The sequence below is a fragment of the Acetobacter persici genome, assembly GCF_018256955.1.
GTDB lineage: Bacteria > Pseudomonadota > Alphaproteobacteria > Acetobacterales > Acetobacteraceae > Acetobacter > Acetobacter persici.
This window is the reverse complement of sequence record NZ_JAERKU010000005.1, coordinates 1-208,105: the sequence shown is the minus strand read 5'-3', so window position 1 is coordinate 208,105 and position 208,105 is coordinate 1. Positions and strand designations below refer to the sequence as shown.

The 208,105-nt window shown below is 58.3% G+C and carries 174 protein-coding genes, 3 tRNA genes, 3 pseudogenes and 3 riboswitches; of the genes and pseudogenes, 80 read left to right on the top strand and 100 right to left on the bottom strand.

The genetic code is table 11. The features are described 5' to 3' along the window. Positions 1 to 81: 81 nt before the first annotated feature. The 5 genes from JK199_RS08415 to JK199_RS08395 form a co-directional block, all read right to left on the bottom strand. Positions 82 to 2,526, bottom strand: coding sequence for a TonB-dependent receptor (locus JK199_RS08415; RefSeq protein WP_212375167.1), 2,445 nt, complete (start codon positions 2,524 to 2,526; stop codon positions 82 to 84). 386 nt (positions 2,527 to 2,912) lie between these two features. Beyond that, positions 2,913 to 4,250 carry a glycoside hydrolase family 1 protein gene (locus tag JK199_RS08410; protein WP_212375165.1) on the bottom strand — a complete coding sequence of 446 codons (1,338 nt, stop codon included), beginning with the start codon at positions 4,248 to 4,250 and terminating at the stop codon, positions 2,913 to 2,915. After that, on the bottom strand, positions 4,251 to 5,198 hold the full coding sequence (locus tag JK199_RS08405; protein ID WP_212375163.1) for a PDR/VanB family oxidoreductase: 948 nt from the start codon (positions 5,196 to 5,198) through the stop codon (positions 4,251 to 4,253). It abuts the gene before it with no gap. Next, positions 5,191 to 6,207: an aromatic ring-hydroxylating oxygenase subunit alpha gene (locus JK199_RS08400; RefSeq protein ID WP_212375161.1), complete on the bottom strand. Its 1,017-nt coding sequence runs from the start codon at positions 6,205 to 6,207 to the stop codon at positions 5,191 to 5,193. Before JK199_RS08400 ends, JK199_RS08405 begins: the two co-directional genes overlap by 8 nt. A gap of 27 nt (positions 6,208 to 6,234) precedes the next feature. Then, positions 6,235 to 6,462 (bottom strand): recombinase-like helix-turn-helix domain-containing protein, encoded by a 228-nt coding sequence (locus tag JK199_RS08395; RefSeq protein ID WP_212375159.1) that lies wholly within the window; start codon positions 6,460 to 6,462, stop codon positions 6,235 to 6,237. A 173-nt stretch (positions 6,463 to 6,635) separates the two neighbouring features. Here JK199_RS08395 and JK199_RS08390 point away from each other — a divergent pair, with 173 nt between their 5' ends. Next, positions 6,636 to 7,457, top strand: a complete 822-nt coding sequence (locus JK199_RS08390) for an IclR family transcriptional regulator (RefSeq protein ID WP_212375157.1) — start codon at positions 6,636 to 6,638, stop codon at positions 7,455 to 7,457. Between the two features lie 7 nt (positions 7,458 to 7,464). Here JK199_RS08390 and JK199_RS08385 read toward each other — a convergent pair whose 3' ends face one another. Next, positions 7,465 to 8,286: an alpha/beta fold hydrolase gene (locus JK199_RS08385; protein ID WP_212375154.1), complete on the bottom strand. Its 822-nt coding sequence runs from the start codon at positions 8,284 to 8,286 to the stop codon at positions 7,465 to 7,467. Further along, positions 8,283 to 9,236: a cupin domain-containing protein gene (locus JK199_RS08380; protein WP_212375152.1), complete on the bottom strand. Its 954-nt coding sequence runs from the start codon at positions 9,234 to 9,236 to the stop codon at positions 8,283 to 8,285. Before JK199_RS08380 ends, JK199_RS08385 begins: the two co-directional genes overlap by 4 nt. A gap of 77 nt (positions 9,237 to 9,313) precedes the next feature. On the opposite strand from JK199_RS08380, the gene JK199_RS08375 reads away from it, so the two are divergent. After that, a complete protein-coding gene (locus JK199_RS08375; RefSeq protein WP_212375150.1) occupies positions 9,314 to 10,396 on the top strand; it encodes a VOC family protein in 1,083 nt (360 codons plus the stop codon). 207 nt (positions 10,397 to 10,603) lie between these two features. Here JK199_RS08375 and JK199_RS08370 read toward each other — a convergent pair whose 3' ends face one another. Then, on the bottom strand, positions 10,604 to 11,860 hold the full coding sequence (locus JK199_RS08370) for an MFS transporter (RefSeq protein ID WP_212375148.1): 1,257 nt from the start codon (positions 11,858 to 11,860) through the stop codon (positions 10,604 to 10,606). 127 nt (positions 11,861 to 11,987) lie between these two features. On the opposite strand from JK199_RS08370, the gene JK199_RS08365 reads away from it, so the two are divergent. The 6 genes from JK199_RS08365 to JK199_RS08340 are packed head-to-tail and all read left to right on the top strand — an operon-like array spanning position 11,988 to position 18,519. Beyond that, positions 11,988 to 12,815, top strand: a complete 828-nt coding sequence (locus JK199_RS08365; RefSeq protein WP_244985005.1) for an SDR family oxidoreductase — start codon at positions 11,988 to 11,990, stop codon at positions 12,813 to 12,815. Between the two features lie 23 nt (positions 12,816 to 12,838). Beyond that, a complete protein-coding gene (locus tag JK199_RS08360) occupies positions 12,839 to 13,663 on the top strand; it encodes an IclR family transcriptional regulator (RefSeq protein ID WP_212375145.1) in 825 nt (274 codons plus the stop codon). Between the two features lie 9 nt (positions 13,664 to 13,672). Beyond that, on the top strand, positions 13,673 to 14,455 hold the full coding sequence (locus tag JK199_RS08355; protein ID WP_212375143.1) for an SDR family oxidoreductase: 783 nt from the start codon (positions 13,673 to 13,675) through the stop codon (positions 14,453 to 14,455). Between the two features lie 13 nt (positions 14,456 to 14,468). Beyond that, the gene (locus JK199_RS08350; protein WP_244985004.1) at positions 14,469 to 16,175 is read left to right on the top strand and encodes a thiamine pyrophosphate-binding protein; all 1,707 of its coding nucleotides are present in this window, start codon (positions 14,469 to 14,471) and stop codon (positions 16,173 to 16,175) included. Further along, positions 16,172 to 16,972, top strand: a complete 801-nt coding sequence (locus JK199_RS08345) for an aspartate dehydrogenase (protein ID WP_212375140.1) — start codon at positions 16,172 to 16,174, stop codon at positions 16,970 to 16,972. Before JK199_RS08350 ends, JK199_RS08345 begins: the two co-directional genes overlap by 4 nt. Positions 16,973 to 16,986: 14 nt before the next feature. Then, the gene (locus tag JK199_RS08340; RefSeq protein ID WP_244985003.1) at positions 16,987 to 18,519 is read left to right on the top strand and encodes an aldehyde dehydrogenase; all 1,533 of its coding nucleotides are present in this window, start codon (positions 16,987 to 16,989) and stop codon (positions 18,517 to 18,519) included. Positions 18,520 to 18,973: 454 nt separating this feature from the next. Here the strand turns inward: JK199_RS08340 and JK199_RS08335 are convergent. Next, positions 18,974 to 19,049 (bottom strand) — tRNA-Glu (locus tag JK199_RS08335). Positions 19,050 to 19,359: 310 nt separating this feature from the next. Here JK199_RS08335 and JK199_RS08330 point away from each other — a divergent pair. Continuing rightward, positions 19,360 to 19,785, top strand: a complete 426-nt coding sequence (locus tag JK199_RS08330; RefSeq protein ID WP_244985002.1) for a hypothetical protein — start codon at positions 19,360 to 19,362, stop codon at positions 19,783 to 19,785. Positions 19,786 to 19,838: 53 nt separating this feature from the next. Here JK199_RS08330 and JK199_RS08325 read toward each other — a convergent pair whose 3' ends face one another. After that, on the bottom strand, positions 19,839 to 21,974 hold the full coding sequence (locus JK199_RS08325; protein ID WP_212375138.1) for a M3 family metallopeptidase: 2,136 nt from the start codon (positions 21,972 to 21,974) through the stop codon (positions 19,839 to 19,841). Positions 21,975 to 22,340: 366 nt separating this feature from the next. On the opposite strand from JK199_RS08325, the gene JK199_RS08320 reads away from it, so the two are divergent. Then, entirely contained in the window at positions 22,341 to 25,352 is a 3,012-nt protein-coding gene (locus tag JK199_RS08320; protein WP_244985001.1) for a TonB-dependent receptor domain-containing protein, read from the top strand. A 60-nt stretch (positions 25,353 to 25,412) separates the two neighbouring features. Here the strand turns inward: JK199_RS08320 and JK199_RS08315 are convergent, their stop codons facing one another. Together JK199_RS08315 and JK199_RS08310 are read right to left on the bottom strand one after the other, a co-directional pair. Next, positions 25,413 to 25,841: a DUF1489 family protein gene (locus tag JK199_RS08315; protein ID WP_212375136.1), complete on the bottom strand. Its 429-nt coding sequence runs from the start codon at positions 25,839 to 25,841 to the stop codon at positions 25,413 to 25,415. 210 nt (positions 25,842 to 26,051) lie between these two features. Next, a complete protein-coding gene (locus JK199_RS08310) occupies positions 26,052 to 27,179 on the bottom strand; it encodes a nucleoside hydrolase (protein WP_212359458.1) in 1,128 nt (375 codons plus the stop codon). Between the two features lie 304 nt (positions 27,180 to 27,483). Between JK199_RS08310 and JK199_RS08305 the strand changes: the two genes are divergently transcribed. Further along, positions 27,484 to 27,669, top strand: a complete 186-nt coding sequence (locus JK199_RS08305; RefSeq protein WP_086654603.1) for a hypothetical protein — start codon at positions 27,484 to 27,486, stop codon at positions 27,667 to 27,669. On the opposite strand, the gene hemW is transcribed toward JK199_RS08305, so the two are convergent. The 10 genes from hemW to JK199_RS08255 form a co-directional block, all read right to left on the bottom strand. Next, positions 27,664 to 28,803, bottom strand: coding sequence for a radical SAM family heme chaperone HemW (hemW, locus tag JK199_RS08300; protein WP_212375196.1), 1,140 nt, complete (start codon positions 28,801 to 28,803; stop codon positions 27,664 to 27,666). The genes JK199_RS08305 and hemW overlap by 6 nt on opposite strands. 86 nt (positions 28,804 to 28,889) lie before the next feature. Then, complete coding sequence (locus JK199_RS08295) at positions 28,890 to 30,887, bottom strand: potassium transporter Kup (RefSeq protein WP_212359464.1); 1,998 nt, start codon at positions 30,885 to 30,887, stop codon at positions 28,890 to 28,892. Between the two features lie 96 nt (positions 30,888 to 30,983). Beyond that, positions 30,984 to 31,667, bottom strand: coding sequence for a YggS family pyridoxal phosphate-dependent enzyme (locus JK199_RS08290; protein WP_212375134.1), 684 nt, complete (start codon positions 31,665 to 31,667; stop codon positions 30,984 to 30,986). A gap of 138 nt (positions 31,668 to 31,805) precedes the next feature. Continuing rightward, a complete protein-coding gene (locus tag JK199_RS08285) occupies positions 31,806 to 32,840 on the bottom strand; it encodes an NAD(P)H-quinone oxidoreductase (RefSeq protein ID WP_244985000.1) in 1,035 nt (344 codons plus the stop codon). A gap of 145 nt (positions 32,841 to 32,985) precedes the next feature. Next, on the bottom strand, positions 32,986 to 33,411 hold the full coding sequence (gene arfB, locus JK199_RS08280) for an alternative ribosome rescue aminoacyl-tRNA hydrolase ArfB (protein ID WP_244984999.1): 426 nt from the start codon (positions 33,409 to 33,411) through the stop codon (positions 32,986 to 32,988). A gap of 20 nt (positions 33,412 to 33,431) precedes the next feature. Beyond that, positions 33,432 to 35,081 carry an ABC-F family ATP-binding cassette domain-containing protein gene (locus JK199_RS08275; protein ID WP_086654607.1) on the bottom strand — a complete coding sequence of 550 codons (1,650 nt, stop codon included), beginning with the start codon at positions 35,079 to 35,081 and terminating at the stop codon, positions 33,432 to 33,434. 49 nt (positions 35,082 to 35,130) lie between these two features. Next, positions 35,131 to 36,852 (bottom strand): D-lactate dehydrogenase, encoded by a 1,722-nt coding sequence (gene dld / locus JK199_RS08270; RefSeq protein WP_212375132.1) that lies wholly within the window; start codon positions 36,850 to 36,852, stop codon positions 35,131 to 35,133. A gap of 175 nt (positions 36,853 to 37,027) precedes the next feature. Further along, a complete protein-coding gene (locus JK199_RS08265; protein ID WP_212375130.1) occupies positions 37,028 to 37,606 on the bottom strand; it encodes a Dabb family protein in 579 nt (192 codons plus the stop codon). A gap of 98 nt (positions 37,607 to 37,704) precedes the next feature. Continuing rightward, positions 37,705 to 39,474, bottom strand: coding sequence for a chloride channel protein (locus JK199_RS08260; RefSeq protein WP_077930980.1), 1,770 nt, complete (start codon positions 39,472 to 39,474; stop codon positions 37,705 to 37,707). Positions 39,475 to 39,609: 135 nt separating this feature from the next. Continuing rightward, a complete protein-coding gene (locus tag JK199_RS08255; RefSeq protein WP_244984998.1) occupies positions 39,610 to 40,773 on the bottom strand; it encodes an ABC transporter substrate-binding protein in 1,164 nt (387 codons plus the stop codon). A gap of 118 nt (positions 40,774 to 40,891) precedes the next feature. Between JK199_RS08255 and JK199_RS08250 the strand changes: the two genes are divergently transcribed. Further along, positions 40,892 to 41,092: a hypothetical protein gene (locus JK199_RS08250; RefSeq protein ID WP_212375128.1), complete on the top strand. Its 201-nt coding sequence runs from the start codon at positions 40,892 to 40,894 to the stop codon at positions 41,090 to 41,092. Positions 41,093 to 41,095: 3 nt separating this feature from the next. On the opposite strand, the gene JK199_RS08245 is transcribed toward JK199_RS08250, so the two are convergent. The 8 genes and pseudogenes from JK199_RS08245 to tkt form a co-directional block, all read right to left on the bottom strand. Beyond that, positions 41,096 to 41,326 carry a hypothetical protein gene (locus JK199_RS08245; RefSeq protein WP_077930982.1) on the bottom strand — a complete coding sequence of 77 codons (231 nt, stop codon included), beginning with the start codon at positions 41,324 to 41,326 and terminating at the stop codon, positions 41,096 to 41,098. Between the two features lie 57 nt (positions 41,327 to 41,383). Continuing rightward, positions 41,384 to 41,866, bottom strand: coding sequence for a gluconokinase (locus JK199_RS08240; protein WP_212354918.1), 483 nt, complete (start codon positions 41,864 to 41,866; stop codon positions 41,384 to 41,386). A gap of 153 nt (positions 41,867 to 42,019) precedes the next feature. Next, a pseudogene (gene rpiA / locus JK199_RS08235) lies at positions 42,020 to 42,721 on the bottom strand (ribose-5-phosphate isomerase RpiA); the annotation flags it as partial. Between the two features lie 138 nt (positions 42,722 to 42,859). Continuing rightward, on the bottom strand, positions 42,860 to 43,651 hold the full coding sequence (gene pgl, locus JK199_RS08230; protein WP_212375126.1) for a 6-phosphogluconolactonase: 792 nt from the start codon (positions 43,649 to 43,651) through the stop codon (positions 42,860 to 42,862). 30 nt (positions 43,652 to 43,681) lie between these two features. After that, entirely contained in the window at positions 43,682 to 44,596 is a 915-nt protein-coding gene (locus tag JK199_RS08225; protein ID WP_212354860.1) for an HAD family hydrolase, read from the bottom strand. Between the two features lie 46 nt (positions 44,597 to 44,642). Continuing rightward, a complete protein-coding gene (gene gnd, locus JK199_RS08220; RefSeq protein WP_212375124.1) occupies positions 44,643 to 45,641 on the bottom strand; it encodes a phosphogluconate dehydrogenase (NAD(+)-dependent, decarboxylating) in 999 nt (332 codons plus the stop codon). 92 nt (positions 45,642 to 45,733) lie between these two features. Next, the gene (locus JK199_RS08215) at positions 45,734 to 48,586 is read right to left on the bottom strand and encodes a bifunctional transaldolase/phosoglucose isomerase (RefSeq protein WP_212375121.1); all 2,853 of its coding nucleotides are present in this window, start codon (positions 48,584 to 48,586) and stop codon (positions 45,734 to 45,736) included. A gap of 84 nt (positions 48,587 to 48,670) precedes the next feature. Next, positions 48,671 to 50,773: a transketolase gene (gene tkt, locus JK199_RS08210; protein WP_212375119.1), complete on the bottom strand. Its 2,103-nt coding sequence runs from the start codon at positions 50,771 to 50,773 to the stop codon at positions 48,671 to 48,673. Positions 50,774 to 51,371: 598 nt separating this feature from the next. On the opposite strand from tkt, the gene JK199_RS08205 reads away from it, so the two are divergent. The 5 genes from JK199_RS08205 to JK199_RS08185 all read left to right on the top strand — a co-directional run bounded on the left by JK199_RS08205 (position 51,372) and on the right by JK199_RS08185 (position 56,410). Beyond that, positions 51,372 to 51,983: an ankyrin repeat domain-containing protein gene (locus JK199_RS08205; protein ID WP_212375117.1), complete on the top strand. Its 612-nt coding sequence runs from the start codon at positions 51,372 to 51,374 to the stop codon at positions 51,981 to 51,983. A 93-nt stretch (positions 51,984 to 52,076) separates the two neighbouring features. Next, a complete protein-coding gene (gene hisC, locus JK199_RS08200) occupies positions 52,077 to 53,144 on the top strand; it encodes a histidinol-phosphate transaminase (RefSeq protein WP_212375098.1) in 1,068 nt (355 codons plus the stop codon). 178 nt (positions 53,145 to 53,322) lie between these two features. Beyond that, entirely contained in the window at positions 53,323 to 53,595 is a 273-nt protein-coding gene (locus JK199_RS08195) for a hypothetical protein (RefSeq protein ID WP_212375096.1), read from the top strand. 145 nt (positions 53,596 to 53,740) lie between these two features. Next, positions 53,741 to 54,799, top strand: coding sequence for a transporter (locus JK199_RS08190; RefSeq protein WP_025825690.1), 1,059 nt, complete (start codon positions 53,741 to 53,743; stop codon positions 54,797 to 54,799). A 255-nt stretch (positions 54,800 to 55,054) separates the two neighbouring features. After that, positions 55,055 to 56,410 carry an inorganic phosphate transporter gene (locus JK199_RS08185; RefSeq protein WP_086654670.1) on the top strand — a complete coding sequence of 452 codons (1,356 nt, stop codon included), beginning with the start codon at positions 55,055 to 55,057 and terminating at the stop codon, positions 56,408 to 56,410. A 127-nt stretch (positions 56,411 to 56,537) separates the two neighbouring features. Here JK199_RS08185 and JK199_RS08180 read toward each other — a convergent pair whose 3' ends face one another. The 3 genes from JK199_RS08180 to JK199_RS08170 all read right to left on the bottom strand — a co-directional run bounded on the left by JK199_RS08180 (position 56,538) and on the right by JK199_RS08170 (position 58,660). Then, positions 56,538 to 56,873 carry a YnfA family protein gene (locus tag JK199_RS08180; RefSeq protein WP_212375094.1) on the bottom strand — a complete coding sequence of 112 codons (336 nt, stop codon included), beginning with the start codon at positions 56,871 to 56,873 and terminating at the stop codon, positions 56,538 to 56,540. Positions 56,874 to 56,963: 90 nt separating this feature from the next. Then, a complete protein-coding gene (locus JK199_RS08175) occupies positions 56,964 to 57,812 on the bottom strand; it encodes an ABC transporter ATP-binding protein (RefSeq protein ID WP_212375092.1) in 849 nt (282 codons plus the stop codon). Continuing rightward, a complete protein-coding gene (locus JK199_RS08170) occupies positions 57,809 to 58,660 on the bottom strand; it encodes an ABC transporter permease (RefSeq protein ID WP_212375089.1) in 852 nt (283 codons plus the stop codon). The genes JK199_RS08175 and JK199_RS08170 overlap by 4 nt, the downstream gene beginning before the upstream one ends. A 228-nt stretch (positions 58,661 to 58,888) precedes the next feature. Here JK199_RS08170 and JK199_RS08165 point away from each other — a divergent pair, with 228 nt between their 5' ends. Together JK199_RS08165 and JK199_RS15765 are read left to right on the top strand one after the other, a co-directional pair. After that, on the top strand, positions 58,889 to 60,334 hold the full coding sequence (locus JK199_RS08165; RefSeq protein ID WP_212375087.1) for a lytic transglycosylase domain-containing protein: 1,446 nt from the start codon (positions 58,889 to 58,891) through the stop codon (positions 60,332 to 60,334). Between the two features lie 307 nt (positions 60,335 to 60,641). Further along, entirely contained in the window at positions 60,642 to 62,105 is a 1,464-nt protein-coding gene (locus JK199_RS15765; RefSeq protein ID WP_244984997.1) for a hypothetical protein, read from the top strand. Between the two features lie 65 nt (positions 62,106 to 62,170). Here JK199_RS15765 and JK199_RS08155 read toward each other — a convergent pair whose 3' ends face one another. From JK199_RS08155 to rfaD, 5 genes are all read right to left on the bottom strand, one after another. Next, positions 62,171 to 63,130, bottom strand: coding sequence for a hypothetical protein (locus tag JK199_RS08155; RefSeq protein WP_212375085.1), 960 nt, complete (start codon positions 63,128 to 63,130; stop codon positions 62,171 to 62,173). Then, positions 63,127 to 63,927, bottom strand: a complete 801-nt coding sequence (gene pgeF, locus JK199_RS08150) for a peptidoglycan editing factor PgeF (RefSeq protein WP_212375083.1) — start codon at positions 63,925 to 63,927, stop codon at positions 63,127 to 63,129. The genes JK199_RS08155 and pgeF overlap by 4 nt, the downstream gene beginning before the upstream one ends. Further along, positions 63,924 to 65,006: a class I SAM-dependent methyltransferase gene (locus tag JK199_RS08145; RefSeq protein ID WP_212375081.1), complete on the bottom strand. Its 1,083-nt coding sequence runs from the start codon at positions 65,004 to 65,006 to the stop codon at positions 63,924 to 63,926. Before JK199_RS08145 ends, pgeF begins: the two co-directional genes overlap by 4 nt. Before the next feature lie 13 nt (positions 65,007 to 65,019). Continuing rightward, a complete protein-coding gene (gene lgt / locus JK199_RS08140; protein ID WP_086654623.1) occupies positions 65,020 to 65,868 on the bottom strand; it encodes a prolipoprotein diacylglyceryl transferase in 849 nt (282 codons plus the stop codon). A gap of 88 nt (positions 65,869 to 65,956) precedes the next feature. Further along, complete coding sequence (rfaD, locus tag JK199_RS08135; protein ID WP_077930998.1) at positions 65,957 to 66,937, bottom strand: ADP-glyceromanno-heptose 6-epimerase; 981 nt, start codon at positions 66,935 to 66,937, stop codon at positions 65,957 to 65,959. Between the two features lie 195 nt (positions 66,938 to 67,132). Between rfaD and JK199_RS08130 the strand changes: the two genes are divergently transcribed. The 4 genes from JK199_RS08130 (at position 67,133) to JK199_RS08115 (ending at position 72,599) form a co-directional block, all read left to right on the top strand. Then, the gene (locus JK199_RS08130; protein WP_077930999.1) at positions 67,133 to 67,726 is read left to right on the top strand and encodes a LemA family protein; all 594 of its coding nucleotides are present in this window, start codon (positions 67,133 to 67,135) and stop codon (positions 67,724 to 67,726) included. Positions 67,727 to 67,752: 26 nt separating this feature from the next. After that, positions 67,753 to 68,700: a TPM domain-containing protein gene (locus JK199_RS08125; RefSeq protein WP_212375079.1), complete on the top strand. Its 948-nt coding sequence runs from the start codon at positions 67,753 to 67,755 to the stop codon at positions 68,698 to 68,700. A gap of 80 nt (positions 68,701 to 68,780) precedes the next feature. After that, positions 68,781 to 69,083, top strand: a complete 303-nt coding sequence (locus JK199_RS08120) for a putative quinol monooxygenase (RefSeq protein WP_212375077.1) — start codon at positions 68,781 to 68,783, stop codon at positions 69,081 to 69,083. Between the two features lie 369 nt (positions 69,084 to 69,452). Continuing rightward, positions 69,453 to 72,599 (top strand): TonB-dependent receptor domain-containing protein, encoded by a 3,147-nt coding sequence (locus JK199_RS08115; protein ID WP_212375076.1) that lies wholly within the window; start codon positions 69,453 to 69,455, stop codon positions 72,597 to 72,599. Positions 72,600 to 73,294: 695 nt separating this feature from the next. Here JK199_RS08115 and JK199_RS08110 read toward each other — a convergent pair. Continuing rightward, positions 73,295 to 74,893: an L-lactate permease gene (locus tag JK199_RS08110; RefSeq protein WP_077931003.1), complete on the bottom strand. Its 1,599-nt coding sequence runs from the start codon at positions 74,891 to 74,893 to the stop codon at positions 73,295 to 73,297. Between the two features lie 315 nt (positions 74,894 to 75,208). Here JK199_RS08110 and JK199_RS08105 point away from each other — a divergent pair, with 315 nt between their 5' ends. Then, on the top strand, positions 75,209 to 76,549 hold the full coding sequence (locus JK199_RS08105) for a lytic transglycosylase domain-containing protein (protein WP_212375074.1): 1,341 nt from the start codon (positions 75,209 to 75,211) through the stop codon (positions 76,547 to 76,549). A gap of 112 nt (positions 76,550 to 76,661) precedes the next feature. On the opposite strand, the gene JK199_RS08100 is transcribed toward JK199_RS08105, so the two are convergent. Further along, on the bottom strand, positions 76,662 to 77,075 hold the full coding sequence (locus JK199_RS08100) for an Ivy family c-type lysozyme inhibitor (RefSeq protein ID WP_212375072.1): 414 nt from the start codon (positions 77,073 to 77,075) through the stop codon (positions 76,662 to 76,664). 99 nt (positions 77,076 to 77,174) lie between these two features. On the opposite strand from JK199_RS08100, the gene JK199_RS08095 reads away from it, so the two are divergent. After that, on the top strand, positions 77,175 to 78,149 hold the full coding sequence (locus tag JK199_RS08095; protein WP_212375070.1) for a glycosyltransferase family 2 protein: 975 nt from the start codon (positions 77,175 to 77,177) through the stop codon (positions 78,147 to 78,149). Between the two features lie 234 nt (positions 78,150 to 78,383). On the opposite strand, the gene JK199_RS08090 is transcribed toward JK199_RS08095, so the two are convergent. Further along, positions 78,384 to 78,460 (bottom strand) — tRNA-Arg (locus JK199_RS08090). A gap of 71 nt (positions 78,461 to 78,531) precedes the next feature. After that, complete coding sequence (locus tag JK199_RS08085; RefSeq protein ID WP_244984996.1) at positions 78,532 to 79,023, bottom strand: hypothetical protein; 492 nt, start codon at positions 79,021 to 79,023, stop codon at positions 78,532 to 78,534. 249 nt (positions 79,024 to 79,272) lie between these two features. Here JK199_RS08085 and guaA point away from each other — a divergent pair, with 249 nt between their 5' ends. The 3 genes from guaA to JK199_RS08070 all read left to right on the top strand — a co-directional run bounded on the left by guaA (position 79,273) and on the right by JK199_RS08070 (position 83,213). Further along, the gene (gene guaA / locus JK199_RS08080) at positions 79,273 to 80,874 is read left to right on the top strand and encodes a glutamine-hydrolyzing GMP synthase (protein ID WP_077931007.1); all 1,602 of its coding nucleotides are present in this window, start codon (positions 79,273 to 79,275) and stop codon (positions 80,872 to 80,874) included. Positions 80,875 to 81,160: 286 nt separating this feature from the next. Beyond that, positions 81,161 to 81,940: a hypothetical protein gene (locus JK199_RS08075; protein ID WP_077931008.1), complete on the top strand. Its 780-nt coding sequence runs from the start codon at positions 81,161 to 81,163 to the stop codon at positions 81,938 to 81,940. Between the two features lie 289 nt (positions 81,941 to 82,229). Then, positions 82,230 to 83,213, top strand: a complete 984-nt coding sequence (locus tag JK199_RS08070; protein ID WP_208864078.1) for a hypothetical protein — start codon at positions 82,230 to 82,232, stop codon at positions 83,211 to 83,213. 473 nt (positions 83,214 to 83,686) lie between these two features. On the opposite strand, the gene JK199_RS08065 is transcribed toward JK199_RS08070, so the two are convergent. The 5 genes from JK199_RS08065 to mtnA all read right to left on the bottom strand — a co-directional run bounded on the left by JK199_RS08065 (position 83,687) and on the right by mtnA (position 88,367). Next, positions 83,687 to 84,277: a DUF3574 domain-containing protein gene (locus tag JK199_RS08065; protein ID WP_086654638.1), complete on the bottom strand. Its 591-nt coding sequence runs from the start codon at positions 84,275 to 84,277 to the stop codon at positions 83,687 to 83,689. A gap of 23 nt (positions 84,278 to 84,300) precedes the next feature. Next, entirely contained in the window at positions 84,301 to 85,341 is a 1,041-nt protein-coding gene (locus tag JK199_RS08060) for a cysteine synthase A (RefSeq protein ID WP_025825653.1), read from the bottom strand. Between the two features lie 100 nt (positions 85,342 to 85,441). Next, a complete protein-coding gene (locus JK199_RS08055; RefSeq protein WP_025825650.1) occupies positions 85,442 to 86,362 on the bottom strand; it encodes a DUF2272 domain-containing protein in 921 nt (306 codons plus the stop codon). 173 nt (positions 86,363 to 86,535) lie between these two features. Further along, the gene (ybaK, locus tag JK199_RS08050) at positions 86,536 to 87,042 is read right to left on the bottom strand and encodes a Cys-tRNA(Pro) deacylase (protein WP_212375068.1); all 507 of its coding nucleotides are present in this window, start codon (positions 87,040 to 87,042) and stop codon (positions 86,536 to 86,538) included. Positions 87,043 to 87,272: 230 nt separating this feature from the next. Beyond that, the gene (gene mtnA, locus JK199_RS08045; protein WP_212375066.1) at positions 87,273 to 88,367 is read right to left on the bottom strand and encodes an S-methyl-5-thioribose-1-phosphate isomerase; all 1,095 of its coding nucleotides are present in this window, start codon (positions 88,365 to 88,367) and stop codon (positions 87,273 to 87,275) included. 324 nt (positions 88,368 to 88,691) lie between these two features. Here mtnA and JK199_RS08040 point away from each other — a divergent pair, with 324 nt between their 5' ends. Next, positions 88,692 to 89,411 (top strand): histone, encoded by a 720-nt coding sequence (locus JK199_RS08040; protein ID WP_212375064.1) that lies wholly within the window; start codon positions 88,692 to 88,694, stop codon positions 89,409 to 89,411. A gap of 414 nt (positions 89,412 to 89,825) precedes the next feature. Here the strand turns inward: JK199_RS08040 and JK199_RS08035 are convergent, their stop codons facing one another. The 3 genes from JK199_RS08035 to JK199_RS08025 all read right to left on the bottom strand — a co-directional run bounded on the left by JK199_RS08035 (position 89,826) and on the right by JK199_RS08025 (position 92,001). After that, positions 89,826 to 90,860 (bottom strand): asparaginase, encoded by a 1,035-nt coding sequence (locus tag JK199_RS08035; RefSeq protein ID WP_212375062.1) that lies wholly within the window; start codon positions 90,858 to 90,860, stop codon positions 89,826 to 89,828. A 10-nt stretch (positions 90,861 to 90,870) separates the two neighbouring features. Further along, positions 90,871 to 91,284 (bottom strand): hypothetical protein, encoded by a 414-nt coding sequence (locus JK199_RS08030; RefSeq protein WP_212375060.1) that lies wholly within the window; start codon positions 91,282 to 91,284, stop codon positions 90,871 to 90,873. Between the two features lie 153 nt (positions 91,285 to 91,437). Next, positions 91,438 to 92,001, bottom strand: a complete 564-nt coding sequence (locus tag JK199_RS08025) for a Fur family transcriptional regulator (RefSeq protein WP_212375058.1) — start codon at positions 91,999 to 92,001, stop codon at positions 91,438 to 91,440. 239 nt (positions 92,002 to 92,240) lie between these two features. Here JK199_RS08025 and JK199_RS08020 point away from each other — a divergent pair, with 239 nt between their 5' ends. The 3 genes from JK199_RS08020 to JK199_RS08010 are packed head-to-tail and all read left to right on the top strand — an operon-like array spanning position 92,241 to position 94,823. Beyond that, entirely contained in the window at positions 92,241 to 93,119 is an 879-nt protein-coding gene (locus JK199_RS08020) for a metal ABC transporter solute-binding protein, Zn/Mn family (protein ID WP_212375055.1), read from the top strand. Between the two features lie 17 nt (positions 93,120 to 93,136). Beyond that, the gene (locus tag JK199_RS08015; RefSeq protein WP_212375053.1) at positions 93,137 to 94,039 is read left to right on the top strand and encodes a metal ABC transporter ATP-binding protein; all 903 of its coding nucleotides are present in this window, start codon (positions 93,137 to 93,139) and stop codon (positions 94,037 to 94,039) included. Beyond that, on the top strand, positions 94,032 to 94,823 hold the full coding sequence (locus JK199_RS08010; RefSeq protein ID WP_212359748.1) for a metal ABC transporter permease: 792 nt from the start codon (positions 94,032 to 94,034) through the stop codon (positions 94,821 to 94,823). The genes JK199_RS08015 and JK199_RS08010 overlap by 8 nt, the downstream gene beginning before the upstream one ends. An 11-nt stretch (positions 94,824 to 94,834) precedes the next feature. Here the strand turns inward: JK199_RS08010 and JK199_RS15970 are convergent, their stop codons facing one another. Both JK199_RS15970 and JK199_RS08005 read right to left on the bottom strand, forming a co-directional pair. Beyond that, on the bottom strand, positions 94,835 to 94,969 hold the full coding sequence (locus JK199_RS15970; RefSeq protein WP_272930612.1) for a hypothetical protein: 135 nt from the start codon (positions 94,967 to 94,969) through the stop codon (positions 94,835 to 94,837). Between the two features lie 19 nt (positions 94,970 to 94,988). After that, entirely contained in the window at positions 94,989 to 95,483 is a 495-nt protein-coding gene (locus JK199_RS08005; RefSeq protein WP_025825640.1) for a flavin reductase, read from the bottom strand. A gap of 60 nt (positions 95,484 to 95,543) precedes the next feature. Here JK199_RS08005 and JK199_RS08000 point away from each other — a divergent pair, with 60 nt between their 5' ends. After that, the gene (locus JK199_RS08000) at positions 95,544 to 96,566 is read left to right on the top strand and encodes an enoyl-CoA hydratase/isomerase family protein (protein WP_212375051.1); all 1,023 of its coding nucleotides are present in this window, start codon (positions 95,544 to 95,546) and stop codon (positions 96,564 to 96,566) included. 15 nt (positions 96,567 to 96,581) lie between these two features. Here the strand turns inward: JK199_RS08000 and JK199_RS07995 are convergent, their stop codons facing one another. Continuing rightward, a complete protein-coding gene (locus JK199_RS07995; RefSeq protein ID WP_212375049.1) occupies positions 96,582 to 97,745 on the bottom strand; it encodes an arabinose transporter in 1,164 nt (387 codons plus the stop codon). Between the two features lie 52 nt (positions 97,746 to 97,797). Further along, positions 97,798 to 98,247, bottom strand: a complete 450-nt coding sequence (locus JK199_RS07990; RefSeq protein WP_212359566.1) for a hypothetical protein — start codon at positions 98,245 to 98,247, stop codon at positions 97,798 to 97,800. A 187-nt stretch (positions 98,248 to 98,434) separates the two neighbouring features. Between JK199_RS07990 and JK199_RS07985 the strand changes: the two genes are divergently transcribed. Beyond that, complete coding sequence (locus tag JK199_RS07985; protein WP_212375047.1) at positions 98,435 to 99,511, top strand: glycosyltransferase family 61 protein; 1,077 nt, start codon at positions 98,435 to 98,437, stop codon at positions 99,509 to 99,511. Between the two features lie 27 nt (positions 99,512 to 99,538). Here JK199_RS07985 and JK199_RS07980 read toward each other — a convergent pair whose 3' ends face one another. Continuing rightward, positions 99,539 to 101,881, bottom strand: a complete 2,343-nt coding sequence (locus JK199_RS07980) for a TonB-dependent receptor (protein WP_212375045.1) — start codon at positions 101,879 to 101,881, stop codon at positions 99,539 to 99,541. 359 nt (positions 101,882 to 102,240) lie between these two features. On the opposite strand from JK199_RS07980, the gene JK199_RS07975 reads away from it, so the two are divergent. Continuing rightward, positions 102,241 to 103,416 carry a phosphatidylinositol-specific phospholipase C1-like protein gene (locus JK199_RS07975; RefSeq protein WP_212375043.1) on the top strand — a complete coding sequence of 392 codons (1,176 nt, stop codon included), beginning with the start codon at positions 102,241 to 102,243 and terminating at the stop codon, positions 103,414 to 103,416. A 15-nt stretch (positions 103,417 to 103,431) separates the two neighbouring features. On the opposite strand, the gene JK199_RS07970 is transcribed toward JK199_RS07975, so the two are convergent. The 3 genes from JK199_RS07970 to JK199_RS07960 all read right to left on the bottom strand — a co-directional run bounded on the left by JK199_RS07970 (position 103,432) and on the right by JK199_RS07960 (position 106,662). Then, on the bottom strand, positions 103,432 to 105,660 hold the full coding sequence (locus tag JK199_RS07970) for an FUSC family protein (RefSeq protein ID WP_212375041.1): 2,229 nt from the start codon (positions 105,658 to 105,660) through the stop codon (positions 103,432 to 103,434). Positions 105,661 to 105,683: 23 nt separating this feature from the next. Beyond that, the gene (locus tag JK199_RS07965) at positions 105,684 to 106,106 is read right to left on the bottom strand and encodes a MarR family winged helix-turn-helix transcriptional regulator (RefSeq protein WP_077931785.1); all 423 of its coding nucleotides are present in this window, start codon (positions 106,104 to 106,106) and stop codon (positions 105,684 to 105,686) included. A 157-nt stretch (positions 106,107 to 106,263) separates the two neighbouring features. Next, positions 106,264 to 106,662: a hypothetical protein gene (locus JK199_RS07960; RefSeq protein ID WP_077931025.1), complete on the bottom strand. Its 399-nt coding sequence runs from the start codon at positions 106,660 to 106,662 to the stop codon at positions 106,264 to 106,266. 321 nt (positions 106,663 to 106,983) lie between these two features. On the opposite strand from JK199_RS07960, the gene JK199_RS07955 reads away from it, so the two are divergent. The 11 genes and pseudogenes from JK199_RS07955 (at position 106,984) to JK199_RS07905 (ending at position 122,379) form a co-directional block, all read left to right on the top strand. Next, a complete protein-coding gene (locus JK199_RS07955; RefSeq protein ID WP_212375039.1) occupies positions 106,984 to 107,619 on the top strand; it encodes a sorbitol dehydrogenase family protein in 636 nt (211 codons plus the stop codon). Between the two features lie 19 nt (positions 107,620 to 107,638). Next, complete coding sequence (locus tag JK199_RS07950; protein ID WP_086654655.1) at positions 107,639 to 109,276, top strand: GMC family oxidoreductase; 1,638 nt, start codon at positions 107,639 to 107,641, stop codon at positions 109,274 to 109,276. After that, positions 109,269 to 110,795: a c-type cytochrome gene (locus tag JK199_RS07945; RefSeq protein ID WP_212375037.1), complete on the top strand. Its 1,527-nt coding sequence runs from the start codon at positions 109,269 to 109,271 to the stop codon at positions 110,793 to 110,795. The genes JK199_RS07950 and JK199_RS07945 overlap by 8 nt, the downstream gene beginning before the upstream one ends. 200 nt (positions 110,796 to 110,995) lie before the next feature. Continuing rightward, positions 110,996 to 112,207 (top strand): MFS transporter, encoded by a 1,212-nt coding sequence (locus tag JK199_RS07940; protein ID WP_342356304.1) that lies wholly within the window; start codon positions 110,996 to 110,998, stop codon positions 112,205 to 112,207. A 38-nt stretch (positions 112,208 to 112,245) separates the two neighbouring features. Next, positions 112,246 to 112,506: riboswitch (cobalamin riboswitch) on the top strand. A 161-nt stretch (positions 112,507 to 112,667) separates the two neighbouring features. Then, positions 112,668 to 113,120 carry a DUF1636 family protein gene (locus tag JK199_RS07935; protein ID WP_077931030.1) on the top strand — a complete coding sequence of 151 codons (453 nt, stop codon included), beginning with the start codon at positions 112,668 to 112,670 and terminating at the stop codon, positions 113,118 to 113,120. Further along, entirely contained in the window at positions 113,117 to 114,178 is a 1,062-nt protein-coding gene (cobW, locus tag JK199_RS07930) for a cobalamin biosynthesis protein CobW (RefSeq protein WP_212375035.1), read from the top strand. Before JK199_RS07935 ends, cobW begins: the two co-directional genes overlap by 4 nt. Before the next feature lie 17 nt (positions 114,179 to 114,195). Next, complete coding sequence (cobN, locus tag JK199_RS07925) at positions 114,196 to 117,885, top strand: cobaltochelatase subunit CobN (RefSeq protein ID WP_212375033.1); 3,690 nt, start codon at positions 114,196 to 114,198, stop codon at positions 117,883 to 117,885. After that, positions 117,882 to 119,285 carry a cobyrinate a,c-diamide synthase gene (locus JK199_RS07920; RefSeq protein WP_244984995.1) on the top strand — a complete coding sequence of 468 codons (1,404 nt, stop codon included), beginning with the start codon at positions 117,882 to 117,884 and terminating at the stop codon, positions 119,283 to 119,285. Before cobN ends, JK199_RS07920 begins: the two co-directional genes overlap by 4 nt. 111 nt (positions 119,286 to 119,396) lie before the next feature. Next, a pseudogene (locus JK199_RS07915) lies at positions 119,397 to 120,005 on the top strand (histidine phosphatase family protein); the annotation flags it as partial. Between the two features lie 107 nt (positions 120,006 to 120,112). After that, on the top strand, positions 120,113 to 120,742 hold the full coding sequence (cobO, locus tag JK199_RS07910) for a cob(I)yrinic acid a,c-diamide adenosyltransferase (protein ID WP_212375029.1): 630 nt from the start codon (positions 120,113 to 120,115) through the stop codon (positions 120,740 to 120,742). A gap of 14 nt (positions 120,743 to 120,756) precedes the next feature. Further along, positions 120,757 to 122,379, top strand: a complete 1,623-nt coding sequence (locus JK199_RS07905) for a cobyric acid synthase (protein ID WP_212375186.1) — start codon at positions 120,757 to 120,759, stop codon at positions 122,377 to 122,379. Between the two features lie 411 nt (positions 122,380 to 122,790). On the opposite strand, the gene JK199_RS07900 is transcribed toward JK199_RS07905, so the two are convergent. After that, a complete protein-coding gene (locus JK199_RS07900) occupies positions 122,791 to 123,615 on the bottom strand; it encodes a mechanosensitive ion channel family protein (protein ID WP_212375027.1) in 825 nt (274 codons plus the stop codon). A gap of 363 nt (positions 123,616 to 123,978) precedes the next feature. Here JK199_RS07900 and JK199_RS07895 point away from each other — a divergent pair, with 363 nt between their 5' ends. The 4 genes from JK199_RS07895 to JK199_RS07880 all read left to right on the top strand — a co-directional run bounded on the left by JK199_RS07895 (position 123,979) and on the right by JK199_RS07880 (position 128,047). Further along, a complete protein-coding gene (locus JK199_RS07895) occupies positions 123,979 to 124,503 on the top strand; it encodes a DUF523 domain-containing protein (RefSeq protein ID WP_212375025.1) in 525 nt (174 codons plus the stop codon). Positions 124,504 to 124,943: 440 nt separating this feature from the next. After that, entirely contained in the window at positions 124,944 to 125,927 is a 984-nt protein-coding gene (locus JK199_RS07890; RefSeq protein ID WP_212375023.1) for a DUF1852 domain-containing protein, read from the top strand. A gap of 43 nt (positions 125,928 to 125,970) precedes the next feature. Then, positions 125,971 to 126,999 carry a methionine synthase gene (locus tag JK199_RS07885; protein ID WP_212375021.1) on the top strand — a complete coding sequence of 343 codons (1,029 nt, stop codon included), beginning with the start codon at positions 125,971 to 125,973 and terminating at the stop codon, positions 126,997 to 126,999. 130 nt (positions 127,000 to 127,129) lie between these two features. Beyond that, positions 127,130 to 128,047: a LysR family transcriptional regulator gene (locus JK199_RS07880; protein WP_212375019.1), complete on the top strand. Its 918-nt coding sequence runs from the start codon at positions 127,130 to 127,132 to the stop codon at positions 128,045 to 128,047. Between the two features lie 12 nt (positions 128,048 to 128,059). Here the strand turns inward: JK199_RS07880 and JK199_RS07875 are convergent, their stop codons facing one another. Then, the gene (locus tag JK199_RS07875) at positions 128,060 to 129,031 is read right to left on the bottom strand and encodes a quinone oxidoreductase family protein (protein ID WP_212375017.1); all 972 of its coding nucleotides are present in this window, start codon (positions 129,029 to 129,031) and stop codon (positions 128,060 to 128,062) included. Positions 129,032 to 129,704: 673 nt separating this feature from the next. On the opposite strand from JK199_RS07875, the gene JK199_RS07870 reads away from it, so the two are divergent. After that, positions 129,705 to 130,580 (top strand): arginase family protein, encoded by an 876-nt coding sequence (locus tag JK199_RS07870; protein WP_342356303.1) that lies wholly within the window; start codon positions 129,705 to 129,707, stop codon positions 130,578 to 130,580. Positions 130,581 to 130,633: 53 nt separating this feature from the next. Here the strand turns inward: JK199_RS07870 and JK199_RS07865 are convergent, their stop codons facing one another. From JK199_RS07865 to cbiB, 6 genes are all read right to left on the bottom strand, one after another. Next, on the bottom strand, positions 130,634 to 131,524 hold the full coding sequence (locus JK199_RS07865) for a LysR family transcriptional regulator (protein ID WP_244984992.1): 891 nt from the start codon (positions 131,522 to 131,524) through the stop codon (positions 130,634 to 130,636). Between the two features lie 137 nt (positions 131,525 to 131,661). Continuing rightward, positions 131,662 to 132,948: an MFS transporter gene (locus tag JK199_RS07860; protein ID WP_237388844.1), complete on the bottom strand. Its 1,287-nt coding sequence runs from the start codon at positions 132,946 to 132,948 to the stop codon at positions 131,662 to 131,664. A 69-nt stretch (positions 132,949 to 133,017) separates the two neighbouring features. Beyond that, positions 133,018 to 134,709: an alpha-keto acid decarboxylase family protein gene (locus tag JK199_RS07855; RefSeq protein ID WP_212375015.1), complete on the bottom strand. Its 1,692-nt coding sequence runs from the start codon at positions 134,707 to 134,709 to the stop codon at positions 133,018 to 133,020. A gap of 40 nt (positions 134,710 to 134,749) precedes the next feature. Then, on the bottom strand, positions 134,750 to 136,663 hold the full coding sequence (locus JK199_RS07850) for a hypothetical protein (RefSeq protein ID WP_342356302.1): 1,914 nt from the start codon (positions 136,661 to 136,663) through the stop codon (positions 134,750 to 134,752). A 377-nt stretch (positions 136,664 to 137,040) separates the two neighbouring features. Next, on the bottom strand, positions 137,041 to 137,679 hold the full coding sequence (gene bluB / locus JK199_RS07845; RefSeq protein WP_212375013.1) for a 5,6-dimethylbenzimidazole synthase: 639 nt from the start codon (positions 137,677 to 137,679) through the stop codon (positions 137,041 to 137,043). After that, a complete protein-coding gene (cbiB, locus tag JK199_RS07840) occupies positions 137,676 to 138,662 on the bottom strand; it encodes an adenosylcobinamide-phosphate synthase CbiB (protein WP_212375180.1) in 987 nt (328 codons plus the stop codon). Before cbiB ends, bluB begins: the two co-directional genes overlap by 4 nt. Before the next feature lie 196 nt (positions 138,663 to 138,858). Here cbiB and JK199_RS07835 point away from each other — a divergent pair, with 196 nt between their 5' ends. After that, positions 138,859 to 139,851, top strand: coding sequence for an aminotransferase class I/II-fold pyridoxal phosphate-dependent enzyme (locus JK199_RS07835; protein ID WP_408742360.1), 993 nt, complete (start codon positions 138,859 to 138,861; stop codon positions 139,849 to 139,851). Beyond that, positions 139,848 to 140,663, top strand: coding sequence for a histidine phosphatase family protein (locus JK199_RS07830; protein WP_212375009.1), 816 nt, complete (start codon positions 139,848 to 139,850; stop codon positions 140,661 to 140,663). The genes JK199_RS07835 and JK199_RS07830 overlap by 4 nt, the downstream gene beginning before the upstream one ends. A gap of 32 nt (positions 140,664 to 140,695) precedes the next feature. Here the strand turns inward: JK199_RS07830 and JK199_RS07825 are convergent, their stop codons facing one another. Next, positions 140,696 to 140,911, bottom strand: a complete 216-nt coding sequence (locus JK199_RS07825) for a hypothetical protein (protein ID WP_212375208.1) — start codon at positions 140,909 to 140,911, stop codon at positions 140,696 to 140,698. A 13-nt stretch (positions 140,912 to 140,924) separates the two neighbouring features. On the opposite strand from JK199_RS07825, the gene JK199_RS07820 reads away from it, so the two are divergent. Beyond that, on the top strand, positions 140,925 to 141,161 hold the full coding sequence (locus tag JK199_RS07820; RefSeq protein WP_244984991.1) for a winged helix-turn-helix transcriptional regulator: 237 nt from the start codon (positions 140,925 to 140,927) through the stop codon (positions 141,159 to 141,161). A gap of 21 nt (positions 141,162 to 141,182) precedes the next feature. On the opposite strand, the gene JK199_RS07815 is transcribed toward JK199_RS07820, so the two are convergent. From JK199_RS07815 to JK199_RS07790, 6 genes are all read right to left on the bottom strand, one after another. Further along, entirely contained in the window at positions 141,183 to 141,386 is a 204-nt protein-coding gene (locus tag JK199_RS07815; protein WP_212375005.1) for a hypothetical protein, read from the bottom strand. Between the two features lie 108 nt (positions 141,387 to 141,494). After that, the gene (locus JK199_RS07810; RefSeq protein ID WP_212375003.1) at positions 141,495 to 142,982 is read right to left on the bottom strand and encodes a glucosyltransferase domain-containing protein; all 1,488 of its coding nucleotides are present in this window, start codon (positions 142,980 to 142,982) and stop codon (positions 141,495 to 141,497) included. A 122-nt stretch (positions 142,983 to 143,104) separates the two neighbouring features. Further along, positions 143,105 to 143,824 (bottom strand): CbtA family protein, encoded by a 720-nt coding sequence (locus JK199_RS07805; protein WP_212375177.1) that lies wholly within the window; start codon positions 143,822 to 143,824, stop codon positions 143,105 to 143,107. Between the two features lie 21 nt (positions 143,825 to 143,845). Next, positions 143,846 to 144,070 carry a CbtB domain-containing protein gene (locus tag JK199_RS07800; RefSeq protein ID WP_086656431.1) on the bottom strand — a complete coding sequence of 75 codons (225 nt, stop codon included), beginning with the start codon at positions 144,068 to 144,070 and terminating at the stop codon, positions 143,846 to 143,848. Positions 144,071 to 144,110: 40 nt separating this feature from the next. Further along, positions 144,111 to 144,242, bottom strand: a riboswitch (cobalamin riboswitch). A 166-nt stretch (positions 144,243 to 144,408) separates the two neighbouring features. After that, entirely contained in the window at positions 144,409 to 145,263 is an 855-nt protein-coding gene (locus JK199_RS07795; RefSeq protein WP_212375001.1) for an adenosylcobinamide-GDP ribazoletransferase, read from the bottom strand. Then, positions 145,260 to 146,462 (bottom strand): nicotinate-nucleotide--dimethylbenzimidazole phosphoribosyltransferase, encoded by a 1,203-nt coding sequence (locus JK199_RS07790; protein WP_212374999.1) that lies wholly within the window; start codon positions 146,460 to 146,462, stop codon positions 145,260 to 145,262. The genes JK199_RS07795 and JK199_RS07790 overlap by 4 nt, the downstream gene beginning before the upstream one ends. A gap of 140 nt (positions 146,463 to 146,602) precedes the next feature. Between JK199_RS07790 and cobU the strand changes: the two genes are divergently transcribed. Next, entirely contained in the window at positions 146,603 to 147,157 is a 555-nt protein-coding gene (gene cobU, locus JK199_RS07785) for a bifunctional adenosylcobinamide kinase/adenosylcobinamide-phosphate guanylyltransferase (protein ID WP_212375175.1), read from the top strand. A 17-nt stretch (positions 147,158 to 147,174) separates the two neighbouring features. Here the strand turns inward: cobU and JK199_RS07780 are convergent, their stop codons facing one another. After that, entirely contained in the window at positions 147,175 to 148,287 is a 1,113-nt protein-coding gene (locus JK199_RS07780) for a glycerophosphodiester phosphodiesterase (RefSeq protein ID WP_212374996.1), read from the bottom strand. A gap of 480 nt (positions 148,288 to 148,767) precedes the next feature. Between JK199_RS07780 and JK199_RS07775 the strand changes: the two genes are divergently transcribed. From JK199_RS07775 to JK199_RS07760, 4 genes are all read left to right on the top strand, one after another. After that, positions 148,768 to 149,943 (top strand): autotransporter strand-loop-strand O-heptosyltransferase, encoded by a 1,176-nt coding sequence (locus tag JK199_RS07775; RefSeq protein ID WP_237591539.1) that lies wholly within the window; start codon positions 148,768 to 148,770, stop codon positions 149,941 to 149,943. Between the two features lie 195 nt (positions 149,944 to 150,138). Next, complete coding sequence (locus JK199_RS07770) at positions 150,139 to 151,593, top strand: NAD-dependent succinate-semialdehyde dehydrogenase (protein WP_086654804.1); 1,455 nt, start codon at positions 150,139 to 150,141, stop codon at positions 151,591 to 151,593. 275 nt (positions 151,594 to 151,868) lie between these two features. Then, complete coding sequence (locus JK199_RS07765) at positions 151,869 to 152,453, top strand: acyl-homoserine-lactone synthase (RefSeq protein ID WP_212374994.1); 585 nt, start codon at positions 151,869 to 151,871, stop codon at positions 152,451 to 152,453. An 85-nt stretch (positions 152,454 to 152,538) separates the two neighbouring features. After that, on the top strand, positions 152,539 to 153,294 hold the full coding sequence (locus JK199_RS07760; RefSeq protein WP_077931054.1) for a helix-turn-helix transcriptional regulator: 756 nt from the start codon (positions 152,539 to 152,541) through the stop codon (positions 153,292 to 153,294). 53 nt (positions 153,295 to 153,347) lie between these two features. On the opposite strand, the gene JK199_RS07755 is transcribed toward JK199_RS07760, so the two are convergent. After that, positions 153,348 to 154,811 carry a cryptochrome/photolyase family protein gene (locus JK199_RS07755; protein WP_212374992.1) on the bottom strand — a complete coding sequence of 488 codons (1,464 nt, stop codon included), beginning with the start codon at positions 154,809 to 154,811 and terminating at the stop codon, positions 153,348 to 153,350. A gap of 228 nt (positions 154,812 to 155,039) precedes the next feature. Here JK199_RS07755 and msrB point away from each other — a divergent pair, with 228 nt between their 5' ends. The 4 genes from msrB (at position 155,040) to JK199_RS07735 (ending at position 157,411) form a co-directional block, all read left to right on the top strand. Continuing rightward, positions 155,040 to 155,423: a peptide-methionine (R)-S-oxide reductase MsrB gene (gene msrB, locus JK199_RS07750; protein ID WP_212374990.1), complete on the top strand. Its 384-nt coding sequence runs from the start codon at positions 155,040 to 155,042 to the stop codon at positions 155,421 to 155,423. 32 nt (positions 155,424 to 155,455) lie between these two features. Continuing rightward, on the top strand, positions 155,456 to 155,857 hold the full coding sequence (locus JK199_RS07745; RefSeq protein ID WP_212374988.1) for a DUF4112 domain-containing protein: 402 nt from the start codon (positions 155,456 to 155,458) through the stop codon (positions 155,855 to 155,857). A 102-nt stretch (positions 155,858 to 155,959) separates the two neighbouring features. Beyond that, a complete protein-coding gene (locus JK199_RS07740; RefSeq protein ID WP_077931057.1) occupies positions 155,960 to 156,463 on the top strand; it encodes an RNA polymerase sigma factor in 504 nt (167 codons plus the stop codon). Beyond that, positions 156,464 to 157,411 carry a FecR family protein gene (locus JK199_RS07735; protein WP_212374986.1) on the top strand — a complete coding sequence of 316 codons (948 nt, stop codon included), beginning with the start codon at positions 156,464 to 156,466 and terminating at the stop codon, positions 157,409 to 157,411. 28 nt (positions 157,412 to 157,439) lie between these two features. Here the strand turns inward: JK199_RS07735 and JK199_RS07730 are convergent, their stop codons facing one another. Next, the gene (locus tag JK199_RS07730; RefSeq protein ID WP_244984989.1) at positions 157,440 to 159,878 is read right to left on the bottom strand and encodes a TonB-dependent siderophore receptor; all 2,439 of its coding nucleotides are present in this window, start codon (positions 159,876 to 159,878) and stop codon (positions 157,440 to 157,442) included. Positions 159,879 to 160,062: 184 nt separating this feature from the next. Then, a complete protein-coding gene (locus JK199_RS07725; RefSeq protein WP_244984988.1) occupies positions 160,063 to 160,752 on the bottom strand; it encodes a TetR/AcrR family transcriptional regulator in 690 nt (229 codons plus the stop codon). A 189-nt stretch (positions 160,753 to 160,941) separates the two neighbouring features. On the opposite strand from JK199_RS07725, the gene JK199_RS07720 reads away from it, so the two are divergent. The 4 genes from JK199_RS07720 (at position 160,942) to JK199_RS07705 (ending at position 167,543) form a co-directional block, all read left to right on the top strand. Beyond that, the gene (locus tag JK199_RS07720; RefSeq protein WP_244984987.1) at positions 160,942 to 162,261 is read left to right on the top strand and encodes an AI-2E family transporter; all 1,320 of its coding nucleotides are present in this window, start codon (positions 160,942 to 160,944) and stop codon (positions 162,259 to 162,261) included. Positions 162,262 to 162,334: 73 nt separating this feature from the next. Next, positions 162,335 to 163,267 (top strand): DMT family transporter, encoded by a 933-nt coding sequence (locus JK199_RS07715; RefSeq protein WP_212374984.1) that lies wholly within the window; start codon positions 162,335 to 162,337, stop codon positions 163,265 to 163,267. Between the two features lie 151 nt (positions 163,268 to 163,418). Beyond that, a complete protein-coding gene (locus tag JK199_RS07710; RefSeq protein WP_212354735.1) occupies positions 163,419 to 165,044 on the top strand; it encodes a bifunctional aspartate transaminase/aspartate 4-decarboxylase in 1,626 nt (541 codons plus the stop codon). A 330-nt stretch (positions 165,045 to 165,374) separates the two neighbouring features. After that, complete coding sequence (locus tag JK199_RS07705; protein WP_244984986.1) at positions 165,375 to 167,543, top strand: TonB-dependent siderophore receptor; 2,169 nt, start codon at positions 165,375 to 165,377, stop codon at positions 167,541 to 167,543. Positions 167,544 to 167,602: 59 nt separating this feature from the next. Here the strand turns inward: JK199_RS07705 and JK199_RS07700 are convergent, their stop codons facing one another. From JK199_RS07700 to JK199_RS07650, 11 genes and pseudogenes are all read right to left on the bottom strand, one after another. Further along, the gene (locus JK199_RS07700; protein ID WP_244984985.1) at positions 167,603 to 170,725 is read right to left on the bottom strand and encodes a Hint domain-containing protein; all 3,123 of its coding nucleotides are present in this window, start codon (positions 170,723 to 170,725) and stop codon (positions 167,603 to 167,605) included. Between the two features lie 1,114 nt (positions 170,726 to 171,839). Beyond that, positions 171,840 to 172,379: a Dps family protein gene (locus JK199_RS07695; protein ID WP_077931062.1), complete on the bottom strand. Its 540-nt coding sequence runs from the start codon at positions 172,377 to 172,379 to the stop codon at positions 171,840 to 171,842. Positions 172,380 to 172,509: 130 nt separating this feature from the next. Then, positions 172,510 to 172,752, bottom strand: coding sequence for a (2Fe-2S)-binding protein (locus JK199_RS07690; protein ID WP_077931063.1), 243 nt, complete (start codon positions 172,750 to 172,752; stop codon positions 172,510 to 172,512). A 275-nt stretch (positions 172,753 to 173,027) separates the two neighbouring features. Further along, positions 173,028 to 173,742, bottom strand: a pseudogene (locus JK199_RS07685) (IS5 family transposase). 95 nt (positions 173,743 to 173,837) lie between these two features. Beyond that, positions 173,838 to 175,880 carry a hypothetical protein gene (locus tag JK199_RS07680; RefSeq protein ID WP_212374978.1) on the bottom strand — a complete coding sequence of 681 codons (2,043 nt, stop codon included), beginning with the start codon at positions 175,878 to 175,880 and terminating at the stop codon, positions 173,838 to 173,840. Further along, the gene (locus JK199_RS07675; RefSeq protein ID WP_212374976.1) at positions 175,873 to 176,244 is read right to left on the bottom strand and encodes a hypothetical protein; all 372 of its coding nucleotides are present in this window, start codon (positions 176,242 to 176,244) and stop codon (positions 175,873 to 175,875) included. The genes JK199_RS07680 and JK199_RS07675 overlap by 8 nt, the downstream gene beginning before the upstream one ends. 7 nt (positions 176,245 to 176,251) lie before the next feature. Continuing rightward, positions 176,252 to 176,710 (bottom strand): phage fiber-tail adaptor protein, encoded by a 459-nt coding sequence (locus tag JK199_RS07670; RefSeq protein WP_212374974.1) that lies wholly within the window; start codon positions 176,708 to 176,710, stop codon positions 176,252 to 176,254. Continuing rightward, positions 176,707 to 177,504: a hypothetical protein gene (locus JK199_RS07665; protein WP_212374972.1), complete on the bottom strand. Its 798-nt coding sequence runs from the start codon at positions 177,502 to 177,504 to the stop codon at positions 176,707 to 176,709. The genes JK199_RS07670 and JK199_RS07665 overlap by 4 nt, the downstream gene beginning before the upstream one ends. After that, complete coding sequence (locus JK199_RS07660) at positions 177,504 to 177,914, bottom strand: hypothetical protein (RefSeq protein ID WP_212374970.1); 411 nt, start codon at positions 177,912 to 177,914, stop codon at positions 177,504 to 177,506. Before JK199_RS07660 ends, JK199_RS07665 begins: the two co-directional genes overlap by 1 nt. A 389-nt stretch (positions 177,915 to 178,303) precedes the next feature. Continuing rightward, positions 178,304 to 178,380, bottom strand: a tRNA-Arg gene (locus tag JK199_RS07655). 135 nt (positions 178,381 to 178,515) lie between these two features. Beyond that, on the bottom strand, positions 178,516 to 179,943 hold the full coding sequence (locus JK199_RS07650; protein WP_212374967.1) for an ArnT family glycosyltransferase: 1,428 nt from the start codon (positions 179,941 to 179,943) through the stop codon (positions 178,516 to 178,518). A gap of 217 nt (positions 179,944 to 180,160) precedes the next feature. On the opposite strand from JK199_RS07650, the gene JK199_RS07645 reads away from it, so the two are divergent. From JK199_RS07645 to JK199_RS07630, 4 genes are all read left to right on the top strand, one after another. Then, the gene (locus tag JK199_RS07645) at positions 180,161 to 180,607 is read left to right on the top strand and encodes a hypothetical protein (protein WP_212374965.1); all 447 of its coding nucleotides are present in this window, start codon (positions 180,161 to 180,163) and stop codon (positions 180,605 to 180,607) included. Between the two features lie 9 nt (positions 180,608 to 180,616). Then, complete coding sequence (locus JK199_RS07640; protein WP_244984984.1) at positions 180,617 to 181,210, top strand: GAF domain-containing protein; 594 nt, start codon at positions 180,617 to 180,619, stop codon at positions 181,208 to 181,210. 87 nt (positions 181,211 to 181,297) lie between these two features. Continuing rightward, positions 181,298 to 181,696, top strand: a complete 399-nt coding sequence (locus JK199_RS07635) for a hypothetical protein (protein ID WP_212374963.1) — start codon at positions 181,298 to 181,300, stop codon at positions 181,694 to 181,696. Between the two features lie 105 nt (positions 181,697 to 181,801). Next, positions 181,802 to 182,149, top strand: a complete 348-nt coding sequence (locus tag JK199_RS07630; protein WP_025829046.1) for a DUF3147 family protein — start codon at positions 181,802 to 181,804, stop codon at positions 182,147 to 182,149. Positions 182,150 to 182,157: 8 nt separating this feature from the next. Here JK199_RS07630 and JK199_RS07625 read toward each other — a convergent pair whose 3' ends face one another. After that, entirely contained in the window at positions 182,158 to 183,108 is a 951-nt protein-coding gene (locus tag JK199_RS07625; protein WP_244284855.1) for a LysR family transcriptional regulator, read from the bottom strand. 916 nt (positions 183,109 to 184,024) lie between these two features. Between JK199_RS07625 and JK199_RS07620 the strand changes: the two genes are divergently transcribed. Further along, positions 184,025 to 186,754: a Hint domain-containing protein gene (locus JK199_RS07620; RefSeq protein ID WP_212374960.1), complete on the top strand. Its 2,730-nt coding sequence runs from the start codon at positions 184,025 to 184,027 to the stop codon at positions 186,752 to 186,754. Positions 186,755 to 186,902: 148 nt separating this feature from the next. Here JK199_RS07620 and JK199_RS07615 read toward each other — a convergent pair whose 3' ends face one another. After that, a complete protein-coding gene (locus JK199_RS07615; protein ID WP_244985007.1) occupies positions 186,903 to 187,346 on the bottom strand; it encodes a CHRD domain-containing protein in 444 nt (147 codons plus the stop codon). Positions 187,347 to 187,463: 117 nt separating this feature from the next. Continuing rightward, positions 187,464 to 187,664: a hypothetical protein gene (locus JK199_RS07610; protein ID WP_212374956.1), complete on the bottom strand. Its 201-nt coding sequence runs from the start codon at positions 187,662 to 187,664 to the stop codon at positions 187,464 to 187,466. Between the two features lie 114 nt (positions 187,665 to 187,778). Then, positions 187,779 to 187,988: riboswitch (cobalamin riboswitch) on the top strand. Between the two features lie 50 nt (positions 187,989 to 188,038). Here JK199_RS07610 and JK199_RS07605 point away from each other — a divergent pair. Next, positions 188,039 to 190,342 (top strand): TonB-dependent receptor, encoded by a 2,304-nt coding sequence (locus JK199_RS07605; RefSeq protein ID WP_342356301.1) that lies wholly within the window; start codon positions 188,039 to 188,041, stop codon positions 190,340 to 190,342. Positions 190,343 to 190,346: 4 nt separating this feature from the next. On the opposite strand, the gene JK199_RS07600 is transcribed toward JK199_RS07605, so the two are convergent. From JK199_RS07600 to JK199_RS07590, 3 genes are read right to left on the bottom strand one after another with little or no spacing between them, the layout of a single operon-like run. Next, positions 190,347 to 191,729: a S41 family peptidase gene (locus tag JK199_RS07600; protein WP_212374951.1), complete on the bottom strand. Its 1,383-nt coding sequence runs from the start codon at positions 191,727 to 191,729 to the stop codon at positions 190,347 to 190,349. Positions 191,730 to 191,771: 42 nt separating this feature from the next. Beyond that, a complete protein-coding gene (locus JK199_RS07595) occupies positions 191,772 to 192,434 on the bottom strand; it encodes an SdpI family protein (RefSeq protein ID WP_212374949.1) in 663 nt (220 codons plus the stop codon). Further along, positions 192,395 to 192,706, bottom strand: coding sequence for a metalloregulator ArsR/SmtB family transcription factor (locus JK199_RS07590; protein WP_077931078.1), 312 nt, complete (start codon positions 192,704 to 192,706; stop codon positions 192,395 to 192,397). The genes JK199_RS07595 and JK199_RS07590 overlap by 40 nt, the downstream gene beginning before the upstream one ends. 161 nt (positions 192,707 to 192,867) lie before the next feature. Here JK199_RS07590 and JK199_RS07585 point away from each other — a divergent pair, with 161 nt between their 5' ends. Beyond that, entirely contained in the window at positions 192,868 to 194,166 is a 1,299-nt protein-coding gene (locus JK199_RS07585) for a DEAD/DEAH box helicase (RefSeq protein WP_212357441.1), read from the top strand. 131 nt (positions 194,167 to 194,297) lie between these two features. Here JK199_RS07585 and JK199_RS07580 read toward each other — a convergent pair whose 3' ends face one another. After that, positions 194,298 to 195,170, bottom strand: a complete 873-nt coding sequence (locus tag JK199_RS07580) for an META domain-containing protein (RefSeq protein WP_212374947.1) — start codon at positions 195,168 to 195,170, stop codon at positions 194,298 to 194,300. A gap of 257 nt (positions 195,171 to 195,427) precedes the next feature. On the opposite strand from JK199_RS07580, the gene JK199_RS07575 reads away from it, so the two are divergent. Together JK199_RS07575 and JK199_RS07570 are read left to right on the top strand one after the other, a co-directional pair. Continuing rightward, a complete protein-coding gene (locus tag JK199_RS07575; RefSeq protein ID WP_077931081.1) occupies positions 195,428 to 195,688 on the top strand; it encodes a hypothetical protein in 261 nt (86 codons plus the stop codon). A gap of 42 nt (positions 195,689 to 195,730) precedes the next feature. Next, positions 195,731 to 196,117 (top strand): hypothetical protein, encoded by a 387-nt coding sequence (locus JK199_RS07570; protein ID WP_212359706.1) that lies wholly within the window; start codon positions 195,731 to 195,733, stop codon positions 196,115 to 196,117. Between the two features lie 128 nt (positions 196,118 to 196,245). Here the strand turns inward: JK199_RS07570 and JK199_RS07565 are convergent, their stop codons facing one another. The 3 genes from JK199_RS07565 to JK199_RS07555 form a co-directional block, all read right to left on the bottom strand. After that, positions 196,246 to 198,909 (bottom strand): TonB-dependent receptor plug domain-containing protein, encoded by a 2,664-nt coding sequence (locus JK199_RS07565; RefSeq protein WP_086655882.1) that lies wholly within the window; start codon positions 198,907 to 198,909, stop codon positions 196,246 to 196,248. Positions 198,910 to 199,096: 187 nt separating this feature from the next. Continuing rightward, positions 199,097 to 199,411: a hypothetical protein gene (locus tag JK199_RS07560; protein ID WP_212374945.1), complete on the bottom strand. Its 315-nt coding sequence runs from the start codon at positions 199,409 to 199,411 to the stop codon at positions 199,097 to 199,099. Positions 199,412 to 199,492: 81 nt separating this feature from the next. After that, positions 199,493 to 200,428, bottom strand: a complete 936-nt coding sequence (locus JK199_RS07555; protein WP_212374943.1) for a helix-turn-helix domain-containing protein — start codon at positions 200,426 to 200,428, stop codon at positions 199,493 to 199,495. A 352-nt stretch (positions 200,429 to 200,780) separates the two neighbouring features. Here JK199_RS07555 and JK199_RS07550 point away from each other — a divergent pair, with 352 nt between their 5' ends. Then, complete coding sequence (locus JK199_RS07550; RefSeq protein WP_212374941.1) at positions 200,781 to 202,487, top strand: Hint domain-containing protein; 1,707 nt, start codon at positions 200,781 to 200,783, stop codon at positions 202,485 to 202,487. Between the two features lie 102 nt (positions 202,488 to 202,589). On the opposite strand, the gene JK199_RS07545 is transcribed toward JK199_RS07550, so the two are convergent. Beyond that, on the bottom strand, positions 202,590 to 204,515 hold the full coding sequence (locus JK199_RS07545) for a Hint domain-containing protein (protein WP_212374939.1): 1,926 nt from the start codon (positions 204,513 to 204,515) through the stop codon (positions 202,590 to 202,592). Positions 204,516 to 204,804: 289 nt separating this feature from the next. Next, positions 204,805 to 205,515, bottom strand: a complete 711-nt coding sequence (locus tag JK199_RS07540; RefSeq protein ID WP_025829378.1) for a LexA family transcriptional regulator — start codon at positions 205,513 to 205,515, stop codon at positions 204,805 to 204,807. A 157-nt stretch (positions 205,516 to 205,672) separates the two neighbouring features. Between JK199_RS07540 and JK199_RS07535 the strand changes: the two genes are divergently transcribed. The 3 genes from JK199_RS07535 to JK199_RS07525 are packed head-to-tail and all read left to right on the top strand — an operon-like array spanning position 205,673 to position 207,946. Next, positions 205,673 to 206,362 carry a hypothetical protein gene (locus JK199_RS07535; protein WP_212374937.1) on the top strand — a complete coding sequence of 230 codons (690 nt, stop codon included), beginning with the start codon at positions 205,673 to 205,675 and terminating at the stop codon, positions 206,360 to 206,362. Continuing rightward, the gene (locus JK199_RS07530) at positions 206,359 to 207,315 is read left to right on the top strand and encodes a winged helix-turn-helix domain-containing protein (RefSeq protein WP_212374935.1); all 957 of its coding nucleotides are present in this window, start codon (positions 206,359 to 206,361) and stop codon (positions 207,313 to 207,315) included. The genes JK199_RS07535 and JK199_RS07530 overlap by 4 nt, the downstream gene beginning before the upstream one ends. A gap of 4 nt (positions 207,316 to 207,319) precedes the next feature. Continuing rightward, positions 207,320 to 207,946 carry a hypothetical protein gene (locus JK199_RS07525; RefSeq protein ID WP_212374933.1) on the top strand — a complete coding sequence of 209 codons (627 nt, stop codon included), beginning with the start codon at positions 207,320 to 207,322 and terminating at the stop codon, positions 207,944 to 207,946. The last annotated feature ends 159 nt before the right edge of the window (positions 207,947 to 208,105 follow it).

Here is a 208,105-nt window from a genome sequence, read left to right as displayed (position 1 = left end):
AAGAACCGTCAATCAAATCGCCAAAAGCCTGAAATCACGAGCCAGCCCCATCAACCAACAGTTCTTCGATCCCTCCAGGTGTCAGAAACCGACGCTAAATGTTCCAATAAATGCTCGCCCGGCACCAAGATAGTAGGTGGGTGCAGATCCGGCAATCATTGTACCGTGAATACCCCGTGTCGCGTGGGCTGTTCCGGTTACCGAGTTGCTGCCGCTCAGATAGGTGGAACCTGCCAGATTCTGGATATTGAGCCGCAGTTCAGGCTGTTTGAGGTGGAGCCCGGAGTGAAAGCGGTATCCAATAGCAAGATCGACGTTGGTATGGGCAGGAAGAGATTCATCGTCCATAAAAGTTGAGTACTGACTATCAATATATTTTATATTGACGTTTCCAAAAAGAGATCCATCATCATAGTTCAGGCCCATTGATGCGCTCCATTTCGGAGCCCGAACTGCTATTTTCCCTGCTGTTGGCAGATAGTCGTTTCCAAAACGCAGATTGTTGTCTGTCGTAACATGGAGATATTCGCCTGACACATAGGGACGGAAATGATGCCAAGGGCGCGTGCCAATTTCAACATCGACACCACGGCCTGTCTCGCCGCCGGCATTGATGAAGGTGTTGACCGAACCGCCATTGATGATAGCTGCCGTGGAAATCTGTCTATTTGTAAAATTATAGTTGAAAAAAGATGCTGTGGCCATAATCTGTTTACCGGTATATCGATAACCGATTTCTTCCGATATCGAGAACTCGTTCTTCTGCTGATTATTGCCGGCGATCAGCAGGTTGCCTGTTGCTCCATTATAACTGTTGAACATTGAGTTCGCGGTGGGCATACGAAAAGCGGTATTCCCACTGAGGAAGATCTGATGTTCAGGCGTAAACTGGTAGCGGAAACCGACCTGAGGCGTCACCTGAAAAGCATTCTGGCCGACATTGGACTGTGGGCCGGGAATATAATTGTATCCTGGTCTGTGAATCCAGACAAATTTTACGCCAGCTTCTGCCAGAAGCTTGTCATTAAAGGCATTAATTTCATCACCGAGATAAAGGCCGTGCGTGTAGGTCTCAGTCAGCCAGTTGGTTGATTTGTATTCCGTACCATCTTTCAGATGGGCATTCGTGCTATAACTACCCAGCAGGGAGAGCGGAGAACCACTGGCGCTCACGCCGCCATAAGTGGTCTCGTAGGTCTGTCGTGTATAGTCGAACCAGTAGCCCGCTTTTACCGTATTGATCCCATGTTTCCACGAGGCTACTGCGTTGATACCAGGATGTTCGATATCAAAAGTCGTAGGTACATTAACGATGGTTGAGGCTCCATGAGAGGGCAGCCCGGACATGTCGAGTGTCACAGGGGTGTTACCGTAGAATGCAGCGCCGGAATTGGGCAGTGTGGCGCCGTAGGCGAACCCACCCCAGGAATGATAGAGATAAGGGGTCACATTGATTTTAAGGGTATTGTTCAGAAGACTGAGGTCTGTCGGTGCGCTGACAATCAGTGTCCCGGCATCTTCGCCATGGAGTTTGTAGTAGGTTGGGTTTGTTCCGGTAAACTGGTTGCTGTAGTTGTAATTGTTTCCATAAGTCCTGTATTGTGACATGGTCGGTGTCGTCAGCATATCAAGTCGGTAGTCGGTGTAGGCAACCACAAGCTTTGTCGTGCCGACCTCTTCCCAGTCTTTTTGCAGTTTGAAGTCGATGTGATCCCGACGGTAAGGCGACGCTGGTCCACGCCAGTTTTTTCCGAGAAGGTGCGAGTATCCGACATAAAATTTCACACCGGAATTGCCCAGTAAGCCGCTGTCGATTCGAACTGATTGTCTGTATGTGTCGTAAGAGCCGAATGTAGCGTTGATCTGGCCACCGAATTTGTCTGCCGGATTGCGGAGTGTCATTCTCGTAAGCCCGCCAGCCGCTCCGATCATAGGTGCTGTCAGGTCAACAGTTGTCGGTTGGAGACTTTCAGAATCGACATTGTCACCATCTGGATACTGAGACGGAATGGTCACATAGGTTCCGACATTGTTGAGGGGCGCTCCTTCCATAAGAAAACCGATTTCGTCGCCGTTGAGGCCACGGACAATGAAGTTTCCGGACTGCATGTTGTACGGGTCGGACATCGCAACATTCGTACCGGGAACCATGCGCAGAAGTTCATAAGATGAGGACGCTGGCGACTGGGCAGCAATAAAGTCGCGTGTAACGGTACTGATCGCAACCGTAGCCGTCTGTTTTTTCATAAGACCACCACCGACATCCCGGCCAGTAACGCCACTTGGTGTGTGATGAATCTGTGTGTTCACGACGATATTTTCCCCTTCTGCCGCCTGCACGGATGTTTTACGCGGACGAGATGGATGCGTTACGGCACCCTGAGATCGGGGTTTTCCTGTCGCTCGGACATGGCGGTGTTTTTCCGAAGGCGCCGCATGGCCCGTTTTCGGGACGGCGACGGAGGTTCCCGTCAGGATGAGAGACATGCCCGTTGTCAGGGACAACAGCGAGCGGCGTAGCGGCATGCGGAATGTCATCATCGCCTCATCAGATCAATGTGAGATACGGAATGTCCATATATGGAACAGGTGTCCATAACAGGATAGATAAGCGCATAATATTCTGTCAACGAAATGTTGTTAACAGAAAACGAATTATGCTTTCTTTTGCGTGAATTTTCTTGCCCCAGATGATATCTCAGGGAGAAAGTGTCTCTCAAAAATAGAAAACGTAAGTTATTTTAATCTAATTACTGAATTTACTGATGTTGTTTCTCGGTCTCTGTATCTCGAAAGACACAGAGGGTAATTGAGAGTGAAATGGTTTCGGTATCAGGACTGAAGCAATATGAATAAAAATGTGCGATCAGAATGGAGTCGAAATATTATTTTCTAAACCATCCCAGATAATATCATAGTTGCCAGATCATTGATTTTTTTGGACACAAATTTCTGAGCAAAAAGGCGGATGGCTTTGGCGTCCGTTTTTTGGTTTTCGGATCCACTGAGATCAAGCCCATCAGGGGCCTGTAACCGGCAGCCCATTCGAAACTATCCAAAAAAGACCAGTGATAATAGCCGCGAATATCGATTCCATCTGCAACGGCTCTCTCAAGGGAGGTTATTGCACGGCGGATATAATCCTGTCGTTCGGAATCGTTATCTGTTGCGACACCATTTTCGGTCACAATGACTGGACGTTGGGAGACGGATGCGGCATAGCGGCAGGCTCCTTCGACACATTCCGGATAAAACTCCCATCCCATCGTTGTGGAATGAGAGCCCGCTGGTGGCGGCACTGTACCGTGTGGCCCTGTCAGGCTACGTGTATAGACCTGCACACCGATAAAATCGCCTTTTTCCCGACAGGCATATAACCACGCATCGTAAATTTCAGCGCGTTTGTGGTCGCGCGCCGCAGGGTCTCCAATGGCCTGATCGTCCGTCATTGCAAGTGTCAGACCAAGAGGATATTGCCCGGGACCGCTCCTGATTACATCATAGGCCCGCCTCCACGCAGAGATCATCGCCGCTTCCACCCGTTGCGGATCTCCTGAGAGATAGTAACTGAAGGTCGGGGAGTGGCAAGCTCTGGCAGCCTGCGCAAGCATTGTGGTCTTTGCACGGTCGCTCAAGGGGTTTGCATGAAGAATCAGTTTGTGCAGATTTGGCTCATTGAAAACGGACGCCACACTGATGAGATGTCCGAATGACCGCGAGGAAAGCTCGCAGTAGCGTAGAAAATGATCAGCAGCATCTGGAGATTCCCAGCCGCCACTTGCTGCGAACCAGCGGGGACAGGCGAAGTGGCTGTAGGTGACGCAGGGAGCGAGATTGTTCTCATGACAGGCGCGCAGCATATCCTGGTAGTGCGCGATAGCCTCATGGGAGATGGTGCCCTGCTCCGGTTCTATGCGTGACCATTCAATAGAAAATCGGAAAGAGTTCAGGCCGAGTGAGGCGGCAAGGGCGATGTCCTGACGGTAGCATGCGTAAAAGTCATCTGCGCTGCCGCTATGTTCCTTGAAAATAGTTCCATTTACCTGTTCCAGAAGCCAGATATCGGCATTCGTGCTGTTGCCTTCTGTCTGGTAGCCAGACGTAGCTGCTCCCCAGAGGAAAGGAAGTGTCAGGCTTGCGGAATGGTGTTCTGCGTGAGCAAGGGAGGCAGAAGCCAGTAGGTTGCATGTTGTGCCGGACAGAAAGCCCCTGCGCGATAACGCTTTTGTTCTCTGCCTGTGTCGGGTCATTTACAGATCTAGAACAAGCCTGCCAGATCGGCAGCGCGATACGCAGATCATCATGGTCCTGTTGCTTTCTTTCTCACTTTTGCTCAGAACGCTGTCCCGGTGTTCCGGAATGCCGGATAGGACGCGGATCTCGCAACTCCCGCAAATCCCTTCTCGACAGGAAAGGGCTACAGGAATTCCGGCTTTTTCTAATACGTCGCCGATGCTTTCATCAGGAGGAATTTTGAAACTCTTGTGAGATTTCGCACACTCGACCTCGAAGCCTGCTTTCTTATCCGATTTAGCAACAGGTGCCGCGGCAAAGCGTTCCAGATGCACGCGTTCTTCCGGAAGATTTGTCGTTGCCGATTCAAAAGCGGCGAGCATGGGTGCGGGCCCACAGCAGTAAAAATCTGCGTTCGGGTGTGCGGTTATAATCGATGCAATGTCGAGAGGTGTCCCGGATTCGCTGTCGATATGATAGACATGCTCGCTGCTCATGGCGTCGATCTCTTTGGAGAAAGCGAGACGGGCATGGTCGCGTACAGCGTAATAAAGTAAGGGCTTATGCCCGAGCGTACGTAGCCGGTGCATCATCGACATCATGGGAGTGATGCCGATGCCGCCGGCGATTAAAACATAATCCTGAGCATTTTCGTTCAGTGCAAAATTGTTGCGCGGTTTGCTGATCTCGAACTCGGTGCCAATGCGCAGTATTTCGTGAATATAACGCGATCCGCCACGGCTGGCGGCATCTCTGGCAACGCCAACCACATAGCGTTCGGTCTCTGCAGGATCATTGCTCAGTGAATAGCTGCGAACAATTCCATTGGCGAGATGGAGGTCGATATGGCTCCCCGCCGTAAAGCGGGGCAGGGGAGCGTTATCCGGTGCGCGGAGTTCCAGGGAGACGATGTCTTTTGCCTCCCATTTCAAAACACAGGCGCGAACACGAAGAAGGTCAGCCATGGGCAGTGGTCTCAAGCTGCTGTTCGGCCTTCTGCTTCAGATATCGCCGCAGACGGACGAGACCAGCATCATGCTGATAGAGAATTTCTCTCTGGTTTGCCCCGGGCTCGTAATCTTCAATTAGAACACGGTCTTGTTCGAGAACGTGCCAGTGCCGCTTTTCCAGCCGGTTGCGATAAAGGAAACGCCACGCATCGCGCTGCCACCCCGAGACCTTGCGTAGACGCCAGAAGAAAACGGCGCTCCAGCCGTCCTGCATGGGAGAGACGCTGCCCAGAATCATGAAGTTTCCTCCAGGACCACCAGTTTTCGGATAGGGGATTTCAAGCTTGAGCCACATGGAGCCGATATCCATAAACTCGGTCCAATCGAAATTGATGTCGCGCTGACCTTCTTTTTCGAAAACAAACCCGGTGTCGGTCTCGACAATCTGGAAATTGGCGACAGCTTCACCTTCAGACATGGAGTGGGAATGATGATGCAGGAACGTGCCATGCATCGGGTCCATAACATTGTCGATCACATAACGATAATCGCCGCCCCATTCTGTATAGCACAGAAAATGACTGTATTCCGGATCTTCCAGTTCCGCTGGAACACGCAATGAGGTTGGCTCTGTGTCTTTCGTTTCTCCAACGAATAGAAATACCGCCCCACCACGCTCTTCCAGAGGGAAAGATCGGGTGGCTTTCATACCTTCCAGACGGCAGCCCGGGCTACCTGGAACCTTCACGGCGACGCCATGGGCGTCGACCTGAACGCCATGGTATGGACAGGCGATCCTGTCGCCAAGGGGAGTGCCCTGTGAGAGAGGGGCGCCGCGATGTGGGCAGTGATCTTCCAGCGCATAGGCGCGGCCGGTATGGTCGCGCCAGAGCGCGATCCGGAAACCGCAGCGATAGATGGAAACCGGGGTCGCCTTGACCTGATTAGACGGCAGCACGGCATACCACTGGTTGCGCAGACCGGTGCGCAGGCGGGTTTCAAGAGCTTCAGCGGAGAGGGTCATGACGGATTCCTGTTCCTGAAAGATATGTCAGGCGCCGAGCCGGGCCAGTTCATCAGCAAGAGAATGTTCAGTCCAGTTTCTGCCATCGGGTGCCGGAATATCCCGCTCGATCATGACAGGAATAATCTCCGCGAGTGTTGTTGCACCCCTGGCGAAGGCGGCTTCCAGAGCGTCGCCAAGCATGTTTTCATACGGATCAGGCTCGTGCGTGCGCGTCTGCCAAGTTTCATTGTAGGGAACAAAAGGTTTTTTCATCGCGAAATTCTCCTGAACAAATTCGTTGTGTGGAGCAAAACGCCCTTTTGACCATATATGGTCTTCGTGGCCAATATAGGACATTATTACGATGTCGGAAGGTAAAAAGCAAGTGCAGTTTGCCTCTCCTGTGTCATTGTCAGTCTATTCCTCAAGCGGAATCCCTGTGTAAAATGGGCACCATGATTCATGACGACAATGGCGGGATGCCGACCGACACATCTGATGAGGACCGCTATATCGTTCCCGGCCTGATTCGGGGGCTGGCGATCCTTGAAGGATTTTCCGCGGACAATCCGGAACAGAGCCTTGCCGGAATTACCCGTGACACTGGTCTGCCGCGTGCAACTGTGTTCCGGCTCCTGCACACGCTGGAAGCTGCGGGATATCTGCAACGCAACGCTGCTCGTCGAACGTTCCGGCTTGGGAACCGTGTATTGCGTCTGGGCTATAATGCTCTGTCTGACCGCAATCTGGCTGAAATCGCTACACCAGTTCTTGAACGACTTCGTGATCAGACTGGGTGTACCACGCATCTTGTGGTGCGGGAGGGTATAGACGTTGTCTATGTTGTGCGTTGTCAGGGGGCCACGCCGGAAAACAGCCTGATTGGCGTTGGGACGAGGCTCCCGGCCCACGCTACTGTCATCGGGCGCACCCTGCTGGCCCACATGCCGATGGCAGATGTGGTGCGGCTTTATGATGGGTATCACTTTCCTACCTATACCGATGCGACGCCCACTGACCTTGGAACTCTTGTCGCCCAGCTGGAAGCCGATCGGCCACAACGCAGTCTGGCGAGTTGGGGCTATTTCGAACCCAATGTCGCAAGTATCGCCGCGCCCGTCCGCAACCGTGCCGGTATTGCAGAGGCTGCCGTCAACGCCATCTGCTCTCTGGATGCGTATGACAGGGCCGTGCTGGAGGATGTGGTGCGCGTGCAGGTGGAAGCCGCTGCGGCTGAAATTTCGGCTGCGCTGGGCTATCAGGCCTAAGGGAGATTCAGGTCGAGAGTGCATTGGTCAGTGCGGCCTGAAATTGTTCCGGTGCCTGTAAGTAGGACGCGTGGCCAGCACCTTCAATGACATGAAGTCTGGCCCGCGGAAAAATAGATGCCAGTTCGCGAACTTTCTTAAGCGGAATAATGACATCTTCTTCCGCGCCTATCAGGTGGAGTGGGCCGTTCCAGTGTGCCAGATCGGCGGTGAGGTTTCCGCAGGCCAGAAGATGCACTGCGTCACGATAACCGGCGACTGAAACGCGGCCCATTGCAGCCACGGCGTCGGCAAGTATTTCCGGGGGGGCGCCTGATGCTAGCGTGCGTGGCGCACGGCGCACGGCCATTCCGGCCGGGCCAAGATGGCTGATGTCGTCGATGCGGGCCTGCATGGCCGGAAGTAGTGACTCTCCTGCCTTCTGCCCATAACCGCGCGCCGGGCTGGAAAGTACAAGAGTGCTGACGCGTTCGGGGCGGGTAATGGCAAATCGAGTGGCGGTGAGTGCCCCCAGTGAATGTCCCACCAGTACACAGCGGCTGATGCCGAGCGCGTCTAGCCCTTCGGCCAGCCGTGTAGCCCAGACGTCAGGATCGCCTGGCAGGGCATTGTCCGCCAGAGGCGTGCTACCCGCATAGCCCGGTGCATTCCACGCCAGAACATGTCTGTGCGGCGCAAAGGCGTCGATCTGCTTCTGCCACAGCAAGGCATCTGATCCGATTCCATGCAGAAGAACAAGGGCAGGCGCATCCTGATCGCCTGCCTCGATCCAGCTCAGCACGTCTTCCGGGCCATCCGCTCGGCGGGTGGTACACGTTCTGCTGCTCATTTCGCGGCAGGCTGGTAGTCCGGATCGCCTGCGAGAGGCGAGCCAATGGCGACAAAAACCGTGGCCGCATTGACATCGTCATTCCGGAAATAACGTGCTTTTCCGGCGGGGGAAACAAACACGTCTTTCGGGCCGATCTGACGTTCGATTGTTTTTCCGTCTTCCTCCCAGCCGACAGTAATGTGCCCGTCGAGAACAAGCCACGCCTCCTCACAGTCTCGCGTATAGGGCCTCACTCCCACACCCGGCGGGATCAGGAACATTTCCTTTCGCGCTGTGGATGGGGGGGCTGCTCCGTCACCAACATAAATCTTTTTGCCGAATCCGGCAGCGGTCCACGTTGTGGGTTGCTCGTCATAACGGACGACATAATGTGCCATCATGCGCTGCAGGGGGTGTTGTCCTTCCGGATCAATCTTCAGGACTTGCCCATCCCGTGCGCCAAAAGAGGCGGCCAGATCCGCGTCCACATCCTTGGGGTGATAGAGATAACGGGGCGGCAGCGGTTTGCCGACGCCAACCATGACCGACATGGTGACCGGCGTGACCCCCGCATTACGAAAACCGTGAGGAATATCACGGGCGTTCAGAATCATGTCTTTCGATCCGAGTGGCGCTTCAACTACTACGCCATCTTCTTCCCATCCCACGGTGAGGACGCCGTCGATCACCAGAAAGGCTTCCTCAATCTCATGTGCGTGACATGCGGCGTATTTGCCGGGATGCTTGTAGAGCAGGCTCAGTGTAAAATGTTCGGGTTTGAGGGTTTCAGTGTCGTTGACTTTCGGTGAGCCCCCTGAGCCGATAAACCGCATCTGGGCTCGTTCAAGATCAGCGAAGCCGCGATTAGAGGGGAAGGCGTCCCAGTCAAAGGTTTTTTCGGCAAACCTGAGGACATGGCGACAGAAATCACGGTTGAGGGAAGGTAGATTTTTGGTGAGCCCTGACATGGGAAAGCTCCTGATGAATGACGTGCTGTATAGTCGTTTTGCCGCACATCTATCTTGCTTCGGAATGATTATTTCATATGACAAACATTCTAAGTGATTCAAGTGAAAATATCTCTGTAATCAAGATTATTTTCCTAGTAAGTAGAAAATGTGAACAAAATCAGGATAAAAATACTCTTTTTGTTTTATATATGAAACATGAAAGGATGATTATGGCTCTTTGTGGTATCGATGCGGTGATCTTCGGTGTGCAGGATATGGAGGCTGCTCTGCGTTTCGTGCGTGACTGGGGGCTCCATGAAAAATCCGTTATGTCAGATCAGATTATTTTCGAAACGCGTGATGGGTGTGAGGTCATCGTGAAACCGGTGGATGCACCAGATCTTCCTGCCGCGATCGAAAGGGGCAACACCGTGCGGGAAGTCGTGTGGGGCGCGCAGGATCAGGCTGCGCTGGATGACACACTTGCACGTCTGGGAGACGCCGTTTCGATTGGTGCTGATGGTCTGGCGCGTGCAACTGACCCGAATGGGCTGTCTCTAGTGTTCCGGGTAACGCAACGACAACTCGTGACAGGAAAACCGACAATGCCGAATGCTCCCGGTGCGTATCATCGCATTGACACACGGGGGCCGGTCATTACGCAGGCAAATCCGATCCAGATCGGTCACATCGTGTTATTCGGAGCTGATTTCGCAGCTATGCGGGCATTCTATACCGAACGGCTCGGCTTTGTGGTGAGTGATGAATATCCAGGTCATGGCTGCTTCATGCGCTGTCAGGTAAAAGGAGGGCATCATAATCTTTTTGTCCTGAACCGTCCCGGCAAGGCAGGGATCAACCATGTTGCATTTACCCTGAATGACATCCATGAAGTCGTTGGAGGTGGGCTCGCCATGAGCCGTAAAGGCTGGAAGACCGAGATCGGTCCGGGTCGGCATCCTATTTCATCAGCCTATTTCTGGTATTTTGAAAATCCTCTGGCAGCACCTCTGGAATATTATGCGGATGAGGATTACTGCACTGAAGCGTGGGAAGCGCGTGTCTGGGAGCGTCGGCCGGAAAATTTTGCCGAATGGGCTGTCGCCGGTGGTATAGATGGTGAGACACGCCGCCAGAAAATAGGCGGCCAGGATAGCAGTCGTGGCCACAAAAAATAAGTCATATTAAAGCTTTCTGACGTTGACTTTCCTGTGGTGTGGCTGTTCTGATTTCTTACTGAAATAGTGCAACAGGGTGACTGAGTTTTAGCCACGTTCTCGTCTGTTTTGCTATAGGGGAAAGGGCCTGATGGAGAGTATCAGGCTCTTATTTGACATAGTCACGACGACACGTCAGTCTTTCGTGTCGTCGTGCTTTTATACGTTTCAGGAGCCGCTCGGAACGGCTCGGCCGGTCCGATAGCGAACAAACAGCATGACCAGTCCCGCCAACAGGTAGGGTGTCAGAAACATTATCAGTGCCCCGCGTATATTTGCAGAGAAATTATCTCCCATCGCAACGACAAAAATGTATCCGGAAACTGATGCGCCAAGATAATAAACGGTGAGCAGCATCCCGATTGCAAGAGATGCCCGCGCTGCTGGGGCCTGTTCGCGCGAAAGTGCATAACAGTTTCCGTAAACGCCACCAACACCAGTGCCGTAGATCAGCGAAAGTACGATGGCGCTGACAGGATGCAGGGGCCAGAGAAACAGAACTGCGCCGGAAATACCTGTGAGAACGGATAGAATACCGATTCCCGTGCGACGGTCGCTACGGTCCAGAAGAAGGCCGATGGGAATGCCGCCGAGAACATTGCCGATTCCGAAGCAGCCAAATGCAAATGATGCTTGTTCCGGAGACAGGTGCTGCCCGACCCGCGCATAGGTTTGAAACAGAGACATATAAGCGTAGCAGCATAGACCGTTTACAACCGCCAGCGAGTAGGTAGCGAGGAGTCCTGGTGCGAAAAGCCACGACCAGTTTGGTGCCGGAGCGATGCCCGTATGCTCGGTCTGCAATTTCCGTGGAACAAGAAAGAGCAGGCAGAAACCAGCCATGACTCCGAATAGCCCCATAACCTTGAATGGAAAACGCCAGTCACCGCCGCCAAAATGCTGAAGGAAGAGAACAGCGCGTGGTCCGACGAACATGCTGAGGCCAAAAATTGTCGTGGCTCCTCCGATCGCTGTCCCGCGCCAGCGGGGGAAGAGAGCTACGATGAACATGAATAGAGCAATGCTGAAGATGGATTCTCCAGCACCTGTCGTAAGACGTCCAACAAGAAGAACGGGAATATTTCCTGCGATTCCTGAAATCAGAGTGCCAGTCGAAAATAGCAGGGTGCTGAATCCAAGGGCGCGGCGCAGACCGAGACGCGAAACCAGAAAACCGGCGGGTAGAGACAGAACGGCAATGCCGAGCGTAAAAATACTCGCCATCAGTCCCGCTGTTCGTTGGTCAAGGTCGAGTGCTTTTCGCAAATCGACCAGTTCGACTGGCATCACGAGACGATCCCAGCCATAAAAAACATAGGTTGCTGCTATCAATGCAATGACAGGGATCAGCGCGCCGGTTTTTGTAAAATTGGCGTCCGTTTTATGAAAAATCCCGTCTCCAGATTCAGAATCAGTGCTCGGCATGATGCCTTAATCCTTAATAATTACGGATACGGTCCGATATTGCGATCAATGCCCGATACGATGGCACTGTCAACGTACAGATCATTTGACACAACCGAAACGATTTAGTAAACCAAATAAGGATCATATGACCATATATGACCATTCTGCTTTTAAAGGCCAAGATCGCCTGGCGAAAGGAAACAGCTTCATGCTCGCCGCACCATTTAGTCTTGCCGGTCGTCGCATCGTGATTACCGGCGGTGCGCGTGGACTGGGAGAAGCTATTGCCGAAGCCTGTGCAGCAGCAGGCTCCGAACTCTGGCTCGCCGATATCCTTGAAGAAGCAGGTCGGCAGACCGCCGATCGGATTTCTGAAAAATATGGTGTGCCTGTCTATTTTTCTTGCGTTGATCTGGCCGGTCCTGACTCGATTGAGGCATTCGCCGGGGTGGTTAAGGAAAAATGGGAAAACGTCGACGGGCTGGTGAATAACGGCGCCATTGCAACGAATGTTGGGGGCAAAAATTTTGAGGATGTTGATATCGCGCTGTGGGACCGGGTTCAGGCAGTGAACGTACGGGGTACCTGGTTGATGACGCGTGCGCTTAGTCCGCTGTTCTCGGCGCATGGGCGGATTGTCAATATTGCTTCCGATACTGCGCTGTGGGGTGCACCACGCCTGCTGGCTTATACTGCCAGCAAGGGTGCAGTCATTGCCATGACACGCTCGTTGGCACGTGAGCTTGGTCCAAGAGGAATCGGTATTAGCGCTGTTGCCCCTGGTATCGTGCGGACAGAAGCCACAGAGTATGTTCCAAGGGAACGTCACAATCTTTATGAAAATGGCAGAGCTGTCCCTGGTCCGCAAAATCCGGAAGATATTGTCGGCGTTGTCGCCTTCCTGTTGAGTGAGCCTGCTTTGTCATTGACCGGTCAGGTTCTACCGGTCAATGCGGGTTTTGTTTTCACCTGATTATAGCGGAAGGTCAGATCAACATGTCCGGTTCAGAAAGCAACAGTGACGAAAGCAGTTACACCTCCCCCCCTGTCCAGCGTGCGGCTAAACTACTTAGATACATCGGAGAAGGGGGCTCTCTGGTAAATATCAGGGCGGCTGCCGCCACGTTGGGGATCAGTCGGACTACACTCTTGCGCCTTTTACATACGCTGGAGATCGAACGTTTTATTGAACGTGTGCGTGAGGGTGAATACCGCATCGGCATTGGTCTTGTCAGTCTGGTTGGAGAAAGTGCTTCCGGGCAGGATCTCGTGCGTATCGCTCTGCCAGTTGTTACCAAATTGGCTGAAAAAACGGGCCTTTCTGCTCATCTCGGCGTGCTTGATGGTCGGGAAGCTGTATATCTTGCGCGTCGTGTTCCTAATGTGCCACTCGCCAGTAATATCTCGGTTGGCTCACGTGTAGGCGCACATGCCACGACCCTCGGACGGGCTATTCTCGTATGGATGGACCCTGAAGAAGTCAGAAAGCTCTATGAAGATCGTCCTCTCGGGCAATACACGGATCGTACACCCTCTTCGTGGGCTGCATTGGAGGAAACGCTACGTAAGGAGCGAAAGCTCGGTTATTCAGAGAGCGACGGGTTGTATTCGGATGGCGTCAGCTCCTTTGCTGCTCCGATTTTTGACAAGACTGATCGTGTAATCGCGTCCGTCAATGTAACGGGGCCAACAGTATTTTTTGAAATGACTGATGGACGGCGTGCCAAAATTGTCAGTGCTGTTCTCGATGCTGCGAAAGAAATCTCGTTACGTCTCGGATGGCGTGAAAACGCCTCCGGAAAATTGCACGCCACTTCATAGGAGAATGACATGGATATTGGCCTGCGAGGGAAAGTTGCCGTTGTTACCGGTGGAAGTTCAGGAATAGGCCTTGCGACAGCTCGTGAACTTCTTGATGAAGGCATGGCGGTTGCAATCTGTGGCCGTGATCCTGCGCGTCTTGAAGATGCTCGGGTTTCCCTTGCAGAACATGGAGACGTGCTGGCCCGACAGTGTGATATTCTGGATAAGACGGCTGTCCTGGCGTTTCGGGATGCTGTTCTTGCATGGCGTGGTTCATGTGATCTCCTTGTGAATAACGCCGGACAGGGCCGCGTATCGACATTCTCGGATACAACGGATGATGCCTGGCGCGAGGAACTGAATCTAAAATTTTTTAGTCAAATAAATACAATACGTGCCTTTGAAGAGATGCTGAGAGCCTCAGATCAGGGTGCGATTGTTGCGGTGAATTCCCTGCTGGCTTACCAGCCAGAGCCGCATATGGTCTGCACATCAGCAGCGCGTGCTGGTGTGCAGAACCTCCTGAAGTCCCTGGCCGGGGAGTTTGCCCCTGTCATTCGGGTCAACTCGGTTGTCGTTGGTCTGATCGAATCAGGTCAGTGGGACCGTCGATTTGCTGCACGTGAAGACAAATTGACTGGTCGTGATGAGTGGTTTTCTGACTTAGCCCAGAAAAAGCATATTCCCATGGCGCGACTGGGTCTTCCGACGGAAGTTGCCCGTGCAATCGCTTTTCTCGGATCTCCGGCAGCGTCCTTCACAACGGGTGCCCAGATCGAAGTATCCGGCGGTCTTTCCCGCCATATTTGACGGAATTTGAAGCATGATTCATGACACGAAACAGGATGCACGCGAGCCTGGAACTCCGGTATCGAAAATAATGCCGGTCGGTGACCTTGTTGCCACATGGCTTGCCGAAATTGGTGTAAAGGTCGTTTTCGGCGTGATCTCCATTCATAACATGCCAATGCTTGATGCTATTGCGCGGCATGGGCGTATTCGCTTCGTGCCGGCCCGAGGTGAGGCTGGAGCCATGAATATGGCTGATGCCTATGCCCGTACTACGGGTGGTCTTGGTGTCGTGTTCACCAGTACCGGAACAGCGGCTGGGAATGCAGCAGGAAGTCAGGTCGAGGCATTGACGGCCTGCTCTCCCATACTTCACATCACGACCCAGATTGACCGTCCTTTTGTTGATCGTGATCGTGCGCCAATTCACGATGTGCCACGTCAGCCCGAAATGTTGCGCGGCGTTTCCAAGACCGTGCTGCGTGCCTGGTCGGCGGCTTCTGTCATAACCACGCTTGCCGCAGGCGCTTCGGCCGCTCTGAGTGCGCCATCGGGGCCTGTCTCGGTTGAAATTCCGATCGACGTGCAGAGAGAAGAGGCAAAAGTGCCTCTGGTCTGGCCCAAACCTCGTAAGGTTGGTGTCTCACCGGATAAGGCAGCGGTGGACTGCCTTGCAGAACTGCTTTGCAAAGCTCGGCGTCCTGTATTCTGGTTTGGTGGAGGTGCCCGGGCGTCTCAGGCTCAGGCTTCCGAGTTGTTGAAGCGTGGTATTGCTACGGTCACCAGTACGAACGGGCGTGCCACCGTTCCTGAAAATGCTTCAGGATCTCTTGGTGCTTTTAATATGATACCGGAAGCGCAGGAGTTTTACGAATCATCTGACCTTATGGTGGTTGTGGGGTCACGTCTCAGGGGTAATGAGACACGCAATAATGAAATGCGACTTGGACGCACTCTTGTCCAGATAGATGCCGATGCCAGTCAGGGTGCGCGCAATTATCCTGTCGATCTTTTTATCCACGGAGATGCGTCCGAAACACTCTCTCTTCTACTCGAAAAACTTCCAGAGCGTCTTGATGTAGATAAGGCACTTTCTACCGATGCAGGGAAGGTTCGGGAGAGAGGGGAGGAAAACCTTCGCGCCGCTCTAGGCCCCTATGCCGTGGTTGCTGACACACTCAGGAACTATGTATTCGACCGCAAGCTGGCTTTCGTCCGGGACGTGACCATTTCCAATTCGACATTCGGTAATCGCTATGTGAGCCTTGCTGCTCCGAATCTTGGTGTACATGCCCTTGGGGGTGGTATCGGTCAAGGTATTGCCATGGCTATCGGTGCAGCCCTTTCGGGGGCCGCTCCCCGAACTGTCTGTCTCGTGGGTGACGGCGGAGCCATGTTATATATTGGCGAGCTGGCAACTGCGGTTGAGGAAAAAGCCGGTATTGTCTTTGTTCTTATGAATGATCAGGGTTACGGTGTTATCAGGAATATTCAGGACGCGCAGTATGGCGGGCGGCACTGTTATACTCTGTCCACAATTCCTGATTTTGCTCAGATCGCAGGGGCAGTTGGTCTTCCGCATCGCCGTATTTCCGATATTGCCTTGTTTCATGATGAATTTGTTGCTGCACTCGACGTACAGGGGCCTGTTCTTCTTGAGGTGGATATGACGGCAATCGGTCCTTTTGCAAAGAGCTTTGCCGGGCCACCGGCGGGCGCGGCTGGAAAACCGGTAACATGATCGTAAAAGATTTACATCTTGGCCTGATCGGTTGCGGCGCGATGGCCGCTACTGTAGGTGCAGCGCTGACTGCTGCCGGTATTCGCATCAGCCGTCTTTCTGTTCTGGTGCGTCCCGGACGGGAGGCTGTTGCACATACAGCCTTGGCAGAATGGAATATTAGCGGCGCTCTCCGGACCGTTGTCACAACGCCCGAAGAACTGATTGCCTGTATGCCTGATATTGTTGGGGAGTGTGCTTCTCAGGATGCTGTTGCATCTTGCGTACCGCCTCTGCTTGCCGCTGGGATCGAGACAGTGATTGCCTCTGTCGGTGCACTGGCCAACCCAGACGTCTTTGCCGTAATCGCAAAGGCTGGCCCAGGGAAACTCCATGTTGCGTCTGGTGCGGTCGCTGGCATGGATGGGCTTGAGGCGGCCCGGCTTTCCGGTCTTTCCGAGGTTATCTACACCGGACGTAAGCCGCCATCGTCCTGGCCCGGTGGCGGAACTGATTATTCTATTATTTTCGAAGGGAGCGCACGGCAGGCAGCGCTAAAATTTCCAAAAAATGCCAATGTCGCTGCTGCTGTAGCCTTGGCCGGGCTCGGTTTTGATCGGACACAGGTTCGTCTGATTGCTGATCCGGCATGTGCTAACAATATTCATGAGATTTCGTTTGTCGCTGGTTGCGCTCGGGGCGCTTTCCGCATGGAAGGCCTGCCCTCTCCGAGTAATGCGAAAACCTCGCTGACCGCAGGATATAGTGTCGCGAACGCTGTTCTGAACGCCGTAAGTCCCGCGCTTCAGGCCGTATAAAAGGATAGAGTGTGATGTCTACGCAAGAGTCCGTAACGGGTTTTACGACAGCCGATCTGCCAGACGGTCATATCTTCGTGGCAGGTGCTTTCCGGGAAGGACGCGGGGCTGAAATCGAATCTCGTTTTCCTGCTGATAATAGCTTGAACAGAGTCATGCGCGAGGCGGGGCCGGAAGATCTTGCTGAGGCCATGGTTGCCGCACAGAAAGCTGCGGCCAATCCAGGGTGGCGTGATCTTTTGCCGCATCGTCGGGCTGATTATCTTTACAGAATTGGTCAGGGGATTGCAGAGAATGCAAACAGGATTTCTTATATTCAAAGCCGTGATACCGGAAAAACGCTTCGTGAGACTTATGCGCTGGCAATGAGCGCAGCGGGCACGTTTCGTTATTTTGCAGCGGCTTTGGAGACGATGGAAGAATCGATCACGCCATCGCGCGGACCGTGGATGACTTTTTCACGTTATGAGCCGATTGGTGTTGTCGCCGCGATTACGCCATGGAACTCACCCATTGCAAGTGACGCGCAGAAGGTTGCTCCGGCACTTGCAGCGGGTAATGCGGTAGTTCTGAAGCCAGCGACCTGGAGCCCGCTTGTTGGTCTGGAGTTTGCCCGTATTGTCTCGGAAGCTGGCTTGCCACCGGGGCTGCTCTCCGTTCTGCCTGGGGGCGGACAGACCATCGGAGACGGTCTGGTCAGTCATCCTGCGACAGGTCGGATTTCGTTTACAGGTGGCACGAAAGTTGGTCATGCCATTGCGGAGAAAGCTGCGCAGCGTCTTGTGCCTGTCTCGCTCGAACTTGGTGGAAAGTCTCCCACCATCGTCTTTCCCGATGCTGATATGGATCAGGCTCTCGCAGGTATTCTTTACGGGATGTTCTCTTCTTCTGGTCAGTCCTGTATTGCTGGCTCAAGATTGTTCATCCATCGTTCCATTTATAAGAGCTTTCTTGAGCGTTTGGTGGCGGCGACAAAAGAGCTGAGGGTGGGCCATCCTTTCGATCCTAATACGCAGGTTGGCCCTTTGATCCACCCGGCTCATGTCACAAGTGTTGCCCGGTGGGTAGATGTGGCTCGCTCGGAAGGTGGGCGCATTTTGACCGGTGGTGCGCGGCCGGTCGGTGATGCCTATAAAGAGGGATACTATTATCTGCCAACAGTTATAGACGGGGTGGATAATAAGGCGACCATTTGCCAGGAAGAGGTGTTTGGACCGGTTCTGGTTGCAATGTCATTCGATACTGAAGACGACGTTATTCGCATGTCTAACGACAACCAGTATGGCCTTGCGTGCGGTATCTGGTCACAGGATATCGGGCGTGCCATGGCAATCGGGAAAGCGATTACTGCCGGTACTGTCTGGATCAACACCTATAAACAGTTCTCTATTTCAACGCCCTTCGGCGCGGATAAGGAAAGCGGTATTGGGCGGGAGAAAGGACTGGAAGGTCTCCGGGCTTATATGCGCCAGAAATCGTATTATCTTGGTGATCCCGGCGTGTATCTGCCTTGGGCTCTGCCGGCAATGAAAGACAGAGAGGTGTAATGAAAGGGCGACGTTTGCGATCATTCTTCCGCGTCTGCATCTCTTCGCGCACATAACGTTCGACCAGTTCGCGGACAGTCTGACGTTCCAGCGGTCGCGTGTCCTCAAACTGTCCGAGTTCCAGTTTGGCGGACGTCGCGTCCAGCCAGCGCCGGGCCAGTTTGGCCGAGCCGAAGGTTTGATGGATCCGCTCTCCGCCTGCGATACGCTTGCGGGCCCGATACTGGTCCTTGCCGCGATATTCAACTCCGGCGGGGAGTGGACGGCCTGTCGCAGGATCAATTTTAGCAGAAGTGATTCGATCTTTCATGGTGAGCCTCACTTGGGCCCAGCATAGCCTTTTCATGGGCCCATTGGGACCATGTGCTTATCGTCTTTTTTTGGCGATGGGCCCGAGGTGGGCCCAAAAGCAGTCAATCATTCCGCGACCAAAACTCTAAGTCATTGGAAAGATTGGTGTCCCGTACGGGATTCGAACCCGTGTTGCCGCCGTGAAAGGGCAGTGTCCTAGGCCTCTAGACGAACGGGACAAGAGGCTGCGTTGGGCCTTGATCTAGAGGGGTTTTCAGGGAGCGTCAAGGAAGTTTTTTGGTTTTTTTGATTTTTTTTATGAGGGCGGATATCGCACCGCAAAAAAGCCAGAGAACGTGTCGCTTTTTGGCTCAGTGGGGTGTTGACTAACGTAGGATAAGCCGGGATCTGCGCTGGTCGCTGGTCGCTGGTCGCTGGTCGCTGGTCGCTGGTCGCTGGTCGCTGGGGATAGGGGTAGATCGGTGTGGTGTGCCGGTGCGGGACTCGCTTTGTAGCGGATATGAGCCTCTAACTGGGGAAGAGGGCTGCATGCAGCAGTGTGAACGCAGAGAACGTGCTGGGCGTGGGTGGTTGGCTATTATGCGCCTTCTGGTGTGCGTTCTCTCTGGCTGGGGCTGCGCTGGGGCCAGTAGCGTGCAGGCTGCGCCGGGAGAGGCTTCTGCGACGCACAGGGCGGTGCCTGATCACATTGCCCGGTGTGACCTTACGGCAGGGCGTCCGGCTTTTTGTGGAGAGCCCTATAGCGGGCAGGCGGTGCTGCCGGAGGATGGGGAGTATCATCTGTGCGATGTGACCCTCGGCTCGGCACGGTTTTGTGCCGGGCTTTACACAGGGCGCGCGGTTATCCGGCAGGGTGGGGGAGGTTATGCGCGGTGTGACCTGACACTGGGGCACGTCACGTTTTGCGAAGGGCCTTATACAGGAACGGCGATTATCCCGCAGAGCGCAGAATAACCGCCGTTTGTCACAGCCCGCCCGGTGCGTGAAGGCACCAGATGAACGGCATGTTAGTTCTTGGAGCCGTTCAGACCACGGAACGTCAGCATCGGGCCAATATCCGGGTCCTTGCCATAAAAAGCATGGAACATCGGGCCGTAATCCTGCGTATGACCGCGGGAGAGGATCATGTCACGGAAGCGTTCGCCATTCTTGCGTGTCAGGCCGCCGTTTTTCTCGAACCATGCGAACGTGTCATCATCCAGCATTTCCGTCCACAGATAGGCGTAGTAGCCCGCTGAATAGCCATTGGACCAGATGTGCAGGAAGTAGCTGGAGCGGTAGCGGGGCGGCACCAGATCGGTCTCCAGCCCCATTTTGCCCAGAGCGGATTTTTCAAAGACATCTACATCCTGCTTTGGCGCATCGGCTCCAAGGCTGTGCCAGTCCATGTCGAGTTCCGCCGCACTGACGACTTCACCTAGGCGATACCCCTGATTAAAGGTGGCGGCTTTTTTCAGCAGCGCCACCAGACTGGCGGGCATGGGCGCGCCGGTTTTGTAGTGGCGGGCATAGTGGGCCAGCACCGTGGCGTTCAGCGCCCAGTGTTCGTTAAACTGTGAGGGAAATTCCACAAAGTCCCGTGCCACGGAGGTGCCGGAGATAATCGGGTAGGTCTGCTTGGCAAACAGACCATGCAGGGCATGCCCGAATTCGTGGAACATGGTGGTCACATCATCAAAGCTGATCAGTGCCGGTTCGCCCTGTGCCGGTTTGGTGAAGTTGCCGACGTTATACACAACCGGCTTGGTGCCCAGCAGAGCAGACTGCCCCACAAAGTTGGACATCCATGCGCCGCCGTTCTTGTTGTCCCGCTGGAAGTAATCGAAATAGATCAGGCCGAGTTCGGACCCGTCCTTATCAAACACTTCAAACACCATGACATCCGGGTTGTAGGTCGGGATATCCGTCCGGCGCTTGAAGGTGATGCCATACAGGCGGTTGGCCGCAAAAAATACGCCATCCTGCAGAACCGTGTTCAGCTCGAAATACGGTTTGACCTGATTTTCATCAAAGTTCAGACGGGCCTTGCGCACCTGCCCGGCATAGTAGGACCAGTCCCACGGCTTGAGCTGGAAGGACGCGCCGCTTTTGGTGATAGTGGCCTGAATGTCAGCCGCTTCACGCTTCTGTTCCGCGGCAAGAGCCGGGACGATCTGCGCAATAAAGCTGTGGACGGCTTCCGGCGTTTTAGCCATCTGGTCCGCCAGCACATAAGCTGCATAGTTCTTGTAGCCAAACAGGGCGGCTTTCTGGGCGCGGAGCTGGGCGATGGTGGCAATGGTGTCACGCGTATCGCCATCACCGCCTTTTTCAACGCGGGTCCAGGACTGTTCAAACAGGGCCTGACGGGTTTCACGGTCCGTCAGGCTTTCCAGAGCGGGCTGCTGCGTGGTGTTCTGCAACGGCAGAAGCCATTTGCCGTCAAGCTTGCGCTCTTTGGCGGCGGTCAGGGCTGCCGTGATGGCGGCATCATCCAGTCCGGCCAGCTTTGCTTTATCTGAGACAATAAGGGCAGAGGCTTTGGTGCCAGCCAGCAGCTTCTGCTGGAATACGGTTTCCAGCTTTGACAGGCGGGTGTTGAGGTCCCGCAGTTTTGCCTTGTCACCATCAGACAGTTGCGCACCGGCCTGCACGAAGTTCTGATAATAGACATCCAGAGCCTGCTTCTGCTCTGCGTTCAGCCCCAGTGTGGCTTTGCGGGCGTGCAGGTACTGTACGCGTGCGAAGAGCTTCGGGTTGAGGAAAATGCTGTCCTGATGCGCGGACAGTTTCGGCCCCACCACTTCCTGCACCTTATCCAGAACCGGATTGGTGTTGGCGGAGTAGACACCGCTGAAGGTTTCCAGCGTGCGATCCAGCAGGCGGCCTGAACGCTCCATGGCGGCAATGGTGTTCTCGAATGTCGCCGGTTCTGAACTGTTGGCGATTCGGTCCATTTCCTCGGCCTGTTCGGCCATGCCCTGCTCCAGCGCGGGCTGGTAGTCTGTATCCTTGATCAGATCAAAGCGGGGGGCGTGATAGGGCAGAGTGCTTTCTGCGGCAAACGGGTTGGAGGCCGCCAGCGTTGCGGCGGTGGCAACAGCACTCCAGCCTGCCAGACAGGTGGCGGCTGTTGCGGCGTAAAGCCAGGGACGACGGGTCATTCAAACTCTCCTTAAAAGCCCCGCAACGCGCCAGAGGCCTGCCGCGCAAAAGGGTAGGGTCTTCACGGTTAGGAGGGGGGAGACGGGCGAGTCAAGAAAGCTCTGTGGCATCCGGGTCACAGAAAGAATGCTATCAGAATGATTTTTCTTTTCGGAAAGAAAACATTGATTCAGAAGATATTTTTGTTCGTTCATGAGTCAATTTAAGACACAAAGTGATATCGTTACGATAGTGGTGTGTTTAAATTGCCGCATGATTTTAGAAAAGGTTTTCATATCGAAATTTAAGCGTGACATGCGCCGGGGGGTTTCCTAATCCGGTGACACGATACGTCATTAAAATGTCACATCTTGCGGGAAGCCCCTATGTCTCATACTGATCGCAGAAAGAAGCGCCTGCCGCTTTCTTTCTCCCTCCTTTATGCATTGCCGGTTTTTGCTGCGGGTGCTCCGGTTCTGGCGCAGGCTGCTGTTACCAGCCCGTCGTCCGAAACACGGGCCGCAGCCCCTAAAAAGGTCAGCGTTCATAAAGTGCGCGCCGGTAAGGCCACGGCGCAGAAGACCAGCACCCAGACGCTTGCTCCGCAGACGGTCCGTAAGCAGAACGTCGTGCAGGCACCGTCTTCTGCCAGAACTATTCAGCAGGCACGTGGTGCAGGAGCCTCTGCCGCTGGTGGGACTGAGACTGTGGAAGTTACGGGCTCCTATCTGCGTCAGGGCCGTAACACCAGCCCGAACCCTGTGCAGATCATCACGTCCAGAGAAATTCAGCAGACCGGCATTACCAATGTGGGAGACTTCCTGCAGCGTATGCCGTCCATTGGTTCCAGTGGCACAGGCAATGCTGATACAAACGGTGGCGACGGCGTTGGCTGTGTGGACCTTCGTAACCTCGGTAGTAGCCGGGTTCTGGTGCTGATTGATGGTAAGCGCGTCACACAGACCGGGATGAGTGGTGGTTCCTGTGTGGATATGAATACCATCCCCGTGATGGCAATTCAGTCTATCGAAATTCTGAAAGATGGTGGCTCGGAACTGTACGGTGCTGATGCCGTGTCTGGTGTGATCAACATCAAGATGCGTCATGATATTAACACAGGCGCAATTAACGTGCGTGGAGATATCACTCAGCGTGGTGATAATAAAACTGGTTTGATTTCTGCCTACAAAGGTTGGAATTTTGATCATGACCGCGGTAACATCACGCTCATGGGGCAGTATGACACCGTGGGTGGCGTCATGATGAAGGATCGGGCCTGGTCTCGTAACCCACAGACATCTAACGGGATGAATCCGGGCTTCGGTTCGGTTATCTCTACCAGTGGGACAGTTTTTTCGCCCGACGGAACTCCGATCTATAATGGTAATAGCGCAGGTGGTTCGAGCCCTTACAGCAAATCCAGCCGGTATAACTACAATAAAGATACCTCTCTACTGAATAACACGCAAAATGCGAGCCTGATGGGCGATGCCCATTATGACTTCAGCAAGCATTTTACGTTGTATTCCAACGTGATGTACAGCCACAAGACATCCTGGACACAGATGGCTCCCATCCCTGCAATAGGTAGTGTCGCTCCGTCTGATTTGCCCAGCACCATATACCTGCCGACGGGTTACCCCGGTAATACAGCAGGTGATATTTATAATGATCCGGATAACCCGGCTTACCTGTATCGGCGTATGGCCGAATTTGGTACGCGTAAGTCTGAAAGCGCGGTTGACAGCCTGACCGCCAAGGTCGGCGCAAATGGTGAAATCATCGCAGGCTGGATGTATGATGCATCCTTCACCTTTGGTTCCACCATGTCCAGCTTCCAGACTTCTGGCGTGGGTGACTATAACAAGCTGATGCGGGAATGGGGCCTGGATGCCGTAACACCTGGCGATTCCAACACCCTCCTGGCGTATAACCCTAATTCCTGCGTTGGTTACGCAGGCTGCGTTCAGTCAAGCGCATTGGGGCCTCTGTCACCAGAAGCAGCACAATACGCCAACTATACTGAGCACGATCACTCACAATACACTATGCGTGACTTCAATGCGCGCATTCATAACGATCATGTCGTGCATATGCCTTATAAAGGTGGCGGTGACCTCGGTATCGCTCTGGGCATGGAACATCGTGGTGAGCAGATGAGCTACCACCCGGATCCGCTTATTGCGCAGGGTGGCTCACTGACGAACACAGTGTTGCCAACCGGCGGTGGCTTCAATGTGTCTGAAGCGTATCTTGAAGGTAATCTGACGCTGCTGCATAATGTCCCGTTTGCTAAAAACCTGTCTATCGACGGGCAGGGGCGTTTTTCCAGCTACAACACCTTTGGCACGACCTATAACTGGAAAGCCGGTATCAACTGGTCACCCACTCGTGACGTGGCTTTCCGTGGTACACTGGGCACGTCTTTCCGTCAGCCCAGCGTGTCTGAGCTGTATGGTGGCACGCTCATGAGCTATAATGGTGCCAACGACCCATGCGACATGACGCAGATCACTAACTACGGTGGGCGTCAGAGTACTGTCATGGCGAACTGCATGAAGCAGGGCATTAATCCTGCAAACTTCCAGCAGGGTGGGTCAGGTCAGGTAGCAACCCTTAACGGGGGTAACGCCAAACTGCAGCCGGAAATTGGCCGTACCTACACCTTCGGGGCAACCTTTACGCCTCACTGGATCCCTGGTCTGAGCACCAGTGCATCTTTCTGGCATTACAGCGTGTCACACAGCATTAGCGCACTGAGTACGCAGTATGTGCTTGATGGATGCTACACTGGCAGTGACCCGAGCATGTGCAGCAACATCACGCGTTCAGCCAGTGGCCAGATCAATACCGTCTCTGCGCTTAACGCTAACCTTGGCAGCCTGACTACCAGCGGTGTGGACTGGGATCTCAGCTACCGGTTCCGCGTGACGGATGCAGACTGGTTTATGGTGGAAAACAACTTCCAGCGTTTGGTCAGTTACAAGCAGCAGATGGTTCCTAATGGCCCGCACTACAACTATCTTGGCTCCATCACGTATCAGTCTCAGGGCACATCCAATCCGACCGTGCGTGACTATGCGACGCTGACCTGGCACCACAACAACTTCAGTGTAACCTACATGATGCAGTATATGAGTGGGATGCACTGGAACGATGGCACCAACACCATCTACAAATCTCAAGGTTATGGCCGCGTTAAAACCCCGGCTATGGTGCTGCAGGATCTGACGTTCAACTACAACCTGAAGCGCTGGAACTTCCAGTTTGAAATCCAGAACCTGGCTGATAAGCAGCCTCCGTTCCTGGTGAACACGTCCAGTAACAGTAACGATTCCACCTATGGTGGCTGGTATGCTGGTCGTTCCTTCCTGTTGCAGGCTGGTGTGAATTTCTAAGCTTTCCGGTTAGCGGAATGAGAAAAACCCCTTCAAAAGAAGGGGTTTTTTATGCCTTTTTTAAAGACCCAGCAGCATCAGTTCTTTTTGTAAGTGGGGCGGCAGGCTGGTGTGTCGCGTGTTCGTCAGGTCCGGTGGGGCGTCGGCCGGTTTCAGGTAGCGCCATCCCTGAAACGGACGCATGGCGCGCGGTTCAACCCGGATGATCTCCGGGGAGAGCAGGATGAGCGTGCCCTGCGTGCCGTCTGCCCGGGTTTCTGTTTGCAGGTCCAGCACCTGCTGGCGGCATTGGATCAGACCGCTGATCACCCGATAGAGAGAACCCCCCTGCAGGATTTCCTCACTCTGGCGGGGGAAGGTGCGGGTATGCACCACCGGCAGCCGCGCACTGTGTTGCGGATGTTTCCGGGTATTGTGCGGGTCTTTCTGCCGTTCTGCCAGTTCTTCAACCGAACTGACGCCGACAACCAGTTTGATGAGGTTGAGCATGCTGCCAGCCTACAGCAAGTTGCGTAGATTTTGAAAATCTGGCGGCCCAAAGGCGGTATGGGGGTAGCTGAATCAGCAGCTTTTACGTCAGGTAGGGGCCGACTTGCTGTAGTCTTCCAATGTGAGACCGATTGGGAGAAGTTATCAGCAGGGGGCGGCTGGCAGGGGGAAAGCTTACGCGCACACCCTGCCAGATGAAGAAGCGGAGCTTTACAGACTCTGCGCCTGCTTCACGAAGGTTTCCTGAAATTTTTCGGCGTCAATTTTTTGTACCAGCGTCACTTCCCGCACGCCCATGGCGACGGGGGCGAGGTCTTTTGGCCAGACATGGGCGTGGCCATAGCTGTAGCCTTTGGTGGTTTCCACATCCATATAGGCTTTGACTGACTGTTTCACGAGGGATGGATCGGCTGCGATAGCCGCCGCCATTTCATCCCACAGGGGGAGCGGGGAGAAGTTGCGGCTCATATAGCTGGTGACAGGCGTGTTCTTGCTGGCAATGCGGGCCATGTAGGGTTTTGTCATCATGATATCGTTAGAGACATTCCCGACAACCGTGATGGACGGCCATGCGGCGGTCAGCGTGATATGCGCGGCTTCCGGATCAAAAATCATATTGAAATCAGACGCGAAATTCGCACTGCCGGTAATGGACATCATATTGGTGTCAATCAGCCCACCCATGAACACAAGCTGCTTGGCGGTAGCGGCAAAGGTTGGGTCCAGACGGATGGCCAGTGCCAGATTGGTCATGGGGCCAGCTTCAAAAATGGTGACCTGATGCGGGTGCGCATGCACCATGCGGATCAGGAACATAGCGGCGGGTTCCGCAATGGCCGGCGTTTTTGGGGCGCCTTCCGTAAATTTGGGGAGCGGCGGCTGGCTGGAAGGTACTTTGGCCATGGAGCCGGGGCCACCCCACGCGCCTTTCCACGGAATGGCGCCATATTGCTGCTCCCGCAGGCGCATGAGTTCCACGGTGTTGATCAGCGGCGTGACCGCGCCATCAGCAACCGGGATGTCTTCATGGTGCGCAATTTCCAGAAAGCGGCGCAGATGCGCGGATTCAGCGTTTTCCCAGTCGTCCCCGGCGCAAACCGTAAAGCCCAGAACCTTGATGTGCGGGTTGGCCAGCAGCGGGATGGTGGACTGGATGTCTGATCCGCCCGGTCCGAGAAAATCATTGTCTTCAATCACCAGTTCCGGACCGTCCGCCTTTTCGTCCGCACGGGCATGGGGGGCGGCGCAGAGCACGGCAAGTGTAGCGGCAAGAGCGGAGGTCAGCCGCAGACAGGAGCCATGAGACGAAGGGCGGCGGGACAAGGGGCGCTGGCGCATGAAAAGCCTCGGTTGGTTAAGATAGGCACCCGGTCGGGTAACAGACCGCAACCGTATCGTTAAACCGGGTTGTAAGGAAATATGGCGGAGCAGAAATTTAATTGGCACGCGAAAGAAGAGCGGGTTACCGGCTGATGCTGATGCTGATGCTGATGCTGATGCTGATGCTGCACCTGCGCCGCATTTCGTCCCGCTCTGACCTGTCGTGAGGAGCGGAGAAAGAGACAGAGCGACTGCGGGCTTTGCAGGAACGGAAAGTCAGTGCAGTCTGACAATAAAGGCGAGTGCGTTACAGGAACGGGTAATGTCCAGATATCAACGGTCTTTGTGTCTTTCCAGTCTGTGTCTGGTCTGTCTGATGGTCAGCATTGTGTATCAGCGGTCCGCCTGTATCTTTGATCTGTTTTTCTGGACTGCTCTGGTGATTTTAGTATCGCAGAGTCTTGTGCTGCATGACGTGCGGATCAAAAAACAGCAGGGCAGCTTATAGCACCAGCGCGCCCAGCAGGGCTTCCAGCCGCAGGCGGCCCTCGGCGGTGGCGCGCAGCGTGTCGGGTGTTTGCTCCAGATAGCCTTCTTCAAGGGCAGCTTCCAGAATGACCGGGTCCAACGCGTCGCGCAGGTTCAGGCCGGTGCGCGCGGTAAAGCGAGGCGCGTTGACACCTTCCTTCACGCGCAGGCCCATTAGCAGCATTTCCCGCGCACGGTCGGTTGCGTCCAGCGCCTCTTGCGAGGTCTGGCCGGTGCCGGTGCGTTCTACCAGATCCGCCCAGGGTTCCGGCGCACGGTGGCGGCGAGTGGCAAACAGCGCGTCGCCCTGCGTGATGCGGCCATGCGCGCCGGGGCCAATCCCAAGATAATCACCATAGCGCCAGTAGGTCAGGTTATGGCGGCTTTCACTGCCGGGGCGGGCATAGTTGGACACTTCATAACCTGCCAGCCCGTGCCGGGCTGTGACCTCGGCTGTTTCCTGATACAGGCGGGCGGCGGCGTATTCATCCGGCAGAGTGAACGCACCGGTGCGGTACAGGGCTTCAAACTTTGTGCCGGGCTCAATGGTGAGCTGATAGAGTGAAACATGATCCGCCACCAGCGTCAGGGCGGTATCCAGCTCGGCCTGCCAGTCGGCTAAAGTCTGGCCGGGGCGGGCGTAAATCAGGTCAAACGTAATGCGCGGGAACAGGCCGCGTGCAATTTCCAGTGCGGCGAGCGCCTGCTTTGCTGAATGTTCACGGCCCAGAAAACGTAACGCGGCATCATCCAGCGCCTGAATACCCAGAGAAACCCGGTTCACACCCGCCTGCCGGAAGGCGCTCAGGCGGCCGGATTCCACGCTCGTCGGGTTGGCTTCCAGCGTGATTTCAAGCTCGGGCAGCGGGTCGAACAGGGTTGTGGCATCGGCAATCAGGGCCGCCACGCTTTCCGGTGCCATGAGGGAGGGCGTGCCCCCGCCAAAAAAAATGGAGCCCAGTTTGCGGCGGCCCAGCCGTGCGGCCTCATGCGCCAGTTCCGTGCGCAGGGCTGCGGCAAACCGGGCTTCCGGCATCCGTTCCCGCACGTGGGAATTGAAGTCACAGTACGGGCATTTGGCCAGACAGAACGGCCAGTGGATGTAGAGGGCCAGCGGCTCGGCAGAGGCCGCGCCGGGGGGCTGGCCTGTGGCCTGAAGGCGGGGTGCGCCGGAAGCGGGAGCGGTGGAAAACACGCGGCTCAGATGGCCACCTTCACGCCAAGCTGCACAACGCGGTCCGGCGGGATACGGAAGAATTCCATGCTGGAGGTGGAGTTGCGCGCCATGAACAGGAACAGGGACATCCGCCAGTGTGAGATACGCGGCACGGAGGAGCGGGTGATCAGCTCACGCGAGGTAAAGTAGGAGGCCTGGAGGGCGTCAAAATCGACCCCGTTGGATTTCAGATCTTCCAGCGCGCGCGGGATGTTCGGCATTTCCATAAAGCCGTAGCGCAGAATGACGCGGTAGATATTGGGGGCCAGTTCTTCCACCGCGACACGGTGCCCGCGGTTGGCTTCCGGCTGGTCAAGGTTCTGCACGGTCACAAACAGCACGTGGTCATGCAGGATCTTGTTATGGCGGAGGTTATGCAGCAGGCATGGCGGCACGAAGTCCGGCGTGCCCGTCATGAACACGGCCATGCCCGGCACACGGATAATGCGGGACTGCGGCAGGCGCGCAATGAAGGAGCCCATAGGCAGGCTGTCCTGCCGCTGACGGGCGACAATCAGGCCACGGCCTTTTTTCCATGTCGTCATCATCAGGGTCAGCACGCAGCCCAGCAGGACCGGCACCCAGCCACCATCCGGGATTTTCAGAGCATTGGCGGCAAAGAAAATGGCATCCAGTGCAAGGAAGCTGCCAAACACGGCCCCCACCTGCCACGCTGGCCAGTTGAAGTGCTTGCGGAAAACCACAATGGCCAGCACCGAGGTGCAGATAAAGGTGCCTGTGACCGCAATGCCGTAGGCAGAGGCCAGCGCATCGGAACTGCGGAACGCCACCACCAGCAGCACCGCGCCGATTGCCAGAAAGCGGTTAAAGTCCGGCAGATAGATCTGGCCTTCTTCTTCCGCATTGGTGTGGGTAATGCGCAGGCGCGGCATGTAACCAAGCTGGATAAGCTGGCGGCAGATGGAAAAGCCGCCGGAAATCCCGGCCTGACTGGCAATAACGGTGGCAAAGGTGGACAAAATCACCATTGGCCCCTGCATCCAGTGTGGGCACATCAGAAAGAACGGGTTTGCCAGCGCCTTGGGGTCCGCAATGACCAGTGCGGCCTGCCCGAAATAGTTCAGCACCAGCATGGGTAGCACAAAAAACAGCCAGGCGTAGCGGATGGGAGCGCGGCCAAAATGGCCCATATCGGCATAGAGTGCTTCCGCCCCGGTAACGCACAGCACCACAGACCCAAGGGCGAGGAACGACAGCTTGCCGTGATAAAACACGAATTCCAGCGCGTAGGACGGGGAAAGGGCTGTCAGAATAGCGGGATGATGCAGGATTTGCAGGACGCCCAGCCCGCCGATGGTGCCGAACCAGAGCAGCATGATCGGCCCGAAAATGGTGCCGACCTTGCCAGTGCCGATCCACTGCACGCTGAACAGGCTGATAATGACCAGCACGGCAACCGGGATCACGAAGTCATGCGCGGCAGGCACGCTGACTTCCACGCCCTCAATGGCTGAAAGCACGGAAACGGCTGGGGTAATAATACCATCCCCAAAGAACAGACAGGCCCCGACAATCCCCACAAGCCCCAGCCCCCACCGGGCTTTGGGACTGGTGGCCATACGCTGCGCGAGGGACATGATGGCGAGAATACCGCCCTCACCATTATGGTCGGCCCGCATGATCAGAATGACGTATTTAACCGTGACAATGAGGATCAGTGTCCAGAAAATAAGACTGGCGACCCCCATAATCTCCCACGGCGCGACAGTATGGTGCCCGGAAATGACTTCCACTGTGGAGCGGAAGGCATAAAGCGGGCTGGTCCCGATATCCCCGTACACAACGCCCAGCACGCCCAGCAGGGCAGCAAAGCCTACGGGCGCTGCGGCATGTTGCGGCTGGTCGGCGTCAAACTCGGTAATCTGCGGTTTTTCAGCCGGAGTGCTGGCAGGCTGTGCTGCGGCATGGGGCTGGGCGCCAGACTGCGGGTCTGTTCCGGGGGTAGTGGCGGGGTCTGTCATGTCAGTTCTGGCTCCACGTCGCTCGTGGGGAAAAGGGTCCCGGCGTTTGCATAGGGGGAGAGGCCGGGGGATTGCAAGGTTTGAGGCGGGGATGCGTCAGGTGGTGGGAGGCCGGGGGCCGAAAATGGCGGTGCCAACGCGCACCAGTGTCGCCCCTTCCGCAATGGCGGCCGGGTAGTCCGCAGACATGCCCATGGAGAGAACAGGCAGCCCGTGCGTCTGCGCCATGCTGCGCAGCAGCCGGAAATGCGGGACGGGGTCCTGCTCTGCGGGTGGGATGCACATCAGCCCCTGCAAACTGGCTCCAAACCGCTGGCGGCAGGTGCGGATAAAAAGGTCGGCTTCTTCCTTCGGCACGCCGAACTTCTGGGGTTCATCCCCGGTGTTGACCTCAATCAGCAGGTTTGGCATCCGGCCTTCGCTCTCGGCCGCGCGGGCCAGAGCGTCGGCCAGCACCGGGCGATCGAGGCTTTCAATCATATCGGCTATGCGTACGGCCTCTTTTGCCTTGTTGGTTTGCAGGCCGCCAATCAGATGCAGGCGCAGCGCCGGGTGATCGGCCCGCAAAGGCGGGAACTTGGCGGCGGCTTCCTGCACCCGGTTTTCTCCGAACACAGTCTGCCCTGCCGCGATGGCTTCCTGCACGCTGCTGGCCGGATGGAACTTGGAGACCGCAACCAGCGTGACAGAGGCCGGGTCTCGCCCGGCGGCCTGTGCCGCGGCGTGGATGCGGGCGCGGACATCAGCAAGCCTGTCCGTAAGAGAGGAAGATGGGGCCATAAAAAGCGGGGCTTCTCACCAGAAGAGGGATCAGATTTCCTCTTGTAGCGAAAAAAGCCCCCTCAGGGGAATGCCGTGCGCACATACTGCTATGTGCGGGGGCGTGCTGGCCAGCAGCAGGCCTGTACGGGCCGTGGATCAGGCGCTGGCGTCCGGCACCAGAATGATGCGGCCCAGATGTTTGCCGTCTTCCATCATCTGGTGGGCTTCTGCTGCTTTGGAGAACGGCAGAACCGTATCAATCCGGGGGCGGATGGTCCCGCTGGCCAGCAGCGGCCAGACCTGCGCGTGCAGTTCCCGCGCGATGCGGGCTTTGGTTGCGGTGTCCCGCCCACGGAGGGTGCTGCCGGTGACGATAAGCCGCCGCGTCATGATGCGGGCGAGGTCAGCCTGTTCCGCTTTGGCGCCGCCTTGCAGGGCGATAATGACCAGCCGCCCGTCCTGCGCCAGACTTTTGATATTGCGGTCAAAATACGCGCCGCCGATCATATCCAGAATGAGGTTGACGCCCACACCGTCTGTCAGCTCCCGCAGGCGGGTTGCAAAATCTTCCTCACGATAATTGATAGCGACCGCGCCAAGCTGTTCACACAGCGCGCATTTTTCCGCACTGCCAACCGTGACATACGGGATAGCCCCGAAGGCCCGCACAAGCTGGATGGCGGTGACACCAATGCCGCTGCTGCCACCGTGGATCAGCACCCGCTGCCCCACAGCCGGAGGCGCGGGCATGAACAGGTTGGACCACACCGTAAAAAAGGTTTCCGGCAGCGTTGCCGCCTGTATGGCGTCAAACCCCTTGGGCCAGGGCAGACATTGCCCGGCAGGCACCAGACAATATTCCGCGTAGCCCCCGCCATTGGCCAGCGCGCAGACGCTGCTGCCAATATCCGGCATGGGTGTGCCTTCCAGCGGCGCCCCACAGGCGACAATCTCTCCCGCAATTTCCAGCCCAAGGCGCGGGTTGGCTCCCGGCGGCGGGGGGTAAAGACCCGCGCGCTGCATCAGATCTGGCCGGTTGACCCCTGCGGCCTGCACCCGCACCAGAACCTCGCCGCGCCCCGGCTGCGGGATGGGGAGTGTTTCACAATGCAGCACATCCGGCCCGCCCGGCTCTGCAAAGCAGATGGCCGTCATGGTGCTGGACTGGGTGGGGCGGTGGGGAGTTGTCATCAATACGCCTCGCGGGGAAAAACCGTGAGGCAGCATGAAGCCCGATTTCTCAGGCGCGCAAAAGAGGGCGGCTCTTCACGTCTGGGATAGGCGCAGTGGGAATGAGGTGTATGGCGCGTGGCGTGTGGTGAACGGCCCTGCGAGGCTAATCATCAAACCGTTTGCTACGGCCCTGCTTGATGCTGGCGCGGCGGGCCTTGCCATCCAGCCGCCGCTGACGGGCCCCTTTGCCGGGGCGGGTGGGCACCCGATAGGCCTGTTTGTGTGCGGCCTGCCGGATCAGCTCTGCCAGACGCTGGGTGGCGTCCTCCCGGTTCTGCTGCTGGGTGCGGTAATTGCGGGCGGTGATCACAATCACGCCGTCCCGCGTGGCGCGGCTTCCGGCCAGCTCCAGCAGACGGGCGCGCACCCGCTCGGGCAGGGAGGGAGACTGGGCGGCATCAAACCGCAACTGCGCGGCCGTGGCGACCTTGTTGACATTCTGCCCGCCGGGGCCGGAGGCCAGAATGTAGGTAAAGGAGAGTTCCGCGTCATCCAGCGCAAGGGTTGGGGTGATGGTAATCTGCGCCAAGGGTCTGGCCTACACTCTGCTCAGGATTTTTTCTTCTTCTCTTTTTTCTCTTTCTTGTTCCGCTTTTCCTTTGCGGCGCGCTGGGAGGGGGCGGCTGTGCCGCCACGGGCGCGCTCAACCACAAAGCGGGCGTAGTCGTCCATATCGCCATCAAACGGGACAATGGTGTTGTCGGCCGCCAGCCACAGCCGGTCCGCCACCAGCTCCATCAGGGAGCGGTCATGGGTAATCAGCAGTACAGCGCCTTCATACGCATTGAGTGCGTCCAGCAGGGCGCGGCGGCTGTCGATGTCCAGATGGTTGGTCGGTTCATCCAGAATCAGCAGGTGCGGGGCGGACATGGCGACCATGTTCAGCAGCAGGCGGGCGCGTTCACCCCCCGAGAGGGCTTCAACCTTGGTGCCCTGTTTTTCAAAATGAATGCCGAACTGGGCCAGCCGGGAGCGGTGGGACTGGTCACTGTCCGTAGGCCGGGCTTCGCGCATGATATCCAGCGGCGTCTGCTGCGGGTCCAGTGCTTCAATCTGATGCTGATGGAACCAGCCCACCTCCAGCCGGGCCGAGCGGGAGACGCGCCCGGAGCGCGCCTGCAACGCCCCGGCTACCAGCTTGGCGAAGGTGGATTTCCCGGCCCCGTTCACGCCCAGCAGGCCGATGCGGTCATCCACATCCAGACGCAGGTCGAGGTCTTTCAGAATGGCCGGATCATCCCCGTAGCCAACTTCCACATTTTCCAGCCGCAGCAGCGGCGGAGCCAGCGGGCGCGGCGGGGAGGGGAGGATGAAGGGGGAGACCTGCGCCTCGATGGTCGTTTCAATTGGCGTCAGCTTGGCAAGGCGTTTCACGCGGCTCTGGGCCTGCGCGGCCTTGGCGGCTGAGGCCTTGAAGCGGTCCACAAAGGATTGCAGATGCGCGCGCTCGGCTTCCTGCTTGGCGCGGGTGGCGCTTTGCAGGCGGATTTTCTCGGCCCGCTGATGCTCAAAGGAATCATACCCGCCGGTATAGAGTTCCAGCTTGCCTTCCGTGACATGCAGCGTGAAATCGACCGAGTTGTTCAGCAGTTCCCGGTCATGGCTGATAATCAGGGCGCAGTGCGGGTAGCGTTCCAGCCGGGCTTCCAGCCAGAGCGCGCCTTCAAGGTCCAGATAGTTGGTCGGTTCATCCAGCAGCAGCAGGTCCGGCTCGGAGAACAGGGCGGCGGCCAGGGCCACACGCATCCGCCAGCCACCGGAAAATTCCGCCATCGGGCGGTCCAGATCTTCCGTGGAGAAGCCAAGGCCATTCAGAATTTCCGCAGCCCGCGCGGGGGCGCTGTCAGCGTCAATTTCAATCAGCCGCATCCAGATATCGCCCATGCGCTCCGGCTCGGCTGTTTCCAGTTCGGCCATCAGGGTCGCACGTTCCGCATCGGCGGCCAGAATGGTGTCAATCAGGCTGATATCCGTTGCTGGATGTTCCTGATCAACAGCCGCCACGCGGGCAGCCTTGGGGATGGAAATTTCACCGGAGTCCGGCTGCAACTCGCCTTTAATCAGCTTGAACAGCGTGGACTTGCCCACCCCGTTCCGCCCCACAAGAGAGACCTTGGAGGGGTTGGGCAGGCTGACGCTGGCGCGATTGAAAAACTGGCGTCCCCATGCGTTGAACACGAGGTTGTCGATCTGGAGCATAAAGCGAGAGGTCCGGTAACAGGAAAGGGCCGGACCTCTCTATCGCGTTTCAGACGCTTTCGGCCACCCAGTTTTTCTTCTTGGTCGCCAGACCGATGCCGGGGTTCATGCAGTTGCAGGGGTCCAGCTCCCGGTAATGCGCCAGCATAACATCCGGAGCCTGATAGAGATGGCCCACGTTATGTTCCGCCGGGTAACGCGCGCCGCGCTGGTCCAGACCGGGGAGCATGCTGTGTTCCACGTCCATGGCGTTGTAGCCTTTTTTAATGACGTAATCCTGATGCATCACATGGCACAGGAAATGGCCGTAATAGAGTTTGACGATAATCTTATCTTCAATCTCTTTCGGCAGTTTTTCAAACCATTCCCGGTCATTCCGGCGCAGGGCCACGTCCAGCGCCACAATATCTTCCGCCTCACGGTGATGCACGGCCCGGTAGCGCACGGCGGCCCCGGCCGCGGCAAAGCGGTGCAGGAAGGCGCGGGAGCCTTCATCCGGCGTACATTCAAAAAACTCGCCCGTCGCGGTGGTGAAGAACTGCTCCAGATACGCCTTCATGGGGGCGGCCAGCGTAGCGGAGGTTTTCAGCATCAGGTGGTGTTCAAATTTATCCCGGTAGTCCAGCATGCGTTTTGGCAACTGGGTGGGGATGAACACGCTGAGCGCCTGCATGATGCGGTCACTCAGGTTTTCAGGCAGGAAGCCGAACTTCTTGGCAAAAATGTCGAACTTTGACTTCATGGCAAACATTTTTGGCAGGAACTTCGTGCCAAATTTGCGGATGATGGCAAAGGTATCCTTGCCGTATTTCTCGGCGATATTGAATGCGTCGCGATGGATGTATTCACCGGCAATCGGCAGTTCTTCAAAGCCTGTCAGCATATGGCGACGCAGGTCTTCCAGCTCGTGCGTGCTGTTGGAGCCGATATAGAACACCGCAGGGTTTTTGGCCGCCGGGAAGGTGTCCAGACGCACAGCAAACACCACCAGCTTGCCAGCGCAGCCTGCGGCTTCATGCCAGCGCGCCGGGTCTGCGTTGAAGCGGGCAGGGGTATCCGCATCCACATCGCGCACGTGGGTGATGTAGTTGTTGTCATGCCCGCGGCCCGCATCCCAGTCGATATCCGCATCGGAGAAGGTGCCTGCCTGAAGCTTGTTCAGAATGGCTTCCGGGTCATTCCCAAGCTGGATGCCCAGATGGTTGACCAGCCGCAGCGTGCCGTCTTCCCCCACCTGACCAAACACGGCCATTTCCGTATAGGCCGGGCCGCGCTGCACCAGTGCGCCGCCGGAGTTGTTGCTGATACCGCCCAGAACGGAGGCACCAATGCAGGAGGAGCCGATAACGGAATGCGGTTCCCGCCCGATGGCGCCCAGCATGCCTTCCAGCTCATACAGCGTGGCGCCGGGCAGACAGACAACCTGTTTACCGCCGCCAATCAGATGCGCGCCGGTCAGCCGCAGGGTGCTGATCAGCACAATTTCGCGGTCATAATCATTACCATCCGGCGTGGAGCCACCCGTCAGGCCGGTATTGGCGGCCTGCATGATGATAATTTTGCCCGCGGCCACACAGGCCTGCGCCACGCGCCACAGTTCTACCAGCGTGCCCGGTTGCACCACGGCCAGCACCTTGCCTGCCCCAAAGCGGAAGCCGTGGCGGAAGCGGTAGGTTTCGGCCTCGCTGGTCAGCACATGGCTGTGTCCGGCAATATCCTTCAGGCGGCCCAGCAGAGACTGGTTCGCCGGGGTCTGGGCAGGGGCGGTCATAAGGTAAGGCTCCGTCTGGATCAGGCAAAAAACGTGGGGGGTGTTATAACACTCTTCTTCTTCCGTGCCAGATCACAGATATGCGTCTGGGTTGGTGCGGCCTCCCGCTCCGGGCGGAAACGGCGCACCGCCCGGAAACCCTTGCAGTCTTCCGGCAAAAAAGCCAGAGGCCGTTTTACGGGGCCACCGGGGCAGCAGGCGTGAAGTCAAATACCACCACTCTGGCCAGATACGGGCCTGCAAAGGTTTTGAACGCATCATGCGCGGGGTCAAAGTGTCCTGCCTCGGTCACAATCGGGCGGCCGACGTAAAAATTCCTGTCCCCTTCTGACGCAAAGGTGACCAGATAGCCCTGCTCCAGCCCGAGATCCGCGTTCTCCCCGCTGCTCTGCGCGCCGGTTTCAAGAGAGGCCACCACGGCTTTGCCATCCGGGCGGCGGGAGAGGGTGGTGAGCGCCACAAAACGCCGCGTCACTTCAGCCCGTTGCGCGGCGGTGGTTCCGGGGCGGAAAGCAAACATCACCATATGACGCACCACGCCGGGCTTGTAGTCCGGCGCGGTGAAACGGGCCGCGCCAACGGCGTTCAGTTCGGCCCGCACAGCAAGAGCGGCGCTGTCCAGTGCGGGAGAAGCGGGACGGGAGGCGTTCTGGTGCCCCGTGGCCCCAAGTGCTGGTGCGCCAGCCAGCGCGAGCGCCAGACAAAACGCTCCGCACAGTGGCAGGGGTGTTTTCAAAGCGTGAGAAAAGACCATCCGTTTCGCCTTTATTTCAGTCAGAAGAGTAATCAGCCATAGCGGCAGGATGTCAGAACGCAAAAGCGGATGCTGTGCCCGTCAGACGCAGGGGGTCTTCAGACGCGGTATTTCTCCCCTGCCAGTTCCCGGCGGGTGCGTTCCAGTTCCTCGGCGTAGCGGCGCAGCACATAGCGTTCGCTCAGCAGGCCGAGAATGTGGTTGTCCGCGTCCACAACGGCCAGCGCGGGGCGGGCGAGACGCTCAAACGTATCAATGGCGGTGGAGAGAGAGAGGGCGGGCGTCAGGGCGACATCATCCGCGGCTACCAGCTCTGTCAGCGGTGTGGTTTCCGGCACGCGGCTGGCGTGGAACAGCACGCTTTCCACCAGCCCCTTATAGTGGTTCTGCGCGTCACACAGAAGGATGTAGCGCGGCGTCTGGTGCGGGAAGGCGGTGCGCGCGGCCTGCACGGTTTCCGTTTCCGGGAAGGTGGCAATTTCCGTGCGCATCATCCGTTCCACCGTCAGGGTGCGCATCCAGCCCACATCCACGCCCGAGCGGATATTTTCCCCGCGCAGATGGAAGCGCCATGTGGCGAAGGAATAGCCAAAGGTCCGCCGCACCGTCATGGAGGAGACAATGGCCGAGACCACCACAGCCCCCGTCAGCGGCAGGCTGCCTGTGGTTTCCAGTGCGAGAAAGATCATGGTCATGGGGCCGCCGATTACCGCCACGGCCAGCGCACACATGCCCACAATGGCGCAGACGGACACCGGCAGCACCGCCAGTGGGGCAAGTGCTCCGGCAAACACCGCCCCTGTCAGCACGCCCAGATACAGTGAGGCAAAAAACAAGCCACCGCGAAAGCCCGACCCGATGGAAATAGCCGAGGCCAGCGCCTTGAGCCCCAGCAGCCCGAGCGCCAGCATCAGCGGCGGGGAACTGATCAGCCCGGCCCGCATGGCCATATGGCCGGAGGACAGAACGGAGGGGGAGAGCAGGGCCAGCCCGCCCACCAGCAGGCCGCCCAGCGCAGGCCGCAGCCAGACGGGCAGCGGCAGGCGCTGGAAGGTGTGTTCCGTCAGCGTCACGCCGCGCATGAGCATAATGCCCACCAGCCCAGCAAAAATGCCCAGCAGAATGATGGGGAAATACACCATGAGCGGAATGTTCTGCGGTGTGGCAACAAGAATTGGCGGCAGGACGGTGTCTGTCAGGTGCACCACGCCAATCCCGCAGATGGCCGCCAGCGCGACCGGGGCCAATGCGGTAAAGGTGTAGGAGCCAATAATCAGTTCAAACGCATAAAACGCTCCGGCCAGCGGCGCATCAAACGCGGCCCCGATGGCCCCGGCGGCCCCGCAGCCCACCAGCAGCCGCACATCTGCCCGGTGCATGCGCAACTGCCGGCCAATGCGGGAGCCAAAGGCCGCGCCAAGCTGGCTGAACCCGGCCTCCAGCCCCAGCGAAACACCGCACCCGTTGGAGAGAATGGTCTGGCCTGCCAGAATCAGACTGTCCCGCAGGGACATGCGGCCCCCATGCAGGGCGTTGGCCTCAATCGGGTCAATCGGGCGGAAACGGGTTTTGCGGGCCAGATACAGGCTGGTCAGCCCCAGCAGCAGTCCGCCCGCCGTAGGGACCAGCAGGGCGCGCACGGGGCTGACATGGCTCAGGCCGGACAGGCGGCCGGAACCGGGGGAGAGCAGATGGTGGGTGAGGAATGTTGTGGCTGTCATCAGGCTGACAACACCGCCCGCCAGCACGCCTACAAGCGCCGCCAGCGCAATGAGCCACAGGGTATCTTTCCGCACAAGCGCCCGAAGCGCCGCCAGAAACCGGGGCGGCGTGTTGTGGGTGCGCATATGGTCCAGCAAGCCGGTCATGGCTGCGCTGAAACAGGCAGAGAGGCGTCTGTCTGATGTCTCACGCTGCCTGTAATGCCTGCTTTCCCCTCCGGGAGGGAAGGACTAATTTTGAGTCCCTGTGGATTTATACCCGGGATGTTATGCCTAGTCGCGTCAGGGGGTGGCAGGCGGCTGGCCTGCCAGAATCCGCGTCACGTCATCATCCGTCAGCGTGTAGCGGAAGAACTGCGTGTAAAAGGCTTTGACCTCACTGCGCAGATCAAGATCCCTGAACAGATCCGGATGAATTTTCTGCGCGGCCCATTCAAGCTGGAGCAGTTCTTCACACCCGTAACGGTCCCACGGGAACACACCCTGCGGATTGGTCCAGACCTTGCCCTGCCTGAACGCGGCAAGAGTGCGCAGCGGGGCGTCTGCGGCCACGGGGCCCGCATTGGCCGCGATGATGATCATATCCGGGTTCCATGCCGCAATCTGCTCAAACGTAACCGGGCGATGATTGCCGGAGACCTCTGCCGCCGCATTCCGTCCGCCCGCGGCCTGAATCCATGCGTCAATCAGTGTGTCCGCACCATCAATCTGGAGCGGGGTGAGGCGCGCAATATGCAGCACACGCGGGCGCGCAGCGGCGGGCAGGGCAGAGGTGCGCGTTTGCAGACGCTGCTCCACCTCTTCCAGCTTTTTGCGATACTGGGCTGCAATCAGGTGGGCGTAGGGCGTGGCCAGCGCATCGGCTGTCATGTCCAGCGAGGTCAGCATCTGCGGCAGGGTGGTGTAATGGGCGTCCAGCGTGGGCAGGCCGGTTTTACGTAAATCTTCCGCCTTGGCGCGGGTCGGCACAAAAACCAGCCCGATATGGCGGTTCAGCAGGTCTTCCGGGTTGGCAATCTCTGGGCGGATGCCGGTTTCAGCCGAGCGTAGCATGGGTGCTATTTTAAACAGCCAGGGCAGGTCTTCCGGTTTGTCGGCTGTGACCCTGATGCGCTCCGCACCGCCCAGCATTACGGTAATTTCGTTATGGGCAAACCAGAGATCGGCAATGTTATGGGCGTTTTTATCCAGCGCAACGCTGGTGCCACTCATATCCGTCACTGTGCGGGGATAGACCGGGATATTATTGATGGCAGGCATGGTGGCCACGGCCTGCCCGACAACATGCGCGCCGGGAGTGGACTCTGTCTGCGTCGCCTGCCCAGTAGCCGGACGGGCCGCCGCCTGCCCATGTGCTGCCAAAGGGGCTGCCAGCGGGGCCGCCAGACCTGCATTCAGCAGGCCAAGCATGAGGGAGGAGGAGCAGAGCAGTCTGCAACGGAGCATGAAAGAGCGCATGAGTATTCCGACCTGATGGTATTATATACGTTAGAATACAGAAGGCGCGGGTGCAATATCGCACCCGTACAGGCTGAAATGACCCGGAGAGAAAAAGGACAGATCAGTGCGACAGCATAAGGTGATGCTAGGGGAGAAAGTTCTGTATCAGGCCGCGCAGCTAAGCCACGCGGAACGCTTTGCCGCAGCCCGCCGGGCGGAGGGTATATCCTGCCATGTGGTGCCGGACACAACGCCCAAGCCGCGCCGGGCTCCGCAGATCAACCCGCTGACAGGCCAGCCACGCAAACGCGGGCGCGTCCGTTAAAAGTCAGACCAGCACGGTGCGGTTGCGCCGCCATGCGTCTTCCAGCGCGTCCGCCGGGTCCGGGTAGCTGTCACTCCACGCGCCTTCGGCTGCTTCCGGCGCATGGACGGTTGCGCGCCACAGGGCCGTGCCAGCCGCACGGTCCACCCGAACCGCCCATGAGGGAGGAATCCGCGTGAGCAACCGTTCCATCTTCTGCCCGGATGTCAGCGGTTTTGCGTAATTATGGCCCACGGTGCGCCTCCCCTTTTGCGGTTGTTCAGAGCGTTCTCACGCGGAGAGTGGAACGGGTCAGACAGTTTTCAGGCAGGACAGGATTTCCGCAATGGTTTCGGCCGGTCTGGCCTCTGCCGCCACGGTCAGTGCGCGTTCTTCCAGCCCCGGCACTTCCAGCGTTTCAAGCTGGCTGGGCAGCAGCGTGGGGGGCATGTAGTGGCCCTTCCGGTTTTTGAGCCGCTCCACCAGCACAGCGTGCGTGGTGTGCAGATAGATAAAGACCGGGTCCAGCCCGCCCTTGCGCAGCGCATCCCGGTAGGACTGCTTCAGCGCGGAGCAGGTCAGAATCCCGCCGGTGCCTGCCTGTTCCCGCCCGGACAGCCACTCATGGCAGCGTTCCAGCCATGGCCAGCGGTCTTCATCATTCAGGGCGGTGCCTGCCGCCATTTTGGTGACGTTGGCCGCCGGGTGCAGGTCATCCCCTTCCTGAAATGGCCAGCCCAGTTCATTACGCAGCCCCTCGGCAATGGTGGTCTTGCCGGAGCCTGAAACGCCCATAATCACCAGCAGGCGTTTTCGGATGCCTTCCGCTACAGGCTGGGTTGGCAGCACGGTCTTGCTGGCCGCCTCCGGCTCCGGGACGGGGGCGACATGCGTGACAGGGTCAGACGGGTCGAGCGTCGGGGTAGAAATCACCCCATCGGACACGGTGGGGGTAATCACCCGGATGCCATCTGGCCCGGCGGTAATGGCCTGTGTGGCCATTGCAATAAACAGCCCGTGTTCGACCACGCCTACAATCCGGTGGATGGCTTCGCCCAGCGTGTGCGGGTCCGCAATCGGGCCGAAGACGCAATCCAGAATCAGGTTCTTTTCATCCGTCAGATAAAAAGAGCCGTCCCGCGTTTTGCGCGGGGTGACCTGTGCGCCAAGATGGCCAAGCCGGACGGCTACGTTTTCCCAGCCAAAAGGGATCACTTCCACCGGAACCGGGCAGAGCATGCCCAGATGGTCCACGTATTTACTGCTGTCGGCCACAATCACCAGTTGCTTTGCCGCGGAGGCGACAATCTTTTCCCGCAGCAGCGCGCCGCCCCGGCCTTTGACGAGGTTGAGCGTATTCGGCTCAATTTCATCCGCGCCATCAATGGTGATATCCAGTTCCGGATGCGCGCCGAAGGTGGTCAGCGGAATGCCTTCTTCCCGCGCCTGAGCATCTGTGGCCTCGGAGGTGGGAATGGCGCAGATTTTCAGCCCTTCTTCCCGCACGCGGCGGCCCAGTTCCGCAACTACAAAAAACGCTGTTGAGCCTGTTCCAAGCCCGACAACCATGCCGTTTTGCACCAGAGCGGCCGCCTTGATGGCTGCCTGCTGTTTGAGGTTGGCGGCGGGGTCTGGTGTTGTGCCGGTCATGGTGTGTGTCCTTTATTCTTGCTTTTTGTCTTCAGAGTCTGGTGACGCCGGTCTCAGGTCTCAGGTCTCAGGTCTCAGGTCTCAGGTCTCAGGTCTGAGTGGTGAGTGTCGTCCGTCCCGCGTCCTGCGGGGGGCTGGTCAGGCATCGGCCGGGGCAGCTGCACGGTCCAGCACCCAGGTCAGATCCCCCATGGAGGTAATGGCGCTGGCCGGGCAGGACGGGTCCTGCGCACGGACCTTTGCTACGGTCTCCCGCTTGGAAGCGCCTTCCACCAGAAAAACCACATGGCGGCTGGCATCAATGGCGGGGTATGTCAGCGTCAGGCGCGTATAGGGCGCCACAGGCGGTACGCAGGTGGAAACCCACGCCGTCCGTTCCTTCAGCACCGGCTGGCCGGGGAAGAGGGAAGCGGTGTGACCATCCCCGCCCAGCCCCAGCAGATTGACGTCAAACAGCGGCTTACCCGGCTGGAGTGTGTCTGCCCCGTAAAAGGTTTTCAGCTCGGCCTCATAGGCTCTGGCGGCCTCTTCTGCCGTCCCTGCGGTGGGGATGAGATGCACATTTTCCGCCGGAACGGGCACGTGGGAGAACAGCAGGCGGTTGAGCATGCCGGAATTGCTGTCTTCATGGTCGTGCGCCAGAAAACGGTCATCCCCCAGAAAAAACTGCATCCGCGCCCACGGGAAGCGGCTGGCATAGGGTTCAGACGCCATCATGCTGTACAGAGGCTGCGGCGTGCTGCCGCCGGACAGCGCAAGGCTGAACGGCCCGTCCGTTTTGGCCAGTGCCTCCTGCAACAGCCAGTCGGCCAGATGATGCGTGGCGGCTGCTTTATCGTCAAAGATGGCCAGTGTGCCCGTGCGGGTATCTGCGCCCGCGCCGGTGTCCGGGCTGGTGCTGGTTTTGGGGGAGGGGGTATGTCCGGTCATGCTCTCAGTCCTTTCCGGGGCCAGCCGCCCTCAGGCTCCGCCCGGTGTGCCGGGGGCCACAGCGGACGGGCTGGCGGGCTGATCGTTCAGGGAAACTGCGCGGGGCAGCACGAGGGATTCAATGGCTTTGGCCCAGCCTTCATCCGTGTTGGCGGCTGTTGTAAAATGGGCCTGTGAGGCCACGCGGTCGGACGCCTGCCCCATGGCAATGGACAGTCCGGCCACTTTAAACATCGGCACATCGTTATCCATGTCACCAATGCAGGCGACTTCGGAGGGGTCTATCCCGTAAAAGGCGGCCAGTTCCCGCACGGCGTTGCCTTTATTGGCGTCCAGCGGGGTAATATCAAGGAACCACTGGCTGGAGCGCGCCACGCTGGCGCGGCCTTCCAGTAGCATACCAATTTCGGCTTCCTGCCGGGCCACGGCATCATAATCGGCAGAAGAGCCGGTAATTTTGCCAATACCGGACAGAGAGCCCGCAAAGCTTGAGACAATCTGCGGTTCTATCCGCACCGTTTTGCGTTCCGGCTCCACATAGGCCCCGGTGGCGTTATCCACCAGCCATTCATGCCCACGGAACAGCCAGGCATCCAGATCATGCACCTTCAGCATGTCCAGCGTGTCCTGCACTGCGCCGGGGTCCAGCGCGAGCTGGGAGCGTACGGTGCGGTCGGCGTTCAGGATAGTGCCGCCATTCAGCGCGCCATACGGCGTGTGCAGGCCCAGCACATCAAAATACATTTCAATGCCACCCGGCGGGCGGCTGCTGACGAGGCAGAGGGGAATCCCTGCCTCCTTTAAGGCCTGCACGGCGGCGAGCGTGCGGTGCGTCACCTGCTTTTCCGGGGTCAGTAGGGTGCCGTCCATGTCGGACACCACCAGCCGGATGCGGCTGGCCGGGGGCGCAAGGGCTGCGTGAAGGGCGTTCTCGGTAACCGTCATGCTGCGTGTGCGCTCCCGTGTGCTGTCAGCGTGTTAAAATACGGATTCAGTCTTTTGTTTCAACATGCCCGCCAAAGCCATACCGCATGGCAGACAGCACTTTTTCAGAAAAAGTGTTGCCGGAGCGGGAGCGGAAGCGCGTGAAGAGCGCAGCCGTCATGACAGGGACCGGCACAGCTTCTTCAATCGCGGCCTCAATGGTCCAGCGGCCTTCCCCGGAATCATTCACTTCCCCGGAGAATTCGGAGAGCGATTCATTTTTGGTCAGCGCCTGTGCCGTCAGGTCCAGCAGCCAGGAGGACACCACGCTGCCACGCCGCCAGACTTCCGCAATATCCGCCATGTTGAGCGAGAAGCGTTCATCTTCCGGCAGCAGCGGGGAGTCCTTGCGGTACATCACGTCAAAGCCTTCGGCAAAGGCCTGCATCATGCCGTATTCAATGCCGTTATGGACCATTTTGACAAAATGGCCGGAGCCTGCCGGGCCGCAATACAGGTAGCCCTGCTCGGCACGCGGGTCCACGCCATCCCGGTCACGGCCGGGGGTGCGCGGGATATCGCCAATGCCGGGGGCAAGGGCGGACAGAATGGGGTCGATATGCTCAGCGGCTTCTTTCGCGCCGCCGTACATCATGCAGTAGCCGCGCTCCAGCCCCCACACGCCGCCGGACGTGCCGACGTCAATATAATCAATGCCTTTTTCAGCCAGCGTTTTTGCCCGGCGGATATCGTCTTTGTAGTAGGTATTCCCGCCATCAATCACAATATCGCCGCGCTGCATCAGGCCGCCCAGTGAAAGCACGGTCTGCTCCGTAATCTCACCAGCCGGGAGCATGGACCACACAATCCGCTTGGGGCCTGCCAGTTTTTCCACCACATCCGTCAGGCTGCTGGCCCCTACAGCGTGCCCGGCTTCCGCACGGGCCACCACTTTTTCAACAACTGCGGGGTCGCGGTCATACACCACCACGTCATGTCCGTGCCGTGTGAGGCGGACGGCAATATTACCGCCCATTCTGCCAAGCCCGACGATGCCGATCTGCATACTCTGTTTTCCTTAATTGTTTCTCGGACGCTGTTTCAGAAGAGGCGACTTCTGAAACAGCGTCTTATCATGTCTGACGTGCAGGTTCTCTTTTACAGAGCGCCGTGCAGGGCGGTCGCCAGAGCAGCCAGCCCGTCTTTCAGAGAGCCGTGGATATGCACCCGCAGCGCCCGTCGGCCGCGTTCGGCCAGCACGTCAAAATCCCCGCGCGCCTGAGCGGCTTTCACCACGCCAAAGCTGTAATTGGCCCCCGGTACCGGCAGATCCTTCGCATCATCAGCCGTAATTTGCAGGAAAACGCCCGTGTCCGGCCCGCCTTTGTAGGCCTGCCCTGTGGAATGCAGGAAGCGCGGGCCAAATTCCGCAGCCGTCGCAATGGTTTTGGCATCACGGATTTTCAGCCGTGTGTGCTGAATCCATTCCATCGTGGCCCGGTCCCGCTCGATATAGGCCAGCAGACCAACATAATCGCCCGCTTTGACGCGGTCGAAATGGGCTTTCAGGATGGCTTCCGCGCTATCGCCTTTCAGGGCTTTGGCGTTGGCCGGGTCCGCAAAGAAGGAGAAAGAGCCGTGCTGCGCAAAAGGCTGCTCTGCGGGCAGTTTGCCTGTCTGGTTATAGGCATCCGTCAGTTTGCGGGTTTCCACCTTGCTGGCTTCCACATCCGGCTGGTCAAACGGGTCGATCCCCAGAAACGCCCCGGCCACAGCGGTTGCAATCTCCCAGCGGAAGAATTCCTGCGCAATCTGGCGCTTGCTATGCAAATTGATAGTGATAACCGGCTGCCCGGCATCAATCAGCGTGGCAATGGCTTCATCCTGCTCATGGCGGTGTTCAGGCACCAGACGCAGGTAAACAAACAGGCGGTCTGTGCCGTAGCGTTTCGGGCCGCCGAGCGTTTCATCATCAATGGGGATGATGCCTTTGCCGTGCTTGCCGGTGGATTCCGCAATCAGCTGCTCCATCCATGCGCCAAAATCGGCAATCTGCGGCGTTGCAAGAATGGTCAGCTTATCCCGCCCGAACTGCGTTGCGGCCACACCCATAATGGTGCCCAGCAGCACGCCGGGGTTGTGGGCAGGCGGCACGCTGGCATCGCTCATGCGCACGCCGCGCAGGGCGTCTTCCAGAAACAGCTTCAGCGGCAGGCCAGCGGCGGCAGCGGGCACCATGCCGAAGTTGGAGAGCACGGAATAGCGGCCCCCAATTTTCGGATCGCCTGCAAAAATCTTCCAGAAGCCCTCTTTCTGCGCCTGAGCCTCCAGCTTGGAGCCGGGGTCCGTAATGGCGACAAAGTGGGAGCCAGCCTTCTCACCCAGTGCGCGTTTGGCGAGGTCATGGAAGTAGGCGAGCATGATGTTCGGCTCAAGCGTGCCGCCGGATTTGGAGGCGACGATGAACAGCGTGTTGGCCGGGTCAATCTTCTTTTCAAAAGAGGCAACCTGCTGCGGGTCCGTGCTGTCCAGCACATACAGGTGGCCAAAGCCTTCATGCTTGCCAAAGGTCATGGCCAGAACTTCCGGCCCGAGGCTGGAGCCACCCATGCCCATCAGCAGAACCTGATGGAAGTTGCGGGCTTTCACCTCAGCCTGAAAACTTTCCAGCTCAGACAGATGGGTCAGACGGTCCTCAACAATTGTCAGCCAGTTCAGCCAGTCAGCTTCCGGTCCGCTGGTCCAGACGGAGGCATCCTTGGCCCACAGCTTGCGGATGGTGCCGTCCTTGCGCCATGCGTCCAGTCCTTTCTGCACAGCCTCTTCCAGCGGGGCGGGCAGGCTGGTTTTCATGTCCGTCAGCTTGTCCGCCAGCATGGCCTGCTGTTTGGCTGCAACGGAGCCGAGGAGGCTGTCAAACGCTTCCTCAAAAGAGGTCACGCCTTCATCCACCAGTGTGGCGGTCACACCGTCCAGATCCAGCTTCAGCCGCTCTGCTTCGGCCAGCACATGGCGGGCGTCTTCAAGCCCGGCAGTCAGTGTTTCGGCAACAGTCCCGTGGTCACGGAAGGCATCCATGGTGGCGGGCGGCACGGTGTTGACGGTGTGCGGGCCGATCAGGCTGTCCACATACAGGACGTCGCTATAGGCTTTGTCCTTGGTGCCGGTGGAGGCCCACAGCAGGCGCTGCGGCTGGGCTCCGGCGGCTTCCAGCGCCTTCCAGCGCGGGGTCTGCACCATCTCCTGCCAGTAGGCATAGGCCACTTTGGCATTGGCAATAGCCACCTTGCCGCGCAGGGCTTTCAGAGCCTCGGCGTCCTTGTCACCCGCTTTCACGCGGTGATCAATTGCAGCATCAATCTTGCCGTCAATCCGGCTGACAAAGAAGGACGCCACGGAGGCGACCTTAGACAGATCCCCACCTTTTTTATGCAGGTCTTCAAGCCCGGACAGCCAGGCCTCAACCACCGCCTTGTAAGCGGAGAGCGCAAAAATCAGCGTGACGTTGACGTTGATGCCCGCGGCAATGGTCTGGCGGATGGCGGGAATACTTTCCGGGGTGGCCGGAATTTTGATCATCAGATTGGGTTCAGCCACATCCGCCCACAGGCGGCCGGCCTCATGCGCTGTGCCTTTTTCATCCCGCGCCAGATAAGGGGAGACTTCAAGGCTGACAAACCCGTCTTTCTTATGGGTGGCCTCATAGACCGGGGCCAGAACATGGGCTGCGGTTTTGATGTCCCGCACAGCAAGTTTTTCATACAGCGCGCCGGGGGAGACAATTTCGTGCGCCAGAATCTCACGGATCTGGGCGTCATATTCCGTGCCTTCGCCCATCGCTTTCTGGAAAATGGCGGGGTTGGACGTGACGCCCCGTACATCATCATCCTGCACAAGGCGGGCCAGAGAGCCGTCTTCAACAAAGGAGCGGCGAATGAAGTCAAACCACGGGGATTGCTGCACAGCGGCAAGATCCCGCAGCGGATTGGCACCTTTAGAAGAAGCGGTCATGCTTGGCGTCCTTTTTGCACGCCGCCCGGCCTTTTTAGCTCAGCCGGGCAGCATAAAACATCTGATCTGTGTTGAAGGCGCGCTTTAGCGCGCCTGACGGCGCGCTGCTTCCAGCACGGCGTCCGGAGTAAAGCCGAATTTCTTCGCCAGTTGCCCGGCCGGAGCAGACGCCCCGAAGCCACGCATGGCAATAATCTCACCCGTCGGACCGGCATAGCGATCCCAGCCGATGGGGGAGGCTGCTTCAATGGTCACGCGGCCTGTAATGGACGGCGGTAGCACCGTATCGCGGTAAGATTGTGGCTGCGCTTCAAACACTTCCCAGCTCGGCAGGGACACCACGCGGGCGGGGATGCCGTCCTTGCTCAGGGCCTCATAGGCGGATACCGCCAGACCCAGTTCACTGCCGGAGGCAATCAGGATCACCTTCGGGGTTTCCGTGCTGTCGGCCAGAATGTAGCCCCCCTTTGCCACGCCGGAGGCGGGGGCAAAGCGGCTGCGGTCCAGCGTCGGCAGGTCCTGCCGGCTGAGCGCCAGCGCCACCGGGCCATCCTGTTTGGCAATCAGGTAGCGCCAGACTTCGGCCACTTCATTCGCATCACCGGGGCGGAAGGTTGTCATGCCGGGTGTGGCGCGGAGCTGCACAAGCTGCTCGATCGGCTGATGCGTCGGCCCGTCTTCCCCCACGCCGATGGAATCATGCGTGAAGATATAGGTGACCGGCAGGTTCATCAGGGCAGAAAGCCGGATGGGGGCCTTCATGTAATCCGAGAAGATCAGGAACCCCGCACAGTAGGGGCGCAGACCATACAGCGCCATGCCGTTGACAATGGCGCCCATGGCATGTTCGCGCACGCCAAAATGGAAGTTCCGGCCTGCGTAGGAGCCACCCCATGCGGCGGGCTGGAAGCTTTGCTCGCCTTTCAGCAGGGTCTTGGTGGAGGGGGCAAGGTCAGCAGAGCCACCCAGCAGCCAGGGCAGGCGGCCTGCCACAGCATTCAGCACCTCACCAGAGCTGGCGCGGGACGCGGTGCCTTTTGCGCTGGCATCATAAACCGGGATCTGCGCATCCCAGCCTTCCGGCAGGGTACCGCTCAGAATGGCATCCAGTTCGGCAGCCAGTTCCGGGTGCGCGGTGCGGTAGTCAGCCAGCAGGGCTTCCCACGCAGCACGGGCCTTGGCGCCGCGTGCGCCCAGACCGTCCTGCATGTGGGCCTGTACTCCGTCCGGCACATAGAAGCTGCGGTCTTCCGGCCAGCCATAAGCTTTCTTGGTTTCACGGATTTCTTCCGCACCCAGCGGCTCACCGTGGGCGGAGGCGGTGCCTGCCTTGTGCGGCGCACCCCATGCAATCACGGAATGGACCAGAATAAAGGTGGGGCGTTCGGTCTCGGCTTTGGCCTGCGCCAGCAGGTCTTTCAGGGTTGCGGTATCGTTCGCGTCCTTCAGTTCCAGCACCTGCCAGCCATAGGCGGCAAAGCGGGCCGCGACGTCTTCCGTCAGCGCGATATCGGTCGAGCCTTCAATGGAGATGCGGTTGGCGTCATACATCCATACCAGATTGCCCAGCTTGAGGTGGCCTGCGGTGGAGGCGGCCTCGCTGGAGATGCCTTCCATCATGTCACCATCGCCGCACAGCGTGTACACATGGTGGTTAAACAGCTCAAAGCCCGGCTTGTTGAAGCGCGCGGCTAGCCATTTTTCCGCCATGGCCATGCCGACGGAGTTGCCACAGCCCTGCCCGAGCGGGCCGGTGGTCGTCTCAACGCCGGTCGTGTGGCTGTATTCCGGGTGGCCGGGGGTTTTGGAATCAAGCTGACGGAACTGCTCAAGGTCGGCAATGGTCAGGGAGGGTTCATTGGTGACCTTCCCGTTCTTCACCTGCCGCACGCCTGCCAGATAGATCAGGGAATAGATCAGCATGGAGGCATGGCCGATGGACAGAACAAAGCGGTCCCGGTTGGGCCAGAGCGGGTCTGCCGGGTCGTAATTCAGAACGTCCTGCCACAGGGTGTACGCCACAGGCGCCAGCGCCATGGCGGTGCCGGGGTGGCCGGAATTGGCTTTCTGAACGCCATCCATAGAGAGCGTGCGGATGGTGTTGATGCACAGGTTATCGAGGTTGGCCGTCCCCCCGGCTTCCTGACCGGCCGGTGCGCGAAGAGGGGTGGAAAAAGAGGCACGCATGCTAACCTATCCTTCAGAATGGACGTTTTTTGTTCTGGCCCGGTAAGACCCCGCCACCGGAAGAGCCCGGCGGGACGTCAGGGGTATGCACATTCACACGGTCCGGCGTTATTGGGCAAGAGAGCAGGTGTGAGACTTTTCTGCTTCTTTTAAGACGCAGGACCGCCCTCTGCTTTCTCAACGCAGCAGGGCAGGCGGGGGCTGCCGCGGGGGCGGGTAATCTCATTTTTAAGATTATTCCCGCTGGCAAAACAGGCCCTGCGGGATGGGCTGAAACTGGCCGGAGCAGCCTTTGCGCCCTATTTCAGGCCGGCAAAGTCTGACGGTCCCGCGGTTGTAACAAGTGGCATCACTTGCGCGTGAGGTGTGGCGGAAAGGGCTGCGCAGCACCACATACGAAGTAGCGCGCAACACCAGTCGGCCCTGCGTCCGGCAGAGCAGCCCCGCCATGGTCAGGAAACGCTGCACAGGCCGGGACGTTTACGATATAGAGATGGTTTACAGTCTAGAAATGAGTAGTTGCGGCACGTCCCGGTCCGTCAGGCCTCGGGGCAGGTGCTGCGTCTGAGTTCTGTAAGAATTTTTCCGGAGGTCGGGTATGACACAGCTTTCTTCTCAGGACCCGCAGTCTCAGGGCACGCAGGCCCTTGGTGCACAGGCTCCGGGCGGGCAGCCCGCAGGTGCACCGGGCACGGGAGCCGCCTTTGGGGACTTCACGCAGGAGCAGGTGGAAGCCTTGTTCATTAATGCCGCGCGGGAAGGTGAGGCCGATCTGCTCTCCAGCTTTCTGGATGCGGGGATGGACCCCAATCTGCGGGCGGAAAAAGGCTACACGCCGCTGATTCTGGCTTCCTATAACGGCCATGTGGAGGCTGTCAGCACGTTACTGGCGCGCGGTGCCAAGCCTGACCTGCAGGATGAAAAAGGGGCAACCGCGCTGGCGGGGGTGGCCTTCAAAGGCTCTCTGCCACTGGCCCGCCTGCTACTGGATGCCGGGGCGCAGGTGGACGTGCCCAACGCAGTGGGCCGCACTCCGCTGATGTTTGCCGTCATGTTCGGGCGGGATGATATGGCAAAGCTACTGCTCGGCGCCGGGGCCAGCCCGACCCACCGTGATGGCGAGGGGCTGAACGCGCTGGATCTGGCCCAGCGGCAGGGCAACGCGGCACTGGTCGCTCTGATAAAAGCGCAGCAGGCCGGGCAGGGCTGACGCCGCACGGGCTTTTCAGGCTCAGACGCATCAGTTAGGGGTTAAGGCAGTTCCGTCCGGGGCTGCCTTTTCTTTTTGCGGATGTTTTCAGCCATGAGCCGTTTCTGGAGTCCTCTTGTTCATCGCCTGACGCCTTATGTGCCGGGTGAGCAGCCTAAAATGGCGGACCTGATCAAGCTGAACACCAATGAATCCCCCTACGGGCCATCCCCCCGCGCGCTGGAGGCCATGAAGGCGGCGGCGGATGACAGCATGCGCCTGTACCCGGACCCGGAAGCCACCCGCCTGCGCACCGTGCTGGCTGAGCGCGTGGGGCTGAAGGCGGAAAACGTGTTCGTCGGCAACGGCTCGGATGAAGTGCTGGCCCACGCTTTTCAGGCCTTTTTTGCGCATGGTGAGCCGATCCTGTTCGCGGATGTCACTTACAGTTTTTATAAGGTCTATTGCGGCCTGTATGACCTGCCGTATCGCCTCGTGCCGCTCAATGAGGAGATGGGCATTGAGGTTGCTGATTACGCGGGCCCATGCAGCGGCGTGGTGCTGGCTAACCCCAACGCCCCGACGGGCATCGGGCTGGATCTGAATGATGTCCGCCGCCTGCTGGACATGCACCCGGACCGGGTTGTGCTGGTGGATGAAGCCTATGTGGATTTCGGCGCGGAAAGTGCTGTGGCACTGGTGAAGGACTATCCGAATCTTCTGGTGGTGCAGACCTTTTCCAAATCCCGCGCGCTGGCCGGGGCGCGGGTGGGGTTTGCCTTTGCGCAGCCTGAGCTGATTGAGGGGCTGACCCGCGTGAAGGACAGCTTCAATTCCTACCCGCTGGACCGCATCGCGCAGGCCGGGGCCACCGCGGCCGTGGAGGATGAAAGCTGGTTTCTGGACAGTGTACAAAAGGTGATCACCACCCGTAAAACGCTGTCTGCAAAGCTGGCGGCTCTGGGCTTCAAGGTCTTGCCTTCACAGGCAAATTTTGTCTATGTTCACCATGCTGACCGCGATGCTGCGGAACTGGCGGCAGACCTGCGGGAACGCGCCATTATCGTCCGGCATCTGCGCGGTGTGCGCACATCCTCGTGGCTGCGGATCACGGTTGGAACGGACCAGCAGTGCGAGATGCTTCTCTCAGCCCTGCGGGACATCCTCCTCCGCAACCGCTGAAGACGGCGTCCCGGCAGGCTTTGAGCCTGCCAGACGGGTTTTTGTGCGTACTTTACATAAAAAATAGTGTTTTTCCCGCTTGTCCGGCTCTTTTTGCCGGAGGAGCGGGCGTGTGTCTGTGTGCTCTGGCAGCCTGTGGCTGCTGAAGGGCAGTTAGAATATTCAAGGGAGAAAACCCATGCGTGCCTTTCATGGTCAGATGTCAGACAACCAGCCCATCCGCCGCAGCCTGCCGGAAAAGCAGAAACAACTGCGGGACCTGAAGGAAACGCTGGCTGCCATGAAATCTCACACCTCTCCGGCCCTGCGGGAGAGCGTGCGCAAGCGGATTGCGCAGCTTGAGGCGGAAATTACCGCCGCACCGCTGCTCAAACCCACCCGTAAACCCGCCGCAAACCCGCGAGCCGGGGGCGATGCCCGTCGTCCGACCCGCCCGGTGCGCCCGCGCTGAGGGCGTTGCCAGCCTAACGGAGCCTTGGTCCTGTAAGACTGCTGTGATATGAAGCGGACCAAGTTTGCGGCGACCGGCCGTGGACAGGTGCGCTTCCTTACGGGACAGGCAACGATCGCCCTTTCGGGACACAGGGAGTTCAGTGATGGCCGGAACAGCCTCCTCCACTTTGCCTGAGCCAATCTCGGAAGGCGGTACGCTGCTGCGTGATGGCCTGATCTGGGCCATTTTCTGCCGCCCCGGGCATGAGCCGGTGGAGCTAGAGCGTGAGGTTGTTACCCAGCGCCTGCTCACCGGGGCGTTTCCGCCGGAACTGGCGGAAACGGACGGGTGGGCATGGTTCCACTTTGATATTGTCCACACCCTCTCCCGCACCCAGATTGAAAGCATTCCCTCCCTGCCGGAAGAAGTGCGGCAGGTGCTGACCAACCTTGAGCGCAGTATCCGTCTGGACAGCGAGGACGAGACGGTTTTTGGCGCGCTTCCCGCCTTTGATGACACCACAACGGATGATGACCGCAATGTCAGCACATGGCGGTTCGCCCTCCAGCCGGATTTGCTGGTCACAACCCGCCGTCATCCGATTCCCGCCCTTGGCGTGGTGTTTCATGAACTCCGGCGCGGCCTTGTGCCGCGCTCCCCCGCCAATCTGGTAGACCGCGCGCTGCTGGAGTTTGCCGATACGCTGCGGCGGGACTTCGCCCGGCTGGATGACCAGCTCGACCGTGCGGAAGATGTCCTGCTGATGCTGGACCGTGATACTGATCTGGGCCGCATGAGCGGTCTGCTTGGCCTTGTGCGCCGCCGGTCTACGGAACTGCGACGCGTGCTGGCCCCGGTGGACCGTATTTTCCGGGATGAAGAGCTGGAACTGCCGGAATGGGCGGAAGATGACCTGCGAGACCGCTCCCAGCGGCAGGTTCACGCCGCACTGGATGACCTTCTGGCCCTGCAGGACCGCGCGCGCTCCCTGCAGGATGAACTCACATCCAATCAGGCGGAAGAAACCAACCACCGGCTGTATATCGTCTCCGTCGGCACGACGTTGATGCTGCCCGCCACGTTTGTCACCGGCTTTTTCGGCATGAACACCGGGGGCATGTTCCTCACGGACGGATCATGGGGCACGGTGGAAGCGGGTGGCCTGTGCTTTGCCATCATGCTGGGCACATGGGTGCTGCTGAAGTTCACGCGTCTGCTTTAAAACCGTGCGTAATCGCCTGCTTCTGAGTCGGTGATGGATGCAGCCTGACCCTCTGGGTGGAAGACTGCAAAACAAAGGTAAAGATCCTGAATCTATTTAATTTTCAGGGTCGGCCCGGCAGGTCCGCAACAGGGATGCGGAAAGAAAAACGCAAGATGAAGACAGTTAAGGTTTTGTGAAATTCTTTGTTAGGCCGGTGAAAAAAATAAAAAACTGGTCTTAATGCGACTCAGTGCAACACAGGTACTGGTTCCCATGCTCCATTTTGCTCCGTATTCGGTGCTTTCCATTCTGGCGCTGACCACATGCTTTCTGCTGGTCTGCGTTTTTGAATTTGTTAACGGTTTTCATGATACGGCCAACGCCGTAGCAACGGTTATTTACACCCATTCCCTCAAGCCGCGCGTGGCTGTGATCTGGTCCGGCCTGATGAACTTCATCGGCGTGCTGGCCGGGGGCATCAGCGTGGCATACGGGTTGGTGGAACTGCTGCCAGCCGATGTGCTGTCTCCCCCCAACGGAGACCCTGCCGTCCCGATGCTGATCGCACTGTTCGGCACGGCTCTGGCATGGAACCTGTTTACCTGGTGGTTCGGTATCCCCAATTCCAGTTCCCATTGCGTTATTGGTGCGCTGATTGGCGTGGCAATTGGGGATGCGTTCCTGCATACGCGCGGGCTGGGCAACAGTGTTGACTGGTCCCAGATCTGGAAGGTGCTGCGTGCACTGGCCATCTCCCCCATTCTGGGGCTGATCGGGGCAGGTGGCCTGTATTTTATCCTGAAGCATCTGGTGAAGGACCCGGAACTATATCAGCCGCCGCAGGGTGAAAAACCCCCGCATGGCTGGGTGCGCGGTCTGCTGATCCTCACCTGCACAGGCGTCAGCTTCTCGCACGGCAGCAACGATGGTCAGAAAAGTATCGGCCTGATCATGCTGACCATTATCGGCATCCTGCCGGCTACGTTTGCCCTCAGCCCGAATGCTGGCTCCCATATTCCGCAGATTGCCCCGCAGGCGGTTATCGCTGCCCCCCTGCTGCAAAAATATGATCATGACGGCCTGCGGGATGAAGCGCTGGCTTCTGTCGAGCGCCTTCAGGCGACCGACCCCACCAAAGTTGTGGCCTCTCAGCTGCGCGCCGATATTTATGAAGTTCTGGCAGGTCTGAAGTCTGTTGCGTCCAATGCGGAGGCTTCCGCTGCCGAGAAGAAAAGCGCCAAAGATATCAGCGGTGCCCTGCGCCCGACCGTGGAATATGCCCCCTGGTGGGTGCGTCTGCTGAGCGCTCTGTGCCTCGGCCTTGGCACCATGATCGGCTATAAGCGCATTGTGCATACGCTGGGTGAGAAGATTGGGAACACGCACCTCACCCCCGCACAGGGCGCTTCAGCCGAACTGGTTGGCGCGGGCCTGATTGCCACAGCGGGTTATACCGGCCTGCCGGTCTCTACCACCCACATCATCACGGCCGGTATTGCCGGGACCATGCTGGGCTCTGGCAGCGGCATCAACCCGAAGATGCTGACCAAAATTGCTCTGGCATGGATCTTCACGCTGCCCATTACCATCACTATCGCAGCGACGCTGTTTTACGTCATTAGCATGTAAACGGTGTGCGTCCTGCCCGGGCTTCTATGCGCGGGCAGGGGGCGGAATACAGAAAGCTCAGGCTTTTTGATCACAGGGCGGGACAGGCAGCACTCTGCCGGTCCCGCCTTTTTTATTGTCTGTCTGCTCAGGCGCCTCGCGGGGCCAGCAGAATGAGGGACGCCCCCGCCAGACATACCAGCGCCCCCAGAATTTCCCATTTATCCGGCATGCGGCCTTCCACCACCCGCATCCAGACCAGTGATGCGGTGATATAAACGCCGCCATAGGCCGCATAGGCCCGGCTTGCGGAATCAGACTCAATACGGGTGAGCAGAAGTGCGAACAGGATCAGGCTGACAAGGCCGGGCAGGAGCAGCCATGCGGAGCGGCCTTCCTTCAGCCAGAGCCAGACCGCAAAGCATCCGGCAATTTCTGCAAAACCGGCCGCCAGATAAATCAGAAAAGGTTTCAGTAAAAGCACGGCCTGCCTCACGCTGTGGCTGCAAGAGCCGTCAACTTTACAGGGTGCCTGTGGTGGCAGCAATCATCCGGCCTTTACCGGCCCCGGCGTTCAGGCCTGAGCGTCCGGCACCTGCATGTCCACGCGGTAAGCGGCCAGCACATCGCCCGTCGGGCCATCCATACGGATCTGCCCGCCTTCCAGCCAGATCAGCCGGGTGCACCATTCTTCCAGCACGTCCAGCGCGTGGGAGGTGATCACCAGAATATCCGTATTGTTCACCACGGAAGACAGGCGTTTTTCCGCCCGCTCCCGGAAGTGGAAATCGCCGGCCATAAACCATTCATCCATCAGCAGGATCTGCGGGGTAATGGCCGTGGCCAGACCAAAGCCCAGACGCACAATCATGCCGGAAGAATAGAGCCGCACCGGCAGGTCTAAAAACGTATCAAGCTGGGCAAAGTCTTCCACATCCCGCTCAAGCTGATGGATCTGTGCGGTGCTCAGCCCTTTGTGGCGGCCCATCAGGGTAATGTTTTCACGCCCCGTCAGCTCCGGGTTCATGCCGGAATTAACGTCCAGCAGGGCCGCAACCTGTCCGCGAATATGCACATTGGGGGCATCCGGCATGTAGATGCCCGCCATCACCCGCAGCAGGGTGGATTTGCCAGCACCATTATGGCCAATCAGCCCGACACGTTCCCCGGCCCGGATTTCGACAGACACATTCTCCAGCGCCTGCACATAAACCGGCCCGCCATCCGCACGGTTCATGCGGACTTCCCCGCCCGTGCGCAGGCTGCGGGAACTGGCGAGAGCCGCTTTGCCACGCTTGAACAGCATCTTTTTCAGGGACCGTGCGCCACCATGAAAAATCGGGAATTCCAGAGAGAGAGCCCGGATGCTGATGGAGGAGGTGCCGGGGGCGACGCGCCCGGCGTCAAAAACAGAACCGCTCATACCCAGAACGCCAGTTTGCTGCGGGAGCGGGAAAAGACAAACAGGGCTAGCAGGCAGAAAAACACGCTGATCCCCCCGGCAATCAGCCAGGAGGTCGCGGTGGGGATCTGCCCCAGAAAGGGCCTGCGCACAATTTCCAGCAGGGAATAGAAGGGGTTGAAATACAGCCACCAGGCATGGGCACCGACCTGCTTGGGCTCCCAGATAATGGGGGTGATGTAGAAGATAATCTGCATCACGCTGCCAACAATGGGCGGAATATCACGGAAGCGCGCACACGCGCAGCCCAGCAGAAGGCAGAGGGCCACGCTATCCACCAGCCAGACCAGAAGGGCAGGCAGCGCCAGCACGACGTCCGCTCCCGGCGAGATACCAAAAATCAGAAAAACCGCGACCGGCACGACCAGATTATAGCTGAACACAATCCCGCAGCGCATCATGGTCCGCAGGGCCTGCACGGTGTAGGGCATGTTGACGGAACGCAGCGTTTCCGTGGCGCGGGTAAAGGTGGAACAGCTTTCCAGAATTAAGGCGGAAAGACCTGTCTGCCATAGAATTATCGAAATTGAGAGGTACGGGAGGTAGTCTCTCAGAACAAGATGAAACAGCTGGGAATAGATCAACCCCATGGAGCCGATCATGACCGCCGTTGTCAGTGTCAGCCAGAACGGCCCCAGTGTGGACCCGCTGAATTGCAGCCTGATATCCAGCCAGCCCAGCGTTGCGGCCAGACGCCACAGCCGGAAGCCATCCGTAATGTCCTTGCAGGCCATCACGATGCGCGAGCGCGTGCGTGGTGCTGAGTCCAGCAGGCGGGTGTGTTCAGAAGAACCGGAACTGACCATCATGCTTTCTCGCCTATCCGATCACGCCGCCGCCCGCAACTCCCGCCCGCTTTGGCAGAGCTCCGGCCCGCGCGGGCCGGCTCGCCGGACGTGTGGCGGGAGCAGGGATGATGTGTTGCATGAGAGAGGCTGGCGTTATAGAGACTTAGAGAAGATTCTTTCCATATACTCTCAGGAGAATCCCCGGCTGGCCCGTGGTGCCTCCTCACGTGGGCAGGGCGGATATACCCGATGACATCCAGACGACCCCCCTTGCGGTTTTATCAGTCCCTTGCTCCCCGGTGGCGTAAGGCCCTGCGTCGTGCGGCAAAAACCTCTCCGGCCCTTGGCCTGCTCGGGCTGCTGGCCGCCTGTGCGGGGCAGCCCGGCACTGATGGCTCTCCGTCCATTCCGGTCGCGGAAGAAGCCGCGCAGTACCGTGCCCATGCCCGTTCCTACTACGCTCCGCCCGGCCCGCCGGAAGATCCGTGGGGACCGTATATTCAGGAAGCATCCAAACGGTTTGACGTGCCGGAAGAGTGGGTCCGTGCTGTCATGCAGCAGGAATCCGGTGGGCGGCTGTTCCATAACGGCCAGTTTGTCACCTCCGCGCCGGGGGCCATGGGGCTGATGCAGCTTATGCCCCCCACATATGACTCTCTGCGTTATGCCTATAATCTGGGGGATGACGCGTTTGACCCGCATGATAACATCATGGCGGGCACGGCCTATATCCGGCAGATGTATGACGTTTATGGCTCACCCGGCTTTCTGGCAGCCTATAACGCTGGTCCGGGGCGGCTTGAGGATTTCCTGACGCGCAACCGCACCCTGCCGCGTGAAACCCGGAATTATGTGGCCTCCATCGGCCGACGTATCGTTGGCATCTGGCCCGCCAACCGCTCACAGGCGGATATGCTGGTGGCCAGCCATGACAGTATGGCCATGGCCTACCAGCCGGTGCAGTCCAACACGGAAACCAGTTCGGTCCGCACGGCCTGGCAGCGCAAGCAGTCCGGCCTGCCTGCGGATAGCCAGCCGGTGCAGGTGGCGCAGGCGGCGGAAAGTAACGGCACAGATACGCCGTCCTACGGGGCGGACTGGCATCCTGTGGCGCGTGCTTCTGCGTCTTCCACGCGGAGTGACGTCAGTTCTGTCTGGGCACAGCGCATGGCCAAAGCGGGTGCGGTCTCTGTCCCTGCGTCTGAAGCGCCGGTGCAGGTGGCGCAGGCGGTGGATGCTTCTGAACCGGTTGAAGATGCGGCGGATAAAACGCAGTCCGAGCCTGCCTCTCCCACGGTCTCTTCCCCCATTATTCCGACGCAGGCGCATGTGCTGCGTGTCGCCGCCGTAACCCCGGCCGCCACACCCAGCCGTGGCCGGTCATTCCATCTGGTCTCCCCCGCAATGGCGGAACCTGCTCCGTTGCTGAGCAAAAAAGCCCGTGCGCAGGAACCGCGCAACTGGGCCATTCAGGTCGGGGCGTTCAATACCGCGTCCATGGCGCAGCAGGCCACGGGGCAGGCCCGTAATCAGGCTACACTGTCCGGCGCCAAAGCGCAGGTTGCGGCTGTGCAGGTCAAAAAAGGCCGCCTCTATCGCGCCCGCCTGACCAACCTGTCCCACACAGATGCGGTCGCCGCCTGCCGCCGCCTGAGCGGGTGCGTGATTGTCTCCCCGGATTCTTCCCGCTCCTGACGTTAGAGCGAAGTTCTTTTCCGTAGACGGTAAAAAAGACCAGTCCTGATCCTTTTGGGTTTCAGGGCTGGTCTTTTTTTGTGGGTCAAAAAATGACTCTGCCTCTTTGTAAAAGTGGGCGTTTTTTCTTCAAAAAAGAAAGCTTTTCACGGTGGGAGCCTGTATGGGGATGCCACAAAGGACCGTGTTAGTCGAAAAGGGTTGAGTGGATATCATGGGTGATAAAGGGCGTCATGTCTGGGCCAGAGATTTACAGTCACTGATATCTGGAAGAAATCGCATCCTACTCTTTGCGCTTGTTTCTTTTTTGATATTTCTTGTGCAGGTATTTTACGGATTTGGATATCATGCCTTTGGGGATGAATCCGGACATGATATTGGCGGCTGGGCGATTGAAAACGGGGATATTCTCTACCGCGACTATATCGACGCCCATGGTCCTCTGGTCTTTTTCGTAACATGGCTGTTGGGAAAGGTTGTTGGATATCACTACGCCTTTCTGTTTCGCCTGAATGCCCTCTTTATCACCCTGATTTCTGCAACCGGGCTGTATTTTGTGAGCAGCGCGGCCTCATGGCGGGAGCGTTTGCTTTCCCCAGCACTCTTTCTTGGTCTGTTAGGTCCGGTCTGGATCGTGCAGGCTCTGAATATGAACGGGTATTGGATTTTTGGCGGAAATCTGACGGTTCTTGCCTGCTCTTTGCTTGTTGTTCCTGCTCTTCTGGATAAACCGGTGCAAAAATGGGCGGCTGCTGCGGGCGGCGCGGCTCTGGTCCTTTTGCCCTTTGTGGCTTATTCTTTTCTTCCGGTTACGGCGCTTTTTACCTTATCTCTTCTGGCTGTATTGTGTCGCCGGACAGCAAAGCTGAATAGAAAAGACGCTCTCTACAGCCTTCTGGGTGCAGCAGGCGCGCTGGGGATTTTTCTTTTGTGGATGCTGCTCTATGCAGATCTCAAAGGCTTTATTGTTTACCATTTTATTAACAATCAATTTTATTATGCGCATTATATTCCCTTCGGGTTTGCCGCTGTTTTCAAAAGCCTTCGGCCTTCGCTTCTCCCGGCTAATCTGGTCCAGACACTTGCGGTCTGCTCCCTGCTGCTCGGAAGCCTGATTCTTCTCGTCAGGACCCGTTATAAAATCGCAGGGCTTATCGCTATAGCAGGTCTTTTGTCTCTGGATGCGCGGGGCGGTACAACATTTCAGAATGGTACGTTTGTGGTCGCGGCATTAGGGTTTGTCGCCCAGATGGTGCCCTATTGGCTGAATGAATCCAGATACAAATTAAGTACAGTTTCCGCTCTTCTGGTCGTATGTTCCCTACTGGTCGGCCTGCATGCTGTTTCCACCCCCTTTGGGGAAGATTATGTACAACGCAAACAGGCAGGTTTTCATCCTTTTAAGAAAAGCGATAACCTGATTGACCAGAAAATCCGTGAATACGCGCATCCTGATGAACGTATTCTGGTTATTCCCTATAATCCAAACGTCTATATTGAGGCCGACCGGCTTCCCATCAAAAAATATCATGCCTATCTGCCCTGGGAGGCGGATTATGCAAAAAGTCCTGTCGCGGGGTATGAACGCGATATTTGTGTTGATCTTCCTAAAAATCCCCCGCCAGTCATTTATTTTGATAACTGGACCGTATGGGGAATCTGGAAGCCGGAAAACTTCATGGGCTGTGTCGTCCAGCTTTTACAGACGCAGTATACGCTGCTGCCCGGTATTCCTGACGTTTATGTGCGGAAGGACCGCCTAAAGCAGTAATGTCTCTCTCATGAGCAGAAACGAGGCACGGTCGTGCCTCGTATGTTCAGATCTTCGAGACTGTTTCAGCTTTTCTGTTTTTCTCCGGCGGCTTTCCCAGCTCCAGCCCCAGTTCCCGGGGGCGGCAACGGTGCGTTGTCACGCCCGGAATAGCGGTCGATAATCTGGCGGATGGCCCCGGCGGCTTCCTGTGCGGCCACTACGGCAATGTCACCCCAGTAGCCATCCAGTGAGTGCGCCTCAATATCGTGCAACTGGGTGGCGGCTCCGGCTTCCTTCCCGCTCTTGTCCGTTACACGCCAGACAATTTCAATATGCTGCTGCGGGTGGCCCGTGGTGCCTGCCGGGCCGGGGGTCAGTCTGACCGTTGTCGCGACGGTAAAATCCACGTTTTCTGTCGTGTTCTGGAGCGTGTAGGCCGTATTGCGGAAGGAGGCGGCAAAGGCTCGGCTGAGCGAGATATTGCCGTCACCCGGTGCTCCCGTCACACCTTTAAAGTAAACACGCGCAGCGCGATGCTTCAGGCTGTGCGGGTCTTTTTCCATATCGTCCGCCTGAATACCTGTCAGCACGGAGGCCACTTTGGGAGCGGCATCCTGTGCGGCAAGGCTCAGAGTCGCGGGGTCCGCAGCTGTCCAGAGCGCGGCCTGAAGCGGCTCGCCTTCCTGCGTGGCGCGCACTTCATTTTTCGGGGTCATGACCATATAGACCGGCACAATCTGGTCCCCTCGCTGGTCAGCCCGCATTTTCAGCCACCAGTCTCCGGGGCGGACGGGTTGTGCCATGGCGGGAATGGTCTGTTGCAGCAGTTCGGCCGCTACATCCTTGCTCCACAGTCTGGCAGCGTCAGGCGAGAGCCGGCTATCGGTCGGGACAGGAATATCCAGCCGGGAGGGCGGGGCATTGGCGGCCAGTCGCGCGCCTTCCTTGCCGGGGTCAGAAAAAGGATGCGGCATGTCAATGCAGCCGCTCAGCAGGATCAGGCCCGAGAGGGGAAGGGCCGTGTGGCGGAAAAAACCGCTCATCCGTTCTGCGCTCCTGTCGCAATGACTGAAATCTGGTGCCCGATTGGCCCACCACCGGCCAGCGTGCGCCGCCGGTGGCTGAAGAACCGGGCCTCATCCGCCCGCGTGTCCACGCCAAGGGCCGCCACCTGCCCGATCCCGGCGCGTTCCAGCCGGAACACGCACCAGCCTGCCAGATCAAACTGATAATGGCCCGGCTTGCCGGGGGTGAAAAACCGGGCGGCCTGTGGGTCGGCCGAGGTAATGGCGGCGTGCATGTCCTCGCCTGTTTCGTAGCTTTCCTGCGCAATACAGGGGCCAACGACGGCGCGGATTTCTGCCGGATTTTCGCCAAGAGCCTGCATGGCCTCCAGCGTGGCTTCCAGAACCCCGGCCAGCGCGCCGCGCCAGCTCGCATGGGCCGCGCCCACGGTCCTGCCGTCTTTTGAGGTAAACAGAACCGGGGCGCAGTCCGCCGTAATCACACCCAGCGCAACATCGGGCAGGCGTGTGACCATCGCATCCGCCTGCTCACCCTCTCCCGGGGCCCAGGGCGTTTCCACCGTTATCACGCGGGGGCAGTGGATCTGGGTCACACCCAGCAGCTTTTCCGGTGCAACACCCAGACAGGCAGCCACGCGGCGGCGGTTTTCCGCCAGACTGGCCGGATCATCCCCCGAGCGGGTTGAGCAGTTCAGGCTGGCATACGGTCCGGTGGATACGCCGCCTTCCCGCGTAAAAAACCCGTGCCGCGCGGGGGCCAGAAGGGGGCTGGTCAGGGGGGATGGGCGCGTTGAAGCGGTCTGGCCGGATGTCATTCAGCCGGTCCTTTCATAAAGCCGGGGGGCATGGGGAGTAAGGGGGAGGTCAGGGCCATCACCCGGAAAAGATGCCCCATCTTTTCCGGTGCGGCCAGTCTGTCCGCGCCGCTGCGCAGAGCGTCCGCGTCCTGCGGGCTGGCATGGGCGGCAAGCTGCTCCGTGCGTTCCATCAGCCCTAAAGCACGCAAAAACGCCCCTTGTGTGACAGCGCCCCAGATGGTCGCTCCCGCCTGCCGGGCAGCGGCGGCAAAAGCGGTAAAATCCACATGGGCGGTCAGGTCGGCCTCTCCTGCTGCGTCTAGAGGTCTGGCAGGGCGGGCGTGGCGCAGGGCTTGCAGAGAATCCCCGGTTAGGCTGGAGTTATGGCCGTAATCCAGAAAGAGGGCAGCGCCCGGCGTGTGCGCAAAACGCTGCCCGAGCAGGCGGCCGACGTCCAGTGCGGGTTCACACAGTTCCACCACGCAGTCCGGGTCCAGCGCGCGGCCATCTGGTAGCTCGGGAGCCGGGCAGGGTACGCAGCAAAAGGCGGCATCCTGCACATAATGTTCCAGCCAGCCTGCGGGTGTGTGCAGAAACTGGCGAATGGGCAGAGCATCCAGAAATTCATTGGCAACCAGAATCAGCGGGCCACCCGGCAGACTGTCCAGCCCGGTATGCCAGACTGGCGCAAGCCCCGGCACACGGGCTGCGAATGGCGCCAGCGCCTTTGCCTGCGCCTCCCGCATCAGAGGGGAGGTTTCAACCAGATGCACCTCAAGCGCGTGTGCAAAGGTCGGCACGCGGGCGGTAATCAGCCGGAGCATGTCGGCCATCAGCGTGCCGCGCCCCGGCCCGGCTTCGGCAAGAATTACACGGCTGGGGCAGCCCATACTGGCCCACACAGTCGCGGCCCATGCGCCCAGAAGTTCCCCGAAAACCTGAGAGATTTCCGGTGCGGTAATAAAGTCACTCAGCAGAGGATGCGTCGCGTAATACCGGGCATTGGCCCGCGCCATAAAATGGTCCAGCCGCTCCGGCCCTGCCGGGGGTGCTGAGGGAGCGGGTGAGGATCGCGGATCGGGCGGGTACGTGGGCATGACGCGTGCCTCTTCAGGCCCCGGCGTCTGGCGCGGGGGCCGGGTCCGGCAGGCCGGTATAAACCGGGCTGCGGCGGGCATGCAGCATCAGCGCCACACCGGCGGCCAGCATGGGGACGCACAATACCTGCCCCATGGTCACCCCGCCGGGCAGGAAGCCCAGAAACGCATCCGGTTCCCGGAAAAATTCGCAAAAGCTGCGCGCGCAGGCATAGCCCGCCAGAAACAGCCCGGCCAGAAAGCCCGGACGTTCCCGCACGCTCTGCCTGCGGGAGACAAGAAACATGACACTGAAGAGCAGCAACCCTTCCGTCAGTGCTTCATACAGTTCGGACGGGTGGCGGGGAATGGGCCCGGCATTGGGGAAGATCATCGCCCAGGGCAGGCTGGCGGGGGCTTCCCGCCCCCATAGTTCCCCATTGATAAAGTTGGCAATACGCCCCAGCCCCAGCCCGACCGGCACAGCCACCGTCACACGGTCCGCAAAGGCCAGAAAATTGATCTTGTTGCGCCAGGCAAACAGCGCCATGGCCACAATCACGCCCAGCGCACCGCCGTGGAAGGACATGCCACCCTTCCAGACCTGCAGGATACTCAGCGGATGCGTCAGATAATAGCCCGGCTGATAAAACAGCACATAACCCAGCCGGCCGCCCAGTAGCACACCAAGCGTCACCCAGCCGAGAAAATCATCCGCCTGTTCCGTTGTGGCGGCGCGGGGGGCAAGCGGCACCAGCCTGCGAAGAAGGGAAACCCCCAGCACAATGCCCACAATGTAGGACAGCGCATACCACCGGATGGCCAGCGGCCCCAGATGCACCAGCACCGGGTCAAATTGCGGGAAGAGAAGAACTGGCAGCATGCAGGGTCCTGTGGGGGCGAAAGATCAGAGGGCTGTCAGGCGGAAAAACCCGGCCGTACAACAGATTTAAGTGGGTCAGCAGGCGGACTCAGAGATACGGGTTCTCCGTTGCCAGATAGTTTTGCACATACTGGCGGATGCCGTCTTCCAGCGTGGTAAACGTGCCTGTATAGCCCGCCGCCCGCAGGCGCGTGAGGTCCGCCTGCGTGTAGGACTGATACTGCCCGCGCAGGCTGTCCGGCATGGCAATAAATTCGACGCGGCGGGGGCAGCCTGCGGCGTCACACACCGCATGGGCCAGATCCAGATAGGACCGGGCAACGCCGCTGCCGCAGTTGAAAAGCCCGGAGACGGAGGGCGTGTCATACAGCCAGAGCATGACGTCCACCACGTCGCCCACCCAGATAAAGTCCCGCATCTGCTGGCCATCGGCAATGTCCGGGCGGTCGGAGCGGAAGAGACGGGCCGGGTTGCCCGCTTTTACCTCATCATACTTCACCTTCACCACAGAGATCATCTTGCCTTTGTGGTATTCATTCGGGCCGTAGACGTTAAAGAACTTCAGCCCGGCCCATTGCGGGGGCTGCGGGGCGTGCTTCTTCAGCCCGGCCATCACATGCTGGTCAAATGTGTGTTTGGACCAGCCATAGAGGTTGAGCGGGGTCAGCCGGTCCAGCGTCGCCGGATCATCCGAGAACAGTTCCGGCCTGTCGGCGGCGCCATAGGTCGCGGCGGAGGAGGCATAGATAAAGCGGGTGTCCGTGCGGGCACACCAGTCCCATAGAGTCTGGGTCAGGGCGACATTGGTCCGCCAGACAAGGTCGGCGTCCCGTGCCGTGGTCTCGCTGATCGCGCCCATATGGAACACGGCGTCCACTTTCGGGCCGGTGGCCAAAAACGCCTCCAGCTCTTCCGGCGCGATAACGCGGGAGGGGGCATGGGCTGCCAGATTCCGCCATTTCAGGTCAGACCCCAGCCAGTCCACCACCACGGTTTCCACGCCACGCTGTGCGAGGGAAGCCTGAAGGCATGAGCCAATGAAACCGGCGCCACCGGTGATGATAATCATGGGCGGGAATTATAAAGAACGCGGCCTCTCCCTCCAAGATGTGAGACGGATTTTCCCCTGTTCTTTTTACTATGCAGGAAATATTTCGCATCTGACGGATGTTTTCGCGTAAAGAGAAGCAACACACAGAACCGTGAGGGGGTATAGGCTCCTCTGGAATGGATCTGTTCTGATGCGTTTACCAAGGATTTCCTGATGAAGAAGCTTCTCATCCCTGCGATTCTGATTGTTGGCCTTCTGGCCATTTTCGGGTCCAGCTATAACCGCTTCATGGCGGCGGACCAGAATGTGCTGGAGCAGACGGGCCAGTTGCAGAACGAGGTACAGCGCCAGTCTGACCTGATCCCCAATCTGGTCAACACCGTAAAGGGCTATGCCACGCATGAGCATGACACCCTGACAGACTATGCCGCCGCCCGTTCCGGTGAAACGCCGCTGAGCCGGATTGACCCGCGCACGGTAGACAACGCCACCCTCCAGCAGAAAATTCTGGAAGCCCAGACCCGCAACGCCAAGGAAATCAGCGCGATTAACGCCGTTGTGGAACAGTCTCCGCAGTTGCAGGCCAATCAGGACTTCACGCGCCTGATGGTGCAGCTTGAAGGCTCCCAGAACCGCATTACGGTGGCGCGCCAGCGTTTGCAGCAGGCTATTCTGTCTTATAACCAGACGGTCATGCACTTCCCCGGTAATCTGGTGGCAGGCATCATGGGGTACCATGCGCGCGTCTATTATCAGGCCACGCCGGAAGCCCAGACCCCGCCGGTTGTTGATTTCTCCAAACACTGAAAACCAGCGCGTAGAGGCATAACAGCATGCGGCAGGATCATCCCGTGTTCCGCTGGCCAGAAGGGGGCGGGCTGCGGCGCGCCTTTCGTGTCCGTCTGTTCGGGCTGGTGGCCCTTCTGGGGCTGGTCCTGTTTGGGGTGGCACCTGCCCCGTTTGCCTCGGCCGATGCGCGCGCAGAGGCCCCCGTAGACAATGGCGTGCTGCTGCGCCAGTGGGTGACGGATCCGCAAAGCGTTCTCTCTGCGGATGAGAACGCGGCCCTGTCCCACAAACTGTTCCAGCTTTCCCAGACGCTCCCCGGTAATCCGCAGATTCTGGTCTCTCTGCCCGGCCATGTGGATGATATCAGCCTGTATGCCAATGAGGCCTTCCACAAGACCGGCATTGGCAAAAAGGGCGTGGATAACGGCCTGCTGGTGGTGCTGGATATCCCCGACCGTCAGTCCCGCATTGAGGTCGGGTACGGGCTGGAAGGCGTGCTGACTGACCTGCAAACGCATGACATTCTGCAAGCCGCCAGACCCGACCTTCAGGCGGGCCATTATGCGCAGGCTGTCAATGGTATTGTAGACGCTCTGGCGGATGTGCTGGCGCATGCTGACCCGGCCGATATCGGCGGGACTGCGGCTGCCAGCCAGCAGCCGGATTCCCGGACCGATGCTCTGGAGGCCCTGACGGGTCTGGTCGTGCTGGGCCTGCTGTTTGTCCTCCTGCCTGTCTGGCTGATCCGCCGTGCGCGTCGCCGTGCAGCCCTGTATCCGGGGGGCTATGTGCCGCCGGACGTGCAGGCCGAGCGGAGTGCTAAATGGAGCTTTTTCCTGAATCTCGGCCTCAATATCCTGTCCGCCATTCTGCAAAGTCGTGGCGGCGGGCGTGGAGGCGGTGGCGGCTCCTTTGGCGGGGGCGGAAACGGCGGCGGCTTTAGCGGCGGCGGTGGAGATTCCGGCGGCGGTGGCTCACAGAGTTCCTGGTAAAAGGGGCTGACTTTTAGCCCCATCGTCTTACACTGAGCCTGCTCTGAAAATTAAGACCGACCTGAGTGGAGGAGAAACCCATGAGTGAAGAAATTACCGTCGTTGCTTTTCTGAAAGCCAAACCGGGTGCGGAGCAGCAGGTGGCGGACGCCATGAAGGCCTGTATCGCCCCGACGCTGACGGAAGAGAGCAACCTGTCCTACGTGCCGCAGCAGGATCAGGATGACCCGCAGACATTTGTGTTTGTGGAACGCTGGACCAGCCGTCAGGGCCTGAATGACCATATGGAAACCCCGCACTTCAAAACGCTGATCGCCAGCGTGCAGGGCCTTCTGGAAGCGCCTCCCGCCGTACATGTGCTGAAGCCGCTGGCCGCGCTCTGACACTCCACCAGTTCTGACCGCTTCAAAAACCGGGAAGGCCTTACGGCTCTCCCGGTTTTTTTGTGCCTGCCTACCAACCTGCCTGCCTGTTTGCGCCCTGTGCGAAACGCATATCCGATTCGGGGGGAACGCAACCCTTAAAGCGTATACGATATCTGATAAAAGCAGGTTTGGTATGATAAAAATGCATAGCTTTCGTTTCACGTATGACGTGAAAGAGGCGAAGTGTGTCAGAAATGTATCATTTCAGATGCAAAATATTGCACAGTTCTATTTTGGGGCTTTCGGTTTCGGGGCAAAAACGATTTTAAAAGTATTACGACTTTTATAAAAAATGTTTCACGCTTCTCCATGTTGGGATCAGATTTGATGGCGCACGGACATCGCAAGCTTGTAAAACGAGGTTTTTCTAAAAAAGACCGTGCTTCCCTGTCTTTTTCACTGCTCTATGTTGTGCCTGTTCTCGCCGCGGGTTTTCCCGTTCTGGCTCAGGCGGCGCAGGGTGCCTCTGCTACGGCACAGGTCACTCCGTCTCATGCCAAGGCAGCTAAAAAAACAGCAGCCCGGACCAAGGCTGTTAAAACATCCGCTCCCGTTGCAGCACCGGTCTCTGCGCCTGCGGCTACAGGCGCGGTACCTCTGAGTGCATCCCAGACCAAAACCGCCCGCGCCGCTCTGGCTCAGGCCAACACGTCTGCGACGGAAGCGGGCAAGCCGGAAAGCGTTACGGTTCTCGGGTCACTTTTTAAAGACCCCAACCTTAAAAGCATGTCGCCCATTACGCATATTTCGCGTCAGGATATGCAGCGCCGCGGCTTTGCCAACGTGACGGACGCTTTGCAGTCCCTCTCGTCCAACGGCGCCGGGACCCTCTCAAACGCCTTCTCTGCAAATGGCGCGTTTGCTGGCGGTGCGTCTGCTCCGTCTCTGCGTGGCCTTTCAACCGATTCAACACTGGTGCTGATGGACGGCATGCGTCTGTCTTACTATCCGTTGTCTGATGACGGTGAACGCAACTTTGTTGATACCAACTGGATGCCGTCTTCCATCATGGAATCTGTTGATACCATGGAAGACGCCGGATCATCTCTTTACGGTGCTGACGCGGTCGCAGGCGTTATCAATTACAACACCCGTAAAGAAATCAAAGGGTTTGAAGGCAACGCGGAAGGTGGTCTGGCACAGGGCGGTTTTGGTGGCCACCAGAAGCTGTACGCCACCTACGGCGTGGGTGATCTGCACCGCGATGGGTATAACTTCTACGTCAACTCTGAATATCAGCAGGATGACGCCATCTATAACCGTCAGCTTGGATATCCCTATAATACGTCAGACCTTTCCGGAATTGGCGGGATTAACGGCATCACAAACGTTTCTGATGGCGCAGGCAACATCAATAACTTTGGACCCACGCCTGTGGCGCTTGTCCGCCCCAGTAATGGTGGGACGAGTGGTGTCGGCGCCTGGCAGCTTGCCAATCAGTCCGCCGGGTGCGGAAAATACGGGTCTGTTGTGACGGGGGCCGTTGCGGGGGCTGCCGGCACCAGTCAGGCCTGCTCTCAGAATTCTGAGAATGATTACGGCCAGATTTCGCCGTCTCTGCGCCGTATCAGCGCCACGGCGCATCTGACAGTGGATGTCACGCCCCGGTCTCAGCTGACATCAATGTTCATGTATTCTCAGGCGCTGTCTGAATATACAGGCACATCTTATGCCGCGCGTGCACGCTCACAGTCCCGCAATGCGGATACGCTGAGCACTCCCATCCCGGTTACTCTGCCTGATGGTTCTCCCAACCCGAATAATACGTTGGGTGTGCCAGAACAGGTTTATTACACATTTGGTGATTTGCTTCCGACAACACAGCAGTTCAGCCAGAACTTCCGTGGTGCTGTGCGCTATAACGGCACGGCGGCTTCTCACTGGGGCTCAGACTGGAATTATGACGTCAACTTTACCGGCATGAACACCATGTTGCAGCAGACCATCACGGGTGCGCCAACAATTGCCGGTATCAAAAACGCCATTATCAACGGAACCTATAACTTCCTTGACCCGACGCAGAACAGTCAGGAAGTTCTGAATTCCATTGCGCCGAAAAACGTCATGAATGCCCGTTCTCAGGAATATTCGGGTGACATGCATGTGTCCAAAGGGCTGTTCCGCCTGCCCGGCGGTATGGCAAATCTCGCAATTGGCGGGAATATCCGGTACGAAGCTCTGAACGACCCGAGCGCCAACCCCTATGACCGCAATAACCCGGACGCACAGTATGTCGGGTATATCAACCCGTTTAACGCTGCTGGCAGCCGCTGGGTTGAAGCCGGGTACTGGGAACTGGGTCTGCCGTTCCACAAAATGGTACAGGCCGATATTTCCGGCCGGTATGACCATTACGCACAGGGGAGCGGGTTTGGCCGTTATTCTCCTAAAGCGGGCCTGTCCTTCACGCCGGTACGCCAGCTGACGCTGCGTGGCACGTTCTCCCGTGGCTTCCGTGTGCCCAGCTTTGCTGAAACCAACGGGATGAATGTTGCTTACACAACCTACAACGTGACCAACCAGAACTTCATCAACCAGCATCTGAACGCAAACGGCACGGCAAACAGCTATGCACAGGCTTACAGCCTTGGGCAGAATACGGCTGGTAACCCGAACCTGAAGCCGGAAATTTCAACCAACTTTACGGGGGCTGCTGTTATCCGCCCCACAGACTGGCTGAACTTCACATTTGGATATTACTACATCAAAAAGAGCAACTACATTGCACCGAACCCGCTTGGCGCTACGGCTATCGCCAATGCGTGGCTGAGCGGCGGGGATGCCGCTGTTCCAGCAGGCACCAGCGTCACGCCTGACGTGATCGATACCCAGAACCCCACAGGGCAGGTCCGCCCTTACATGGTTAATCTGGCCTATCTGAACACCCGCAGTCTGGTAACAGATGGTGTGGATATGAAGGTAAATGCCAATGTGCGTCTTCCGGGCTTCCTGCGGGATGTTCGCCTGATCAGCACGGGGCAGGCTACGTATGTTCGCTCCTTTAACCTTACTATGCCTGATGGTCAGGTGCAGCACTGGGCTGGTACTCTGGCACCGTATAACGCGGTTTCGGCTTCCGGCACGCCGCGCTGGCGCGCCAACTGGTCCAACACCTTTATCTGGAAAAACCTCTCTGTTACGCCGACGGTTTACTACACCAGCGGGTACAAGAACGTGGCAGAAGACACCAACGGTGTTGGTACCCGGAGCTGCGCTGATAGCGCTAACCTTCTGGTTGGCAGCGCCTATGCCCCGAGCAACCAGTGCCACATTAAAAACTGGTGGGATGTGGACCTGAACGTGACGTACCGTATCAACGACAGATGGCGCGTTTACACCACAGTGTATAACCTGCTGGGCTTCCGTGCCCCTGCCGATTACGGGACGTATGGCTCCTATCTTTATAACTCTTCATGGGCTGAAAAAGGTGCCATCATGCGCTCCTTCCAGTTTGGCGTAAACGTCACTCTGTAAGACAAGAAAAGAGAGTTTCCGGATGCCGTAAACAGTATCCGGTAATCTCTCCATCAGCGCAGACCTGCGGGGTCGCAAAGTTGCCAGAGGAAAGAGCCATCTTTCCTCTGGTTTTTTTATGGACCATTCAGGATGTTTTTTAATGCACACCCTGCCTGTCGCGAGGCTGCTCTGTGCAAACATCCCCTTTGCGTCCTGCGTCAAACGAAAAGACCCTGAGCGCACCCTGCTTACAGGTGTTTGTCAGGAGAGTGTCTTTCTCTTTTTGCGTAATTCTTTTGCGTAAAAATGATCGTGCCGATCGTCCTGCCAAGAGCAAGACAATCAGTTATTCACGCCCCACGCGGCCGGAATGAAGGAGTGAAGCAGCACGCTCTGCCAACTCCTTCACCACTAGCTTTGCACTGCGACTGTGCAGGATAGGAAGCTGCTGTGTGGTGGCTGGAGCTATCGAGGCGTTTGCTAAAGAGTATTTACTGCACAGGAAAGTTATCGTCAGGTTCAGTCAGGATACGGCCTGCACCCGACAGAGAGACGCCCCTGTGGCAGGTAGTCCTTTCTCGACCTCTCACAGTGTTTGATGATCTGTGTGATGGTCAGCAAAAAAGCCAGAGGAAAGAGATGTCTTCCCACTGGCTTTTTTATAGCCTTTCCGGGGTATCAGGCGGTGAGACCCCGGACGATGAAGAAGCAGATTACCGCATCACAAACTGCTGCACCGCCACCATGATGCCAAGGCAGATGGTCAGGAACAGGCTGTGTTTAAATGTGCGGGCCAGCACAACGCCTTCCTGCCCTTTGAGGGAGGTCACGGCCACCCCGGTGGTGATGTTCTGCGGGGAGATCATTTTCCCCATTACACCGCCGGAAGAGTTGGCGGAGGCAAACACCACAGGGTCCAGAGAAAGCTGATGCGCCGCCGCCACCTGAAGGTTGCCGAACAGGGCGTTGCCGGAGGTGTCGCTGCCTGTCAGGAATACGGCAATCCAGCCAAGGAATACGGACACAAACGGGAACAGGACCCCGGTAGACGCCACGGCGTAGCCCAGTGTGTAGGTCATGCCGGAATAGTTCATCAGAAACGCCAGACCAATCGTCAGCGCCACTGTGACGACGGCCAGCCAGCCCTGCCGTGCGGTCGTGACCAGCGCTGCCCAGATTTTACGCGGGGCAAGGCGGGTGAACAGGGCTGTCAGCAATGCAGAGAGCAGGATGGCTGTGCCAGTGCCCAGCGGCTCAAAGTTCCAGACCGCCGCATAGGGTTTCTGATACAGGGAGATAAAGACCTGATGGTCCAGCCCCGGCCATTTGATGGGCATAGCGCCAATTTTGGCAATGTGCAGCGCATCCCACACTACAACAACCAGAACAACCGTGATCCACGGAATCCAGCCCTGCCAGTGCGGACCGTTCCAGTCGCCCTCTTTGCGCGGAGCCTGTTGCAGAATGGCGGCGTCAATCGCATGCGCCGGGTCAGGCGTGGGCTGCCAGAGTTTCAGGAATACAATGGTCGCCAGAAGAGAAACGCAGGAGGAGAGCACGTTGGTCAGGCTGTATGTCACCCAGCTTGATGTGACCACCAGTGTCAGGGCAAAGCTGCCGCTGGCAACCACCAGCACCGGCCAGATCTGCCGCAGGGTGGACCAGCCCGCATACAGCACCATCACATAAAACGGGATGAAGAACGCAAACGGCGCAATCTGGTGGCCAATGGTCGCGCCCAGTGTATCAGCGGGCAGGCCGGTGATGGAGGCAAGCACGGTAATAGGGATCCCCAGTCCGCCGAAGGCCACCGGAGCGGAATTGAAAATCAGCACATAGGTCAGGGCTTCCAGCGCGGGAAAGCCGAGCATGATCAGCAGGGCGCTGGTAATGGCGACAGGCGTTCCAAACCCGGCCACTCCTTCCAGCGCTGCGCTGAAGCAGAAGCCCAGCACCACAAGCATAATGCGGCGGTCATTGGGCAGATGCGTGATGATCCATTGCCGGAAGGCATCAAACCTCCCGCTTTCCTTGGCAATGTTGAAAAGGAACAGCGCCGTAAGCGCAATCCACATAACCGGCAGGAAAGAAAAAATGACCCCGTTGCTGATACTGGCGACGGCCAGTGACGCTGGCAGCCCCCAGACAGTAAGAGCCATAATCACCCCGACAGTCAGTCCCCCCAGCGTGGCCTGCCACGCCGGCCTGCGCAGCACACCCATCAGAACCAGTGTCGTGAGAATGGGGGCGGCAGCAAGGATAAAGGAAAGAACCAGAGAGTGACCTGCGGGCACGAGAGGCTGAATAAACATGATCGTCTCTTTAGACAGGATTAATTCCCAGAGTGGGATGGTCCTATGCGTAACGCGCAAGGCTGCCAGATGCGGACTCACGTTTGAGTGTAGGCGGCTGCTCAGCCGCCGGAAGATGTGACGGAAGGCTGAGAAGAGCCGTTTTCATTAAAATGACATAATAGTAACCTTATCACTGTTCCTGATGTTTTACTGGGTGCAGACGGTTTTCCGGCGGAGCAGGCAATCCACAGGCGCGGACAGAGGCTCCATGGTCCGGGCGCGTAAGGTATGAGGCAGAGTGTGCGGAATCGACCATCCAGACGTGTAGTGTGGATGCTGGCTACAGCCTTCGGGCTCGGGGCCGGTGGGCTTCTGCCTGCGCAGGCCCGCTCTTACCACGCTGTGTATGACCCGAATGCCGCCTATGACCCGGACGCTATTTATGACATGGGCACCGTCCAGACCGCGCATCCGGCCTATCGGGCCCCCGGTCCGGCGGAAGACCCGTGGGGGCCTTATATCCGTCAGGCGGCCCGGCGTTTCGCGATCCCGGAAACGTGGATCAGAGCCGTCATGCAGCAGGAATCCGGCGGCAAACAATATCTCAATGGCGGGCTGACAACCTCCGGAGCCGGAGCCATGGGGCTGATGCAGCTTATGCCCGCCACCTACGCGGATATGCAGAGCCAGTACGGTCTGGGGGAGGACCCCTATAACCCGAAAGATAATATTCAGGCCGGGGCGGCCTATATCCGCCTGATGTATGACCGCTACGGCGCGCCGGGCTTTCTGGCAGCCTATAATGCCGGGCCGGACCGGGTGGATGATTACCTGAATAATGGTCGCCATCTGCCGGATGAAACGGTGAACTATGTCGCGGCCATCACACCGCATCTGGGCGGCGGCGTGGCCGTGCGGGGTAAATGGGCGCCGGTTCCGGTGCAGAGTATAACGCAGGTCGCGTCTTCCGATGCCTATTATGCTAAAGCTGACCTCTCCCGTACGGCTGATGGCTGCCTGAGAGACCCGGACGCCGCGTATGATCCCTCAGCCCCGTGCCTGATGGACCGGGATACCCCGCACCCTGACCCTGTGCCCTCAGCCCCTGACCCGGCCCCCGTTGCGGTCGCGCAGGCGGAAACGCCCCAGCCGGCGGAGCCTGCGCCGCCGGCTCCTGTCCAGACGGCAGCGTTATCGTCTGACATCCAGCCTGCCATGAGGGGACGCAACGCGTCGCCGTCCTTCACGCAGAGCAGCAGTCTGCCGCCTGCGCGCGTGCAAAATGCAGTTTATACGACGACAGCATCCGCTTCGGACCATATGTTGAGGCTGCCCGCCTCCTATTCGCCCGCCGCCGGAGCCAGCCACCTACCGGTGCTGTCTTCCGCAGTCGTAACGCGCCCTTTGCAGACGCCGTCGCGTAACGGAAAAGGGGGAACGGTGCAGGTCGGCGCATTTGCGTCCTATGCGGAAGCACGCCACGCGGCGGAACGTGTTAACCGTGTTCTGGCGTCACGTTCCATGCAGGCAACTCCCACAGTGCAGCCGGTCTCGGTGTCTGGAAAGGCCATGTATCGCGCACAACTTATTGCCAGTGGCGGTGCGCAGGCATCCGGTGTCTGTCAGATTCTGCATGCCCGGTCCATGCCGTGCTTCCCGGTACGAAATAGCTGAGCAGAAAAGATTTTAGAAAGCTTATTTTCTTAAAAAATAGTTTTCAGAATTTCCCGGTATCCGGGGGTGTTGAAATGTCTTTTCATCCCCCCGGATACGGTATTGGGAAATCTTACTTTATCTGATCATCCGGGTTGTTTTTGTTATAGGAGGCCGTCAGGGCAGCCAGAGTGTCTGCGTCGGGCTCGCCCAGCGGCATCTGGTAGAGTGTTTTGCCGTAGCGGCGGGAGAGTAACCCCCATGTCGCTTTGTCCTTGTCAGAAAATACAACATCCAGCTGATTGTCTGCGCAATCATGCGGTTTGCACAAATGCCCGACCAGATACGTCTTGCCGTTCTGCTTAAGCGTTTCCGCAGGAGACGAGGTGGCGGCAGCGCGCGTTACCCAGTCCGGCAGTGTTGTCATGCTCTGATAAGCATGGCGATAGTGCGCAGTTTTTGCCAGATCGGCTGAGGTCTGCGTGCTCTGGGCAAAGGCGGGTGTTGCAAGGCAAAAAGCCAGCATCATAAAGGGAAGTTTTTTCATTCTTATTGCTCCTGTCAAAACGCTGTAAGACGGTGACGCCATGACTATAAACCGGTTACACTCAAACACAGAGTATAAAACGCGGATATGGAAAATCTGATGAACACTTATGCGGGACTGGTCACAGTCCTTAACAGTCTGAACCAGCGTGCCCATACCGCGTTTGATACATTGCGGCAGGGGCCGGACTGGCAGGTGCGTTCTGACGTCACCATTCCAGCGCTCCGGCATGCTGCTTTACTGATGCTGGTGAAAGATGAGTCTGATTGTCTGGGGCTGAATTTACGGCACCATTACCGGTTGGGGTTCCGGCGGTTTTTTATTCTCGATAATAACAGCACGGATGGCACGGATCAGGTCATCGCGCATTTCCGAAAAGATGCTCCTCAGGCGGATATTTTTTACGCGCAGGATTATCAGAAGGCCTATTATCAGGCGGCAAAAATGCAGGCCCTGCACCAGTTTGCAGAAACCTACCTGCGGCACGACGCCAATCCGCCAGACTGGATATTCTTTGTTGATGCCGATGAATTTATCACCTGCTGCCATCGGGGCCAGAATGCTGCGGAAGATTTTACGCGCATGGTGACGGACCCGGAGGCGCGGCTGCTGATGTTCCACTGGGCGCAGGCAGCACTGGTCACCAGCGCACCGCCTTATAGGCTTACGTCTTTTGGGGCCTCTCTGGCGGAAACAGAGTGTGTCGTCTGGCCCGCAATGCGGGAGGAGGTGACAAAGGTGGCGGTCCGGACCGGTTTTGGTCTGACAACAGGGCAGGGCAACCATTTTGTCGAGCAGCCTGCTCTGGTGGAGGGCCATACCCGGCTGATGATGGATGTGGGGTTTTGTATGTTGCACTTTCCGTACCGTTCCATGCCGCAGGTTGAACGAAAGCTGCTGAATGGCATGGACGCTTTGCGGGCAAGCCATTTGCCACCGGAAATGGGCCAGCACTGGCGTGTGCAGTATGAGCAGTATCAGCAGGGTGGTCAGGAGGCGTTACGCAGAATACTCGCACAGCATCTGGCTCTTTGCCTGACGACCGGGCAGGAGCAGGCCCCGGAGAGCCGCTGAGTTTTCAGAAATTTTGGGAAGAGTAGAGGAAGGCTGCTCTTTGCGAGGGATGCCGCGATCGGAAGTCTGGAGCGAGAGAAGCCTTAAGTCGCAAAACAGGATGCAGGCTCACAGACTTTAAGAAGAAGATTTCCCGATCGTCTGCATCCGGCACAAGACAGAAAGGCCAGAGACCGCGCTTTATTTCCAGAACAAAATCTGGATCTTAGCAGCATCACAATTTAAAAAGGAAAGTGGTGCACCCGAAGAGACTCGAACTCCTAACCCCCAGATTCGTAGTCTGGTGCTCTATCCAGTTGAGCTACGGGTGCGCCTTGACGCGGTGTTTAGCCGAGGGCGCGGGGGGTGGCAACCCCCAAAATTCACACCGGGCGATTTTTTTTTAATCATTCCCCATAAAGTTCTTCCACGCCCGGCCTTCGGGGCGCTTCAGCGTGACATGCGCCCGGCATTCCGGCGTGCCGTAAACGCCTTCAAACGTATCGCCCACCGGATGCGCTTCAAACACCATAGGAAGCTGCTGGTGGTGGGAATCCTGTAAAATGAGCTGCGCATGATAATGCTGCGTCTTCTTGTCCGGCACGCCGCGCAGCACCAGTGCTCCCATTTCGGGCGTGAAGGTGATGTGTTTGGGCTGGATCTGCATGAGTGAGACGGTATGGACCGGGCAGTTATGCCCTTTCTCGGCCACCAGCGTGCCGATCCATTCCCCATACGGGTCATCCGCAGCCGGGCCAGCCGCACCGCACAGCAGGGCCAGCACGGCAAGACCTGCCAGCGGCAGGGTGCGCGCAGACCGGAACCCTGACGGGTTCACAGACTGACGGACAAAGTGGCGCACGCGCTTGCCGGGCAGAAGAGAGAAAGGATTCATGAACACGCTCCTGTCAGAGAGAAATCCGGGGCTGCCTGCCCCGTTCAGAGGGCGCTCCGGCAGCCTGTCTTTATGAAATGATCCTGCGGAGAGTCTTATTATAGGGTGACGTCCGCGCTGCACCGTTTTATATGCGCTCTTTAGCATACAGCCGCCCCCGCTCCGGCGCACTCTTCCCGCGCTCTGCCCGGTGGTCGCTGTCCGTCGTTTAGAAAGCCGCTCAGGCGCTGACCAGAAAGACAGTAGCTCATGCCTGCCGATGCCACCATCCCCGCTTCCTCCACCAAACTGGACGAGTCCCTTCATCAGGACCGTATTCTGATCCTGGATTTTGGCAGTCAGGTGACACAGCTTATTGCCCGCCGCGTGCGGGAAAGCGGTGTCTATTGTGAAATCTGGCCGTTTACCGCCACGGAAGAGCGCATCCGCGCCTTCGCGCCGCGCGGCATTATTCTCTCTGGCGGCCCTGCCAGCGTGACAAACCCGGATTCTCCCCGCGTGCCGGAAGTGGTGTTTGAGCTGGCTGTGCCGGTTCTGGGCATCTGCTACGGCCAGCAGGCCATGTGCCTCCAGCTTGGTGGCCGGGTTGAAAGCTCCGACCATCGCGAGTTTGGCCGCGCCTTTGTTGATATTGTGGAAGATTGCGCACTGTTCCGCGGCGCATGGGCCCGTGGCAACCGTGAGCAGGTTTGGATGAGCCACGGGGACCGCGTGACGGAACTGCCCCCCGGCTTCCGGATTGTGGCCGTGAGTGAAGGCGCACCGTTTGCCGTTATCGCGGATGAGGGCCGCCGCCTGTATGGCGTGCAGTTCCATCCGGAAGTGGTGCATACGCCGCACGGGGCCGCGTTGCTGCGGAACTTTACGCATAATGTGGCGGGCTGCTCCGGTACATGGACCATGGCGGGCTTCCGGGACATGGAAATTGCCCGCATCCGGGAACAGGTCGGCACCGGCAAGGTGATCTGCGGTCTGTCCGGCGGGGTCGATTCCTCCGTGGCGGCCGTGCTGATCCATGAAGCAATTGGGGATCAGCTCACCTGCATCTTCGTTGATCACGGCATGATGCGCGCGGGTGAGGCTGAGGAGGTGATTGAAACCTTCCGTGGCCGCTTCAACATCCGCCTTGTGCACCGGGATGCGTCCGAGCTGTTCCTGCGTGAGCTGGACGGCGTGACGGACCCGGAAATCAAACGCAAAACCATCGGCCGCCTGTTTGTGGAAGTGTTTGAGGAAGAAGCCACCAAGCTGGGTGGCGCGCAGTTCCTCGCACAGGGCACGCTGTATCCGGACGTGATTGAGAGCGTGAGCTTTACCGGCGGCCCGTCTGTCACCATCAAATCTCACCACAATGTCGGCGGTCTGCCGGAACGCATGAACATGCAGCTCGTCGAGCCGCTGCGTGAACTGTTCAAGGATGAAGTGCGCGATCTGGGTCGTGAGCTGGATATTCCGGAAGTTATCGTCGGGCGTCACCCCTTCCCCGGACCGGGGCTGGCTATCCGTATTCCCGGCAACATCACGCGGGAAAAGCTGGACCTGCTGCGCAAGGTAGACAGCGTTTATCTGGAAGAAATCCGTGCCGCTGGCCTGTATGATGCCATCTGGCAGGCTTTTGCCGTCCTGCTCCCGGTCCGCACCGTGGGCGTGATGGGTGATGGCCGCACGTATGATCAGGCCTGCGCCCTGCGCGCCGTGACCAGCACCGATGGCATGACGGCGGATGTCTATCCGTTTGACATGGGCTTCCTCAACCGCGTGGCAGGCCGTATCGTCAATGAAGTCCGCGGCATCAACCGCGTGACGTATGACATCACTTCCAAACCGCCGGGCACGATTGAGTGGGAGTGAGGGGTATGGGATACTGTGGAGGGCTCTGGAGGGAAATAGCGTAGGAAAAATAGAGGGTTATGGGATAGTTCGGCTACTATCCACGGTGCATTGTCAATCGAGCCGCCCTCCTTTTCTAAGCTGTTGATTTCATAGGGATGTCTCCTGGATTGCCAAAACGCGTCTGGGGCAGCAACAAATTTTGACGGTGTTTCTGACGGTAGTTTTTGAGCGGGAAAGAGCGGTCGAGAAAACTACCGTCAGATTGAAACGCTGGGTCTGACGGTAGTTTTGTACGGAGCTGGGGATGGCGATGACGAGCAATTTTGACCTCTACGATGATGTCGAAGGGTTGGAGCGATATCTCAATCTTCCCAAAGGTGCTCTCAGTAACATTCCAATTTATGCTCGCGTGCCAGCGGTCGATGCGATTAAGCGCGTCCGTCAAATGGAAGCCTCAACCCTCTTCCGACCCGGTCTTTATTACATCGTGCTTGCTGATTTGCGCGGGAACACGGCCTTCAACGCCAAATATGGCAATGCCGAAGGTGATGTACGTGTGGAATGGTTCCAAACCGCAGTTATCCAGTCGATCGGTGAAATTTCTCCAGAGAACTATGTTGCGTTTAGCAAGACGATCGGTGATGCCGCCCTTCTGATTTTTTCGGCGTTTCGCGATGTCTTTAAATGGTCGCAACAACTGACTCGCAATCTGGAGGGCCTTCGAGACGAGTATCCTGAGAATCTCGAGAGCCGCGGGATCGATATTGAGGATGATTCCTTAGACGAACGGTTGTCGGATTTCGACCTTAAAGCGCGTCGGCTTGTCCATCTTGGAGAGGTTTCTTACAAAGAACAGATTGACCCTTTGAGTCTAGCAGTGAGTCAGGCGTTCAAGATCGAGAAAGTTTTCGACCGCGATGATCTCGGATGTACACAAAGCGTCTATGACGCCGTTAGTCCCGCACTCGCCGAGTTGAATCTTGTTGCACAAAAAAATGCGATGGTCGAAATACCAGGCGCGTCGGGACCTTCTATGACTTACTATCTTGTTCGGCGGGAAGCGTCTAAGCCAAACGTTGATTAGCGACCAAGCCCTTGGTCTGCGAGGGGCTGCCATGAAAGCTGAGCCATGTAGGATGCGGAATTTGTTCGTCTCTAACCCCATGACGAGCTGATAAGCGATGCACATCAAAGACCTCATCCCGGAGGCGGGTTTCGTTCAGAGAAATTACTGCGACGACTGCGGCAAGCTACTCGACCTGGAGTTTTCCCGATACGACGAGGAAATCTCCGGCGTTCGCATTCAAATCGATGGGCTGCCGGTCCTTAGGTGCTCAGCTTGCAGTAAGGACCACCTACCGGATTTATCCCGTTTGGCGCTGATCGATTGCCACAAACGCGCGGTCGAAGCCGGTTCGCCCGTGTTCGCCTGCGTGCGAAAGAAGCGCAAAAACGAGTTCAAATTTGCCAAGGTGCCGTTCCTGTATGACCCTGACGACTATTTTTACATCCCCGGCCTCCATCGGCCATTCGACGTTGGGTTTCTGACGCCCGTATTCTTCAAGCGGGAGGTCCTGCTCAAGTACGACAATTCGCCGTCGTATCGGGTGCAATTCGCGTCTACGACCTACGGAACGATCTACACTGGTGGGGAATATATCTCGTTCGGCATCAACAGGAACGGCCTAGTGGTGATGTGGCTGGGCGACATCGCGAAGATGCCGGAATCCGAGCAGTATTATCTCCGCTCGGAGAACGTCCCCTCCGACCATTCAATCGGAAGCGAGTTTTACGAAGGCCAAATCGAATGTGTTTTCACAGAGATCTCTCGGGAGAATCGGCTGTTCAAGGCCAGGTCGGCCTTCATCGAAGTGAACGTCAAGCGCTTCGCCAAGAAGATCGCGCATCTAGACAATGAGGTCATGAATTTGGCTCTGGCGTTCAATGGACCCGTCGTCGATACCGAGAAGGAGCGGCGCCACCTCGCCGACACCCTCAACAAGATCTACATCGAGTCTTTTGACAATGCCGCGCTAGGGGACGTACTCAAGTCGTTGGGCGGCGACCCCAGGAACCTCGGCAGCCTTAAGCGCCTTCAAGGCATTTTGGAGCGCTTGCTACCCAAGGAGAACATCAACAGCCTGTTGAGTCCACTCTACGTGCTGTACGACCTGCGTGTCGCCTATTCGCATCTGACCTCGGCCGAGAGGCAGCGTGACGTGTTTCAAACCGTGGTGGATCGGTTGGAGATCGACGCCAGCGCGAGCCTGACGGATCTCTATGATCACCTAATAGAGGCCTTAATCGCAACTTTCGAGCGGCTCGCCGAGCTGGTCGATATCGATGATGCCGACTGAGCAAATGGCGGTCTGGAAATCGAATGACGGGCGGCGAGTTTTTTCAGCTCAGAGGTGATCGGGCGTTAGCCGTTGACTGGGTCTCTTCAGACAACCACCGTTAAAGCCTGACGGTAGTTTTTGGTCACGTCGTAGGCCGATGGCTGATGGCGGATTGGAAGGAGTTGACCGATTGACGCCGATAGTCTGTGAAAGCGAGGAATTTGCAAATCGCCGAAATTCCTTTTTGAAATCAAGAGCCATACCCGTTTGACGGTCTCAGCGACGGAAGTTTTCAGAGCCAAGAAAATTTTTCATATATAAATCAATCTTCTAAGGTTGGTGGGCATCATCGAGTGGGAGTAATCCTCCCACCCGTTTCATAACGGGTCAGACGCTGAGTAACGCAAAGACTGCCGCCCGGGGTCATCTTTTCAGGCTGAAAAATCTGGTCTGTTCTGCTGTCTGAGCGGGCGATCAGCCTTAGAAAGCGCTCAGAACCCCACGCAGGCCGGAGCCACCACGACGCCTACAGACTGTTGCTGGAACTGTTCCTTATAGCGGCTGCGGATGGTTTGCAGCCGGGTGGCAACGTCCTGTGTCGGTTCGGTCAGGATCATCACCAGCCGGGCGGGTTCCTGCGTTGTCTGGCCGGTTGCCGGGTTCTGCCACTGGCCCTGGGCGGACAGCACGGAAAGCCCTGCGGGGAAGGCAGGCGTGAGGGTGTTTTTCACAAAATCCCGCCACTCAGAGGCAGAAATTGCCTTTCCATGCGGGCGCGTCTGCCCAAAGAGCAGCGTAATGTTCAGCATCGCATGGCTCTGCAAGGATGCGCAGAGCGTATGCCCCTGTAGCGCATTCTGGCTGGCAGAGGGGGCTGCAATGGTGGAGCCCGTCTCCAGCGCCGGAGTGGCTGGCGGCGTGCCTGTTGCCGCCGGAGCATGGACGCTGGATGTGCCGACAATGCTCTCAGCGCCCGGCGCCACAAGGGCACTCCCGCATCCGCTGAGAAGAATGGCCATTCCGGCCAGCGCACCCCACCGGTGGAGGCTGCGTGAAGGAAGCAGGGGAGAGCGGACCGGCATGGCGACGACCTCTTGTTTTCCGGTTACTGATCCAGCCAGGGGGCAACCGGCAGGTTTTTGCCCCGCAGGAAGGTGGGGTTAAACAGTTTGGACTCATACCGCGCGCCGCCATCACACAGGATCGTCACGATGCGGTGCCCCGGTCCGAGTTTGCGGGCTGTGCGGATGGCGGAAGCGACGTTAATGCCGGAAGAGCCACCAACAGACAGACCTTCATCAATCAGCAGGCTGTAGATAATGTCCAGCGCTTCCGGGTCCGGAATCCGCTCGGCATCATCAATCGGCGCGCCTTCAAGGTTGCCCGTCACGCGGGACTGGCCAATGCCCTCGGTAATGGAGGAGCCGGAGACGGACAGATCATTATCCTTCACCCAGCCATACAGGCCGGAGCCTTCCGGGTCAGCCAGCACAATGCGGGGGGCTTTAACACCCGCCTTGCTGGCGGCGTCATGCAGGCCCATGGCCGTTCCAGCCAGCGTGCCGCCGGTGCCGCAGGCGCAGGTAAAGGCATCCACCTGACCACCCATCTGCTGCCAGATTTCCGGCGCGGTGGTGCTGCGGTGGCCTTCCCGGTTGGCAAGGTTGTCAAACTGGTTGGCCCATACATACCCGCCTTCTTCCGCCAGACGGCGGGAGACATGCACGTAATTGCCTTCATCCCGGTATGGTTTGGCAGGCACCAGCCGCAGGTCCGCGCCAATCATGCGTAAAAAGCCGATTTTTTCCTGACTCTGCGTCTCCGGCATTACGATAATGCACTTATAGCCGCGTGCATTGGCCACCAGTGTCAGCCCGATGCCGGTATTGCCTGCCGTGCCTTCCACCAGCGTGCCGCCGGGTTTCAGCACGCCCCGGCGTTCCGCGTCTTCAATAATGGCAAGCGCTGCACGGTCTTTTACGGAGCCACCGGGGTTCATGAACTCCGCTTTGCCGTATATCTCGCAGCCGGTGGCTTCAGATGCCTTGCGCAGGCGGATAAGCGGCGTGCCGCCCACTGCCCCCGGCATATCATGGGAAAGAGTGTGCCAGCCGGGGCGGGCAGAGGGGTTTGCGCTCTCAGTCATCTGGTTGCACTTTCTCGCTTCGTTCAACAGGCTCGCATCTGCGCGCATCAGATCGGTGGAAGTCTGTCGTATTCAGAGCCGGATAACAAGTACGGGCTGTTTAACGCCCGGCGTCCGGCTCTTCTTCCGCATCAAACAGCACTTCCAGAATGGCGCACCAGGGGTAACGCGAGTCATAGCTCTCGCCGCTGGGGGCGGAGATGTGGCCGGTAGCGTCCGTCGGCACATGCGTCAGCGCTACGGCATCATCAATATTGCCGCCGATAATGCTGAGCTGGCGGCCAAAAGGCTGCCCGTTCTGGTTGGTGGCCACCACATACCCGCAATGGGCCGGGAAGCCATAGGACGTCGGCAGGCTGGAAAAATGCACGGATGTCTTGGCGCGGCCACGGCCCACGCAAATCAGGTCTCCCTGCTTGGGCACATAGGTTGCCGGGTCCTGCGCCCGCAGGACGGAAGACTGCCCGGAGGCCGCGGCATTAATATAAGTGGAATGGTTGGGAGAATACGGGAAGCGGTTATTGGCTCCCGCCACACGCATCACGTAGGAAATAAAGGCAGCGGACCATGCATAGTCGCCATCATGCACAAAATTGGTCAGGCGGCCGCTGGCATCGTGTTTGCCGGTAAAGGTGGATTCCGTCACGTCCGGGTCCATCCCGATCCACCAGTATTCCCCCACCCGTTGCCACAGGCCGGGTGCGCGTTCGGGTTTGACGGAGGCAATCTGGGGTTCTGGCCGCAGCTCCGGGTCATCATCATTTACAGGGCTGCCAAACAGACGCCACTCGCGCATGGCAATGGCCACAACATCCTGCCGGTTAAAGGGTTCATAATTCCGGGTTGCAAAATCCGGCACATGGCCGGAATAGCCGTACCCGTAGCCTCCGGTGCCAGCACCTGCGGTGGTGGCAGGCGTGGGGCTGGCCCCCGGCACCTGTGCGGGCTGAGCGGCGCAGGCTGCCAGACATAACGGGGCCAGCAGGGCAACAGAGAGCTTGCGTGACAATCTCGTCTCCATCCAGACAAATCCCTCCGGCATGCCCGGAGTGTCAGGAGCCCTTGCCGTCAAGAGCTCACCTGTTCTGCATAAGCTGCCCCGCGGCGGCGGAAAAGAGGGAGACGCTGTTTTCACCGCATCCCTGTCTCCTTTTTGCCGCGTGTGTGGCGTCACGCCTCACCTGTCTCCGGGGTTCAGGCCACAGGGTCTGCTGTTAGGTCTACTGTCAGGTCTGCCGTCTGGCCGTTGACGCACCGGAGAGCATCCGCCGGGGCCAGCCCGACAACAAGGCCACGGCCACCGCCGTTAATATACATAAGGTCCAGCTTCAGGACGCTCTGTTCAAACACCACCGGCACCTGTGTGCGTGAGCCAAAGGGGCTGATCCCGCCCACCTGAAAGCCCGTCAGCGCCTCGGCTTTCTCCGCCCCCAGCATACGGGCGTTTTTACCGCCAAACAGGGCGGCAACCTTTTTCAGGTTCATTTTCTGATGCACGGGAATAACCGCACACACCACCTGCTTTTTATCAATCTCGACCATCAGGGTCTTGAAGACTTTTTCATTATCAATCCCGATCCCGGCTGCGGCATGCAGGCCAATCTTTCCGGGGTCCGAGACGTAGTCGTAATCATGCATGGTGTAGGCAATGCCATGGGCCGCCAGAAAGTGGGTTGTCGGGGTTTCTATCGTCTCAGACATGCTCTTGCCCTTTCAGAATGGCATCATGGCGCGGACTGTATTGCGTCGTATAGCGTTTATCAGGCGCGGGCCGGAGAGCGTCAAGAAAAGGGCCGCGCATAGGGGTATGCACAAAAAAATGCAGCCCCGGCCTGCCAAAGCCGGTGCTGCGGATAAGGTGTGCTGTGTAAGCCAGAAGGGCAGGATGGAGCCAGAGTGCGCCTGCCCTCCTGAAAAGCCATTACCGGCTATTATTGTTCAGGGAAGAGCGTGCGCAGGCCCGCCTCCGTTGCCGGGCAGCAGCCACGTTCCGTAATCAGCCCGGTCACAAGCCGCGCAGGCGTGACATCAAAGGCCGGGTTGGCCGCCGGGCTGCCATCGGGCGTAATCTGCACACGGGTCTGCACTCCGTTTTCCCCCCGGCCCGCCACATGGGTAATCTCGGACGCTGCGCGTTCCTCAATAGGGATTTCCGTCACGCCATTGGCCACAGTCCAGTCAATGGTGGTGGAGGGCAGGGCCACCCAGAACGGCACGTTATTGTCCTGTGCAGCTAGCGCCTTCAGATAGGTGCCGATCTTGTTTGCAACATCCCCGGTGCGGGTCACGCGGTCTGTCCCCACAATCACCAGATCAACCTGACCATGCTGCATCAGGTGGCCCCCCGCATTATCCGCAATCACGGTATGCGGCACGCCATGGCTGCCCAGCTCCCATGCTGTCAGGGCAGCCCCCTGATTCCGTGGGCGGGTTTCATCAACCCACACATGCACATTCAGCCCTTCATCATGCGCCATGTAGATGGGGGCAAGTGCCGTGCCCCAGTCCACCGTGGCAATCCAGCCAGCGTTGCAATGTGTCAGCAGGTTAATCTGCGCGCCTGCGGGGCGGTTTTTTGCAAGTTCACGGATCAGTGCCAGTCCGTGGCGGCCAATGGCTTCGTTCTGGGCGGCATCTTCATCACAGATGCGGCCTGCTTCCGCGTAGGCAGCAGCAACGCGCTCCTGCGGGGCAACGGGGCGCAGGTGGTTCAGCATACGGTCAATCGCCCAGCGCAGATTTACGGCTGTGGGGCGTGTTGCGGCCAGCATGGCAGCATTGTCTTCCATGGCGGCATCGCTGGCATCCTGCCGCAGGGCCAGCGCCAGCCCGTAAGCAGCCACAGCGCCAATCAGCGGGGCGCCGCGCACCTGCATGGTGCTGATGGCATGGGCAACCTCCTGCTGCGTGGTCAGACGCAGGATATCAAGGGAGAAGGGGAGGCGCGTCTGGTCAAAAATATGGATGGACCAGCCGTCTTTTTCATTTACCCAGACGCTGCGATACGGCGTGCCGTTAATCTTCATGAGACCTGTTCCTGTCAGGATTGGGGATATGCGCTGATAATACCGGAGAGTTCACCAGACCACCACTCCCGCCTTCCAGAAGCGTTATGGCATGGCCGGAGCAGGGCTGTGCGGGGCCTGGGGCTGATCTGTAAAACGTGGTTTATTCTTTTCGGTTCTAAAGTATTTTTTGCATTTTCTGTGGCTTTTGTTATGAATGACGTGAGTTTCAGGTCATCGGGGCGCCTTTCAGGAGCCTTTCCTGAAAGAGATAAAAGACGCAATTCTATAATCCCGTTTGTAGATCTTGAAGTTTTTCAGGCGGGTGTGAAAGTGGAGTTTTGAATGAGCGAAACCAAAAAACGCCGCGCCACGGCTAAGACCACCGTATCTGCCGCCGCCGCAGCCCCCGCTGCCCCGCGCCGCACGCGTAAGACCCCCGCAAAAATTGCGGCCGTTGAAGAAGAAATTGCGCCGAAGGCCCCCGCCCGCAAGCCGCGCAAAGTCGCCGCTGCAAAGGTGACGGAAGCTGTTAAGCCGGCCCGTGCGCCCAAGGCTGCAAAAGCTGAAGCCGCGCCGAAGAAAAAAGCAACCGCCACAAAAGCTGCTGCCAAGCCCGCAACCCGTGCCCCGCGCAAGACGGCAGCCGCTGCTGTTGCGGACGCCAAACCGGCAACCCGCGCTCCCCGCCGCAAAGTTGCGGAAGCCGCTGTGGACGCTCCGGCTCCCGCTCGTCGTGGCCGTCGTCCGGCTGCTGCTGCGGTTGTTGAGGCCGCAAAGCCGGTCAAGGCTACCCGTAAGGCTGCTGCCCCGAAGCAGACCGTTGCAAAAACTGCTGCGGCAACCAAAGCTCCGGCTGCGCCCAAAACCCGCACACCGCGCGCTAAAGCGGCTCCGGCAGAAAAGAAGGTGCGCCTCTCCGCTGTTGAAAAACTGCGTATTGTGCAGGATACCCGCCGCCAGAAGCGTTATGACCGTCTGGCTGCCGAAGCGGCTGAAGCGACAGCCAAACCGGCTGCAACGCGGGGCCGTAAGGCTTCCAAAACCCCGCGCAGCAAGAAATAAGTTTTTCTGGTCTGGCCCCTGTATACGGGGCCAGACCCGTCATATTTTACCGCCATACGCTGCATACCAGCGGACAGATGGCTTTTAAAGCACACTCATCCCCCAGAAAATCTTCTGATTTTTGTTTAAAATGACACAGAGTTTTCTGTTGTGTGTTTTCGTTTTGTTCTGTTTTCGTTATCACGAGAGTCCACGAACTTAACGATTATCCTGCCTCCGCTGTGAGGATTTCCGAAAACTGAATTTTCCCGTGTTCTGGCTGGCCGCGTGGTCGGCCGATTGTGTCCGGTATGCAGACTATCGGGCACAGCAAGAGGTCTTCCTGTGCCCGGCATGTTTGCGTGCGCTCAGGGCGCTTTTTCTCTCAGCCTATCTGAGCGAGAGTCTCAACTGGAGAGGGAGCCAGCGCCGGTTTTAAAGACCCTCTGGCAGCCTGTCTGCGGCCAGCTCACGCGCTGCACGGAGTTCCCCCACCACAGTCCCGTTCCAGTTTTTCAGCGGACGCCGCATAAAGTGGTTCAGAACGGGAGCGTCTTCTCCCCCAAAGCGGGCAATCAGGGCTGCTGCGGCCACTTCTGCCGCCCGCACCCCGCCATCCCGACATTTGATGGCAATACCCAGACCTTTTTCCGGCAGGGCGGCAATCATCACGCCTTCCGCGCCCATTTTGGTCAGCACGCGCGGGGCCAGATCCTGCATGACGAGTGTATCAAACTGGTCCGTGCCCGCAATCATGAAGGGCGCAGCGGTCATGGCATCCCGCAGACGGGCGGCGGCAGCAGCGCGGTCCGCACTCAGCCCGGTGCCTGTAGCAAAACGGGCAAAGCCCAGAGCAAGGGCGGAAAGCGGAATGGCCCATGTGGGAATAGCGCAGCCATCCGTGCCCCGGTTGGCGTCGGTGTGGGGCACGCCGGTCACATCCGTCAGCATGCGGGCCATGGTCTGCATAATGGGGTGTTCGGGGCGACTGTAATGGGCCGGCTCCTGCCCGGTGGCGCAGGCAAGGCAGATAAAGCCCGCATGTTTACCAGAGCAGCAGTTATGCAGCGCACAGGCTTCCTGCCCCGCGGCGGCCAGCGCGCGGGTGGCGCGGGCATCCAGCGGCCAGTGTGTGCCACATTCCAGCACGCCGTAATCCCAGCCGGTACGGGCCAGCATCTCGGCAGCCACGGCAACATGCGCAGGCTCACCCTGATGCGAGGCACAGGCCAGAGCCAGAGCCTCCGGCGGCAGGGCGTATTTGTCCGCAGCCCCTTCCGTCAGCAACGGCAGGGCCAGCAGCGCTTTGACTGTTGAACGGGGATAGATGGGGGTCTCCACATCGCCCGTGGCAAACACGGTTTTTCCCGAGGCATCCATGACAACCGCCGCGCCGTAATGGCGGGATTCTACCCGGCCCCCGCGTGTCACCTCAGCCAGAAGCGTGTCACTTTGCGTGTGTGCTGTCATGATACTCTGCTCAGTCCTGTTCCTGTCTGCTTCCGCTCAGCAAATAACACGGAGCGGAAAATTCGGCGCTGTGGTCCGGGTCTGGTTCCAGCCACCCGGCCACCATGGCGCGGCGCAGACGTAGCACCACTGGCGTTGTGGCGAAAAGTCCCGGCGGGTCTTCCGTCATTTTCATCAGCCAGTGGGCTACGCCGCCGCGTTCCGTCAGCAAAGGCGGGTAGATTTTACGCAGGGGCAGCCCGTTAGCCAGAAGGTGGCTGGCATCCTCTGTGTCCGTTACCAGATACAGCCAGCTATCCGGGGCCGACTGCGCGGAAAAACCTGAGGCCGGGACCACGGAAAGACGCAGTTCTTCCGTGTCAAACCGTGTGCGGGGTGGGCGCGGGCGTGGCGGTAGCGGGCTGGTAAACAGGTCGGCCTGCAAAGGGGGTTCCGGTTTTTTTTACGCCCTCGGAACGGGGCTGCGCAGCCCGTGCGGTGCGGCGGGCCTTCGTCTTGCGGTCTGCCGCCACAGTCTCATGTCCGGGTGGCGCACCCAGCAGGTCAGACTGCGCAGGTGGGCGGCCCGGCTTTCTGCTCATGGAGAAGAGGGCGAGGCCTGTTTCTGTGCGGTCTTGCGGGTAGGGCGCGCTTTGGCGGCGCATTCCGCACACAGGCCCACCACTTCAATAGAGGCCCCCTGCATGACAAAATTCTGCTCCCGGCAGATACCGCGCAGCGTGTTCAGCACGCTGGAGTCCGCAATTTCTGTCACACCCTTGCAGGACTTGCAGATCAGAAACTGCGCCGTATGCAGGCAGGTCTCGTGATCATGGTCATGGCAGTGGTCGGGGTTGTGCGTGTGCGGGTCATGCAGCAGGTGCGTGCAGGGCACAAAGGCGGACAGCCGCTCGATCCGGTGGATCAGCCCGTGGTCCAGCAGAAAATCCAGCGCGCGATAGACCGTTGGCGGGGCAGGGCGGCGGTCCGGTGTTTTGATTTTTTCCAGAAGGTCATACGCGCCCACCGGCGTCTGTGCGTCCAGAATCAGGCCAAGAATTTCCCGGCGCTGCTGCGTCATGCGCGCGCCCTGCCGGGTGCAGAGGGCATCGGCGCGGTCAAGCTGGGCTGTTGTGGCGGGGGAAAACGCTGTCGGGGTCATGCGGTCCATACAGTCTGCGCGGCAGAAATCACGGTGTATCCCCAGTCCGGCCTGAGGAGAAGCGCTATCTTACGCGTGCCGGAGAGTGAACGCAAAACAGACCAGCTCTTCAGGTTCTGGTCAAACGCGTCATGTTATAATATCACATTCTTCCGGGGCGCCCTTGCGGTCGTTTTCCCCGGTCTAAAGTGTGATGCTCCCGTTCCTGATGGCCCAGCCGATCGACAAGGATCAGCCTGATGCGTTTTCCTGCCTCTGTTCTCTCCTGCCTGCTGCTTGCCGGTGTGTGGCATGGCGCTGCTACGGCGGCGGAAACGCCTGTTGTTGTCGCTGCGGAAAATACGTGGGGGGATCTGGCCGCACAGGTGGCGGAGCCGGATATGCACGTCACGTCCATTCTGAACACCCCGACCCTTGACCCGCATCTGTATGAACCCACCCCGGCGGATGCCCGGCTGGTCGCGCAGGCTACGCTGCTTGTGGCCAATGGCGCGGGGTATGATGCCTGGCTGGACCGTCTGGCGCAGGCCCGGCGCGGGCCTCCGGTGCCTATGATCAAAGCGGACGGCTGGACCGGCTGGCATGAGGGCGATAACGCGCATCTGGCGTATAACCTGCCTGCCGTCGCGGCTTTTGTGAGCCGGTTTATCGCCGCGTGTCAGGCGGCAGACCCGCAGCATGCCAGCGCGTATGAAGCACGGGGTAAAACGGTTCTGGCCGCTATCGGGGGGGTCGTGCAGCATGTTGCCACCCTGCGCGCGCAGGTGCAGGGCCAGCCCGTGGCAGCCACGGAGCCGGTTTTCACGCCGCTGGCAGACAGCCTCGGTCTGGTGATGAAGGAGCAGGCCTTTCAGGTGGCCGTCATGAATGATGTAGAACCGCCAGCCTCCGCCGTGGCGCAGTTTGATGCCGATATCCGCCAGCATGCCGTGCGGTTTGTGGCCTATAACGCACAGGCGGACCGCCCTTCCGTGCAGCGGCTGATCGCACAGGCGCACAGTGCCGGGGTGCCGGTGCTGCCGGTGCGCGAGATCATGCCACCCGACACCCACTGGCAGGACTGGATGCACAGCACTCTGACGCAGGTTGCGCAGGTGCTCGGCCAGCCTTCGCCATGAGGGCAGATCGCCCCATTATGCCGAACACAGCAGCGGAGAGCGCACCGGACGGGGCCCCCGCCCAGTCTGTGCGTCTCAACGTCTCCTGCGGGTTTCCGCACGGGGGGCGTGCTCCGGAAAGCATTTGCCTGAAGGATGTGACGCTGGCCCGGGGTGGCCGTGTCGTGCTGAGCCAGATCAGTCTGGCAATCCCGCAGGGGAGTTTTGTCGGCGTTCTGGGGGCCAACGGGGCGGGGAAAACCACCCTGTTTCACGCTCTGCTGGGGCTGGAGCCCGCGGTGCAGGGCGCTCTGTCCGTCAACGGTCAGCCCGTGCGGCGCGGCAACCGCGCTGTGGGGTATATGCCGCAGATGCGCAAGCTGGTTGGCGGGCAGTTTACCGGCTGGAGCATGGTGGCATCTGCCCTGCACGGGCAACGCTGGGGTCTGCCGTGGTACAGTCGTGCCGGGCGGGCGGCGGTGGATGCCGCCCTTGCCGCCGTGGATGCGCAGGATCTGGCGCAAAGGCCGGTTTCCGCGCTGTCCGGCGGGGAGCGTCAGCGCCTTCTGCTGGCCCAGACGTTGCTGGATGATCCTTCTGTCCTGTTGCTGGACGAACCGCTTGCCAGTCTGGACCCCGCCCGCATGCGGGAGACGGTAGAGCGAATTCACACCCTTGCGCGCACGCGTAAAATGACGGTGCTGATGTCCGCGCATGATATCAATCCGCTGCTCTGCATGATGGACCATGTGCTGTATCTGGCCCGTGGCCGTGCGCTGCTCGGCACGGTGGATGAGGTCATTACCACCAAAGCTCTGACAGCCCTGTATGGTGCGCCGGTGGATGTGGTACGGGCCGGAGGCCGCGTGTTTGTGGTGGCGGAAGGCGGCGGGTCCGCCTTGCAGGAGCATGACTGCGGAGGGTGCGGCGCGCATGCTTGATTATGACTTCATGCGGACGGCCTTTCTGGCGGCCTTTCTGGTTGCGCTGGTCTGTGGCCCGGTCGGCTGGTTTCTGGTGCTGCGCGGGCAGACGTTTGCCAGCCATGCGCTGTCCCATGTGGGGTTTGCCGGGGCGACCGGCGCGCTCATGCTTGGACTGTCACCCTTTACCGGTCTGGCCGGGGGGGCGCTGACAGCCGGCGTTCTGATGGGGCTGGCCGGGGAGCGCGTGGCCGGGCGGGATGTGATGATCGGCCTTGTTCTGTCTGTTGCAATGGGTGTGGGGGCCTTGTTCCTGCACCTGCTGACACGCTCGGCGAGTGCGGCCACGGCGCTGCTGTTTGGCGATATTCTGGGCATCAGCCCCGGAATGCTGGGCTGGCTGGCGCTGCTGTCCGCCGGGTGTCTTCTGGGGCTGGGGCTTATGGCCCGCCCGCTGCTGTTTGCCACCCTGCAACCGGAAATGGCGGAAGCTAAAGGCGTGCGCCTTCAGGCTCTGGATGTCTTGTTTCTGGCGCTCGTGGCTCTGGCTACGGCGGAATGTGCGCAGATTACCGGCGTGTTGCTGGTTTTTACGCTTATGGTTGCCCCGGCGGCCACCGTGCTGCGGCTTGGCCTGTCTCCGCTGGCCGGGCTTGCGGCGGCAGCCGGGCTGGCTCTGGCGGAAGCATGGGGCGGACTGAGCCTGTCATGGTATACAGACTGCCCGACCTCCTTCTGGATCGCCCTTCTGGGTGGTGCGGGCTTCCTGCTGGTCGGGCTTGTTCAGCGGCTAAAAGCCTGAAGGCAGCGGCCTTACTGCGGCAGGGACCAGTCCAGCCAGCCCCACAGCAGAATGAACAACGCCAGACAGATATGGATGATGATCAGCGCCCGGACGGTAATAACCGGCACATCATCTTCATGTTCCATTTTAGGGCGAGGCGCCATGCGTCAGGGTCCTGTCAGATTAAAGTGCCGTGTGCGGCAGGGCATGATAGGCCCGGTTGAAATAGACAAGCCCACCCGCCGTCTCGTGCATACGCAGGGCTTCCACCACCCCGAATAGCACACTATGCGTGCCCACTTCTACAATCTGGCTCACGCGGCAGTCAAACGTCGCCACGGCTTCTTCCAGCACGGGGGCGCCCGTCGCCAGCGTGGTCCAGTGGCCAATGGCAAAGCGTTCCGCCATGCTGTTGGGGCTGGCAAAATGGTTGGACAGGTCCTGCTGCGTGCCGGACAGGACGTTCACGCACAACGGGCCACCCACCACAAAGGCCGCCCGCGCGCGGCTGGTGCGGTTCAGGCAGACCAGCAGGGTCGGCGGGGTATCGGTCACGGAGCAGACAGCGGAGGCCGTAAACCCCACGGGGTCTTCCCGCGTTCCGGTGGTCACAATATTAACAGCAGCACCAAGTCTGGCCATGGCGTTGCGGAAGGTACTGGTTTCCAGCGCCAACATCTGCTCTCCTTCATCACACTCCAGACGCAGTGTTTTGTGCATGAATATAAGAGGAAAGCAATGACCGAAGCCGCCCTTTCCGGCACGCCGACTGTCAAAACCGAACGTATGGGGCCGGTTGGCCGTATCCGGCTGGACCGCCCCGCCAGACTGAACGCGGTCGATCTGGAAATGGCGGAGGGGATTGCCCGCGTGCTGGAGGCCTGGCGGGATGATGCGGACATCACGCTCATTCTGCTGGACAGCACAAGCCCGCGCTCTTTTTGCTCCGGGGGAGATCTGCGCGCCCTGAGTGAACTGATCCGGGCTGAGGGGCCGGAAACCGGCGTTGCAAAAATCAACCGCGTCTACCGCGTCATGAGGCAGATTGCGGCCTATTCCAAACCCATTGTCTCGCTGCTGGACGGGATTGCCATGGGCGGCGGCATCGGGCTTGGGGGGCATGTGTCCTACCGGGTAGTGACGGAGCGGTCCGTGCTGGCCATGCCAGAAACCAGCATCGGCATTACGCCGGATGCCGGTGGGTCATGGATCCTCTCCCGTATGCCCGGCGTATCCGGCCTGCGGCTGGCCTTGCTGGGGGAGCGGATGGACGGGATGCAGGCTGTGCAGAACGGCTTTGCGGATTATCTGATCCCCTCGGACAAGCTGCCCGATGTTGTCGCGCAACTGGCAACGCAGCCGGTGGAGGCTGTGCTGAAAGCCCATGCGCGCCCTGTGCCCGCTGCCCCGGCGCACCCGCTGGAGGCATGCTACGCCGCGCCCGATCTGGTGCAGGTTTTGCATAATCTGGATGATGATGAGAGCGAGATTGCCAGACAGGATCTGGATGCGCTCTCCCGTTTGTGCCCGTTTTCTCTTCAGGTCACATGGGCCGCATGGCACAAGGCGCGCACGCTGGCCTCACTGGATGACGCCTTTGTGCAGGAGACAACGCTGGTCGGGCATATGATGCACCGCCCGGATTTTGTGGAAGGCGTGCGCGCCAAGCTGATTGATAAGGACAATTCCCCCCGCTGGCAGCCCGCGACCCCGGCGGAGGTCAGTCAGGAAGACGTCGCCCGCTGCTTTCAGCCTGCCTGAGGCCAGCTTGGCAGCTCACCTGTTCTGGGGTCTGAGTGCAATCAGCAGGCACACAAGTGCTGCCCCCAGCAGCGCGCACAGGCTGCCCAGTAAAAACACCTCGGCATAGCCGGAGCGGTCCGCCAGAAACCCGGCCAGCGGCCCGGTTGCGGCATAAGCCAGATCCTGAAATGCGGAATATCCGCCAAGGGCCGTGCTGCGCATGGGGGCGGGCACCAGCCGCACCACCTCCACGCCGAGGGAGGGATAAACCATGGAGCAGCCTGCGCCTGTCAGCAGGGCTCCGGCGAGTGCAATTTCCGGAGACGGCGCGCCCCAGATCAGCGCCAGCCCGAGTGCTTCCAGCACCAAAGACGGCAGGGCTACTTTCAGCCCGCCAACCCTGTCCGGCAGATGCCCGCACAGCATCCGCATGCCCACAAAGGCCGCGCCAAAGCAGGTCAGCCCCCATCCGGCATAAGACCACCCGGCCTGCAAAAACCGCAGGGAGAGAAACGCGCCAAGGGCCGCAAACCCCACGCCCTGCAACGCGACGACGATGCCCGGCCCACGGATTTTGTTCAGAATGGCCCAGAACGGTTCCCGGTGGCCGGTATGCAGGGGGGCTGGCGGCAGGGTGCTGATCAGCAGCAGACCCGCCAGAGGGAGGGCCGCGCTGAGGCCCATCAGCATAGCAAAACTGAAATGCTGATACACAATCAGCCCCACCGGGCCACCCACGGCAAACGCGCCATACATGGCGGCCCCCGTCCACGCCATAACCCGGCCTGCCTGTGGCTGCCCGGCCAGCGCAATGCCCCAGCCCATCATGCCCACAATGCAGAGGCTCTCACCCAGCCCCAGCAGCAGGCGGCCGGCTATCAGCACACCATATCGCCCAATGGCAGGCAGAGCGGGCAGGGTGGAGAGCAGGCACAGCCCGCAGGCCAGCGCATAGAAAATCAGCCCGCGCCGCATGCAGCGGTGGCCGCCGGAGGCATCGGCAATCTGCCCGGCATAATTGCGGGTGAAAATGGTGGACAGAAACGGAATACCCACTGCCAGCCCGGCCAGCACGTTGGTAAAGCCCGGCCAGGACATGACATACACCGGCACGGCGGTCAGAGACAAAGCCACGCTGAGGTAAGAGAGGAAAAGCGCCAGAGTCAGTCTGGGCAGAAAGGTGCGATCGGTTTTCATGGATGCGGCAGACCGTATAACGCCCGCACCGTTCTGGCCAGAGGGGGGCCGCTCAGTTGGCGCGCTGAGGCGCAGGGGCGGAAACAGCCTGCCATGCAGCATAAAGCGGCGCGAGTTCCGGGCAGGGGCACCGGCCCTCCCGGCGGCCATACAGGGTATAATGTGCCGCGCCGGACGGACATTCACCCTGCATGACGGCAACAGCAACGTCCGGATTCTGGCTCAGATACCAGTCCTCACAAAAAGGCGGGCAGGCGCCCTCCCGTTCTTCCCAGTAGCCCTGTGTCACGTAATGTTCCTTGGCGGACGGGATATGCCCGGCCCGGAGGGCTTCCGCCACGTCCGGATTGCTGCGGAGATACGCCTCTTCATGAAAAGGCTGACTGCGCAGGTAGTTTTCAATCAGAAAAACAAAAAGCGCGTGGGGAATGGCCATCGCGGGTTCTTCAAGTGGCACCTGAGAAAAACCAAGGCGGCTGGCCAGAAAGGAAGACGGGATCATACGCCCCTCCATGCCAGATGTTAATATTTCCTTAAGATGTGACGGTACGGGCTGGCTTGGCAAGAGACAGTTCTGCAAACAGGGAGTGCTGGCAGATCACGCTGACACAGCACGCTGGCCTGTTGCGCAAACTGCCTGAAACCCGCATCACAGTTTGCGGGCCGGAACAGTGAGGAGGGCAGAACGCGTGGATCTGGTGGAAATACAGAGCCTGCACAGGGTGTCCGTGGCGGAGGTCACGTCTCCCGCCTTTCAACTCGCCCCTCCGCGTGTGCTGAACCCCGATTATATTCCTGCGCACATTCTGGACGCCATGCGGCCCGGCTGGTTTACCGGCGCATTCCCCGCAGGCCGCGTGCGGGTAACAAAACTGTTTGATGTGTATGTCACTCAGGAAGGTCTGGTATTTACGCAGGATAAAAAGCTGGTGCAGGAGAGCATCACCCAGCATACGCCGGAAGAGTGCGCACAAGGGCTTGCGCAGATTCTGCAGGCCGAACAGACGCAGAGCGTACAGCATGTCACCCCGTCCTCCCTCCTGCTGCGCAAGCGCGGAGAGCAGAATTACGGGCACTGGATGGTGGAACTGCTGCCAAAACTCTGGCTGGCGGAAGAGCATTTACCTCTGTGTTCTCTGGTCGTGCCGCAGGCAGGAGGGAATTTCGCCCGTGTCCTGCGGGATAGTGTGGCGCTCAGCACGGGCTTCGTGCCGCTCTATCACCCCATGAGCCCGCAGGATGTGTCCTTTTTTAAAGAACTGGTTCTGGTGGATGGCCTGAGTAATCACGGCGTCTATATGTCTCCGCTGGCCTTTTCCCGCACGGACGCCATGGTCGCCAGCGTGCCCGGCGCGCAGGTGCGCAAGCTCTATCTCACTCGTAAAAACCGGGCCAGAAGCATCAGGGATGAAGACAGTCTGATGGACTTCCTGCAAGAACAGGGCTTTGTGTGTCTGGACCCGTCTGACCTGACGCTTCTTGAGCAGATCAAGATTTTTAAAAATGCGGAGTGTGTTGTGGGGGTGATGGGGGCAGCCATGACCAACATCATGTTCTGCCGCAAAGGGACCAGAGTGATCAATCTGGCCCCCGGCACAATGCCGGATACGTTTTTCTATTTTATCGCGGGCCTGCGCGGACTGGACTATTACGAAATCCGCGGAAAACTCTGCGAGGAAAGCGAAAGCTGGGATGTCCCGTTCGAAATTGAACGGGACCATCTGGCGCATGTTCTGAGCCTTAGCCCGCAGGGTCAGGCAAACTGACTCTGCAACCCGGTTGGCAGTTCCCGGTTAGTAGCTGAAGTTAATAAACCCGCCGACGGTGCGGCGCGCATCCGGTGAGGTGTAGTGCAGATACCCGGCCGTCCCGTAAAGCTGGTAGCCGGTTGAGAAATACTGGTTGAACATATTGCGCACATACAGCCCGACCTGAAGCCGCTTGTTGAGCGGCAGCAGGCTGACGCGCAGATTGACAAGACTGTAAGCCGGAACTTTGGAATAATCCGGCTGGCCGGTTACCGTCCATGTCGTGCCGCGATAGGCGTAGTCAAGATGCGCCTGCACACCAAGATGCGGGGTCAGGTCATGCTGGTAGTCAATAAAGGCATTGGCGGACCAGACCGGCGCATTGGTCAGGCGGGTATTCGTATAGTTAGCTTTTGTGCTGGCAACGTAATCCGTAAAATGCGCATCCGTAAAGGAAACAGATCCGGATAATGTCAGATCAGGAATAGGCTTATAGGCCACATTGCCTTCAAAACCCTGACTGACCAGCCCGCCCGCATTGCCGATCGCACTTGTCAGAATAGTTGTGCCATTCCCTGCCGGAACAGGCGTCAGCACAGTCGCCTGAAAGTCGGTAAAGTCTTCACGGAAGGCGTCCACGTTCAGGCGCAGCCTGTGGTGCATCCATTCAGACTTCATCCCGGCTTCGTAGGATTTCACGGTCTCTTTATGGTACGGGTCGTAATTATTGCCGACAAACGCAATCCCTGCGGGCTTATAGCCGGTGGAGAAAGTAAAATACGCCATGACGTTGGGGTTGAAGTGATATTCAGGAGAAATCCGGCCTGAGAAGTTCTGGCCCGTCATCTGGCCCCACGGGTAAACAGGCGCGTTATGGGTAGGCGTAAAAGTGGGATTATACCCCGTGACCGCCTGTGCGTCTGTATTGATAAAGCTCAGCCCCTGAGAATTTTTATCGTGAGTGTAACGCCCACTGATGGCGATATCAAAATGGCGGGAAATATTGAACTTCAACTGTCCAAATGCCGCCAGAGATTCATTGCGGGACTGGAAGAGGGAGGTATTGCCGCTATACCCCACAGCGCCGGAGTTATTGTACAAATTCGCGGCCGGAACGCCATCCACATAAAGCGGTGCGCCTGCCGTGCCCCACTGATACTGGGTCTGGCGTGCGTCAAGACGGTTGAAGAAGCCACCGGCCAGCCATTCCAGAAAATGCCCTTTGGGGGAGGAGAAGCGAATTTCATCACTGAATTTCTGCGTCGTCAGATGCCCAAAATTGTAAGGGTAATAGGCAGAAACATCCAGCGGCACGAGGTCAACCGGCGTGTTGTTGTTATACAGAGACTGACGCCATGCGCTGATGAAGTTGAGGTCGTTTTCCCCGATTTTTGTATGGATTTTCAGGGCCGCGCCATATTCTTCTGAAACGATATTCCCATAGATAGGGTCAGCCGTATCCGCATTTTTTGAGTTGGGATAAACGCCCAGAGAGTTGAGGGCGGAGGTTACGGCAGCACTCTGGCCACCCACCGGTGTGCGGACGCTGCTGTCCCAGTGGTGGGCATAATCGCCCTGCAAGGTAATATCCAGATTATCCGTGGCCTGAACATAGAATTTGCCACGGCCACCATATTCATTGGTGGAGCCAACCAGCTTGTTCAGTACGACGTTGCGGCCAAACCCATCCTGCGCGTTATCAAAGCCGGAAATACGGAACGCGGCCTTGCTGCCAACCGGAATATTCACGGTTGCATTCAGAATACGCTCATTATGCTCACCGTAACTCGCACTGGTCCGGGCTGTAAATTTGTTCAGCACCGGCTTGCCGGTGGTGACGGCAATAACGCCGGATGTGGAGTTCATGCCAAACAGCGTGCCCTGCGGGCCCATCATGATATCAACATTGTTGATATCCACCATGCCAATCATCCCGTTGGCGCGCTGGGCATCCATCACCACATCATCCACCACAACGCTGACGGATTTTGCATTGGAAAAATCGAAAGATTCACTGCCAACACCGCGAATCTGAAATGCAGCGCCCTGTGTGGGGTCATACTGCACGCCCGGTGCAAGATATTGCAGGTCAGTCAGGGCGGTATAGCCTGCGTTGGCAAGGGTCTTGCCATCAATATGCTGGATGGAGATGGGAACAGTCTGGTTGTTTTCAGCCCGGCGCTGGGCTGTCACCACCACGGATTCCAGAGCAGAATTCGCACGGTCTCTGGTTTTTTTCGTGGCTTTGGCCGCGCGCGGCGCGCTGGCCTTATGCGGTGCCTGCCGGGGCTTCTGCTCTGCGGGTGTGGCTGTGTCTGTTTCTGCCCAGACCTCGCACGGAAAGGCGATGCCACAGCACAGAGCAAACCTGAAAAGCGTCTTTTTCATAAGAAGATTTTTCCGACACATGTTTGGAGCAGCACCAGATGACTGAGGTCTACAGGCATGATTATGTGCACTCTTCAGTCATAAGAATTTCGAATGGGTATCCCCTTACAAAAATTCATTTCTGGATAGAAGAATGATTCTCCTTTCGTAATATAAGTTTCATAAAGCTCTTCTGATCTGTGTTTATTCTGACAAAGTGTGAAATTTATTTTATTTTTTCTATAAAAATTGGTTTGTGAAATAAATATGAAACTATGTAGCCATTTCTTTACTTTGTTCCGCTCCATTATTATTCCGTGCAGGCTATGCGGCCCTCATAGACCCAGCCCGTTCCCATTCTGCTGAAATTGGACGTTTTCATGAAACCAGTTTTTTGTGCGCTTCCTGCACTTCTCTGCGCTTTTTCTGTTCTGTCATCCCCGGCAAGCTTTGCGGATGACACACTTAAAATGAACCAGATTCAGGTTATTGGTACGCACAACAGCTACCGGCGCAGTCTTTCCCCCACCACACTCGCATGGCTGAAAAAACTGTCACCGGAAATGGCGGACGCGCTGGACTACCAGCATGGGTCCCTGAAAGCGCAGCTGGATGGTGGTGTGCGCCAGCTTGAAATTGATATCTATGCTGACAGTTCCGGCAAACGCTACGCCCATCCTCGCGGTGTGGAGTGGGAGAAAAAAGCAGGCTTCACGCCTGATGCGGACCAGAGCGATGCGACCGACAAACAGGGCACGGACTTCAAGGTCATGCATATTGTCGATATTGATCAGCGTTCAAGCTGTGAACCGCTGCGCCAGTGCCTGACACTGGTCAAGGAATGGTCAGACGCGCACCCTAATCACCTGCCTGTCTATATTGATCTGGAAACCAAGCAGGATGTGCCGCTACCCGGAGGGAAGCTGCCCTTCACTCAACCGGAACAGTTTACAAAAGCCACCTATGACAAGCTGGATGCGGAACTGCTCTCTATCTTCGGGCGTGAAAATATCCTGACCCCGGACGACGTGCGCGGTTCTTACGCCACGCTGGAAGAAGCAGTTTTAAAACGGGGCTGGCCTGCTCTGGCGTTTGGGCGCGGCAAGGTTGTTTTCACGTTTGACCGCCCGCATGACACAGCGCGGTATGTGGCTGGGCACCCCGCGCTGCGTGGCCGCGTCGTCTTCACCAACGGTCGCCCCGGTGACCCGGACGCTGCGTTTACGGAAGCGAATGAAGGCTTTGTCGGCAAGGCCGGGAACGGGAGTGCTGCGGTCGATAATACAGCCGCTCTTCAGACCATTCAGTCTCTGGTGAAAAAGGGTTATCTGGTCAGAACCCGTTCGGATGCCAATACGGTGGAAGCCAGACAGGGTGACGTGACCCGCCGGGAGACGGCCTTCCAGTCTGGCGCGCAAATTATCAGCACGGACTATCCGGCGTTTGAAACCGCACCGTGGAATAACTACTCTGTCTCTTTCCCCAACGGCGCTGTGGCCCGCTGCAACCCTGTCAACGCACCGGCAGGCTGCACGGCAGCGGACGTTACGGAATAACCACGTCCGCCTGCTTTAGCCAAAAAGGATATTGCGCTGCGGCACAAGGGCGGAGACGGGGGCATTGGCCCCAGGCATGTCGGCGGTGAGTTGCAGCGGCCCGTGGCGGTCAAAAAAGCCCGGTACGGAGCGGATGATATAGGCCGCCTGCTCAAGGCAGGAAATCACGCGGTCCCGCGCCAGTGCCGTGCCGGCATGGTCCGGAATGGCGCTGATTTTCTGTGCCGCAAGGCTCAGCCCCGCTGCCGTTTTGAGCGGCGCACTATGCAGGTAGCGGAAGGAGCCAAGGGCGTCTTCCAGCAGGTCATGCGTCTGCCCGTCGGGCAGGGTGTGGCCCGCGTTCCAGCGCAGCCGCACAATCAGCCGCCCGAGTGAGAGAGCGGCAAAGGCGGCATCCGTATAGCCCTGCCGGTCCACATCATCTGTCAGGAAGGAAAAGCGCATCATCATGCGCGAGATTTTCTGAATCTGGAATCCTTCCCACGCCACCCACATCACTTTGCGGTTCTGCGGAGCAAGGGCCAGACGCTGCACGCTGCGGGTGAGGGAAGAGACCAGCCGTGCCGCATCCAGCCGGTGGTTGGCGGGCAGAATGACGCGGAACACCAGCACCAGCAGCACACAGGCCACAGCCATGGTCAGCCAGTTGTTGGTCAGCGTCAGGTCATCATAGGTAATAGGGTTGTTGACAGCCAGCATCATGGTGAAAAACACCGCATAACCAAACGCCCCGATGCTGTAGCGGGGGTGGAACTGCAACCACACACCGGGCAGCAGAAACAGGCAGATGGTCAGCCACAGCAGCGGATAACCGTCAATCTGTGGCAGGCCCAGCGTGTGGCACAGAAAGCTGGCGGGAATGGCCAGCGCGGTGCCCGTGGCCATCAGCGGGCTGGTTTTTGCGACGGACGGTGTGGTGGATAGCAGGCTGGACGCCGCCACCACAAACAGCATCAGCATGGGCCCGGTGCTCCAGTGCAGCACGTACCACATCATCCCGGCCAGCAGCGCAATAAACATGCCGCGCGCGCCGTTCCGCAGGGCCATGGGCCATTCCAGATACGGGCGCAGGGGCATGCGCGCCCGTGTGGGGCGGCGGATTGTCAGGTCATGCAGGGCCTGATCCAGTTGCACCAGCACATCCCGCGTATTGTCCAGAGACGCCAGCACAGTGGAGGATGGGGTCTCAGTCTCCAGACGGTCCAGCGCGAGCAGGGTGGCATGGATACAGGCGGAAACAGGCTTCGGGTCGTCCTGCCAGCCCGGCTTTTCTGTCAGCTCCAGAATGCGTTCCAGCGTGGCGGCAACTTCCTGATGCACCGCGCAGGAGGCTCCGTTGGCCAGAGAAAGATTCAGCCAGTACGGGTGATAGGTCACAATCAGGCCGGTCAGGCGGCTCAGGCAAATACGCAGGCGGTTGACGCGCGCCTGCATGTCCCTGTCATCCGCGGCGGCATATTCAATCGCCGGGCCAAGCCCCGCCATGCGCGCCAGCAGGCGGCTGCGGCTATCATAGAGCGGGGGCGGCAACGCCCGGAAGGAGGGAGCCGGGCCGCTGCTTTCCAGACGTTCAATCTGTTCTGCTGCGTGGTCCGTCGCATCCTCAAGGGTGGTGTGCTGGCTTTCCGCTGCGTGAAAAGACAAGGCATGGCGCACCGTTTCCCGGAACGCATCGCCCAGCGCCGTCAGCACGCGGCTGGGTTTGTGGGGGGAGGTGAGCATGAACACAAAGGCGGTTGTCACCACCCCGGTTGTCACAGCGGAAAGCCGCCCCATAGCCGCCAGAAAAATATGTTCCGGGTTGGCAAAAGCGGGGGCGGAAACAATGACAATCGTATAACCCACCAGCACGGCGGCGTAGGCGCGGAACAGCCGCAGGAAGGTGGCCACCATACAGGCCAGCCCCACAAACACGGACAGCGCTGCAAAATACAGCACCGGAGACTGCACAAAGGCCGCCATCACGCCCACGCTGATGGTCGCGCCAATTACAGTACCAATCACACGCCACACACTTTTGGAAACCATGGCCCCCACAGTGGGGTTTGCCACAATCAGCACCGTGGTGGCGGCACTCATGGGGGACTGGAGCTGGAACATAAAGGCCAGAAACAGGGCAATGCCAATGCACAGGAACACCCGTGCGGTATAGGCGGCGGTGCTCAGCGTGGCCTGCCACTGTTCATCCTCGGCAAACAGGGCGGGCATCAGGCGGCGGATGGTGTGTGAAAAACGGGAGGACATGGCGGAGGCTATTCCGGGTGGCGTCAGGTGGGCAGAGCGTGAGCGGTGGTCAGAAGGGCGTCCATCCGCGCCACAAGTCCCTGTGCGTCCTGCGCGGACAGGCCCTCCTTCATGCTCAGTTCAACCTCTCCGGCCACCTGATGGAACAGGGCGCATTTTTCCCGCCCGGCCGCCGTCAGGCTCAGGCATTTGGCCCGGCGGTCCTGCGCGTCGGGCGTGCGGGAGAGCAGGCCTTCCTTTTCCAGCAGGTCCAGCACCCGCACCAGTGCGGAGCAGTCCGTATCCATCACCAGCGCGAGATCTCGCTGCGTGGTGCCTTCCGGCATCATCATCAGGTAGGCCAGAGGCCGCATGACGGCCACGGTCATGCCGTGCGGGCGCAGGGCGCGTTCCAGCCGCGTGCGCCACACCGCCGCCAGCCGCATGACCCGAAAAGTGAGCGCCATGGAGCTGAATGCGGAATCATCCAGAGCAGGCAGGCCGTACTGAGGCACCGGAAAACCTCTATTTTGTTAGGGTGGGAATATTTGACATGTAAAATATATTGGCAGCAATATAACAGACCCCATCGGCCGGTCAATATCGTCCGCGGGGGTGGACTGTTCAGAAGAGAGTGAGGCTCATAAACCCGCCCAGCAGCACCATGCCCCACAGCGTGATCAGGATCATCCGCCGCCTGATCAGGTGCCGCACCAGCAGGCGCATCAGCGGGTCTGGCCCGGCTGGCATGGTCAGGGTGTCCGGCTCAGCTTTTCTGTAAGGCGCGTCCGCCTGTGCAACGCCCACGGTGCTGATCAGCTTCTGGCGGAACAGGTCGAGATCTTCTTCCCGGTAGAGCTTTTTCCCGTTGCCCGAAATCCTGCGTGGCCCGCAGGCCAGAAGCGCCATGACAAGTAATGCGTTCTGCCCGATCCCCAGATAGCGCGAGGCGTCCGGGCGGGAGAGCACGGTCCGGCCGGGGAAGGTGATCAGGGATGCTGTCGGTGTTTCAGAGGGCGTCATGGCCAGATCAAATCCTGTGCAGAGCAATCTGAAATAAAGCGGAGCGGAGAGGTGTTTCGTATAAAAAACGGCGGGGAAAAATCCGTCCAGCAAGAAGATCCGTAACAGAAAAAAGATGCTCCTGTAAAAATGGCAGGAGTATGTTGGCTAATTGAGAATAAATATCATCTGAGGGAAATCCCGAAGCGCGGGAATTTCAGGCTGGAAGCCTGCCGGATACGTCTTTATAGACTTAAACCCTGATGAAATAACAAAAAGGACCATGGCTCTTCACAGGCTGATGGTCCGCCCGGTTATGTACACTGTGGAAAAGGACCAACCATGAAGAAAGACTGGCCCTGTGCGCCCGTCAGTCTGCAAAATGTCTCGCCCAACGCAATGCGGATGGCCAGATTACTGCGGATGTCCCGGCGCGATGTACTGCTGACAGGCATGGGGGCGGCCGTCACATATGGCGTTGCCAGCGGGGTTGCGGGTGCGGCAGATGCGCCTTCCGCCCCTGCGCAGGGCGCAGACCCGGTAGCAGCGCAGTTCATGGCGGTCTCTCGCCTGCTGACGGATCGCCCCACGCTGGACCTGCGTATCGGGAATGCCCTCTATGCAGGAATCGTCCAGAGCGATGCCGGACGGCAGGCGCAGATCAGCGCGCTGCATGATCTGATGAGCAAAGAGCAGTTCTCCAGCGCCACCACGTTTGCCGCCGCAGCGGAAAAGGCGGACCCGGCCCTGAAGGATGTGATTCATGACATTCTGACCGGCTGGTACCGGGGTGTCGCGGATGGCAAGGTGGTGGTCTATCGCTCCGCCCTGATGTTCGACATCACGAAGGACGCGGTCTACCCCAAGACCTACGCCACAGGCGGCCCGTTCTACTGGACCACGCAGCCGCCGGAAGTAGACCGTCCCACAGGGCATCCAGCCCTTTCACCCTCGAAATTCGTCGTAGAACCGACCTGAGAGCGGGAATATCAGCCGTATGCCTTCTGAACAGACTCTCTCCGCCGATGTTGTCATTGTCGGGTCCGGTGTTGCCGGAGCGTCCATTGCCAATGAACTCGCGCGCGCCGGAATTTCCGTTATCGTGCTGGAAGCTGGTCCGCGTGTGGACCGCCAGCATTTTGTAGAAAATTTCCGTAATCTGGAAAACAAGCCCTCCTATCAGGGGCCTTTTCCGGCGGTGCCGTGGGCCAGACATCCGCCCAACCAGATCACGCCGAATGATTATCTGCACACGTCCGGTCCGAATGCGGAAGCCTACCAGCAGGTGTACCTGCGCATGATGGGCGGCACGACATGGCACTGGGCCGGGTGCGCATGGCGCTACCTACCCTCGGACTTTGAGCTGAAAACCCGCTACGGGCAGGGGCGTGACTGGGCCCTGAAGTATGAGGATCTGGAGCCGTTCTATTATCAGGCGGAAGTGATGATGGGCGTCTGCGGGCCGGACCCGGCCAAGGAGGACCTCGGTTCTCCGCGCAAACAGCCTTACCCGATGGACGCGCTGCCCATCTCCTACGCCGCGCAGCAGTTCCGCAAGCTGATCAGTGAAAAAACGCCATGGCGCGTGGTGCATGAGCCGCAGGCCCGGAACACCCGCCCGTATGACAGCCGCCCGACGTGCGAGGGCCACAATAACTGCATGCCCATCTGCCCCATCGGGGCGATGTATAACGGCAGTTATTCCGTGTACCATGCCGAGGCCGCCGGGGCGAAGTTCATCCCCAACGCCGTGGTGTATAAAATCGAGCGAGACAGCGCCAACAAGCGCGTGACCGCCGTGCAGTATTATGACCCGGATAAAAATTCCCACCGCGTCACCGGCAAATATTTTGTGATTGCCGCGCACTGTATTGAAACCGCCAAACTGCTGCTGGTCTCTGCGGATGAGCAGAGCCCGGATGGCGTTGCCAACAGTTCAGGCCATGTGGGCCGGAACATGATGGACCATACCGGCGTGCAGGTGACGTTTATCAGTGGGGATAAAGCCCTCTGGCCGGGCCGTGGCCCGCTGGAAACCAACGTGATCGACAATTTCCGTGACGGCGACTGGCGGAATGAGCGCGGCGCGTATCTGGTGCATATGGTGGATGACAATCAGGTGGACCTTGCCACCCAGCTTGCCATTTCCAAAGGTTATGTCGGGCGGGATCTGGAAGAACAGATCCGTTATCTGGCTTCTCATACCGTGCGTCTGTTCAGCCATAACGAGGCCCTGCCGGACCCGGATAACCGCCTGACGCTGAGCAAGACCAACAAGGATATTCTCGGCATCCCGCATCCGGATGTTTATTACAAACTGCCTGACTACACCGTGAAAAGCTGTGACCACACCCGCAAGGTGTTCAAGGAGCTGATCGGCCTGATGCACGGCACGGATGAACAGTGGACACCGGGTTACTTCCCGCAGGATCATCCCTCCGGCAGCACCATCATGGGCACGGACCCGAAAGATTCCGTGGTGGATGGCCATTGCCGGACGCATGACCATGAGAACCTCTTTATTGCCAGTTCCTCAGTTTTCTCAACCGTGGGCACGGGCAACATTACTCTGACGGTCGCAGCGCTGGCGCTGCGTGTTGCAGATACGCTGAAAAAAGAACTGCTTCATGCCTGATTTCAGAACTCTCCTGTGTTCCGCTCTTATTGCCGGAACAGCCCTTGGTGGTGTGGCGCTCGCACCGCTGGCCGCCGCTGCCTCAGCGGACAAACCGTCCGCCCAGCCCACAGTGCCCGCGCCTGTGGCGGAAGAGGGGAAGCCCGTTGCAGGCTCTGATGCTAAAACATCAGACCACACGCCAACCTCTGAAAAACCGGCTCCTGCCGGGGAGGCCGCAACCCCTGCTGCCTCAACGCAGGCAGGTGCCTCTCCGGCCGCTCAGCCGGACAGTGCCGAGGCTGAACTGGCGCGGGGTGCCTACCTTGCGACAGCAGCGGACTGTGTAGCCTGTCACACCAAACCGGGCGGGAAACCTTTTGCGGGCGGCCTGAAAATCGCCACCCCGATGGGTCAGGTGGTTGCCACCAACATCACCCCGGACCCGGACCACGGAATTGGCCGGTATACGGAAGCGGATTTTGAAAACGCCGTGCGGCATGGCGTGCGCAAGGATGGCTCCTATCTGTATCCGGTCATGCCGTACGTGTCTTACGCGGGCATGACGGATCAGGACGTAAAAGCCCTGTATGCGTGGTTCATGCATGCGGTCAAACCGGTGGCGGAAGCGCAGGAAGAGACAAATCTGTCCTTCCCGGCCAGTATCCGCCCGGCCATGATGGCGTGGAACTTCATCGCCAGTAAGGAAACGCCGGAAACCGGGGATTCCAGCACGTATGACCCGCTTCGCCGGGGCCGTTATCTGGCCAACGCGCTGGAGCATTGCGGCACCTGCCACACCCCGCGTAACTTTATGCTGAGTGAAAAGCAGGACCATTATCTGGCCGGGACGTCCCTTGGCGCATGGTACGCGCCCAACATCACCTCCAGCAAAACCGGCGGCATCGGCTCGTGGAGCGAGGATGATCTGGTGGCGTATCTGCGCACCGGGCATGTGGCGGGCCGTGCGCAGGCCGCAGGTCCCATGGCGGAAGCCGTGGAGCACAGCACGAGCCACCTGACGGATACGGACCTGCACGCACTGGCCGCCTTTATCCTCAAGGTTGCCCCGATGGAGGATGAGGCCGACCACACCGCGCGTGATGCGTTTGGCAAGGCGGTGAACGAGCCGGATATCCGCACCAAAGGCCCGCAGCGGATTGATGATCTGGCGGAAATGGATGGCCCGCACATCTATGATGCCAACTGCGCGGCCTGCCACGGGCGGGACGGGGCTGGCACGCAGGACCATTATGTGCCCTCCCTGTTTGCCAACTCCACCGTAGGCGCAGGCCGTCCGGACAACCTGATCATGACCATCCTGAAAGGGGTGGATCGCACGGCGGGCAAGGAACATGCCTTCATGCCGGGCTTTGATGGTCAGTCCAACGTGCAGCGCCTGAGCGATGCGGAAATTGCCGCACTGGTGAACTACGTGACCGCCACCTTCGGCTCCGGGGATCACCACGTCACGCCGGAGCAGGTCAAAAACCTGCGGGGTGACAGCAAGCCGGTGAATCCGCCGGCCAAGGGGCAATAAGGGGGGAGTCACAAACCCCTCTGGCAGGCCGGGCGTTTTTCTCAGCGCCCGGCCTGTTCTGCCAGCCCGCTCTTGTCTGCGCGCTCTCGCCCTCAGCAGACTGCTGCGTTATCAGACGCAGTGCTTTTCCGGGCGCGCTTTTCCAGAAAATACGCTATGCACACCACCCTTTGAAGAGATCCGGGGTTAAGGGGAAAGCTGTGTTCGGTTCCTTGTCTGTTTCAACACGGATTGGCCTCGTCGCCCTGTGTGCCGCAACCTTTACAGCCATCACCAGTGAGATGGCTCCGGTTGCGCTCATGCTGGAGATGGCCCGTACTTTCCACACCAGCACCGGCCATATCGGGCTGGCAGTCACGGCGTATGCGCTGATTGTGGCCGTTGCGGCTGTGCCGCTGACGGTTCTCACCGCACGGGTGGAGCGGAAGCGCCTGATTCTTGTGGCGCTGGCAGGGTATGTGCTGTCCAACCTGATAGCAGCCTTTGCGCCCACTTTTGCTGTGCTGTGCCTGGGCCGCACCCTCGGCGGCGGCGCGCATGCGCTGCTTATGTCCATTGTGTCAGCCTATGCCGCCCATCTGGTGCCCAAAAAACTGACAGGCCGGGCCATCTCCTTTGTGTTTGGCGGGGCCTCCATGGGGGGCGTTCTGGGGGTGCCGGGGGCTGCGGCGCTGGGGCATTTTGCAGGCTGGCGCATCGCGATGCTGGTTGTGGCGGGGCTGGCAGCGTTTCTGACGGTGCTGATTGCCGTCTGCCTGCCGCCGGTTGTCAAACCGGCGGGGCGTCCATCCGGGCCGTACAAGGCCCCGCGTGAGGCTGTGCGCGCCTTCGGGTGGGTTGTGGCGGCAAACGCCATGTTCTTCCTCGCCCATAATGTTGTGTACACCTATATCGCTCCGGTGCTGATGGCGCATGGCCTGCCCGAGCAGTCTGTAAGTCTGGCCTTGCTGGTTATCGGGGTTCTGGGGTTGTCCGGCCTCTGGGCCTCCGGCCTGATGGTGGATCGCTGCCCGCGTGTGGGGATGCTCGGCGCCGGGGTGGTCATGGCGTGCGCGATTGCGCTGCTGGGCGGGACGCTGGTGCCGGGCTGGGAGAGTGTGGCGGTTGTCTGCCTCTGGTGCGCGGCCTATGCCTGCATCATTCCGTTCATCATGTCCGGGGCGATCCGCACCCGCGCCACCTCGGCGGATACAGCGGGGGCGGCGGTCAACAGCACCAGCAATATCGGTATTCTGCTTGGCTCGGCCCTTGGGGGGCAGCTTCTGTCCGCGTATGGCGTTGCGGTTCTGGTGCCTGTTTCTGTGGCGCTGTGCTGTGTGGCCATGCTGGTAGTGGTGCTGAGCGGCAATGCCTTTCCCGTCAGGCTGGCCGAGCATGAGGACGAAGAGGCGGCAGAACAGGTCTGCTCATAAAGCGCCCGGCTTACGGCTTGAAAAATACCGGTATTATGCGATGCTTGCCGCATGATGGTGTCCCGCGAGGGATGAAAAGGGAAGACCGGTGCGCAGCATCCGCTGCAAGGCCGTCGCTGCCCCCGCAACTGTAAGTGATTGCATGGTCCGCTATGGGCCTGCCGCCTCTGGCGGGCAGGTCCATGCCACCGGCTCCGGTAAGGGGGCCGGGAAGGCAGCCGGACCCGCGGCTGCAAGGTTTATTCCGCGCAGACCTGCACGACACAAGCCAGGAGACCTGCCATCATCCGCGCTGCCCTTTCAGGGCGGGCGGCTGTCTGAGGTGTCGTGTCCGGCGGGGTGCCCGGAAGGCGAGGGTGCGCTGGGCTGGCGCATCACTCCTGTGCCAGCAGGAGCACTGTGCATGCACTCCGTTTAAGGGCCGCATCTTCCCGGAGCGGCGCCTGATCGGGAATTTTTTATGCCTGCGTCTGTTCCGCATTCCGCCCCGTCCTCCCACGCGCCGCCTGCCGTGGCGGAAGGCCCGGTGCTGCATGTCTGCACCACCTGCCGGCGCGGCGGCCCCGGCATGGATCACCCTCCGGGCGCACAGTTGCTGGACCGCCTGACGGCCCTGCTGGAGGCCTCACAACAGGACTGCCCCGTCACGCTGCGTCCCGTCGCCTGTCTGGCCTCGTGTGACCGTGGGTGTACGGCGGCCATTGCCATGCCGGGCCGCTGGACATGGCTGCTCGGCCATCTTGGGCCGGAAAAGGCGGAAGATCTTCTGGCCTATGCGCGGCTCTATGCCGCCTCGGCCAAAGGGACGGTTATGCCGTCCCGCCGCCCGGCCTCTCTTTCTGATATGATTCTGGGCCGCGTGCCCGCTACCCTCTACCCTGAGGCCACAGTCTCTGAACAGGAGCCGTCATGACCGCATCCACCCGCGTTCCCGTCACCATCATCACAGGCTTTCTGGGGGCGGGGAAAACCACGCTCCTGCGCCATATCCTGCAAAAAGCGCAGGGCCACCGTATTGCCGTTGTGGTCAATGAATTCGGCTCTCTGGGCATTGATGGAGAAATCCTGCGCGGCTGCGGCGTAGAAGGCTGCCGGGAGGATGATATTGTGGAACTCACCAATGGCTGCCTGTGCTGCACCGTGGCGGATGATTTCCTGCCCACGATGGAAGCCCTGCTGGACCGGGCCGACCCGCCGGAACATGTGGTGATTGAAACCTCCGGCCTTGCCCTGCCCAAGCCGCTGCTCAAAGCCTTTGGCTGGCCCACCGTGCGCAGCCGCATGACGGTGGATGGCGTCATCACTGTGCTGGATGCGCCCGCCGTCGCCTCCGGCCGCTTTGCGGATGATCCAGAGGCCGTGGCAAAACAGCGCGAGGCCGATCCCTCACTGGATCATGACAACCCTCTGGCGGAAGTGTTTGAAGACCAGCTTAACGCGGCGGATCTGATTGTTCTGAACAAGACGGACCTGCTGGATGCCGCACAGCTTGATGCGGTGGAAGCAGAGATCAGAACCCTCTGTCCGCGCCCGGTGCGTATTATCCGCGCGCAGGATGGCAAGGTGGACCCCGCCGTGCTGCTGGGTCTGGGGGCGGAAGCTGAGGCTGATCTCCAGTCCCGTCCGTCGCACCATGATGCGGAAGATGGCGAGCATGAGCATGATGATTTTGAAAGTTTCGTCGTCACCGTACCGGAACAGCTTTCCGTCGAACGCTTCCTGACCCTGTTGCAGGATGTGGCGGCCCGGTATGACGTCCTGCGCATGAAAGGCTTTGCCAGTGTGCAGGGCAAGCCCATGCGGCTGGCTGTGCAGGGTGTTGGCACCCGCTTCCGGCATGAGTTTGACCGCCCCCTGACCCCGCAGGAGGCCCGCACCGGGCGTATTGTGGTCATCGGGCAGAAGGGGCTGGATGAGGCCGCCATTACGGCGGCGCTGGCGGCAGATCCGTCCGCAACGTCCGCCGGTTAAGCAGGCGGCCAGCCCCCATGCACCTTCTTGTGCGGGACAGCCGGACGCTGGATGAGCAGGACGTGGCGGAAGACCTCGGCCTGCCTCCGGCGGAGCTTGTTGTCCTGTCCTTTACGGAAAGTGACCTGCTCGGCCTGCTGCACGCACAGGCACGGCTGAAGGTCGGTCCGCGCGGGGAGGGGGAGACGCTGCCCTCTCTTCAGGTCACCAGCCTCGCCCGGCTACGGCACCCCATGTCGGTCGATCTGTATCTGGAGACCACACTGGCGCAGGCCCGTTGTGTGGTGGTGCGGCTGCTCGGCGGGCTGGATTACTGGCGCTATGGCGCTGAGGAACTCGCGGCATGGTGCCGGGCGCACCATATCCCGCTGGCTCTGCTCCCCGGAGAAGCCCGGCCACAGCCGGGTGCCGGTGCCCCGCTGTCGGATGATAGCCGTCTGGCGGAGCTCTCCACCGTGTCGGGTGAAATACGCAGGCGACTGAACGGGTTTTTCCAGTATGGCGGTGCTCACAATATGGAGCATGCCCTGCGCCTGATGGCCAGCCTCGCCGGGCAACACGCGGATGATGGCGCACAGCCGGAATCTCTGCCACCGTGGGGAGTGTACCGCACAGTTGCAGCACGCACGGACCTTAAAACAGCCGGTGCAGCAACACTCAGTCAGGATTCTGTTCCTCTGCCAGAAGGCCACACGCTGCGGGCCTCACTGATTTTCTACCGCGCCCATCTGATGGTGGGGGATATCGCCGCGCTGGACGCGCTGGCGGATGCCCTTGCCGCACAGGGCTGCGGGGTGGAGATGCTGTTTGTTACATCTCTTAAAGACCCTGCTGTTGCAAGCGGCGTTGCCGATGCGCTGAAAAACTTCCAGCCAGATATTGTCCTCAACGCGACCCTGTTTTCTTCCAGAACCCCGCAGGGGCACTCCCCACTGACGGTTGCCGGGGCGCCCATCCTGCAACTGCTCCAGCCGGGGGCGACACAGGAGGTATGGGGGCGCAGCCCGCGCGGTCTCTCCCGGTCGGACCTCGCCATGCAGGCTGTGCTGCCGGAACTGGATGGCAGCATCGCAACACTCCCCATTTCCTTCCGGCAGGACGCGCCGCCCGGCCTGCCTGCGGCCCGCACACCTTATCTGCCCGGTATCCGGCATACCGTGGCGCGGGGGCTGGCATGGGCACGCCTGCGGCATCTGGCCCCGGAGCAGAAGCGGGTTGGCATTATCCTCTCAGATTATCCGGGGGCCGGGCTTGCGCGGGAGACGGGGCATGTGGCTCATGCCGTCGGGCTGGACGGGTTTGCCAGTCTGGCCTCCATCCTCGCTCTGCTGCGGGCGGAAGGCTATCAGACCGGGCCAGCGCCTTTGCCAGACGCACAAACCCTCGTAACTCTGCTGGCCCAGACGGCCCCCCGCCCGCTGATAAGCCTTCCCACATACCATGCGCTGGCGGCGGAGCTGGATGCCGGGTTTATGGCGTCCGTCACGCAGGCATGGGGTGCGCCGGAGCAGGACCCATGCGTGCAGGAAGGCGCGTTCCATCTGCGCGCGCTGGAACTGGGGCATCTGACGCTTGCCGTGCAGCCGGACCGGGGGCGTCAGGCCGACCGGAAAGCCCGGTATCATGACCCGGATATCCCGCCCTGCCACGCTTATGTGGCGTTTTACCTGTGGCTGCGCAGCGTGCGGCGGCTGGACGCGCTGGTGCATCTGGGCACGCATGGCACGCTGGAATGGCTGCCGGGCAAGGCCGCAGCCCTTTCCGCCGCCTGCGCGCCTGCGGTGCTGACGGGGTCTTTGCCCGTTATTTACCCGTTTATTGTCAATAATCCGGGTGAGGCCGCCACGGCCAGACGGCGGCTCGGGGCCGTGACCATTGGCCACATGACGCCTCCGGTCCGGCAGGCTGACCTTTCGCCCGAAATGCAGACGCTGGAACGGCTGATTGATGAATATGCGGAGGCCGATGGTCTGGACCCGCGCCGTGGTGCATTACTCCGCAAGGAGATTCTGGAAAAAGCCGCCCGGACCGGCGTGCTTTCAGAAAGTGGTGTCCGCCCCGGTGAGGAGGATGAGGCCGAAGCCCTCGCCCGTCTGGATGCGTATCTGTGTGATGTGAAAGATCTGCAAATCCGTGACGGCCTGCATATTTTTGGCCAGACCGCGCCCGAGGCCGAGACCCTCGCTCAGACAATTCTTCAGGCCTGTTCCCCACAGGCTGGCACGCCACAGCCAGACAGTGCGCAGGGTCTTTCCGGGCAGATGGACCCGCGTCCGACAGAGCAGACCGCCCCCCTGTTCCAGACCATTACCGACCGCATCCGCCAGAGCGGCCCGGCGGAAGCGCAGGCGCTTCTCGCGGCTCTTGCGGGCCGGTTTGTCACCCCCGGTCCCGCCGGTGCGCCCACGCGCGGGCGGCTGGATGTGCTGCCCACCGGGCGCAACCTCTTCACGCTGGACCCGCGTGCGCTGCCAACGCCCTCCGCCATGGTGCTGGCTGAAAAAATGGAAAAACTGCTGCTCACCCGGCATATGCAGGAGCAGGGGGAACCGCTGACCCATCTGGTCATGGATTTGTGGGGCTCAGCCAGCATGCGCACCGGCGGGGAGGATATGGCCCTCGCACTCCGGCTGATGGGGGTCACGGTGCAGCGCGCCGCAGGCACCGGGCATGTCAGCGGGTTTGAAATCATTCCGCTACCCGTGCTCAACCGCCCGCGGGTGGATGTCACGTTGCGTATTTCCGGCCTGTTCCGGGATGCCTTTCCAGACCAGATTGCCCTGTTTGATCAGGTGGTGCAGGCCGTTGCCAGCCGTCGGGAAGCCGCGGAGTGGAACCCTCTGGCCGCCAGCGTACAGGGGCTGGAGGGCGCGGCCCGGACCCGTGCGACCGCCCGCATTTTTGGCGCGGCGTCCGGTTCTTACGGCACGGGGCTGGAGGATGCCCTGCACGCCGGCACGGGGGCGGATCAGGCGGCGCTTGGTCAGGCATGGCTTGAAAATTCCGCATGGACTTACGGCGGCGGGCGGGATGGCGGGCAGGATACCGCGACCCTTGCCCGGTTACTGGGGCAGGCGGATGCCGTGCTGCATGTGCAGGACCACGCGGAAACCGATATGCTGGAAAGCCCGGAAAATGCAGCGCATGAGGGCGGGCTGGCCGCAGCAGCAGCGGCCCTCGGGGCCAGCCCGGCTCTCTGGCATGGCGATACCTCCCGGCCTGAAACCCCGCGCCTGCGTGCCACCGCGCAGGAAGTGGCACGCATCGTGCGCGGTCGGCTGGCCAACCCGGACTGGATTGCCGGGATGCAGAAGCACGGCTACGCAGGCGCTGCGGAACTGGCGCGGGGGCTGGAGGCCCTGCATGGGTTTGCCGCCACCCTGCCACAGCGGTTTGACCAGCAGTTTGACAGGGTTTTTGCCGCCACACTGGGGGATAGCGCGTGTGATACGTTCCTCCGGCGCACCAACCCGGCGGCGCGGGAGGCCATGCGCGCCCGCTTTGCGGACGTCTGGCAGCGCGGCCTGTGGCACCCGCGCGGCAACAGTGTGGCGCAGGTGCTGGAAGGCGGTCTGGCGCCCGTGCTGCATGCCGCCTCCGGCCCGGAAGTTTCCCCACAAAGGCCTGAAGAGCAGATGGTCCGCGAACAGACGCTGAACACGCAGGGGTCTCAGCAGAGGTCTCACACGCCGGAGGAACGCGCATGAGCGTCCGTGCGATCATGGTGGCCGCCCCGCGCTCCGGCGGCGGAAAAACCACAGTTACGCTGGCGCTGCTGGCGGCCTTCCGGCGGCGCGGTATCCGGGTGGGGGCGGCCAAAACCGGCCCGGACTATATCGACCCGGCTTTTCATGCCGCCCTGACAGGTCGTCCCGGCCTGAATCTGGATAGCTGGTGCATGAACCCGGCCCTGCTGGCCGCAACGCTGGAGGCCGCCCGGCAGGATGTGGACCTTGTGGTGGTGGAATCCGCAATGGGGCTGTTTGACGGCCTTGTGGCACCGCAGGGCGGGCGCGGGGCGCCGTCAGATATTGCCGCGCGGTTTACTATTCCCGTGCTGCTGGTGCTGGATGTGTCCGGTCAGGGTCAGACGGTAGGGGCCGTGGCGCATGGTTTTGCCACATGGCAGCCGGAGGTGCAGGTGGCAGGCGTCGTGCTGAACCGCGTGGCCTCTCCCCGCCATGCCCGTCTGACAGAAGAGGCCATTCGGGCCGCGGGCCTGCCGGTCTGTGGCACTTTGCTCCGCCAGCCCGGCACGCCCCTGCCGGAACGGCATCTGGGGCTGGTGCAGGCGCGGGAGCATCACGGCCTGACAGACTGGCTGGAAGATCTGGCGGACAAGGCCGAGCGGGAACTCAACCTCGACGCTATTCTCGCCACTGCCCGCCCTCTGCCGGATACGCTTTTGCAGGCTGAAAACTCTCAGAATGGAACCCGTCAGGCGGACCTTCTTCCGCCCGGTGCGCTTCCGCCGCCCGGCCAGCGGATTGCGCTGGCGGATGATGCCGCGTTCTCATTCCTGTATGGCCATCTGGCCCTGTTCTGGCGGCGGGCAGGGGCGGAAATCATACCGTTTTCCCCGCTGGCGGACGAGGCACCGGACCCGTCGTGTGATGTCTGCTGGCTGCCCGGCGGATACCCGGAGCTTCATGCGGGAAAGCTGGCTGCGGCGGAGCAGTTCCGGCGGGGGCTGGCCACATTCGCCACCACCCGCCCGGTGCATGGGGAATGTGGGGGCTTCATGGTGCTGGGTGAGGCGCTGGAAGATGCGCAGGGCACGCACCATCGCATGACGGGTCTGCTGGGGCACGTCACATCCTTTGCGCGCCGCAAGCTCAATCTGGGTTACCGGGAGGCGACTCTGCTGGCACCCTCGGTGCTGGGGCAGGCAGGTACCACCCTGCGCGGGCATGAATTCCATTACGCCACAGTGCTGGAGGCCGGAGCCGATGCGCCGCTCGCGCAGCTGCGGGCGGGGGATGGCACGGACCTTGGCCCATGCGGCGGGCGCAGGGGCGGTGTGTCCGGTTCATTTTTCCATGTGCTGGCTTGTGGTCCTGCGGCGCTGCCCCCACATCCTGCCGTGCCTCATACCGGGTCTGCCTGAAATGCACGGAGCCGGGCGGGGCAGTGCTGCGTTGAACAACGCGGGTTGTAACAGCAGGCCCGCGCGCGCCGGGGCGATACCGGCCATGCAGGTCTGCCTGAGGAGAGAAAAATGGCGCAGTCTTTCCCCGTTTTGTTAGTGCGCCACGCACCGGTCATGGTGCCGGAGGGCGTATGTTACGGGCGGCAGGACGTCGCCTTGCGTCCGGGGTGGGAACGGGTCACATCCGGGCTGGCCGTACTGGCGCAGGGCGCAGTCTGCCGGGTGCTTTACACCTCTCCCGCCGCCCGTTGCCAGCAGATGGCCCGCAAGCTGGCAGCCTCCACAGGCATGGAAATGCGCATCGACCCCCGACTGGCGGAAATGAACTTCGGGGAATGGGAAGGCCGGCTCTGGCAGGATATTGACCGCGGCTTACTGGATGCATGGGCGGCGGACCCGGAAGGGTTTGTCCCGCCGGGTGGTGAGAGTGGCCGCGCGTTATGCCATCGGGTCCGGGCATTCTGGCAGGAGGTGCAGCAGGCAAGCACCCCGGCCTGTGTCCTGTCTCACGGTGGCCCGCTGCGGGTGCTGAGCGCGCTTGCCGCCGGAACACCGCCCGCCTTGCTGGCCCCTTCCATGCCGCAGGGGTTTGCGCGGCTGTTTATGGTCAGCGCCTCCGCAAACCTTACGCCGGAGAAGGAGGAGGCGGCAGACCCTCAGCGTCCTTCCCGGCCGCATACTCCGCGCAGTGCGCGCGTCGTTCCGCTCTGGCCACGCAACGCCCGTCGCGCAGCGGTCGAGAGCCATTTCACATTCCCAAAAACCGATACAGGCCCCGTTCTGACATGATCTCTGCCATACCCCCCTCCACCCCGGAGCAGGAGGCCGCACGCCACCGCGAGAAAATGCAGAAACGCAAGGCCGTGCAGGATCAGGAAGTAGCGGGCAAGCAGATCGAAAAAGGTCTGCTGATGGTCCATACCGGGTCGGGCAAGGGCAAATCGACCGCCGCCTTCGGTCTGGCCCTGCGCACCGTAGGGTATGGTCACCGCGTGGTGGTGGTGCAGTTTATTAAAGGGGCGTGGGACACAGGGGAGCGCCGGGCGCTGGAACGGTTTGAAGACCTTGTGGAATTTCATGCTCTGGGCGAAGGTTTTACGTGGGAAACACAGGACCGCGCGCGGGATATTGCGGCCTGCCAGCAGGCATGGGCCGTCGCGAAAGAGGCCCTTTCCCGCCCGGATGTGGCTCTGGTCGTGCTGGATGAACTCAATATCGCCCTGCGGTATGATTATCTGCCCCTGCCGGAGGTTCTGGCTGCCTTTGCGGCCCGGCCTCCCGGTCAGCATGTTGTCGTGACAGGCCGGAACGCTAAACCGGAGCTGGTCGAGGCGGCGGATCTGGTCACGGAAATGTCTCTGGTCAAACATCATTTTAAAGATGGTGTGCGCGCCCAGCAGGGAGTGGAGTTTTGAGCGCACGTGTTCTCATGGTGCAGGGAACAGGCTCAAGTGTCGGTAAATCAACTCTGGTGGCGGGGCTGGCGCGGGCCTTTACCCGGCGCGGCCTGCGGGTGCGGCCCTTTAAACCGCAAAACATGTCCAACAATGCAGCCGTAACAGCCGATGGCGGGGAAATAGGCCGTGCGCAGGCCTTGCAGGCCCGCGCGTGCGGCGTGCGCCCGACTGTGGATATGAATCCCGTCCTCCTCAAACCGCAGGGCGAGACCGGGGCGCAGCTTGTGGTGCGCGGGCAGGTGCGGCACAGCCTCGGCGCGCGGGACTATCAGAACCGTAAAGACACACTTCTGCCTGTGGTGGTCGAGAGTTTTCAGACTCTGGCCGTACAGGCGGACCTTGTTCTGGTGGAAGGGGCAGGCTCCGCGTCTGAAATCAATTTACGGGCGCGTGACATTGCCAATATGGGCTTTGCAGAAGCCGTCAACGCTCCGGTGGTGCTGGTGGGGGATATTGATCGTGGCGGTGTGATAGCCAGTCTGGTCGGCACACAAACTGTCCTGCCCCCGCAGGATGCAGCCCGCATCAAAGGCTTTATCGTCAATAAAATGCGCGGTGATATCTCACTGTTTTATGAGGGTATGGACTTCATCGCCCAGCGCACCGGCTGGGCTGCTCTGGGACTGGTGCCGGACCTCCCGGCTGTCCGCTCTCTCCCGGCGGAAGACGCTGCCGACCTCATGAGCACACTGGCAGCCTCACAGTCGGCATCCCGGCCAATATCCCGGCCTCCATCCCAGAGGGTCTCTCAGTCTGCCCCCTCTGCGGCCCCTGTGTACATCCCTGTGCATAACGGGGATGATAAACCGGCACCCCGCCTGCGTATCGCAGTAATTCTCCTGCCAATGATTGCCAATTTTGATGATCTGGACCCGCTCTGTTCAGAACCCGGTGTACAGATCCTGCCTGTGCAGCCCGGCCAGAGCCTGCCGGAGTGTGACCTTGTCCTGTTCCCCGGTTCCAAAGCCACACTGGCGGACTTAGCAACATTCCGCGCGCAGGGCTGGGCGGAGGCTCTCAAGGCCCATCTGGCGCGTGGCGGGCATGTTATGGGGCTTTGCGGGGGGTATCAGATGCTTGGGCAAAGCGTTGCAGACCCACAGGGCACGGAAGGCGCCGCCGATGTGGCCCCCGGCCTCGGCCTGCTGGCAGTGGACACGGTGCTGAGCAGCAGCAAACGCCTGCAAGAGGCATCCGGCCATCTTGCCGGAACAGATCTCGCAGTCTCCGGATATGAAATTCATACAGGCCAGACCACCGGGCCGGACCGTGCCCAGCCTCTTCTGGTCCTGAACGGGGCCGGGGAAGGGGCTATCTCTGCCTGCGGTCAGGTTTACGGCACGTATCTGCATGGTGTGTTTAACCATCGGCCTGCCCGCATGGCCCTGCTGGCGCGTGCGGGCGGAGCAGCTTTCCGCCCCGGTGGATGCTGGTATACGGCCAGCCTGCCAGAGCGGCATGAGGACGTTGTGGAACAGGCGCTCGACAGGCTGGCGGACCATCTGGAAGCCCACATCTCTCTGGATGCGCTTCTCGCTCTTGCGACCGTGCCGAGTTATGCAAAGTGCCAGACAGAACAGGTAGTTTCTTCGTAAGGGGTCACAGCCGCCTCAGCATAGGGCACCCCCAAAGCCAGCAGATCAGTCTCAGGGGTGTTTCATTAATGCCTTTCCAGCGTCCCACGTCCTGTGTCACAGCGCGATGGAGGAGGTATCAGTCTGGATATCGTTCGCGTTGCTCAAAATGTTTACCTAGTGGTTAGGTGCTAATCCTCCCGCGCATAGCGCCACGTTTTCCCTTTTCCAGTCACTCTCTTCATTCGCATGTGTGAAAAAGACAAAAGAAAATGTGATCACAGCGAGATCCGAACAGTATTTTTTTATCAGGCAGCCATAAGGAGAAATAAAAAAAGACTGACAGAACAACAACCATAAAAAAACGCGTCCTTCCGGAACAGGAAGGCCGCGCCCAGAACGCTCACGCAGAATGTTCTGTTTTTCCCGAGCTTAGCTGGCCGGAGCCGTCCGGGCCGTGGTGCCAAGACGATACCCTTCGCGTTTGAGGATCTGGATGGCGGTTTCAGAATATTTCCCCGTCAGCGGCGTGACATCCCCGGGCGCACACCAGAAGCTGAGGGTCACGGCAATATTGGCAGGCTGGGGCAGAAAGCCGACAGCGGGGGCAGGTGTTTTGAGAACAAGCGTATCATTCTCAACAGCTCCAAGCAGGAGCGCACGCGCTTTATCAATATCATCGTTATAATCAATCAGCACCGTAACGGATGCCTGAAGCCTGTCAGACTGAGAGCTGTTGACAACAATATTGTTGGAAAGAGTGCCGTTGGGCACATAAATCATCTCGTTTTTGGCGTCACGCAGAACGGTGCGGAACATCTCAATAGATTCCACCGTTCCGGCGCTGCCACCCGCCACAATGGAGTCCCCAACCTTGAAGGGGCGGAACAGCAGGATCAGCACACCACCGGCAAAGTTCGCAAGGCTTCCCTGCAACGCCATACCCACGGCCAGACCAGCAGCACCCAGCACAGCAACAAAGGACGTGGTGGCAATCCCCACCATGGAGGCCACGCTGATCAGCAGCAGCGCCTTCATCAGCAGGCCCGCAACGCTCAGCAGAAAGCCCTGAAGTGTGGGCTCAATATGGCTTGCGGACATCATCCGGCCCATGGCGTGTGTCACCATGTTGATAATTTTCCAGCCGACCAGCAGCACAATAAGAGCCAGCACAACCTGCCCCGTGTAGCTCAGCACTGTGGGGAGCCAGGCATTAAGCTGGACCCATAATGAATTGACCTGATGTTCCATAACCATCCCTGAATTGTCTGTTCATCACGCGTACGCACCAGCGCACTTCCCTCTTTAGTCCAGCCTATTATGGGCAATTTCAAGACCAGAGACGGGAATTGTGACTGCATAAAACCCCACGCTCCCCCAAAACTCGCGCGCGGAGCCGCGTTCCAGCCACATCCGGCCCCCGGTGCGGCCGAGCAAAAGCCCATAGTCTCTTTTTCGATACAAAGTGAAGGAGAAGGTAAAAATTCTAACATATTGAAAAAATAGAATATTTTAAAAAACCCGTAGCCGGAAGAGCTTTAAAAACCAGCAGCAGGGGTACCCCCGAACCCGTTTCTGACATAAAACAGAGACTTTACTGCCAGACAGGAAGCAAAGCCCGTGTCAGCCTCGAAAATTCTGATCAGCGCCTGTCTGCTGGGCCGTCCGGTCCGTTATAACGGCTCTGCAAAGACCGTTCAGCATCCCGCTCTGGCTGTCTGGCAGCAGGCTGGCCAGCTTGTGATAATCTGCCCGGAAGTCGCCGCCGGATTCAGTACGCCGCGTCCCCCTGCGGAAATTACACACGGCCAGTCCGGCTCCGACGTGCTGGCACACACCGCGCGCGTGCAGGATACAACCGGGGCGGACGTCACAGCCCAGTTTCTGACGGGAGCCAGAGCCGCTCTCACCCTTGCTCAGGACCATAACTGCCAGTTTGCCATTCTGACGGACGCCAGCCCCTCCTGCGGCAGCAACCATATTTATGACGGGTCATTTAAAGGCAAAAAACATCCCGGCATCGGTGTCACCACGGCCCTCCTTCGCGCTCATGGCGTGCAGGTTTTTGCAGAAACGGAAATTGACCAGTGCGTGCATTTTCTGAATCAAATTGAACAAAAAAGATTTTCCTCCCCGGGAAAATAGAATTCAAACAGAAAAAATATTTAATAAATGTCAATAAAATATAGAAATACGCATTTTTGTCTTAACAAATAACAAGCTCGGAAGCTTAATTCTGCCACCTGCCACCTGCCACCTGCCACCTGCCACCTGCCACCTGCCACCTGCATTTCAGGGGCTGTCCGGCTTGATTCAGGACGCCAGAGCAAGCTCGTGTGCCGGTTTCTTTCGTGCCGGAACGGTGAGCATTGCGGACGGGATCGGGATAAGCATGAACAAAATTCATGGTTCAATGAAATCAAATCATTTTTATTCAATGACTGGCTCAGGCATATATCCCGCACCGTTCCTAACATGACGACATGAAGAAAATTACAGGCTGAAAGACCAGAAGAGCGCGGGAGTATCCCAGCCCTTTTTGAAAAAGAGTCTGATTTTCCGGGTAATGAAGGCAAGATATCGCGATGATTACAGAGTCAAGCTTCAGTATTAAACGCGTTCGTTTTGATGAGGCTTATCATCCGCTCGATAAAACCCGCCTCACAACCAATTTCGCCAATCTGGCGCGCGGGGAAAGTCGTCAGGAAAACCTGCGGAATGTTCTCGGCATGATTGATCATCGTTTCAATGCCCTTGCCTGCTGGGATAATCCCAAAGGAAACCGCTACGCCGTTCAGCTTGATATTATCTCTGTCGAAATGGCAGTTGAAAACGCAGGGGGCCGTGACCTCTTCCCGCTGATCGAAGTTCTGAACACGACAATCCTTGATAAAAAGGAAGACAAAGATATTGCCGGGATCGTCGGGAACAATTTCTCTTCTTATGTGCGAGATTATGATTTCAGTGTTCTCTTGCCAGAGCATAACAAAGGCAAAGCGGATTTCAGCACGCCGAAGCATTTTGGAGACCTGCATGGAAACCTGTTTAAGTCTTTCATAAACTCTTCTGTTTACAAAGAAAGCTTTAGAAAACTTCCGGTTATATGCCTGAGCGTTTCAACCAACAAAACTTACCACCGGACTGAAAATGTTCATCCTGTGCTGGGGGCTGAATATCAACAGCCTGATTTTTCGTTAACGGATCAGTATTTCAGAAAAATGGGCATGCAGGTCCGGTATTTTATGCCGCCCGGCAGCGTCGCACCGCTGGCATTCTATTTTTTTGGTGATCTGCTGTCCGATTATACCCCTCTGGAACTGATCAGCACAATCAGCACAATGGAAGCATTCCAGAAAATCTACCGTCCTGAAATTTACAACGCCAATGCGGCAGCCCCGAAAGACTATCAGCCCAGCCTGCGGCATCAGGACTATTCCCTCACGCGCATTGTGTATGACCGTGAGGAACGTAGCCAGCTAGCCATTGCACAGGGTCAGTTTACAGAAGAGCACTTTATCAAACCTTACCATGCGCGCCTTGCGGAATGGTCCGCCAGTTTTGCGGACTGACCTTTCAAAAACACGTAGTTCTTAAAAACAAGGTCTTACTCTTATGAAAACACTTTTACCCACGTCCACGGCTGGCAGCTTGCCCAAACCCTCATGGCTGGCGCAGGCGGAAACGCTCTGGTCACCCTGGAAATTGCAGGGAGAGGCTCTGTCAGAAGGCAAGCAGGACGCGCTGCGTCTGTCTCTGGATGGTCAGGATCGGGCCGGGATTGATATTGTCAGTGATGGTGAGCAGACGCGCCAGCATTTCGTGACGACCTTTATTGAGCATCTCGGCGGCGTGGATTTTGAAGATCGTCAGACAGTCCGGATCAGAAACCGCTATGATGCCAGCGTCCCGATCGTCGTCGGTGCTGTCACGCGGGAAAAGCCTGTTTTTGTTGATGATGCCCGTTTCCTGCGCACACTGACAAAAAAACCGATCAAATGGGCACTCCCCGGCCCCATGACCATGATCGATACGCTGTATGACAATCACTATAAGAGCCGGGAAAAACTGGCGTGGGAATTCGCCAAAATCCTCAATCAGGAAGCCAGAGAACTGGAAGCCGCTGGTGTAGACATTATCCAGTTTGATGAACCCGCCTTTAACGTCTTTTTTGATGAAGTGAATGACTGGGGCATCGCAACACTGGAAAAGGCGATTGAGGGCCTTAAATGTGAAACAGCCGTGCATATCTGCTACGGTTACGGCATTAAGGCCAATATCGACTGGAAAAACTCCCTCGGTTCGGAATGGCGGCAGTATGAAGAAATTTTCCCAAAACTTCAGAAATCACATATCGATCTGATTTCACTGGAATGTCAGAACTCCCGTGTGCCGATGGATCTGATTGAACTGATTCGCGGGAAAAAGGTCATGGTCGGTGCCATTGACGTTGCAAACCGCACTATTGAAACTCCCGAGGAGGTTGCGAGCACTCTGCGCAAAGCTCTTCAGTTTGTGGATGCAGATAAACTTTACCCCTGTACCAACTGTGGCATGGCTCCGCTGCCGCGCACCGTCGCCAGAGGCAAGCTGAGCGCATTAACGGCAGGGGCGGCAATTGTCCGGAAAGAACTCTCGGCCTGAAGTGCGTAAATCAGGCACCTTTGCTGGCATCCGCCGGGCAGATTTTTGCGTCAGAAGACGGTTTTATAAAAATGTTCAGGAATGATATGGTGTCCTGAGACCTTGATAATCTGCCTTGACGGAGTGGGGTGTGGACGTTCTTGAGCGAAGCCATCTGAAAATCATTCAGGAAGTCGCCCGTGAAGGCTCCTTAACGGCCGCGGGCGCACGGCTGAATCTCACCCAGCCCGCCCTCAGCCATGCAATCCGGAAAATTGAAACCCGGCTTGGCGTAAAAATCTGGCGACGGGAAGGGCGCTCTCTCGTGCTGACGCAGGCGGGAACATGGTTGCTGGCCCTCGCCAACCGCCTGCTTCCACAGTTTGAACTGGCGGAAAGCCGGCTGGAGCAGTTTGCAAATGGGGAGCGTGGCACGCTGCGGATCGGCATGGAATGTCACCCCTGCTACCAGTGGCTTCTGAAAATTGTCTCTCCCTATCTGGATCGCTGGCCAAAGGTCGATGTCGATGTGCGGCAGAAGTTTCAGTTTGGTGGAATTGGTGCCCTGTTCAGTAATGAAATTGATATTCTGGTCACCCCTGATCCGCTGTATAAACCAGACCTCAACTTCACGCCGGTGTTTGATTATGAACTGGTTCTGGTCGTCGGGCCGGGGCACCCTCTGCGGGGGCAGACATATGTTGTGCCGGAACAGCTTGCCGGTGAGACCCTGATTACTTACCCCGTGCCCTCAGAACGGCTTGATATCTACACCCAGTTTCTGCAACCGGCAGGGATCGCACCACGGCAGCAGAAGCAGATAGAAACGACGGATATCATGCTGGTCATGGTAGCGCATGGCCGGGGCGTTGCCGCACTTCCCGGCTGGCTGGTAGAGGAATATGCTGCGCGTTTTGATCTTTATCCCGTAAAGCTGGGGAAAAACGGGATCATGAAGCAGATTTTCCTCGGCTGCCGTGAAACGGACGAGGAAATCCAGTATTTGCAGAATTTCATAGAATTTGCAGCCTCACCGTTCTTAACACAATCCCGCACGGAAACGCCCTGACTGCGTCAGGTCTTAGCAGCGCAAAAGGATGCTCCCCGTTGCGCGGCGTGAGGCAAGCCGGTCATACGCTGCTTCAAAATCGCTCAGGGGCCAGATGCTATCAATAGCCGGACGGACCTGACCGTTTACAATAAAACCGCGCAGAGCATCAAAAGCCTTCGTAACAGCCTCATCCGTTTCAAGCCAGGCATCATACCCCAGCAGACGTTTTTCATGAATAACAACGTCCGTCAGCGTAAGAGTGCTCTCTATCCCTCCCACAAACCCGATAGAAACAACTGCACCGCGCGGGCGGAGTGCGGCCATCAGATGCGGGAGCAGGCTGCCGCCCACCGGGTCAAACGCAAGATCAGCACCCTGACCGTTAGTTGCGTCTAAAACGGCGTCTTGAAATGTATGCTCTGAAAAAACAAGAACCGTTTTCACACCACTTTTTTGAGCAGCCTCAATCTTGCTGGCATGGGAGACAATGGCAATTGGAACAGCCCCAAGGCTGAAGGCCAGCTGGCTCAAGGCATGCCCGACAGAACCAGACGCTCCTGAAATCAGAACGGTCTGACCGGCTTTAACCTGCCCCACACGCGTCAGAGCCTGATACGCGGTGATAAAATTGATGGGGAGCGCTGCCCCTTCCTCCAGACTGAGTGTGTCAGGAAGAACAAAGAGCCGTTTATTTTCAACGCACACCCATTGCTGCTGCAACCCGTCCTGCGTAATGCCGAGTTCTCCACCCCCATAAATGGCAACCCGCGTGCCTGCTGGAAATACCGCGCTTTCTTCCACAGTGCCCGAGCCATCGTTGCTGAGTACAAGGGGCGGCTGCGCGACAGCAAGCACACCCTGCCGGATTTGCGCGGAAAGCGGATTGACCGTGGCGGCGTACATTTTCACCACACTATAACCGGGTTTCCCGACAGGCTTAGGCCGGTCTTCCAGACTCATCTGTGGGGCTGTGCCAAAGCGTGTTGCGACCAAAGCTTTCATGGTTATTCTTTGCTAATCGGTTTTTCTGAGTGTGCGCCGGGTGAAGAGTGTTCAGGTTCTGTCATAAAGCGGCGAGACGTTTTGAGGGGGCAAGACTGTTGACCTAAAGCCTCAGCTTTCGTGCTTCATGAATCATGATTTCAAAGTCTTAATTTCAAGGAATCAATTGGAAAATAAAAGAAAGATAAAGGATACGAAATAACAGAACTCTAGAAACGATTTGATAAATTTATGAGTTTGTAAGTTCCGCTCACGCACTATCTGTCAGCACAATTTTTTGAATCCTATGTAATCCTGAAAAAGCTCCTACATCAGGAAATCCACACGTATTATCAGGAGTCAGTGTTCCAGAACACTAAGACTCCTTCTTTGGGTTTCCGGAATCCTTTCGGACATCATCATGATGTCAGCCCTCTGATTCTCCCTTAATATAATAAAAAAGGATGCCATGACTATAGAGTGTTTCATCAAGATGATAATGAATATTTTTCAGGAATAGAGACCTATGAAATACAGATAATTCATGAAAAGATGATCAGGAATGAGAGCGTTGGCGCAGGCTCGTCTCTTGTGCGGCATAGCTGCATCGGGGTCTGATCAGACTGTTGCCTGATGATACAAAACCGCAAAAATATGCAGACGTTCTCTGGTCCGCTATTTCAGGAGAGAAACTGTGTCGAAGCAGGATAAAAACACACTCCGTCTGATTTTCCCGCAATGGCAGGGCGGTGATAATCCTCCTTATTATCTTGGGTCCCGGTTGCTGGCATGGCTCGCCCCTCCGGCAACTGGCCCGGTGGAAGAAGTGCCGGTTCCCGCTCCCACAGACACCCCCCTGCCGCTGGAACAGGATATGCGGGGCCGCACGGTTCTTGTGAAGCAGATCCGTGAAGCCCGCGCTCTTATTGAGCGGCATAATCCGCAGTCTCTTGTGGTTCTGGGTGGTGACTGTCTGGTATCTCTCGCCCCGTTTGCCTGGCTGGCGGAACAATACGGCGATAAGCTTGGTATTCTCTGGATTGATACGCATCCGGATGTCCAGACACCCGCCCAGTATAAAAACGCGCATGCGCATGTTCTGGGCGCGTTAATGGGGCATGGTGATCATGATCTGACAGATGCCGTCAAAAAACCTGTGCCCGCAAAAAACGTCATGATTGCCGGCATTCATGACCCGCTGCCGTATGAAGCACAGTTTATTGCCGAACATGGGATTCCCACCTGTTCCCCGCAGGAGGTGCGGGATGGTGCGCAGCCCGTCATGCGCTGGCTGAATGAGAGCGGAATTGAGGTTCTGGCAATCCACCTCGATCTGGACGTGCTGGACCCGCATAGTTTCCGCTCCCTTCTTTTTGCAAAGCCGGGACGTGGAAAGCATGATTTTGGGGATGTCGCAGAAGGAAAACTGACAATCCCAGATGTTTTAAAACTGATTGGGGAAGTCACGACAGAAAAACAGGTGGTCGGCATGACGATTGCCGAACATATGCCGTGGGATGCCCTTAACCTTCAGGAAATGCTCAAAAAACTGCCGCTGCTCGGCGCCTGAAGCGTTAGGCGTGCGTGCGGCTCATGGCTCGCTCAGCATGAGCCGCACGCAGCTTATTGCAGCTTCATTTCTTCAATAAAGAGAGAGAGCGGCATGGAATGTTGGTTATGGCGAGGGTGAAAAAGGTGAAACCCGACATGAGTCGGGCAGAATTTTTCCAGAACCGGAACCAGCGCGCCGGTCGTAATATGCGGCTCGGCAACAACTCGCGGGATATAGGCCAGCCCTATCCCGTCAAGGCAGGCATCACGGGTTGAAAACACACTATTGCAGGTAAACTGGCCATCCGGCTGGAATTTAATATTTTTCCCATTCTGCCGGAAAAGCCATTTGTAAATTTTTCCATAGGTTGGCAGCCGCACACCAATACAGTTATGCGCGGTCAGGGCATCCGGTTTTTTAGGGGCTGGATTTTCAGAAAAATAGGCGGGTGCGCCAACAACCACAAAATCTATGGCGGGAGAAATCGGCACGGACATCATGCCGTGCGAGACCATTTCTCCAAGTCTGACACCGGCATCAAACGATTCCTCAACAATATCGACAAGCTTGAGGTTGGCTGAAACCTCTACCCTTATATCCGGATATTTTTTCAGGAAGTCTGCCAGTCTGGGCCGCAGGAAGCAGGATAACGCTTCCTCTGTGACAGTAATCCGGAGCGTACCGCGTGGAACGCTCCGGAATTCATCCAGACTTGAAAGTCTGTTTTCTATTTCATCAAACAATGGCTGGATTGTGCTGAGCAGATATTCCCCCGCACTCGTCGGCACAACACGGCGCGTTGTTCTGGTCAGCAGGGTTACGCCTAAACGCTCTTCCAGCAGCCGCATGGTATGGCTCAGGGCAGAGGGTGTAACCCCGCGCCGGGCAGCCGCGCGCGTAAAACTTCTTTCCTGAGCCACCGCAAGAAAACTGAGCAGTTCATTAAAATTCTCGCGGGACATTCTGGAAAACCTGATCATTCTGAAGGTCGGGCAGCATAGCGCATCCCCGGCCTGCATGGCCAATTGTCCTTCGCCGCATAAAAAAAGCGCGGGCCCCGTAAGGTCCGCGCCTTTTTGTAAACCCGACTGGCAGAGGCTTATTTCTGCACAGCCCAGCCTGTTTCACGCAGGCGGAAAGCCAGCAGGATCGCCACAACAATGCCGATCACCAGCGGCAGGAAGGCCCGGTGGAAGACTTCCATGGAATCCCCGCCGCTGCCCATCAGGGCGGAGACCATGGGGGAGAGAACACCCGTCGTGCCAAACACGAGGAAGTTCATCACACCCGCAGCCGTACCCTTCACTTCCGGCGGATTGACTTCCTTCATGGCGGAGAAGGGGATCATGGCCGCACCCGAGGCAATGCCCATCACCAGCGCTACAGAATAGCGGGGCATCACGCCAACCGGCACATACAGTGCGCACAGGGCTGCTGCCAGCAGCACAACCGCGCCGCCAATCAGCACCGGCTTGCGGCGGCCGATCTTGTCAGAAATCCAGCCCAGCAGCGGGCAGCCAATCACCCAGCCAATCGGCACCATGGAGATGTCAGAGGCCGCAAACGCCATGGACACATGCTCACCCTTGTTAAGCATGGAAGCCCCCCAGCCCAGTGCGCCAATGGTTGTCGGCACAAACAGCAGCCCACCGATAATCCCGGCATACCAGCTCTGCGGGTTTCCAAAGATGATCTTGAACGGCCTGAGCAGGTTTTCCGTGGAGAGATGGCCGTGATGGGCGGAGCTGTCCCCGGAATCACGCGGCATGACAAACCATGTGGCAATGGCCAGACACACGCCAATCACCCCGAAGCCCAGCCACACGGTCTGCCAGGGCAGATGGAAGGACCCGGCAGGGTCAATCAGAATACGGGTGGGTTTGGAGCCAAACGCGGCCCCGGCCATGCCAAGGCACTGTGTCAGCCCCACAAACAGGGCCAGTGTGCGGGCGGGCAGATAACGTGCGGCGACGTAGGATGACCCCACAAACGCGCAGATGGCCCCCAGAGCCTGAATAACATACCCGCCAATCCCTGCGGCCACGCTGCCCTGTGCAAAAATCAGGCAGCCAACACTGGTCACGGCAATCCCCACCGGCATGGTGGCATGCGCGCCATAGCGGTCAAGCAGCACGCCTACGGCCAGAGCAGCCAGTGCATAAACAATGTAATAGGAGGCAATCATCAGCCCCAGATGGCTGTTGCCCCAGGCCTGCGTCAGCTCGTCCTGCATAATGCCGGGGGCTGAGCGGATGGCGTACTGATAGAAGTAGAACAGGGCGCAAAGAAACCACGCCAGCACATAAAGCGGCTGTATTTTCTGCGGCTGGCCTGCCGGCGCGCTTTGCGGCTGCGGGGCGGCGCTGGGTGTGTTGGAAGCCGACATTAAAAATCGCTTTTCAAAAAGGTGCAGGCTGTGCCCGTGCCTTGGCGGGGCACAGCCATGCAGGTTGACTTATTTTGCAGGCGGACGGCCGTTTGCCGTGGCCACATGGCGGCCCCAGGAAATCAGCTCGGACGTGCAGTCATCACGCGGGATCACACATTCAATCAGCGTCGGGCCTTCCTTATTGTCCAGCGCGACCTTTACGGCATCCGCCAGTTCACCCGCCGTTTTGGCGCGCAGACCAATGCCTTTGCCATCTTCAGCGTTAAATGCGCTGATGATGCCTGCGTAATCCCAGTTCTTGATGTTGTTGTACGGACCATCATGAATTTCAACTTCAATGGTGTAGCCCGCATTGTTGATCAGGAAGATGATCACCGGCAGTTTGCGGCGGATCATCTGGGCCACTTCCTGCGCTGTCAGCTGGAAGGAACCATCCCCCACCATCAGAATGGTGCGGCGTTCCGGAGCCCCCACAGCGTAACCAAAGGCGGCCGGGACAGACCAGCCAATATGGCCCCACTGCATTTCCAGTTCCACACGGGCCCCGCGCGGCAGTTTGGTGCGCATCACGTTAAACCAGCTATCCCCCGTTTCACCAAGAATGGTGGTGTCGGGCGTTACAAGGCTCTGCAACGTCTGCTGGATGTCAGCGCGGGTCAGCGTATCATCACCGGTGCCGGTGGTTTCAACCGTTTTACCGGTATGCACACGCTTGTACTGGACCAGCGTGGACTCCTTTTTCGGCTTGTTCTGGAAGTAGTCTGCCAGACCTTCCAGCAGTTCCTTCAGATGGATATTGTCGAAGGAGTAGCCGTGCAGTTTGGTGATGTTCTTGTCCAGAACAGCCACATTCGGGCCCTGCGGCCATGCCGTCCAGCCTTCGGTGGAGTAATCGTTAAAGATGGGGGCCAGCGCAATAATGCTGTCCGTCCAGTTGAAGATTTCATTCACACCCGGGGTAGAGGCGCTGCCCCAGTAGGTGCCAACGTAACCGGGGTGATCTTCCGGGAAGAAGCTTTTGGCAGCCGCCATGGTTGCCACAACGCAGCCCAGAGCATCAGCCAGTTTGACGGCGGCCTCTTCCGCACCGGCGGCGCGCAGGCGGCTGCCAACCAGAAGGGCGGGCTTTTCATGTTTTTCAATGAATTCCGCAACAGCTTTCACGGCGGCGTCCAGCGTGTCCTTGTTGGAAGCCGGGGCATCCAGAACAGCGCTGATGGGGCCGGGGGCGGCACAGGGCTGGGCAGAGACGTTACAGGCAATTTCAATATAAGCCGGTTTCTTCTCGCGCAGCGCGGTGCGGATGGCGTGGTCAATCTTTTCCGGTGCATCATCAGCGGATGTGATGGACACCGCAGCACAGGTCAGCTTTTCAGCAATCTGGAGCTGGTAGGAATAGTCCGTGGTGCCAATGGTGTGGTGCAGGATGTGCCCGCTGCCGTGATCATTGGAGTTCGGCGCACCGGAAATCAGGATAACCGGCAGGTTTTCCGCATAGGCGCCACCAATGGCGTTCAGGGCGGAGAGCGCACCCACGCTGAAGGTCACAACGGCGGCCCCGGCACCGTTTGCACGGGCATAGCCTTCGGCAGAGAAGCCGCAGTTCAGCTCGTTACAGCAATAGACCTGTTCACAGTCTTTATTCATCAGAAGCTGATCAAGCAGAACGAGGTTGTAATCCCCGGCAACTGCAAAATGGTGCTTCAGGCCGATCTGGGCAAGACGCTCAGCAAGGTAAGTACCAACTGTATAAGACATTGAGTTCTCTCTCCTTTGGCGAGTATTTTGCCACTCCATTTTACTGGAACGGCAAATATCGGAAGGTGACGTAAACCGTGTTGCCCGATGTTGTGGGGTAGACACTGTTGCCATTGCCATCATTGCCTCTGAAGGCAAACTTCCGGATATAAGTATATTGCAGGCCGCCCATCACGCTGCCGTAGCGGCCTTCTACAAAGTGCCACCAGCCCCCGGCGGTCAGGGATGCCAGCGTGCGGGTCTGGGCGTTACAGGTGCCGAATTCCACATCGCACCCGCCCAGATTGAGGTCATTCACCCCGTACCCATACTGCGCGCCATCCGCACCCATGTAGCGTTTACGCCCGGCTGTCTCGATCCCACCGTAGGTGTAAAGCAGCACAGAGGGGGTGGGGTGGCCGATAAGACCAAGTGAGCCCATCAGCTCCGGCACGGGGGACAAAGCGCCACGCGCATTGGGGGTGGTGTCCGGGATCAGGCTTGGCCCGTAACGGCCAATGCCTTCACCCGCTGTGACATTGCCCGCCATCTGGAGTTTTTTGGTGCCCAGAGGGACTGTCATGCCCGCCCCGACGCCACCGCCGAATGTGGTGTGTTTGCGGGTGGTGGTCATGCCCGGCTCCACCGCAAGGGAGCGGAACCAGCGCGCCAGACCAAACACTTCATAATGCCCGATGGACGTATCCACAGCGCCTTTGAGGATAATGTCCGGGGCCGGGTTGTAGGTATATTGCGCGCTCGGGTTCAGCAGCACGCCGCCGCTGTTGGCGTAATACACCCGCGCGCCCACTTTCTCCCCGTACGCTGCGGGCAGGGTGCCGCCGGAGGACAGTGCGGAGGAAAACGCAACCGTCGCCTGCGGGTCTTCCACAGACAGGCCCAGCCAGTATTTCTGGTGCCAGTCCTTGCCAATGCGGATCTGCGGGACGCGGGTAAAGGTAATACCGGGGATCTGGTTATTATCCGTCACCGCGGGCAACTGTTCCTGCCGGGGCAGGATGCCTTTGGCGTAGTTGGTGGCAAGGCTCCACGCCTGCCCCATCAGAATATGCAGGCCCCAGTCCTTCTGCGTGAAGGTAAAATAGCCCTGCCGCAGGCGGGGCGTATAACCGCTGATCTGCACACTGTTTGTGGTGCCCGCGGAGCCGCCAAAATCACTTTCCACATAGGCCTGCAACCGCACATCTTTGGAGGGGTTAGCCTCCATCAGCACAGACATACGGCTGAGCTGCGCGGACATGCGCTCTTCACTCAGCCCGTGGTTGGGGCTGTTGGCGTACGGGAAGTTATTCCAGGCCGTGGCGGGGCCACTGGTCATGTTGGAATCACGCCAGATGTTGGAAAATTCCACAAACCCGCCGAGCTTAACGGAAATGCCGCCAATGCTGAAAATAGGCGGCAGGCTGTCCACATCTGTCTGGGTAATGGAGGACGGGCTGGAGGATGTGAGGTCAATGGACGATCTGGACGGCGTCTGCTCCGGCTGCTGTGGCAACCATCGGAACCCGGCAAAACCGGAGCCACTGTTCAGTGCCGGCTGCCCGGCATCCCCGACCTGAACAGGCTCGCTCCCGCCGGAAAAATGAATCCCTGGATCAGCCGGACCATCGGTCCGCAGGCCGGACGGCACGCCGGAAAAATGGTCCTGCGTGGCGGTTGCGGTGCGTGCCCCGCTGTAAGAGGGCGTTCTGCTGGCGGCCACCGTATGGCGCGCCCCGCCCACAGCCCGCGCCGAGGCAGCCTGATGCCCGTTTTTGAGCGCCTGCCGGTGTTCAATCGCTTCCACCTGTGCGGCCAGCCTGCGCATCTGCTCCTTGATGGCGGCCAGTTCCTGTGCGTCATCAGCCCGCGCAAGGGAGGGTTCGCTCAGAACACAGGTAAGAGCCGTTCCGAGCAGAAGCCTGAAATCCAGCTTTCTGGTGTCGGAAAAGCCCGGGAACACAGGCGGTTTCACGCTAGATCCTCTGAAAATTATCAAACTTTGTTATAGATAGGCCTGTTTTCTGTGCAACAGGTAGAAGTCTCAATGATCCACATCAATATTACATAGGGTTAATTATATCAAATTGCGCCCGAAAATAATTCAGAACACAGGATTTATAAAAATAAAGTATATGCCGTGAGATCTTAAAATAAACTTTATAGTTTTCTGGTGCGCTGAAACTGCTGGAAAGAGGAAATAACTGCGTTCTTCAGACGATGTTCAGATTTATTTTTAAGAACCTGACAGAGAACGATTGATAGGAAAACATCATAAACCGTCAAAAAAGAGTCATGCCTGCCAGCACCTGTGCAGGACATTAAAAGAAAATTTCATAATGTGCGATGGCTTTAACGGGTGATCCATCGCCTGCGTGCCGGGTTGCGCTGTTCCCATCCCCGGCGTTCCAGTTCCGGTGTGTCGGCCTGTTCCGCCGGATAGCCCACGCACAGATAGGCCAGAAACTGCCAGTCCGGCGGCATGCAGAGTGTCCGGCTGGCTTCATCCGGTTCCAGAATGGACACCCACCCCAGCCCGACGCCCTCCGCCGTTGCCGCCAGCCAGAAGGTATGGATGGCCATCACGGCGGACCACACGGTGGTTTCTGGCATGGTGCCGCGCCCCAGCCCGCGCCCCTGTGCGGGGTTGGTGTCACAGAAGACGGCAATCTGGTGCGGCGCATCATCCAGCCCCGCCAGTTTCAGAGTGGCGTAGCGCCGGGCATCTTCCCCGCTGTGGCCGGTCAGGGCCTCCGTATTGCAGCGGGCAAAGTTTTCCCGGATGGCAGCCCGGCGGGCCGGAGCCTCCACCCGCACAAAGCGCCAGGGTTCGCTCAGCCCTACAGAGGGCGCAAGGCAGGCGGTTTCCAGCAGGCGCGTCAGCACGGCTTCGGGCACCGGGTCCGTGCGAAAGTGGCGCACGTCTCGCCGCCAGGTAAAAAGCTGGTCCAGAGATGCACGGAAAGCGGGGGGAAAAAGCGGGCCTGTCATGCCGGGATCATGAAGAGAAGTGCCCCCACCAGCAAGACCCCCACCAGAATAAGGCAGGCGCGCCGATACAGCACCAGCCCCCGATCCAGATCGGCTACGGTTGCGTCCGGCGTGCCGTCCCCCATCCACGCATCGTCCACCCGCACGCCTTTATACAGGCGCGGGCCAGCCAGCCGCAGCCGCAGCGCCCCGGCCATGGCGGCCTCCGGCCAGCCTGCGTTAGGGGAGCGGTGGCGTGGAGCATCCCGCCGCACGGCCGCCCGCGCCGCCGCACGGCGTTCTGCCGGGGCGGCCAGAATCAGGCACAACGCGGCAAGGCGGGAGGCTGGCAGATTCACCACATCATCCAGCTTCGCCGCAGCCCAGCCAAAGGCGGCATGGCGCGGGGTCAGGTGGCCAATCATGCTGTCCGCCGTATTGACGGCTTTATAAAATACCGCCCCGGGCAGGCCGAACAGCGCCGTCCAGAACAGGGGGGCCACCACGCCATCGGAAAAATTTTCGGCCAGACTTTCCAGTGCAGCCCGCACAATCCCGGCTTCATCCAGTGCGGCGGTGTCCCGCCCGACAATCTGCGCCACGGCCAGCCGCCCTCCGGCCAGCCCCCCCTGCCGCAGGCCGGTGCCCACGGCCCGCACATGCTCCCACAGGGATTTCTGCGCAACTAACGTACAGGCCGCCACGGCCTGCACGCCCAGCATGAGGGGCGCAGGCAGAACACGAGAGCCCAGATCCAGCACGGCTTCCGTCACCCAGAGCGGCACGCCTATAATCAGGATCAGCGCCAGAATCCCCATCATCCGGCGTTTCTGCTCAGAAAAATCCGGGCGGTTGAGGGCGGTGTCCAGCATGTCTATCAAGGCGCCGATCCACATCACCGGGTGCCCGATGGCAGGCAGCAGGGCAGGCGGATACCCGCAGGCCGCTTCCAGAACGGCGGCAAGGGCTGCTACGGGGAACGTGATGGAAAGAGGAAACACCATGCGGGCAGCAGACTCACTCAGCGGGCAGGCCGGAGCAGAACCGGCCAGAAACGTGCAGGAAAGCCAGCAGACTACCACGCCCGCCTCTTCGGGGTCGATGCCAGTACCGCCGCCCGGAGCAGCATGCGCATCCACGCCCATCATGGTATCAGAGGATCTGCCTCTCCCTTCCCACGGCGGACAAATGCGGGCCGTCATGGCGCATTTTCCTCAGGCTCCCCGGCCTGCTTATGACCTTTCCACCGGCATCAGCCCCTACACCTATCCGTTGCGTCTGCCAGATGTATCTGTGCTGGCCCGTTTGCCGGAAGAAGATGAAGAAGCCGATCTACAGGCCGCCGCTGCCGCTGCATATGGTCTGGGTAGCCCTGCCATGGTCGTTGCGGGCGCGGGGAGCCAGAGTCTGATTGCTCTGTTACCGCGCCTGCTGCCCGCGCGGCGCGTGTGTCTGCTGGGGCCAACCTATTCCGGGCACGCCCAGACCTGGCACATGCAGGGCGTGCCGGTGCAGCAGGTGACGGACCCGGCAGACCTTCACGTCGCGGCCCGCCACCCCGGCACAGTCTGCGTCGTCTGCAACCCCAATAACCCCGACGGACGTCTGCTTTCCGCGGACTGGCTGCACACACTGGCAGACCAGTGTGCCGCCCACGGAAACATCCTGATTGTTGATGAAGCCTTCGCGGATTTTGAGCAGGAGAGTGTCGCCCCCCTTCTGCCCCATCCGGCGCTGCTTGTGCTGCGGTCTTTTGGAAAAACCTACGGCCTCCCCGGGGTGCGTCTGGGGTTTTTGCTGGCCAGCCCGGAGCGCGCCGCGCAGGCCCGTGCGTTTCTGGGGGCGTGGCCGGTTGGCAGTCTTGGTCTGGCCGCAGGGCAGCAGGCTCTGCGAGACACCGCATGGCTGCACGCCGCCCGCGCACAGGCCCGCGCGGCGCATGGTCGCCTGACGCGACTTCTGGACACCGCTGGCCTGTCCCACACCGGGCAGGCCAGCCTGTTTACGCTGGTGCTGCACCCCACGGCTCCGGCGCTCTGGCGGCATTTCTGCATCTATGGCCTCGTGACACGCATTTTTGCAGACCAGCCGGGCCGCCTGCGGATTGGCCTGCCCCCGTCCGAGGCTGCATGGTCCCGGCTGGAACGTGCTGCGCAGGCATGGGCCGCACGCCCTGTGGGCGATGCCGAATGACCCGCGCCTCTACATCCCAGACCCTCCGCCTGATCTGTCTGACAACCAGCCTGCCGGACGCGGTGAAGCAGGGCTGTATTCCCGCGCGTGAGGCGTGTGGTCTGGTGACTCTTCCCAAGAATACTGGCGGCTTTTCCCTGCCGCATCTGCGTAAACCCCCGCAGTTTAGCCAGATCATTCTGGCCGAAGACTGCGTCTGTCTCCCCGCTAACCCTCAGGCAGACCCGCTGTCTGACCCGGAAAGCGCACCTCCTTCAGTCCGCTCAGGCGATGCCCCCTTCCTACCAGCCGGAGGAGCGTCCTCTTTGCAGACCAGAGAGGCACCCGACGACATACCGTTTATTTCTCCTGAGATGCCCATCACACATGAAACGCCCATCACACACACAGCAGCCCTAAGGGACCGCGATTACGGCACATGGCACGGACAGGCTCTGAAAAATCTTGCGCCTGAAGCCCTGCATGCTCTGCTGCATGACCCGGATTTCGCGCCGCCAGAGGGGGAAAGCCTGCGTCAGTTCCACGCGCGGGTCGGGGCCTGGCTGACCACATTGCCGCTGGAAGAGGCCGCGCGCGGTACGCTGCCCGCCGCTGCCCGCCCTGCCGGTTCCGGGGCACAAACGCTGCTGATTATTGCGCGCCCTGCCGTTGTAAGCGCTCTCGCCTGCGCAATTCTGGGGGGCGGGCCGGAGATGGCGGCAAAGCTGGATATCCCGCCCCAGACCACCAGCCTGTTCACCCACCACGCCGGACACTGGCGCGTGCGGGCACTGGGGGCAGGGCAGGAGACCGGGCCTGACTCTCAGGGCTAACCTGCCGCACTGAGCAGGCCAGATTTCCAGATTTATTGTCTCTGCGCGGCTCTCATTTTCACCGCCTTCGTCACAAGCAGAGTACTGATTTGCGCCAGTGCAAATGTGAGCAAGACACTCGGCCAGAAGGCGTCCCGGATGTGAAAATACCGCATACACGCCACATCCAGCGGGATAAAAATAAGGCCCGCGCCAATAAAAATGACGATTTTCTGTGTGGTGTCTGACAGTTCTGTCATCTGGCGCATTTCAAAATCTTCCATGGATCGAAAATGTGCGGGTCAACGGGAACAGGCCGGGCTTGTCAGCCGCCATGTGCAGCAGATCATGCCGCCCAGTGTGGAGTATCGGCTGACACCCGCAGGCCAGATTTTTATTGAACCGATAGAAATGCTCTACACATGGGCCATAGACCACACGGCAGATCTTGACGCTCTGGCCGCCCAGCAGTCCGCCGGGTCCACAGCCCAGACGGCGGACGCTGAAGAGGACCCGTAAAGCTCTCCCTGAAAGAGCGCGTTATTTTTTACGGGTTTTCTGGCGGTAAACGGCGAGGACCAGCAGCAACTGCATCCCAGCCAGACCACCGTCAAGCAGCCCTTTTTCAAAATCTGCGACCGGAAGATTTGAGACAGCCAGCATCAGTAACGGCGCGAAGGGAATGAGAAGCAGGGTCTGCAAGGACTTGTTTTCAACAGCCTTTGCTTTGCACCGTGTACGCATTTTCCAGATCCTTTTCCGGCAAACGACTCACTGACAAACCGTAATAAAAAAGCTGGCATATCCTCCGGCAGGGCGCAAGGGCCTTTGCTGCGCGGCACGCTCCGTGCGTCACAGCCCCGTCAGGCGTGAGGCAAACCTGTGCCCGTCCCGGTACACCGCAAAGCGGGGTGTTTCATGCAGCAGGTGGCTGGCCTTCAGCAGGGCGTGCGCCGTTTCCCATTCCGCAGGTGTATGTTCCCGGCTGTCTATGCCCACCTGCCGCAGGCGGATATAGCCAAAAAACGCATCATCACTTATTTGCTGGCGCGGCAGCACGTCCGCCAGATAGGGCAGGGCGGTAATGGCGTTCCGCACAATGGGGGCCTCTGCTTCCGTGCCGTAGAGGAACAGATCATCTCCGGGGCGGAAACCGGCTTCATCCAGCATGCTGGCCAGCCGTTCCACCTGTTCCTTTTCAAACTGTTCCTGGGCCTGCATGGCGTTTCCAAAATCAAAGGACACCACATAAAAATACAGGAGCGGCACAACCGCCAGCCAGCGGAGTTTCTGGCCCACAGCCGTCTGTAGAAAAAACAGATTGGCCAGAATAACGCAGGCGGAAAACGACATAAAAATCCGTGGCGCAATGACCGTATCCGCCAGAATCAGCACAATCCCCGGCACCAGCAGCACAAGGAGAAATGGCACGCTCACCAGTGCCAGCGCGTTCAGCTTTGCAACTCTGTCTGTCCGGCGCAGGGCTGGCAGCACACCAGACCACACAAACGCCGCTCCGAGCGCATAAAACAGGCCCAGAACAACGCCCGGCCCGCCATGCAGGAGGGAGGCCAGCAGGGCGCGTGCCTGTTGCAGGTTGTTCCACAGCATCCCGGACAGCACATCATGCAGGCTCATGGTCCCGCTATGGGGGCCAGCGTAGGAGCCATGCACAAAATGGCGGATAATTACAAAGTGATACATACCATAGGTTACGCCCAGTGCGGCCACCCGCAGGCCCAGTGCCCGCCATGCCGCCTGATCCCGCCCTTCACAGGTGTCACACACAAATAGCAACACGGCGAGGGCCAGAAATGTGTTCAGCGCAGGCTGATAAAAACACATGACCGCAAACAGAAAAGCCGCGCATGTGGCAAACAGCCGTCGGCCAGACCAGCCCTCCGGCACCAGCGCCGCCAGAACAGCGCAGCTCTGGGCCATAAGCATTGGCAAGGCGTCGAATTTATAAGACAGATTTTCCAGAAAAAACGGCTGCACCGCCAGCGGCAGCGCGCACAGACAGACGGAAAGATCATCCATCCTGCGCCCGCGCAACAGCCGCGCGGCCAGCAACGCCCCGCTGTATGAAAGAGCCAGCAGGCCCAGAATCTGCCCCAGCGGAGCAAGATCAAGAACATTGCGGCTGCGCAAACCCAGCGTATTCATCAGGAATGTCGAGAAAATGCGCCCGCTGCGGCTCCATGTGTAGCCGTATAAAACGCGCGCGTTATCATCCATATACGGCACGTTGACCAGAAAAATGGGCAGAGCAAACAGGCAGCTTAACAGGAAAAGCAACCAGACATGTCTGGAATGTAGTTTAGGCCAGCTCTGGTCCATACCCGCCACACAGCTCCTTCTGGTCACTAGGGTGCTGGTGTCTGTTATCGCATCATCTGTTTTTCAGAAAGAGCAGGGAGGGAGAAATACCCCTCACCTGCGCGCTGTGCAGCGGGGGAGGTTTAGCTCCGGCTGCGGCCCAGCAGCACCGGCGTTGCCAGCGCGCCAAAAATCAGCCCCATGCTGCCCCACAGCGCCACCTGCATGCCAAGGGCAGCTTCCCGGAAGCGCCACAGCACCACGGCAGGGAAGCCGTCCGGCACTTCATTCACATCCGGCAGGCCAAACTGCACAAGGGCGGCCAGCCCCACAAAGACAGCGCCACCGCACAGCCAGCCGGTCCAGTTATCGCGCACCTGCGCCACTTTCTGGCCAATCAGGCAGGCAATGGCCGCCACACAGATGGAAAGCGCAATCATGACAAAATAGGTTTCCGTCCGCAGCGCCAGCGTGGCGGGGTTCCCCACGGCAGGCGGGTTGGGCGGGTATTTCAGGTCCGGCACCAGAACCACGGTCACAAACCCGGCGGCAGCCAGCAGAAGCGCCAGCACGCGGGGGGAGGAGAAGGACAGCCGCCCGTAGGCAAAGGAAAACACCAGCGCAAACAGCCCGCCAAACCCCGCGCCATAAAGCAGCGTGGCGGCGGCCAGACCATAACTGGCCTGCACGGACCGGCTGACCATTTCCGGCTCCGGGGCAGCCCCTTCCGCCGCACTGCGCGCAGCCTCAAACGCAATGGCCAGCGCCACCTGCGGTTCCCCAAACAGGCGGGCAAACGCAAAGGCAAGTGCAGCCGCAAGGCACCCGGCAATCATGCCGCGTGCCAGCAAACGTCCAGCAATCATCAGAAAAAACCCTGCGGTTTAGTGGCAGGGAAAGCCCAGCAGATGGCGGCCATCATGCACAAATTCATGCACTTCATGCCCGGAAATCAGGGAAACAGCCCCCTGTTCCGCCCCCACAAAATACAGCATCAGCACGGACAGCAGCAGGCCAAACACGGCCCAGGGCAGCAAGGCGCCAACGGGAATGGCAACGGGGGCAGGTGCGGCAATACCCTGCGCGCGGGGGGAGGAAGGATGCATCATCAGACAGGCTCCGCTGGTAAAAACGCGTTCCGCGGTGAACAGAAAAACAAGGCTGGAGGTCTGACTTCCCGCTTGCAGCAAGCGGATTACAGTGGCGCGACCGTGCCGGATTTCCACCAGCTTCCCCAGATCAGCCTTTAGTCTGAACGGCCCCTGCGCCCCTGTCAATTTATTCAGCCCCCGTCTGGCCCTGCCCTTCCGGCAACCCCTCGTCTGGCAACCGCCCGTCTGGCCCGCATCCACAGGGCTCTTGCCTGCACTGTCTTATTGTTCTTCCGTGTTGCCCGGTTGCCCGGTTGCCCGGTTGCCCGGTTGCCCGGTTTTGCGCGCGGTGCGCCTCAGAGCACGGCTGTCAGAGCCGACAGCACACAACATTCAGTAACAACTGCCGCCGCGCCCAGCACATCTCCCGTATAGCCTCCCAGCATCCGGCGGGCCGCGCCTCCCACCAGAATGCAGGCCATCAGAGCAGCCCCCGTGGCCACAAGCCCGGACTGGAGCCACATCAGGTTTTCACGGGAAAGCCGGCCGCCCATCGTTGCGGTGGGAGCGTAGAGCATTTCCCGCAGTATCCCGCCCATACACCCCGCGGTCAGAAGCAACCCCATCCATAACGGCCCGCGCGGCAGCGGACTGAGTGAGCGGGCCAGACCGTCGGGCCGGGCCGGGGGCAGGTAGGCGGCCAGAACCAGCAATGCCGCGCGCGCCAGACAGCCGGACACAGCCAGCGCCAGCACCGCCATAGTTGCAGGAAGAGCCGCAATGGCGGAGGCCCGCACCAGCAGGCTCAGGCTCAGGGCCAGCACGCCGTAACTGCCAGTCCGGCTATCGCGCATAATCTCCAGCCGACGCGCCCGTGTGGCCCCGCCGCAGCCGTCCGCCATGTCAGCCAGTCCGTCCTCATGCAGGCCGCCGGTCAGCACACACTGGAAGGCCAGCGCCAGCCCTGCCGCAGGCAAAGCCGCCATATGGCTCAGCCGCAGCAGCCAGAACAGCATCCCCACCAGCCCGCCAAGGCCCGCGCCGATCAGCGGCCAGCACCAGATAGAACGGCCCATAGGCCAGAGCGCCGTGCTGGCCCGCTGCGCGGGGGACAGCAGCCAGCTTACCGGCAGGCGCGTCAATAAACTCAGCCCACAGGCCACATCCAGCCGCACCCGGGCCGCACAGGATTCAGCCGGGGCAGGCTTCATCCTGTGCGGCCTGAAACCGCAGCCTGCGCAAAAGTCGCCATGCCATTATGGCACGCCACCGCCGCCCGCAGCAGCGGGACCGCCAGTGCCGCGCCGGAGGCTTCCCCCAGCCGCAAACCAAGGTCCAGCAACGGCACCAGCCCCAGCCCCAGCTTTTCCGCGAGCCGCGCATGGCCTGCCTCGGCAGAACAATGGGAAAGGCGCGTATGGGCCAGTCCCCCCGTTGCAGCCTCGCTCCGAGCCTGATCTTCAAGCCCGGCGCCAGTCTCATTACCAGCCTCAGCTTTGGCCTCGGCGTTACCTGCGGCCAGCCGCGCCAACGGAGCCACCGCAGCCGTGCAGACAAATCCATCCAGCAACACCGGAATGCCGGAATGCCGCGCCGCCAGTGTCGCCCCCAGCAAAGCCGCGAGTTCATACCCGCCCAGCCTGCGGGCTATTTCCAGCGGGTCATAGGCAGGTGTTACTGCGCCCAACTGCTTTGCGCGTTCGCTCTCCGCCGCAGAGGCCCCCTGTGTCGCCGCCATTTCTGCCTTATGGTGCGCCAGAGCGGCATCAATCACCCGCGCTTTATGCGCCACGCCGGGGGCATCCAGCCCGGTGCCGCGTCCGGCCCAGTCGGCCCCGGTGCCGCCAAACAAAGCCGCCGCCAGAGCCGCTGCCGCCGTGGTGTTGCCAATGCCCATTTCCCCCAGACACAGCATGTCACACGCATGCGGCACGGCGTCATACCCTGTCTGCACGGCGTCCAGAAAGGCTTCTTCCGTCATGGCCGGAGCCGTGGTGAAATCCGCCGTGGCAGCCAGCCCGCGCACAGACACAACCTGCAACGTCGCGCCTGCCACATGGGCAAGCTGGTTGATGGCAGCCCCGCCCTGTTCAAAATTCTGCACCATCTGGGCCGTCACATCCTGCGGCCAGGGAGAAACGCCCTGCCGCACAACGCCATGATTGCCCGCAAAAATCAGAATCTGCACCCGGTCCAGCCGGGGCTGCGCCCGCTTCTGCCAGCCGCCCAGCCACTGTGTCAGCTCTTCCAGCCGCCCCAGACTCCCCGCCGGTTTGGTCAACTCGGCCTCATGCGCCGCAATGCTGCGTCGGGCCGTGGCATCGGCCTCCGGCAGCGCGAGGCAGGCAGCGCGCAGGGCGGCGAGGGACGCAAACGGAGGAGCAGGAGCGGGGGAGGAGGCTGGTGGCATGACCCTGAATTTATGCTGTTATAAACGCCATACTGACATGGCAGCAGGAAAGCGGATAGCGCATGAACACTCTCTCGCTCAAGGCAGACACTGCCCCTCCGTCGGGCCAGCAGCCCTCAGCCACGCCCGCTGCGGCGGTCATGCCGGAACCGGAGACAGCCCTGCTCCCCGCAGGCCTGCCCGGCACAACGCTCATTCTGGGCGGTGCGCGGTCTGGCAAGAGCCGCCATGCGGAAGCCCTGATTACAGCGTTGCCCGCCCCGTGGGTCTACCTTGCCACAGGCCGCGCGTTTGATACGGAAATGCAGGAGCGCATTGCCCGCCACCGCGCCAGCCGGGCGGAGGGCTGGCAGACAGTAGAAGAGCCATTTGCCGTGGCCGATGTTCTGCGCGCCCACGCCACGCGCCCGGTCCTGCTGGATTGCCTGACCCTGTGGCTGACCAACCTGTTGCTGGAAGAGCGGCGTATTCCGGACGCTACACACGCGCTGCTCGCCGCACTGGCGGAGCGGCGTGCCCCCACTGTGCTGGTCGGGAATGAGGTCGGGCTGGGGATCGTGCCGGAACACAAACTCGCCCGGCAGTTCCGGGATGAAGCCGGTCTGCTTCATCAGCGGCTGGCCGCACAGGTCGGGAAAGTGCTGTTTATTGCAGCCGGATTACCGCTTGTCTTAAAAGAACCACCCCCGGCCTGACATAGCGGGTTCTCTGCTCAGAGCTGATCCACCGCCATCCGGCCAATCGCCGGATCATCCGTAAAAAACCCGTCCAGCCCCATATCCAGATACCGCCGGATATCGGCAATGGACCCGGCGACATTGCGGGCGGCGTCGCTCTCTCCATTGCGCAACTGGCGCGGCAGGAAATAGTTTTCCGGGCGGCAGGTATAGGCATGCACCAGCAGGCCCGCCGCATGGGCATCCTCCACCAGAGAGGACGGTTCAAGCCAGTTCCCCTGTGCATCACGCGGAATAAGGTCAGTCAGGGACGGGCCGATCACATCCGCATAGCGCCGCACGTCTTTCAGACCTGCCGGGGTCATCAGGTCCGCGAATGTGGTTTTCTCGCCCTGGGCGGCCAGATCGGGCGGCACCTCCTTCCGCTCTCCCATCAGCAGCATCAGCCGCGCCTGCGGGTTGATGGCCCGCACATCCGCCCCGATGCGTTTCAGGTTGCCTGTTTCAAAGGACTGCACTTCCAGCGGGGCCGTGCGGGTATAGTTATGCGCGGCAATCGTCCGTAAAAACACCGCTTCCGGGTCAAACCCGAGGGCATGGAAATGCGTGGAGTGTTTGATCTCGGGGATCAGCCCCAGAACACGCCCGCGCGCCGCGGCTTCCGCCGCAACGCAGTCAATCATTTCCTCAAAAGTCGGAATATCAAAATGCCCGTCATAGCGGGTATTATGGACCCGCAGTCTGGCCAGCCGTTCTTTCGCCCGCAGGGTTTTCAGTTCAGCAAGGGTAAAGTCCGTCGTAAACCAGCCGGTTTCTGTTTTGCCATCAATGCTGAGGCTGCGTTTACGGCTGGCAAATTCCGGCCGCTGCGCCACGTCGGTCGTCTCGGCAATATTGGCTTCATGGCGGCAGATCATCACGCCGTCCTTGGTCATCACAAGGTCCGGCTCAATAAAGTCCGCCCCATCCGCAATGGCTTTCACGTAGGAGGCCAGTGTGTGCTCCGGCCGCAGGGCCGAGGCGCCCCGGTGGGCAAATACCAGCGGACGCGGCGCGAGGGACGGTGCCGCCACGGCCCGCCGTAAGCTCCCGCAGAGTGCGGCGGCGCAGGAGGCTGCCAGAACAGAACGGCGTGAAAAACTCTGCATCAGAATGGCCTTAAACGTGAAAATTTCACGACAGATTGGTCTTGCTACACTGTGATCATTCTATGAATATCGTGCAACAGTACCGCATGATTTATGACATTTCAGAGAAAATCCGGAGGAACTGACCCGGTGCGGAAGTAATTTTTGAGAAAATATTAAAAAACACATAACATTTCCAGCGTATCGTCCTTCTGATGCTCAGACAACGCACAAACTATAAAACGCATGGACAAATCTTAAGTGTTCCTGCACGGGTTTAATTCGTAAATTTTTTGTCACGAATTTTCCGTCTCTTTCATTTTCGTCTCTTTCTCTGGGGAACAGTCTTTGTCCGAAACTGCCGTTCTCGTTTCTTCCGCCACAGAGGCTCCCCCGGTTGCCGGTCAGCCTCAGGCTGCGCCAGCCACCCCGCCGCAGGAGGCTGCTGCTGCCGGTGCCGCCGCACAGCCCGCCGCCAAAACCCCGGATAAACCCGCCTATCTGCCCCCGCCCACGCTCCCGGTGATGGAAGGGCCGCACGGCATCCGGTATGACTTCAATCTTGGCGCGCGCGTGCATGTGCCCGAGCGTAAAGACGGAACATGGCGCGTTATCCTGCGGGATCTGGATACAGGGAACATCCTCTTCCGGCATGAAGCCGCCGGGGCCACCATCACGTCCAGCAAACGCTATTATGTTCGCTTCGGGATTGAGGTCACGGATATTGGCGCAGACGGGGTGGAACGTCCGGCCTTTACCTGTGAGTATGATGCCCGCGGGCAGGACGTCATCATCCAGCTTCCCGTCGGCACGCTGGGGGATACGCTGGCATGGTTCCCGTATGTGGCGCGCTTTGCGGAAGCACACGGCGCAAAAGTGACCTGCCTGCTGTCCGGCGTTATTCTGCCGCTGCTGAAAGACGCGTACCCCAACCTCACGCTCATGACGTCGGAAGACGCGGAGAAAGCCGGAATTACGGGCAAATCCTACGCCACGTACTGCATCGGTCTGTTTTTTGACGATAAAGAGTGCAACCAGCAGCCCACGGATTTCCGGTTTGTCGGCCTGCACCGCACCGCAGGCTATATTCTGGGCGTCTCCCCGCATGAGGAAGCCCCGCGTCTGCATCTGCCCGATGAGAGCCGCCCCATCCCCGAGCCCTATGTCTGCATTGCCGTGCAGGCCAGCACCCAGTGCAAATACTGGAACAACCCGACCGGCTGGCAGGATGTGATCGCGTTTCTGAAGAGCAAGGGCTACCGGGTTATCTGTATTGATCAGAAAACCGTGCACGGCACCGGTCTTGTTTGGAATCATATTCCGCATGGCGCGGAAGATGAAACCGGCAACCGCCCCCTTGCAGAGCGCGCCCGCTGGCTCAAACATGCGGACGCCTTTATCGGCCTGAGTTCCGGCCTCGCCTGGCTGGCGTGGGCCGCAGGCACAAAGGTGGTGATGATATCCGGCTTCACGCACCCGACCAATGAGTTTGAAACGCCCTATCGCGTCATCAACTGGCACACCTGCAATTCCTGCTGGAATGACTCCAGTGAGCGGTTTGACCACCATAATTTCCTGTGGTGCCCCCGGCATGAAAACACGCCACGTCAGTTTGAATGTACGCGCCTGATTACCAGTGAGCATGTGATCAACGTGCTGAAAAAGCTCCCTGCCTGACGGAGGGGCAGCAGGCGCTGCCCCCTTGCATCTGCCTGCTGATGGTGCTCTTTCCTCAGGGCTGCTTCAAAAATTATCGCATTCAGGCGCAAAATTTTCTGCCGGATCTCCGCTGCGGAGTTTTGAAACAGCCTCTTAAAGTTATAAGATAACGTCAGAGCAGCACGTCTGTCGTTCCAGTCGGGGAGATACGCAATGTCACAGGATTTTATCAGCACGCAGCTTCTGGTGGCCGGGCAATGGCAGGACGCGGCAGATGGCCGCACCCTGCCGGTCTTCAACCCGGCCACGGGAGAAGAAATCGGCAAGATCGCCCATGCCTCCAAAGCGGATCTGGCACGGGTGGCGGACGGCGCGGCACAGGGCTTTGCCGCATGGCGCGCGCTCACAGCGTGGGACCGCTTTGTTATCATGCGCAAGGCCGCCAATCTGCTGCGTGAGCGTGCGGAGAGCATCGGCCGCATCATGAGCCGTGAGCAGGGCAAGCCGCTGGAGCAGGCCATTATCGAAATCAACGGGGCCGCTGGCGTCATCGAATATTTTGGTGAGGAAGGCCGCCGCCTGAATGATACGCTGATCCCCCCGCGCGTCCCCAATGTTGAGCAGCGCGTGCTGCACCGCCCCGTGGGCGTGGTCGCGGCTTTTACCCCGTGGAACTTCCCCATCAACCAGATTGCCCGCAAGCTGGGCGCCGCGCTGGCCGCTGGCTGTGCCGTGATTGTCAAAGCCCCGGAAGATACCCCCGCATCCCCTGCGGAATTGCTGCGGGCCTTCTGTGATGCTGGAGTCCCGGCGGGGGCCGTCTCTCTGGTCTACGGGGACCCGGCGGAAATTTCGGAATATCTGATTGCTCACCCCGTTGTGCGCAAAATCTCCTTCACCGGCTCCACGCCGGTCGGCAAACATCTGGCCGCACTCGCCGGCGCACAGATGAAGCCCGTGACAATGGAACTCGGCGGCCACGCCCCTGTGATCGTCTGCGAGGATGCGGATCTGGACGCCGCCGCCCAGCGCCTGTGCGCCGCAAAATTCCGCAATGCCGGGCAGGTGTGCATCGCCCCCACACGCTTCCTGCTGCACAAGAGCATTGCGTCCAGCTTTGTCGATAAATTTAAGGCGCAGATGAACGCCCTCAAGATCGGTTCCGGTCTGGATGCAGGCGTGACAATGGGTCCGGTCGTCAATGAACGCCGCCTGAAAGCCCTGAATGAACTGGTGGCCGATGCGCGGGAAAAAGGGGCAACCATCTGGCAGGCTGACGTGCCGCTGCCCAATGAAGGCTGCTTTTTTGCCCCGACCCTTGTGCTGAACCCCACGCTGGCCATGCGGATGATGCAGGAAGAACCGTTTGGCCCGATTGCCATTGTGTCGGAATTCACTTCCCTGACAGACGCCGTGCAGGAAGCCAACCGCCTGCCGTATGGTCTGGCCGCCTACGCCTACACCCGGAACGAGCGCACGGAGCGCCTGCTGGGAGAACAGGTGGAAGCCGGGATGATCGCCATCAACCACCACGGTCTTGGCGTGCCGGAAGTGCCGTTTGGCGGCATCAAGGATTCCGGTTACGGCACAGAAGGCGGCCCGGAAGCCGTGCGGGCGCATACGCTGATCAAATTTGTTTCAGCGGAACATGAAAAAGCTGCCTTTTGAACAGATAAAAGTCTTAATGTATAAAACGGAGGGCGGGCACGTCTTTTAGTGCCCTCCCTTCGTATTCAGCACAATTCTGCTTTCTTTTTAGCATAAAAAAGACGTCTTATAATAAGATCCTCCTGGAAATAATATTTTTGATTTCTTCCAAAGTTTATGGGGTGGTTTTGTCGGTTTGAACGTCCGCACACGTACTGAGGTCTTAAAGCCGTCAAAACAATCTGGAGAACATCATTAAATATAAGATGCTATGAGATTAAGAGCAGGCCTGTCACATGATTTACCATTTTTCCTATAATGAACGGGACCATTTTCCAGAAATTTATGAGAAAATATTATACTCCCGTCGTGTATTTTTTGAAAAAAACTCAGAATGGAACGATTTTTTTCATAAAACTCCGGAAGAGGACCGGTATGATCTGGAGTGCAATCCCCTCTACATCGTCGCGGTAGAAGACGGAGGGGATGCCGTAGCCTCCGTCCGTATTCTGCCCACAACGGGGCCGACCATGCTGCGGCAGGATTTCGCGCCCTTCTTCAAAGGCTGCCCGGATATTATCAGCCCTGATGTGTGGGAACTCTCATGGTTCTGTACCTCAGCGGATACGTCCTCACCCGCAGGGCGCAACCTGCTGCTGGATGTGTTGAAAACCGTGTGCGAATACAGTCTCGCGAATGATATCCGGCAGATTATCGGCACCTATCCCCGCGCCAGAATGCGACTGTACCGGCGCCTTGGGGCGGTGCCCTATGCCCTGTGTTCAGGGGAAATCAGCGGGCAGGAATTTTGTGTGGGCGTTCTGGATATTACCCTGCTAACCTTGCGGCATGTGACGGAAGTGCAGCAAAGGCCATTTTAACCACATCATCGTCTTTTCAAGGTGCGGGGTCTGAGGTCAGTCACAGGACGCCCGGCCCGGCCCAAAGTATGTTAGAGTCAGGGTCATGCCATTTAAATATAACCCGCCCACCCTTATTCTTCCCACCGCCCTGCAGGAGCTTGTCTCGGCCATCAGTACAGCCCATTCTCTGGAAGAACTGTCAGACGTCGTCAGGACTATTCCTGAAAAATGCAATATGTTTCATGTTGTCTATTATTTCGCCGGTTCGGGCGAACAGCTTCTGGACCCGCATAATTTTATCAGCACAACATATCCGCGCGCCTGGCAGGAACGGTATTACACACACGGCTATCTGCATGCGGACCCGGTTTTAAAGCGGAGCATGGAAAGCGGCCTGCCGTTTGAATGGCGGGAGCTTGAGGTAGAAAAAGGCACGCTGGCCGATACCATTTTGCAGGAAGCGCAGGACTTTACCCTCGGCCATTCCGCCCTGACCCTGCCTCTCGCCGGGGTGGACGGCTCACACGGTCTGTTCGTCATTACCAGTCTTGACCCCACAAAGTTTGACGGCATCGCCCGCATCAGCGCGGTGCGTGATTATCAGATGCTGGGCAACCACGTGCATGAGGCCTATTTGCGGATTACCGCCCACCAGTCCTCCAGTCAGGTCGACCTGTCTGATGAAGAAAAATCATGCCTGAAACTGGCGGCAGACGGGCTGCTGGGGGCGGAAATTTCCAAAAAACTCAAACTGCCGGAATCCGTTGTCCGGCTCTGCCTGCGCGTGGCCCGCTACAAGCTGGGCGCTGCCACAACGGATATCGCCATTCTGCACGCCACCCGCTCCGGGCTGATCTGACCTTATCTTATTGGCCCTGACCCCGGCTCCGTGTTTCGGGCAGGGCGTTTTGGTCAGTTCTGGGGCTGGTCGTCCTTTTTGAGCGTTCTGTACCGCTCCAGCGCAATGGCCCGCGCCTGCTTCAGGTCCACAATCGGGTGCGGGTAGGTCTTGCCGGGCACAAAGCGCAGGGAGCGGCTCAGGGCCGCATCCACTTTCCACGGGGTATGGATCAGCTTGTCCGGAAGGCCAGCCAGTTCCGGCACCCATGTGCGGATATAGGCGCCTGAAGGATCAAATTTTTCAGACTGCCCCACCGGGTTAAAAATACGGAACCAGGGGGAGGCATCAATGCCTGTCCCGGCACACCATTGCCAGTTCATGGCGTTCAGCGCCGGGTCAGCATCCACCAGCCGTTCATAAAACCAGCGTTCACCCTTGCGCCAGTCTGTCAGCAGATGTTTGGTCAGAAAGGACGCCACAACCATCCGCACCCGGTTATGCATGGTGCCGGTGGCCCGCAACTCCCGCATCCCGGCATCCACCAGCGGATAGCCCGTGCGCCCTTCCGTCCATGCGGTAAAAGCTTCAGCGTCATTCTCCCAGGGCATCTGGTCGAATTCAGAGCGCAGGTTACGGGTGGGCATATCGGGTTCATAAAAAAGCTGCATCCAGCCAAAATCCCGCCAGCCCAGCTCAGACAGGAATTTTTCTGTATTCAGGTGGTCGCCGCTGCGGGCTTCCGCCTGCCGCGCGGCCTGCCAGATCTGCCGTGCGGAAATCAGTCCGGCGCGCAGATAAGGGGAAAGACCGGAGGTTCCCTCCCGGTCTGGGCGGTCCCGGTCTGTATCGTAATGCGCCAGTGTGTCGTCCAGAAAATCTTCCAGAATGGTGCGCGCCTGCTCCTCACTACAGGGCCAGTACTGCGCGGCCTGTGTGGCATCATCGGGCAGGGCAGGGGTCAGCAACGCACCCGGAGCAAGGTCTTTTTTAAACCCGCGCGGCACAGGAGCAAACCGGATCTCCTGCGGGGCGGGCAGGGGGCGTCCGGGTTCACCCAGTTCCCGCGCAGCGCGCCACCATGCCGTAAAAATCCGGTAGGGCTGCCCGGCCCCGGTCCGCACGGTCCAGGGTTCATGCAGCAGCCGGGCGGAAAGGGAATGGACGGTCACGCCGCACTCCGTCAGAGCTGCTTTCAGGGCGGTATCACGCTCTTTCTCCACAGGGTCATAACGCCGGTTCCAGAAAACATCTGAAACCCCGGCAGCTTTTGCCAGATCCAGCACAACCGGAAGTGTTTCCCCGTGCGGCGTCAGAAGTGCGCCGCCCTGCTGGCTCAGGGCATCAGCCAGTGCCGCCGCGGCCTGCCCCAGCCACCAGCCAATCACCCCCTGAGGCATGCAGGCATCATCCTGCACAAAAGCGCACAGCACAGGCTGCCCGCTGGCACAGGCGGCATGCAGGGCCGGGTTGTCGCTCAGGCGAAAATCATCCCGAAACAGGACAAGAACAGGGGCAGGGGGTGTGGAGGCCGTCATGGCCGGAGAGTGCCGTTATCCTCCCGCTTATGCAATGGCTTGCCGCCTCCGCGCAGGCGGGGCAGTCCTGATGCAACCGTTTCTGGCCTGCGCCGTTAAATGTCTCCACCGCACGGCAGAAAAAACCTGCTGGAAGCTCTGCCAAAAAGGCGGTACAGGCCAGACAGTGCCCCGGCACAGGCCCAATAAGCAACAAGAAACACGCAACAACCACAAGGACATTCCCGCATGACCCAGTCCTGTTCCCCTACCGGTTGCGGCCCGCTCACGCCCGAGCAGGAGCATATTCTGAAAGGCCACGGCACGGAATATCCGGGCTCCAGCCCCCTTAACCATGAAAAGCGTGCCGGCCTTTATCATTGCGCGGGCTGCGGCCAGACCCTGTTTGATTCAGAGACCAAATATGAAAGCGGCAGCGGCTGGCCCTCGTTTTACGATGCCCGGCCCGGTGCGGTGGAAACCACGCAGGACACCCGGCACGGCATGGTGCGCACTGAAGTGCATTGCGCGTCCTGCAAGGGGCATCTGGGCCACGTCTTTCCGGACGGCCCACTGCCGACCGGCCTGCGCTATTGCATGAACGGGCTGGCGCTGGCGTTTGAACCCTCTTGAAACGGCACGTCGCCCATCCCACTTCCAAAATCATGACATACGCTCATACCATGGCCGGAAACGGCGCGTTCCATACCGCTGAGGACATTGCGCACCGCCTACGCCGTGTCCGGCGTCTCGCATGGATACTGGATGCCGCATTCCGGCTGCCCGGCACGCGGTTCCGCGTGGGGGTGGATGCCCTCGTCGGGTTGCTGCCGGTTGGCGGCAGCACGGTGATGGGCTTCGTCTCCCTTTATATCGTGTGGGAGGCGTGGAGACTGCGCGTCCCCACGGCTCTTCTGGCCCGCATGGTCGGTAACGTGCTGCTGGAAACTGTTGTGGATACGGTGCCGGTGGCAGGGGATCTGTTTGACGCCGCCTTCAAGGCCAACCTGCGTAACGTGGCTCTTCTGGAGCAGTATTTCGGGCATGCTGGCCGCGCGGCACCCTGATAAAATTGCGTTTCAGGAAGAGATCATAACCTTTTCCTGAAATTGCGAATTATTCTTAAGTATGCTAGCACGACGCAGGCTTCATCAGGCGCTGGTCAGATCATGCAGGATACTCTCACAGTCTTAACACAACTGATGGTGGCGGAGCGGCCCACGCTGCTGCGCCTGATGTATCGCATCATCAAAAACCGGGATGCGGCGGAAGATGCCGTTCAGTCTCTTTTCGAGAAAATACAGCGTGTTGAACAAACCCTTATTATAGGCAGCCCCAAAGCCTATCTCTACCGGCTGGCCGCCAATCTGGCGATTGACCACGCCCGCAGCCTGTGCCGGCGGGAAGATGTGCAGGACAGTATTGATGAACTGCTCTGGCTGGAGGATGATACACCCACCGCAGAGCAGTCTACGGCTGCCAAAAAGCAGCTTGCCCGCGTGGAGGATATGATTGAAACCCTGCCAGAACCGATGAAGACGTTTTTCTGCCTCAACCGCTTTCACGGTCTGACACAGACAGAAATCGCCCGCAGGTCCGGTAAGTCGGTGTCCATCGTCAATCGTTATATCCATCAGGCTCTGGACCGTCTTTCCGCAGTCCGCGAGGATTAAGTGGTTTATAAAGAACAGGATACGGCCGAGGCCGCGCGGGCGTGGATTATCCGCATGGCGTCCGGCGGCATGACAGCGGAGGATCTGGAGGCTTTTCGCCAGTGGCGTTCTGACTCTGCCGAGCATAACAGAGTGTTTGAAGAAGAACGCAGGCTCTGGCGTGCCGCCGCCCTTTCTCCGCAGCAGGATCAGGCCGTGCAGGCCTCATGGTCCCGCATGGGGCGGCGGAGGCTGATCAGAAAAAGCTGCTTTTTTTCAACCGCTCTTGCCGCCTCCATTGCCCTGTCTTTCTACGCTCCCATGCTGAAAACATGGGCGCAGGCAGACCGGTGGACCGGGAATACAGTGCAGACACTGATGCTGGCAGATGGTTCAGAGGCCATTCTGGATAGTGATACCGCAATCGCCCTGCATTATTCACAAGGTCAGCGGGGGGTCACGGTGCTGCGCGGGAATGCCCTGTTCAAAGTCAGGCATGATGCCGCGCGGCCTTTTACCGTTACGGCACAAAATGGCACCATCCGGGATGTCGGCACGGTGTTCGAGGTGCGGGACGCGGAAGACCACGTCACGGTCTCAGTCAGTCAGGGCAGTGTGGACGTGCAGACACCACAGGCCGCCATCGCCAGACTGCATGAAGGGGATCGGCTGGTTTACGGCAGAGAAAAAACATTTACGGTCGATCACGCCGTCAGTCCGGAGGAGATTGCCGCATGGTCCCGCGGGAATCTGATGCTGGACGGGGCGACAGTCAGAAACGCCATCAGGACCATTGCCCGTTATCGGCGCGGCGCGGTGTATGTCTGGGGAACTGTCTCTGAAACACGCCGTATCAGCGGCGCATTCCGTATTGATCATCCTGAGGACGCGCTGAAAACCGTCGCCACGATTGCAGGCCTGAGAATGACGCAGCTTCCGGGCAATATTCTTCTGCTGCGCCCTGAGTGAGGGCCAAAAGCCCTCACACGTCTGGTTTTTACCAGTGATACCCGATCGTGCCATAGGCAACACGCTTGGCACCGTAATAGCACATATCGCTTGATGTGCACTGCACATATGTCTTGTTGCCAAGGTTACTGATACTCAGCCGGACATTCAGGCCCTTTACAGACTGAAAGAGTTTTCCGGCATCCCAGTTAAAGCCGCCATCAAACAGGACGTAGGACGGATTGCGGAAGGAGTTTGCCTGATCCGCCCAGCTTCTGCCCTGATACCGCCCGCCAAAATTGATGGACAGTCCGGGCGCAATCGTATCAGGAAAATGATAGTCAAGAAAACCGGACGCTGCGTTTGTCGGCTGCTGGGTCAGGTGTTTTCCCATAAGGGAAACAGTCTGACCGTCCAGTGTTTTACCTGTCAGGTTTGTACGGGAATTATAGACCCGGTTCCAGGTGTAATTGAGGATAAGGTCAAGCCCCTGAGCAAGATTGGCGTGCGCGGAAAGTTCGACCCCTCTGGATTTTACCTGCCCGATTTCGCTGCTGTATTTCGGGAAATCAGGGTTGGTAACGAGAACATTGTTTTCAGCGAGGTCATAATAGGCTGCGGAAATAAAAGACTGAATATACGGGATCTGGTATTTCAGACCAACTTCCCACTGATGGCCGGAAAGAGGGTCTGGCTGCCGGAGGGCTCCGGCACTATAAACATTCCCGGTTTGTGGCATGAAGGATTTGGCGTAGCTGAAATAAGGGGCCAGCCCAATTTTGGAAACGTAATTGATGCCTGCGTTCCATGTGAAAGGCCGGTTGAAAAGGTCCTTTCCACCATATCCGTTCCAGTCCTGCCGCCCTGCAAGAGTGACATAGAACCGCCGCCAGTTCATCTGATCCTGAAAATAAATACCATCCTGCCAGTACGGATATTTGGTCCACGTAAATTTACCATTGGTGGCGCGTGTATAATCTGTTGATGTATACTGGTGATATTGCGGATTAAGAATGCTGATATCCGGCACGGTATTGAAGTCAAACCCCCAGTAACCATCAGCCCACTGGCCTCTGTAATCCACCCCCACCAGAAAAGAGTGGGAGATTGGGCCGGTGCGTACTTTATAGCTGAGATTTGCGGTCATTTGAGAACTGCGGCCTTTATACTGGCCACTGCAAAAAGCAGATCTGCTGATCGTCATGGTCGAGAGATTGACGTCGTCCAGTGATAAGCTACAGCCGTTTTCACTTTGTTCATCAAACCGGGCCGTTGCGTTAAATTGCAGGTTTTTTGTAAATTCGTGGTGGAACAGAGCTTCCACCATATATTCACGGTCCCAGTTGGTCTGGAAAGACGGGTCTCCATAATAGCGTGAAACCGGAATACGCCCAGACCCGGTTTTGATCAGACTGCCATATGCCGGAACACCGATCCACGGATCAAGCGTCTGTGGGTCATAGGCAAACTGTCCGATAAGCGTAATATTGGTTTTATCGTCAATTTTCCATTCAATATCCGCCTGAGCGGCCAGCCGTTTGTAATGGTTATAATCGACCTGTGAGCCCTGAGTAATGCCAACCCCAATCACGCGGTAGAGCAGGGTTTTGCTTTTATTAAGCGGGCCGCTAAAATCCAGCTGCCCTTCATAACGCCCGTAATTGCCAAACCCGACGTTAAACTGCCCCTGTGCTTTTTCAGTCGGGCGCTTGAGCGTCATGTTAATCAGGCCGCCGGGGTTCGCCTGCCCGTACATCACGGAGGATGGCCCGCTCAGAGCTTCAATCCGATCCAGAAAAAACGGATCACTGACAGATGTGCCATTCAGCAGCCCGTCAACAAATGTATAGGACTCAAAACCACGTTGCCGGACAGGCTGAAAAAGGCTGGCGGACGGGGTGTTGCTATTGGCCGTTGTGCTGACAATCCCCGGTGAATATTGCAGCGCCTGCCCGATGGTCAGGGGTTGCAGATCATCCATCTGCTTGCGGGTAACAACATAAACCGATTTCGGGACCTGTATGAGCGGCGTGTCCGTGCGCGTGGCGGAGGCGCTCTGCGTGGCCACAAAGCCAACCCCCGGCCCGTAGGCAGACTGGCCCACCCCGGAGGAGGACGCCGTGCCTCCCACCCGCACAGGCCCGAGCATAATGGCGGAGGAGGCCTTACTCAGCACAACACTGCTGGCGCCGGTAAAGCGATAGGTCAGGCCCGTTCCTGCCAGCAGGCGGGAGAGTGCGTCCTGCGCGGTCAGTGTCCCGCTGACTGCGGCGGAATGAACATCCCCCGCGTCAGACGTCGGATATGCGACCTGAATGCCGGATTGGGCCAGAAAGGCATGGAGTGCGGTGCGTAAAGGCTGCGCGCCAATTGAAAAGTGCCGGACGGTCCCGGCGCCAGCACCGGCACCGGTCCCGGCAACGGATGTTTCTGCATGGGCCGTGTGGGTCAAAAGCCCGGCAAACTGGCCTGATGCCAGCAGAGTCATCAGACAGACTCCAGAAACGGACGCCGGTTGGCGGCGCAATGTGTGACCCATCTGTAAACGTTGCTCCCACATGCAATTGAGAAGTATTCTCAAAAAATAAGCTTATAATGGAAGACGAACTGGCGGCGCGGATCTCCACACCTCAGAGGGTATTTTTTTGGAAGGGATGTTTTTTTAACGGAAGTCAGGCGGGAGCCGCGCCAACACCTTTCAGGAATAACGCCCACGCCTGCTCAAAAAACGCATCGCGCGCAGCGTCATCTTCCAGCGGGTTCAGGCCAAACAGGCTCTGCTTCATGGGCCAGCCGGTCAGCATCCCGGCCCAGAGATGCGTCGTGGTGGAATCCGCATGCCCGGCTCCAATCTGTCCGGCTGCCTCCGCCGCCTTCAGCAGGCGCAGGAAGTTGGCATGGAACGGCTTGTTGATGTTCTCAATCGCATGGTCAATCAGGCTGGGGTAACGGTACGCATCAGAAATCAGAATCCGATATGTCCCCAGCGCGTCCGGCCGCAGCACAAAATCCAGCATCAGGCGGCTGATCGTCTTCAGCTCATGGAGCGGGTCTTTCAGCGGTGTTTCCGCCATGGTGCGCAGCAGGCAGGCCGTGACGTTGGTAATCACCGCCTTAAACAGCTCTTCCTTGGAGGGATAGCGCCGGTAGAGCGTCTGCTTGCTGGCCGAGGCCTTGCGCGCAATCTGGTCTACCGATGTCCCGGCATAGCCATGCTCCACAAACAGGCTGGCCGCCACCTCCAGCAGATGCTGGTCAAGCTGTTCCGTGCCATAGGGGGTCGGCCGCCCGCACCGACGCTTCTTCCCCTCAAGGCAGGGGTGCGCCATGTCCAGATGACTGGCTGCGTCAGGTTTCGTCATAAAGCAACGGGCCTCAAAGAGCGGAAAAAAAGCGTGTCAGGTGTGTGGCGGAAAGGCGTTGTCTCGCTTTTTTTGGCAGGAAAGACAAGACCAGCCCGGTCCTGCCTGCCACCATGCCCAAATCTGCCATGCTGATAAAGCCTGTCCTCACCTCTTCTCCTATGTGTGACACTCAGGCCGCTGGCGCACTTGCATAAAGCGGCGCAGGATTACGCAACGCTGCACCGTAATCCGGCAACAGGGCAGCAGGAGAGACAGAAAACCATGGTGCCGCCCACCCCAGACCATCAGGACACGCCCGGCGGTCTTTTCCACGCCCCCAGGCCGGAAGGCGAGGCAGACCGTCCAGGTCTGCACGGCGCCGCGCAGCCCTTTCCCGGTCCGTCCTCTCCCCATCCGGCCGCCCCGGCAGAGGCGCATCTCCATACGTCGGACACCACACAGGCTCTGGCCGCCATTCTGGCGCTGGATCATACGCTGGCGCGGTTTTACCGGCTGATCATGGTCGTGGTGGTGCTGGCGGTGCTCGCCGTCGTTATCAGCACCGGCGGCCCGGTGCTCATGGTTGTGTGTGCGTCCGCACTGGTGGCGGTGGTGCTGCACGGGGCCGCCCGCTGGATCACGCATCTGCTGCGCCTGCCTGAATGGCTGTCTGTCATGCTGCTGGTGCTGGCTCTGGGGGCGGCCGCTACGGCGCTGGTGCATGTGTTCGGGCCGGAAATTGTGGTGCAGGCCGCGCATCTGCGCACGGCTCTGGTCTCACAGATCAGCGCCCTGCATGACCGGCTGAACAGCGGAGACTTCGGCCGCCTGATTCTGGATCACGTGCCGCAATCGCTCGGCGGCAACCAAAGCGGGGCAGGCAGCCGCGCGCCGGGGCTGGATTTTGCCGGGTCCATGACCAACGTGCTGACGTCCACCTTCGGCTCCGTCGGCACCCTGATCGTTATTGTCATCGCCGGGATCTATTTCGCCCTTTCACCCCGCCTGTATGCCAACGGAATTCTCAGGCTGACGCCGGAGCGGCACCGTCCTCTGGTCCGTTCCCTCCTGCAAACCATCGCGCACACGCTCTCCGCATGGGTGGCGGGGCAGATGCTGGATATGACGGTTGTGGGTGTGCTGACATGGCTCGGCCTGTGGGCTATCGGCATGCCGCTGGCGCTCCCGCTCGGGCTGGTGGCGGGCACTGCCAATTTCATCCCGTATCTGGGGGCTTTTGTGGGGGCTATTCCGGCGTTGCTGATCGGCCTGTCCGTCGGCACGCAGGAGGCACTCATGGTGCTGGGCCTGTATAGCGTCATTCAGGCGTTTGAAGGCTATATCATGTCGCCTTTCATCCAGAAGCGCGCCGTCAGTATGCCGCCAGCCCTCACCATTCTCTCACAGACCATTTTCGGCGCGTTTCTGGGCATGTGGGGCTTTATTTTTGCCTCGCCCATCACCGCGGTTCTGCTGGCGGTCGCCACCCGTCTGGCTTCCCCGCTTAAAGAAAAAGATATGCTGTAAATCCGCTCTTTCCCCTTCTCCGTGCATACGGCATAGGGTGCGCCGGATGACCGTGCGGAAGGAAAAAACGGGGATGAACATGCGCAAGCCGCTGGATGCAACAGCCACCAGTCTGATGGTGGGTCTGTGCTTCTGCTTCGGCCTGCAACAGGTGGCGCTCAAAGCCGCCGCGCAGGACATGGCCCCCATTTTGCAAATTTCCCTGCGGTCCGGTCTGGCGGCCCTTCTGGTGGTGGGCCTCATGCTCGCCCGGCGGGAACGTCTGGTGCAGATCAGCCGGACATGGAAGCCCGGTCTGGCCGTGGGCGTCCTGTTTTTTCTGGAATATCTGTTTACCGGCCAGTCCCTGCGCTACACTTCCGCGTCCCGCTCCGTGGTGTTTCTGTACACCTCCCCCATTTTTGCAGCCCTTATCCTGCACTTCATGGAAGCGTCAGAGCGGATGGCCCCGCGCCAGTGGGCGGGGATTCTGCTGGCCTTCTGCGGTATTGCTGTCGCGTTTCTGGGGCATCAGACCGTGGCAGGGCAGGGGGCGGATCTGTCTTTGCTGGGGGATGCACTGGCCCTGCTGGCCGGGGCAAGCTGGGGGGTGACAACCGTTGTGATCCGTATGTCCAGTCTGGCCACCGTGCCCGCCAAACAGACTTTGCTCTATCAGCTTGCCGGAGCCTGCGTGCTCCTGTTCCCCATGGCGGTGCTGCTGCATCAGACAGCGTTTACCGTCACGCCCATCCTGCTGCTCAGTCTGGGTTATCAGGTCTTCATCCTCTCCTTTGTCGCGTTTTTGCTGTGGTTCTGGCTGCTGCGCCATTATCAGGCCTCGCGCATTGGCGTCCTGTCCTTCATGACGCCCCTGTTCGGCGTGCTGCTGGGGGCCGTACTGCTGCATGAGCCGGTGGAACCGGGCTTTGTTACCGGGGCCTTACTGGTTGTCGCCGGGCTGGTGCTGGTCAGCGGGGCCGGGTGGATCAGCCAGAGCCTGAAAAAATTCAGACGCCCCGCCTGAAGGGCGGAAAAACCGCACGGCAGAGGCCCCGCATCACATCCCTGAGACCCACCGGCCCGTTTGCCTGACATGTGTGCAAAAAGGTGGCGAGCGGCACGTTTTATGTGCATGTTTGGCCCTTCTTTGCCTTGCCCCGTCTCAGGAACCGGTCATGACGTCTTCGTCCGAGTATGAAAAATTCAACACTCTCAGCCCGTTTGAACTGAAAGACCAGTTGATCAGACTGGCCTCCGGTCGCGCCCAGCGCGCCATGCTGGATGCCGGGCGTGGCAACCCCAACTTTCTGGCCACACTCCCCCGGCAGGGCTTTTTCCAGCTCGGCCTGTTTGCCACAGCGGAATCCGAATTGTCGTTTTCCTACATGGCGGAAGGCATTGGCGGCTTCCCCCGGCGCGACGGAATTGAGGCGCGCTTCAACGCCTTTGTGGCCGACCATAAAGCGGAACCCGGCGTCGCCTTCCTCCGCCGTGCCCTGTCCTACGTGCGCGATCAGCTTGGCCTGTCAGCCGAGGGCTTTTTGCAGGAAATGACGGCAGGCATCCTCGGCTGTGACTACCCCACCCCCCCGCGGATGCTGAAATATTCAGAGCAGGTTGTCCGCCACTACCTGCTGCGGGAAATGGCGGGCGGCACCATGCCGGATGCCACGACGGACCTGTTCGCGCTGGAAGGGGGCACAGCCGCCATCAGCTATATTTTCGCATCCCTGCGGGAAAACGGGCTGATCCACCCCGGCGATAAAGCTGCCATCGGCATGCCCGTCTTTACGCCCTACGTGGAAATTCCGGAACTGCGGGATTACCAGTTGCAGGAAGTGCCCGTCTACGCCGCGCCGGAAGCAGGCTGGCAGTATCCGGACAGTGAACTGGATAAACTGCTGGACCCGGCCGTCAAAGTCTTTCTGGTGGTCAATCCCAGCAATCCGCCTTCCGTCAAAATGAATGATGCCGGGCTGGCCCGCATTGCGGAAATTGTCAAAACCAAACGCCCCGACCTCATTATCGTCACGGATGATGTCTACGGCACCTTCGCGGATGATTTCCGCTCTCTCTACAGCGTCTGCCCGCAAAATACCGTTCTGGTCTATTCTTTTTCAAAATATTTCGGTTCCACCGGCTGGCGTCTGGGCGTTGTGGCCACCCACACGCAAAACGTGCTGGACCGCGCTCTGGCGGCCCTGCCGGAAGCAGAAAAGCAGGTGCTGGATAAACGCTACGCCTCGCTCACCCCGGATGTGCGCGGCCTGAAATTTATTGATCGTCTGGTGGCAGACAGCCGCAGCGTGGCCCTGAATCACACCGCCGGTCTCTCCACCCCGCAACAGGTGCAGATGGTGCTGTTTGCCCTCTTCGCGCTGATGGACGGGCGGGACGCCTATAAAGCCGCTCTAAAAAATCTGCTGCACCGGCGGGAAATTGCGCTTTATCGGGATCTTGGGGTGCCCGCGCCTAATGATGCAGGCAGCACGCATTATTATACGCTGATTGACCTCGCCAATGTCGCCACCCAGCTTTACGGCACCCGCTTCGCCCGTTGGCTCATGACGCGCGTGGACTACCAGACCATCCTGTTCCGTATCGCGGAGGAAACAGGTGTGGTGCTGCTGCCCGGCATCGGGTTTGCGGCCCGTCGCCCGTCTGCCCGCGCGTCCCTCGCCAACCTGAACGAATATCAGTACGCCGCCATCGGGGCCGCTCTGCGCCGCATGGCGGACGATTATTACGACCGCTACAAACGCGAAAAAACGACCGACACATCAGGAAAAAACACCCCCTGATCTGATCTGCTTCCCTGCGGGGAAGCAGCGCATCAGCCTTCGTCGGGGGCAGGAGAGGTCTCCTCGCTCCCGTGCGGTGGGGCACAACCGGCCTCCGCAGTGCCGTGGAGCAGTGTGGTTTATACATCACGCTCCGTCTTTATTCCACTATTGAAATAGTATAAAAATAATACAACAAAAATAACGTAACGAATCATAATATGCGCATTGACGGTGTGGTTTATTCCCGATATCCCCACTCAGGAATACACTAAATATGGTCGTGCTATGATGATATCACCAAGACACTTAGTTTTTATCGGGACTGTTTTGTCGTCTTGCGGGATGAGCATGGCCATCGCGCACGCGCAGGATACCGCGCAGGGCACCACGGGCAAAACACGCGCGGAACTCCGTAAAGCGGACAGGAAAAAGGCCGCCACCGTACCGGCCTCCGCGTCCGGCCCCCTTCGGCGTGGAACGCCAGCCCCGGCGAAAGCCCGGCCTACCCCTGCCAGACGGGAAGAACTGGAAGTGCACGGCAACGCAACCCCCGTCTTTTCAGGCGGCGCGCTGGGTAATAAAAGGCCGCTGGATACGCCGTTTTCCATTCGCACCGTCACCAGTGCGGAAATACAGGAACGTCAGGTAAAATCCCTGTCCAGATTGCTGTCTCAGGACGCCTCCGTCGTAACAAACGGGGATACTTATTCTTTCAACGCCTATAGCGTAACCGTGCGTGGGGTCCCGCTGGATGATTACAACGGTTATAAAATCAACGGCTCACCCTTTTACATGACAACGGTGGAACTGCCGCTGGAAAGCTTTGAAAATGTCCAGCTCCTCAAAGGCGCATCCGGCTATATGTATGGGTTTAACGCGCCCGGCGGGATCATCAATTACCAGACCAAAAAGCCGACGGAACAGAGAACCTTTTCAGTTGATGCGGGCTATAGTTCCGCCGCCATTGCCAGTGAGCATATTGATACCGGCGGCCGCCTGTTCAACAAGGTCTTCGGATATCGCCTGAATCTGACGCATGAAAAAGGCGAGACCTATAACGGCTCGCATGTAGAACGCTATTCCGGTTCTCTGGGCGTGGATGCCCGCATCGCCAAAAACCTGCTCTGGACAGCGGACGCCATTTATCAGGACCGAAAAATACGCGGTCTGGTGCAGGATTTCTTTATCGACCCCACAACCTACCCGTCAAACAGCCTTCCTGCCGCCATCAGCGGCAATAAGGACCTGAACTCCTATCCCGGTTCCATGTTCACATCGCACGTCCTGTTTCTGACAACAGGGCTGAAGTGGGATATCAGCCGCAACTGGAAATTCCATGTGGATTACAGCCACAGTCAGGACTGGCGTTCATACCAGAGTGAATGGATGTCCCTGAACAACAGGCAGGGGGATTATGACTCCTACCTGTCCACAGACCCGCGGAGCTGGTCAGACTATAATCAGGCGCAGGGTATTCTGGAGGGGAGTTTCCACACCGGATTTGTCAAACATGATGTCTCACTCGGGGCAACATGGCAGGGGCTGACCAAATATCTCCCCACCAGCAGTGAATATGTGAATATCGGTTCGCAAAATATGTTCGCCCCGATCATCCCGCGCCCGTGGGCTATCAATAATGAGTCCTCGGTCTACCGGAATTACCGGTCTGATCAGGTCGGCCTGTTTTTGAGCGATACCGTGACCTTCACCCCGCAATGGTCCCTTCTGGCCGGTGTGCGCTACACCAATTTCCAGCAGAACAGCTACAGTGCGGCGGATGTCAGAACAGCGGCCTACAAGGTGAATCCCGTCACCCCGACGGTCGCGCTGCTGTATCACCCGGTCCATAACATGACGGTCTATGCCAGCTACGTGCAGGCACTGGAAAATGGCGGCACAGTCGGAGATACTTATAAAAACGCCCGCCAGACACTGGCGCCCATCCGGTCCGATCAGGTGGAAGTCGGGGCAAAAATCACACGCAGCACATGGGATCTCACAGGTGCGCTTTATCGCATCACCCGTGGCGCACAATATGCCAATGCGGAGAATTACTACGTCTCCAACGGGACACAGGTTTATCAGGGGTTTGAACTGAACGGCCATGTGGACCTGCCGCTCGGTTTTGTCGTAACGGACAGTCTGGGAATTGAGTCTTCAAAATACAAAAAGACCGACCCCTCCATTCAGGGGAACACGGCCGAGGCTATTCCTACTTTCCAAAACATGTTTACGCTGACAAATAATATTCAGGCTGTCCCGGGTCTCTCGGCGTCAGCAGAAGTGCATTACACCGGCAGAATGTGGGGGGATGCCATGAACGTCTACCATATTCCCGGCTACACTCTGCTCAATCTGCGGGCCAGCTATCGCACGCATATCGGCAAACATCGTGTCACCTTCAGGGCGGAGCTGGATAATGTCGCCAACACGCATTACTGGGGCGTCCTCGCGTCAGATTACTTTTATGTCGGCGCGCCCAGAACCGTCTATCTCAATGCCCGGTTTGATTTATAAACAGACCAGAAAAAAAAGCGCCACTCCCGGAAGAGTGGCGTTTTTCTCTTAATACTGGCTTACGCGGAGCGGGCCAGTGCCGGAGCAGCCTGCTCAGGCTCAGCAAGATACCCCTCAGCCAGATCGGCTGTAATCATCAGCATTCCCATCTTACCATCTGTCTGTTCAGACAGTGGCAGAACAGCATTGCCGTTTGTCCAGACAGAGATCTGCCCCTGTGCAGGATACCAGCCATTCAGCGTTGCATCATCCCGGTAGGTCGTAACCTCGGTCCGCTGCGTATTGCTGATAAACTGGATGGCACGGACAGCAACGCCCAGAGACCGGCGATCATCCACAAACGGGCCAACCACATCACTTGGGCGGCTGGCGCGAGAGAGAATACGCACGGTCTCTGTCCCGGCAGGCAGCATGAAGCTGTAGGTCTGCCCATCATAACGGACGGGGCGAATAACCGCGCCATTGCCCATCATCAGATGCAGGTCCGCATCCCGGTGCAGCGTTGCAGGAGCCAGAGGCGTCTTGCTGCCAGCGACTGTGCTGGTCCGGCCTTCCAGAGCGCGGAACAGCGGTTCTACAAAAGAGCGGCTGACACACAGCGGTGCGGCGGCATCCTGTTCCCAGGTGCGTTTGCCTGCTGCGCGGAGAGCCGCAACCTTGCCTTCCTGACGGAAGGATGCGCGGTTGCCGGTGTCCAGATAGCTTTCGGTCAGCATACCATCCGCAATGATCACGGAATGGTCCTGCGTTTCGACGTGATAATAGTCGTAAGACGTGATGCTGGTGTCATAAAAAACGGAACGTCCGTTTACAAGCATGCGCACCGGCACAAACTTGTCTTCAAAAAACAGGCAATGTTCCGCTGTAATCAGCATATCTTTGTAAGGAACACCCTCGGCAATGGCGTCTTTCAGAACGCGCACCGGGTAGCCTGCTTCATCTACCGGAACGCCAGAACGGACCGTAGTGTGGGCCTTAGCCACCCAGACAACGGTGCGTGTTACGTCACAGCCATTTTTCCAGTCAAAGGTCACCAGCGTGTCACCCAGACGGATCTCTTCAACACGGACATCCCCGCTGACTGTCCGGATCATGCTGCCAGCCAGGAAGCATGCCTCAGAGCTGTCGCTTTCAATCAGCCAGCCATTATTGGCGGAATCTTCCACAATCTGGGTGGAGGACGGCACATATCCATCAGTCGGCGTAATCGTGCCGTAGGTCACGGTGTTACCGTTCGCAAGCCCGATTGTCAGGGTGTAGGATGTCTTGTCCGCATTCAACGTGTACGTGGCGGAAACCGGCTTTGACGTCAAATCGGCAATGCCAAAGCGGGTATTTTCAGAAACACCGTTCAGCGCGACATTCCCGGTCTGCGTCTTATCACCGGGATTGTCGATATAGACAGTATTGACCGTGGTGGGGTCCACGTTAATGGTCGTCAAGGTGTCGTAGCTGATACCCGGCTGGGCAAACAGCGTGCTGCCCTTTGCCATGTTGACCGTGCCGCCCTGTACCCAGACAGGCTTGTCCACAGTCCCCAGTGAAGCATTGATCAGGTTCAGTGTGCCGGCATTATTCAGAGCGCCACCATCCAGCGTGACGTTACCCTGATTGTTCAGAATGGTAATGACACCACTTTCGCGGTTCATCGTGACACCACCCAGCTCCACATTCGAGGGGGTATCAATAATAATGGTCCCGTTATTTTCAAATCCGGCCGTTGCGAACACGTTGCCGACATAACCTAAACCAGCCTGAGCCGTAATTTTCAGCACACCGCTCTGCCAGACGCTCAGACTACGGATCTGGTTATAATCCACGACGTTATCAACAACAATCTGCGGATCATCGGTGCTATTCATTCCGCCGATATTGACGTCGGCGTTCTGCTCAGACTGCGGAATGGGGTTGCTGGTCCAGACGTCTGTGTTGGACGTATCAACAACATTCCCTGTGCTGTCCAGCAGGGTCCAGTTTGCGGAATCGTTCCAGTCGCTGGACTTCGCCCCTGTCCAGTGCCAGCTCATGTCGTGCTGGTGGAAGTCTTCAGCCGAACTGCTGTACTGAGACGTATCCCCACCGGCATCCGTCGCTGTTGTCGCGGTCGTGACCATCTGCTGATGGAGCGTGTTGTCCGTATAGCCGCCCGTTGTCGGGGTCGAGGACGTATCTTCAATATCCCAGCCGGATGTGGCGCTGTCCTGCACAATGTTCAGCGATGCCGGGGGCGTATAACCAGCCGCCATGTGGAGGTTTGTGTATGTCAGGTCACTGCCATCAGCCATGGCGATCTTGAGGGTGTAAGACCCGTCAGTATTGGCCGTGTATGTCGCGGAAACCGGGGCAGTCGTCAGTCCGGCAACGCCAAACCGCGTATTTTCTGAAACACCACTGATCGTGGAAGTCTGGTCATTGGTGCTGCCGGTCCCAGTATGCAGGAAACCATTGTCCTGAACATAAATGGTGTTAACGGTCGCCGGATCAACATTGATAGTGGTGCCAGCGCCGGAATTCAGGAAAACGCTGCTGTTCTGCTGGAGGTTAACCGTTCCACCGTTGACCCACATGGGTTTGCCAGCAGAGCCGAGCGAGGCATTGATCAGGTTGAGCGTGCCACCGTTATTCAGCGACCCATCATCAAAAACAACATTCCCATGGTTGTTCATGATGGTAATTGTGCCGTCACCACGGTTCGCTGTAACGCCGCCAAATTCTACAAGAGACGGCGTATCGACAATGATGTTGCCGTCATTCTCAAAACCGGCGACGGCAAAGACATAGCCATGCGTTCCCTTGGAGCCCTGCGCCGTAATTTTAAGCGTGCCATTTTCCCAGACACTCAGGCTGCGGAACTGGTTGTAAATGGGGGCATTGGCCACAACCGTAACAGACGATGCTGTGCTCCCGCTGGCCCCGATGCTGACATCAGCATTCTGCTGGGACTGCGGAATGGCGGAGCCGCTGATGGTGGATTTATCAACAACATTCCCGGTGCTGTCCGTAAGCACCCAGTTTGCCGGGTCAGTCCAGTCCCCGGTTGCGCCGCCGGCCCAGCTCCATGTCATGTTATGATGATGGTAGTTGGCTTCGCCACCTGCATACTGGTCTGTGCTACCACCAGCGGAGACGGCATTCTCTTCAATCTGCTGAAAATCAACGGATGAGTCGGATGTAGTACTCAATGTCGCATTCCTAATCATTAACACAAAGCTAACCTGAGAGGTCAGATTTGTTAAAAAGACGATAACTTTATTAAAAAAGAAAAATTGTTAGGGCAATGGAAACAAAACAACTTATTTATAATCTGTATTAAACAAGATAAGAATAAATCATAATCGTACAAAGAATGATTGTCTCTTTATTGAAATTTATTGCTTGCCGACGACGTATTCTAGTCTGTAAAAAATAGTGCCGATATAAGGGGTTTGAGACATTAAGTCTTTGATAAAAATAGAGAATACTAAAAATTCGGCATGAAGTCCGCAGAGGATTTTGTAGACTAAGATACGTTTTGTCGAAAAATAAGAATTCAAGAAAAAAAATGATACTATGGCTTTTCTGTGAATGGAATTTTATTGGAAAGAATTCCAGATCGGAATTTGTATTCTACAAAAGATAAAATGCTGCAAATTTATATTAGAACAATTTCTATTGTATTCATGATTACTGAAAAATATGTCTCTCATGACGATATGGCCTCATTCTTATTAATGCTGAACCTGATCTGATCAAAGAAACCATAAAAGAAAAAAGAGCCAGAAGCAGAAAAACCACAGATCAGCGCGTATGCGCCCCGTAGCGAGCAGGCGGCAGGAAAAACAAGAGCTTGCCCGCCATAGGGCAGGCGCTTTCTTTCACCGATCCTAACGTGATGGGCCTTTAGCGACGTTGCCCATCGTGTGTAAGGCTGGTCATAAGGGACATTCATTTATTTATAGAGGGAAAATAAAAAACAATTCTTTTATATTGAAAATACAAAAGACAGATGGAAGATTATTCATGATTAAGAATTCGTTCATGAACTGGGGTGTGGCTCAAAAAAGGCATACGCGATAGGAAAATATTTTCAGAGATTTATGTATTTTTTCAATTTTTTTATGCGCGAAAATAATTGGCTTTATCAGTTTGTTAATGTTCGTGAATAAATATTATTATTTTCCGGACAAAACAGAAATTTAAGAAAAATCTGCCGGTCGTATTTTTTTTAATACAGAATTTCAGAAGGGTTTTTACCCGATTCGGGAGCCTCGCCGGTCAGCGGCAAGGCTCCTTATTTCTAACGTCAGTTTTCTAACGTCAGTCGTTTTTACCAAAAGCCGGGCGTGTGGCTTCAAACAGGAACCAGGTGCGGCGTTCCGTTTCGTCAATCCAGTTTTCCAGCAGGCTTGCGGTCGCGACATCATTGGCATCATCACAAACGGCATGCACTTTGCGCATCCGCGTTGTCAGCGCCAGATTGTCATCCCGCAGTTCGGCCAGCATGTCTTCCGGCGTTACATACAGCGCGTCATTGTCCGCCACCTGTGTGCGGCGGCCAATTTCCCCAATGGAGTGCAGGGTCGTGCCGCCGATTTTGCGGGCCCGTTCGGCCATCGGGTCGGTCATGGCAAAAATCTGCGCGCTCTGTTCGTCCAGCAGCAGATGATAGTCACGGAAGTGGCGGCCGCTCATATGCCAGTGGAAATTCTTTGTTTTCACATAGAGCGCAAACACATCGGCCAGCGTGTCGGCCAGACCGGCAGCAACCTCTTTAACGGCGTCGGCCTTCAGGTCTGTCGGGGTGCCAAGATATTCACGGATATGCGCGTCTTTGGCGGTGGAGGCTGTTTTCGTCATGATCCTCGTCCTTGTTGTCTCAGGCGCTACAGATGCAGCGTTCTGCTGTTACAAATGACGTGGGAAGGCAAAAGTTCCGCCGCAAGGCGCATGGAGCCAGCCATGCCGGATGTGCAGAGATAAGGGGAGATCAGGCGCTCAGCGCGCCGCCCTGCGCAGCTGCGGGCAGGCACGCGGCATGGGCCAGAGCTTCAGCGGCCTGAAGCTGCCGCATCCGCATTTCCTTGAGCATACACACCACACCTGGCACGCAATTCCCGCACTGGGCCTTGCAGCGTTTGGCGGCATAAATTTCACTGGGGCGGGTCGCACCGTGCGCTACGGCTGATTCAACGTCTTTATGAGTCAGGCTGTTGCAAGAGCAGATAACCATTCAGAAAGCCCCATATCTCTGATGAGAGCCTGATTAAAAGCACGAATGAGAACTATTCGCAATAGCTTTTCAGAAAGAGCCATGCCGCCAATGTAAGGCCGGCCTGCGCTGCGCAGTCGTGCTTACGCGCGGCAGTGGCAAACGCGAAAACAAGACCGGCAAACTGCCAGCTTAACATATTGGTTTCATTTTGTTTATTTTTAGGGAAGTGGTGGAGCCGAGAGGAATGAAACTTTCCTTGTTTTTCAATATCTTGGCGTGTCTAGGATGTGTCGTCAGTTAATTCCAATGATGGTGGAGACGAATTGCACGGCTGCGAGGAAAGTTGACTTCAGCTTGTCATATCGTGTTGCAATGCCTCAGAACTGTTTATGTCTGACGAAGCAGCGTTCGATGATGTTTCGTTTTTTATAAAGCGAGAAGAGGATTTTCCATGGACTGCGTCGGTTTTTCTTTGACGGAATAACCGGTGTGATCCCCAGCTCTTCAAGCTTTCCTAAGAGGGGATCGACTTCATCGAGCAATGGCTCTGCTTCTGTGATGTCGGCCCTTTGTCCGGGCGTCAGGGAAAGAGCCGCAGCCTTTCCCGCGGCATCGACAATGGCATGGATTTTCGTGGTCAGTCCGCCACGGGACCGCCCGGTGGCCTGATCCATCCCCTTTTTTACGGGCGCCCGCGCTATGCTGGTGAGCACGGACAATGGTGCTGTCGATCATCATGCATTCGTTGTCATGGTCAGCAGCCAGATGCCGGAAAATCCGCTCGATCGCGCCGCCTTCACACCAGCGACGCAGCCGCCGGTGCACGTTCTCCCAGTCCCCGAACCGGGCAGGCAGATCACGCCAGAGAAGGCCTGCACGGTAACGATGCAGTAAGGCTTCTATAAACAGACGGTTATCCGCAGCCGTCCCACCGACATGACCTTCGCGACCCGGGAGAAGATCTTTTATCTGCTCCCACTGACCATCGCTCAAACCATAGTGTCGCATTCACACTCTCCCCGTCCCAAAAACAGGCAGAAAACATCACAGATCAAACGGGAGTACAAGCTTCATAATCCCCCCCGTTTAACTGACGACACGCCCTAGTTTGCGGGCAGATCAGAAAGCGGCATCAGCTTCCAGCCAGCTCCGGTGTAGACGGCCGGGGTGTCATCGTCGCTGTCATAAATTTCCATCCCTTTGACCGGAGATGGATAAGCCCGGATCTGTGCCCGCGTCATAACAGGCAAGCGAGAGGGCAAAGCAGACTGTAAAGAGCCATCATCACCAATAGAGAGCACAGGAACGCCGCCGACCTTGTAACGTAGTGCGCCATTCTCATAGTCAAGCGTATGCCGGTTTGCCCCGGTTCTTGTTCCATTGCCACTGAAATCAATCACCTGACCAGAGGCCATGCGCACCACAGCAGCCTTATCGTTCACGGCCGCCAGTGTCGTATCAAGCGCAGCATTACTGATCGTGACGTTTTTATCAAAGCCAATCGCGGTATCTACGGAATCACCAGAAGATGCGGTAACCCACAAAACTGAACTTACCGATGAATTCAGCTCCTCACCGAACTGCCAGTAAATGCTCCCGTCAGCAACCTGAGGAGCTGCATACAGTGGTTCATCATCGTTGCTGGATGCGCCTGTATCATCAACAGTATAGACACCAGTGCCACCAGCCGCGCCTGATGTCTGCCCCGTAATCTTTACCGGTGATATTGGATTTGCGCCCGTAACCGTGTCACCAATACTGAGGGCTCCATTCACAATCCGCGTGACAGTCAGTGTTCCTTTTGAGATTTTCCCATTGATTTTCGCAGGATCAGGGAATGCAGGCTGAGTTGCTCCTGTTGTGCCGTCTGTCACGGGATACCACAAATACGGTACGCCCCTTTTCCCGGTCACACTGAGAAGCGATGCAGTCTGAACGCTTCCTCTGCCAGAGGCATGAGCTTTCATAGCCGTCTTTGCCGACCATGATGTAACCTCTGAGTGCTCATGTGCAATTGTTACATAAAAAACTGACCGGTGCCCTGCCTGTGGTGTGCCGTAACCTAAATCCCATGTTTTAATGTCCTGCCCGTTCGTCCACATATCAAACTCATTCCATGTGGCGAATGCGGATGGACTTTTTCCGCTGTAATCATTTGTCGATATATCAAGTCCCCATATTGAATTTTGGCCATACTTAAACACTGTCACAGGTAGGCCTACATCATATGAGGCTGACGGATTGTTTCCAAATGACCGCATCCCGACTGCGACAGGGCTGGTATTTCCCTGCGCTGTCGGCCCGCTGATTGCGGAGAATGTCGCGGCTGATTGCTGGTTCCAGTTAGAGCAGTACGCACCGCAATAGCTTGGATCATCGTTCCAGTAAAATGCCAGCAATGGAGATTGTCGCCAGTTTTTTGTGTCCCGGTCCATCCGGGTGATTTCCAGCCCGTATTTATGGGACAGGCTGGTATCACCATCTCCTGGCGGATGCTCATACCCGGAGAAATCATATGTCTTATCAAAAACCCATGTGAAATTTTTCTGAGGGTCCGGGTTTTGTATAATGCCATTCCAGCGTGAGTTATTGGGTATATGCACAACAGAACCGTCAGGCATACTGGAATAGATGGACTGAATTTTTCCCAGATCGTCCGGTGACCCGTTAAGTGACGCACCATAGTCAGCAAGATTATGGGTATCTGCAAAACGTGCTGACAGCGACCGGGCTGTAAGCGTTCCGGAGGACGTTGCCGGAGCAGAAGATGTATCGCCACTCACAGGAGACGGCATCATCCCGTTCGCATCCAGAGGCGCGACGCGACCGCCGATATCAGTTTGCTGGACGCTACCATCGGCCATCCGGCCGATCTGATCCAGAGTGCCAGATGACCCATCGGTATAGAGCGAAGGAATGAGCGTATCCTTGCGCAGCCCGCCTGGAGGCCAGAGAGGAGAATATCCGCCTGTTGCAGACGGTGTGGCCATGCGGAGCATGGCGCGTGGCGCACCTGCGTTGCTGTTGGCTGCTGTGAGTGCGCCATATTGCGGCAGAGTATGGTTTGGCCGCACCGGAGCAACAGACTGGGCAAAAGCCAGAGATGGCAGCATCAGAACTACCATGAAGGAAAGTTTTTTAATCATTTTGTGCTGGCCCCGCTGAAATCCAGATTGCTCCGCCATTGCTATACCATGCCCCCTTAATCCCGGGATCGGACTCCGGAAGGTCAGCAGCCATGAGGACATGGCCATCCTGTGTGCCAAGAATCTCCATGCCGCCGATCATCAGGTTATGACCGGCAGAGAGTGCGGCAAGGCCGCCCGCTGTATCCCGCTGACCCGCCACGGCCGCCTGAGCCAGCAGAGCGACCGGAATACGCATGGCCTGCCATGCCGGGGCGTCATCCGTGCCCCAGTTGACCAGTGCGACGACTGTGGAACCAGACCCGACCTCTTCGGCCAGCTCCAGATCCTGCATCGGCTTTTGTTGCGGTTGTGTGTCCGGCATAGCATCCTCACGTCACGGTGCCGGACAGGGGCGTGCCGTCCGGTGTTGTCAGTTGCTCCCCCGTGGGGAGTGCCATCAGTGGCTTTCCGGAGGCGGCGCTGTAATCGACAATCCAGAGCCGCATGGTCTGCTCAAACCGCCTGTTCTGTGCGGTGGCAATCTGCACCCGGACCCGCTGCATTGTGGCAGGCGTCCCGCTCCCCAACATCATCAGCACCCTGCTCTCATCATGAGCATCCCAGACGGATGTGAGGTCATAGGTTGAGCCTGTTGCCGTGATGACGGAGACAGTGTGCGTCCTGATGGTATCCCCAGCCCCCGAAAGGAATGCGGAAAAATCCACGCCATAGTCCAGGGCGTCGGGACTGCTTTTGACCGGCCATGCGCCCTGCGCATGCACGGGTGTTACGTGCCAGATGCGCGCCGGGTCCGGCGTCAGGCCGCCCGGCAGAACCAGATCCGTCATAGTCGCTCCGTAATGGTAAAAGTTGTCTGCTGCCTCAGCGCAGCCCCGTAGGGATTGCTGAGGTCTCCGCGCTGGATGCGGCCATACAGGGCGCGCATGTTCAGCGTGGGCGCGTCCGCAGCCGGGTCCGGGATAAACAGGACGTTGGTGCCGGTAGCGGCCATATAGGCAATTTGCTCCAGAACCGGGACGTCTGCCAGATCCAGAGACTCATGATCCACCACAGCCTTGCGCCGCATCCAGCCGGGCGAGACAAACTCAGCCCCGGCCATACCGGTATTGATCGTCTGCCCGGTGTCCATCCCGGTGGTGGATTTGGTGCTCATGTTGCGCACGGGCTGCCAGATCGGCCCGACATAGGCCAGTGCAATGGCAATATAGCTCTCCGCCACTGTGCCATTGGACGTAACCGTGATTTTGACTGTATCCGCAGAGACTGGCGCCGGTGCGACGTGGACGAGCTGCGCCGGACCGATACCGCTCAGCGTGGCGAAGCTACCGGATGCCGAATAGACCTGAGTGCCGCCATTAGATGCCATGATCTGCCAGGTCGAGCCCTGCCCCATATTGGTGCGGCCAACAAAAAACGCCTGCACAGACTGGGGGGCTGACCACGTCGCCTGAAACCACGCGGTTTTATTGGTATCCCCGACGCTCCAGAACGCGGCCGTGTTGTTGCCCTGATCCGTCGCCACCTGACTGACAGCAAACTGTGGCAGCCCATAGTAGGATGCAGATCCTGTCAGGCTGGCCGTTTTGAGCAGATTGCTCAGGCCAAATGCACAGTTTGCCATCAGACCAGCACCGTAAAGGTGATTTCACCGGGGCTTGAGCCGCGATAGGATTCCCCCACCACCAGCCCGCCGATGCCGTTGCGCAGGCCATCCACATTGGCAAACAGCATCATCTCAGAGCCTATCCTGTAATCAGAGATCTGGGCGAACGGGATAGTCACGTAAAACAGCCGTCTGTCCGGATACGTCCAGAGCTTATTGATGGCATCCGCTACCACCTGCGCCGCTGCGGCGGTCTGGAAAGCCGTCAGCACATCCGGTGGGCTGACAACCTCCAGTGTCGGCGCATCAGACGTCCTCAGCCCTTTTGCATAATCCGTCAGACACCCGAAGGTCGAGGTAAGGGACTGAGCGGCCTGATCTCTGTGCGGCAGGAGAAGACAAATGAGCGCCTCTGGATTTCCCTCCATTCAGTGCTGCAAAAGAAACTGGACCTCTGGCACGGTAAAGGCCAGACGTACCTAAGCCGCACCAGTGACGGCAAGCCCAACACGGCCAATGGCTTTTATAACGTGTCTAAGGACTGGTGCGCTCTGGCTCGCTTACCCATGCGCTGCCCACTTCATGGCCTGAGGAAAGCAGCCGGACGGTGATTGGTAGAAGCAGGCTGCACTCCGCACCAGATTGCGGCCAGTCTTGGCTATAAGACTCTGTCTGAAACCATGCGCTATACCCAGTCCGCGAGGCAGAAAAAACTGGCTCAGCAGGCGATGGGAAAATACGACAAATTGTCTAGCAGGAAATAGAAAGTGTCTAGCAACGCCAGAATCTAGCGGAAAACAGCCATTTTAAGGGGAATTGGTGGACCCGAGAGGATTCGAACCTCCGGCCTTCAGATTCGGAATCTGACGATCTATCCAGCTGATCTACGGGTCCGTGGGCTTCTCCCTAGCGCAAAGGCGGGGGGCTTGCCAAGCCCGTATTGAAGGGAAGAGAGAAATTCCCCGTTAAACCGCCAGGAACAGAGCAGAATGCTCCGCTTCACAGCAGAGCAGCACCCCGAATCAGCCGTCAGTCCCGGTAAAACAGATCAAACCGATCACCTCTGGAAATCAACGCGCATCCGTCACACGCTCCGGCGTCTTTCTGGCGGATCACCAGAGTGTGCGGGGTATGGTCGTCCGCGCCGATATGGATCGCCTCCGGCGCAACAGGCAGGTAGGTCAGCAGCGCGGCATAGTCATCCTGCGTAATGAGAAGGTCTTTTTGCACCCGCATCATCGGCAGTTGCGCCGCCGCCTGAAGCTGGGTGTAGAAAACCGGCAGCACTGTTGCTCTGTCCCGCTGTAAACAGGCGGAAAGGGAGAGCACGAACAACACCGCCGCAATCCCGCCAGCAAGCGTTTTTAAAACCGGCCCGAGAAGCGCAAAGAAGTAGGTCATCAGCACGCACAGGATCGGATACGCCGGAAAGGTGTACCAGAACAGGCGCGTCTGCGCGGCACTGAACATCCCGAAAACACTGACAATCGTTACACCCAGAATCAGCATTTCTGCCTTCAGGGCAGGGGGGATGCCGGGGCGGAAACAGGCTGCCCGCAACGGGGGCCAGAAGCAGGCGGCCAGAAAGGCCAGCGTCAGCAGTCCAAGCTGCCAGAGCAGGTCAGGGTGGCTCTGCACAAAATCTGTCGCATAGAGAAGAGCCGGGCTGTTATGCCCCTCTATCGCCATGCTGCCCCGTTTCAGCAGATCATAAGTCAGCATGCGTAGCGGGAATTTTGAGCCATCTTCGGAGAGCCGCGCTGCCAGCCAAAGCAGGACAGGGGCCAGACCACACACCATCCCTTTCATGGCCAGACGCAGGGAGCGTCCCGTCATAAAATACGTCACCACCAGCGTTGGGATCAGCGTTAAAGTGTGCCAGCTTTTGCTGAGAAAACACAAAGCGGCCATCAGGCAGGCCAGACAGAACGCGCCGCCAGTGCGTTTCAGGCAGAACAGGACGCAAAACAGGTAGAATGTATAATATAATGCGTCCGCGTCCGCCTGCCGGAAGCCATGCAGAACGACCGCTTGCGCCCAGGTTGAGAACAGCGTGATGGCGTAAAGCCCCTCCACGCGGGAAAATCTGCGGGCAACAAACCAGTATAGCCCGATAATACTCGCCACAAACCCGAGCAGAGAGGGCAGGCGGGCCGCCAGAAGTCCTTTGCCAAACAGTTTGACCGACACAATAATTGGTAAAAAACTCAGGACTGGCTTCAGATTCCAGTAATCTTTCTCATTTTGCCAGTAATTGACCACATACTCGTGCCGGAACAGCATTTCATAGGCCGAGCCAATATGCCGCGCTTCATCCCATGCCTGTATCCTCTCAGAGCCGACATGGTAACATTCCGCAAAAATAAGCAGGCTAAAAAAAGCGACTATACAAAAACAAGAGAGAAAACGACTGAAACGCCCTGAATTCTGCGGTAATAAAGAGGTTTTATAAGGCATGGAAAGAAAGGGCCTTTAGAGAAAACGCTGTCTGCACACTCATTAAAGAGGATCACTCTGGAAACAGCCTCTGTCTTACTGTTTTTCGGGGCTCTTTACTACCCGCTGCGATCCCCTCGCCCGATGCAGGGCTGCCCGACCTTGCTGATCCGGGGCGTCTGTCCTTATCCTGTCCCCTGCAATGCTGTTTGGCAGATCTCGAAAAGGAACCTCGCGTATGCTGAAACTCCGCCCTGTCTTTCTGGCCCTCACTGGCTGTCTGGCCTTGTCCGCCGCTCTGCCGCAGGCCCATGCGGCCGCCACAGCCGGGGTGCTGACGGTCGCTCCCGGCCCCGCTCCCATGACAGTCGCCACCGCAGCCCCCGGTGTGCTGGATTATGATGGTATTCCCACGGTTGAACATGCCTCCGCGGAAAATGTCGGCGGCCTGATGTACTATTGTGATTCCCACAAACTGGTGACGGACACCACGGTCCGCTCCCTTGGGCGTCAGCTTGCCGCGCGTGAGGGGATCCGCACCAACCCGGCCTATGCCTGGGGCGGGCAGGGGCGGCTGATGCTCAGCCCGACCGTTATGTTCGATATCACCACCCTCAACCGGGACCAGCAGGAAGCCGTGTGCAGCCGCTCCGCTCTGCGCGGCCCGGATCTTCTGGCGCACTAAGCCGCTGCCATGAGCGCTCCGAGCACCCACCTCACCCCGGAGGATCTGCTGTCCGCTGCCACCGGCCTGCTGGCGGCGGAGCAGGACCCGCTGGCCAATATGGCCAATCTGTCCGCCCTGATTTTTGAGGCCCTGCCGGACCTCAACTGGGCCGGGTTTTACCTCTATCGCCCTCATGCGGCGGCACCGGCGAGCCTCTTCACGCTGGCCTCCGGCGGGTCAGGCGGGGCGCACATCCAGCCGGCGCTTCAGGCAGTCTCACCAGATGCCACAGCGCAAGGGGAGGGCGAGGGGGAGCTCGTGCTCGGTCCCTTTCAGGGGCGCATCGCCTGCACGCGCATCGCTATGGGGAAAGGTGTGTGCGGCACGGCCGCCCGGACGCGCACCACACAGCGCATCCCGGATGTTCATGCCTTTCCCGGCCATATCGCGTGTGATGCCGCTTCCGCGTCTGAACTCGTTATCCCGCTGGTCGCGCACGGCCAGCTTCTCGGCGTGCTGGATCTGGACAGCCCGCGGAAAGACCGGTTTTCGCCAGCAGACCAGCAGCTTCTGGAAACGCTGGTCGCAGCCTTTCTCGCAGCCCTGCCTGTGGTGGCATAACCGCTGCACACATTGTCTCCGCGCCCCGATTTGGCTACGATACAGCCCGGATCCACCTTATTATCTGGTGGAAGAAAGGAAACACACATGCGTCGATTGATCACTCTGAGCGTTCTCGCCGCTCTGGCTGGCACAACGGTTACCGCCGCACAGGCAGAACCGGGTGGCTGCCTGAAATATGGGGCCGTTGGTGCTGTCGGCGGCCATGTTGCCAATCATGGCGTACTGGGTGCCGTCGGCGGATGCATTACCGGCATGTATCGCCGCCACGTCTATCGTAAGGAAGCCAAGCAGAAGGCTGCTCTGTATGATCAGGAGCATCCCGGCGCAAAAGGCACCTACGCCCAGAAAGCTACGGCGTATGATGTGGAACACTCCACTCAGCCCGGTAAAATGAATCCGGATGCAGCGCCCCAGACCGGCGCGCAGCCCGGCCAGACTCAGCAGGCTCAGCCCGCTCCCCAGCAGGGCGACGCTCACTTCTAAGTCCTGACATCCCCTCCACCGCGTTCTCATGCGGGGGAGGAGCCGGGCACCTCCGGCGCCGCGCCGGGTGTGCCCAACATTTCTGACACCGGACAGAACACCCGCATGTTTTTCTGGCTGAAGGCTTTTCTCTCGGGACTGACCATTGCTCTGGTGTCCTCCCTTGCCCGCCGCTATCCCGGCTTTGGCGCGCTGATCGCGTCTCTCCCCCTTATCTCCGTTTTCGGGATGATCTGGCTCTGGCTGGAAACAAAAGACCCTGCCCGCATGGAAGCCCATGTGGGGGCCACGTTCTGGTACGTTCTGCCATCCCTGCCCATGTTTCTGCTTATTCCGTGGGCCATGCGCCAGGGCATGCCATTCTGGCTCGCCCTGCTGGCCGGATGCGGCGTGACCATCCTGCTCTATCTGGGGATGGTCTGGCTGGCCCCTAAACTGGGTATCCGGATGTGACCACAATCTTATAATTCGTTGTTTTTTAAAATTTTCATAATTTTCCTGGTTATGAAGTCACTGGCATAATTTGCAGCCGGGCTGAGTTGCGAATCTTTGAGCCAGACAATGCCAAGCCCTAATTGCATTTCTGGTAAAAACCGAAGTGTCAGATCAGGGTCTATAGTTTCTCGCCCAAGAGACTTGAGCATACTAAACGGCACAAGCGTGAAAGCATCAGAAAGAGAAACCAGTTTTTCACCTTCGATAGGTGAATTAATTTCAATGCGTCTTGGCGGTAGACGTAGGCCTCGCGCTGCAAGAATAGAATCAAAACGATCACGTATTGCAGTGCCGGGAACCGGGATAACCCATGTCGATGTCGCAAACTCTTCCCACCGTTCCAGAACGTCAGGTAAAGAATGTACGGAATGCATACTGCCCACAACATACTGTTCATCGGCCAGTTTTTTTATGCTTAGGCGCGGATGAGATATAATATCAGACAGATTGATAAAGATAAAATCGTAAGTGTTAGAATGTAACCCATCGATAAGCTGTGGGCGCGTCGAGTATTCGAGCGTGATATTCAGGTTGGGATGTTCTTTTTTTAGTTTTGCAACGCTACGGACGATAATTTCCTGTAGCAAAGGCGTCTGAAATCCGATTTTGACATTGTCATGGTAACTCTCCTCCTGGAGAGTGAAGTCGGTCATCAGATTTTTTAGTTCAGCATCAATGCGCCGACCTGAAATTATCAGCCTTTCGCATAAAGGTGTCGGTAAAAAACCATGATTTGTGCGGGAGAAAAGCTGAACTCCAAGAATATTTTCTAATTCCCGGCATCCTTTGGAAACTGCTGCTGGTGTGATGTTGAGCCTTTCCGCTGCAAGACGAATACTTTTTGTTGAAGCGAGAGTTTCAACCAGCCGGAAATAACGCAATTTCATATGAATGCGCAAATCTGGAAATTTCGCCAATTCACATAGCTCCCTGATTTTCTAAGTTTTTTTTCGGGCCAGTGAGTGGCTTTTAGAAACAAAATTGCGTTTATCACAAGTCTCCGCTGGTTTTTTATCTCACAAAAGTAGTTTAATAAATTACACAAAATGATGTTTTTTATTAAATTTGCATTAGAAAAACCAAATGGTTAACAGCGCAAAACTTTTTTTTGATTGCGTATGCTGTGTTGTTATTATTATACCGATGGAATACATTGAAAGAATGCCGTTTTTACTCATTTTTTTATTATTTATTGTAAAAATCATATATTGTTAAAATAAATTTCAAAAAACCAAAAAAAATAAAATAATATTGTTTCATATCTGATCTTATCTGGTTTGCGGGTATGCATTAATATGCTGCTTTCCTCTTCCTCTATTTGCCTTTCCTTTCCAGATTTTGTTTCTTTAGGATTGGTAATGTTAAAACAAAAATTTCAGGCGCATACAAAATAAATATAAAAAATTTTATATTTATAGGTCTATTTTTCAAATTTTCTGAAAGTTTTTCATGTCAGATTATCTGTATTAATATAATACTTTAAGTGGATCATTGACGTTATTGTGGGGGAACGCTGCTAACCTCGACAATTGCGAGCTGTGTCGAAAATACAGGCAACATGCCCGCTTCCATACAAATTTGAAAAATAAAGGGAAAAAATATAGTTTTTCTATAAATTAAGGATAAGAAAAAGACATATTTTCGCCTTATTCGTGCGTTGGCACAGCATGTTTATCTGAAAAGTTCTGAAAAAAATAAACAGTTGATTGCTGACAACTTTTAGTCGTTTGACGCGTGTCTCCCAAAGTAATTAAATTGTTAATAGAAAATATACGTATGTTTCTCGAGGCTTTTTTTTGGTTTTTTGCTGAATCCTTCAAGGAGTAAGGGGCTATGAGTTACGTTTCGAGTGGAATACTGTATGTTACGGACCGTGTTACGGGTGACGGCCCTCCGGGTAATTTTTATACCAGCGCATATTCTTCTGTGGTGGTCTTATCTGGCGGGATCAATTCGCCTGCTTCTGTTAGTGCAGGCGGAAAAGTTACCGTCACCAGCGGCGGAAGATTAGAAGGTAGTACTGTCATTTCCTCAGGTGGTTCTATTGTTTTACAGAGTGGATCTCTTATAAGTTACGCCTCGGCTACACCTGTCACTATACAAAGTGGCGGCACCCTGACCATTGAGAATGGTGCACAACAATATACCGGTACAGATTATATCCTGTCCGGCGGAACGATCATTGCCAGCAAAGAGATTGCCGCGCACACATGGTCTACTGCGGGTGGCACGGTCATCCTGCAATCCGGCGCCACTGATACTGAAAATAATCTTGTCGCAGGTAGCGCCAGCATCATTGTGAGTTCTGGCGCCACTCTTTCAAACGTAACTCTTCAGTCTGGTAACGCTCTGGTTGTTAACAGTGGGGGAACGCTTGTTCAGGGAACCATCAATTCAGGTACAACAGCAGTCTTTTCTGCCGGTGCGACAGAATCTGCAACGCTCAATGGCGGTACGATCAGCGCCTATAACTCTCCGCCAGTATTTGACTGGGGGACGAGTGGCGGAACGCTGATTCTAAAAAGCGGCGCGGTAGATACAGGTGAGACTCCTCAGGCTGGCGCGGCCATCATTGTTGTCGAATCAGGCGCTACTCTTTCAAATGCCAAGCTGAGTTCAGGTAATACTCTGGGCATCAGTGCCGGGGGACAGGTTCTGAGCGCTGTTGTCTCCTCCGGCGCCGGCGTTGGGGTGGCGGGGTCTCTTGAGAGTGGGACAGTTGTCAGCGGCGGTACCATATATGTCGGCGGCGCGACCGGCGTTGCAGAAAACACCACTGTAAATGGGGGTGTTCTGTCAGCGCAGTCTGGTGCGACGCTCAATTCTGCAACCATCAGTGCATCGTCCGGTAACACCTCGCTGAACGTCATTGTTGACAGTGGCGCTACAATGTCTGCGGCTACGTTTGAAGCCTGGAGTCTCGGGCGCGTCATGGCCGGTGGTTCTGCCGTTAACACGGTAATTGACAGCCGTGGTGGTCTGGGTTTGCAGGGATCTGCAACAGGTACTACCATCAATACCAGTGGTGTTCTTGATATCGCCTCTGGTGGGCACGCAGATAATAATACGGTCACAGCGGGCGGCGAAGTTTATGTAGAATCTGGTGGCACACTGGGTGATACAAGCGTCGCCAGCACAGGTCTTGTCACTGTCAGTAACGGTGGCGTCCTCTCCGGCGTTATTACCCTTCAGGCCGGAGGCTCTGCGACCCTGTGGAACAATGCTGGTGGCACTGTTGTCCTCCCGACTGATGCGAACCACGGCCTGACGATTTCCGGTCTGGAAAATGGTGGGACTGTCAGCACCGTCATCAGCGGCTTTAGTGGTACTGCCCCCGGGAATTCTGACAGTATTGATCTGGCAGGTGTTTCTGCGGACGGGGTGTCCTATGCCTACCCGTCAGATGATCAGGTCGTGATCACGCTGGCTAACAAAGAGACCATTACCCTCAACATTCCCGGTGTTAAAGCAACGGGCTTCGAGCTGGTCAGCAATGGCAACGGTGGGGCTCTGGGTGAAGTCTGCTTCCTTTCCGGCACTATGATTAAAACCCCGGCTGGGGAAGTCGCCGTTGAAACCCTCCGTCTTGGCGATGAAGTCACGGCGTATGTGGACGGTTCTCTGCAATCCCGCCGCATTGTCTGGGCCGGTAAGGCCCATGCTGAAGTGCGCACTCATCTGGCGGACGATCAGGCAGGATATCCGGTGCGCATTTGCAAAGACGCTATTGTTGAAGGCGTGCCGTATAAGGATATGCTCATTACCCCGGAACATTGCCTGTTTTTCTCAGGGCGCTTTGTCCCGGTTCGTATGCTGGTGAATGGCGCTTCCATTTTCTATGATACGTCCATCACGTCCTATGACTATTTCCATGTAGAAACGGAACAGCATTCCGTTCTGATGGCCGATGGCATGTTGACAGAAAGCTATCTGGATACAGGGAACCGCCGGACGTTCTCTCAGTCTGGTTCTGTTGTGGCTCTCGGTGGCACACCGCAGGACTGGGCGACGGACGCGGCTGTTCCGCTGAGCGTGGATCGTGCCTTTGTAGAGCCGCTGTTCCATAAGCTGGCAGGCCGGGCAGAAAATGTGTCTGACCGTCAGGTACCCGACAAATCTACTATGACAACCAATCCGGAGCTGCATCTGATCACCCAAACGGGTGCTATCGTTCGTCCGGTATCTCAAAAAGACGGACAATATCGCTTCATGCTGCCGCCGGGCGTCGCATCTGTTGAGATCGTCTCCCGCGCCAGCCGCCCGAGTGATGTGATTGGTCCGTTTGTGGATGATCGCCGTATGCTGGGTGTCGCCATTGGAAAAATCCATCTGATGACAGCCAATAAGACGACCAGGATCACCGCACATCTTGAGCAGGACAAACTGGCTGGCTGGTATGCCGCAGAGGCAGATTATGCCTGGACCAGTGGCCATGCTCACCTGCCGCTGCCGCTTATGATCAGGCGCTCAATGAGCCTGCTGACGCTGAATGTCTGCGCGGCCGGCCCTTACCAGCAGACAGATGCCACGCCGGAGCCAGAAACTGCCGCTCACTCTGCCTGAGCCGTCGTAAAAACTGAGTCTTAAGAGAGAATACCGGGGCCATCCTGTACAGCACAGGATGGCCCCGGAATTTTTTTACCTGCACGCTGTCATGTCGTTTGAGAACCTCGGTGCTGAACGAGTGTCTCACCTCTTCGCACGGAATTCGTTACTCACTCTTCCCCAGCCACGCCCGCGCCTCTCCTCCCGGATAGGCTTTGGTATGCAGGTTCAGGTAAACACGCCCGTCCTGCAGGTCACGTTCTGTCTCGCTGCTCAGCATCACGCTGCCACTCAGCGGGCTTTTATAGGGGCCATGCACTGTCACCATTGCTGGCGCGTCCTTGCCGGGCAGGGCAGGGCCATGCAGATGGGCCATGGTCACCGGGCCGGTCAGGCCGTCCCATGTCACGGTGTAGCGCAGCACATGCGCTCCGGGGTAATACAGCGCCATCACTTTGCCCTGCATGTGGGCGGGCGCGCCATGCTCAGGGGCCAGAGTGCCGGAAAACAGCATACTGCGCTGGGCGTGTGCCGGAGCAGCCGCCATACCAGCGCCAAGCAGGCCGGCAGCCAGCACCAGACTTAAAACCGGTTTGCGGGGCAGGGTCATCACGGCAACGTCCTCATTCCGTTAGAAAACGCGCAGCACCCGAAAAAACGGGCACCGCCACAGCTTCAAAACGTCTCAGAGGAAAGACCGTTGCTTCCGCTCACAAAACGTGAGCGGTTATTCAAAATCCCGCATCACGCCTTCACGGTCAGGCAGGCGGTCCGGTGTGCGGCTAAAATGGACGCGGGGCTGCGTGCCGTCCGCTTTCATTTTCTGGCGCAATGTTGCCAGCCACCGCTCCGTAGCAGCCTCCCGCAACGTGAGGGCCGGGGCAGTTTCGGGTGCGGGGCTGGAAGACTGAGGCATCATCGTGCTCACAAGGCAGAAAGATTTCAGACGCCCTCTTCCTATACGCTTCGGCCCCTCGCACGGTGTGACGTTTTTTTGAAATCACCATCCCCCAACCCTTGACCGGCCCGGAACCCATCCCCTACCTCTGCGGCTGTCGAAGGTCTCGCGCAAGCGAGTGAAAAGGGAACGCTGAAGAATCCGGCCGGGCCATCAGTCCGGGGTTCAGGCAGCGGCTGCCCCCGCAACTGTAAACGGTGCGCTGATGCCTCACGCCACTGGCCCAAAAGGCTGGGAAGGCGCATCAGATCCCCCTCCGTGAGCCAGGAGACCTGCCTTCGTCGCTCAGTCATGATAGCCGGACGGGGTGCGCCGGATATCGGGGAACAGGTATGGTCCACGTCGTGTTTCCGCGTCCTGCCGGGCGCGGGCGCTCTCCGTTTGTCGTCGCGCTGCTCTGCGCCTCCGCTTTCACCACCCTCACGGCACAGGCGGCCCACCGCGCAAAACCCGGCGGAGGGACTGCCAGACGCACCGCGACAACCACAGGCCCGCACGCCCCCCAGACCGGCGTTCGTCCTGCTTCCGCTCAACGCCAGCGCGCGACGTCCGGCACCCCCTCTGCGGACCGCCGTCCCCCGGTCTCCGCCCAGAAGCTCCTCGGCCACAAAACGGCTGACGCCCACGGGGAAGAACATCTTCAGGTGATCGCCTCCCACACAGACCCGATTGGCCGCGCGCTCACCGCCAGTCAGGGCAGCATTACTGCCAAAGAACTCCGCCTGCGCCCGGTGTATCGCGTGGGCCAGTTGCTGGAATCCGTGCCCGGTCTGGTTGTCACGGCCCATTCGGGCGAGGGCAAAGCCAACCAGTATCTGCTGCGTGGCTTCAATCTTGATCACGGCACAGACCTCGCCAGTTTTGTGGATGATATGCCGGTGAATGAACCCACCCACGCGCACGGGCAGGGCTATACGGACGTCAATTTCCTCATGCCCGAACTTGCGCAGGGGATCGACTACACCAAAGGCCCGTTTTACGCGGATGTGGGGGATTTTGGCGTCGTCGGGTCCGACCATATCCGCCTGACGGATGATCTGCGCGGGCAGGCCACCGGCAGCCTCGGCACGCTGGGGGACCAGCATGCCTTTATTGGCGATACAGCCCATTTCAAAAATGGCGATAAGCTGCTTGGCGCTTTCTCGCTCGACCATCTCAATGGCCCGTGGGCGCATCCGGATAATTTCCGGGGCATCAAATCCGCTGCCCGCTACACCCACACAACAGAACACACCAAATTCAACCTGACTGGCCTGTATTACCGGGGCCTGTGGAACAACACGACAGATCAGCCACTGGAAGCCTATCAGAAAGGCCTGATCAGCCGTTACGGCTCTCTCGACCCAAGTGATGGCGGCTATTCAGAACGGTTCAGCGTCTCCGCCCATCACGTTCTGCATCAGGATAACTGGCAGCTTAAAACGTCCCTCTATGTTGTGCATAGCCGCCTGACATTATGGAATGATTTCAGTCATTACCTGAATGACCCCATCAACGGGGATCAGGAACAGCAGGATGAAACCCGCACCACCTTTGGTGGCACGTCCGCCTATCAGCGGCATGATACGGTGCTGCACCGTGCAACAGACACCACTTTTGGCGTACAGGGCCGCTGGGACAGTATTTATATTGACCGCCGCCACACCCACCAGCGGAAAGTCCTGCCGGACTGCCCGGACAGCAGCGTGCCCACAGGCCGGTATGTCTGTAATGCCGATACAGTATCTCAGGGCAATGTCGGCCTGTTTGGCCAGAATATTACGCACTGGCTGCCCTGGCTGCGCACTGTTGTCGGCCTGCGCGGGGATTATTACGGCGGTTCAGACCACAGTCTTGTTTCCGGCTATAACGGCAAGGTGCATCAGTGGCTTTTCCAGCCCAAGGGCAGCCTGATTTTTGGCCCGTGGTATAAAACGGAGTTTTATATCAGCGCAGGGCAGGGCTACCATTCTAACGATATCCGTGCCGTGCTGGGTACCGTCCCGACCGACGGCATTGCCAACGGGGCCATCGCCACGCCCTTCATGACACGCGCCACCAGTGAAGAACTGGGCGTGCGCACCAATATCATCCCAAAACTGAATTTACAGGCAGCCTTTTTCCGGATCGATTTTAGCTCGGAACTGACATATGATGCGGATGAAGGCGTGAATGACGCCGGCGCCCCCAGCCGCAGGCAGGGGTTTGAACTCTCCGGCCAGTATCACCCGCTATCCTGGCTGGAGCTGAATGCAGATATCGCCTCAACCCATGCCCGTTATTTTACCGGCAATCCCGGTGTGTATGGTCTGCCGGGGCTGTATGTGGCCAATGCCCCCAATTTTATCGGCTCGTTCGGCCTGCTGGCGGACCACCCCTGCGGCATCTTTGGTGGCGTGCAGTTCCGCTGGCTCGGCTCCTATCCGTTGATTGAAGATAACTCCATGCGCTCACACGGCTATAAGGAAGTGAATCTGGATGTCGGCTACCACATCACAAAATACCTTCAGGTGCAGGCCAGTCTCTATAACCTGACCAACACCCACGCCTCTGCCTCCCAGTATGCTTATGATTACCGCCTGACCCCCACATCCCCGGTTGAAACAGGCTCCACCTATCATCCTCTGGAACCTCGCTCCGCCCGCTTCTCCGTTACGGCGAATTTCTAAAAATCTATTGGAGTGTTTGAGGAAAGCTGTTCTGCATCCACTCCTCCGCCGCCCGTAACGCCGCATCCGGGTCAGCCTGCACGTCATCCGGCTGCACTGGCCCCTCATAGCATTGCCCTCTCCGGTCACATTCATGCTCGGTCGCCAGCGCCAGCATCCCACCGTCCGGCAGGGTGAAAGTTGTGTTGCCGGTAGTCTGGCCGTGTGTCGCGCGTCCAAAAAACCGTGTCTGAGGGCGGCCTTTCAGCGCAATGGCAACCGCCTCGCCCGCGCTGGCAGTCTGCGGGCCAATCAGAACCGCCACAGGCACGCGGGCTAAATCCGGCCCGGTTGCCTGCACCTGTCCGCTCCCCTGTATTTCAGCGCGCCAGGGTCTGGACCGCTGGCCTGTCCGGTCTTCAAACACGCCCAGATCCCCCGAGCCAAGCAGGGGTTTTAAAATCCCGAGCATCGCCCACATATTCCCGCCCTGGTCACCGCGCAAATCCACAATCCAGCCCCGCATGTCAGACGCTTGCGCAAAGATCGTGTGCCCTGCGGCGGAAAAGGCCGTCATGGCCTCAGGGTTGTGGGATGTAAAATCAGGAACCGAAATCATCTTGATGCCAGAGGAGAGTTTCGTAAAAACCGGCAGCGTCGCAGGTCGTTCTGATAATCCTCTGGCTCTGGTGGGGGGCAGTATAAAACTATGCCCGTCATGCAGGTCCGCCAGCAGGTGCCGCATCTCGGCGTAAAGATCGTCCTCACTGGCGTGTCTGGCCAGATCCAGCAGGGCCGGGGTGCGTGTGCTCCAGTCAATCGCAGCACTGTGCAAAGCACGCTCCCGCACAGTATCAAGAACAAAACGCATGGTCCTGACGGGCAGAGAGGACTCAGAAGCCTCCCTGTTTTCCGCAGGCGCGGGAGCCTCCATGCGTAAGCCACAGGCGGTCACGCTGCCTGTGCCCTGTAGCGTGACGCCATACACAATGCGCGTTGTTTGTGGGGGCACCCAGAGCGTAATTGTCTGAGTACGGGTCAGATCCTCCCCGCGCACCGGGTCTTTCTGTGTGTTTCTCAATGCACTCTGCTGCGTGCCGTTATACAGCCCAACCCAGAGCCCGGCTCCGGTCTGCACCGCCCGCACATGAAGTGTGGCCTGGAGCTGGAGGGTCGTGTTCCGCATCTTTTCCGCAGGCAGTTCGGTCCGTGTGGCGGCAAATTGTCGCGGGCTGGCGGTGGCGGACTGGAGCGTGATACCCGGCCCTCGGTCCGCGCAGCCCGGCCCGGCAGAAAGCGTAAACTGATGCTGCGGGTCAAAAAGCGTCTCACGGGCAGGCGCGGCAAAACCTCTGGCAGGCGCCAACAGCAGCACAGCCGCGCAGAGCAGAAAAACCTGTGTGTTCATAAGGTCTCTTTCCGGAGAAACGGTCAGTCCATCCCCGGTACCTTACCCGTATTTTTGCTCCTGCCGCCAGTAAATCCATGAAAGTCCATAGCAGAGCGCAACCAGCCCCAGCAGGCAGAGATTCATAATCGTCCTGTTCAGCGGTGCGCCCAGCACGCCAAAGCCGGTGGCCGTCAAAAAAACGCCGGTCAGAATAAAAAAGGGCGCACAGGCCCGGTGCGTGCGCTCCCACACCCGCACGCTGGCTTTCGTCCACGGGGTCCGTAGACCCAGAACGCTATTGGGGCGGATCTTCCCCAGACCATTCCCCACGACAATAAAGAAAACCCCGAGCATGACAGAACTGAGTGACCCCAGAGCAATTTTTATCCCCAGTGCAGCCTCCATACAGCCCACAGTCAGAGCGCACAGCAGGGCTGTCAGCGTTATCCACGCCTGATCATACACGCGCACGGAGGCCTGAAATCCGCTGTGGTTCCGCAGTCCATACGCCACGGCACGGAAGAACAGCCAGAGTGCCGCCAGCAGGCCCACCCAGACCGTCAGCGCGTGGGCTGGGGTTGCAAACCGGTCCGGCACCCACTGGCCGGAAAAATGGACAGGCACAAGCGCCCCGTCCGGCGCGCGCCACAGAAGAACCAGACCAATGGCGAGCGTGGCGGCGCTCAGCGCGAGGGTGATGCGGGGGCCGTATCTGTGCTGCATGGCGGGGCGTCCTTTCCAAGGCGCATGGTGGAGGCAAGGCGTAGCCAGGCCTCTTCCAGAACTGAAAGTTTCAGGTGATACACAAGCGTTGTGCCAATCCGCTCCCGGTGCACAAGGTCCGCCGCCAGCAGCACGCCCAGATGCCCGGAGAGGGTCGGCTTGGCGAGCGTAAAGCACGCGGCAATGTCGCCAGCACTCATGGCGCGGTCCCGCAGCATTTCCAGAATGGCCCGGCGGGTCGGGTCGGCAAGGGCTTTGAACACGTCATTCATGATTCGTTATTTAGCAAATTACCAAATTAGAAACCATATAATTTTTGCACAGCCCCGTCTTTTGGTTGACGCACCGCACCCCCGGCCCGTAAAAGGCCCCGTTCCAAAACCGCGATGCCCCACCCGGCGCAGCCTTACTGAGCGCCGGAGGCGCTGCCTGCATGTCCCCGTCTGTTACATTTGCTGATCTCCCTCTGGCGCAGCCCCTGCAGGATGCGCTGGCTGAGGCAGGTTACACCAACCCCACACCCATTCAGGCACAGTCCATTCCGTTGCTGCTGGAAGGGCGGGATCTGCTGGGCATGGCCCAGACGGGTACCGGCAAAACAGCCTCCTTCGTGCTGCCTCTGCTGCACCGTATGGCCCAAAACCCGCGTCCGGCCCCCAAAGGCGGCGCGCGCGTTCTGGTGCTGGCCCCCACGCGGGAGCTGGTCTCCCAGATTGCGGAAGGGTTTGAAAGTTTCGGCCGGCACCTGCCGTTTACTGTCACCACCATTTTTGGTGGCGTCAGCCCCATGCACCAGATCAACGCCCTGAAAAACGGCGTGGATGTGATTGTCGCCGCCCCCGGCCGCCTGCTGGATCTGGTCACGCAGGGCGAATGTGACCTCTCCCGGCTTGAAGCCCTCGTGCTGGATGAAGCCGACCAGATGCTGGACATGGGCTTCGCAAAACCCATCGAGCGTATTGTCGCGACCCTGCCCAAAGACCGGCACACCATCCTGCTCTCCGCCACAATGCCCAAATCCATTGCGGCGCTGGCGGAAAGCCTGCTGAACAACCCGGCCAATGTTGAAATTGCCCCGCCGTCCACCACGGTAGACCGGATTGAACAGTCCGTTATGTTCATGGATGCGGCGCATAAGAAGGAAGCCCTTCTGGACCTGCTGCGTACCCCCGGCATGGGGCAGGCCGTGGTGTTTACGCTGCAAAAGAACATCGCGAATGAAGTCTGCGCCTTCATCACCGAGGCCGGGATCACGGCGGAAGCCCTGCACGGCAATAAATCACAGGGCCAGCGGGAACGCGCTCTCGACGCTTTCCGTGCTGGCACGGCGCAGGTTCTGGTGGCGACAGACATCGCCGCGCGCGGCATTGATGTTGATACGGTCACGCATGTTTTCAATCATGACCTGCCGAGCCTGCCGGAAAGCTACGTCCATCGCATCGGCCGCACAGGCCGGGCAGGGCGCAGCGGCTACGCCATTACCCTGTGCGATGCCGAACAGCGCGCATGGCTGCATGATGTTGAGCGTGAAATTGGCCGCACCCTGACCATCCACACCGACCACCCCTGGCATTCGGAAGAAGCCCGTACCTCCACCAAGCGCGCGCCCGTCCTCGGTGGCGGTCCGGTCAAGCAGATCAAACCGCAAAAAGTGCGTGAACGTAAAATCTGGACCGAAGAAGAAAAAGCCGCCGCCCGCGCCGCCGCTCAGGCCGCCCGCACCGGGGCCTGAGTGTAAAACAGGCTGTTTCAAAAACCCTCAATGCGCACACAGCCGTGGTGCTTTTAACCGTGGTGCTTTCAACATTGAGGTTCAGAAACAGCCCGTAAAAACCCTGAGCCAGAAAAGGCTCAGGCGTTTTTTTAGAAAACCTGCCGCAGCCGCACAGTTTTCTTATCCGCTGTTTCCAGCACCAGCGTTGTGCCCTCCATCCGCCAGTGCGTAGCCGCACGGGTCAGGGTGGAGAACTGCCGGGCCAGTGTATCGCGGCGGCCGGGGCAGGCCATCAGCGTGCTCACGCCGCCCTGCGGGGCCGCTTTCACCCGGCCATCCTTGCCAAATTCCAGCCCGCCCACATAGCGGTTGCAACCGTCAGAGCCAGATACCTTCCCGCTGTCATTAATATCCAGCGTCGGGGCCATATCCGGCGCACCGGCTTTCAGGCCCGGCTGGTCGGTCGTGCGGTCAGTGTCAGAAGGCGCTTTGCTACCATCCACCAGCCGCTGTCCGTCCAGCGCGGTCACAACCCAGCGCGTGCCATTCAGGCTGTTCGGGGCCAGTGCCGCGCCGCCACAGCCGGTCAGTGTGCGGTTCTGTGTCACAATCCGTACCGTATCGGCATAATTCTGGCCACTCATACTGTCAGAACAGGCTTTGGAGGTGATCTCAACCCGCGCGGATTTCGTTTCATATGTGCGGTCCCGCCCTTCCGCGTGCGCATGCAACACTGGGGCCGCCGTGCGCGGGCCGTCCGGCGTTTCCAGCGTCAGCATCTTCTGCGCCAGCGTCATATTCCAGGACGGCTCATTGCCCGAGGCCTGATAAATGCCGTCCGGCTTGCCAGACACCGCAACAGGCTGCGTTGCATGCTCCCCCGCGCAGCCCGCCAGCATTCCGGCAAACCCCAAAGCGAGCACACCAGCCCGGAGCGGCTGCGGCCGTCTGGCGCGCCCTGCCTGCTCTGCCCGCGCCCGCTGAGTGCCTGTCTGTGCGCTGTCCGTCCCAAGTCTGTGCATCTGCGTCCTCATCGTCCTCTGGTCAGTCTGCACCGTCTCAACACAGGGCGGAACAGATCTGCTTTGTCCCCGGCATCTTACTGTCATTCCGGCCTACAGGGCCAGCCTGCCGCTAACGTGCGGCATCCGGCCGCGTTGCCTCCCGCTGTCCCGCACCGTGACGCCCCGGCCCGCCGGGTGTATGCTCCCTTTTCCAAGCGGCGCGACGCAGCGCCCGGAGAGAAAACCACCGGCAGCACACCACAGGGGACGGCATCATGCCTGAGAACAGCATCGCGCAGAAAATCGCCATTGGCGTGTTCAGCCTGCTGCTTGCCGCAGGCACTCTCGCGGCAGGGATTTACTGCGCCGGGGTAGCGACGGATATCCTGCTGCACAGCTCAAAATGGCAAAATCTCAGCCGTTACAGCAGTCTGCTGGTTGTGCCGCTCGGCCTCGTGCTCTATCTCCGGCGCCGCAAACGCGGCCAGAAACCGGAAGACGTGCAGGATGATCCGTATGGAGGTCTGCGGCGTTAAACCCGTATTTTCAAACCAGACAGGACACTCAGAAAGACCATTATGATTATTCAGGGCTATAATTTCTTCTGCGATATGCCCGATGACATGCGCTACCTGCGGAACAGCACCCCGGACGAAAATTTTATTGAAGAAAACATGATCTTCATTCTGCCGGACCGGCTCAAAAAGTTCCGTAAAAACCTCTGGCATGTCCGCAGGAACGCCGGAGCAACCCATATTTACCTGCCCCTGTTCCGCGTCAAGACCATTCTGGAACAGGACCCCATTCCACCGGGGTATGAAGGCCCGCTGGATGTTTTTCCGTTCTATACCCACACCTCCAAACGCCGCAGCCGGGCGCTGGATTATTATCTGCTGTTTGTCTTCCGGCATAAGGAGACATACGTGCAGTGCAAATCCCTGCTGAAACCGGAAAAATCAGTCTGACACTCAAGCGTACTCTATAAAAACCCCTGACAACATCCCAGACCAGATAAGCGCTCCTCAATAAAAAAGGGCGGGGGTCTCACACCCCGCCCCAATCCTGTGCCCGGTTTTACTGTCAGGCAGACGCCTCAGAAACTCGCATCCAGTCGGCCATAGTAGTAGCCCCCCGTAATCGGCACCTGCAGAGAGAACTGGTCATAAATCTGCGCACCACGAGAGTTGTTAATCTGCGGCACCCGGCGCGGCCGCACGTTCAGCAGGTTGTTCACACCCACGGCCAGATGCCAGCGCGGGCTGAAGCGATAGCCAATTTCAATATCCGTCAGCCAGCGCGGTGAGTTCTTGAACTGCGCAAAGCAGGAGTTAGAGTAAGCCAGTTTCCCGCCGCTTGCGCAGGGCAGCGTTTTGTCCGTCCAGTCATAATAGGTCAGCATGCTGGTTGTTTCACCATACCGGGTCTGGCGCACGTTAAAGTCCCAGTTCCGGTAGGTATACAGTGCGTTCAGAATAATCTTGCTGCGCGGATACGCCGTGGTGATGTAGCCAATATTCTGCGCGTTCAGCAGTTGCTGCCCTTTGCTGTCCGTGCCGTTGTGGTGCAGGCGGGTGCGGTTCAGGTCCAGCGCCATGCTCAGCGTCAGGTTGCCCGCTCTTTCAAAGCGGAAGGTATAGTCGGCTTTAATATCCAGACCCTGCGTGCGGGTGCTGGCCCCGTTGGTCATGTAATAAGCGGAGACATCCTGCACGTTCATGCTGTTCAGGGGCAGCGTATAGCCCATGGCTTCAATCGCGCTGACAGCCGCATCCCCCTTCACCGTGCCGCCACCCACAATGCGGTCCCGCAGGTTGATCTGATACACGTCCGCTTCCACATGGAAGCCCCGCACAGGCTCCAGCACAATCCCGCCACTCTCGCTCACGGAGCGTTCGGGCTTCAGCGGGCTGGCACCCAGAACCTGCGCTGCGGTGGAGCTGACAGGCAACAGGCCGGATGCCCCGGTCGGGCTCACGTTCATGGCGCTATAGTGCTGTTCCGCCAGCGTCGGCGCACGGAAGCCTGTGCTGATGGTGCCGCGTACGGAAATAAAGCGGTTGATATCGTAACGGGAGGAAACCTTACCGTTCACCGTGTTCCCCACATCCGTATAATGCTCGAACCGGCCTGCAAAATCCAGATCCCAGTGCTTCAGCGGGTGGAAGTCTCCATCCACATACGCCGCCCAGATATCACGGCTCCAGTTACCAGCACTGTTCGGGCCAAGACCCGCATAGCCCTGCGTGCCTCCCAGTTCATAGGAGGGGGGTGTGCCAGCCTTGATCTCATAGGTTTCCAGACGATGCTCACCGCCAAACGCCAGCGTCATGGGCACAACATGCGCAATGTTGAAGTTGCGGCGGAAGTCCAGATTATTGGTCCACTGGGCCATGCGGTAGGTCTCGGCCCGTGTGGTGTTGGGGGACCAGCCACATCCGTCTGTGGAATAATAGGATGACGTCGGATCGGTCGAGCAGGTGCTGGCCAGCATCCCTGTATTGGCCGTGTTCTTGTTGCCAATCTTGTTGCCGTCTGCGCCGTATGTCGTGCTCAGATCCCAGTCAAACCCGAAAAAATTGTCGCCTTTCAGGCCAAGTGTCGCGGCATAATCATTTTCTTCAGACGTTTCGAGCGGGGAAAACCCGGCCGGATACATGCTCGGCGCAATATTGGGCGTGCGATAGTTTTCATAGGCTTCCCCATGCCGGTGCATATAGGTGATCAGCCCGTAAAAATTGATACCGTCAGTAATTTTCTTGCCAAAATCAATCGCAAGGCTTTCCCGCGTTTCTTCAGGCGTGCTCATAATCTTGTTGGAATCGCTCGGCACATTCATAGCGCCCGGAACAACACCGTTATAATAGCCCGTGGTTGTCGCGTTGGTCGGCCAGCTTCCCAGCAGGCGGTGGTCATGCGCCCCCACCACCATATGGTCGGTGTGGTACATCTGGGCACTGATATGCATATAGCCGTCCTGACCCAGCTTCAGCCCGCCATCGGCGTTCAGCTGATACTGCCAGCCATCACCATTATAGGCATTGGCCCCGGTCTGCGCGGACATATGCAGCCCATGATCCTGCTTTTTGGTGATGATATTTACCACCCCGGCAATCGCGTCAGAGCCATACATGGCCGCCGCGCCATCTTCCAGTACTTCAATATGGTCAATGGCACTTGCCGGAATGGTGTTCAGGTCCGCGCCGGTAGAGCCAAACTGCGGCCCGGCATCAGCCGTAATGTTTGCCGTATTATGGCGGCGCTTGCCGTCCACCAGCACCAGCACTTCATTCGGGCCAAGCCCGCGCATCTGAATGGAGGAGGTCAGGGCGGCGGAATCCGCGCCCATGGCCTGCACGTTGATGGAGGCGTAGGTGCGTGTCAGCGCATCCGCCACGTTCATCATGCCAGAGCGTTTCAGTGTGGCAGCAGAAACAACGGTGACAGGAGATGTGCTTTGTCTGGCCTTACGGTTTGTGGAATGTGTGCCCGTCGTCACGTTAATGGTTTCGGCCTCTCCGGCATAAACCGGGCCGCTTTTGCGGACTGTTTTGCGGGCAACGGGGGCGGCAGAAACTGTTGCAGCCGGTCTGACGCCTGCTGGTGTGCCCGTTGTGTGCGCCGTACCGGAATGTGCCGTCACATGGTGGCGCGCCGGGGTGGTTTTCCCTGAGGCAGACGTTGCAGCCTCAGCCGTCAGGCAGGGTGCGACGGTGCAGACTGTAGTGACAAGAAGGGAAAAACGACGTTTGACTCTCATAGGGGCTATCCGTGCTTCCACATCACGGTGATCCGTCAATTCGGAACCGTTCCCCCTCAGAGTGCCTTAAAACCGTTTCATATCCATTACAAAAATGCGCCTGTCGCAAAAGGGCTGCGCATTTGTTGCAGGAAAGCAACAGAATCAGACCAGCCTCAGCCCTGTCTCAAAAACAGAGGCATTGTTCTTAAAGAACCTGGAGCTGCTCCCGCCCGCGTTCTGTTATGGTCTGCACATCATCCTGCTCCACCTCCTGCGCCAGCGCCTCCAGCGTGGCGCAACAGTCCAGCACGGCAAGCGGCGCTGCGCGAAAATAGAGCGTTTCAAGTAATGGCGTAATCTGCCCCACAGTGCTGCGCAGGCACGCCGCCACCTGCACCAGCGTCGCGCAATCCATCCTCACCTGTTCCCGCACATAGCCCTTGCTCCCCGGCAGAGACCTCCAGCCCGCTGCGGCAGAACAAAGATCGGCGGGGTAAGTCACAGGGGCAGGGAGAGACATCGGGACAACTCATTTCTATTAGCGTGGCACGTCTCAGTGTAAGCCTGACCAGTAGAGAATGCAGTCAGAACCTATGGTCCATCAGCCCGGGAGTGTTTTCCTGAAACTGGAAAAAAACGCTCGTGCTTCACGGTAAAGATAGTCGATCACCATTTTGTTTTCGGCATTGTCCCGCGTGTTCTGATTGTAAAAAATATCAATATAATAATAGTCTATTTTTTCTTTTATCGGAATCTGTAAGACCTGATCTGAAAAAGAGGTGCGATGGAAGCAGTAATGGCATGTCATGAAAAGACATTTATTTTGGACGCCAAATTTTATGGAATCAACAGACTGCCCCACACTGAGGAGAATATTTCTAAAATTCGTATCATGGGAGATCCCGATGTCATCAAGATACTGCATGACATAAGAGGAGCAGTTAATGATTTTCTTATCATATAAATGCTCAATATTATAAAGATACCCTTTTTTGATCTCCGGGTTCTCGATACTTGATCCAATCAGTAAGGAATCAGAGTAGATGTTTTTGCGAATGGTGTCTTCCGGCACCAGAGTGTTGCGGCCATTTCCTATAAAAACACAGTTATCTTTCAGGCAGTCACTCGTCAGATAAGGCATGATTTCATAATCAATGGTTATGTTAGGAAATTTCACAATGCAGTTATTCAGAACGTTTTCCATAAAAAGTCTGCCGGGAATATTCTGGTAGTATATTTTGATAGTCTTTTTAAAAATCTTCTTTTTTAGAATATATTCTTCAGCCAGAATTTCTTTAAAGGCCTGTGTGATAGAATCGCGATAATGCTCTCCCTCGCGGGTCAGAACCAGTTTTTTGCCGTTACGCTGCACCAGTTGTGTATCAAGCTTATGCTCAAGATATTTGATAGCGCGGGAAATTTTTGAAGGATGCGTGTCCAGAATGGCCGCAGCTTTGGAAAGCGTTCCACAATAACAGAAGCATAGAAAAATTTCGCGGTCCGTCAGGTCAGAACTGCGTGGCAATACGGAAAGCATTTTATCGGTGCCTTTCGGTATTATTCTGGCGATGAGCATCTTTCTGCGGAAGAACAGGCGGAAAAAAAGCGTGTTGAGGGGCTGCCATAGTCATTCGTTTTTTCAAAAAAGACTGGGTTTGATGGAGGGATGTAATGAGGTGCGCTCCCACAGGTTCACGTAGGCATTTCTAGTGCCTTTACGGAATAATTATTCTTTAATGATCGTTTTTATTCAAAAAAATCAAGACAACGTTAGCACTAGTGCAAAATAATTTAGCATTTTTAAGACTTATTTAAGGCAATGATTACTGATAAAAAACACGAAGTTTTTAATTAACTAACATAATATCCGGATCGTACAGGCCCCTTAAATGACCAGTTCAGCACTGACCGCCTCCAGCCTGACATGGCAGACTGTTATTGAAAACGGTGATAACTCCCATGATACTGTCACTCTGGATTCTTCAGGGAATGCCCTTACTGTGTCCGGAACTGTGCAAGGGGACTGGGGAAATGCAGATAATGCTATTAATGCTCTTGTAATAACTGGTACCCACCCTGTCACTCTCTCAGGTACAGGCACGTTATTAGTACACGGTACAGTTACGGCGAATAATCATACAATTATCGATGGCATGACAACAAATGTTCAGTCGAGTGTCAGCGGTGGAACAATCATAATTCAGGGCGGCGGCACTTTGATTGCACAAAGTGTCAGTTCAAACATCGTGTTCGGTCAAACAACGTCCGGCACATCCAATACGCTTCAGCTAAACACCAGCAGCGCCAGCCTGACCAGCGTTGCCAATTTATCTCCTGGCGATGTGATAGATTTTGTAGGCAATACTTGGGATCTGCCCGTCATCTGGCAAAAAAAGAGTGACGGAACCTATACTCTGCTCGGGAAAACAGGGGATACCCTGATAGCGTCGGTCACTTTTGCAAAAAAATCTGATGGAACCTCATACATACCTGCGGATTTTCAAGCAGCCAATACAACAGTGCTCTATAGCGGAAATCCCTCGCAGGCGCTTACTCTGGTCTGCTTTCTGCCCGGTAGCATGATCGAAACGTCCGCAGGAGATATCGCCGTTGAAATGCTCAGACGGGGTGATCACCTCATTGCGTATGTAGATGGTTCTCCCATAACGCGTTCCATTGTCTGGACCGGGTATCAGCATGTCACTGTTCAGCGTGGCCTGCCTGATGATGAAGCCGGTTACCCGGTCCGTATCCTTAAAGATGCCATCTCTGATGGCGTGCCATACAAGGATATGCTGATCACCCCTGATCACCGTCTGTTTTTCGGGGCTGCCTTCATTCCCGTGCGTATGCTGGTTAACGGACGCTCTATTTTTTATGACCGCACAATTTCTTCTTATACGTATTACCATGTTGAAACCGCCGAACACTCAATCATCCGGGCCGATGGTGTGCTGACAGAAAGCTATCTGGACACAGGAAACCGGAACAGCTTTGTTCAGGATAGTAAGGTGGTCACAATCCATGCCGGGGTAACCTGTCAGGAGAAAGAGGTTCCTTTATCACGCACGGTTGATCGTCAGACGGCGGAAGTCTGTTTTAACCTGCTTCGGGTGCGTGCGGAAACCGCTGGCGTTCCCTATAAGGTCAATGATGTTCCTTTGACAGACGATGTTGATCTGCGTCTTGTCACATCGAAAGGGCAGGTTATCCGCTCGCTCCGTGTGCTTCAGGATACGCATGTCTTCATGATCCCGCCGGGCGTAGACAGCGTAAAAATCCTCACGCGCACAAGCCGTCCGTGTGATGTGGAAGGTCCATTTGTAGATGATCGCCGCCATCTGGGTATTCTCGTTGGCAGCATTACTTTTCAGGGTATGAAAACAACTGTCCCAATTACCGATCATCTTTCGGCTGACACAACAGAAGGATGGAGTGTTCAGGAACAGCTTCCCTGCCGCTGGACAACGGGAAACGCGTACCTGCCTCTTCCGCTGAGCACGCACTGCGGTATTCTGTCTATTCAGGTGCTGGCTAGCAGACAATATGAGGATGTTGCAAAAACATCCTGTGGCCTGTCGATCCGTTCTGCCTGAAAATTTCAGATAAAAACTTCGGATAAAAACGTCAGATTATAATAAAAACCGGAAGGCATTTTATCACGCCTTCCGGTTTAACGGGGTAGGTTATCCTGCGTTTCAGCCGTTCACGCAGACTCTTCGTGTTCCATCCTCTCGCACATAAGGCCCTGCGGAGAGAATCGTCAGGGTCAGCACAGTCAGTGCGTGCGGCTGCGTGGCAGGTAACGGCAGAAGAGCAGAGCCATTTGTCCAGCGTGCGCCGTTTTCGTCCGGTGCATGCCAGCCGGGCAGGGTGCTGTTCTGGATTTGCGGCACAAGAGTGCGGGCAGAAAGATTGCCTTCACGCATCATAATATCCCCTACCAGAACACCCAGCATGCGCCGGTCATCCACAAACGGACCCTGCACGTCACACGGGCGGCTGGCGCGGGAGACAATACGCACCTGTGTCATCCCGCCCGGCAGCATGAAGGATATTTTTCCCTCCTGATCACGGATTTTCCGAATCATCTTGCCGCACACTGTTTCCAGATGCAGGTCTGCATCGTGTATTTTTTCCGGTAAGGCCTGTGTGCCGGAAGCCTGTGGCATCCCAGATTGCGCGGCCCTTGCGGCCAGTGTGCGGAACATCGGCTCCACAACCTCCCGCGTCACAGCCAGCGGGGCTGCACCATGCTGGCTCCAGTTCCGGCGGCCTGCCCCCAGCGTGGCCACACGGCCTGCTTGTGCAAAGCTCCCCCGGTTGCCGGTGTCCAGATAACTTTCTGTTTTTAGTCCGTTGGCCATAATCACAGCATGGCGCGCTGTTTCCACATGGTAGCAGGTATAGTGCGTCAGACTGCGATCGTAAAAAATGCTGCTGCCATTGACCAGCATCCGCACAGGCACAAACTGCCCGTCCAGATACAGGCAATGTTCCGGCGTGATCAGCAGATCTTCGGACGGCACGCCATCACTGACTGCTCCGGCACGGATGCGCACCGGATACCCGGCTTCGTCATCCGGCAGTCCGGGCCGCACAGTCACGGTCTGATATCCGGCCCAGACCACGGGCTGATATTCCTCAGCTCCATGCGTGACCGTCAGCAGACTGTCCCCCACCTGCACGCTCTCAACGGGCACATCGCCGGTCTGTGTGCGGATCAGGGAGCCGGTGAGGAAGCAGGTAACCGTCACAGTGCCGGTGCTGCTGTTATAGCTCAGTCCGGCATCCTGATAATATGTGCTGCCCGTATAAAGACTATCTCCATGTGTGCCATCAATGGTGCCGGTTGCGGTTGCTGCCGGGTTGAGATCAGCCGGGGAGTAATAAACCGTGTTCCCGCTGGCATCTTTCACAACATTTCCCTGCGTGTCCTTTTTGGCTGCGAAAGAGACGCTGGTGAGAATGGCTTTCTGCGTCCAGTTGTTGTTATCAAACGGAACCAGAGCATAAGTATTGCTGGTGCCCTGCTGGATCCAGCGCACGTGCGGATAGCTTGAGCCCTTCACCACAATGCTGTCTGCGGGGGTAAAGTTTTCTATGCGGCCGACGGAGAGTGCTGAATGGCTCAGTACCAGCGTATTGTGGGTGTTGTCAGGCGCCTCCCCAAACAGCACTGTGCCCGCCACGTTGCCATTGAGGGTGACAGTCGCACCTCCGGCAATCCCCAGCGTTCCATCCACAGTGGCGGAACTGGGGGTGACGAGACTGGCATTTGTCCCGCTGATGGTCAGGGAGGCAGAAGCCGCAACAGTGAGGCCATTGGCGCTGACGGCGCCGTCTTCCAGCGTGACTGCGGCCCCATCTCCTACAGTCAGGCTGCTTACGCCGTTATAGGTCTGCCCGCCCAGAGTAACCGTGGCATCAGACGGAAAGGCGACCGGCGCCCAGGTGCTGCTGGTGCCCGGCGGTAACGCAACCTTCTGGTTGTTGACCCAGTTCAGCGGATAGGCCGTCGGGTTTCCTGAATTATCGTAGTAAGTCCAGTTATTGGCATCGCTCCAGTTCGTGCCATCTCCGGCACCGGTCCAGACGTAAGTAGACGTATAAGCTGTCGTCAATGAGAAGGTCCTGTTGTGTTAGGTTTTTTCTAGAATTAATTCTTCCGTAATCCATATCAATCACTGTCAGTTATTTAAAATTAGTATTTCTTAATGCTTATGGCTGAAATGTGGTGTAATGATCTATATATTTAAATATATAGACAAATATAGTCTCTATGTATCAGATATAACTGATTAAATTTATTTCTATTTTGCGCTCAATAAAAAGACCGAGTGTTATATCATATCTCGATTTGTCGATATTTTTTCTTGATATGTGTCTTTTGTGGTGGGTTTCCCCGCCCCATTACAACCGCCGCGCAAACCACACAACACGCCCAATAATCTGCACCTGCTCAGCCGGGACCTCATAAGGGGAAAAACGCGGGTTTTCGGACTTGATGCGCACCATCGGCTCCGTCGCCTCATGCGCCCGCTCGGCCCATTTGCACACCACGCCATCCCCATCAAACAGCACAAAAATGCCCGGTTCGATAATGGATGTCTTGCGCGTATCCACCAGCACCATATCCCCGTTCTGGAGCATCGGCTCCATGGACTGGCCTTCTACCTCAATCACCCGCAGGTCGGACGGGGAGGCCCGCAGTGCGCCGCGCACAAACTCTTCTTCAAAAAACTTTGGGCGCCCCAGCAGCCGGTCTTCCACATAACCGCAGCCCCCCATGCCCGCCCGGAGCGAGATATAGGGCACCGCCACATAGCCCGGCGGGTTCAGTTCCACAGTAATTTCCGGCTGGTCCGGGGTTGCAATGTAGGTGGACCGCGCTTCCCGCGCCACAGTCTGCCCCCCGGCGGGAAAGAGCAGATCCCGCGCCGTGCAGCCCAGAATCGAGGCCACGCGCTCCAGTTTTTCGCCCCCCGGATTGCGGGATTTTCCTTTCAGAATATCGCGCACATAGGTGTCCCCCACCCCGGCATTCCGGGAGAGGGCTTTTTGCGTCAGCCCCAGCAGGGCCATGCGGCGTTCCAGTTCTCTGGCAACAGATGAGCGATCCATAAGGGAAATATCCCACGCCATCCCCCAAAGATCAAATGGGATATATCACCATAATATCCCCTTGACGGTGTGTGACTGGTCACCCTACCGTCCCCCTTAAGCCTCACCGTCCGCGTTGGGGTCATTTTTTTACCGCCTATTCAAAGGAAGAGTGCCTATGCCGGCCTCACAGTCTCCCGCCCTTTCCATTTCAACGCCAGTTTCTAGCAATTTTTCCGCTGTTTCTTGTCATTCTGTCCAGTGCGGACCCCACGCACGGCCTGCCACACACGCCCGTTCCTCACGCCATCAGGCCGCCGCCGCCCACATCGCCTCAGCCTCTTCCATCCTCCCTTATCCCCTCTCCATCCCTCAGCGTAACACAGCATCGTCCCTACCGCGGTCTGTACGGCAAAAATGTGATAAATCCCCCTCCACGCGTGACTCTATAACCGTTCCCTGCCCAGACGCAGCCTCCCATGACGCGCCCCCCCATAAAGCGCCCTCCCATCAGCCTTCCCCCGTCCGGCAGACCGCTGATGCCGCAGGGGCCAAACCACACCCGGACACAGCCCTCCACACCGCCGCCCGCCCCAAAACAGACGCAGCCCTGCTGGAGCAGATGGTCACCCTGCGTCGCGCCGGGAAATCCCTGCGGCACATCGGGCGGCAGACAGGCCGCTGCATGGAGGGCGTGCGGCAGGCGCTCCTGCGGTACGAGCAGGCCCGCGCGGAAACCCCGGCACAGTACGCGCAGGAGGAGGACTGGCACGAACCCCTGCGTGACCCGGACCCTCTGCCCGCCGGTCATCCCATCGCCACACAGGCCATCTGGCGCGGTCTGGAACACTGGAGGGACGTGGTATGAGCAAGCGGCGCTGGTCCAAATTCTGGTGGCAGGATTACGAGCGAGACCCCGCTTTGCGGCTCTGCTCACTCGCCGCACAAGGCCTGTGGATGCGCCTGCTGTGCCTGATGCACGAGGCCGAGCCGTACGGTTATCTCTGCGTCAATCATCGCCCGCTGCACACCCGCCAGCTTGCACAGATGCTGGGTGTTTCAGCCTCCCAGATCCAGCGCCTGATGGCCGAACTGCGCGAGGCCGGGGTCTATAGCCTCACACCGGACGGGCTTGTTTTCTGCCGCCGGCTGCTGCGGGACAAAGCGGCGTCAGACCTCGGTGCCCAGTGGGGCCGCACAGGCGGTAACCCGAGCCTGAAACCGGCTGCCAGATCAGCCTCCGGTGCCTCTCCAGCGGCTGGCACTGGGGGCACCCCGCCCCACCCAGAGGCGCAGCCAGAGTCTCCGCCAGAGCCTCAGCCGGGGGCAGGGGAGGGCTTAACCACAGCCCCGCACGGACCCCTTAAACACCAAGAAGCAGAGGCAGAGTCAGAAGCAGAGTCCTCCCTCACTGCGTTCGGGCCGGACGGGGATGCACGCACGCATTTATTCAAAACAGGCCTGTTGTTTTTAAAACGGGTCACCGGCAGACCAGAACGCTCCTGCCGGGCCCTGCTGGGCAAATGGCTGAAAATGCTCGCTGATGATGCCGCCACCGTGCTGGCCGTGCTGGCGGAGTGTGAGGCGTTCAACCCGGCGGAACCCGTCTCATGGCTTGAGGCCACCATCCGCCACCGCCTCGCTGCCGAGGCCGCCACCGAGGCCACAGCCCCAACCGCAATCGCACCGGCAGCCGCACCGGCAACGGTTACCGCCGCCGCCGGGCAGAACAGCCTGACACCGGATACCCCACTCCCGGCCTCGCCCCACGCCAAACGCATGGCCGCATGGGCCACCGTGCCTGATCTGGAAGGAGTCTGATTCCATGCCCGCCGTCACGCTAGCCATGCCGCATACGCCCCCATCTCCCACGCCGCCCGCACACGCCGTCCCGGTCACGCCCTACACCGCGCCACCCCCTGCCGTGCGGGCCATTCTGGCCGCTCATGCTGACGGTATTCCCCTCACGCGGCAGGACGTTCCGCCAGATCTGGTCGCGGCCCTGCACCACCACGCGCAAACCCTGCACACAGCCCTTCAGCCCGTCACGGAGCTGCACGTTGCAGCATGGCTCAAAAAGCTTGGGCGTCTGGTTACCAATCCGCCGGGGGCCGGGCAGGCGGCCAGCCAGTGCCGTGCCATTTTTGAAGTCTGCGGAGATATCCCCACCGGCGCATGGGGGCCGGAGGCCCGCCTTGCATGGACGCGCCAGCCGCCGAGGGATGGCTACCCCGTTGGGGCCCGCTGGCCCAGCCCGAATGAACTGCGGACCATCCTGCTCCCCTTCGCCAACACCCTGCGGCGGGACGCAGCCGCCAGCCGGACTCTGCTGGCCAGCCTCCCGCCCTCTCTGCGGATGCAGGCGGCCCCATCCTCCCACGCGGTCAAACCCGCAGACGCCCAACCTGTGCCAGATCGTCACACTCTGTCAGCCGCATCCCCACTCCCATAAACAGCGCGCCCCCATAGCGCACCCCAGTGCGTCACATCCTACCCCGTCCACCCACACCAGACCCCGCCACACTCCACCCCGCCTGCCCACCCCAGACCTCGCCCCATCCCACCACCCACTCCCAAAGGACACCCCATGGCAAAACCCAGCCCCAAAAAC

What these genes read in the sequence shown, in the direction of transcription:
- JK199_RS07575 (WP_077931081.1), top strand. Translation starts at nt 195,428, where the DNA reads ATGCCTGAGAACAGCATCGCGCAGAAAATCGCCATTGGCGTGTTCAGC.
- JK199_RS07565 (WP_086655882.1), bottom strand. Translation starts at nt 198,909, where the DNA reads ATGAGAGTCAAACGTCGTTTTTCCCTTCTTGTCACTACAGTCTGCACC.
- JK199_RS07890 (WP_212375023.1), top strand. Translation starts at nt 124,944, where the DNA reads ATGATTACAGAGTCAAGCTTCAGTATTAAACGCGTTCGTTTTGATGAG.
- JK199_RS07560 (WP_212374945.1), bottom strand. Translation starts at nt 199,411, where the DNA reads ATGTCTCTCCCTGCCCCTGTGACTTACCCCGCCGATCTTTGTTCTGCC.
- JK199_RS08405 (WP_212375163.1), bottom strand. Translation starts at nt 5,198, where the DNA reads ATGGCTGACCTTCTTCGTGTTCGCGCCTGTGTTTTGAAATGGGAGGCA.
- JK199_RS07555 (WP_212374943.1), bottom strand. Translation starts at nt 200,428, where the DNA reads ATGCTTTCCGTATTGCCACGCAGTTCTGACCTGACGGACCGCGAAATT.
- JK199_RS07645 (WP_212374965.1), top strand. Translation starts at nt 180,161, where the DNA reads ATGCTGAAACTCCGCCCTGTCTTTCTGGCCCTCACTGGCTGTCTGGCC.
- JK199_RS08175 (WP_212375092.1), bottom strand. Translation starts at nt 57,812, where the DNA reads ATGAGCGGTTCTGTTTTTGACGCCGGGCGCGTCGCCCCCGGCACCTCC.
- JK199_RS08275 (WP_086654607.1), bottom strand. Translation starts at nt 35,081, where the DNA reads ATGCTCCAGATCGACAACCTCGTGTTCAACGCATGGGGACGCCAGTTT.
- JK199_RS08115 (WP_212375076.1), top strand. Translation starts at nt 69,453, where the DNA reads ATGGCGCACGGACATCGCAAGCTTGTAAAACGAGGTTTTTCTAAAAAA.
- JK199_RS07920 (WP_244984995.1), top strand. Translation starts at nt 117,882, where the DNA reads ATGAGCGTCCGTGCGATCATGGTGGCCGCCCCGCGCTCCGGCGGCGGA.
- JK199_RS07855 (WP_212375015.1), bottom strand. Translation starts at nt 134,709, where the DNA reads ATGTCTTATACAGTTGGTACTTACCTTGCTGAGCGTCTTGCCCAGATC.
- JK199_RS07975 (WP_212375043.1), top strand. Translation starts at nt 102,241, where the DNA reads ATGAAACCAGTTTTTTGTGCGCTTCCTGCACTTCTCTGCGCTTTTTCT.
- JK199_RS07635 (WP_212374963.1), top strand. Translation starts at nt 181,298, where the DNA reads ATGCGTCGATTGATCACTCTGAGCGTTCTCGCCGCTCTGGCTGGCACA.
- JK199_RS08345 (WP_212375140.1), top strand. Translation starts at nt 16,172, where the DNA reads ATGATCGTAAAAGATTTACATCTTGGCCTGATCGGTTGCGGCGCGATG.
- JK199_RS08395 (WP_212375159.1), bottom strand. Translation starts at nt 6,462, where the DNA reads ATGAAAAAACCTTTTGTTCCCTACAATGAAACTTGGCAGACGCGCACG.
- JK199_RS08225 (WP_212354860.1), bottom strand. Translation starts at nt 44,596, where the DNA reads ATGACGGTTACCGAGAACGCCCTTCACGCAGCCCTTGCGCCCCCGGCC.
- JK199_RS08020 (WP_212375055.1), top strand. Translation starts at nt 92,241, where the DNA reads ATGCGTTTTCCTGCCTCTGTTCTCTCCTGCCTGCTGCTTGCCGGTGTG.
- JK199_RS07650 (WP_212374967.1), bottom strand. Translation starts at nt 179,943, where the DNA reads ATGCCTTATAAAACCTCTTTATTACCGCAGAATTCAGGGCGTTTCAGT.
- JK199_RS08075 (WP_077931008.1), top strand. Translation starts at nt 81,161, where the DNA reads ATGGCGATGACGAGCAATTTTGACCTCTACGATGATGTCGAAGGGTTG.
- JK199_RS07665 (WP_212374972.1), bottom strand. Translation starts at nt 177,504, where the DNA reads ATGGCAAACTGTGCATTTGGCCTGAGCAATCTGCTCAAAACGGCCAGC.
- JK199_RS07680 (WP_212374978.1), bottom strand. Translation starts at nt 175,880, where the DNA reads ATGATTAAAAAACTTTCCTTCATGGTAGTTCTGATGCTGCCATCTCTG.
- JK199_RS07835 (WP_408742360.1), top strand. Translation starts at nt 138,859, where the DNA reads ATGGCGCATTTTCCTCAGGCTCCCCGGCCTGCTTATGACCTTTCCACC.
- pgeF (WP_212375083.1), bottom strand. Translation starts at nt 63,927, where the DNA reads ATGACATCCGGCCAGACCGCTTCAACGCGCCCATCCCCCCTGACCAGC.
- dld (WP_212375132.1), bottom strand. Translation starts at nt 36,852, where the DNA reads ATGACCGCCCCTGCCCAGACCCCGGCGAACCAGTCTCTGCTGGGCCGC.
- JK199_RS07740 (WP_077931057.1), top strand. Translation starts at nt 155,960, where the DNA reads ATGCAGGATACTCTCACAGTCTTAACACAACTGATGGTGGCGGAGCGG.
- JK199_RS08110 (WP_077931003.1), bottom strand. Translation starts at nt 74,893, where the DNA reads ATGTTTATTCAGCCTCTCGTGCCCGCAGGTCACTCTCTGGTTCTTTCC.
- JK199_RS07620 (WP_212374960.1), top strand. Translation starts at nt 184,025, where the DNA reads ATGAGTTACGTTTCGAGTGGAATACTGTATGTTACGGACCGTGTTACG.
- cobW (WP_212375035.1), top strand. Translation starts at nt 113,117, where the DNA reads ATGACCGCATCCACCCGCGTTCCCGTCACCATCATCACAGGCTTTCTG.
- JK199_RS08410 (WP_212375165.1), bottom strand. Translation starts at nt 4,250, where the DNA reads ATGACCCGACACAGGCAGAGAACAAAAGCGTTATCGCGCAGGGGCTTT.
- JK199_RS07710 (WP_212354735.1), top strand. Translation starts at nt 163,419, where the DNA reads ATGACGTCTTCGTCCGAGTATGAAAAATTCAACACTCTCAGCCCGTTT.
- JK199_RS07745 (WP_212374988.1), top strand. Translation starts at nt 155,456, where the DNA reads ATGACATACGCTCATACCATGGCCGGAAACGGCGCGTTCCATACCGCT.
- JK199_RS07695 (WP_077931062.1), bottom strand. Translation starts at nt 172,379, where the DNA reads ATGACGAAAACAGCCTCCACCGCCAAAGACGCGCATATCCGTGAATAT.
- JK199_RS08400 (WP_212375161.1), bottom strand. Translation starts at nt 6,207, where the DNA reads ATGACCCTCTCCGCTGAAGCTCTTGAAACCCGCCTGCGCACCGGTCTG.
- JK199_RS08365 (WP_244985005.1), top strand. Translation starts at nt 11,988, where the DNA reads ATGACCATATATGACCATTCTGCTTTTAAAGGCCAAGATCGCCTGGCG.
- JK199_RS08305 (WP_086654603.1), top strand. Translation starts at nt 27,484, where the DNA reads ATGTCCAGATATCAACGGTCTTTGTGTCTTTCCAGTCTGTGTCTGGTC.
- JK199_RS07590 (WP_077931078.1), bottom strand. Translation starts at nt 192,706, where the DNA reads ATGAATGACGTGTTCAAAGCCCTTGCCGACCCGACCCGCCGGGCCATT.
- JK199_RS07795 (WP_212375001.1), bottom strand. Translation starts at nt 145,263, where the DNA reads ATGAAGCCTGCCCCGGCTGAATCCTGTGCGGCCCGGGTGCGGCTGGAT.
- JK199_RS08350 (WP_244985004.1), top strand. Translation starts at nt 14,469, where the DNA reads ATGATTCATGACACGAAACAGGATGCACGCGAGCCTGGAACTCCGGTA.
- JK199_RS08290 (WP_212375134.1), bottom strand. Translation starts at nt 31,667, where the DNA reads ATGGCCCCATCTTCCTCTCTTACGGACAGGCTTGCTGATGTCCGCGCC.
- JK199_RS08190 (WP_025825690.1), top strand. Translation starts at nt 53,741, where the DNA reads ATGGCCGGAACAGCCTCCTCCACTTTGCCTGAGCCAATCTCGGAAGGC.
- pgl (WP_212375126.1), bottom strand. Translation starts at nt 43,651, where the DNA reads ATGACCGGACATACCCCCTCCCCCAAAACCAGCACCAGCCCGGACACC.
- JK199_RS07525 (WP_212374933.1), top strand. Translation starts at nt 207,320, where the DNA reads ATGCCCGCCGTCACGCTAGCCATGCCGCATACGCCCCCATCTCCCACG.
- mtnA (WP_212375066.1), bottom strand. Translation starts at nt 88,367, where the DNA reads ATGAAGATTAACGGCACGCCGTATCGCAGCGTCTGGGTAAATGAAAAA.
- JK199_RS08415 (WP_212375167.1), bottom strand. Translation starts at nt 2,526, where the DNA reads ATGCCGCTACGCCGCTCGCTGTTGTCCCTGACAACGGGCATGTCTCTC.
- JK199_RS08000 (WP_212375051.1), top strand. Translation starts at nt 95,544, where the DNA reads ATGACCGAAGCCGCCCTTTCCGGCACGCCGACTGTCAAAACCGAACGT.
- JK199_RS08325 (WP_212375138.1), bottom strand. Translation starts at nt 21,974, where the DNA reads ATGACCCGTCGTCCCTGGCTTTACGCCGCAACAGCCGCCACCTGTCTG.
- JK199_RS08295 (WP_212359464.1), bottom strand. Translation starts at nt 30,887, where the DNA reads ATGACAGACCCCGCCACTACCCCCGGAACAGACCCGCAGTCTGGCGCC.
- JK199_RS07885 (WP_212375021.1), top strand. Translation starts at nt 125,971, where the DNA reads ATGAAAACACTTTTACCCACGTCCACGGCTGGCAGCTTGCCCAAACCC.
- JK199_RS07995 (WP_212375049.1), bottom strand. Translation starts at nt 97,745, where the DNA reads ATGAAAACCGATCGCACCTTTCTGCCCAGACTGACTCTGGCGCTTTTC.
- lgt (WP_086654623.1), bottom strand. Translation starts at nt 65,868, where the DNA reads ATGCTGCCAGTTCTTCTCTTCCCGCAATTTGACCCGGTGCTGGTGCAT.
- JK199_RS07640 (WP_244984984.1), top strand. Translation starts at nt 180,617, where the DNA reads ATGAGCGCTCCGAGCACCCACCTCACCCCGGAGGATCTGCTGTCCGCT.
- JK199_RS08385 (WP_212375154.1), bottom strand. Translation starts at nt 8,286, where the DNA reads ATGAGCAGCAGAACGTGTACCACCCGCCGAGCGGATGGCCCGGAAGAC.
- JK199_RS08330 (WP_244985002.1), top strand. Translation starts at nt 19,360, where the DNA reads ATGCAGCAGTGTGAACGCAGAGAACGTGCTGGGCGTGGGTGGTTGGCT.
- JK199_RS07965 (WP_077931785.1), bottom strand. Translation starts at nt 106,106, where the DNA reads ATGGCGCTCACTTTTCGGGTCATGCGGCTGGCGGCGGTGTGGCGCACG.
- JK199_RS07935 (WP_077931030.1), top strand. Translation starts at nt 112,668, where the DNA reads ATGCCTGCGTCTGTTCCGCATTCCGCCCCGTCCTCCCACGCGCCGCCT.
- JK199_RS08340 (WP_244985003.1), top strand. Translation starts at nt 16,987, where the DNA reads ATGTCTACGCAAGAGTCCGTAACGGGTTTTACGACAGCCGATCTGCCA.
- cobN (WP_212375033.1), top strand. Translation starts at nt 114,196, where the DNA reads ATGCACCTTCTTGTGCGGGACAGCCGGACGCTGGATGAGCAGGACGTG.
- JK199_RS08060 (WP_025825653.1), bottom strand. Translation starts at nt 85,341, where the DNA reads ATGACTGAGAGCGCAAACCCCTCTGCCCGCCCCGGCTGGCACACTCTT.
- JK199_RS07730 (WP_244984989.1), bottom strand. Translation starts at nt 159,878, where the DNA reads ATGACTCTGCTGGCATCAGGCCAGTTTGCCGGGCTTTTGACCCACACG.
- JK199_RS08085 (WP_244984996.1), bottom strand. Translation starts at nt 79,023, where the DNA reads ATGAATCCTTTCTCTCTTCTGCCCGGCAAGCGCGTGCGCCACTTTGTC.
- JK199_RS08310 (WP_212359458.1), bottom strand. Translation starts at nt 27,179, where the DNA reads ATGCGCCAGCGCCCCTTGTCCCGCCGCCCTTCGTCTCATGGCTCCTGT.
- JK199_RS07960 (WP_077931025.1), bottom strand. Translation starts at nt 106,662, where the DNA reads ATGACGCCCTCTGAAACACCGACAGCATCCCTGATCACCTTCCCCGGC.
- JK199_RS07690 (WP_077931063.1), bottom strand. Translation starts at nt 172,752, where the DNA reads ATGGTTATCTGCTCTTGCAACAGCCTGACTCATAAAGACGTTGAATCA.
- JK199_RS07905 (WP_212375186.1), top strand. Translation starts at nt 120,757, where the DNA reads ATGGTGCAGGGAACAGGCTCAAGTGTCGGTAAATCAACTCTGGTGGCG.
- JK199_RS08145 (WP_212375081.1), bottom strand. Translation starts at nt 65,006, where the DNA reads ATGCCCACGTACCCGCCCGATCCGCGATCCTCACCCGCTCCCTCAGCA.
- JK199_RS08390 (WP_212375157.1), top strand. Translation starts at nt 6,636, where the DNA reads ATGGGCACCATGATTCATGACGACAATGGCGGGATGCCGACCGACACA.
- JK199_RS08025 (WP_212375058.1), bottom strand. Translation starts at nt 92,001, where the DNA reads ATGACCCCGACAGCGTTTTCCCCCGCCACAACAGCCCAGCTTGACCGC.
- JK199_RS07875 (WP_212375017.1), bottom strand. Translation starts at nt 129,031, where the DNA reads ATGAAAGCTTTGGTCGCAACACGCTTTGGCACAGCCCCACAGATGAGT.
- JK199_RS08265 (WP_212375130.1), bottom strand. Translation starts at nt 37,606, where the DNA reads ATGGTCTTTTCTCACGCTTTGAAAACACCCCTGCCACTGTGCGGAGCG.
- JK199_RS07595 (WP_212374949.1), bottom strand. Translation starts at nt 192,434, where the DNA reads ATGCAGCACAGATACGGCCCCCGCATCACCCTCGCGCTGAGCGCCGCC.
- JK199_RS08285 (WP_244985000.1), bottom strand. Translation starts at nt 32,840, where the DNA reads ATGACAACTCCCCACCGCCCCACCCAGTCCAGCACCATGACGGCCATC.
- JK199_RS07705 (WP_244984986.1), top strand. Translation starts at nt 165,375, where the DNA reads ATGGCCATCGCGCACGCGCAGGATACCGCGCAGGGCACCACGGGCAAA.
- JK199_RS07550 (WP_212374941.1), top strand. Translation starts at nt 200,781, where the DNA reads ATGACCAGTTCAGCACTGACCGCCTCCAGCCTGACATGGCAGACTGTT.
- JK199_RS07725 (WP_244984988.1), bottom strand. Translation starts at nt 160,752, where the DNA reads ATGACGAAACCTGACGCAGCCAGTCATCTGGACATGGCGCACCCCTGC.
- JK199_RS08205 (WP_212375117.1), top strand. Translation starts at nt 51,372, where the DNA reads ATGACACAGCTTTCTTCTCAGGACCCGCAGTCTCAGGGCACGCAGGCC.
- JK199_RS08260 (WP_077930980.1), bottom strand. Translation starts at nt 39,474, where the DNA reads ATGACCGGCTTGCTGGACCATATGCGCACCCACAACACGCCGCCCCGG.
- JK199_RS08355 (WP_212375143.1), top strand. Translation starts at nt 13,673, where the DNA reads ATGGATATTGGCCTGCGAGGGAAAGTTGCCGTTGTTACCGGTGGAAGT.
- JK199_RS08195 (WP_212375096.1), top strand. Translation starts at nt 53,323, where the DNA reads ATGCGTGCCTTTCATGGTCAGATGTCAGACAACCAGCCCATCCGCCGC.
- JK199_RS07900 (WP_212375027.1), bottom strand. Translation starts at nt 123,615, where the DNA reads ATGGTTATGGAACATCAGGTCAATTCATTATGGGTCCAGCTTAATGCC.
- JK199_RS07530 (WP_212374935.1), top strand. Translation starts at nt 206,359, where the DNA reads ATGAGCAAGCGGCGCTGGTCCAAATTCTGGTGGCAGGATTACGAGCGA.
- JK199_RS08165 (WP_212375087.1), top strand. Translation starts at nt 58,889, where the DNA reads ATGACATCCAGACGACCCCCCTTGCGGTTTTATCAGTCCCTTGCTCCC.
- JK199_RS07540 (WP_025829378.1), bottom strand. Translation starts at nt 205,515, where the DNA reads ATGGATCGCTCATCTGTTGCCAGAGAACTGGAACGCCGCATGGCCCTG.
- JK199_RS15970 (WP_272930612.1), bottom strand. Translation starts at nt 94,969, where the DNA reads ATGGCGCCTCGCCCTAAAATGGAACATGAAGATGATGTGCCGGTTATT.
- JK199_RS08315 (WP_212375136.1), bottom strand. Translation starts at nt 25,841, where the DNA reads ATGCTCAACCTCATCAAACTGGTTGTCGGCGTCAGTTCGGTTGAAGAA.
- JK199_RS07955 (WP_212375039.1), top strand. Translation starts at nt 106,984, where the DNA reads ATGAAGAAAGACTGGCCCTGTGCGCCCGTCAGTCTGCAAAATGTCTCG.
- JK199_RS07950 (WP_086654655.1), top strand. Translation starts at nt 107,639, where the DNA reads ATGCCTTCTGAACAGACTCTCTCCGCCGATGTTGTCATTGTCGGGTCC.
- bluB (WP_212375013.1), bottom strand. Translation starts at nt 137,679, where the DNA reads ATGACAGGCCCGCTTTTTCCCCCCGCTTTCCGTGCATCTCTGGACCAG.
- JK199_RS08320 (WP_244985001.1), top strand. Translation starts at nt 22,341, where the DNA reads ATGTCTCATACTGATCGCAGAAAGAAGCGCCTGCCGCTTTCTTTCTCC.
- gnd (WP_212375124.1), bottom strand. Translation starts at nt 45,641, where the DNA reads ATGCAGATCGGCATCGTCGGGCTTGGCAGAATGGGCGGTAATATTGCC.
- JK199_RS08130 (WP_077930999.1), top strand. Translation starts at nt 67,133, where the DNA reads ATGAAGAAGCTTCTCATCCCTGCGATTCTGATTGTTGGCCTTCTGGCC.
- JK199_RS07760 (WP_077931054.1), top strand. Translation starts at nt 152,539, where the DNA reads ATGCCATTTAAATATAACCCGCCCACCCTTATTCTTCCCACCGCCCTG.
- JK199_RS08005 (WP_025825640.1), bottom strand. Translation starts at nt 95,483, where the DNA reads ATGTTGGCGCTGGAAACCAGTACCTTCCGCAACGCCATGGCCAGACTT.
- JK199_RS08105 (WP_212375074.1), top strand. Translation starts at nt 75,209, where the DNA reads ATGCTGGCTACAGCCTTCGGGCTCGGGGCCGGTGGGCTTCTGCCTGCG.
- JK199_RS07780 (WP_212374996.1), bottom strand. Translation starts at nt 148,287, where the DNA reads ATGCAGAGTTTTTCACGCCGTTCTGTTCTGGCAGCCTCCTGCGCCGCC.
- cobO (WP_212375029.1), top strand. Translation starts at nt 120,113, where the DNA reads ATGATCTCTGCCATACCCCCCTCCACCCCGGAGCAGGAGGCCGCACGC.
- JK199_RS08125 (WP_212375079.1), top strand. Translation starts at nt 67,753, where the DNA reads ATGCGGCAGGATCATCCCGTGTTCCGCTGGCCAGAAGGGGGCGGGCTG.
- JK199_RS07830 (WP_212375009.1), top strand. Translation starts at nt 139,848, where the DNA reads ATGACCCGCGCCTCTACATCCCAGACCCTCCGCCTGATCTGTCTGACA.
- JK199_RS07810 (WP_212375003.1), bottom strand. Translation starts at nt 142,982, where the DNA reads ATGGACCAGAGCTGGCCTAAACTACATTCCAGACATGTCTGGTTGCTT.
- JK199_RS07660 (WP_212374970.1), bottom strand. Translation starts at nt 177,914, where the DNA reads ATGGAGGGAAATCCAGAGGCGCTCATTTGTCTTCTCCTGCCGCACAGA.
- JK199_RS07980 (WP_212375045.1), bottom strand. Translation starts at nt 101,881, where the DNA reads ATGAAAAAGACGCTTTTCAGGTTTGCTCTGTGCTGTGGCATCGCCTTT.
- JK199_RS08035 (WP_212375062.1), bottom strand. Translation starts at nt 90,860, where the DNA reads ATGACAGCACACACGCAAAGTGACACGCTTCTGGCTGAGGTGACACGC.
- JK199_RS08065 (WP_086654638.1), bottom strand. Translation starts at nt 84,277, where the DNA reads ATGCCGGTCCGCTCTCCCCTGCTTCCTTCACGCAGCCTCCACCGGTGG.
- tkt (WP_212375119.1), bottom strand. Translation starts at nt 50,773, where the DNA reads ATGCGTGCCTCTTTTTCCACCCCTCTTCGCGCACCGGCCGGTCAGGAA.
- rfaD (WP_077930998.1), bottom strand. Translation starts at nt 66,937, where the DNA reads ATGATTATCATCACCGGTGGCGCCGGTTTCATTGGCTCATGCCTTCAG.
- JK199_RS08375 (WP_212375150.1), top strand. Translation starts at nt 9,314, where the DNA reads ATGACAAACATTCTAAGTGATTCAAGTGAAAATATCTCTGTAATCAAG.
- guaA (WP_077931007.1), top strand. Translation starts at nt 79,273, where the DNA reads ATGCCTGCCGATGCCACCATCCCCGCTTCCTCCACCAAACTGGACGAG.
- JK199_RS07815 (WP_212375005.1), bottom strand. Translation starts at nt 141,386, where the DNA reads ATGCGTACACGGTGCAAAGCAAAGGCTGTTGAAAACAAGTCCTTGCAG.
- JK199_RS08215 (WP_212375121.1), bottom strand. Translation starts at nt 48,586, where the DNA reads ATGACCGCTTCTTCTAAAGGTGCCAATCCGCTGCGGGATCTTGCCGCT.
- cbiB (WP_212375180.1), bottom strand. Translation starts at nt 138,662, where the DNA reads ATGGTGTTTCCTCTTTCCATCACGTTCCCCGTAGCAGCCCTTGCCGCC.
- JK199_RS08155 (WP_212375085.1), bottom strand. Translation starts at nt 63,130, where the DNA reads ATGAGCGGTTTTTTCCGCCACACGGCCCTTCCCCTCTCGGGCCTGATC.
- JK199_RS07860 (WP_237388844.1), bottom strand. Translation starts at nt 132,948, where the DNA reads ATGTCGGCTTCCAACACACCCAGCGCCGCCCCGCAGCCGCAAAGCGCG.
- JK199_RS08010 (WP_212359748.1), top strand. Translation starts at nt 94,032, where the DNA reads ATGCTTGATTATGACTTCATGCGGACGGCCTTTCTGGCGGCCTTTCTG.
- JK199_RS08055 (WP_025825650.1), bottom strand. Translation starts at nt 86,362, where the DNA reads ATGGAGACGAGATTGTCACGCAAGCTCTCTGTTGCCCTGCTGGCCCCG.
- JK199_RS07570 (WP_212359706.1), top strand. Translation starts at nt 195,731, where the DNA reads ATGATTATTCAGGGCTATAATTTCTTCTGCGATATGCCCGATGACATG.
- JK199_RS07615 (WP_244985007.1), bottom strand. Translation starts at nt 187,346, where the DNA reads ATGACCCTGCCCCGCAAACCGGTTTTAAGTCTGGTGCTGGCTGCCGGC.
- JK199_RS07585 (WP_212357441.1), top strand. Translation starts at nt 192,868, where the DNA reads ATGTCCCCGTCTGTTACATTTGCTGATCTCCCTCTGGCGCAGCCCCTG.
- JK199_RS08380 (WP_212375152.1), bottom strand. Translation starts at nt 9,236, where the DNA reads ATGTCAGGGCTCACCAAAAATCTACCTTCCCTCAACCGTGATTTCTGT.
- JK199_RS07670 (WP_212374974.1), bottom strand. Translation starts at nt 176,710, where the DNA reads ATGACGGATCTGGTTCTGCCGGGCGGCCTGACGCCGGACCCGGCGCGC.
- JK199_RS08185 (WP_086654670.1), top strand. Translation starts at nt 55,055, where the DNA reads ATGCTCCATTTTGCTCCGTATTCGGTGCTTTCCATTCTGGCGCTGACC.
- JK199_RS07535 (WP_212374937.1), top strand. Translation starts at nt 205,673, where the DNA reads ATGCCGGCCTCACAGTCTCCCGCCCTTTCCATTTCAACGCCAGTTTCT.
- JK199_RS07580 (WP_212374947.1), bottom strand. Translation starts at nt 195,170, where the DNA reads ATGCACAGACTTGGGACGGACAGCGCACAGACAGGCACTCAGCGGGCG.
- JK199_RS08120 (WP_212375077.1), top strand. Translation starts at nt 68,781, where the DNA reads ATGAGTGAAGAAATTACCGTCGTTGCTTTTCTGAAAGCCAAACCGGGT.
- JK199_RS07770 (WP_086654804.1), top strand. Translation starts at nt 150,139, where the DNA reads ATGTCACAGGATTTTATCAGCACGCAGCTTCTGGTGGCCGGGCAATGG.
- JK199_RS08255 (WP_244984998.1), bottom strand. Translation starts at nt 40,773, where the DNA reads ATGCTCCGTTGCAGACTGCTCTGCTCCTCCTCCCTCATGCTTGGCCTG.
- JK199_RS08040 (WP_212375064.1), top strand. Translation starts at nt 88,692, where the DNA reads ATGAGCGAAACCAAAAAACGCCGCGCCACGGCTAAGACCACCGTATCT.
- JK199_RS07865 (WP_244984992.1), bottom strand. Translation starts at nt 131,524, where the DNA reads ATGTCCCGCGAGAATTTTAATGAACTGCTCAGTTTTCTTGCGGTGGCT.
- JK199_RS08360 (WP_212375145.1), top strand. Translation starts at nt 12,839, where the DNA reads ATGTCCGGTTCAGAAAGCAACAGTGACGAAAGCAGTTACACCTCCCCC.
- JK199_RS08170 (WP_212375089.1), bottom strand. Translation starts at nt 58,660, where the DNA reads ATGATGGTCAGTTCCGGTTCTTCTGAACACACCCGCCTGCTGGACTCA.
- JK199_RS07755 (WP_212374992.1), bottom strand. Translation starts at nt 154,811, where the DNA reads ATGACGGCCTCCACACCCCCTGCCCCTGTTCTTGTCCTGTTTCGGGAT.
- JK199_RS08095 (WP_212375070.1), top strand. Translation starts at nt 77,175, where the DNA reads ATGAACACTTATGCGGGACTGGTCACAGTCCTTAACAGTCTGAACCAG.
- JK199_RS08240 (WP_212354918.1), bottom strand. Translation starts at nt 41,866, where the DNA reads ATGGGCGTTTCAGGCTCCGGCAAGACCACCATTGCCGAGGGGCTGCGT.
- JK199_RS08370 (WP_212375148.1), bottom strand. Translation starts at nt 11,860, where the DNA reads ATGCCGAGCACTGATTCTGAATCTGGAGACGGGATTTTTCATAAAACG.
- ybaK (WP_212375068.1), bottom strand. Translation starts at nt 87,042, where the DNA reads ATGTCTGAGACGATAGAAACCCCGACAACCCACTTTCTGGCGGCCCAT.
- JK199_RS07820 (WP_244984991.1), top strand. Translation starts at nt 140,925, where the DNA reads ATGGATCGAAAATGTGCGGGTCAACGGGAACAGGCCGGGCTTGTCAGC.
- JK199_RS07970 (WP_212375041.1), bottom strand. Translation starts at nt 105,660, where the DNA reads ATGTCCTCCCGTTTTTCACACACCATCCGCCGCCTGATGCCCGCCCTG.
- JK199_RS07600 (WP_212374951.1), bottom strand. Translation starts at nt 191,729, where the DNA reads ATGAACACACAGGTTTTTCTGCTCTGCGCGGCTGTGCTGCTGTTGGCG.
- JK199_RS07630 (WP_025829046.1), top strand. Translation starts at nt 181,802, where the DNA reads ATGTTTTTCTGGCTGAAGGCTTTTCTCTCGGGACTGACCATTGCTCTG.
- JK199_RS07800 (WP_086656431.1), bottom strand. Translation starts at nt 144,070, where the DNA reads ATGATGCATCCTTCCTCCCCCCGCGCGCAGGGTATTGCCGCACCTGCC.
- JK199_RS08100 (WP_212375072.1), bottom strand. Translation starts at nt 77,075, where the DNA reads ATGAAAAAACTTCCCTTTATGATGCTGGCTTTTTGCCTTGCAACACCC.
- JK199_RS07715 (WP_212374984.1), top strand. Translation starts at nt 162,335, where the DNA reads ATGAACATGCGCAAGCCGCTGGATGCAACAGCCACCAGTCTGATGGTG.
- JK199_RS08015 (WP_212375053.1), top strand. Translation starts at nt 93,137, where the DNA reads ATGCCGAACACAGCAGCGGAGAGCGCACCGGACGGGGCCCCCGCCCAG.
- JK199_RS07825 (WP_212375208.1), bottom strand. Translation starts at nt 140,911, where the DNA reads ATGCGCCAGATGACAGAACTGTCAGACACCACACAGAAAATCGTCATT.
- JK199_RS07990 (WP_212359566.1), bottom strand. Translation starts at nt 98,247, where the DNA reads ATGATCCCGTCTTCCTTTCTGGCCAGCCGCCTTGGTTTTTCTCAGGTG.
- msrB (WP_212374990.1), top strand. Translation starts at nt 155,040, where the DNA reads ATGACCCAGTCCTGTTCCCCTACCGGTTGCGGCCCGCTCACGCCCGAG.
- JK199_RS07790 (WP_212374999.1), bottom strand. Translation starts at nt 146,462, where the DNA reads ATGCCACCAGCCTCCTCCCCCGCTCCTGCTCCTCCGTTTGCGTCCCTC.
- JK199_RS07945 (WP_212375037.1), top strand. Translation starts at nt 109,269, where the DNA reads ATGCCTGATTTCAGAACTCTCCTGTGTTCCGCTCTTATTGCCGGAACA.
- JK199_RS07765 (WP_212374994.1), top strand. Translation starts at nt 151,869, where the DNA reads ATGATTTACCATTTTTCCTATAATGAACGGGACCATTTTCCAGAAATT.
- JK199_RS07675 (WP_212374976.1), bottom strand. Translation starts at nt 176,244, where the DNA reads ATGCCGGACACACAACCGCAACAAAAGCCGATGCAGGATCTGGAGCTG.
- cobU (WP_212375175.1), top strand. Translation starts at nt 146,603, where the DNA reads ATGCCGGAACCGGAGACAGCCCTGCTCCCCGCAGGCCTGCCCGGCACA.
- hisC (WP_212375098.1), top strand. Translation starts at nt 52,077, where the DNA reads ATGAGCCGTTTCTGGAGTCCTCTTGTTCATCGCCTGACGCCTTATGTG.